198 protein-coding genes, 6 tRNA genes and 1 riboswitch (1 of these 205 only partly in view) are annotated in these 229,450 nt (G+C 71.0%); of the genes, 140 read left to right on the plus strand and 64 right to left on the minus strand.

Annotation, left to right across the window (positions count from 1 at the left end):
* The 3 genes from cobT to AQJ27_RS11435 all read left to right on the plus strand — a co-directional run.
* Positions 1-1,139: the end of a nicotinate-nucleotide--dimethylbenzimidazole phosphoribosyltransferase gene (gene cobT, locus AQJ27_RS11425; protein WP_067365811.1), read on the plus strand. 2,692 nt of this gene lie to the left of the window's left edge; only the last 1,139 of its 3,831 coding nucleotides appear in the window; its start codon lies beyond the left edge, outside the window; the stop codon is at positions 1,137-1,139.
* 201 nt (positions 1,140-1,340) lie between these two features.
* Positions 1,341-2,585, plus strand: a complete 1,245-nt coding sequence (gene cobA / locus AQJ27_RS11430) for a uroporphyrinogen-III C-methyltransferase (RefSeq protein ID WP_067365813.1) — start codon at positions 1,341-1,343, stop codon at positions 2,583-2,585.
* A 64-nt stretch (positions 2,586-2,649) separates the two neighbouring features.
* Complete coding sequence (locus AQJ27_RS11435; RefSeq protein ID WP_060902351.1) at positions 2,650-3,468, plus strand: TrmH family RNA methyltransferase; 819 nt, start codon at positions 2,650-2,652, stop codon at positions 3,466-3,468.
* A gap of 125 nt (positions 3,469-3,593) precedes the next feature.
* Here AQJ27_RS11435 and AQJ27_RS11440 read toward each other — a convergent pair whose 3' ends face one another.
* Positions 3,594-4,913, minus strand: a complete 1,320-nt coding sequence (locus AQJ27_RS11440; RefSeq protein ID WP_067365817.1) for a serine/threonine-protein kinase — start codon at positions 4,911-4,913, stop codon at positions 3,594-3,596.
* A gap of 196 nt (positions 4,914-5,109) precedes the next feature.
* Between AQJ27_RS11440 and AQJ27_RS11445 the strand changes: the two genes are divergently transcribed.
* The 4 genes from AQJ27_RS11445 to AQJ27_RS11460 all read left to right on the plus strand — a co-directional run bounded on the left by AQJ27_RS11445 (position 5,110) and on the right by AQJ27_RS11460 (position 7,603).
* Complete coding sequence (locus AQJ27_RS11445; protein ID WP_067365819.1) at positions 5,110-5,385, plus strand: hypothetical protein; 276 nt, start codon at positions 5,110-5,112, stop codon at positions 5,383-5,385.
* A 199-nt stretch (positions 5,386-5,584) separates the two neighbouring features.
* On the plus strand, positions 5,585-5,791 hold the full coding sequence (locus tag AQJ27_RS11450) for a hypothetical protein (protein WP_054230606.1): 207 nt from the start codon (positions 5,585-5,587) through the stop codon (positions 5,789-5,791).
* A 499-nt stretch (positions 5,792-6,290) separates the two neighbouring features.
* Positions 6,291-7,229 carry an aminoglycoside phosphotransferase family protein gene (locus tag AQJ27_RS11455; protein WP_067365821.1) on the plus strand — a complete coding sequence of 313 codons (939 nt, stop codon included), beginning with the start codon at positions 6,291-6,293 and terminating at the stop codon, positions 7,227-7,229.
* Positions 7,230-7,303: 74 nt separating this feature from the next.
* Positions 7,304-7,603, plus strand: coding sequence for a TFIIB-type zinc ribbon-containing protein (locus AQJ27_RS11460; protein ID WP_079064918.1), 300 nt, complete (start codon positions 7,304-7,306; stop codon positions 7,601-7,603).
* A gap of 67 nt (positions 7,604-7,670) precedes the next feature.
* On the opposite strand, the gene AQJ27_RS11465 is transcribed toward AQJ27_RS11460, so the two are convergent.
* The 4 genes from AQJ27_RS11465 to AQJ27_RS11480 all read right to left on the minus strand — a co-directional run bounded on the left by AQJ27_RS11465 (position 7,671) and on the right by AQJ27_RS11480 (position 8,038).
* Positions 7,671-7,745: transfer RNA gene (locus tag AQJ27_RS11465), tRNA-Val, on the minus strand.
* A gap of 34 nt (positions 7,746-7,779) precedes the next feature.
* A tRNA-Val gene (locus AQJ27_RS11470) sits at positions 7,780-7,851 on the minus strand.
* A gap of 1 nt (position 7,852) precedes the next feature.
* A tRNA-Cys gene (locus tag AQJ27_RS11475) sits at positions 7,853-7,926 on the minus strand.
* Between the two features lie 39 nt (positions 7,927-7,965).
* Positions 7,966-8,038, minus strand: a tRNA-Gly gene (locus AQJ27_RS11480).
* 156 nt (positions 8,039-8,194) lie between these two features.
* On the opposite strand from AQJ27_RS11480, the gene AQJ27_RS11485 reads away from it, so the two are divergent.
* The 3 genes from AQJ27_RS11485 (at position 8,195) to AQJ27_RS11495 (ending at position 10,977) form a co-directional block, all read left to right on the plus strand.
* Positions 8,195-9,244, plus strand: coding sequence for a chorismate-binding protein (locus AQJ27_RS11485; protein ID WP_067365827.1), 1,050 nt, complete (start codon positions 8,195-8,197; stop codon positions 9,242-9,244).
* Position 9,245: 1 nt separating this feature from the next.
* Entirely contained in the window at positions 9,246-10,067 is an 822-nt protein-coding gene (locus AQJ27_RS11490) for an aminotransferase class IV (protein ID WP_067365831.1), read from the plus strand.
* 85 nt (positions 10,068-10,152) lie between these two features.
* Positions 10,153-10,977, plus strand: a complete 825-nt coding sequence (locus tag AQJ27_RS11495) for a GNAT family N-acetyltransferase (protein WP_067365834.1) — start codon at positions 10,153-10,155, stop codon at positions 10,975-10,977.
* Positions 10,978-11,078: 101 nt separating this feature from the next.
* On the opposite strand, the gene AQJ27_RS11500 is transcribed toward AQJ27_RS11495, so the two are convergent.
* Positions 11,079-11,597: a DsbA family protein gene (locus AQJ27_RS11500; RefSeq protein WP_067365844.1), complete on the minus strand. Its 519-nt coding sequence runs from the start codon at positions 11,595-11,597 to the stop codon at positions 11,079-11,081.
* 170 nt (positions 11,598-11,767) lie between these two features.
* Here AQJ27_RS11500 and AQJ27_RS11505 point away from each other — a divergent pair, with 170 nt between their 5' ends.
* Both AQJ27_RS11505 and AQJ27_RS57320 read left to right on the plus strand, forming a co-directional pair.
* Positions 11,768-12,214, plus strand: coding sequence for a hypothetical protein (locus tag AQJ27_RS11505; RefSeq protein ID WP_067365849.1), 447 nt, complete (start codon positions 11,768-11,770; stop codon positions 12,212-12,214).
* Between the two features lie 144 nt (positions 12,215-12,358).
* Positions 12,359-12,511: a hypothetical protein gene (locus tag AQJ27_RS57320; RefSeq protein ID WP_165854138.1), complete on the plus strand. Its 153-nt coding sequence runs from the start codon at positions 12,359-12,361 to the stop codon at positions 12,509-12,511.
* A gap of 67 nt (positions 12,512-12,578) precedes the next feature.
* Here AQJ27_RS57320 and AQJ27_RS11510 read toward each other — a convergent pair whose 3' ends face one another.
* Together AQJ27_RS11510 and AQJ27_RS11515 are read right to left on the minus strand one after the other, a co-directional pair.
* Positions 12,579-13,136: a CGNR zinc finger domain-containing protein gene (locus tag AQJ27_RS11510; RefSeq protein WP_067365851.1), complete on the minus strand. Its 558-nt coding sequence runs from the start codon at positions 13,134-13,136 to the stop codon at positions 12,579-12,581.
* A 551-nt stretch (positions 13,137-13,687) separates the two neighbouring features.
* Complete coding sequence (locus tag AQJ27_RS11515) at positions 13,688-14,101, minus strand: SsgA family sporulation/cell division regulator (RefSeq protein WP_003959770.1); 414 nt, start codon at positions 14,099-14,101, stop codon at positions 13,688-13,690.
* A 191-nt stretch (positions 14,102-14,292) separates the two neighbouring features.
* Here AQJ27_RS11515 and AQJ27_RS11520 point away from each other — a divergent pair, with 191 nt between their 5' ends.
* The 7 genes from AQJ27_RS11520 to AQJ27_RS11550 all read left to right on the plus strand — a co-directional run bounded on the left by AQJ27_RS11520 (position 14,293) and on the right by AQJ27_RS11550 (position 22,757).
* Positions 14,293-14,727 (plus strand): TIGR02611 family protein, encoded by a 435-nt coding sequence (locus AQJ27_RS11520; protein WP_067365853.1) that lies wholly within the window; start codon positions 14,293-14,295, stop codon positions 14,725-14,727.
* A gap of 81 nt (positions 14,728-14,808) precedes the next feature.
* Positions 14,809-14,883 (plus strand) — tRNA-Val (locus AQJ27_RS11525).
* A gap of 1,269 nt (positions 14,884-16,152) precedes the next feature.
* Positions 16,153-17,478, plus strand: coding sequence for an ABC transporter substrate-binding protein (locus AQJ27_RS11530; RefSeq protein WP_388206377.1), 1,326 nt, complete (start codon positions 16,153-16,155; stop codon positions 17,476-17,478).
* A gap of 11 nt (positions 17,479-17,489) precedes the next feature.
* Positions 17,490-18,446: a carbohydrate ABC transporter permease gene (locus AQJ27_RS11535; protein ID WP_067366439.1), complete on the plus strand. Its 957-nt coding sequence runs from the start codon at positions 17,490-17,492 to the stop codon at positions 18,444-18,446.
* Positions 18,443-19,315 carry a carbohydrate ABC transporter permease gene (locus AQJ27_RS11540; protein ID WP_067365858.1) on the plus strand — a complete coding sequence of 291 codons (873 nt, stop codon included), beginning with the start codon at positions 18,443-18,445 and terminating at the stop codon, positions 19,313-19,315. Before AQJ27_RS11535 ends, AQJ27_RS11540 begins: the two co-directional genes overlap by 4 nt.
* 1 nt (position 19,316) lies before the next feature.
* Positions 19,317-19,946, plus strand: coding sequence for a hypothetical protein (locus AQJ27_RS11545; protein WP_067365861.1), 630 nt, complete (start codon positions 19,317-19,319; stop codon positions 19,944-19,946).
* Positions 19,947-20,024: 78 nt separating this feature from the next.
* Positions 20,025-22,757 (plus strand): exo-rhamnogalacturonan lyase family protein, encoded by a 2,733-nt coding sequence (locus AQJ27_RS11550; protein WP_067365865.1) that lies wholly within the window; start codon positions 20,025-20,027, stop codon positions 22,755-22,757.
* A gap of 135 nt (positions 22,758-22,892) precedes the next feature.
* Here AQJ27_RS11550 and AQJ27_RS11555 read toward each other — a convergent pair whose 3' ends face one another.
* Positions 22,893-25,283, minus strand: a complete 2,391-nt coding sequence (locus AQJ27_RS11555; protein ID WP_067365868.1) for an SCO7613 C-terminal domain-containing membrane protein — start codon at positions 25,281-25,283, stop codon at positions 22,893-22,895.
* Between the two features lie 89 nt (positions 25,284-25,372).
* Here AQJ27_RS11555 and AQJ27_RS11560 point away from each other — a divergent pair, with 89 nt between their 5' ends.
* A complete protein-coding gene (locus AQJ27_RS11560) occupies positions 25,373-25,819 on the plus strand; it encodes an SRPBCC family protein (protein WP_067366442.1) in 447 nt (148 codons plus the stop codon).
* 62 nt (positions 25,820-25,881) lie between these two features.
* A tRNA-Val gene (locus AQJ27_RS11565) sits at positions 25,882-25,953 on the plus strand.
* 56 nt (positions 25,954-26,009) lie between these two features.
* On the opposite strand, the gene AQJ27_RS11570 is transcribed toward AQJ27_RS11565, so the two are convergent.
* Positions 26,010-26,735, minus strand: coding sequence for a 3'-5' exonuclease (locus AQJ27_RS11570; protein ID WP_067365870.1), 726 nt, complete (start codon positions 26,733-26,735; stop codon positions 26,010-26,012).
* A 170-nt stretch (positions 26,736-26,905) separates the two neighbouring features.
* On the opposite strand from AQJ27_RS11570, the gene AQJ27_RS11575 reads away from it, so the two are divergent.
* The 3 genes from AQJ27_RS11575 to thrS all read left to right on the plus strand — a co-directional run bounded on the left by AQJ27_RS11575 (position 26,906) and on the right by thrS (position 30,790).
* The gene (locus tag AQJ27_RS11575; protein ID WP_054233932.1) at positions 26,906-27,472 is read left to right on the plus strand and encodes a DUF4365 domain-containing protein; all 567 of its coding nucleotides are present in this window, start codon (positions 26,906-26,908) and stop codon (positions 27,470-27,472) included.
* On the plus strand, positions 27,469-28,695 hold the full coding sequence (locus AQJ27_RS11580) for a hypothetical protein (protein ID WP_067365874.1): 1,227 nt from the start codon (positions 27,469-27,471) through the stop codon (positions 28,693-28,695). The genes AQJ27_RS11575 and AQJ27_RS11580 overlap by 4 nt, the downstream gene beginning before the upstream one ends.
* Before the next feature lie 118 nt (positions 28,696-28,813).
* Positions 28,814-30,790 (plus strand): threonine--tRNA ligase, encoded by a 1,977-nt coding sequence (thrS, locus tag AQJ27_RS11585; RefSeq protein WP_067365877.1) that lies wholly within the window; start codon positions 28,814-28,816, stop codon positions 30,788-30,790.
* Positions 30,791-30,866: 76 nt separating this feature from the next.
* Here the strand turns inward: thrS and AQJ27_RS11590 are convergent, their stop codons facing one another.
* Entirely contained in the window at positions 30,867-31,553 is a 687-nt protein-coding gene (locus AQJ27_RS11590; RefSeq protein ID WP_067365878.1) for a potassium channel family protein, read from the minus strand.
* Positions 31,554-31,620: 67 nt separating this feature from the next.
* Here AQJ27_RS11590 and AQJ27_RS11595 point away from each other — a divergent pair, with 67 nt between their 5' ends.
* Complete coding sequence (locus tag AQJ27_RS11595) at positions 31,621-32,181, plus strand: HIT family protein (RefSeq protein ID WP_067365882.1); 561 nt, start codon at positions 31,621-31,623, stop codon at positions 32,179-32,181.
* A gap of 102 nt (positions 32,182-32,283) precedes the next feature.
* Here AQJ27_RS11595 and AQJ27_RS11600 read toward each other — a convergent pair whose 3' ends face one another.
* Both AQJ27_RS11600 and AQJ27_RS11605 read right to left on the minus strand, forming a co-directional pair.
* Positions 32,284-33,957, minus strand: coding sequence for a hypothetical protein (locus tag AQJ27_RS11600; RefSeq protein WP_067365885.1), 1,674 nt, complete (start codon positions 33,955-33,957; stop codon positions 32,284-32,286).
* 157 nt (positions 33,958-34,114) lie between these two features.
* Positions 34,115-36,310, minus strand: coding sequence for an elongation factor G-like protein EF-G2 (locus AQJ27_RS11605; RefSeq protein ID WP_067365890.1), 2,196 nt, complete (start codon positions 36,308-36,310; stop codon positions 34,115-34,117).
* Between the two features lie 244 nt (positions 36,311-36,554).
* Between AQJ27_RS11605 and pgsA the strand changes: the two genes are divergently transcribed.
* From pgsA to AQJ27_RS11680, 15 genes are all read left to right on the plus strand, one after another.
* On the plus strand, positions 36,555-37,277 hold the full coding sequence (gene pgsA / locus AQJ27_RS11610; RefSeq protein WP_079064919.1) for a phosphatidylinositol phosphate synthase: 723 nt from the start codon (positions 36,555-36,557) through the stop codon (positions 37,275-37,277).
* Positions 37,274-38,278 carry a phosphatidylinositol mannoside acyltransferase gene (locus tag AQJ27_RS11615; RefSeq protein WP_079064920.1) on the plus strand — a complete coding sequence of 335 codons (1,005 nt, stop codon included), beginning with the start codon at positions 37,274-37,276 and terminating at the stop codon, positions 38,276-38,278. Before pgsA ends, AQJ27_RS11615 begins: the two co-directional genes overlap by 4 nt.
* A complete protein-coding gene (locus tag AQJ27_RS11620) occupies positions 38,275-39,435 on the plus strand; it encodes a glycosyltransferase family 4 protein (RefSeq protein ID WP_067365894.1) in 1,161 nt (386 codons plus the stop codon). Before AQJ27_RS11615 ends, AQJ27_RS11620 begins: the two co-directional genes overlap by 4 nt.
* A 396-nt stretch (positions 39,436-39,831) precedes the next feature.
* Positions 39,832-40,377: a LemA family protein gene (locus AQJ27_RS11625; RefSeq protein WP_067365897.1), complete on the plus strand. Its 546-nt coding sequence runs from the start codon at positions 39,832-39,834 to the stop codon at positions 40,375-40,377.
* A 561-nt stretch (positions 40,378-40,938) separates the two neighbouring features.
* Complete coding sequence (pdxS, locus tag AQJ27_RS11630; protein WP_067365899.1) at positions 40,939-41,853, plus strand: pyridoxal 5'-phosphate synthase lyase subunit PdxS; 915 nt, start codon at positions 40,939-40,941, stop codon at positions 41,851-41,853.
* A 39-nt stretch (positions 41,854-41,892) separates the two neighbouring features.
* A complete protein-coding gene (pdxT, locus tag AQJ27_RS11635; RefSeq protein ID WP_067365903.1) occupies positions 41,893-42,501 on the plus strand; it encodes a pyridoxal 5'-phosphate synthase glutaminase subunit PdxT in 609 nt (202 codons plus the stop codon).
* A gap of 74 nt (positions 42,502-42,575) precedes the next feature.
* Positions 42,576-43,328, plus strand: coding sequence for a YebC/PmpR family DNA-binding transcriptional regulator (locus tag AQJ27_RS11640; RefSeq protein ID WP_067365906.1), 753 nt, complete (start codon positions 42,576-42,578; stop codon positions 43,326-43,328).
* Positions 43,329-43,463: 135 nt separating this feature from the next.
* Positions 43,464-44,045 (plus strand): crossover junction endodeoxyribonuclease RuvC, encoded by a 582-nt coding sequence (gene ruvC / locus AQJ27_RS11645; RefSeq protein ID WP_067365911.1) that lies wholly within the window; start codon positions 43,464-43,466, stop codon positions 44,043-44,045.
* Positions 44,042-44,650 (plus strand): Holliday junction branch migration protein RuvA, encoded by a 609-nt coding sequence (gene ruvA / locus AQJ27_RS11650; RefSeq protein WP_067365915.1) that lies wholly within the window; start codon positions 44,042-44,044, stop codon positions 44,648-44,650. The genes ruvC and ruvA overlap by 4 nt, the downstream gene beginning before the upstream one ends.
* Positions 44,651-44,770: 120 nt before the next feature.
* Positions 44,771-45,841: a Holliday junction branch migration DNA helicase RuvB gene (gene ruvB / locus AQJ27_RS11655; protein ID WP_067365918.1), complete on the plus strand. Its 1,071-nt coding sequence runs from the start codon at positions 44,771-44,773 to the stop codon at positions 45,839-45,841.
* Positions 45,842-46,005: 164 nt separating this feature from the next.
* Complete coding sequence (gene yajC, locus AQJ27_RS11660) at positions 46,006-46,518, plus strand: preprotein translocase subunit YajC (RefSeq protein WP_067365921.1); 513 nt, start codon at positions 46,006-46,008, stop codon at positions 46,516-46,518.
* 139 nt (positions 46,519-46,657) lie between these two features.
* Positions 46,658-48,439 (plus strand): protein translocase subunit SecD, encoded by a 1,782-nt coding sequence (gene secD / locus AQJ27_RS11665; RefSeq protein ID WP_067365924.1) that lies wholly within the window; start codon positions 46,658-46,660, stop codon positions 48,437-48,439.
* A gap of 1 nt (position 48,440) precedes the next feature.
* The gene (gene secF, locus AQJ27_RS11670; protein ID WP_067365927.1) at positions 48,441-49,556 is read left to right on the plus strand and encodes a protein translocase subunit SecF; all 1,116 of its coding nucleotides are present in this window, start codon (positions 48,441-48,443) and stop codon (positions 49,554-49,556) included.
* Positions 49,553-50,101 carry an adenine phosphoribosyltransferase gene (locus AQJ27_RS11675; RefSeq protein ID WP_067365930.1) on the plus strand — a complete coding sequence of 183 codons (549 nt, stop codon included), beginning with the start codon at positions 49,553-49,555 and terminating at the stop codon, positions 50,099-50,101. Before secF ends, AQJ27_RS11675 begins: the two co-directional genes overlap by 4 nt.
* 229 nt (positions 50,102-50,330) lie before the next feature.
* The gene (locus tag AQJ27_RS11680; protein ID WP_067365933.1) at positions 50,331-52,868 is read left to right on the plus strand and encodes a RelA/SpoT family protein; all 2,538 of its coding nucleotides are present in this window, start codon (positions 50,331-50,333) and stop codon (positions 52,866-52,868) included.
* Between the two features lie 110 nt (positions 52,869-52,978).
* Here the strand turns inward: AQJ27_RS11680 and AQJ27_RS11685 are convergent, their stop codons facing one another.
* Both AQJ27_RS11685 and AQJ27_RS11690 read right to left on the minus strand, forming a co-directional pair.
* Complete coding sequence (locus AQJ27_RS11685) at positions 52,979-54,208, minus strand: DUF349 domain-containing protein (RefSeq protein ID WP_067365937.1); 1,230 nt, start codon at positions 54,206-54,208, stop codon at positions 52,979-52,981.
* Between the two features lie 135 nt (positions 54,209-54,343).
* Entirely contained in the window at positions 54,344-55,183 is an 840-nt protein-coding gene (locus tag AQJ27_RS11690; RefSeq protein ID WP_067365941.1) for a peptidylprolyl isomerase, read from the minus strand.
* Positions 55,184-55,363: 180 nt separating this feature from the next.
* Between AQJ27_RS11690 and AQJ27_RS11695 the strand changes: the two genes are divergently transcribed.
* Both AQJ27_RS11695 and hisS read left to right on the plus strand, forming a co-directional pair.
* The gene (locus AQJ27_RS11695; protein WP_067365945.1) at positions 55,364-56,080 is read left to right on the plus strand and encodes an MBL fold metallo-hydrolase; all 717 of its coding nucleotides are present in this window, start codon (positions 55,364-55,366) and stop codon (positions 56,078-56,080) included.
* A 12-nt stretch (positions 56,081-56,092) separates the two neighbouring features.
* The gene (hisS, locus tag AQJ27_RS11700) at positions 56,093-57,355 is read left to right on the plus strand and encodes a histidine--tRNA ligase (RefSeq protein ID WP_067365948.1); all 1,263 of its coding nucleotides are present in this window, start codon (positions 56,093-56,095) and stop codon (positions 57,353-57,355) included.
* A gap of 168 nt (positions 57,356-57,523) precedes the next feature.
* Here the strand turns inward: hisS and AQJ27_RS11705 are convergent, their stop codons facing one another.
* Genes AQJ27_RS11705 through AQJ27_RS11720 form a run of 4 tightly spaced genes read right to left on the minus strand, consistent with a single transcriptional unit; the run spans position 57,524 to position 61,054 of the window.
* Positions 57,524-58,147, minus strand: a complete 624-nt coding sequence (locus AQJ27_RS11705; RefSeq protein WP_067365952.1) for a response regulator — start codon at positions 58,145-58,147, stop codon at positions 57,524-57,526.
* Complete coding sequence (locus AQJ27_RS11710; RefSeq protein WP_067365955.1) at positions 58,144-59,349, minus strand: sensor histidine kinase; 1,206 nt, start codon at positions 59,347-59,349, stop codon at positions 58,144-58,146. The genes AQJ27_RS11705 and AQJ27_RS11710 overlap by 4 nt, the downstream gene beginning before the upstream one ends.
* Positions 59,346-60,191, minus strand: coding sequence for an ABC transporter permease (locus AQJ27_RS11715; RefSeq protein ID WP_067365958.1), 846 nt, complete (start codon positions 60,189-60,191; stop codon positions 59,346-59,348). The genes AQJ27_RS11710 and AQJ27_RS11715 overlap by 4 nt, the downstream gene beginning before the upstream one ends.
* Positions 60,188-61,054, minus strand: a complete 867-nt coding sequence (locus tag AQJ27_RS11720; protein ID WP_067365961.1) for an ABC transporter ATP-binding protein — start codon at positions 61,052-61,054, stop codon at positions 60,188-60,190. Before AQJ27_RS11720 ends, AQJ27_RS11715 begins: the two co-directional genes overlap by 4 nt.
* 139 nt (positions 61,055-61,193) lie before the next feature.
* On the opposite strand from AQJ27_RS11720, the gene AQJ27_RS11725 reads away from it, so the two are divergent.
* The 3 genes from AQJ27_RS11725 (at position 61,194) to rpsD (ending at position 64,156) form a co-directional block, all read left to right on the plus strand.
* The gene (locus AQJ27_RS11725; RefSeq protein WP_067365965.1) at positions 61,194-61,826 is read left to right on the plus strand and encodes a vitamin K epoxide reductase family protein; all 633 of its coding nucleotides are present in this window, start codon (positions 61,194-61,196) and stop codon (positions 61,824-61,826) included.
* 44 nt (positions 61,827-61,870) lie between these two features.
* Complete coding sequence (locus AQJ27_RS11730; protein ID WP_067366445.1) at positions 61,871-63,226, plus strand: replication-associated recombination protein A; 1,356 nt, start codon at positions 61,871-61,873, stop codon at positions 63,224-63,226.
* Between the two features lie 315 nt (positions 63,227-63,541).
* Positions 63,542-64,156, plus strand: coding sequence for a 30S ribosomal protein S4 (gene rpsD, locus AQJ27_RS11735; RefSeq protein WP_054233962.1), 615 nt, complete (start codon positions 63,542-63,544; stop codon positions 64,154-64,156).
* 33 nt (positions 64,157-64,189) lie between these two features.
* Here the strand turns inward: rpsD and AQJ27_RS11740 are convergent, their stop codons facing one another.
* Positions 64,190-66,349 carry an ATP-binding protein gene (locus AQJ27_RS11740; protein ID WP_067365969.1) on the minus strand — a complete coding sequence of 720 codons (2,160 nt, stop codon included), beginning with the start codon at positions 66,347-66,349 and terminating at the stop codon, positions 64,190-64,192.
* Between the two features lie 203 nt (positions 66,350-66,552).
* Between AQJ27_RS11740 and AQJ27_RS11745 the strand changes: the two genes are divergently transcribed.
* From AQJ27_RS11745 to AQJ27_RS11770, 6 genes are all read left to right on the plus strand, one after another.
* Complete coding sequence (locus AQJ27_RS11745; protein WP_075027554.1) at positions 66,553-66,996, plus strand: DUF948 domain-containing protein; 444 nt, start codon at positions 66,553-66,555, stop codon at positions 66,994-66,996.
* Between the two features lie 7 nt (positions 66,997-67,003).
* On the plus strand, positions 67,004-67,348 hold the full coding sequence (locus AQJ27_RS11750) for a DUF6167 family protein (RefSeq protein ID WP_067365972.1): 345 nt from the start codon (positions 67,004-67,006) through the stop codon (positions 67,346-67,348).
* Entirely contained in the window at positions 67,348-70,020 is a 2,673-nt protein-coding gene (gene alaS, locus AQJ27_RS11755) for an alanine--tRNA ligase (protein WP_067365976.1), read from the plus strand. Before AQJ27_RS11750 ends, alaS begins: the two co-directional genes overlap by 1 nt.
* Before the next feature lie 38 nt (positions 70,021-70,058).
* Entirely contained in the window at positions 70,059-70,523 is a 465-nt protein-coding gene (ruvX, locus tag AQJ27_RS11760; protein ID WP_067366448.1) for a Holliday junction resolvase RuvX, read from the plus strand.
* Positions 70,524-70,645: 122 nt separating this feature from the next.
* Positions 70,646-72,442: an endolytic transglycosylase MltG gene (mltG, locus tag AQJ27_RS11765; RefSeq protein ID WP_167552114.1), complete on the plus strand. Its 1,797-nt coding sequence runs from the start codon at positions 70,646-70,648 to the stop codon at positions 72,440-72,442.
* Positions 72,423-73,265, plus strand: a complete 843-nt coding sequence (locus AQJ27_RS11770) for a shikimate dehydrogenase (protein ID WP_067365982.1) — start codon at positions 72,423-72,425, stop codon at positions 73,263-73,265. The genes mltG and AQJ27_RS11770 overlap by 20 nt, the downstream gene beginning before the upstream one ends.
* 83 nt (positions 73,266-73,348) lie before the next feature.
* Here AQJ27_RS11770 and AQJ27_RS11775 read toward each other — a convergent pair whose 3' ends face one another.
* Positions 73,349-73,588 carry a hypothetical protein gene (locus tag AQJ27_RS11775; protein WP_067365986.1) on the minus strand — a complete coding sequence of 80 codons (240 nt, stop codon included), beginning with the start codon at positions 73,586-73,588 and terminating at the stop codon, positions 73,349-73,351.
* A gap of 278 nt (positions 73,589-73,866) precedes the next feature.
* Between AQJ27_RS11775 and aroC the strand changes: the two genes are divergently transcribed.
* The 7 genes from aroC (at position 73,867) to nusB (ending at position 80,297) form a co-directional block, all read left to right on the plus strand.
* Positions 73,867-75,051 (plus strand): chorismate synthase, encoded by a 1,185-nt coding sequence (aroC, locus tag AQJ27_RS11780; protein ID WP_067365989.1) that lies wholly within the window; start codon positions 73,867-73,869, stop codon positions 75,049-75,051.
* Positions 75,048-75,566, plus strand: coding sequence for a shikimate kinase (locus AQJ27_RS11785; RefSeq protein WP_067365991.1), 519 nt, complete (start codon positions 75,048-75,050; stop codon positions 75,564-75,566). The genes aroC and AQJ27_RS11785 overlap by 4 nt, the downstream gene beginning before the upstream one ends.
* Entirely contained in the window at positions 75,563-76,654 is a 1,092-nt protein-coding gene (gene aroB, locus AQJ27_RS11790) for a 3-dehydroquinate synthase (protein WP_067365995.1), read from the plus strand. Before AQJ27_RS11785 ends, aroB begins: the two co-directional genes overlap by 4 nt.
* Positions 76,655-76,847: 193 nt before the next feature.
* Positions 76,848-77,717, plus strand: coding sequence for a Pro-rich N-terminal domain-containing protein (locus tag AQJ27_RS11795; protein ID WP_067366451.1), 870 nt, complete (start codon positions 76,848-76,850; stop codon positions 77,715-77,717).
* A 411-nt stretch (positions 77,718-78,128) separates the two neighbouring features.
* Complete coding sequence (locus AQJ27_RS11800) at positions 78,129-79,235, plus strand: M24 family metallopeptidase (protein ID WP_067365999.1); 1,107 nt, start codon at positions 78,129-78,131, stop codon at positions 79,233-79,235.
* A gap of 58 nt (positions 79,236-79,293) precedes the next feature.
* Positions 79,294-79,860 carry an elongation factor P gene (efp, locus tag AQJ27_RS11805; protein ID WP_010988257.1) on the plus strand — a complete coding sequence of 189 codons (567 nt, stop codon included), beginning with the start codon at positions 79,294-79,296 and terminating at the stop codon, positions 79,858-79,860.
* A 2-nt stretch (positions 79,861-79,862) separates the two neighbouring features.
* On the plus strand, positions 79,863-80,297 hold the full coding sequence (gene nusB / locus AQJ27_RS11810; protein WP_067366002.1) for a transcription antitermination factor NusB: 435 nt from the start codon (positions 79,863-79,865) through the stop codon (positions 80,295-80,297).
* Between the two features lie 196 nt (positions 80,298-80,493).
* Here nusB and bldD read toward each other — a convergent pair whose 3' ends face one another.
* On the minus strand, positions 80,494-80,994 hold the full coding sequence (gene bldD, locus AQJ27_RS11815) for a transcriptional regulator BldD (RefSeq protein WP_067366005.1): 501 nt from the start codon (positions 80,992-80,994) through the stop codon (positions 80,494-80,496).
* A 253-nt stretch (positions 80,995-81,247) separates the two neighbouring features.
* On the opposite strand from bldD, the gene pyrR reads away from it, so the two are divergent.
* From pyrR to AQJ27_RS11885, 14 genes are all read left to right on the plus strand, one after another.
* Positions 81,248-81,838 carry a bifunctional pyr operon transcriptional regulator/uracil phosphoribosyltransferase PyrR gene (pyrR, locus tag AQJ27_RS11820; protein WP_067366008.1) on the plus strand — a complete coding sequence of 197 codons (591 nt, stop codon included), beginning with the start codon at positions 81,248-81,250 and terminating at the stop codon, positions 81,836-81,838.
* Between the two features lie 95 nt (positions 81,839-81,933).
* Positions 81,934-82,911, plus strand: a complete 978-nt coding sequence (locus tag AQJ27_RS11825; RefSeq protein WP_067366012.1) for an aspartate carbamoyltransferase catalytic subunit — start codon at positions 81,934-81,936, stop codon at positions 82,909-82,911.
* A 4-nt stretch (positions 82,912-82,915) separates the two neighbouring features.
* Positions 82,916-84,202, plus strand: coding sequence for a dihydroorotase (locus AQJ27_RS11830; RefSeq protein ID WP_067366016.1), 1,287 nt, complete (start codon positions 82,916-82,918; stop codon positions 84,200-84,202).
* Between the two features lie 14 nt (positions 84,203-84,216).
* The gene (locus tag AQJ27_RS11835; RefSeq protein WP_425275203.1) at positions 84,217-84,780 is read left to right on the plus strand and encodes a PH-like domain-containing protein; all 564 of its coding nucleotides are present in this window, start codon (positions 84,217-84,219) and stop codon (positions 84,778-84,780) included.
* On the plus strand, positions 84,777-85,934 hold the full coding sequence (gene carA / locus AQJ27_RS11840; RefSeq protein WP_067366025.1) for a glutamine-hydrolyzing carbamoyl-phosphate synthase small subunit: 1,158 nt from the start codon (positions 84,777-84,779) through the stop codon (positions 85,932-85,934). The genes AQJ27_RS11835 and carA overlap by 4 nt, the downstream gene beginning before the upstream one ends.
* On the plus strand, positions 85,927-89,235 hold the full coding sequence (gene carB / locus AQJ27_RS11845; protein ID WP_067366028.1) for a carbamoyl-phosphate synthase large subunit: 3,309 nt from the start codon (positions 85,927-85,929) through the stop codon (positions 89,233-89,235). The genes carA and carB overlap by 8 nt, the downstream gene beginning before the upstream one ends.
* A 192-nt stretch (positions 89,236-89,427) precedes the next feature.
* Entirely contained in the window at positions 89,428-90,534 is a 1,107-nt protein-coding gene (locus tag AQJ27_RS11850) for a quinone-dependent dihydroorotate dehydrogenase (RefSeq protein WP_067366032.1), read from the plus strand.
* A complete protein-coding gene (gene pyrF / locus AQJ27_RS11855; protein ID WP_067366035.1) occupies positions 90,531-91,373 on the plus strand; it encodes an orotidine-5'-phosphate decarboxylase in 843 nt (280 codons plus the stop codon). The genes AQJ27_RS11850 and pyrF overlap by 4 nt, the downstream gene beginning before the upstream one ends.
* A 277-nt stretch (positions 91,374-91,650) precedes the next feature.
* A complete protein-coding gene (locus AQJ27_RS11860) occupies positions 91,651-91,974 on the plus strand; it encodes an integration host factor (RefSeq protein ID WP_016638838.1) in 324 nt (107 codons plus the stop codon).
* Positions 91,975-92,011: 37 nt separating this feature from the next.
* The gene (gmk, locus tag AQJ27_RS11865) at positions 92,012-92,569 is read left to right on the plus strand and encodes a guanylate kinase (protein WP_054233983.1); all 558 of its coding nucleotides are present in this window, start codon (positions 92,012-92,014) and stop codon (positions 92,567-92,569) included.
* Positions 92,570-92,616: 47 nt separating this feature from the next.
* Positions 92,617-92,889: a DNA-directed RNA polymerase subunit omega gene (gene rpoZ / locus AQJ27_RS11870; protein ID WP_003982715.1), complete on the plus strand. Its 273-nt coding sequence runs from the start codon at positions 92,617-92,619 to the stop codon at positions 92,887-92,889.
* 91 nt (positions 92,890-92,980) lie between these two features.
* Entirely contained in the window at positions 92,981-94,183 is a 1,203-nt protein-coding gene (gene coaBC / locus AQJ27_RS11875; RefSeq protein WP_067366038.1) for a bifunctional phosphopantothenoylcysteine decarboxylase/phosphopantothenate--cysteine ligase CoaBC, read from the plus strand.
* 240 nt (positions 94,184-94,423) lie between these two features.
* Positions 94,424-95,632, plus strand: a complete 1,209-nt coding sequence (gene metK, locus AQJ27_RS11880) for a methionine adenosyltransferase (RefSeq protein WP_067366042.1) — start codon at positions 94,424-94,426, stop codon at positions 95,630-95,632.
* 434 nt (positions 95,633-96,066) lie between these two features.
* Positions 96,067-98,214, plus strand: coding sequence for a primosomal protein N' (locus AQJ27_RS11885; protein ID WP_067366045.1), 2,148 nt, complete (start codon positions 96,067-96,069; stop codon positions 98,212-98,214).
* An 88-nt stretch (positions 98,215-98,302) separates the two neighbouring features.
* Here AQJ27_RS11885 and AQJ27_RS11890 read toward each other — a convergent pair whose 3' ends face one another.
* A complete protein-coding gene (locus tag AQJ27_RS11890; RefSeq protein ID WP_067366048.1) occupies positions 98,303-98,845 on the minus strand; it encodes a hypothetical protein in 543 nt (180 codons plus the stop codon).
* Positions 98,846-99,182: 337 nt separating this feature from the next.
* Between AQJ27_RS11890 and fmt the strand changes: the two genes are divergently transcribed.
* Entirely contained in the window at positions 99,183-100,115 is a 933-nt protein-coding gene (gene fmt, locus AQJ27_RS11895) for a methionyl-tRNA formyltransferase (protein ID WP_067366052.1), read from the plus strand.
* Between the two features lie 75 nt (positions 100,116-100,190).
* Here the strand turns inward: fmt and AQJ27_RS11900 are convergent, their stop codons facing one another.
* Positions 100,191-100,577, minus strand: coding sequence for a peptidoglycan-binding domain-containing protein (locus AQJ27_RS11900; RefSeq protein WP_067366055.1), 387 nt, complete (start codon positions 100,575-100,577; stop codon positions 100,191-100,193).
* 243 nt (positions 100,578-100,820) lie between these two features.
* Between AQJ27_RS11900 and AQJ27_RS11905 the strand changes: the two genes are divergently transcribed.
* From AQJ27_RS11905 to AQJ27_RS11960, 12 genes are all read left to right on the plus strand, one after another.
* The gene (locus tag AQJ27_RS11905; protein ID WP_067366058.1) at positions 100,821-101,987 is read left to right on the plus strand and encodes a sensor histidine kinase; all 1,167 of its coding nucleotides are present in this window, start codon (positions 100,821-100,823) and stop codon (positions 101,985-101,987) included.
* On the plus strand, positions 101,984-102,649 hold the full coding sequence (locus tag AQJ27_RS11910; protein WP_067366061.1) for a response regulator: 666 nt from the start codon (positions 101,984-101,986) through the stop codon (positions 102,647-102,649). Before AQJ27_RS11905 ends, AQJ27_RS11910 begins: the two co-directional genes overlap by 4 nt.
* Positions 102,650-102,756: 107 nt before the next feature.
* Positions 102,757-104,199 carry an RsmB/NOP family class I SAM-dependent RNA methyltransferase gene (locus tag AQJ27_RS11915; RefSeq protein WP_067366065.1) on the plus strand — a complete coding sequence of 481 codons (1,443 nt, stop codon included), beginning with the start codon at positions 102,757-102,759 and terminating at the stop codon, positions 104,197-104,199.
* A 161-nt stretch (positions 104,200-104,360) separates the two neighbouring features.
* Positions 104,361-105,866, plus strand: coding sequence for a dihydrolipoyl dehydrogenase family protein (locus AQJ27_RS11920; protein WP_425275202.1), 1,506 nt, complete (start codon positions 104,361-104,363; stop codon positions 105,864-105,866).
* Between the two features lie 70 nt (positions 105,867-105,936).
* Positions 105,937-106,764 (plus strand): alpha/beta fold hydrolase, encoded by an 828-nt coding sequence (locus tag AQJ27_RS11925; protein WP_067366069.1) that lies wholly within the window; start codon positions 105,937-105,939, stop codon positions 106,762-106,764.
* A gap of 191 nt (positions 106,765-106,955) precedes the next feature.
* Positions 106,956-107,642 (plus strand): ribulose-phosphate 3-epimerase, encoded by a 687-nt coding sequence (gene rpe, locus AQJ27_RS11930; protein WP_067366072.1) that lies wholly within the window; start codon positions 106,956-106,958, stop codon positions 107,640-107,642.
* 78 nt (positions 107,643-107,720) lie between these two features.
* Positions 107,721-108,764, plus strand: a complete 1,044-nt coding sequence (locus AQJ27_RS11935) for a sugar-binding transcriptional regulator (protein ID WP_067366076.1) — start codon at positions 107,721-107,723, stop codon at positions 108,762-108,764.
* Positions 108,765-108,831: 67 nt separating this feature from the next.
* On the plus strand, positions 108,832-109,269 hold the full coding sequence (locus AQJ27_RS11940) for a guanyl-specific ribonuclease (RefSeq protein ID WP_067366457.1): 438 nt from the start codon (positions 108,832-108,834) through the stop codon (positions 109,267-109,269).
* Positions 109,266-109,652 carry a barstar family protein gene (locus AQJ27_RS11945; protein ID WP_067366080.1) on the plus strand — a complete coding sequence of 129 codons (387 nt, stop codon included), beginning with the start codon at positions 109,266-109,268 and terminating at the stop codon, positions 109,650-109,652. Before AQJ27_RS11940 ends, AQJ27_RS11945 begins: the two co-directional genes overlap by 4 nt.
* Before the next feature lie 107 nt (positions 109,653-109,759).
* Positions 109,760-111,202: a GuaB1 family IMP dehydrogenase-related protein gene (locus AQJ27_RS11950; RefSeq protein ID WP_067366460.1), complete on the plus strand. Its 1,443-nt coding sequence runs from the start codon at positions 109,760-109,762 to the stop codon at positions 111,200-111,202.
* A 306-nt stretch (positions 111,203-111,508) separates the two neighbouring features.
* Positions 111,509-112,975, plus strand: a complete 1,467-nt coding sequence (locus tag AQJ27_RS11955; protein ID WP_067366085.1) for an amino acid permease — start codon at positions 111,509-111,511, stop codon at positions 112,973-112,975.
* A 10-nt stretch (positions 112,976-112,985) separates the two neighbouring features.
* On the plus strand, positions 112,986-113,438 hold the full coding sequence (locus AQJ27_RS11960) for an Lrp/AsnC family transcriptional regulator (protein WP_067366089.1): 453 nt from the start codon (positions 112,986-112,988) through the stop codon (positions 113,436-113,438).
* 104 nt (positions 113,439-113,542) lie between these two features.
* On the opposite strand, the gene AQJ27_RS11965 is transcribed toward AQJ27_RS11960, so the two are convergent.
* Positions 113,543-114,283 (minus strand): GntR family transcriptional regulator, encoded by a 741-nt coding sequence (locus AQJ27_RS11965; protein WP_067366092.1) that lies wholly within the window; start codon positions 114,281-114,283, stop codon positions 113,543-113,545.
* Between the two features lie 212 nt (positions 114,284-114,495).
* Here AQJ27_RS11965 and AQJ27_RS11970 point away from each other — a divergent pair, with 212 nt between their 5' ends.
* The 10 genes from AQJ27_RS11970 (at position 114,496) to AQJ27_RS12015 (ending at position 126,117) form a co-directional block, all read left to right on the plus strand.
* Positions 114,496-115,653 carry an ABC transporter substrate-binding protein gene (locus AQJ27_RS11970; RefSeq protein WP_067366097.1) on the plus strand — a complete coding sequence of 386 codons (1,158 nt, stop codon included), beginning with the start codon at positions 114,496-114,498 and terminating at the stop codon, positions 115,651-115,653.
* Positions 115,650-116,561: an ABC transporter permease gene (locus AQJ27_RS11975; RefSeq protein ID WP_067366101.1), complete on the plus strand. Its 912-nt coding sequence runs from the start codon at positions 115,650-115,652 to the stop codon at positions 116,559-116,561. Before AQJ27_RS11970 ends, AQJ27_RS11975 begins: the two co-directional genes overlap by 4 nt.
* Complete coding sequence (locus AQJ27_RS11980) at positions 116,546-117,424, plus strand: ABC transporter permease (RefSeq protein ID WP_079064921.1); 879 nt, start codon at positions 116,546-116,548, stop codon at positions 117,422-117,424. Before AQJ27_RS11975 ends, AQJ27_RS11980 begins: the two co-directional genes overlap by 16 nt.
* A 3-nt stretch (positions 117,425-117,427) precedes the next feature.
* Positions 117,428-118,504: an ABC transporter ATP-binding protein gene (locus tag AQJ27_RS11985; protein WP_067366103.1), complete on the plus strand. Its 1,077-nt coding sequence runs from the start codon at positions 117,428-117,430 to the stop codon at positions 118,502-118,504.
* A gap of 45 nt (positions 118,505-118,549) precedes the next feature.
* Positions 118,550-120,025 carry an HAD-IA family hydrolase gene (locus tag AQJ27_RS11990; protein ID WP_268814597.1) on the plus strand — a complete coding sequence of 492 codons (1,476 nt, stop codon included), beginning with the start codon at positions 118,550-118,552 and terminating at the stop codon, positions 120,023-120,025.
* Positions 120,026-120,165: 140 nt separating this feature from the next.
* Positions 120,166-122,475 (plus strand): sensor histidine kinase, encoded by a 2,310-nt coding sequence (locus tag AQJ27_RS11995; protein ID WP_079064923.1) that lies wholly within the window; start codon positions 120,166-120,168, stop codon positions 122,473-122,475.
* Positions 122,465-122,935 carry a roadblock/LC7 domain-containing protein gene (locus AQJ27_RS12000; protein WP_067366106.1) on the plus strand — a complete coding sequence of 157 codons (471 nt, stop codon included), beginning with the start codon at positions 122,465-122,467 and terminating at the stop codon, positions 122,933-122,935. Before AQJ27_RS11995 ends, AQJ27_RS12000 begins: the two co-directional genes overlap by 11 nt.
* Positions 122,936-122,942: 7 nt before the next feature.
* Positions 122,943-123,323, plus strand: coding sequence for a DUF742 domain-containing protein (locus tag AQJ27_RS12005; protein ID WP_235613734.1), 381 nt, complete (start codon positions 122,943-122,945; stop codon positions 123,321-123,323).
* A gap of 252 nt (positions 123,324-123,575) precedes the next feature.
* Positions 123,576-124,364, plus strand: a complete 789-nt coding sequence (locus AQJ27_RS12010) for a carbon-nitrogen hydrolase family protein (protein WP_067366110.1) — start codon at positions 123,576-123,578, stop codon at positions 124,362-124,364.
* A 58-nt stretch (positions 124,365-124,422) separates the two neighbouring features.
* Complete coding sequence (locus tag AQJ27_RS12015; RefSeq protein WP_067366114.1) at positions 124,423-126,117, plus strand: flavin monoamine oxidase family protein; 1,695 nt, start codon at positions 124,423-124,425, stop codon at positions 126,115-126,117.
* Positions 126,118-126,145: 28 nt separating this feature from the next.
* Here the strand turns inward: AQJ27_RS12015 and AQJ27_RS12020 are convergent, their stop codons facing one another.
* Both AQJ27_RS12020 and AQJ27_RS12025 read right to left on the minus strand, forming a co-directional pair.
* Positions 126,146-127,078 (minus strand): LLM class F420-dependent oxidoreductase, encoded by a 933-nt coding sequence (locus AQJ27_RS12020; protein ID WP_067366117.1) that lies wholly within the window; start codon positions 127,076-127,078, stop codon positions 126,146-126,148.
* A gap of 58 nt (positions 127,079-127,136) precedes the next feature.
* Positions 127,137-127,841 (minus strand): DUF5995 family protein, encoded by a 705-nt coding sequence (locus AQJ27_RS12025; protein WP_067366120.1) that lies wholly within the window; start codon positions 127,839-127,841, stop codon positions 127,137-127,139.
* 202 nt (positions 127,842-128,043) lie between these two features.
* Here AQJ27_RS12025 and AQJ27_RS12030 point away from each other — a divergent pair, with 202 nt between their 5' ends.
* A complete protein-coding gene (locus tag AQJ27_RS12030; RefSeq protein ID WP_067366123.1) occupies positions 128,044-129,168 on the plus strand; it encodes a glycoside hydrolase family 6 protein in 1,125 nt (374 codons plus the stop codon).
* Here the strand turns inward: AQJ27_RS12030 and AQJ27_RS12035 are convergent.
* The gene (locus AQJ27_RS12035; RefSeq protein WP_067366126.1) at positions 129,150-130,544 is read right to left on the minus strand and encodes a uracil-xanthine permease family protein; all 1,395 of its coding nucleotides are present in this window, start codon (positions 130,542-130,544) and stop codon (positions 129,150-129,152) included. The genes AQJ27_RS12030 and AQJ27_RS12035 overlap by 19 nt on opposite strands.
* Before the next feature lie 121 nt (positions 130,545-130,665).
* On the opposite strand from AQJ27_RS12035, the gene AQJ27_RS12040 reads away from it, so the two are divergent.
* Both AQJ27_RS12040 and AQJ27_RS12045 read left to right on the plus strand, forming a co-directional pair.
* Positions 130,666-131,931, plus strand: a complete 1,266-nt coding sequence (locus AQJ27_RS12040) for an alginate lyase family protein (RefSeq protein ID WP_067366473.1) — start codon at positions 130,666-130,668, stop codon at positions 131,929-131,931.
* A gap of 99 nt (positions 131,932-132,030) precedes the next feature.
* On the plus strand, positions 132,031-132,492 hold the full coding sequence (locus AQJ27_RS12045) for an acyl-CoA thioesterase (protein WP_067366129.1): 462 nt from the start codon (positions 132,031-132,033) through the stop codon (positions 132,490-132,492).
* Here AQJ27_RS12045 and AQJ27_RS12050 read toward each other — a convergent pair.
* Positions 132,452-133,654 carry an MFS transporter gene (locus AQJ27_RS12050; protein ID WP_425275204.1) on the minus strand — a complete coding sequence of 401 codons (1,203 nt, stop codon included), beginning with the start codon at positions 133,652-133,654 and terminating at the stop codon, positions 132,452-132,454. The genes AQJ27_RS12045 and AQJ27_RS12050 overlap by 41 nt on opposite strands.
* Before the next feature lie 129 nt (positions 133,655-133,783).
* Here AQJ27_RS12050 and AQJ27_RS12055 point away from each other — a divergent pair, with 129 nt between their 5' ends.
* The 10 genes from AQJ27_RS12055 (at position 133,784) to AQJ27_RS12100 (ending at position 143,122) form a co-directional block, all read left to right on the plus strand.
* Entirely contained in the window at positions 133,784-135,004 is a 1,221-nt protein-coding gene (locus AQJ27_RS12055) for an ROK family transcriptional regulator (protein WP_067366135.1), read from the plus strand.
* Between the two features lie 382 nt (positions 135,005-135,386).
* A riboswitch (FMN riboswitch) is annotated at positions 135,387-135,517 on the plus strand.
* A gap of 153 nt (positions 135,518-135,670) precedes the next feature.
* Positions 135,671-136,306: a riboflavin synthase gene (locus AQJ27_RS12060; protein WP_067366138.1), complete on the plus strand. Its 636-nt coding sequence runs from the start codon at positions 135,671-135,673 to the stop codon at positions 136,304-136,306.
* Positions 136,303-136,947 (plus strand): nicotinamide mononucleotide transporter family protein, encoded by a 645-nt coding sequence (locus tag AQJ27_RS12065; protein WP_067366142.1) that lies wholly within the window; start codon positions 136,303-136,305, stop codon positions 136,945-136,947. Before AQJ27_RS12060 ends, AQJ27_RS12065 begins: the two co-directional genes overlap by 4 nt.
* Positions 136,944-138,281 carry a bifunctional 3,4-dihydroxy-2-butanone-4-phosphate synthase/GTP cyclohydrolase II gene (locus tag AQJ27_RS12070; protein ID WP_067366145.1) on the plus strand — a complete coding sequence of 446 codons (1,338 nt, stop codon included), beginning with the start codon at positions 136,944-136,946 and terminating at the stop codon, positions 138,279-138,281. The genes AQJ27_RS12065 and AQJ27_RS12070 overlap by 4 nt, the downstream gene beginning before the upstream one ends.
* Before the next feature lie 22 nt (positions 138,282-138,303).
* The gene (gene ribH / locus AQJ27_RS12075; protein WP_067366149.1) at positions 138,304-138,789 is read left to right on the plus strand and encodes a 6,7-dimethyl-8-ribityllumazine synthase; all 486 of its coding nucleotides are present in this window, start codon (positions 138,304-138,306) and stop codon (positions 138,787-138,789) included.
* A gap of 34 nt (positions 138,790-138,823) precedes the next feature.
* Positions 138,824-139,096: a phosphoribosyl-ATP diphosphatase gene (locus AQJ27_RS12080; RefSeq protein ID WP_054236279.1), complete on the plus strand. Its 273-nt coding sequence runs from the start codon at positions 138,824-138,826 to the stop codon at positions 139,094-139,096.
* A 57-nt stretch (positions 139,097-139,153) separates the two neighbouring features.
* Positions 139,154-140,011, plus strand: coding sequence for an ATP phosphoribosyltransferase (gene hisG, locus AQJ27_RS12085; protein WP_067366152.1), 858 nt, complete (start codon positions 139,154-139,156; stop codon positions 140,009-140,011).
* Positions 140,012-140,028: 17 nt separating this feature from the next.
* On the plus strand, positions 140,029-140,484 hold the full coding sequence (locus AQJ27_RS12090) for a PH domain-containing protein (RefSeq protein WP_067366155.1): 456 nt from the start codon (positions 140,029-140,031) through the stop codon (positions 140,482-140,484).
* A 203-nt stretch (positions 140,485-140,687) separates the two neighbouring features.
* Positions 140,688-142,022: a hemolysin family protein gene (locus tag AQJ27_RS12095; RefSeq protein ID WP_067366159.1), complete on the plus strand. Its 1,335-nt coding sequence runs from the start codon at positions 140,688-140,690 to the stop codon at positions 142,020-142,022.
* Entirely contained in the window at positions 142,019-143,122 is a 1,104-nt protein-coding gene (locus AQJ27_RS12100) for a hemolysin family protein (RefSeq protein WP_067366162.1), read from the plus strand. Before AQJ27_RS12095 ends, AQJ27_RS12100 begins: the two co-directional genes overlap by 4 nt.
* Before the next feature lie 261 nt (positions 143,123-143,383).
* On the opposite strand, the gene AQJ27_RS12105 is transcribed toward AQJ27_RS12100, so the two are convergent.
* Positions 143,384-145,249, minus strand: a complete 1,866-nt coding sequence (locus AQJ27_RS12105) for an AAA family ATPase (RefSeq protein WP_060902403.1) — start codon at positions 145,247-145,249, stop codon at positions 143,384-143,386.
* A 435-nt stretch (positions 145,250-145,684) separates the two neighbouring features.
* Positions 145,685-146,428 (minus strand): uridine kinase family protein, encoded by a 744-nt coding sequence (locus AQJ27_RS12110; RefSeq protein WP_235613733.1) that lies wholly within the window; start codon positions 146,426-146,428, stop codon positions 145,685-145,687.
* A gap of 119 nt (positions 146,429-146,547) precedes the next feature.
* Between AQJ27_RS12110 and AQJ27_RS12115 the strand changes: the two genes are divergently transcribed.
* Positions 146,548-147,906 (plus strand): peptidase C39 family protein, encoded by a 1,359-nt coding sequence (locus tag AQJ27_RS12115; RefSeq protein WP_067366165.1) that lies wholly within the window; start codon positions 146,548-146,550, stop codon positions 147,904-147,906.
* Between the two features lie 63 nt (positions 147,907-147,969).
* Here the strand turns inward: AQJ27_RS12115 and AQJ27_RS12120 are convergent, their stop codons facing one another.
* Positions 147,970-149,469, minus strand: coding sequence for a M1 family metallopeptidase (locus AQJ27_RS12120; RefSeq protein ID WP_079064924.1), 1,500 nt, complete (start codon positions 149,467-149,469; stop codon positions 147,970-147,972).
* A gap of 246 nt (positions 149,470-149,715) precedes the next feature.
* On the opposite strand from AQJ27_RS12120, the gene AQJ27_RS55570 reads away from it, so the two are divergent.
* Positions 149,716-149,862: an SCO1431 family membrane protein gene (locus tag AQJ27_RS55570; protein ID WP_107096575.1), complete on the plus strand. Its 147-nt coding sequence runs from the start codon at positions 149,716-149,718 to the stop codon at positions 149,860-149,862.
* A 170-nt stretch (positions 149,863-150,032) separates the two neighbouring features.
* The gene (locus AQJ27_RS12125; protein ID WP_067366168.1) at positions 150,033-150,692 is read left to right on the plus strand and encodes a TetR/AcrR family transcriptional regulator; all 660 of its coding nucleotides are present in this window, start codon (positions 150,033-150,035) and stop codon (positions 150,690-150,692) included.
* Between the two features lie 50 nt (positions 150,693-150,742).
* On the opposite strand, the gene AQJ27_RS12130 is transcribed toward AQJ27_RS12125, so the two are convergent.
* Complete coding sequence (locus tag AQJ27_RS12130) at positions 150,743-151,984, minus strand: glycoside hydrolase family 18 protein (RefSeq protein ID WP_067366170.1); 1,242 nt, start codon at positions 151,982-151,984, stop codon at positions 150,743-150,745.
* A 351-nt stretch (positions 151,985-152,335) separates the two neighbouring features.
* On the opposite strand from AQJ27_RS12130, the gene AQJ27_RS12135 reads away from it, so the two are divergent.
* From AQJ27_RS12135 to AQJ27_RS12145, 3 genes are all read left to right on the plus strand, one after another.
* Positions 152,336-153,529: an acyl-CoA dehydrogenase family protein gene (locus AQJ27_RS12135; protein ID WP_067366173.1), complete on the plus strand. Its 1,194-nt coding sequence runs from the start codon at positions 152,336-152,338 to the stop codon at positions 153,527-153,529.
* A gap of 421 nt (positions 153,530-153,950) precedes the next feature.
* Positions 153,951-155,078 (plus strand): Rv3169 family protein, encoded by a 1,128-nt coding sequence (locus AQJ27_RS12140; protein ID WP_067366176.1) that lies wholly within the window; start codon positions 153,951-153,953, stop codon positions 155,076-155,078.
* A gap of 11 nt (positions 155,079-155,089) precedes the next feature.
* Positions 155,090-156,202 carry a phosphotransferase family protein gene (locus tag AQJ27_RS12145; RefSeq protein ID WP_067366179.1) on the plus strand — a complete coding sequence of 371 codons (1,113 nt, stop codon included), beginning with the start codon at positions 155,090-155,092 and terminating at the stop codon, positions 156,200-156,202.
* 13 nt (positions 156,203-156,215) lie between these two features.
* On the opposite strand, the gene AQJ27_RS12150 is transcribed toward AQJ27_RS12145, so the two are convergent.
* The gene (locus AQJ27_RS12150) at positions 156,216-156,653 is read right to left on the minus strand and encodes a hypothetical protein (protein WP_067366184.1); all 438 of its coding nucleotides are present in this window, start codon (positions 156,651-156,653) and stop codon (positions 156,216-156,218) included.
* Positions 156,654-156,920: 267 nt separating this feature from the next.
* On the opposite strand from AQJ27_RS12150, the gene AQJ27_RS12155 reads away from it, so the two are divergent.
* The 4 genes from AQJ27_RS12155 to fxsA all read left to right on the plus strand — a co-directional run bounded on the left by AQJ27_RS12155 (position 156,921) and on the right by fxsA (position 161,060).
* On the plus strand, positions 156,921-157,361 hold the full coding sequence (locus AQJ27_RS12155; protein ID WP_067366187.1) for an Lrp/AsnC family transcriptional regulator: 441 nt from the start codon (positions 156,921-156,923) through the stop codon (positions 157,359-157,361).
* A gap of 47 nt (positions 157,362-157,408) precedes the next feature.
* Complete coding sequence (locus AQJ27_RS12160; RefSeq protein WP_067366190.1) at positions 157,409-159,025, plus strand: amidohydrolase; 1,617 nt, start codon at positions 157,409-157,411, stop codon at positions 159,023-159,025.
* A 539-nt stretch (positions 159,026-159,564) separates the two neighbouring features.
* Positions 159,565-160,359 (plus strand): polyprenol monophosphomannose synthase, encoded by a 795-nt coding sequence (locus tag AQJ27_RS12165; RefSeq protein ID WP_067366193.1) that lies wholly within the window; start codon positions 159,565-159,567, stop codon positions 160,357-160,359.
* Between the two features lie 131 nt (positions 160,360-160,490).
* Positions 160,491-161,060 (plus strand): FxsA family membrane protein, encoded by a 570-nt coding sequence (fxsA, locus tag AQJ27_RS12170; RefSeq protein WP_067366196.1) that lies wholly within the window; start codon positions 160,491-160,493, stop codon positions 161,058-161,060.
* A 228-nt stretch (positions 161,061-161,288) separates the two neighbouring features.
* On the opposite strand, the gene AQJ27_RS12175 is transcribed toward fxsA, so the two are convergent.
* The 4 genes from AQJ27_RS12175 to yczE form a co-directional block, all read right to left on the minus strand.
* Positions 161,289-161,663 carry an RNA polymerase-binding protein RbpA gene (locus AQJ27_RS12175; protein ID WP_003977404.1) on the minus strand — a complete coding sequence of 125 codons (375 nt, stop codon included), beginning with the start codon at positions 161,661-161,663 and terminating at the stop codon, positions 161,289-161,291.
* Positions 161,664-161,918: 255 nt separating this feature from the next.
* Positions 161,919-163,268 carry an MFS transporter gene (locus tag AQJ27_RS12180; protein WP_067366199.1) on the minus strand — a complete coding sequence of 450 codons (1,350 nt, stop codon included), beginning with the start codon at positions 163,266-163,268 and terminating at the stop codon, positions 161,919-161,921.
* A gap of 42 nt (positions 163,269-163,310) precedes the next feature.
* Complete coding sequence (locus tag AQJ27_RS12185) at positions 163,311-164,078, minus strand: glycerophosphodiester phosphodiesterase family protein (protein ID WP_067366202.1); 768 nt, start codon at positions 164,076-164,078, stop codon at positions 163,311-163,313.
* Positions 164,075-164,764, minus strand: a complete 690-nt coding sequence (gene yczE / locus AQJ27_RS12190) for a membrane protein YczE (RefSeq protein WP_067366205.1) — start codon at positions 164,762-164,764, stop codon at positions 164,075-164,077. Before yczE ends, AQJ27_RS12185 begins: the two co-directional genes overlap by 4 nt.
* Before the next feature lie 135 nt (positions 164,765-164,899).
* Between yczE and AQJ27_RS12195 the strand changes: the two genes are divergently transcribed.
* The gene (locus AQJ27_RS12195; RefSeq protein WP_067366481.1) at positions 164,900-166,399 is read left to right on the plus strand and encodes an SCO1417 family PLP biosynthesis transcription factor; all 1,500 of its coding nucleotides are present in this window, start codon (positions 164,900-164,902) and stop codon (positions 166,397-166,399) included.
* A gap of 186 nt (positions 166,400-166,585) precedes the next feature.
* On the opposite strand, the gene AQJ27_RS12200 is transcribed toward AQJ27_RS12195, so the two are convergent.
* Together AQJ27_RS12200 and AQJ27_RS12205 are read right to left on the minus strand one after the other, a co-directional pair.
* The gene (locus tag AQJ27_RS12200; protein ID WP_067366207.1) at positions 166,586-168,145 is read right to left on the minus strand and encodes a P-loop NTPase family protein; all 1,560 of its coding nucleotides are present in this window, start codon (positions 168,143-168,145) and stop codon (positions 166,586-166,588) included.
* Between the two features lie 37 nt (positions 168,146-168,182).
* Entirely contained in the window at positions 168,183-168,377 is a 195-nt protein-coding gene (locus tag AQJ27_RS12205; RefSeq protein ID WP_054236250.1) for a hypothetical protein, read from the minus strand.
* 360 nt (positions 168,378-168,737) lie between these two features.
* On the opposite strand from AQJ27_RS12205, the gene AQJ27_RS12210 reads away from it, so the two are divergent.
* From AQJ27_RS12210 to AQJ27_RS12230, 5 genes are all read left to right on the plus strand, one after another.
* Positions 168,738-169,130 carry an ankyrin repeat domain-containing protein gene (locus tag AQJ27_RS12210; protein ID WP_067366209.1) on the plus strand — a complete coding sequence of 131 codons (393 nt, stop codon included), beginning with the start codon at positions 168,738-168,740 and terminating at the stop codon, positions 169,128-169,130.
* 300 nt (positions 169,131-169,430) lie between these two features.
* Positions 169,431-170,849 carry a HEAT repeat domain-containing protein gene (locus tag AQJ27_RS12215; protein ID WP_067366212.1) on the plus strand — a complete coding sequence of 473 codons (1,419 nt, stop codon included), beginning with the start codon at positions 169,431-169,433 and terminating at the stop codon, positions 170,847-170,849.
* Between the two features lie 139 nt (positions 170,850-170,988).
* A complete protein-coding gene (locus tag AQJ27_RS12220) occupies positions 170,989-172,113 on the plus strand; it encodes a glycosyltransferase family 4 protein (RefSeq protein ID WP_067366216.1) in 1,125 nt (374 codons plus the stop codon).
* On the plus strand, positions 172,110-173,264 hold the full coding sequence (locus AQJ27_RS12225; RefSeq protein WP_067366219.1) for a glycosyltransferase: 1,155 nt from the start codon (positions 172,110-172,112) through the stop codon (positions 173,262-173,264). The genes AQJ27_RS12220 and AQJ27_RS12225 overlap by 4 nt, the downstream gene beginning before the upstream one ends.
* Positions 173,261-174,118, plus strand: a complete 858-nt coding sequence (locus AQJ27_RS12230; RefSeq protein ID WP_067366222.1) for an SGNH/GDSL hydrolase family protein — start codon at positions 173,261-173,263, stop codon at positions 174,116-174,118. The genes AQJ27_RS12225 and AQJ27_RS12230 overlap by 4 nt, the downstream gene beginning before the upstream one ends.
* Before the next feature lie 27 nt (positions 174,119-174,145).
* Here AQJ27_RS12230 and AQJ27_RS12235 read toward each other — a convergent pair whose 3' ends face one another.
* The 5 genes from AQJ27_RS12235 to AQJ27_RS12255 are packed head-to-tail and all read right to left on the minus strand — an operon-like array spanning position 174,146 to position 178,615.
* A complete protein-coding gene (locus AQJ27_RS12235) occupies positions 174,146-175,015 on the minus strand; it encodes a 5-oxoprolinase subunit C family protein (protein WP_067366225.1) in 870 nt (289 codons plus the stop codon).
* Positions 175,012-175,683, minus strand: coding sequence for a 5-oxoprolinase subunit PxpB (pxpB, locus tag AQJ27_RS12240; RefSeq protein WP_067366228.1), 672 nt, complete (start codon positions 175,681-175,683; stop codon positions 175,012-175,014). Before pxpB ends, AQJ27_RS12235 begins: the two co-directional genes overlap by 4 nt.
* On the minus strand, positions 175,680-176,438 hold the full coding sequence (locus tag AQJ27_RS12245; protein ID WP_067366231.1) for a LamB/YcsF family protein: 759 nt from the start codon (positions 176,436-176,438) through the stop codon (positions 175,680-175,682). Before AQJ27_RS12245 ends, pxpB begins: the two co-directional genes overlap by 4 nt.
* 30 nt (positions 176,439-176,468) lie before the next feature.
* Positions 176,469-177,299, minus strand: coding sequence for a putative hydro-lyase (locus AQJ27_RS12250; protein ID WP_067366234.1), 831 nt, complete (start codon positions 177,297-177,299; stop codon positions 176,469-176,471).
* The gene (locus tag AQJ27_RS12255; protein WP_067366237.1) at positions 177,296-178,615 is read right to left on the minus strand and encodes an MFS transporter; all 1,320 of its coding nucleotides are present in this window, start codon (positions 178,613-178,615) and stop codon (positions 177,296-177,298) included. Before AQJ27_RS12255 ends, AQJ27_RS12250 begins: the two co-directional genes overlap by 4 nt.
* Before the next feature lie 172 nt (positions 178,616-178,787).
* On the opposite strand from AQJ27_RS12255, the gene AQJ27_RS12260 reads away from it, so the two are divergent.
* From AQJ27_RS12260 to AQJ27_RS12275, 4 genes are all read left to right on the plus strand, one after another.
* On the plus strand, positions 178,788-179,492 hold the full coding sequence (locus tag AQJ27_RS12260) for a GntR family transcriptional regulator (protein ID WP_067366239.1): 705 nt from the start codon (positions 178,788-178,790) through the stop codon (positions 179,490-179,492).
* Between the two features lie 259 nt (positions 179,493-179,751).
* Complete coding sequence (locus tag AQJ27_RS12265) at positions 179,752-181,269, plus strand: hypothetical protein (RefSeq protein WP_060902416.1); 1,518 nt, start codon at positions 179,752-179,754, stop codon at positions 181,267-181,269.
* 37 nt (positions 181,270-181,306) lie between these two features.
* Positions 181,307-182,188: a hypothetical protein gene (locus AQJ27_RS12270; protein WP_067366242.1), complete on the plus strand. Its 882-nt coding sequence runs from the start codon at positions 181,307-181,309 to the stop codon at positions 182,186-182,188.
* A 93-nt stretch (positions 182,189-182,281) separates the two neighbouring features.
* A complete protein-coding gene (locus tag AQJ27_RS12275; protein ID WP_067366245.1) occupies positions 182,282-186,979 on the plus strand; it encodes a coiled-coil domain-containing protein in 4,698 nt (1,565 codons plus the stop codon).
* On the opposite strand, the gene AQJ27_RS12280 is transcribed toward AQJ27_RS12275, so the two are convergent.
* The 9 genes from AQJ27_RS12280 to AQJ27_RS12320 form a co-directional block, all read right to left on the minus strand.
* Positions 186,976-188,526 carry a GMC family oxidoreductase gene (locus tag AQJ27_RS12280; protein ID WP_067366248.1) on the minus strand — a complete coding sequence of 517 codons (1,551 nt, stop codon included), beginning with the start codon at positions 188,524-188,526 and terminating at the stop codon, positions 186,976-186,978. The two genes, AQJ27_RS12275 and AQJ27_RS12280, sit on opposite strands and share 4 nt — an antisense overlap.
* 50 nt (positions 188,527-188,576) lie before the next feature.
* Positions 188,577-190,160: an APC family permease gene (locus AQJ27_RS12285; protein WP_067366251.1), complete on the minus strand. Its 1,584-nt coding sequence runs from the start codon at positions 190,158-190,160 to the stop codon at positions 188,577-188,579.
* Between the two features lie 119 nt (positions 190,161-190,279).
* Positions 190,280-191,746, minus strand: coding sequence for an aldehyde dehydrogenase family protein (locus AQJ27_RS12290; RefSeq protein WP_067366254.1), 1,467 nt, complete (start codon positions 191,744-191,746; stop codon positions 190,280-190,282).
* The gene (locus AQJ27_RS12295; protein WP_067366257.1) at positions 191,739-192,884 is read right to left on the minus strand and encodes an aromatic ring-hydroxylating oxygenase subunit alpha; all 1,146 of its coding nucleotides are present in this window, start codon (positions 192,882-192,884) and stop codon (positions 191,739-191,741) included. Before AQJ27_RS12295 ends, AQJ27_RS12290 begins: the two co-directional genes overlap by 8 nt.
* Before the next feature lie 11 nt (positions 192,885-192,895).
* On the minus strand, positions 192,896-194,050 hold the full coding sequence (gene solA, locus AQJ27_RS12300; protein ID WP_067366260.1) for an N-methyl-L-tryptophan oxidase: 1,155 nt from the start codon (positions 194,048-194,050) through the stop codon (positions 192,896-192,898).
* A 48-nt stretch (positions 194,051-194,098) separates the two neighbouring features.
* Complete coding sequence (locus AQJ27_RS12305; protein WP_067366263.1) at positions 194,099-196,600, minus strand: GcvT family protein; 2,502 nt, start codon at positions 196,598-196,600, stop codon at positions 194,099-194,101.
* Positions 196,601-196,643: 43 nt separating this feature from the next.
* On the minus strand, positions 196,644-197,300 hold the full coding sequence (locus AQJ27_RS12310; RefSeq protein WP_067366266.1) for an MBL fold metallo-hydrolase: 657 nt from the start codon (positions 197,298-197,300) through the stop codon (positions 196,644-196,646).
* Complete coding sequence (locus AQJ27_RS12315; protein WP_067366268.1) at positions 197,297-198,382, minus strand: S-(hydroxymethyl)mycothiol dehydrogenase; 1,086 nt, start codon at positions 198,380-198,382, stop codon at positions 197,297-197,299. The genes AQJ27_RS12310 and AQJ27_RS12315 overlap by 4 nt, the downstream gene beginning before the upstream one ends.
* Positions 198,383-198,668: 286 nt before the next feature.
* Positions 198,669-199,490, minus strand: coding sequence for an IclR family transcriptional regulator (locus tag AQJ27_RS12320; RefSeq protein ID WP_201264410.1), 822 nt, complete (start codon positions 199,488-199,490; stop codon positions 198,669-198,671).
* A 215-nt stretch (positions 199,491-199,705) separates the two neighbouring features.
* Here AQJ27_RS12320 and AQJ27_RS12325 point away from each other — a divergent pair, with 215 nt between their 5' ends.
* Both AQJ27_RS12325 and AQJ27_RS12330 read left to right on the plus strand, forming a co-directional pair.
* Positions 199,706-200,026: a bifunctional 3-phenylpropionate/cinnamic acid dioxygenase ferredoxin subunit gene (locus AQJ27_RS12325; protein ID WP_067366270.1), complete on the plus strand. Its 321-nt coding sequence runs from the start codon at positions 199,706-199,708 to the stop codon at positions 200,024-200,026.
* A gap of 34 nt (positions 200,027-200,060) precedes the next feature.
* Complete coding sequence (locus AQJ27_RS12330) at positions 200,061-201,254, plus strand: NAD(P)/FAD-dependent oxidoreductase (protein WP_201264409.1); 1,194 nt, start codon at positions 200,061-200,063, stop codon at positions 201,252-201,254.
* 195 nt (positions 201,255-201,449) lie between these two features.
* On the opposite strand, the gene AQJ27_RS58580 is transcribed toward AQJ27_RS12330, so the two are convergent.
* On the minus strand, positions 201,450-202,028 hold the full coding sequence (locus tag AQJ27_RS58580) for a hypothetical protein (RefSeq protein ID WP_067366489.1): 579 nt from the start codon (positions 202,026-202,028) through the stop codon (positions 201,450-201,452).
* Between the two features lie 673 nt (positions 202,029-202,701).
* On the opposite strand from AQJ27_RS58580, the gene AQJ27_RS12340 reads away from it, so the two are divergent.
* The 5 genes from AQJ27_RS12340 to AQJ27_RS12360 are packed head-to-tail and all read left to right on the plus strand — an operon-like array spanning position 202,702 to position 210,672.
* Positions 202,702-205,590, plus strand: a complete 2,889-nt coding sequence (locus AQJ27_RS12340) for a sensor histidine kinase (protein WP_067366274.1) — start codon at positions 202,702-202,704, stop codon at positions 205,588-205,590.
* Positions 205,587-206,027, plus strand: a complete 441-nt coding sequence (locus tag AQJ27_RS12345; protein WP_054237190.1) for a roadblock/LC7 domain-containing protein — start codon at positions 205,587-205,589, stop codon at positions 206,025-206,027. Before AQJ27_RS12340 ends, AQJ27_RS12345 begins: the two co-directional genes overlap by 4 nt.
* 9 nt (positions 206,028-206,036) lie before the next feature.
* Positions 206,037-206,432 (plus strand): DUF742 domain-containing protein, encoded by a 396-nt coding sequence (locus AQJ27_RS12350; RefSeq protein WP_067366277.1) that lies wholly within the window; start codon positions 206,037-206,039, stop codon positions 206,430-206,432.
* A gap of 24 nt (positions 206,433-206,456) precedes the next feature.
* The gene (locus AQJ27_RS12355; RefSeq protein WP_067366280.1) at positions 206,457-210,086 is read left to right on the plus strand and encodes a hydantoinase B/oxoprolinase family protein; all 3,630 of its coding nucleotides are present in this window, start codon (positions 206,457-206,459) and stop codon (positions 210,084-210,086) included.
* Entirely contained in the window at positions 210,067-210,672 is a 606-nt protein-coding gene (locus AQJ27_RS12360) for a GTP-binding protein (protein WP_054237193.1), read from the plus strand. Before AQJ27_RS12355 ends, AQJ27_RS12360 begins: the two co-directional genes overlap by 20 nt.
* Before the next feature lie 118 nt (positions 210,673-210,790).
* Here AQJ27_RS12360 and glpK read toward each other — a convergent pair whose 3' ends face one another.
* The 5 genes from glpK to AQJ27_RS12385 form a co-directional block, all read right to left on the minus strand.
* Positions 210,791-212,311 carry a glycerol kinase GlpK gene (gene glpK / locus AQJ27_RS12365; protein ID WP_067366283.1) on the minus strand — a complete coding sequence of 507 codons (1,521 nt, stop codon included), beginning with the start codon at positions 212,309-212,311 and terminating at the stop codon, positions 210,791-210,793.
* Between the two features lie 55 nt (positions 212,312-212,366).
* Positions 212,367-213,107 carry an MIP/aquaporin family protein gene (locus AQJ27_RS12370; protein WP_067366286.1) on the minus strand — a complete coding sequence of 247 codons (741 nt, stop codon included), beginning with the start codon at positions 213,105-213,107 and terminating at the stop codon, positions 212,367-212,369.
* Positions 213,108-213,530: 423 nt separating this feature from the next.
* Positions 213,531-215,156 carry a GGDEF domain-containing protein gene (locus tag AQJ27_RS12375; RefSeq protein ID WP_067366289.1) on the minus strand — a complete coding sequence of 542 codons (1,626 nt, stop codon included), beginning with the start codon at positions 215,154-215,156 and terminating at the stop codon, positions 213,531-213,533.
* Positions 215,157-215,327: 171 nt separating this feature from the next.
* Positions 215,328-216,518, minus strand: a complete 1,191-nt coding sequence (locus AQJ27_RS12380; protein ID WP_067366493.1) for a lipid-transfer protein — start codon at positions 216,516-216,518, stop codon at positions 215,328-215,330.
* A 28-nt stretch (positions 216,519-216,546) separates the two neighbouring features.
* A complete protein-coding gene (locus AQJ27_RS12385; protein ID WP_067366292.1) occupies positions 216,547-216,972 on the minus strand; it encodes a Zn-ribbon domain-containing OB-fold protein in 426 nt (141 codons plus the stop codon).
* 295 nt (positions 216,973-217,267) lie between these two features.
* Here AQJ27_RS12385 and AQJ27_RS12390 point away from each other — a divergent pair, with 295 nt between their 5' ends.
* Positions 217,268-218,077, plus strand: a complete 810-nt coding sequence (locus AQJ27_RS12390) for a M15 family metallopeptidase (protein WP_067366295.1) — start codon at positions 217,268-217,270, stop codon at positions 218,075-218,077.
* Between the two features lie 127 nt (positions 218,078-218,204).
* On the plus strand, positions 218,205-218,741 hold the full coding sequence (locus AQJ27_RS12395; RefSeq protein ID WP_067366298.1) for an NUDIX domain-containing protein: 537 nt from the start codon (positions 218,205-218,207) through the stop codon (positions 218,739-218,741).
* A 28-nt stretch (positions 218,742-218,769) separates the two neighbouring features.
* On the opposite strand, the gene AQJ27_RS12400 is transcribed toward AQJ27_RS12395, so the two are convergent.
* Entirely contained in the window at positions 218,770-221,136 is a 2,367-nt protein-coding gene (locus tag AQJ27_RS12400; RefSeq protein WP_067366301.1) for a glycoside hydrolase family 31 protein, read from the minus strand.
* A gap of 204 nt (positions 221,137-221,340) precedes the next feature.
* Here AQJ27_RS12400 and AQJ27_RS12405 point away from each other — a divergent pair, with 204 nt between their 5' ends.
* Positions 221,341-223,308: an acetoacetate--CoA ligase gene (locus AQJ27_RS12405; RefSeq protein WP_067366304.1), complete on the plus strand. Its 1,968-nt coding sequence runs from the start codon at positions 221,341-221,343 to the stop codon at positions 223,306-223,308.
* Here AQJ27_RS12405 and AQJ27_RS12410 read toward each other — a convergent pair whose 3' ends face one another.
* On the minus strand, positions 223,309-224,628 hold the full coding sequence (locus AQJ27_RS12410; protein WP_067366307.1) for an aminotransferase class I/II-fold pyridoxal phosphate-dependent enzyme: 1,320 nt from the start codon (positions 224,626-224,628) through the stop codon (positions 223,309-223,311).
* A 111-nt stretch (positions 224,629-224,739) separates the two neighbouring features.
* On the opposite strand from AQJ27_RS12410, the gene AQJ27_RS12415 reads away from it, so the two are divergent.
* Together AQJ27_RS12415 and AQJ27_RS12420 are read left to right on the plus strand one after the other, a co-directional pair.
* The gene (locus AQJ27_RS12415) at positions 224,740-225,948 is read left to right on the plus strand and encodes an MFS transporter (RefSeq protein ID WP_067366310.1); all 1,209 of its coding nucleotides are present in this window, start codon (positions 224,740-224,742) and stop codon (positions 225,946-225,948) included.
* A gap of 22 nt (positions 225,949-225,970) precedes the next feature.
* The gene (locus AQJ27_RS12420; RefSeq protein ID WP_067366312.1) at positions 225,971-226,864 is read left to right on the plus strand and encodes a hypothetical protein; all 894 of its coding nucleotides are present in this window, start codon (positions 225,971-225,973) and stop codon (positions 226,862-226,864) included.
* 68 nt (positions 226,865-226,932) lie between these two features.
* Here the strand turns inward: AQJ27_RS12420 and ptsP are convergent, their stop codons facing one another.
* Both ptsP and AQJ27_RS12430 read right to left on the minus strand, forming a co-directional pair.
* Positions 226,933-228,603: a phosphoenolpyruvate--protein phosphotransferase gene (gene ptsP, locus AQJ27_RS12425; RefSeq protein ID WP_067366315.1), complete on the minus strand. Its 1,671-nt coding sequence runs from the start codon at positions 228,601-228,603 to the stop codon at positions 226,933-226,935.
* 83 nt (positions 228,604-228,686) lie between these two features.
* Positions 228,687-229,136, minus strand: a complete 450-nt coding sequence (locus tag AQJ27_RS12430) for a PTS sugar transporter subunit IIA (protein WP_067366318.1) — start codon at positions 229,134-229,136, stop codon at positions 228,687-228,689.
* Positions 229,137-229,450: the final 314 nt, after the last annotated feature.

Here is a 229,450-nt window from a genome sequence, read left to right on the forward strand (position 1 = left end):
CCGGCTGGTCCAAGCGCCGCCCGCTGTCCTGGGTCGTGCACGAGGAGACGTACGGCCGTCGCGCGCTGCCCGGTGAGGAGCCGCACGACCTGCTCGCCGAGACGGTCTCCAACATCCGCCCGCTGGACGCCAAGGCGCTCGGCGAGGCGTGGGAGCGCCAGAAGCGGATGACCAAGCCCGCGGGCGCGCTCGGCATGCTGGAGATCATCTCCGCGCAGCTGTCCGGCCTGTCCCGGATGTGCCCGCCGCCGATCCCGGAGCCCGCCGCCGTCGCGATCTTCGCGGGTGACCACGGCGTGCACGCCCAGGGCGTCACCCCCTGGCCGCAGGAGGTCACCGGCCAGATGGTGGCCAACTTCCTGGGCGGCGGCGCGGTCTGCAACGCCTTCGCCAACCAGGTGGGCGCCGAGGTCTGCGTCATCGACGTGGGCGTCGCCTCCGACCTCCCCGCGACCCCGGGTCTGCTCCCGCGCAAGGTCCGCGCGGGCACGGCCGACATGACGACCGGCCCCGCGATGACCCGCGAAGAGGTCAAGGCCGCCATCGAGGTGGGCATCGAGACGGCCCGCGACCTCGTGGCGGCCGGCAACAAGGCCCTGCTGACCGGCGAGATGGGCATCGCCAACACAACGGCGTCGGCGGCCCTGATCTCCGTCTTCACGGACACCGACCCGTCCGAGGTGACGGGCCGCGGCACCGGCATCAACGACGAGACCCTCGCCCGCAAGACCGAGGTCGTGCGCCGCGCCATCGAACTCCACCAGCCGGACCCGGCCGACCCCATCGGTGTCCTCGCCGCGATCGGCGGCCTCGAACACGCCGCCATGGTCGGTCTGCTCCTCGGTGGCGCCTCCCTGCGTACGCCGGTGATCCTGGACGGCGTCAGCGCCGGCGCCGCCGCCCTCGTGGCCCGCGCCATCGCCCCCGAGGTCCTCGCGGCCTGCGTCGCCGGTCACCGCAGCGCCGAGCCCGGCCACGTCGCCGCCCTGAACAAGCTGGGCCTGCGCCCCCTGATCGACCTGGACCTGCGCCTCGGCGAGGGCACGGGCGCCCTGCTGGCGCTGCCGGTGGTCCAGAGCGCGGCGAGGGCGATGCACGAGGTGGCGACGTTCGACTCCGCAGGGGTCACCGAAAAGTAGACCGACGACGCACCCGTTCGTGCGGGGGTTCGGGGGCGCAGCCCCCCACGCGGCGGAGCCGCACCGTGTCACTGCCGGGACGGGGCGGGCTGGGGGAAGGAACCCCTCCCGCCCCCGCCGTATCGTGGACCCGCATCCAAAACAGCACGTCAAGGCCGCTCCAGCCGAGCGCAGCGGCCCCATACGAGGAGCCGCACCGCCATGGCCGAAAACCCCGCCTACCCCGTAGGCCTCCGCCTCACCGGCCGCCGCGTGGTCGTCCTCGGCGGTGGCCAGGTCGCCCAGCGCCGCCTCCCGGCGCTCATCGCGGCGGGCGCGGACATCCACCTCGTGTCACCCGAGGCCACCCCCTCCGTCGAGGCGATGGCGGACGCGGGCGAGATCACCTGGACGAAGCGCCCGTACGAGGACGGCGACCTCGCCGACGCCTGGTACGCCCTGATCGCGACCAGTGACCGGCAGGCGAACACGGACGCCTCCGCCGAGGCGGAGCGCCACCGTGTCTGGTGTGTCCGCTCCGACGACGCGGACGCGGCGACCGCCTGGACCCCGGCCACCGGTCACAGCGAGGGCGTCACGGTCGCCGTCCTCACCACGAACGCCAAGGGCCGCGACCCGCGCCACACCGCCGCGATCCGCGACGCGGTGGTCGAGGGGCTGCGCGACGGCACCCTCGTGGCACCCCACCACCGCACCCGGACCCCGGGTGTCGCCCTGGTCGGCGGCGGCCCCGGCGACCCCGACCTGATCACGGTCCGCGGCCGTCGGCTGCTCGCCGAGGCCGACGTGGTCATCGCCGACCGTCTGGGCCCGCGCGACCTGCTCGCCGAACTCCCGCCGCACGTCGAGGTGATCGACGCGGCGAAGATCCCCTACGGCCGGTACATGGCGCAGGAGGCCATCAACAACGCGCTCATCGAGCACGCGAAGCAGGGCAAGTCGGTCGTCCGGCTCAAGGGCGGCGACCCGTTCGTCTTCGGCCGCGGCATGGAGGAGGCCCAGGCGCTCGCCGAGGCGGGCATCGCCTGCACGGTCGTCCCCGGCATCTCCAGTTCGATCTCGGTGCCGGGTGCGGCCGGTATCCCGGTCACCCACCGGGGTGTCGCACATGAGTTCACCGTGGTCAGCGGCCATGTCGCCCCTGACGACGAGCGATCCCTCGTCGACTGGCCGGCCCTCGCCCGACTGCGCGGCACGCTCGTCGTCCTCATGGGTGTCGACAAGATCGGCAGGATCGCCGAGACCCTGATCGCGCACGGCAAGCCGGCCGACACCCCGGTCGCCCTGGTCCAGGAAGGCACGACCGCCGCGCAGCGCCGCGTCGACGCGACCCTGGCCACGGTCGCCGAGACCGTACGCACCGAGGACGTGAAGCCCCCGGCGGTGATCGTCATCGGAGAGGTCGTGAACGTGGGTGTGCACAGCCCGCTGAACGCTTCCGAGTAACCACCGGTAACCCAACCCGTGCCCAGCCGTTGGCACCGCACCCAGGACAAGGCAGTATCACCCTGTGGCCGATCTCATCACCGTTGAGAACCCCGACGACCCGCGTCTGCGTGACTACACGGGCCTGACCGACGTGGAACTGCGCCGCAAGCGCGAACCCGTCGAGGGCCTGTTCATCGCCGAGGGCGAGAAGGTCATCAGACGCGCCAAGGACGCCGGGTACGAGATGCGCTCGATGCTCCTGTCCGCCAAGTGGGTCGACGTCATGCGCGATGTCATCGACGAGCTCCCGGCCCCGGTGTACGCGGTCAGCCCGGAACTCGCCGAACAGGTGACCGGCTACCACGTGCACCGCGGCGCGCTCGCGTCCATGCAGCGCAAGCCGCTGCCGACGGCCGAGGAACTCCTGCGGTCCGCGCGCCGGGTGGTCGTCATGGAGGCGGTCAACGACCACACCAACATCGGCGCGATCTTCCGCTCCGCCGCGGCTCTCGGCATGGACGCGGTCCTGCTCTCCCCGGACTGCGCGGACCCGCTCTACCGCCGCTCCGTGAAGGTCTCGATGGGCGCGGTCTTCTCGGTCCCGTACGCCCGTCTCGAGACCTGGCCCAAGGGCCTGGAGACGGTCCGCGACGCCGGCTTCAACCTGCTCGCCCTCACCCCGGACGAGAAGGCGAGGTCCCTGGACGAGGCGGCCCCGCACCGGATGGACCGGGTCGCGCTGATGCTGGGCGCGGAGGGCGACGGCCTGTCCACGAAGGCACTGATGGCGGCGGACGAATGGGTCCGCATCCCGATGGCCCACGGCGTCGACTCGCTCAACGTCGGCGCTGCGGCCGCGGTCGCCTTCTACGCGGTCGCGACGGGCCGCCCCCAGCTCTAGACCGACTCCGCAGCGACCTGGACCCGTCCCCTAGGGCCTGCCGTTTGGATCAGGCCTGGGCCGCGGGGTGTGGCACGCACATCTGCGGCGTTGTCGTCAGCCAACAACGCTCGTGATCAATACACCTATGGCCTGTCCAGTTGGCTTCGGTACTGCTCGGCCATCAGATCGCCGGGCGGTGGCGCGTACGACGACTGCCCGTGTCGTACGTCCTTGCGTGTGCCCCCGTCGTCCAGCCCGCGGGCCGGCCCCTGGCAGCCCTGCGCCGCCGCGATGCCCAGCGCGACGAGCAGCGTCACCACGACGAACACGAAGAGCCGCTGACGCAGCAGTCGCGGATTGGCCGGCCGCCGCCCGGTCCCCGTGGTCCGGGGGGCGGGACGCCCGGCGCCGCTGCGGGGTGCGGGCCTGCTGCCCGAGCGTCCGGTACCCCGGGCGGGCGCCGGTCGCGCACCCGACTGCGACGGCCGTGAGCCCCCGTTGGTGCCGCCCGTGCGCGGCGGCGGTGTGCCCTGCGGGCGGCGCTGGGTGGGCTGCTCGGCATACTGCTCGGCCAGGCGCCCCGACGGCCGGTCGGGATCATTGCGCTGCGCGGGCGGGCGGACGTCCGCCATGCCCTGCGCCTCGCGGGCGGCGATCTCCTTGAGCCGCAGGGAGAGTTGGAGCGTGCTGGGACGCTCCTCGGGGTCCTTGGCCAGACATGCGCGGACGAGCGGAGCCAGCGCGTCCGGAACGCCGTGCAGCTGCGGTTCCTCGTGCACCACTCGGTACAGCATCACCTCGGAACTGCCGTGTCCGAAGGGCGAGTCGTTGGTCGCCGCGTACGCCAAAGTGGCGCCGAGCGCGAACACGTCGGTGGCCGGAGTGACGGCGGCGCCGCGCACCTGCTCGGGCGCGAGGAACCCGGGCGAGCCGACCGCCGTACCGACGTGCGTCAGGGTGCTCGCCCCCGTCGCCCAGGCGATGCCGAAGTCGATGATCCGCGGCCCCTTCGGGGACAGCAGGATGTTGGACGGCTTGAGGTCCCGGTGCACGACACCGGCCTCGTGCACGGCGACGAGCCCCTCGGAGAGCGCGGCCCCGACGGCGGCCACGTCGGCGGCCGACATCGGGCCCTCCTCGGCGACCTTGTCGTGCAGCGAGGGCCCCGGCACGTACTGCGTGGCGAACCACGGCCGGTCCGCCTCGAGATCGGCGGCCACGAGCCGCGCCGTGCAGCCGCCCCTGATCCGCCGGGCCGCCGAGACCTCGCGGGCGAACCGTGACCGGAACTCCTGATCCTCCGCCAGATCAGGTCGGATCACCTTCAACGCGACCCGCTGGCCGCGGCGGTCGGAGCCCAGGTAGACCACGCCCATTCCACCCGCGCCGAGCCGCCTGTGAAGCCTGAACGAGCCGACGACACGCGGGTCCTCGCGCCTCAGGCGCATCATCGCCATGTCCATCCCCGCTGCCCGGTCCGTTTGACGAGCCACAGCTTACGTTTCCGCGGCCGGGTGCGCGCAGAGGCCGCGCCCTCACGGTCCGATCGATTGTCAGTGCCGGGTGGGAAACTTGAAAGACGGTCAGGGAATGCGAGAACACGGCTGCTTTGGGCTGCCCGTGATCCCAACCGTCCGTCGCAGAAGGGGGATTGAACCTGTGAAGGGTGATCGCGTGGAGATAGTCGTGGACGCCGGGGACACGACGCGTACGTACGAGGTGGTGGCGAGCAGAGCGGGTCGCAGAGTGGAGACCGCGGTCCGCCGGGGGGTGGTGGAAGTGAGCGAAGTCACCCGAAACGGATCAGTGGTGCGCACCGCCCGCTTCATGGCGACCCGGGTGCTGGCGCTGGTCGAGCAGCCGGTGCCGAGGGAGGACAGCTCGGAACAGTCCGGGCACACCGGACGCCCCCTCCGGGAAGACCCTGAGACCTAGGTCCTCATCTCCACCCAGGGGAGTACACCGCAGGTCATCGCTCATCCTCCGGGAGGCCCGGCAATCGGTACGAGGGCATGACGACCGATCGCCGCCGCGCCCATAGATTTGAGGTCAAGCGGCGGGTGCAGCACTCGTCCCCCGAGGTCAGACACCCGCCGCTGCCAAACCACACAGATGCTCGGTCAGGAGAGGGACCATGGCCCACACGGCACCGCGGACGGCGATCCGCACAGGACGCAAGGCATACAGCGCCGCGTTCCGCCCGCGTCGTCAGGGTCAGCGCCACCCCTTGGTGGCGACAGCGATGGTCCTTCCCCTGGCGGCCCTGCTCGTAGTCGTCTTCGGCGGCTGGGACGCGGTGGTCACACAAGCGTCGTCCGTGGGCGTGATGCTGGGGCGCTGAGCGGCGCCCCAGGCCCGGAAGAGCGGTCCGGGCGGGGACATCCGGCCATGAAACCCCGTGGGGACGGGGGTGCGGCGGACGGCACAAATGCCCGCGCAGCTGGGGAGCTGCGCGGGCATTGTTTTGCCCTGACGCGGGGGCGGACCCGTCTCCTCTGATTGCGGGCAGGCGGGGGCCGGCCACGCGTTCCCCGCGCCCCTGAAGGGGCGCTGCGCGCATCTGCAGCCCGTCCGGCGTTCGGGGACCAGGCCGTCAGGCCGACGGGGCACCGGGGCGATGGGGCACCGGGGCGCAGCCCCGTGCCCCAGGGGCGCGGGGAACTGCGCGACCGGCCCCCACCCACCCGCACCCGACGAACCCACCCGGGGTCCGGGGGCGGAGCCCCAGGGATGATGGGGGCCCCTGCTCGAGCGAAGCCGAGAGCTTGGGGGAGGCTAGGGGCCCCAGGGACGGAGAACGTACGCTCGCGAGGTACCGACCGCACACCCCAGGGGGCCCCGTGACCGCAGACGTGCTTCCCGCCCTGACCGCCGGGGCGCGCACCGCGGCCCACCCCGCCGACACCCCCTGCACACACCACGACTCCGTCCTCGCCGACCGCCACGACGGCACCGTCGTCCGCCACGGCGACACCGTGGCCAAGGCCCACGCCCCCGGCACGGACCCCGCCGAACTCTCCCGCCGTCTCGAGCTCGCCGCACACCCCGCCCTCACCGGCGTCCTCCTCGCCCCGCTCCGCCCGAAGCCCGTCGACCTCCACGGCCGCCCGGTCACCTTCTGGCCGTACGGCACCCCGGTCGACCCGCAGACCCCCGAGGCCGCTCCCTGGGAGGCGGCCGCGACCCTGCTGGCCCACCTCCACCGGACTCCCGCGCCGAACGGCCTGCCGCCCATGCGTGGCCCCGCCAAGGCGGCCCGGGCGATCGCCCGGATGCGGACGGCGGGCCCGCACCCGGCCACCGCCGTGGTGCTGCGCGCCTGGGCGGCCCTGCCCGCCTGGGCCCGCGCCGAGGCCCCCATGCCGCCCGTGGGGACCCTCTGCCACGGAGACCTGCACCTCGGCCAGCTCGTCCGCCACCCCGCGCCGACCGGACCCTGGCTCCTCATCGATGTGGACGACCTCGGCGTGGGCGTCCCGACCTGGGACCTGGCCCGCCCGGCCGCCTGGTACGCCTGCGGCCTGCTCCCGCCCGACGAGTGGACCCGCTTCCTGACCGCCTACCAACGTGCCGGCGGCCCGGCCGTACCCGCCGACGGCGACCCCTGGCCCGCCCTGGACGTGGCGGCCCGCGCTCTCACCGTGCAGACCGCGGCCCTGGCGATCGCCAAGTCCGTGGGGGAGGAGCGCCCCTTGGACGAGGTGCAGCAGGCCGTGATCGACGCCTGTGACCGAATGGGAGCCGTCCCGCCCGAGTTGGCGCAGGGCTCGACGGCGTAGGGTGCAACCGTTCGAGGCCGGACAGTGTCTGTCCTGGTGGAAGCGGTACCGAACGGCGAGGAGTTGAGCCGAGCATGCAGTGTCCGAAGTGCCATGCGCCGATGCACACGTACAACCGCAATGGCGTCCAGATCGAGCAGTGCAGCGGCTGCCGCGGGATATTTCTCGACTACGGCGAGCTGGAGGCGCTGACGCGCGTGGAGTCCCAGTGGTCGCAGCCCGCGCCGCCCCCGCCCGCCCCGCAGGCCTACCCCTCGGCGCCCGCGCCCGCGTGGGGCGCCCCGCAGCACGGCGGACACGGCGGCCATGGCGGCGGTCACTACGGCGGTCACCAGCGCCACAAGAGCTTCGGCCACATGCTCTTCTCCTCCTGAGCACGACCGGAGGAACGACCTGACACGACGAAGCCCCCGACCGTACGAGACGGCCGGGGGCTTCGGCTGGTGCGCGATACTGGGATTGAACCAGTGACCTCTTCCGTGTCAGGGAAGCGCTCTCCCGCTGAGCTAATCGCGCGGGGATCCGGATGGATCAGGTCCTTGCGGACCAGTGGACGATACTGGGATTGAACCAGTGACCTCTTCCGTGTCAGGGAAGCGCTCTCCCGCTGAGCTAATCGTCCTTGGAGGTGGAGACGGGATTTGAACCCGTGTAGACGGCTTTGCAGGCCGTTGCCTCGCCTCTCGGCCACTCCACCAGGAGTGTGGGGGTTCGGGATGATCCCCCTCTTCCTGCGAGCGGACGACCAGGTTCGAACTGGCGACCTCAACCTTGGCAAGGTTGCGCTCTACCAACTGAGCTACGTCCGCGTGTCGTTTCCGTTCGGCTTGCGCGTCCCGGCGACGTGTTGAACTCTAGCGGATTCCCCGGCCAGCACAAAAACGCGTTTGCGCAGCGTGCTGCGGTCTGTCCGGCAAAGGACACGGTCAGGGCACCCGCAGGTCACCCGACCTAGACTCGACTGCGTGCTCGACCTCCCTCCTCTCGCCCGTTTCGGTGGCCTCGTCGCGACCGGTCTCCTCGACGTCACCAGCGACCCCGCGGCCCTGGACTCGGCCGGTTTCTGGGCTGTCGCGGCCGACTTCGAGGGCAGCCTGGTCTGCGCCCGCTTCGCCGACGTACGCACCGAACCCGTGCCCGCCCCCGTCCCCGGGCAGTGGCAGGGACCCACCCCCGGTGACTGGACGTCCTCCCTCGACCACGCCGCGTACACCGCCGGCGTACGCCGCATCCGCGCCCACATAGCCGCCGGCGAGGTCTACCAGGCGAACCTCTGCCGCGTCCTGTCCGCACCGCTCGCCCCCGACGCCGACATCGACGCCCTCACCGCGCTGCTGGCCCGCGGCAACCCGGCCCCCTACGCGGGAACGATCCGCCTGCCCCGCCACGGCGTCGAGATCGCCACCGCCTCCCCCGAACTCTTCCTGCGCCGCACCGGCCCCGTCATCGAATCCGGCCCCATCAAGGGCACCGGACGCACCGAGGCCGACCTCCTCGACAAGGACCACGCCGAGAACGTCATGATCGTGGACCTCGTGCGCAACGACCTCGGCCGCGTCTGCGCCACCGGCACCGTGACCGTCCCCGACCTCTGCGTCGTCGAGAAACACCCCGGGCTCGTCCACCTCGTCTCGACCGTCCGCGGCGAACTGCCCGCGGACACCGGCTGGCCCGAACTGCTGGCTGCCGCGTTCCCGCCCGGCTCCGTCACCGGCGCCCCCAAGACCAGCGCCCTGACCATCATCGAGGCCCTGGAGACCGCACCCCGCGGCCCCTACTGCGGCGGCATCGGCTGGGTCGACGCCGACCGCGCCACCGCACAGCTCGCCGTCGGTATCCGCACCTTCTGGACCGACCGCGCCGAAGGCGTCCTGCGTTTCGGCACCGGCGCCGGCATCACCTGGGGCTCCGACCCCGAAAGGGAATGGCAGGAGACCGAGCTGAAGGCCGCCAGGCTGCTCGCGGTAGCGTCGGGACAGTACGGAGACGCGTACGAAAGTGGAAGGACTCTCTGACGTGAAGATCTGGCTCGACGGCGGTCTGCAGGACATGGAGTCCGCCCGCGTCTCCGTCTTCGATCACGGACTGACCGTGGGCGACGGCATCTTCGAGACCGTGAAGGCGGTGGAGGGGCGGCCGTTCGCGCTGACCCGCCACCTCGACCGGCTGGTCCGCTCGGCGCGCGGCCTGGGGCTGCCCGCACCCGACCTCGACGAGGTGCGCCGCGCCTGCGTCGCCGTCCTGGACGCCAACCCGATGCCGCTCGGCCGGCTGCGGATCACATACACCGGTGGCTACGGCCCGCTCGGGTCCGACCGCGGCGAACACGGACCGACCCTGCTCGTCGCCCTCGGCGAGTCCACCCGCCGCCCCGACTCCACCGCCGTGATCACGGTGCCCTGGACCCGTAACGAGCGCGGCGCCCTCACCGGCCTCAAGACCACCTCGTACGCCGAGAACGTCGTCGCCCTGGCCCGCGCGCGCGAACAGGGCGCGAGCGAGGCGTTGTTCGCCAACACGGTCGGGCAGCTGTGCGAGGGCACGGGGTCGAACGTCTTCGTCGTCCTCGACGGCGAGATCCACACCCCGCCCGTCGCCTCCGGCTGTCTCGCCGGCATCACGCGCGCGCTCGCCGTCGAGTGGACCGGAGCCAGGGAGACCGATCTTCCGCTGGATGTCCTGGAGCGTGCGGACGAGGTCTTCCTGACGTCCACGCTGCGGGACGTGCAGGGTGTGCACCGGGTCGACGGGCGCCAACTCCCGGGCGCGCCGGGCCCGGTGACCGCCAAGGCCATGCGGGTCTTCGAGGAGCGGGCCGGCAACGACCTCGACCCGTAGAGGTCGCGCGTGGCACGTCAGGGCGCAAGAAGGATGACGGCAAAACAGGATGACGACGGGGCACGGGACGGGTAGAACACCCCTGATGACCACCACCCTGCGGCCGACCGAGCCGCTTCAGCGCGGAGCCGACGGGGCGCTGTCCCGCCGCTACAAGGTGTGCGTGAACAGTCGTCCCGTGGGCGGGATCCACCTCGCCACGCATCCGGAGTACGGCCCCACCGTGGCCCGGGTCGGGGAGCTGTACGTCGAGGAACCCGACCGTGGGCGGGGCCGGGGCACGGTGGCGGTGCTCGCGGCCGAGGAGGTGGCCCGCGGCTGGGGCTGCAAGCGCGTCGAGACGTCGGTGCCCGGGGGCGCGGACGGTGTGCTCCGGCTCGCCACGACGCTCGGGTACGTCCTGAGCAACCGCGTCATGACGAAGCCCTTGGACGGCCCCGGTCCCGACCTGCCGGTCGGCAGTGTCGCCCGGCCCATGACCGAGGCCGAGTACGTGCCCTGGCTGGCGAAGGAGCGCGAGGGGTTCGCCGACTCGCAGATCGGGCGGGGCGTGCCCGAGGCCGAGGCGTACCGCAAGACGGACCAGGGGCTCGCCCGGTTCCTGCCGGACGGACTGGCCAGCGAGAACACGGTGCTCAGCGTCCTGGAACACGAGGGGACCCCGGTCGGCACGCTGTGGCTGGGCCTGTGGCCCGACGCGGCGTTCGTGCTCGGGGTCGAGACCGGCCCCGAGCACCGGGGCCGCGGCCACGGGCGCACCCTGATGCTGCTGGCCGAGGCCCGGGCGGTGGCCGGCGGGAGGGACCGCATCGGCCTCAACGTGTTCGCGGGGAACACCCCGGCGGAGAAGCTGTACGAGTCACTCGGCTATACGACGAGCGAGTACCACCTCTACAAGAACCTGCTCTGACCACTTCGCCGGACCACTTCGCCGGACCGCCATGCGAGACCGCCTTACGGGACCGCTTCGCGAGACCGCTTCGCGAGAGCGAGCGCCTACGAGAACGGGTACTACTCGCCCTCGGCCAGCAGGCGGTCGGCGATCTCCTCGATGCGCTCGCGCAGGCCCTCCTGGCTCTTGCCGCCGTCGAGCCGCTCGCCGCCGATGACGTACGTCGGGGTGCCGGTCACACCGATGGCCTTGCCCTCGGCCTGGTCGGCGTCGACGATCAGGATGTGCCGGCCGTCGATCAGGGCGGTGTCGAACTCCTCGGCGTCCAGACCGAGTTCGCGGGCCACCTCGATCAGGAAGGGCTCGCCCTTGCGGTCCAGTTCCTCGACACGGTCGAGGACCGCCTCGACGTACGGCCAGGCTCGGCCCTGCTCCGCGGCCTCCTCGGCGGCCTGCGCGGCGGCGAAGGCGTGCTTGTGCTTCTCCAGCGGGAAGTGCCGCAGCCGCAGCTCGAGACGGTCGCCGTAGCGGGCGCGCAGCGCGCGCAGGTCGGGAAGGGCGCCGCGGCAGTCGGGGCACTGGAGTTCGCACCAGACGTCCAGGACGGCGGTGGTGCGGGCTGGGGAGGAGTCGTTCATGGCACCCAGTCTCCCAGCCGTGGCGACGACGCCCCAACCGGGACCTGGGGAGGACCCCGACCCGGAGATGTCCCTGAGGTCCGCCCGGAGCATGGCATATCGGGCGTGGGGCGGTGCAGGATGGAAGGGACGAACCGACCGCTCTGCCGAGCCCTGCCCTGGAGGACCGGATGATTGCCGAGACTGTCTGTTCCGCCGTCTCCGCGGCCGGCCTCGGCATCGCCGCGGTCACGGCCTACCGCAAGCGGTTCCTCTCCGCCGCCCGCATAGCCGCCTACTCGCTGGTGCCGGTCGGCCTGGTGATGACCGGAGTCGTCGGCTGGCTGGCCGACACCGCCTTCAGCCCCACCGCGTGGGCGGGCTTCGGCGTGCTGGGCGTGGCCTGGCTGCTGTTCATGACCACGCGGGCGGTGGAGCGGCGTAGTGGCGGGACCCGGAAGGAACGCAAGGCGGCCGCCCGGGCCGCCCAGCGGGAGGCGGTGGCCCCCGCGGCCTCGGCGCCCTCGCTGAGCCAGGGCTCCCGTCCGGCCGCCAGGCCCGCGACGAGGCCCCGGGCCACGGGTTCCGACGACGACTTCAGCGACATCGAGGCCATCTTGAAGAAGCGCGGCATATGACGGACTGAAACGACACAGAGGATCATGGGAGAGCGCGGAAACGATCACGTTCGTGCCTGCTCATCGCGGATATTGGCGAACTCCCGGTCATTCCGGGCGTGTTGATCGCGGAGCGGGTGGCGGCTGCGTCATCATCGCCGCGAGATGCTGGACACAACACAGAGCGACACCGACGCCCCTCCCGAGGAGCCGCGGGGTTGTCTCTACGCGCTTTCCCAGCCACCGCTGATGATCTTCCTTGCGGTGATCGGCTGTCTGCTGCTCATGGCTTCGCTGCACGACCTGCTGCTGCTCTGAGCCGTACACGGAGCCCCTGGCGTCACCCGCCGAGGGCTCCGTCAGCCCGCCGCGCGTCCAGCGTCCGTCAGCCCGCCGCTTCCTTGCGACGCGCCCGGTACGCCGCCACGTGAAGCCGGTTTCCGCAGGTCCGGCTGTCGCAGTAGCGGCGCGAGCGGTTCCGGGAGAGATCCACGAAGGCGTGCCGGCAGTCCGGGGCCTCGCAGCGCCGCAGCCGGTCCTGCTCTCCGGCGACCACGAAGAACGCCAGCGCCATCCCGCAGTCGGCCGCGAGGTGGTCGGCGACGGAGGCACCCGGCGCGAAGTAGTGCACGTGCCAGTCGTAGCCGTCGTGGTCGGTGAGCCGGGGAGTGGTGCCCGCGACGGCGACCAGCTCGTTGATGAGGCCCGCGGCGGTACGGGGGTCGTCGGCGGCGAAGACTCCGGCGAACCGGCCGCGGACCTCGCGTACGGCCGCGAGGTCGTGCTCCGACAGCACGCCGACATCACTGATTCCGTGCTTTCGTACGAAATTGTCGAGGGACGCGACGTCCGCGAGCCCGTCCGGCGTGTCGTTCTCCGCCGCGGTGTTCACCAGGTCCACCACGGCGTCGAGGGAGCGCCGGGTGTCGTGGGTGATCAGCACGTTTCGCTCCCTGGCCTGGGGGTCGGGCGGGCGCCCTCCGATGCTGGCCGATGGTAGTGGCTTCCTGGCGTGGGGGAGTGGGGGCGGTCGATCTACGCGTGGTCCGCCACGACTCCCGGCCGGTTCACGGGTCGACAACGGCACCCCGAGCACCTCCGAGACAGCCTCAGGTCCCGTCCGGGCCGACGCAGAGCCTGGCGGGTAGCGAGGGTCCGCCGGGCGCGCCCCGCCCGGCCTGTCGGCCCGACCCGACCCGGAGCCTGCCCCGTGCCCCGCCCCCCCGTGCCCCGCCCCGCGCCCCGGGCGACGCCCTCATCGGCTCTCGTCGGCGTCCCCACTGGGGCGGGGCAGGGGAAGGCCCGCCTCGGCCCCGCGCACCGGCGCTGGGGCCGTCGAGGCCTGCCGGCGACCACGCGCACCGGCGCCGCCCCCGCGGGAGTCCGCGGCGACGGCGCCGGTGTTCGTGCCCTTGCGGTTGTGCCCATTGCAGATGTTTAGGCCCGAGCCGTCTCCCCGAGTGGACGGCGCCGGGCGGCTCTATGGGGGTCTCGTCAGCTCTCGGCCAGGATGTGTGAGAGCTCCGTGTCGAGATCGAAATGCCGGTGTTCCGTGCCGGGGGGCACGGCGGCGTCCGTTCGCTTCAGGAACGATTCCAGGGCCCGCGCCGGGGCTTCCAGCAGGGCCTCGCCCTCCGGGGAGCTCAGGGCGATGCATACGACGCCCTGGCCGTGGCTCCGGGACGGCCAGACTCGGACGTCGCCGGTACCGGTGGGCCGGTGCAGGCCCTCGGCGAGGAGGTCGCGGGCGAACACCCACTCGACGGTTTCCTCGGCTCCGGTGTGGAAGGTGGCGTGCACGGCGTAGGGATCGGCCGTGTCATACCGCAGTCCTGCGGGTACAGGCAGTGAGGACTCGCTCGACACAACGAGGCGCAGGTGCAGCTCGCAGCTGACCGTGGTGTTCATAAGCGCCAGGGCCTTTCGCTCAGTGTGCGCTCGGGGATTCGCACGTCGGCGAAATCGACATGCCACCTACGGTGCCGTTGTAAACCCCTCTGAGTGTTTTGCGTGTCTTTACGTAACTCTTCCGGCCGAGAGCACGTTCGCCGGATAGGGCCATTCCGGTGACTGGTTTCTCTCCGGTAGGGTTTGGCCGTATGAATACGGGGAGTGACGAGCCGGGCGAGGTCGCCACGGCCGATGGTGAGACGAAGATCGAGGGACCGCTCGGATCGCGGGCGCCGGAATTCATCAAGGCCCGCCGTGCGCTGCATCTGAGCTGGCAGGTGGGTGTTTTCGTCGTGGGGCTCGCGGTGGTCGGCGCGGGCGTGATCATGCTTCCGCTGCCGGGTCCCGGCTGGCTGGTGATCTTCGGCGGCATGGCGATCTGGGCGACCGAGTTCGTCTGGGCACAGCTGGTGCTCCGCTGGACGAAGCGCAAGGTCACCGAGGCGACACAGCGAGCACTCGACCCGAAGGTGCGGCGCCGCAACATCATCCTCACGAGTGTCGGTGTCGTCATCGTCGCGGCGCTCGGTGGCGTCTACCTCTGGAAGTTCGGCGTCGCGATGCCGTGGAACATCCAGGAATGACCGACGGCCGCAGGCCCCTCCTGGAGGCTCCTCGGCTGGTCGGAGCCACCCCTGACATGGGGTAATGTTCTCCCTGCGCCCGGGCGATTAGCTCAGCGGGAGAGCGCTTCGTTCACACCGAAGAGGTCACTGGTTCGATCCCAGTATCGCCCACCAGCACGACAGGCGACCCAGTTCCACACACCATGTGGGCAGGGTCGCCTTCGTCGTTTCCGCACCACCCCGCAGGGGCGGGAGAGCGCGCCCGTGGCGTCGACGGACCGCACTCCGTGCCGGTGGCGGAACCGGTAGCGGTCCCCTCGAGGGCGCCAGGATCGGAGCCGGAGCCGCCGTCGCAGCCGCCATCGGAATCGGCGCCGGCACCCCTGCTCGGGCCCAGCCCCGCCCATGCCCCGAACGCCCTTCCGCACACGGACTCCAGGTGGGCGGTAAGCCTCTCCCGAGCCGCTGACCTCGGTAGACGCCCGTTCCCCCGGTGGGCGCCCGGCCTAACATCCGCCCGTCCACCGGCGGTGTCCCGCCCTGTGGCGCAGCCATGCGGACCACGCGCCTCCGCCCGCCCGTCCGGCGCCGGGCTTCGGTCAGGCCGCCGTGCGGTTGTCCGCGCTGCTCGCGGGCATCGTCGCCGGGATGCGGCGGGGCGTCGGGCGCGTGGCAGGCATCGCCCTGCGCGGTCTTGAACTCCGCATCGCTACTTCGCACCGCGGGCCGCGCCCTCCACGCCAACCCGCCGGCCAGGACGAACGCCGGACCGACGCGAGCGAGCAGCTGTTCGGACGCGCACCAGTCGTCCCGCGTCGCGGACGCGCCCCCGCACCGACCCGCCGACCAGGGCGAACACCGCACCAACGCGAGCGAGCCGCCGTCGGGACGCGCACCAGCGGACCGCGTCGGCACAACCCGCCCAGGCCCGCCCCGGACCAGCCCCAGGCCCGTCCAGGCCCGTCCGGACCTGGCTCAGGCTCGTCCAGGCCTGGCCAGGACCCATCCGGACTTACCAGGGCCCGTCCAGCCCCCCGAGCCCGAAGCCCGAAGCCCACCCCTCCTGACCACCTCTCACCCCCCCCGCCAACCCCACCCACATGTACGCCAGTTCGACCATCACCCCTCCCCGCGAAAACCCACCCCCCAACCCCTCACTCTCGGTCCACCCACCCCTCCTCCGCCCCCCGCCCCGCCCCCGCATCCCCGCCCGCGCGGCACTTGTTTTCGGCCCGGCCACACGCTCGCCCGACCTGTCGTTTTCCGTTCGATACCCCGACCGCACGCCCCGGACCTGCACATTCAGGCACCTCCGCGGGAGCGGCACCCCCCACACCCGTCGCCGCGCGGCCGAACCGCGTCACATCAATTCCTGTCCGAATCATTGACGCGCCTGGAAGCCCTCCGTACCTTGTGCCAGCAAGCGCTTACTTGAAACGATTCATGCAGGTGGCAACGACGTCGCGGGGAGGCCCGACTGTGGGTAACAACGGGAGTGTTGAGAGGCGTACGGTCCTCAAGGCGGCCGGAGCTTCACTGGCCACGCTGGGGCTGGCCGCGACGACGGGCTGCGGTGGGGACAGCGGCAGTTCCGGGGACGGGACGGTCACGATCCGGTACGCCTGGTGGGGTGCCGACGAGCGGGCGAAGAGGATCAACCAGTCCATCGCGCTCTTCGAGAAGAAGTACCCGAAGATCAAGGTGAAGACCGACTTCCAGGATTACGTGGCCTTTTGGGAGAAGTTCCAGACCCAGGCCGCCGGTGGAAATCCTCCGGACGTATTCCAGAACGCGGTCGGATTCCTGCGGAAGTACGACAAGAGAGGCATCCTGCTCGACCTCAAGCCTCAGATAGACGCGGGAAATCTGAGCCTCGACAACTTCCGTGCCGGAGTCGAGAAGGTCGGTCAGGTCGACGGAAAGCAGCTCGGTATTCCGGTCGGATCCAACACCATGTCACTTGTCATCGACGAGAAGGTGTTTGAGAAGGCGGGCATCAAGCCGAAGCAGGGCTGGACCTGGGACGAGTACTTCGCCGCCCTGAAGAAGATCCACGACACCCAGAAGCTGGCCGGCGACACCGGCTACTTCAGCATCATGTACCTGTACGACCTCTACCTCCGGCAGAACGGCAAGGCGTTCTTCACCAAGGACGGACTGGGATTCGACGAGGCAGACCTGACGGAGTGGTGGACGGACGGCTACAACCGCGTCAAGGCGGGCATCGTCACCGACCCCAAGCGGGTCGAGCAGGACAAGCCCAAGTCCTCGCTCTCGGCGGCCCATGGCGCCTCCGAGTTCACCTGGGACAACTTCACGGTCCGCTACACCGCCGAGGGCACCAGCACCTACGGCCTCGCGCCGATCCCGACCACCGACGGCAAGCAGACCGGTCAGTACCTCGCCTCCCTGATGCTGAGCGCCTCCGCCCGCACCAAGCACCCCAAGGAGGTCGCCCAGTTCATCAACTTCATGGTCCACGACCCCGAGGTCGGCAAGATCATGGGCTACGACCGGGGCATCCTCGCCACCACCGAGCAGTTCGACGCGTACAAGCCGGCCGACGCGCCCAACCAGGCGATCGCCAAGTACGAGACGGATGTCGCCGCGGCCGGAGTGCTCGGCACCATCACCCCGCACCCGGCAGGCGCCGACACCTGCGAGTCCGCCTTCCTGCGCATCGGCGGTGACATGTCGCAGGGCACGACCAAGGTCGCCGACGCGGTCAAGCAGTTCTTCTCCGAGGCGAAGACCGCCCTCGCCGCCTGATGGGAACCGCCGTGACGCTCGTCAAGGACTCTCCGCCCGACGCCCCGGAGATACGCCCCGAGGCCCCCGCCGCCCAAAAGCGGCGGGGGCGCCGGGAAAACCTCGCCGGCTATCTCTTCATGTCCCCGTGGATCGCGGGCTTCCTGCTGCTGACCGCGGGCCCGATGGCCGCCTCCCTCTACTTCGCGTTCACCGACTACAACCTCTTCAATTCGCCGAAGTGGATCGGCTTCGACAACTTCACCAAGATGTTCCACGATCCGCGGTGGCAGAAGTCGGTCGAGGTGACGGCCAAGTACGTCGTCATCGGCACCCCGCTCAAGCTGCTGCTCGCGCTCGGAGTGGCCCTGCTGCTCGCGCAGAGCCGACGGGGGCAGGCCTTCTACCGGGCCGCCTTCTACGCCCCTTCGCTCATCGGGGCGAGCGTCTCCGTCGGCTTCGTGTGGCGCGCGCTCTTCTCCGACGACGCCATCGTGGACCGTACGCAGTCGTTCCTCGGCTTCCACACGGGAGGGTGGGTCGGCGACCCGAACTGGGTGCTCTACAGCCTGGTCGCGCTCACCGTCTGGCAGTTCGGCGCTCCCATGGTGATCTTCCTCGCCGGGCTCAAACAGGTGCCGAGGGAGTTGTACGAGGCCGCCGAGGTGGACGGCGCCGGACCGTTCCGCAGGTTCTGGAACATCACCCTGCCGATGATCTCACCGGTGCTCTTCTTCAACGTGCTCCTGGAGACCATCCACTCCTTCCAGATCTTCGGCTCGGCGTACGTGGTCTCCAACGCCACCTGCGGACCGGCGGACGCCACGCTCGTCTACACCTGCTACCTGTACCAGAAGGGCTTCAGGGAGTCCCAGATGGGCTTCGCGTCCGCCATGGCCTGGATGCTGCTGCTCGCCGTGGCGCTGGTGACGGCCGTCCTCTTCTGGTCCCAGAAGCGGTGGGTGCACTACGAGGAGGACGCCCGATGAGCACCACCCTGCGCAAGCCCCTCGAAGTCGGCAGCCGCAAACGCACCGGCTCGCTGGTCTGGCACATCGGCGCGCTGCTGATCCTCGCGGTCGTCCTCTATCCCGTCATCTGGGTCATCGGCGCCTCGTTCAAGCCCAGCCGGGACATCATCGGCAGCCTGGACCTGTTGCCGACCAGCCCCGTCCTCGGCAACTTCAAGGGCCTGGCCGACGGCATCGCGGACATCTCGATCGCGACCTTCTTCCAGAACTCCCTCTACTACGCGCTCGGCTCCGTCGTCGGCATCCTCGTCTCCTGCTCGCTGACCGCCTATGCCTTCGCCAAGATCCGGTTCGCCGGCCGGAACCTGCTGTTCTCCCTCATGATCGGCACGCTTCTGCTGCCGTATCACGTGCTGCTCATCCCGCAGTACGTGATGTTCCAGAAGATGGAACTGGTCAACACCTACGTTCCGCTGCTGATCGGCAAGTACCTGGCCACCGAGGCGTTCTTCGTCTTCCTCATGGTCCAGTTCATGCGGAACCTGCCGCGCGAACTGGACGAGGCGGCCCGGCTCGACGGCTGTGGCCATCTGCGGATCTACTGGTCGATCGTGCTGCCGCTGTGCCGCCCCGCCCTCATCACGAGCGCGATCTTCACCTTCATCAACGCCTGGAACGACTTCATGGGCCCGCTGATCTACCTGAACGAGCCCAGCAAGTACACGGTCTCGCTCGGCATGATGATGTTCCGGGACCAGGAGGGCGTCGCCAACTACGGCGGCATGATCGCGATGTCACTGGTCGCCCTGCTGCCCGTGCTCCTCTTCTTCCTCGCCTTCCAGCGCTACCTGATCGACGGTATGGCGACCTCCGGATTGAAGGGCTGAGATGGCCACCAGCCAGCTGCGGGCGCGGGCGGAGCAGAAGAGGCGGGCGAAGGCGCGCAAAGCGCCTCGCGAATCCGTCTTCGCCGAGCGTTTCGCCGTGTTCGCCGAGTGCCTGCTCACCGGGGTGTGGATCGCGGTGGCCTCGCTGCCGCTGGTCACCTGCCCCGCCGCGTTCGCGGCCGGTGCACGGCATCTGCGGCGGCGTACGTCCCACGAGGCGGGCGGCCTCAGAGAGTTCGTCGCCGACTTCCGGGCGGCCGTCCGGGGCGGCTGGATCGCCGGGGTCGCCGGCTGGGCCGCGGCCGTCGCGGTCTGGGTGGACGTCCAGGCCGTGCGCGCCGGTATCCCCGGCGGCCCGCTCGTCGGGGCCGTCGGTCTCTTCGCCCTGATCGGCCTCGCCGTGGCCGGGCTGCGCGCGGCGGCCGTCTGGGAACCCGGCGCCTCCTGGCGGGCGCTGTTCGCGGAGGCAGGACGCCGTACGGTCCTCGATCCGGCCGGCTCATTCCTGCTCGTGGGCGGACTGGCCGTCGTGGCCGCTTCCGCCCTGTTCATCGCGCCGCTCGCGGTCCCCGTCCTGGGGGCCGTCGCGGCGGCGGCCGTCGCCGTCGAGGCGCGCCACCGCCGCCGCTGAGCTCCTCGCAGGTCGGCGCCCCGGCGCCGTACCTCGCTCTGTCATGCCCCTGACTTCCCCGCACGGAAAGGAAAGGCCATGTCTCCCATCCCCCGCAGGTCCCTGCTGAAGGCGGCCGCAGTCGCCGGAGCCGCCGCACAGTTCAGCTGGGCCCTGGGCAGCACGAACGCGCAGGCCGCCGCCAGATCCGAGGCCGCCGACACCGACCCCGTGACCCTGGACTGGCTGGAGGACGGCGCCCTGGGTGCCGCCCCGGGCTCCACCGTCGGCGTGCCCTGGCCGAAGGGCGCGTACCAGCAGGACCAGACCTTCGCGCTCACCGACGCCTCCGGCAAGGACGTGCCGGTGCAGTCCTGGCCGATCGCGTACTGGCCGGACGGCTCTCTCAAGTGGACGGCGCACGCGGTCAGTTCCGGCTCCGGAAAGCTCACGCTCGCCGCCGGTGCGCCCGCCGCCCCCGACCAGAAGGTGACCGTCGACAAGAGCGGTGGCACCATCGACATCTCGACCGGAGTCATCACCGCCAAGATCGGCAAGAGCGGCTCCACCCTGGTCAGATCGGTGAAGCGCGGCTCCACCGAGATCGCCAAGGACGGCCGGCTGGTGCTGATCCGCCAGCCCGAGATCGAGGACGACGACCAGGGCGCGGAGAAGTACGAGCGGTTCGAGAGCGTCATCGCCGAGGTCACGGTCGAGCAGGAGGGTCCTGTCCGTGCCGTCGTCCGTATCGACGGCAAGCACCGCAAGGGCAGCCGCAGCTGGCTGCCGTTCTCGATCCGGCTGTACTTCTACGCGGGCGCCGACTCCTTCCGGATGGTGCACACCATCACCTTCGACGGGAAGCAGGAGCCGGGGAAGACGAGCGGCGACTTCATCCGCGGCCTCGGCGTCCGCTTCAACGTGCCGATGCGCGACGCGGCGTACGACCGGCACATCCGCATCGGCGGCGACGGCTCCGGTCTGCTGCGGGAGGCCGTGCAGGGCATCACCGGGCTGCGCCGCGACCCGGGCGCGGCCGTGCAGGCGGCCCAGTTCGCGGGCGAGAAGCTGCCCGACCCGTCCACCTGGGACCAGCGGGTGACGACCCGCCTGCAGTACATCCCCGAGTGGGGCGACTACACCCTCTCCCAGCTCTCCGCCGACGGCTTCACCCTGCGCAAGCGCACCAAGAAGGGCCACGGCTGGATCGGCGCGGGCGGTGGACACCGGGCGAGCGGGTTCGGCTACGTCGGCGGGGCGAGCGGCGGTCTCTCCTTCGGCCTCAGGGACTTCTGGGAGAAGTACCCGGCGCAGCTCGACATCCGCGACGCGGCGACCGACGAGGCCGAGGTCACCCTCTGGCTCTGGTCGCCCGAGGCGCAGCCCATGGACCTGCGCTTCTACCACGACGGCATGGGCCAGGACACCTACGCCGAGCAGCTCGAAGGCCTCAACATCACCTACGAGGACTACGAACCCGAGTTCGGCACCCCCTACGGCATCGCCCGCACCTCCGAACTCCTCTTCTGGGCCAACGAGTCGACGCCCACGCCCGAGACGCTCGCCGAACAGGTCGCGGCCGTACGTGTGTTGCCGCAGCTCACCGCCCCGCCCAAGCAGCTCATCAAGGCCAAGGTCTTCGGCGGCCTCTTCTCCGAGCCGGACCGCTCCACCGCCGCCAAGGCGAAGATCGAGGACCACCTCGACTTCCTCTTCACCTATTACAAGGACCAGGTGGAGATGCGCCGTTGGTACGGCTTCTGGGACTACGGCGACTTCATGCACTCGTACGACACCGTGCGCCACCAGTGGCGCTACGACGTCGGCGGCTACGCCTGGGACAACTCCGAGCTGTCGCCCGACATCTGGCTGTGGATGGCCTATCTCCGCTCGGGCCGCTCGGACATCTTCCGTTTCGCCGAGGCGCTCACCCGGCACACCGGCGAGGTCGACGTCTACCACCTCGGCCAGTGGGCGGGCCTGGGCACCCGGCACGGCGTGCAGCACTACGCCGACAGCGCCAAACAGCAGCGCATCGCCAACACCACATACCGTCGCTATTACTACTACCTCACCGCCGATGAGCGGGTCGGCGACCTCATGCACGCCAACGTCGACTCCGACGAGACGTTCCTCGTCCTCGACCCGATCCGCAAGATCCGCACCGAGCCGTACACCCCCGACCGGCACGCCCTGTCCATCGGCTTCGGCACCGACTGGAGCGGTCTGGTCTCGGCCTGGCTCACGGAGTGGGAGCGCAAGGGCCCGAAGTGGGAGAAGGCCAAGGCGCGCGTGCTGTCGACGATGGAGACGATCGCCGCCCAGCCCAACGGCTTCGTCCAGGGCAGCGGGCTGTACGACCTCGACACCGGCAGGTTCGCCATCGCCTCCGCGCCGGTCGTCTCGGTGTCGCACCTCTCCGCGGTCTTCGGCCTCAATGAACTGTGCGCCGAGCTGATCGACCTCGTCGACGTGCCGAAGTTCAAGGAGGTCTACCTCGACTACTGCCGCTACTTCAACGCCACCAAGACCGAACAGGCGGCGCGCTACGGCTCCAACTTCGGCTCCCTGCTGCTGTTCCAGGGCCACTCGCGCCTCGACGCGTACGCCGCCGTCCAGACCGGCGACGCGACGCTCGCCAAGCGCGCGTGGACGAAGTTCTACAGCTCCGACGGCTACATGGAGTCCTCGCCCTGGAAGACCGAGCCGCTGAGCGGCCCGGTCACGCTGGTGCCGGGCAGCGAGGCCAACTGGGTCAGTTCGAACGACAGCGCCCTGTACGGCCTCGCCGCCATCGAGAACCTGGCACTGCTCGGCGACAAGATGCCGTAGGTCTATCGGCGCTGGGCGAATCCGTTGAACCGGGGGTTCTGCCGCGCCCCTTCAGGGGCGCGGGGCTGTGACATATGCGGCTCCGCCGCGTGGGCGCGACCGGCCACGACGCGGCTGCGGTTTCGGACCGTCCCTTCAGCGCATCCGTCCGAGGACGTCCCGTACTCGTCGCGCGTCCCGGATCCGCTGCTCGTACGTCGCACCGAGTGCGAGCAGCACCAGACCGGCGAGTGCGGGAGGCACCCAACGCGGCAGCGCGCCCGCCATCTGCACGAGGTACGGGGCGAGTTCGTGCAGAGCGTCCAGCGCGAGCACGCCGCCCCCGAGGACGAGCGGGGCCCGCAGCCGGTGCCGGGCACCCACGAGGGTGACCGCGAGGGCCGCGACACCGAGCAGCAGGGGGCGCGGCCAGTCGGGGTCGATCCACGCCGTCAGGAGACTCGGCACGAGCGTGACGGACAGCCCCGCTCCGTACGCCGTCCAGGACGAGGTCAGCGGATCCTTGCGGCGCCCGACGGCCCCCACCAGCAGCGCCGGGACGGTCACCGGCAGTGTGTACGCCTCGACGGAGCCGACGCCCCAGCACGCCAGCCGGACCCAGGCGGCCAGCACGAACAGGGCGGTGGCCGCGTATCCGGCGGAGCGCCGGTCCTCTCGTACGGCGGTGCCCGCGGCGATCACCGCGCACAGGGCCAGGACCAGGGCCAGCAACGGGGGGTCGGGCACCGCGAGGCCGACGGCGAGCAGCCCGGCGACGGCGCCCGTCACCTCGAGGGGCACGCGCGCGGGGGAGTCGGCGAGGCGCGCCGCGAGCAGAGCCGCGACGACCGGTGCGAGCAGGACCAGCAGCGCGATGTACTGCGACGGCCAGCCGAGGGACGCGCCCACGGCACAGGCCAGCGCGGTGGCGTAGGTGAGAGCGGCGACGGGGGCGAGGCGCGAGCGCCCGGACACGGCGGCGAACAGCACCGTCAGCGCGGCGAGGACGCCGAGAGTCGTGCCCTCGGCGGCGAGGGAGAGGCACGCGAGGCTCACTGAGCTGACCAGGGCCAGGAGGAAGAGGACCGGGCGCGGCTCGGCCGAGCGGGCGACGTAGGCCAGCGCCGCCACGATCGTGAGTCCTTGCGCCGACATCCCGGCCCAGTAGGGGATGTCGAGGGCCGCGGGAAGGACGAGCGCGGCCGCCCAGGCGAGGGCCGACGCGCCGATCGTCGCCCGGGGGCGCCACTGCGTACCGCGGACGGCCACGGCGAGGACGGTGGCGACGACGACGAGGACGAGCGGGGCCGTGGCCGCGTACGCAGGCCAGGGGACGCCGTCGGTCGTGACCGCCTCGCGCGCGGTCGAGGGGGCCCCGGTCCAGACACGTCCCACCCAGGCCACCGGGCCCAGCACAGCGACGGCGACCGGCGGCAGCGCCCACACCACCGCGACCGCCTGCACGGAGGCGGCCCCCAGGGCGAGGCCGCGCCTCATCGGCTCGGGGAGCCGGGTGCGTACGGCCGCCAACAGGGCCACAGCGCAGAGCAGATACCCCGGAACCGTCCACTCGCCCGGCAGCGACGAGCGCGGTACGCCACCGAGCGCGGCGACCGTGAGCAGGCCGCCGGCCGAGGCGACCCAGGTGGCGACGTTCGTGTCCGGCAGCCGCCACGCCGCCGCCAGAGCGATCGCCGCGGCGAAGAGGAGGAGCGCCGCCGCACGGGCGACGGCGCTCGGACCGGTGGCCGTCCAGGACAGCCAGCCGGCCGCGAAGGAGCCCCAGCCGCCCAGGCCGTACGCACCCACGGTGGCGACGAGACGTACGGACCGCACGGGCACCCGGAGCGCGACGGCCGTGTCGAGCGCCGCCGTGACCAGCAGCGCGGCCGTCATGGCGGGGGCGCCCGCGTCGGCCGCCGCCGCCCAGAGGATCAGCGGGAGCTGCGCGGCGGCCATCGCGGTGGGCAGGGGCAGGCGCAGCGGGAGCCGCGCGGGGGTGGCCCCTTCACCGGCCGGCCGGCGCGGCCCGCCGAGTGCGAGTCCGTACGCCGTCCACAGGGCCGCCAGCAGGGCCGACGCGACGGCCGCGTAGCCCTGGCCGTTCGTGTCGGGGAACGCGACCTCGTGCAGCGCGTACACGTCCAGGACCGTCAGCGCGAGTCCCAGGCCCGCCACGGCCTCCGCCGTCGAGCGCAGCCTGTGCCGGAGCAGGAGCACGGGTGAGCCGAGCGCGGCCAGTGTCACCGCGCCCAGCACCAGCGCCCGCCCGGCGATTCCCATCCGGCCCCAGCTGACCAGCGTGAACGCGATCGCGGCGACGGTCAGGAGGATGCCGCCGAGGACGAGCAGCACGTTCTGGACGCGGGGCGCCGTGGTCTCAGGCCGGCGTACGGGCGGGGGCGGGAGCGGCGGAGCCACGGGCGGCCTGAGCGCGGTGATCAGCCAGGCGCGGCGCGCCAGCAACAGGGCCCGGCGCGCGTCGAGTTGCCGCAGCTCGGTGTCCAGGAGCCGCAACTCCTCGGCCGGGGGCGGAAGGTGGGTCATATTCCGGGAGTGTGGTCCCGGTCACCTTCGCCGGCATGAGTGCGGGTACTCATGTCGTACTCAGATGCCCGGGCGGGCACACTCCGTCCATGGACTGGAGCCATTACCGCTTCCGCAGTGTGTGGGCCCTGCCCGCGCCGCCCGCCGAGGTCTACCCCGTTCTCGAACAGGCCGAGGACTACCCGCGCTGGTGGCCCCAGGTCCGTGAGGTGACCCGGATCGACGAACGCAGCGGCACCATGCGCATCCGCTCGTTCCTGCCGTACGACCTGGTGTTCACGGCGCGCGAGCTGCGTCGCGACCCGGCGGCCGGGGTCCTGGAGATCGCGATGGCGGGCGACCTCGACGGCTGGGCGCGCTGGACGCTCACCACCGCCGGATCCGGCACCCGCGCCCAGTACGACCAGGAGGTCGACGTGAGCAAGCCGCTGCTGCGGCGGTTCGCGGTGCCGGGACGGCCGGTGTTCCGCGCCAACCACGCCCTGATGATGCGCGCGGGACAGCGCGGACTGGCGGCCCGACTCACGGATGACTGACGGCTCACCTCGAAGCGGTTTGAACCACACCCGCAGAGACCTGTATTGTTCAGTGCGTTCCCGGGCGATTAGCTCAGTGGGAGAGCGCTTCGTTCACACCGAAGAGGTCACTGGTTCGAACCCAGTATCGCCCACCCGGAGAAGACCGGTCCGTCACAGACGGACCGGTTTTTCGTTGTCCCGCGCGGACTCAGGCCGCCGCCGGCAGTTCCGGACGCAGCGGCCACGCCGGATCCACCGCCTCCGGTGAACCGCTGCGCGCGAACCACGCCTGAAGGCCGCGCGCCTGTGCCGCGTGCCACACCGACTGCAAGGTGTGCAGCTCGGCGGGGGAGAGCCGCTCCAGCCGGGTGGCGAAACGACGCCCCACGGCTCGTACGACCTCCATGGCGGCCAGTGCGTCCGCCGCCGCGTCGTGCGCACCCTCCAGCACCACGTCGTAGTGCGCGCACAGGTCGGTCAGGGTGCGGCGGCCCTTGCGATAGCGGTCCAGATGTTTGTCCAGAACCCGCGGATCGAGCACATGCAGCGGCGCCGGCTCGAACCACCGGTCCAGATTGGTGGCGCGATGGCGGCGCAACTCCCGGTCCAGGAGCGTCAGATCGAACGGCGCGTTCATCACGACGAGCGGGCGGCCCGCCGCGGCCTGTTCGCCCAGCACCCTGGCTATCTCGTCCATCACCGGCGACGGCCAGCGGCCGTTGCGCTGAAGGTGTTCGTCTGTCAGCCCGTGCACCGCCGTCGCGCCCGCGGGCACCGGCACTCCCGGGTTCACCAGCCAACGGGTCACCCGAGGCCGGGAACCCGCGGCGTCCTGGACGACGACGGCGGCCGACACGATCCGGTCGGTCTCGACGTCCACGCCCGTGGTCTCCGTGTCGAACGCGGCCAAAGGGCCTTCGTACCAGCACGTCATACGTACACAACTCCTCGTTCACCCACGGCAGCTGACGCACCGTCTTCTGCCTGTTTGGTGATACCCGGGCTGTTTGCGCCGTACGCCGGAAGGAGACAACACAGGTACGGGTCTTTGCAGTTCAGCGGCCCGTCGCGGGGAATCACTTGGCTTGGAAGGCTGTTGGACTCATGGCACTCGCGCAGCCCGAGCGGGGCGGGCTGCTGCCCCAGCGGACGGCACCCCATCGCGGCACACTCGCCACCACCGCCTGCATGGAGACCTTGCAGGTGGGCTACTTGCACGCCGTCGCGGCCGCGGCGGGCTGTTCGCTGTCCCAGCCCTTTCCCGACAACGGCATCGACTGGCACGTCAGCCACAGCGCCCCCGGGCACACGGTCGACGACGAAGTCACCATCAAGGTGCAGCTCAAGTGCACGTACCAGATCCCGCCGAACCCGCCCGGGCCCGCCTTCTCCTTCACGCTCGACAACGAGCACCTGGCGAAGCTCGCCCGCACCCCGGTCTCGGTGCACAAGATCCTGGTCGTGATGCTCGTGCCCAGGTCCCAGGACGACTGGCTGCGCGCCAGCCACGACCGCCTCGACCTGCGGCACTGCTGCTACTGGATCAACCTCGCCGGCCACGCGATCACCGGCCGGCGCCGGACCACCGTGCGTATACCGACCTCGCGCATCTTCGACGACAGGGCGCTCTGCGAGATCATGACGAGGGTCGGGACGGGAGGGAAACCTTGACACACCGCCCCATCGACTCCATCGGCGAACCGCTCCGGGCGGTCAGGCCGCACCCCGTCGAGTCACACTGGACCGAGCCGCCCGAGCCGGGCCAGGTCGACCCCGCCGTCCTCAGCGCGCTGCTGCACCGCCACGGCTGGCAGCGCCGCGGCGGAGCGGCCGGACGGTACGGCCGGTGGACCCCACCAGGGCCCGGTGGCGGCGGCACGAGCCTGCTCGTGCCGGAGAACCGGGCCTTCCCCGACAGCGACGACCTCCTCGGCGAGGCGCTCCTCGCGCTCTCGCGCAGCGGAGCGCCGTCCGCGCGCGACGTCCTGGTCGCCCTCGCCGTGCCCAGCGACGAGATCCGCTGGTGGCGCGATGTGCCGACCGGACCCGTGGGCGCCACGTCCTGGAGCGTGGAGGAGCGGCTGCGCTCGGCCGCCCGCTCGATGCTGCTCGCGGCGGCGCTCGCCACACGCGCGCGTGCGGGCTACTACGGCGCCCGCCACCGCAGGCCCGCCGCCGCTTCCCTGGAGAACGTCCTCGTCGGCGCCGACCCCGGCGGCCGCCGGCTCACCGCCTTCGTGCCCGTCGACACCGGCCGGCCGCTCTCCGTACGCCTGCACCAGGCGCTGTACGCCGCCCGCGAGGCCATCGACTACCAGCGGGCCACCGGCGGCATGGACGCCTTCGACGCGGCCGTCGAGGCGGGCGTCAGCCATGAACTCACCGAGGCCGTCGTCGCCCTCGTGCGCGGTACGGAGGGCGCCCGGATCGCCGTCGAGTGGGCGCCCGCCGCCGGGGTCCCCGAGGGCTGCGCGGCGCCCGACGAGGCCGTCGAGTTCTCGCCCGGCGACCTGCCCGTCCTGCGTGAGGCCGGGGCCCGCTATCTGCGCGCCGAGCCGTCCGTACCGGTGCGCCTCACCGGTGCCGTGGTGCGGATGCGCAGGTCCCAGCCGCGCGGGGAGGGCACGGTACGGCTGCGGGTGATCGCGGGAGCGGAGGTCCAGCACGTCCGCATGACGCTCGACGAGGAGGCGTACCGGATAGCGGGCCACGCCCATCTGGTGGGGCTGCCGGTACGGGTGCTGGGGCGACTGGAGAGCCGCGGCGGCTTCCGCAGGCTCACCGACGCCTCCGGGGTCGCACCCGTGCAGGTGGACGAGGCCGAGCGGGACCGGCTGATGAAGTCGCTCCAGGAGAACCTGGACTTCTTCGAGGAGGCGTGCAGCGGGGACTGACGGCTTTGTGGAGCTTTGCCGGTAACCGTTTCGCGGAGGGTGCCCCGGGCTCGGTACGATCGCCCTTGTATTGCGTACGTAGGAGAAGGTGCGCGTCCCCTTCAGTCAGGAGAGACCGGTGTCAGACGTCCGTGTGATCATCCAACGCGATTCCGAGCGGGAAGAGCGCGTGGTGACGACGGGCACTACGGCCGCCGACCTCTTCAGCGGCGAGCGCACCATCGTCGCCGCCCGCGTGGCCGGCGAGCTGAAGGACCTCGCGTACGAGGTGCGGGACGGCGAGGAGGTCGAGCCCGTCGAGATCTCCTCCCAGGACGGTCTCAACATCCTGCGCCACTCCACCGCGCACGTCATGGCGCAGGCCGTGCAGGAACTCTTCCCCGAGGCCAAACTGGGCATCGGCCCGCCGGTCAAGGACGGCTTCTACTACGACTTCGACGTCGAGAAGCCGTTCACGCCCGAGGATCTCAAGGCCATCGAGAAGAAGATGCAGGAGATCCAGAAGCGGGGCCAGCGCTTCTCCCGCCGTGTGGTCACCGACGAGGACGCCCGCGAGGAGCTCGCCGCGGAGCCGTACAAGCTGGAACTCATCGGCATCAAGGGCTCCGCGTCCTCGGACGACGGCGCGGACGTCGAGGTCGGCGGCGGCGAGCTGACGATCTACGACAACCTCGACGCCAAGACCGGCGAGCTGTGCTGGAAGGACCTCTGCCGCGGTCCCCACCTGCCCACCACCCGCAACATCCCGGCGTTCAAGCTCATGCGCAACGCCGCCGCGTACTGGCGCGGCAGCGAGAAGAACCCGATGCTCCAGCGCATCTACGGCACCGCCTGGCCCTCCAAGGAGGAGCTGAAGGCGCACCTCGACTTCCTCGTGGAGGCCGAGAAGCGCGACCACCGCAAGCTGGGCAACGAGCTGGACCTCTTCTCCATCCCGGACCAGATCGGTTCAGGGCTCGCCGTCTTCCACCCCAAGGGCGGCATCATCCGCCGGGTCATGGAGGACTACTCGCGGCGCCGTCACGAGGAAGAGGGCTACGAGTTCGTCTACACCCCGCACGCGACGAAGGGGAAGCTCTTCGAGACCTCGGGCCACCTGGACTGGTACGCCGACGGCATGTACCCGCCCATGCAGCTCGACGAGGGCGTGGACTACTACCTCAAGCCCATGAACTGCCCGATGCACAACCTGATCTTCGACGCGCGCGGCCGCTCCTACCGTGAACTGCCGCTGCGCCTCTTCGAGTTCGGGACCGTGTACCGGTACGAGAAGTCGGGCGTCGTGCACGGCCTGACCCGCGCCCGTGGCTTCACGCAGGACGACGCGCACATCTACTGCACCAAGGAGCAGATGGCGGCGGAGCTCGACAAGACGCTCACCTTCGTCCTGAACCTGCTGCGCGACTACGGCCTGACCGACTTCTATCTGGAGCTCTCCACGAAGGACCCGGAGAAGTTCGTCGGTTCCGACGAGGTCTGGGAGGAGGCCACCGAGACGCTGCGGCAGGTGGCCGAGAAGCAGGGCCTCCCGCTCGTCCCGGACCCGGGCGGCGCCGCCTTCTACGGTCCGAAGATCTCCGTCCAGACCAAGGACGCGATCGGCCGGACCTGGCAGATGTCGACCGTGCAGCTGGACTTCAACCTGCCGGAGCGCTTCGACCTGGAGTACACCGGACCCGACGGCTCCAAGCAGCGTCCGGTGATGATCCACCGTGCGCTGTTCGGTTCCATCGAGCGCTTCTTCGCGGTGCTCCTCGAGCACTACGCGGGCGCGTTCCCGGCCTGGCTGGCGCCCGTGCAGGCGGTCGGCATCCCGATCGGCGACGCGCACGTGGAGTACCTCCAGAAGTTCGCCACCGAGGCGAAGAAGAAGGGTCTGCGGGTCGAGGTCGACGCCTCCTCCGACCGTATGCAGAAGAAGATCCGCAACGCCCAGAAGCAGAAGGTGCCCTTCATGGTCATCGCGGGCGACGAGGACATGGCGGCCGGCGCCGTCTCCTTCCGCTACCGCGACGGCTCGCAGGAGAACGGCATCCCGGTCGACGAGGCGATCGCCAAGATCATGAAGGTCGTCGAGGAGCGCGCACAGGTCTGACGCACAGGTCTGGCGCGCAGGTCCGACGAGTACGGTGCCTCTTTGACGCGCACGTGAGGGAAGGCCCCCGGAGAGCTCAGCTCCCCGGGGGCCTTTTCTCACCCCTGTTCCCGTCGTCCCCGTCGTTCCCGTCCTCGCGCGCGAACACCTGGAGCAGCCAGGACGAGAACGAGCCGGTCACCGCGCCGAGCAGCGCCAGACCGCACACCATCAGCACCGACGCGATCGTGCGCCCCATCGGGGTCACCGGCACCACGTCTCCGTACCCCACCGTCGTGAGCGTGGTGCAGGTCCACCACACCGAGTCCCCGAACGTCAGGATCGAGGCGCCCGGTGCCCCGCGCTCCTGCTGGTAGACGGCGAGGGAGCCCGCGAAGCCGAGCAGCGCGGCCGACAACCCCGCGTAGAAGACCACGCGCGCGTGCAGGGAGAGACGGGGCTCTCCACGGTGACGCTGTACTGCTTCGTAGACCTTGACGATGCGCAGCGGACGCAGGAGCGGCAGCAGGAGTGCCAGGGTGTCCACCGGGTGCGCGCGGACGAAGCCGAGTCGCTGTCCGCTCAGGCCCCAGCGCACCGCGTAGTCGACGCCGAACAGCGCCCAGGCGGTCAGCATCGCCGCCAGACAGACGTGCCGCCAGACGGCGGGCAGCGTGTGCCCGAGGACCAGGACGGCGTACGCGGCGAGAAACAACGCCGAGGCCAGGCTGAGCGGGACCTCGGTGCGCCTTTCCCACCGGGCCTGTCGGCTGTCGTCGTCCATCGGCCCAGCTTGGCCCGGCGAGCATTCGGGAGAGCCCCGCCGACACGCCGCGAACGGGCGAAGCAATATGCTGCACCACATGACGAGTGAGCCGGAGCAGCAGATCGGAGTGGGAACGCAGGACGCGTTCCAGCGCTTGTGGACGCCCCACCGGATGGCTTACATCCAGGGCGAGAACAAGCCCACCGGCCCGGGGGCCGACGACGGCTGTCCGTTCTGCTCGATCCCCGCCAAGTCCGACGAGGACGGGCTCATCGTGAGGCGCGGTGAGCAGGTGTACGCGGTGCTCAATCTGTACCCGTACAACGGCGGTCACCTCATGGTCGTGCCCTACCGCCATGTCGCGGACTACACCGACCTGACCGACCCGGAGACCGCCGAGCTCGGCGAGCTGACCAAGCAGGCGATGAGCGCGCTGCGTACCGCCTCGGGCGCGCACGGTTTCAACATCGGCATGAACCAGGGCACGGTGGCGGGCGCGGGCATCGCCGCCCACCTCCACCAGCACATCGTCCCCCGCTGGGGCGGCGACACCAACTTCATGCCGGTCGTCGGCCACACCAAGGTGCTCCCGCAGCTCCTGGCCGACACCCGCAAGATGCTGGCCGAGGCCTGGCCGAGCCAGTAGCCCGGTCAAGGGTGCGCCCCGTAGGGGCGCGGGGAACTGCGCGATCAGCCCAGGACGACCCGCACCCGGCGGACGGCCTTTCCTGCACGTCCGCCGGGGGCTTCACGCATCGTAGAGGTCCGCCTTCCGAGGCGACGGATCCTGCACCGCCGTGCTGAGGAACGCCGACCGGTTACCGAACTTCTCCGTGTCGACCCCGTTCTCGTCCAGCACCTTGATCGCCGCCGCGTGGACGACACGGAGCACCGGCGTGGCCGCCCGCAGCGCGTCGTCGGCCATGAAGCGGTGCCGCCAGGGCTGGTCGGCCCACGCGTGCCGCAGGCCGAACGGCTCGGGCAGTGTCAGCTTGCCGCCGAGCCAGTTCAGCAGCGGCGGGTACCCGGTGAGCGGGGCGCGCGCCGTGAGACGTACGACCTCGTCCGTGGTGACCAGCGGCAGCTTCACCTTGCGGGTCTCCCAGAACTTGACCGCCTTGGCGACCTCTTTCGTCGGGGCCTCGGGCTTGCTGGTGAACAGGGAGTTCACGGGACCCAGGGCGTGCCCGGTGATCTCGATGCGCAGCGTCTCGTGCAGCACGGTCACGGTGATCAGCATGGTGATGATCAACTGGCCGTCCCACAGTGTCCACTGCACGCCGAGGTAGTGCCGCTGGCCGCTGCCGAACTGCTGCTTGTTGCAGATGTCCTGTATGGCGTGGCTCTTGATCGTGTACGCCTCGACGTCCGTGCCGCCCGGCCGGGACACCTCCTTGGCGTTCTCACCGATCGGCGAGACGATCCAGTGCTTGATCGAAGGTGTGGGGAAACCACCGGTGTTGAGCGGGCCGCGCTCCAGCATGCGGAGCTTGTCGTGGATGTTGCGGACGACGTCCCAGCTGCGGAAGGGGTGGATCTCCTTGTCCGGGTCCTTGGGGACGAGGTCCTCGGCGAGCTGCCAGCTGCCCCAGCGGGTGCCCATGCCGAGTATGCCCTTGGGCCCGGCGTAGAACACCGAGTTGGACTGCTGCTCGGCGCTGAGGGCGGCCAGGGCCTGGCGCAGCCGCTCGGCCGCCGTCTCGCCCGGGCTGCCGGGCACCGCCTCCGGGATCTTGGCGCCGAGGCCGCCGCCGGACAGCAGGCTGTCCCAGCGCGCGCGCAGGTCCTTGGCGGCCCGCTCGCAGATCTGCTTGGCCCAGAGCCAGCCGACCACCGGGAGGACCACCGACGCACGCGCGTACCAGGCCCAGAAGCCGGTGAAGGGCATGCGGACGAGGAAGACCACGGCGAGGGCGCCGAAGGCGACCAGGAGCGTGGTGCCGAGGGCGCCGGCGCGCTTGTTCGTCTGCTTGGCGATCATGGACCGGAGCTGGAAGACCAGCAGCCACACCAGCAGCCCGGGCAGGAACAGCACACCGCACAGCACCATGACGGCCGACAGCCAGTTGTCCCGCTCCCGGCGGATGCGGTTCGCCGCGAGGCAGTGCTCGACGACGACCTGCGGCTCGGTGCCGAAGGACTGGATGAGGGGCTTGCGGCCGGCGCCCAGCATGCGGTCCACCACCGCCCGCCCGAAGGCCTCGCCGAGGTTGGGCCTGAAGATCGTGGCCCACTTGCGGCCCGGGCTGACGGTGGACTCGTGCCACTGGTTGTTCGCCTTGAGGATCTCGCCGACATCGCTGTCCCGGTACGCCGCCGAGGCCAGGGCGAAGGTCGCCGCCGTCTGTCCCGCGGAACCCGAGAGCGGCACTTGCGCCCCGGGAGTGAAATCGAAACCGTCGAACGCCACTTCCGCCCCCATCGCCGCCGCACCCGCTCCTGCGGCTTTCCCGACTTCCCTGCCCCGCACACCTGTTGATCAGGTCATCGTCTTGATCAGTTCCCAGAGTATCGGCCGCGACCGACATTCGTCGGCGGACGGCCGAAGCCGCCCGCCGAGGGTGAGAGAAGCCGAACCGTCAGGCGTTCTGGGCCTGTTCGCGCATCCTTTCGGCGATCTGCGACGGCATCGGCTCGTGCCGTGCGTAGGTGCGGTTGAAGCGTGCGGTGCCGTGCGAGAGAGAGCGCAGATCCACGGCGTACCGTCCGATCTCGATCTCCGGGACCTCGGCCCGTACGAGCGTGCGTCCGCCGCCCGCCTGCTCGGTGCCGACCACCCGGCCGCGCCGCCCCGACAGATCGCTCATCACGGCGCCCACGTACTCGTCGCCGACCAGGACCGTCACCTCGGCCACCGGCTCCAGCAGATGGATCCTGGTGTCGGTGGCCGCCTCACGCAGGGCGAGCGCGCCCGCGGTCTGGAACGCCGCGTCGGAGGAGTCCACGGAGTGCGCCTTGCCGTCGAGCAGGGTGATCCGTACGTCGATGAGGGGATAGCCCGCGACCACGCCCTTGGCGGCCTGGGCCCGCACCCCCTTCTCGACGGAGGGGATGAACTGCCGGGGCACGGCCCCGCCGACGACCTTGTCCACGAACTCGATTCCCGAGCCGTTCGGGAGGGGTTCGACCTCGATCTCGCAGATCGCGTACTGCCCGTGCCCGCCGGACTGCTTCACATGGCGGCCGCGCCCCGCGGCCTTGTCCGCGAACGTCTCCCGCAGGGAGACCTTGTGCGGGACCACGTCGACCTGGACGCCGTACCGGTTGCGCAGCCGCTCCAGGGCGACGTCGGCGTGGGCCTCGCCCAGGCACCACAGGACGACCTGGTGGGTGTTCTGGTTCTGTTCCAGGCGCATGGTGGGGTCCTCGGCGACCAGCCGCCCCAGGCCCTGCGAGAGCTTGTCCTCGTCGGCCTTGCTGTGTGCCTGGATGGCGAGCGGCAGCAGCGGGTCCGGCATCTGCCAGGGCTCCATCAGCAGCGGGTCGTCCTTGGCCGAGAGCGTGTCACCGGTCTCGGCCCGGTTGAGCTTCGCCACGCAGGCCAGGTCGCCCGCGATGCAGTGCGTCAGGGAGCGCTGCTGTTTGCCGAACGGCGCGGACAGGGCGCCGACGCGCTCGTCGACGTCGTGGTCCTCGTGCCCTCGGTCGCCGAGCCCGTGCCCGGAGACGTGCACCGTCTCGTCGGGGCGCAGGGTGCCCGAGAAGACGCGGACGAGGGAGACCCGGCCCACATAGGGGTCGCTGGCCGTCTTCACGACCTCCGCGACCAGCGGTCCGTTCGGATCGCAGGCCTTGACCTCGCGTTCCTGGCCTTCCGGTGTCGTCACGGTGGGCGCCGGGCGCTCCAGCGGGGTCGGGAAGCCGCCCGTGACGAGTTCCAGGAGCTCTACGGTGCCGAGCCCCTGGCGGGCACCCTCGGCGGCGGGCGCGGCCGCCAGGACCGGGAAGAAGGCCCCGCGCGCCACGGCCCTCTCCAGGTCCTGCACGAGCGTCTTGACGTCGATCTGCTCGCCGCCCAGATAACGGTCCATGAGGGTCTCGTCCTCGCTCTCGGCGATGATCCCCTCGATCAGCCGGTTGCGCGCCTCCTCGATCAGCGGCAGCTGTTCCGGTCCCGGCTCGGCCTCCTTGCGCTCCCCGGAGGAGTAGTCGAACAGCCGCTGTGTGAGGAGCCCGATCAGCCCGGTGACGGGGGCGTGCCCGTCGGGCCCCTCCGCGCCGTGCAGCGGCAGGTACAGCGGCAGTACGGCGTCGGGGTCGTCGGCGCCGAAGGCCTCGGCGCAGATCCGCGTCATGTCGTCGAAGTCGGCGCGCGCCGACTCGAGGTGGGTGATCACGATGGCGCGCGGCATGCCGACCGCCGCGCACTCCTCCCACACCATCCGGGTCGAGCCGTCCACCCCGTCCGAGGCCGAGACGACGAAAAGGGCCGCGTCCGCGGCGCGCAGACCGGCCCTTAGTTCCCCGACGAAGTCGGCGTATCCGGGGGTGTCGATGATGTTGATCTTGTATCCGTCCCAGTCGACGGGTACCAGGGACAGCTGCACCGAGCGCTGCTGCCGGTGCTCGATCTCGTCGTAGTCGGAGACGGCGGTGCCGTCCTCCACCCTGCCCGCCCGGTTCACTGCTCCCGCCGTCAGCGCGAGAGCTTCCACCAATGTCGTCTTGCCGGATCCGCTGTGGCCGACCAGCACCACATTCCGTACGGACGCGGGGTGGTCGGCCGCCGTAGCCCTGCCGGCGGCTCCGGGATGTGCGTTCGCCTTGTCGCCCATGGTCTTGCCTCCCGTGCACGGTGAGGTCTCTTTGGGCGCGGGCAAGCCGGAACCTCCCCCAGACTTCGTCCGGGAGGTGCCCCCAGCGGTGCGGCTCCGATGACGCCCGCGGTGTCTTCGAGCTTTGCACTCGCGTCACGGTGCGTCCATACGGGGGACGCGATCCCGCCGTGACATCGGTGGCATCCCACCGAGACACGGGGTGCGGGTGCCCGGCCGTCGCACAAGCGCGCGCGTGGCTACGATGGGCCAGCCGGTGGCCAGCAGGGGCCGCGCGGCGACACCGACCCTCGGGAAGGCCATGCTGAACAAGTACGCGCGTGCATTCTTCACGCGTGTCCTCACACCGTTCGCCGCGTTTCTCATCCGTCGGGGGGTAAGCCCCGACACGGTCACCCTCCTGGGTACGGCCGGAGTCATGGCGGGCGCGCTGGTCTTCTACCCCCGGGGGGAGTTCTTCTGGGGCACGATCGTCATCACGCTCTTCGTCTTCTCCGACCTGGTCGACGGAAACATGGCGCGCCAGCTCGGCCGCTCCAGCCGCTGGGGCGCCTTCCTGGACTCCACGCTCGACCGGGTCGCCGACGGCGCGATCTTCGGCGGTTTCGCGCTCTGGTACGCGGGCGGCGGCGACAACAACGCCCTGTGCGCCGTCTCGATCTTCTGCCTGGCCAGCGGCCAGGTGGTCTCGTACACCAAGGCCCGTGGCGAGTCGATCGGTCTGCCCGTCGCCGTGAACGGCCTGGTCGAGCGCGCCGAGCGCCTGGTGATCTCCCTGGTCGCGGCGGGCCTCGCGGGGCTGCACAAGTTCGGGGTGCCCGGCATCCAGTGGCTGCTGCCCGTCGCGCTGTGGATCGTCGCCGTCGGCAGCCTCGTCACGCTGATCCAGCGCGTCGTCACGGTGCGCCGGGAGTCCGCGGAGGCGGACGCCGCGGCCGCGGCGCAGAACAGCGGGGCCACGTCGTGACCGGTTTCCAGGAGAGGCTGGTGGACGGGGCGTACGCGCTCGGCTGGAGCACCGTCAAGAAGCTTCCGGAGCCGGTCGCGGCGCGCCTGGGCCGTACGATCGCGGACATCGCCTGGAAGCGGCGCGGCAAGGGCGTACAACGGCTGGAGAGCAACTACGCGCGCGTGCTGCCCGACGCGACCCCGGAGCGGCTCGCCGAGCTCTCCCGGGCGGGCATGCGCTCGTACCTGCGCTACTGGATGGAGTCCTTCCGCCTCCCCGCCTGGAGCAAGGAACGTGTGCGGACGGGCTTCGACTGCAAGGACGTGCACCATCTGACGGACGCGCTCGCCTCCGACCAGGGCGTCATCCTGGCCCTGCCGCACATGGGCAACTGGGACCTCGCCGGCGCCTGGGTCACCACCAAGCTGGAGACCCCGTTCACGACCGTCGCCGAGCGCCTCAAGCCGGAGTCGCTGTACGACCGTTTCGTCGCCTATCGCGAAGGCCTCGGCATGGAGGTCCTGCCGCACAGCGGCGGCACCGCGTTCGGCACGCTGGCCCGGCGGCTGCGGGACGGCGGACTGATCTGCCTGGTCGCCGAGCGTGATCTGTCGGCCTCGGGCGTCGAGGTGGAGTTCTTCGGCGAGACGACCCGGATGCCCGCGGGCCCGGCGCTGCTCGCCCAGCAGACCGGCGCCGTCCTTCTGCCGGTCACGCTCTGGTACGACGAGTCACCCGTGATGCAGGGCCGTGTGCATCCCCCCGTCGAGGTCCCCGAGACAGGCACCCGGGCCGAGAAGACGTCTGTCATGACACAGGCGCTGGCCGACGCCTTCGCCACGGGTATCGCCGAACATCCGGAGGACTGGCACATGCTGCAGCGCTTGTGGCTCAAGGACCTCGATCCCGGGAAGGATCCCGACAACAGGGATTCCGGCAGCGGAAATCCTGACAACAAGGATCATGACAACAAGGATCCTGACAACGCCCAGAAGGATTCCGAGAAGAGGGCCCCGTGAGGATCGGCATCGTCTGCCCCTACTCCTGGGACGTGCCGGGCGGCGTCCAGTTCCACATCCGTGACCTGGCCGAACACCTCATCCGCCGCGGGCACGAGGTCTCCGTGCTCGCCCCCGCGGACGACGAGACACCGCTGCCGCCGTACGTCGTCTCGGCGGGCCGCGCGGTCCCGGTGCCCTACAACGGCTCCGTGGCGCGCCTGAACTTCGGCTTCCTGTCGGCGGCCCGGGTGCGGCGCTGGCTGCACGACGGCACCTTCGACGTGATCCACATCCACGAGCCGGCCTCGCCCTCGCTCGGCCTGCTCGCGTGCTGGGCCGCGCAGGGCCCCATCGTCGCCACCTTCCACACCTCCAACCCGCGCTCCCGGGCCATGGTCGCCGCGTACTCGATCCTCCAGGCGGCCCTGGAGAAGATCAGCGCGCGGATCGCGGTGAGCGAGTACGCCCGCCGTACCCTCGTCGAGCACCTGGGCGGCGACGCGGTCGTCATCCCGAACGGCGTCGACGTCGACTTCTTCGCCCGCGCCAAGCCCAAGCCCGAGTGGCAGGGCGACACCCTCGGCTTCATGGGCCGCATCGACGAGCCCCGCAAGGGCCTGCCCGTCCTCATGAAGGCCCTGCCCAAGATCCTCGCCGAGCGTCCGGGGACCCGGCTCCTGGTCGCCGGACGCGGTGACGAGGAGGAGGCCGTCGAGTCCCTGCCGGCCGAGATGCGCTCGCGGGTCGAGTTCCTCGGCATGGTCAGCGACGAGGACAAGGCCCGCTTCCTGCGCAGCGTCGACGTGTACGTGGCGCCCAACACCGGCGGCGAGAGCTTCGGCATCATCCTCGTGGAGGCGATGTCGGCGGGCGCACCGGTGCTGGCCTCCGACCTCGACGCCTTCGCGCAGGTCCTCGACCAGGGCGCGGCCGGTGAACTCTTCGCCAACGAAGACGCGGACGACCTGGCCGCCGCGGCCCTGCGGCTGCTCGGCGACCCCGAGCGCCGGGCCGAGCTCCGCGCGCGGGGCAGCGCCCACGTACGGCGCTTCGACTGGTCGACCGTCGGCGCGGACATCCTGTCCGTCTACGAGACGGTGACGGACGGTGCGGCGGCGGTCGCCACGGACGAACGGACGGGTCTGCGGGCGAGGTTCGGACTGGCCCGGGACTGAGCGCCCACCGGGGCGGAGTGGGAGTACGCGGCGAGCGGTGGCTCGGCAGGCCGCCGCTACCAGCTGGGGAGATGAGTTCGTCCCCGTCGGCCAGGAGCGCGTGAACACCTGGCAGGGTGACTTCCCCCCCGGGTCAGCACCCGCCCCGGCGGCCGTACGGGAACCGTCCCGGTGGACTCCTGCGAGCCCAACGGCTTCGGCCCGCACAGCACTTCGGGAACGTGTGGGGGTGGTGCGCGGACGCCTTCACCGCGCCCTCCGGGACCTCGGTCGAGACCTCGGCGACGGACCCCGCCGAGCGGGTCGTCCGCGGGGGCTCCTCCGCCCGGCACGGTGGTTTCCGTTGCGTCTGGGACGTGGGGGAGGGGTGCGCACACCCGGGTAGCCTTGCCGCCCGTGACCGCAACCCTCATCTGGATCCTCGTCGGCCTCGTCGCGATCGGCCTCTACCTGAGCTGGACCGCGGGGCGTCTCGACCGGCTGCACGCCCGGATCGACGCCGCCCGTGCCGCGCTCGACGCGCAGTTGTTGCGCCGTGCCTCGGTCGCCCAGGAGCTGGCGACCTCCGGGGTGCTCGATCCCGCCGCCTCGATCGTGCTCTACGAGGCCGCGCATGCCGCGCGGCAGGCGGAGGAGGAGCAGCGCGAGGTGGCCGAGAGCGACCTCAGCCAGGCCCTGCGGGCCGTCTTCGGAGAGGTGCAGCAGGTGGAGGCGGTGCGGGAGGCGCCTGGTGGGGACGCGGCGGCGACCGAGCTGGCGCAGGCGGTGCGGAGGGTGCCGATGGCTCGGCGGTTCCACAACGACGCGGTGCGTGCCGCCCGCGCTCTTCGTCGCCACCGCAAGGTTCGCTGGTTCCGCCTCGCCGGCCATGCGCCCTTCCCCATGGCCTTCGAAATGGACGACGAGCCTCCCATCGCGCTGGCGGACCGTCCCACGACCTGAGGACGGAGGTCCCTTCCGGCCGCGGGTGGGTGCGTGTTCGCTCCGGGGCTGCGCCCCGAATCCCCGCCTGCCCGGTGGCTGTTCGGCTCCGGCCCGGTGGGGGCTGGTCGCGCAGTTCCCCGCGCCCCTGGGGCGGGGCTGCGCCCCGATCTGTCGCCTGCCTGTTGTCTTTTGGCTGACGGCCGGTGGGGGCTGGTCGCGCAGTTCCTCGCGCCCCTGGGGCGGGGCTTCGCCCCGCATCCCCCGCCTACCCGGAGTCGTTTGGCTGCGGGCCGGTGGGGGCTGGTCGCGCAGTTCCTCGCGCCCCTGGGGCGGGGCTTCGCCCCGCGTGCCCTGCCCCAGGAGGGGCGCTGTGCGCGTCTTTCAGCCTGGCCGGCGTTTGAGGGCGAGGGTGTTCAGGCCGAGGCGGGGGGCTGGGGGCGGAGCCCCCGGGGATGGGACGGGTAGGGGCGGCGGGGGCGAAAAGGATCCACCGGCTCCCCATTGGCCCTTGCTGTGGACTGGTCCATTCACGTTTCCTCGGTGCTGCAGAAACCCTCTTTCACCGAGTGAGGTCAACCCGTGTCCAGCACGCTCTCCAACACCGCCGAGAACACCGCAACCGGCACCGCCCGCGTCAAGCGCGGAATGGCCGAGCAGCTCAAGGGCGGTGTGATCATGGACGTGGTCAACGCCGAGCAGGCGAAGATCGCCGAGGACGCCGGCGCCGTGGCCGTCATGGCCCTGGAGCGGGTGCCCGCCGACATCCGCAAGGACGGCGGCGTGGCCCGTATGTCGGACCCGAACATGATCGAGGAGATCATCGACGCGGTCTCCATCCCCGTCATGGCCAAGTCCCGCATCGGCCACTTCGTCGAGGCCCAGGTCCTCCAGTCCCTCGGCGTCGACTACATCGACGAGTCCGAGGTCCTCACCCCGGCCGACGAGGTCAACCACTCCGACAAGTGGGCCTTCACGACCCCCTTCGTCTGCGGTGCGACCAACCTGGGCGAGGCCCTGCGCCGCATCGCCGAGGGCGCCGCCATGATCCGCTCCAAGGGCGAGGCAGGCACCGGCAACGTCGTCGAGGCCGTCCGTCACCTGCGCCAGATCAAGAACGAGATCGCCCGTCTGCGCGGCTTCGACAACAACGAGCTGTACGCCGCCGCCAAGGACTTGCGCGCCCCGTACGAGCTGGTCAAGGAGGTCGCCGAGCTCGGCAAGCTCCCGGTCGTGCTGTTCTCCGCCGGTGGTGTCGCGACCCCCGCCGACGCCGCTCTCATGCGTCAGCTCGGCGCCGAGGGCGTCTTCGTGGGCTCCGGCATCTTCAAGTCCGGCGACCCGGCCAAGCGCGCCGCCGCCATCGTGAAGGCGACCACCTTCTACGACGACCCGAAGATCATCGCGGACGCCTCCCGCAACCTGGGCGAGGCCATGGTCGGCATCAACTGCGACACCCTCCCCGAGACCGAGCGCTACGCCAACCGCGGCTGGTAAGAGACCGGACACACGAGACCGGACAAAGGCATCACGTACATGACTGACGCACCTGTCATAGGCGTCCTGGCACTCCAGGGCGACGTACGGGAGCACCTCATCGCCCTGGCCGCGGCCGACGCCGTGGCCAGGCCGGTGCGGCGTCCCGAGGAGCTCGCCGAGGTGGACGGCCTGGTCATCCCCGGCGGCGAGTCCACCACCATCTCCAAACTTGCCGTCCTGTTCGGATTGATGGAGCCCCTCCGCGCCCGCGTGCGCGCGGGAATGCCCGTCTACGGCACCTGCGCGGGCATGATCATGCTCGCCGACAAGATCCTCGACCCGCGCTCGGGCCAGGAGACGATCGGCGGCATCGACATGATCGTGCGCCGCAACGCCTTCGGACGTCAGAACGAGTCCTTCGAAGCGGCGGTCGACGTCCGGGGCGTCGAGGGCGATCCTGTAGAGGGCGTCTTCATCCGCGCCCCCTGGGTCGAGTCCGTGGGCGCCGCGGCCGAAGTGCTCGCCGAGCACGAGGGCCACATCGTCGCCGTACGTCAGGGCACCGCGCTCGCCACGTCGTTCCACCCGGAACTGACCGGCGACCACCGCGTGCACGGCCTGTTCGTCGACATGGTGCGCGCGAACCGGATACCGGAGTCCTTGTAGGATCTGGGGGTCCCCCAGATCCTCAAGGTCCGGGGGAGTTCGTACAGGATGGGTTACGCGAAGGAGACAGGCAGATGTCCGGCCACTCTAAATGGGCTACGACGAAGCACAAGAAGGCCGTGATCGACGCCAAGCGCGGCAAGCTCTTCGCGAAGATGATCAAGAATATCGAGGTCGCCGCCCGCACCGGTGGCGCCGACCCGGGCGGTAACCCGACGCTGTTCGACGCCATCCAGAAGGCCAAGAAGAGCTCGGTCCCGAACAAGAACATCGACTCGGCGGTCAAGCGCGGCGCCGGTCTCGAGGCCGGTGGCGCCGACTACGAGACGATCATGTACGAGGGTTACGGGCCGAACGGCGTCGCGGTGCTCATCGAGTGCCTCACCGACAACCGCAACCGCGCCGCCTCGGACGTCCGCGTCGCCATGACGCGCAACGGCGGCAACATGGCCGACCCGGGCTCCGTCTCGTACCTCTTCAACCGCAAGGGCGTCGTCATCGTCCCCAAGGGCGAGCTGACCGAGGACGACGTCCTGGGTGCCGTGCTCGAGGCGGGTGCCGAAGAGGTCAACGACCTCGGCGAGTCCTTCGAGGTCATCTCCGAGGCCACCGACCTGGTCGCGGTCCGCACGGCCCTCCAGGACGCCGGCGTCGACTACGACTCCGCCGAGGCCAACTTCGTCCCGACCATGCAGGTCGAGCTCGACGAAGAGGGCGCCCGGAAGATCTTCAAGCTGATCGACGCCCTGGAGGACAGCGACGACGTGCAGAACGTCTTCGCCAACTTCGACGTGAGCGACGACGTGATGGCCAAGGTCGACGCCTGAGGCACGCGACAGTCGAACGGGCCGACGGGACACACCCCGTCGGCCCGTCGCTTTGTCAGTGGCACCCGATAGCCTGCTCGAACTGTGGGGGTACCTCCCAGCGGTGGCCGGGGAGATCGAAGGAGGGGGTTTGGGGTGCGGGTGCTGGGCGTTGACCCGGGACTGACCCGATGCGGTGTCGGGGTGGTCGAAGGAGTCGCGGGCCGACCCCTGACCATGCGCGGCGTCGGGGTCGTACGCACTCCGGCGGACGCCGAGTTGGGCCTGCGCCTCGTCGCCATCGAGCAGGGCATCGAGCAGTGGCTCGACGAGTACGAGCCCGAAGTCGTCGCCGTGGAGCGGGTGTTCAGCCAGCACAACGTGCGGACGGTGATGGGCACGGCCCAGGCCAGCGCCGTAGCCATGCTCTGCGCCGCGCGCCGCGGCCTGACGGTCGCCCTGCACACCCCGAGCGAGGTCAAGGCCGCCGTCACCGGCAGCGGACGCGCGGACAAGGCCCAGGTGGGTGCCATGGTCACCAGGCTGCTCAGGCTCGACGCGCCGCCCAGGCCCGCCGACGCGGCGGACGCCCTCGCCCTCGCCATCTGTCACATCTGGCGCGCCCCCGCGCAGAACCGGCTCCAGCAGGCCGTCGCGCAGAACCGACTCCAGCAAGCCGCTGCCCTGCACGCGTCGAAACCCGCTTCGCACCACGCTTCGAAAGGCCGTACCGCATGATCGCCTTCGTCAGCGGCCCGGTCGCCGCCCTCGCCCCGGACTCCGCGGTCGTCGAGGTCGGCGGCATCGGCATCGCCGTCCAGTGCTCACCCAATACGCTCTCCGGGCTCCGGATGGGACAGCAGACCAAGCTCGCCACCTCCCTCGTCGTGCGCGAGGACTCCCTGACGCTGTACGGCTTCGCCGACGACGACGAGCGCGGAACCTTCGAGCTGCTCCAGACCGCCAGCGGTGTCGGCCCACGCCTCGCGCAGGCCATGCTCGCCACGCACTCGCCCGACACCCTGCGCCGCGCGATCGCCACGGGTGACGAGAAGACGCTCACGGCCGTACCCGGCATCGGCAAGAGGGGAGCCCAGAAGCTCCTGCTGGAGCTCAAGGACCGGCTCGGCGAGCCCCTCGGCACGAGCACCGGCATCGGCGCCCCGGTCAGCACCGGGTGGCGCGACCAGCTGCACGCCGCGCTGATCGGCCTCGGGTACGCGACGCGTGAGGCCGACGAGGCCGTCTCCGCCGTCGCCCCGCAGGCCGAGGCCGCCGAGGGCACACCCCAGGTGGGCCGGCTGCTCAAGGCCGCCCTCCAGACCCTCAACCGCGCCCGCTGAACCACCGGCCGCCCCACCACCAGACCGCGAGGCACACATGCACGCTGTGTCTTCCCGGGTAGCGCCCCCGGACCCCCGGCCGGATGACACAGCCGGCATGCCACGGCTAGGAGAACTTCAGTGAACTGGGACGACACGACCGACGAGAGCGACGCCGAGCGGCTCGTCGGCGCGTCCGCCGACCGTGAGGACCAGGCCGTCGAGGCGGCCCTGCGCCCCAAGGACCTGGACGAGTTCATCGGCCAGGAGAAGGTCCGCGAGCAGCTCGACCTCGTCCTGCGCGCCGCCCGCGCGCGCGGCGCCACCGCCGACCACGTGCTGCTCTCCGGCGCCCCCGGCCTCGGCAAGACCACCCTCTCGATGATCATCGCCGCCGAGATGGGCGCCCCCATCCGCATCACCAGCGGCCCCGCCATCCAGCACGCCGGTGACCTGGCGGCGATCCTCTCCTCGCTCCAGGAGGGCGAGGTGCTGTTCCTCGACGAGATCCACCGCATGTCCCGGCCCGCCGAGGAGATGCTCTACATGGCGATGGAGGACTTCCGCGTCGACGTGATCGTCGGCAAGGGCCCCGGCGCCACCGCGATCCCACTGGAGCTGCCGCCGTTCACGCTGGTCGGCGCCACCACGCGCGCGGGTCTGCTGCCGCCCCCGCTGCGCGACCGCTTCGGCTTCACCGCGCACATGGAGTTCTACGAACCCGCGGAGCTCCAGCGCGTCATCCACCGTTCTGCCCATCTCCTCGACGTGGAGATCGGCTCGGAAGGCGCCGCCGAGATCGCGGGGCGCTCCCGCGGCACGCCCCGCATCGCCAACCGTCTGCTGCGCCGCGTCCGGGACTACGCGCAGGTCAAGGCGGACGGGATCATCACGCGCGAGATCGCCGGGGCCGCGCTCAAGGTCTACGAGGTCGACGCCCGAGGCCTCGACCGGCTCGACCGCGGTGTCCTGGAGGCCCTGATCAAGCTGTTCGGCGGCGGCCCGGTCGGTCTGTCCACGCTCGCGGTCGCGGTGGGGGAGGAGCGCGAGACCGTCGAGGAGGTCGCCGAGCCCTTCCTCGTACGGGAGGGACTGCTCGCCCGTACACCGCGCGGCCGGGTGGCGACCCCGGCCGCATGGGCCCATCTCGGTCTGACGCCGCCGCGCCAGTCCACGGGGGGAAACGGACAAGGGGACCTGTTCGGGGCGTGACGGCGTGCGCACTCGCGGGGTCAGGAACCCCGGTGCCATGCTGAGCGTTGTTCCCTGAGTGCGGACTCGCTTAGACTCCGCCGATGCCGCCCTTGTCGACGGCATACATACCCCCATCCAGCAGGCCGCTCACCAATCGCGGTCGAAGAAGGAAGTTCCGACCCGTGAGTCTCGTGACCCTCCTCCCGTTCATCGTGCTCATCGGGGCCATGTTCCTGATGACCCGGTCGGCCAAGAAGAAGCAGCAGCAGGCCGCTTCCATGCGCAATGAGCTGCAGCCCGGCTCCGGCGTGCGCACGATCGGTGGCATGTACGCCACTGTCAAGGAGGTCAACGAGGACTCGGTCCTCCTTGACGCCGGCCCGGGCGTCGACCTGCTGTTTGCGAAGAACTCGATCGGCGCCGTGCTCTCCGACGACGAGTACAACCGCATCGTCCACGGCATCGAGCACGACCTGGATGCGGACGGGTCGGTCGTTCCCGACGACGCCTCCTCCCTCACCGAGACCGACGAGCCCGCCGCCGACGCCTCTTCCGACGCCTCCGACGACAAGCCCCTCGACCTCGGCAAGAAGGACGTGGCCGCCGAGCCGTCCGACAAGCCCGCCGAGGCGAAGGCCGACGAGGCCGACGAAGCAGAGCCGAAGAAGACCGACGGCGAGTCCGACGCGAAGTAGTCACGCCCCGGGGACGCGGCGCGATCCGTTCGCGCTCCGCACCTCCGGGACCTGCGTTTTCGCACGGAGTCCCGACACCATGTCATGGCCGCCCCCGCGCTGACCCCGCGCACGGCGGCCCGAGAGGGAGTACGAGAAGGTGGCAGCACCGAAGAAGGGCCGGAGCGCGAGCGCCCAGAGCAGGCCGGGGCGCTCGCTGGCCTTCATCCTGATCGCCATCGCGGCGCTCACGGGGGGGATGTTCCTCTCCGGGCATCCCACCCCGCGTCTCGGCATCGACCTCGCCGGCGGCACGAGCATCACGCTCACGGCGAAGAACGAGCCGGGCCAGCCGAACGCGATCAACAAGACCAACATGAACACCGCGGTCGACATCATGAACCGCCGTGTCAACGGTCTCGGCGTCTCTGAGGCCGAGGTGCAGACCCAGGGATCCGACAACATCATTGTCAACATCCCCAAGGGCACGAACTCCAAGGAAGCCCGGGAGCAGGTCGGCACCACCGCGAAGCTCTACTTCCGTCCGGTCCTGGCCACCGAGGTCTCCGGTTCGGCCGCGTCGGCCAGCCCGTCGCCCGGCGCCTCGAGCAGCTCCTCCTCGAAGGCCACGGACAAGGCCACCGACAAGGCGACCTCGTCGAGCTCCGCGAGCCCGACGTCCTCCGCCACCTCTCAGGGCCGCGCGGTCACCGACGCCCTGAAGGCGGACTCCACGCCGTCCGCGAGCAGCTCCGCGAGCTCCTCGGCCAGCCCCTCGGCCTCCTCCAGCGCCTCGCCGTCGGCGAGCAGCAGCGCGAGCGCCAGTGCCGCGGCCACCAAGCTCCAGGCTCAGTACACGGCGCTCGACTGCACCGACGAGGCGCAGCGCGCCAAGGCCGGCGAAGGCTCCAAGGCCACCGACCCCACCGTGGCCTGTGGCAAGAACTCCTCGGGCCAGTGGCAGAAGTACGTTCTCGGCCCCGCCGAGGTCTCGGGCACGGACATCAAGAGCGCCGCGGCCGTCTTCGACACCCAGAGCGCGGCGGGCTGGAAGGTCACCATGGAGTTCACCTCCGGTGGCTCCAAGAAGTTCGCCGACATCACCGGCAAGCTCGCGAAGAACCAGTCCCCGCAGAACCAGTTCGCGATCGTCCTCGACGGTGATGTCGTCTCCGACCCGTTCGTCCAGCAGGCGCTGACCGGCGGAAGCGCGGAGATCTCCGGCAGCTTCGACCAGGCCGAGGCGCAGAGCCTGGCGAACATGCTGAAGTACGGCGCGCTGCCGCTCGAGTTCAAGGCGTCGAGCATCACCACGGTGACCGCCGCGCTCGGCGGCGAGCAGCTGCACGCCGGTCTGATCGCGGGCGCCATCGGCCTCAGCCTGGTCATCATCTACCTGGTGGTCTACTACCGGGGCCTGTCGGTGATCGCCATCGCCTCCCTGCTGGTCTCCGCCGTCCTCACGTATGTGCTCATGTCACTGCTCGGCCCCACCATCGGCTTCGCGCTGAACCTGCCGGCCGTCTGTGGTGCGATCGTCGCGATCGGCATCACAGCGGACTCGTTCATCGTGTTCTTCGAACGCATCCGGGACGAGATTCGCGAAGGCCGCTCCTTGCGCCCGGCCGTTGAGCGTGCCTGGCCGCGCGCCCGGCGCACCATCCTGGTCTCCGACTTCGTGTCGTTCCTCGCCGCCGCGGTGCTCTTCATCGTCACCGTCGGCAAGGTCCAGGGCTTCGCGTTCACGCTCGGTCTGACCACGGTGCTCGACGTGGTCGTCGTGTTCTTCTTCACCAAGCCGCTGATGACGCTCCTCGCCCGCCGGAAGTTCTACGCGAGCGGCCACAAGTGGTCCGGCCTCGACCCCAAGGCCCTGGGCGCCAAACCACCGCTTCGCCGTACGCGCCGTCCCTCCGCCCCCGTCGACCCGAAGGAGGCGTGAGATGTCGAAACTCGGCACCCTCGGCGCCCGGCTCCACCGCGGCGAGATCGGCTACGACTTCGTCGGCAAGCGCAAGATCTGGTACGGCATCTCGATCCTGATCACCATCACGGCCATCCTCGGCCTGACGGTGCGCGGCCTGAACATGGGCATCGAGTTCCAGGGCGGCGCCGTCTTCACCACCGAGAAGACCAGCGTCTCGGTGTCCCAGGCCGAGACGTACGCGCAGGAGGCGTCCGGCCACGACGCGGTCGTCCAGAAGCTCGGCAACGGCGGTCTGCGCATCCAGATCGCCGGCATCGACACGGACAAGTCCGACAAGATCAAGGACGAGCTCGCCAAGGACCTGAACGTCGACTCGGAGAAGATCAACGCCGACCTGGTCGGCCCCAGCTGGGGTGAGCAGATCGCCAACAAGGCCTGGGAGGGTCTGGCGATCTTCATGGTCCTCGTCGTGATCTACCTGGCGATCGCCTTCGAGTGGCGCATGGCCGTGGCCGCGCTCGTAGCCCTGATCCACGACATCACCATCACGGTCGGCATCTACGCCCTGGTCGGCTTCGAGGTGACCCCGGGCACCGTGATCGGTCTGCTCACCATCCTCGGTTACTCGCTCTACGACACGGTCGTCGTGTTCGACAGCCTCAAGGAGCAGACGAAGGACATCACCAAGCAGACCCGCTACACGTACAGCGAGATCGCCGACCGTTCGATCAACGGCACCCTGGTCCGCTCGATCAACACCACGGTGGTCGCGCTGCTGCCGGTCGCGGGCCTGCTGTTCATCGGTGGCGGTGTGCTCGGCGCGGGCGTGCTCAACGACATCTCGCTGTCGCTGTTCGTCGGCCTCGCGGCCGGTGCGTACTCCTCGATCTTCATCGCCACGCCGCTCGTCGCCGACCTCAAGGAGCGCGAGCCGCAGATGAAGGCCCTCAGGAAGCGCGTTCTCGCCAAGCGGGCCCAGGCCGCGGCGAAGGGCGAGCCCCTGGAGTCCGAGGTCACCGAGGTGATGCTGGACGACGAGCCGGAGGACGACGGGCCCATGGTCGTGGGCCCGCGCAACCAGCCCGCGTCCCGCAACCGCGGTCGCGGCCGACCCTCGGGGAAGCGCCGATGACCGAGCTCACGGACATCACGACGCTGCTGCTCAGCCGTATCCGCGACGTGGCCGACTACCCGGAGCCGGGTGTGATGTTCAAGGACATCACCCCGCTCCTGGCGGACCCGGCGGCCTTCACGGCGCTCACCGACGCCCTGGCGGAGATCGCCGTGCGCGCCGAGGCCACGAAGATCGTCGGTCTGGAGGCCCGTGGCTTCATCCTCGGCGCCCCGGTCGCCGTCCGCGCCGGAATCGGCTTCATCCCCGTACGCAAGGCGGGCAAGCTCCCCGGAGCGACCCTGTCGCAGGCGTACGACCTGGAGTACGGCTCGGCCGAGATCGAGGTGCACGCCGAGGACCTGAGCGCGGACGACCGCGTCCTGGTCGTCGACGACGTCCTCGCCACTGGCGGCACCGCCGAGGCCTCGCTCCAGCTCATCCGCCGGGCGGGCGCCGAGGTCGCGGGCGTCGCCGTGCTGATGGAGCTCGGTTTCCTCGGCGGCCGCGGCCGTCTGGAGCCGGCTCTCGCGGGCGCTCCGCTGGAGGCGCTCCTCAAGCTCTGAGGGCCGCGTTCCCGACACCTGGGGGAAAGCCCCGGGAAAGGCCCGGGAAGGCCCTGAGACACCCGTAGGACACCGTGGTGGCGGGCCCGGAGGAATCCGGAGCCCGCCTCTCGCGTTGTTCCTGTACGAGGCCGTCCCAGCGGCCGAAAGCGAGCCCGGCGCCCAGGATCGCTACCATGGGGTTTCCGGAGCCTGACCGGGGGACCCGGAACGCGCACGAGGAGCCCTCTTGCCAGACGAGGCCCAGCCACTCACCGCCGCCAAGCCCGAGCCTGCCTCGGCCCCTGCGGCGAAGCCCGCCAAGAACGCCACGAGCGGGCCGGTCGAGCACGCCCAGTCCGCGCCCGACGACAAGGCGGCCGAGCAGCCACGCCCCAAGCCGGCCCCTTCCGAGCGCCCCGCGAAGACTCCGGCGGTCCGTTCCGCGGCCGCCCCGTCCGGCCGCCCGAGCTCCTCCTCCAACCGCGTCCGCGCCCGCCTGGCCCGGCTCGGCGTGCAGCGCTCGAACCCGTACAACCCGGTCCTGGAGCCGCTGCTGCGGATAGTGCGCAGCAACGACCCGAAGATCGAGACGTCGACGCTGCGGCAGATCGAGAAGGCCTACCAGGTCGCCGAGCGCTGGCACCGCGGTCAGAAGCGCAAGAGCGGCGACCCGTACATCACGCACCCGCTCGCCGTCACGACGATCCTCGCCGAGCTGGGCATGGACCCCGCCACGCTGATGGCCGGCCTCCTGCACGACACCGTCGAGGACACCGAGTACGGCCTGGACACGCTCAAGCGCGACTTCGGCGACCAGGTCGCCCTGCTCGTCGACGGCGTCACCAAGCTCGACAAGGTCAAGTTCGGCGAGGCCGCGCAGGCCGAGACCGTCCGCAAGATGGTCGTCGCCATGGCCAAGGACCCCCGCGTCCTGGTCATCAAGCTCGCCGACCGCCTGCACAACATGCGCACCATGCGCTACCTCAAGCGCGAGAAGCAGGAGAAGAAGGCGCGCGAGACCCTGGAGATCTACGCGCCGCTCGCCCACCGCCTGGGCATGAACACCATCAAGTGGGAGCTGGAGGACCTCGCGTTCGCGATCCTCTACCCCAAGATGTACGACGAGATCGTGCGCCTGGTCGCCGAGCGCGCCCCCAAGCGCGACGAATACCTCGCCATAGTGACCGACGAGGTCCAGGGCGACCTGCGCGCCGCCCGCATCAAGGCGACGGTCACCGGCCGCCCGAAGCACTACTACTCCGTCTACCAGAAGATGATCGTACGAGGCCGTGACTTCGCGGAGATCTACGACCTGGTGGGCATCCGCGTCCTCGTGGACACCGTCCGCGACTGCTACGCGGCTCTCGGCACCGTGCACGCGCGATGGAACCCGGTCCCCGGCCGGTTCAAGGACTACATCGCGATGCCCAAGTTCAACATGTACCAGTCGCTGCACACGACGGTCATCGGGCCCAACGGCAAGCCGGTCGAACTCCAGATCCGTACGTTCGACATGCACCGCCGTGCCGAGTACGGCATCGCCGCGCACTGGAAGTACAAGCAGGAGACCGTCGCCGGTTCCTCCAAGATCCGCACCGACGTGCCCCGGGCGGCCAAGGGCAGCGCGGGTCAGGACACCGTCAACGACATGGCGTGGCTGCGCCAGTTGCTCGACTGGCAGAAGGAGACAGAGGACCCGAGCGAGTTCCTGGAGTCCCTGCGCTTCGACCTCTCCCGCAACGAGGTCTTCGTCTTCACGCCCAAGGGTGACGTCATAGCGCTCCCGGCCGGCGCGACCCCGGTGGACTTCGCGTACGCGGTCCACACGGAGGTCGGCCACCGCACGATAGGCGCACGGGTCAACGGACGCCTCGTCCCGCTCGAATCCACCCTGGACAACGGCGACTTGGTGGAGGTCTTCACCTCCAAGGCGGCCGGGGCGGGACCCTCCCGCGACTGGCTGGGCTTCGTGAAGTCCCCGCGCGCCCGCAACAAGATCCGCGCGTGGTTCTCCAAGGAGCGCCGCGACGAGGCCATCGAGCAGGGCAAGGACGCCATCGCCCGGGCGATGCGCAAGCAGAACCTGCCGATCCAGCGGATCCTCACCGGCGACTCCCTGGTCACCCTCGCGCACGAGATGCGCTACCCCGACATCTCCTCGCTGTACGCGGCGATCGGCGAGGGCCATGTCACCGCGCAGAGCGTCGTGCAGAAGCTGGTGCAGGCCCTCGGCGGCGAGGAGGCGGCCACCGAGGAGATCGACGAGAGCGTTCCGCCCGCGCGCGGGCGTGGCCGCAAGCGCCGCTCCAACGCCGACCCCGGTGTCGTCGTCAAGGGCGTCGAGGACGTGTGGGTCAAGCTCGCCCGCTGTTGTACGCCCGTCCCCGGCGACCCGATCATCGGCTTCGTCACCCGCGGCAGCGGCGTATCGGTGCACCGCAGCGACTGCGTGAACGTCGACTCGCTCTCCCGCGAGCCCGAGCGCATCCTCGAGGTCGAGTGGGCGCCCACCCAGTCCTCGGTCTTCCTGGTGGCCATCCAGGTCGAGGCCCTGGACCGCTCCCGGCTCCTGTCGGACGTCACCCGCGTCCTGTCCGACCAGCACGTCAACATCCTGTCCGCGGCCGTCCAGACCTCCCGCGACCGCGTCGCCACCTCTCGCTTCACCTTCGAGATGGGCGACCCCAAGCACCTGGGGCACGTCCTGAAGGCGGTCAGGGGCGTGGAGGGCGTGTACGACGTGTACCGGGTGACCTCGGCGCGCAGGCCCTCCGACGGGTCCTGACCTCCCTGGCCCGGCCGCCGTCGACGGGCCACTACGTAGAGGGGCTCCCGTACGAACCGTACGGGAGCCCCTCTACGTAGTGGCGGGAAAACCCAGCCGCCTCGGCAGCCTCAGCCGCCGAACTCCTGGAGACCCTTCAACGCCTGGTCCAGCAGCGCCTGACGGCCTTCCAGCTCCTTCTGGAGCTTGTCGGCCCTCGAAGCGTTGCCTGCGGCGCGCGCCGTCTCGATCTGGCCCTGGAGCTTGTCCACGGCGGCCTGCAGCTGACCGGTCAGACCCTCGGCACGCGCGCGTGCCTCCGGGTTGGTCCGGCGCCACTCGGCCTCCTCGGACTCCTGCAGAGCCCGCTCCACCGCGTGCATCCGGCCCTCGACCTTCGGGCGGGCGTCGCGGGGCACGTGGCCGATGGCTTCCCAGCGCTCGTTGAGGGAACGGAAGGCGGCGCGGGCGGCCTTCAGGTCCTGCACCGGGACGAGCTTCTCGGCCTCCTCGGCCAGCTCCTCCTTGAGCTTCAGGTTCTCCGACTGCTCGGCGTCCCGCTCGGCGAAGACCGAGCTGCGCGCCGCGAAGAACACGTCCTGGGCGCCGCGGAAGCGGTTCCACAGGTCGTCCTCGTGCTCACGCTGCGCGCGGCCCGCGGCCTTCCAGTCCGCCATCAGCTCGCGGTAACGCGCCGCCGTCGGACCCCAGTCCGCCGAGGCGGACAGCGACTCGGCCTCCGCGACCAGCTTCTCCTTGGTCTTGCGGGCGTCCTCGCGCTGCGCGTCCAGCGAGGCGAAGTGCGCCTTGCGGCGCTTGGAGAACGCCGAGCGCGCGTGCGAGAAGCGGTGCCACAGCTCGTCGTCCGACTTGCGGTCGAGTCGCGGCAGCCCCTTCCAGGTGTCCACCAGGGAGCGCAGCCGCTCACCGGCCGCCCGCCACTGGTCGCTCTGCGCCAGCTCCTCCGCCTCGACGACCAGCGCCTCCTTGGAGTGCCGTGCCTCGTCGGACTGCTTCGCACGCTGGACCTTGCGCTCCTCACGGCGCGCGTCGACCGTCTCGACGAGCTTGTCCAGCCGCTTCTTCAGCGCCTCCAGATCACCGACCGCGTGGTGGGCGTCAACCTGTTCGCGAATATGGTCGATCGCGGTCTGGGCGTCCTTCGCCGACAGGTCGGTGGTTTTCACTCGCTTCTCGAGGAGGCCGATCTCCACAACCAGGCCTTCGTACTTGCGCTCGAAGTAGGCCAGCGCCTCATCAGGGGAGCCGGCCTGCCAGGAACCGACGACCTGCTCGCCGTCGGCCGTACGCACGTACACGGTCCCCGTCTCGTCGACGCGGCCCCACGGGTCGCTGCTCACAGCGCCTCCTCCACATGATGCCTGCGAGGGGCTTCAGTGCCCCTGGGCATCGTCCACAGTTTCGTCACGGCCAACATAGGCGACCAGCCCGGCGGCTGTCCGCATCCAGCGCGACCGAAATTTCGCAGTTGACGGTCAGGATTTCGTCACGGTCAGTTTGTTGACCACGACCGTCGCGTTGGGCGCCCCGTCGCCCTGGCCTGTGCTCTCTCCGGCCGCGGCGATCTTCTTGAGAACCGTGAGACCGGACTTGGAAATAGTTCCGAACGGTGTGTAGTCGGCCGGTAGCTGACTGTCCTGGTAGACGAGGAAGAACTGGCTGCCACCCGTGTTGCGTCCCTGCTTCGTCTGGGCGTTGTACTGGTTCGCCATCGCAAGGGTGCCCGCCGGGTAGACGCCGCCCTTGAGGGTGGTGTCCTTCAGGTTCTCGTCCGGGATCGTGTACCCGGGACCGCCGCTGCCGGTGCCCTGCGGGTCACCGCACTGCAGCACGTAGATGCCGTTCGTGGTGAGCCGGTGGCACTTGGTGTGGTCGAAGAACCCCTTGCCCGCGAGGAAGTCGAACGAGTTCACCGTGTGCGGGGCCGCGGCCGTCTTCAGCGCGATGTCTATGTCGCCGCAGGTCGTCGCCAGCTTCATCGTGTAGTCCGCCGACTTGTCGATGCTCATCGCCGGCTCCGTCTTCCAGCTCAGCGACTTCACCGCGCCTTCGGCGGGCTTGGCGCACGGGTCCGGCGCCTTGCTGGTCGGGGAGGCGCTCGGCGTGACCTGCGCGCCCGCGTTGGCCTTCTTGCCGTCGTCCTTGAAGACCCCGGTCGCGTACGACACCACACTGCCGACGACGATCACGCCGAGGACCGACGCGACCACCGTATTGCGCGTGTGTGACTTGCGCCGCGCGGCCGTACGCCGCTGCTGCTGCCGCAAGAACTTCTCCCGGGCGAGCTGACGCCGCCGCTGTTCCTGGGTGACCACCGGGTTATCTCCTCATGCGTCTCGTACGTCAAGTGGGACGCGTGCGTCTTGTGAGCCGACCGCCTGCGTGTGCCCCGTACCGTATATGGGTTAGCTGAGGAATCGGCAGCGCCGGTAGGCTCTGATCCACAGCCGCCCACCCCGTACGGCATCACGCGTACGCCACCACGAAGGACGATCGTGCTCATTGCCGGGTTCCCCGCCGGGGCCTGGGGCACCAACTGTTACCTGGTCGCCCCCGCCGCCGGTGAGGAGTGCGTGATCATCGACCCGGGCCATCAGGCCGCCCAGGGAGTCGAGGTCGCACTCAAGAAGCATCGGCTCAAGCCCGTCGCCGTCGTCCTCACCCACGGCCACATCGACCACGTGGCCTCGGTCGTGCCCGTCTGCGGTGCCCACGACGTACCGGCCTGGATCCACCCCGACGACCGGTACATGATGAGCGACCCGGAGCGGGCGCTCGGCCGGTCCATCGGCATGCCGCTGATGGGCGAGCTGACCGTGGGGGAGCCGGACGACGTGCGGACGCTCACCGACGGCACACGGCTGGAGCTGGCCGGTCTGGAGCTGTCCGTCGCGCACGCGCCCGGCCATACGAAGGGGTCGGTGACCTTCCAGATGCCCGAGACGGCGGACATTCCGTCGGTCTTCTTCTCGGGCGATCTGCTCTTCGCCGGCTCCATCGGACGCACCGACCTGCCCGGCGGTGACATGGACGAGATGCTCGGCTCGCTGGCCCGTGTGTGCCTGCCGCTCGACGACTCGACCGTGGTGCTGTCCGGCCACGGCCCCCAGACGACCATCGGCCAGGAGCGCGCCGGCAACCCGTATCTGCGGCAGGTGTCGGCGGACCGCCAAGCACGCGGCGCCGAACCCGCTCCCCGACGAGGAATGTGACGAGAGACTTTCGTGAGCACCTTCAAGGCCCCCAAGGGCACGTACGACCTGATCCCGCCGGAGAGCGCCAAGTACCTCGCCGTGCGTGAGGCGATCGCCGCGCCGCTGCGCAACTCCGGCTACGGCTACATCGAGACGCCCGGCTTCGAGAACGTCGAGCTCTTCGCGCGCGGTGTCGGTGAGTCCACCGACATCGTGACCAAGGAGATGTACGCCTTCGAGACCAAGGGCGGCGACCAGCTCGCCCTGCGCCCCGAGGGCACGGCCTCCGTACTGCGCGCCGCGCTGGAGGCCAACCTGCACAAGGCCGGCAACCTCCCCGTCAAGCTCTGGTACTCGGGCTCCTACTACCGCTACGAGCGTCCCCAGAAGGGCCGTTACCGCCACTTCTCGCAGGTCGGCGCCGAGGCGATCGGTGCGGAGGATCCGGCGCTCGACGCCGAGCTGATCATCCTGGCGGACCAGGCGTACCGGTCGCTGGGGCTGCGGGACTTCCGCATCCTGCTGAACTCGCTGGGCGACCAGGAGTGCCGTCCGGTGTACCGGGCCGCCCTGCAGGACTTCCTGCGCGGCCTCGACCTGGACGCGGACACGTTGCGCCGAGCCGAGATCAACCCCCTGCGGGTCCTCGACGACAAGCGCGACGACGTGCAGAAGCAGCTGGTGGGCGCGCCGTTGCTCCGTGACTACCTCTGCGACGCGTGCAAGGCGTACCACGAGGAGGTGCGCGAGCTGATCACGGAGGCGGGGGTTGCCTTCGAGGACGACCCCAAGCTGGTGCGCGGCCTGGACTACTACACGCGGACCACCTTCGAGTTCGTCCACGACGGTCTGGGCTCCCAGTCCGCGGTGGGTGGCGGCGGGCGCTATGACGGGCTGTCCGAGATGCTCGGCGGGCCCGCGCTGCCTTCGGTGGGCTGGGCGCTCGGTGTCGACCGCACGGTGCTCGCCCTGGAAGCGGAGGGTGTCTCGCTCGAACTCCCCGCGGCCACGAGCGTGTTCGCCGTTCCGCTCGGGGAGGAGGCCCGGCGGGTGCTCTTCACCAAGGTGACCGAGCTGCGCAAGCTCGGTGTCGCCGCCGACTTCTCCTACGGGGCCAAGGGGCTCAAGGGGGCGATGAAGAACGCGAACCGGTCGGGGGCGCGGTATGCGATCGTCGCCGGTGAGCGGGATCTCGCCGAGGGTGTGGTGCAGCTCAAGGACATGGAGTCCGGTGAGCAGACGGCGGTCGGGGTGAACGAGATCGTGGCGGAGCTCGAGACGCGACTGGGCTGAGGGCCGGGTTTCTCGCCCCCGCCGCCCCTACCCGTCCCATCCATCCCTGGGGGCTCCGCCCCCAGACCCCCGGGTGGGTTCGCTGTCCGCGGGCGGGTGGGGGCTGGTCGCGCAGTTCCCCGCGCCCCTTGGGGCGGGGCTGCGCCCCGGAAAGCCTCGGGGCCGGCGTCAGTCCAGTAGGCCGAAGCGCATCGCGCTCGTCACCGCCGCGGTTCGGTCGTCCACCCCCAGTTTGGTGAAGGCCCGCAGCAGGTGGGTCTTCACGGTGGACTCGCCGATGAACAGGCGGCGCCCGATCTCGGCGTTCGTGCAGCCCTCCGCCACCAGCCGCAGCACCGCCGTCTCCCGCTCGGACAACCTCGGCCGCTCCGGCTTCGTACGGAGCTGGTCGACGAGCCGGGCGGCGACGGACGGCGCCAGCACGGTCTCGCCGCGCGCGGCGGAGCGGACGGCGTCGGCGAGTTCGGCGCGAGGGAGGTCCTTCAGGAGATAGCCCGCGGCTCCGGCCTCGACCGCCCGCAGAATGTCCCGGTCCGTCTCGTACGTCGTCAGCACGATGACCCGGCAGCCCAACCCCGCCTCGGTCATCCGCACGATCGAGTCGACACCCCCGCCCCCGGGCATCCGCAGGTCCATCAGGACGATGTCGGGCCGGAGTTCGGCCGCCAGCGCCTCCGCCTGCGGGCCGCTCGACGCGTCGGCGACCACATCGAGGTCGGGCTCGGCACTGAGCATCGCGCGCAGCCCTTCCCGTACGACGGGATGGTCGTCGGCCAGGACGATGCGGATCACGAGTCGCTCCTTGGTACGGGCAGACAGACGGTGATGGTCGTGCCCTCGCCGGGCGCGCTGCGCACACGGGCCCTGCCGCCCACTTCCGCGGCCCGGGCACGCAACCCGGTCAGACCGTAACCGCCGACCGGCGCGGCGGGGTCGAAGCCGGGGCCGTCGTCCCGTACGGAGAGCGTCAGCGAATCGTGGGCGTACGCCAGGGCGACCGCGATCGTCGACGAACTCCCCGCGTGCTTGCGGGCGTTGGCGAGCGCTTCCTGGCAGGAACGCAGGACCACGACCTCGGGCCCGGCGGGCAGCGCGCGCACGGGGCCGGTGACGTCGACCGTCGCCTCGTGGCGCGCGGCCAGCCGACGCAGCGCGTCTGGCAGCGAGGCCCCGTCGAGATCGGCGGGCGCGCCCCCGGCGACCAGGGCCCGCGCCTCGGCGAGGTTCTGCCGGGCCGTCTCCGCCATCAGGGACAGGTGGCGGCGGGCCTGCGGCACGTCGTGGTCGAGTTCGGCCTCGACCGCCTGCACCAGCATCAGCAGGCTCGTGAAGCCCTGCGCGAGCGTGTCGTGGATCTCCCGGGAGAGCCGTTCCCGCTCGGCCAGCGCGCCGTGCGCCGACGAGAGCCGGGAGAGCTCGTGGCGACTGGCGTCCAATTCCGCTATCAGCTCGGCCCGTTCCTGGCTCTGCTCGATGATGCGGATGGTCCAGCTGCCGACAGCCGCCGAGAAGACGAGGGTGACCACGGCGAACAGCGAGTTGAAGAAGACGTCCTGGTCGCTCGGCCACCACAACAGCGCCCAACCCGCCACCGGCGCGATGTTGATGACCGTCACGGCCGCCAGCGCCCAGCGCAGGCGCAGCGCCATGAAGCACTGGGGGACGAGCGCGAAGGTCATCAGCCGGGTCTCACCGACGAGGATCCCCGACGGCAGGAACAGCACGACCGCCCCCGCGAGATAGCCGAGGGCCCGGCGTTCGTCGGGCGGGTCGCTGCCGAGGACGGGGCGCCCCACCACCACGTACCAGGGAACCAGCGCCACCAGCAGCGCCGCCGAGACGAGGCGCAGGTGCCACCCCGGATGCCCCGTGCCGAGCACGAACACCAGGGTGGCCACGCACACGACCGCGAAGTACGAGTCCCAGAGCCGGAAGGAGCGGTCCCAGGTGTACGAGCTCTTCGCGCCGCCCGGTCCGGCGATCCGTTCGGTCATCCGTCGCGGCGGTTCTTCCAGCGGAAGGTCAGCAGACACAGCAGCAATCCTCCGACGCACCAGGCCCCCAGCACCAGGGCGATCCGCCCGAACTCCCAGCCACCCGCCTGCTCCAGGACCTTCGCCGACTCGGGCAGGAACACCCCGCGCAGCCCCTGGCACATCCACTTCAGCGGGAACAGGGCGCCGATGTTCAGCATCCAGTCGGGGATCGTGTCGATGGCGATGTAGACCCCGGAGATGAACTGCAGCACGAGGAAGGGCAGTACGACGACGGACGTGGCGCTCTTGCCGGACTTCGGGACCGAGCTGATCGCGATGCCGAGCAGGGCGCAGGCCGTCAGGCCCAGGACGAAGATCCAGGCGAAGTCGGCCCACTTGGCGGGATCCGAGGGCAGCTTCACGTCGTACAGCGACGTGCCGACGACGAGCAGGATCGCCGTCTCCATGAGACCGGTGACCAGGACCAGCCAGATCTTGCCCAGGAAGTACGCGGCCGGTGGCATCGGAGTGCCGCGCAGCCGCCGCAGCACCTTCTCGTCCCGCTCGATCGCGATGGAGATGCCGAGGGACTGGAAGCTGGTGGACATGATGCCCGCGGCCATCATCGCGGGGACGTACAGCTGGGAGGCGGTGATGCCCGCGCCCCGCACGTCGTCCTTGAAGATCGACGCGAAGAGGAACAGGAAGACGACGGGGAAGGCGAAGGTGAACACCACCTGGTCGCGCTGACGGAAGAACTGCTTGATCTCCAGGGCGCCCCGCCGCAGGCCGAGACCCCAGGCTCCGGGCAGCCGCACGGAGGAGGCCTCACCGCGTACGCGTACGGTCGTCAGGGTCATCGCGCGTTCTCCTGTCCGGTCAGGCGGAGATAGACGTCCTCCAGGGTCGGGCGGGTCACGCTCAGCCCGGGTATCTCACCGTCGAAACGGCGGGTGAGCTCCGCCACCGTGCGGGTCGGGGTGTCCGTGCGCTCGCGGCGCGTCGTGCCGTCGGCCTCCGTCCACTCGACGGTCGCCTCGGTGCCGAAGCGTTCGCGCAGCGCGGCGGGTTCGCCTTCCGCGACGACGCGGCCCCGCGCGACCACCGCGAGCCGGTGCGCCAGCGCCTCCGCCTCCTCCAGGTAGTGCGTGGTGAGCAGGATGGTCGTGCCCTCGTCGGCCAGTTTCCGGATCAGGTCCCAGAACTGGCGGCGGGCGGCCGGGTCGAAGCCGGTCGTCGGTTCGTCCAGGAGCAGCAGCTCGGGGCCGCCGATCACCCCGAGCGCCACGTCCAGACGCCTGCGCTGGCCGCCCGAGAGCGCCTTGATGCGGCTGCCCGCCTTCGCCTCCAGACCGACGAGCCCGATGACCTCCTCCGGGTCCCGGGGCCGCGGGTAGTAGCGGGCGAAGTGCCGTACGGTCTCGTCGACCGTCAACTCCGCGGGCGCCGATTCGTCCTGCCAGACGATGCCGACCCGCGAGCGCCACGCGCGTGTGCCCGTCGCCGGGTCCGCACCGAGCACGGACACCTCGCCCGCGTCCCGACCGCGGTTGCCCTGGAGGATCTCCACCGTGGTGCTCTTGCCCGCGCCATTGGGTCCGAGCAGGCCGAACACCTCGCCGCGGCGGATGCCGAGATCGATGCCGTCGACGGCGGTCACGTCCCCGTACTGCTTGCGCAGCCCCCGTACGTCCACCGCGAGTTCGTTCGCGTGTGTTGTCATGCCGACGAGCCTGCCGCCGAAACGAACGTTCCGGGACGACCGTGCGTACCTCCTTATGTCCATCGAACGGTGGACACACATGTGGGTGCGGCACAATGTCGGTTGCCCGCAGGCCCTTCGAGACTACGGAAACGGCGTGATGAGCAAGACGACGACAGTCATCTCCATCGACCAGGAACGCGCAGCCGGTCCCCGGACGGTCGGCGGCAGCCGTGCGCTCGCCCTGTTGCTGGTGATCACCGGTGCGGCCGGTCTGCTCGCCGCGTGGGTCATCACGATCGACAAGTTCAAGCTGCTGGAGAACCCGAACTTCGTGCCGGGGTGCAGCCTGAACCCGGTCGTCTCCTGCGGCAACATCATGAAGAGCAAGCAGGCCGCGGCCTTCGGGTTTCCCAACCCGATGCTCGGCCTCGTCGCGTACGGCATCGTGATCTGCGTCGGGATGAGCCTGCTCGCGCGGGCCACCTACCCGCGCTGGTACTGGCTGACCTTCAACGCCGGCACCCTCTTCGGTGTCGGATTCTGCACCTGGCTGCAGTTCCAGTCGCTGTACCGGATCAACTCGCTGTGCCTGTGGTGCTCGCTGGCCTGGGTCGCCACGATCATCATGTTCTGGTACGTGACCTCGTCGAACATCCGCAACGACTTCCTGCCTGCCCCGCGCTGGCTGAAGAGCTTCTTCGGCGAGTTCACCTGGGTCCTGCCCGTCGTGCACATCGGGATCATCGGGATGCTGATCCTGACCCGCTGGTGGGACTTCTGGACCAGCTGACAGCCCTGCGGGGATTGTCAGTGGCGTGACATAGGGTTTTGGACGTGGAGCCCGACCTGTTCACCGCCGCAGCAGAAGAACGCCAGGAGAAGGACCCGTCCAGCAGCCCCCTGGCCGTACGGATGCGTCCGCGTACCCTCGACGAGGTCGTGGGCCAGCAGCATCTGCTGAAGCCGGGCTCACCCCTGCGCAGACTCGTCGGTGAGGGGAACGGCGGCCCGGCCGGACCGTCCTCGGTGATCCTCTGGGGCCCGCCCGGCACCGGCAAGACGACCCTCGCGTACGTCGTCTCCAAGGCCACCAACAAGCGCTTCGTGGAGCTCTCCGCGATCACCGCGGGCGTCAAGGAGGTCCGCGCGGTCATCGACGGCGCCCGCCGCGCCACCGGCGGCTTCGGCAAGGAGACCGTCCTCTTCCTGGACGAGATCCACCGCTTCAGCAAGGCCCAGCAGGACTCCCTGCTCCCGGCCGTCGAGAACCGCTGGGTGACGCTGATCGCCGCGACGACCGAGAACCCGTACTTCTCGGTGATCTCCCCGCTCCTGTCCCGCTCCCTCCTCCTCACCCTCGAACCGCTCACCGACGACGACCTGCGCGGCCTGCTGCGCCGGGCGCTCACCGACGAGCGCGGCCTCAAGGAGGCCGTCACCCTCCCCGAGGACACCGAGCGGCACCTGCTGCGCATCGCCGGGGGCGACGCCCGCCGCGCCCTGACCGCCCTGGAGGCCGCCGCCGGCGCGGCGCTCGACAAGGGCGAGCCGGGGATCACCCTCCAGACGCTGGAGGAGACCGTCGACCGCGCCGCCGTGACGTACGACCGCGACGGCGACCAGCACTACGACGTGGCGAGCGCCCTCATCAAGTCCATCCGCGGCTCCGACGTGGACGCCGCGCTGCACTACCTGGCCCGGATGATCGAGGCGGGCGAGGACCCCCGCTTCATCGCCCGCCGCCTGATGATCTCCGCCAGCGAGGACATCGGCCTCGCCGACCCGAACGCGCTGCCGATAGCCGTGGCCGCCGCCCAGGCCGTCGCCATGATCGGCTTCCCCGAGGCCGCGCTGACCCTCAGCCACGCCACCATCGCCCTCGCCCTGGCCCCGAAGTCCAACGCCGCGACCATGGCCATCGGCGCCGCGATGGAGGACGTACGCAAGGGACACGCGGGCCCGGTGCCGATGCACCTGCGCGACGGGCACTACAAGGGCGCGGCCAAGCTCGGGCACGCCCAGGGGTATGTGTATCCGCACGACCTGCCCGAGGGCATCGCCGCCCAGCAGTACGCCCCGCAAGAGCTCAAGGACCGGGAGTACTACACACCGACCCGGCACGGCGCCGAGGCGCGCTACGCGGACGCGGTGGAGTGGACCAGGAAGCACCTCGGTAGAGGGCGGTCCTGACCACCCTGTAACATGACGCGAAGCGCTGCGTCCCGTGTCCGGCTCCGGTCGGCACCACCAGAACGGGACAACCAGCCGGAGCCCCTGCCGCCACGGAGGGATTCCAGGAGCGTCGCGCACCGTCGAAGGTGTCGCGGGCAGCCCACCACCACCCGGTCTCCGGGAACGGTCGGTGGGCCACTCGCGTGCTGCACGTATGTGCCCAGACCCAGGAGCGGCTGCCCAGCAGGTCCCCCGAGGACCCGCGGGGTTTCCCGGGCTGCGGATTGCGACCTCCCTTAACTCTGGTGAGCCGAAATCACGGAAAGAGAAAAAGTGGCGAATCAGTCCCGCCCCAAGGTCAAGAAGTCGCGTGCCCTCGGCATCGCGCTGACCCCGAAGGCCGTCAAGTACTTCGAGGCCCGCCCCTACCCGCCGGGCGAGCACGGCCGTGGCCGCAAGCAGAACTCGGACTACAAGGTCCGTCTGCTCGAGAAGCAGCGTCTGCGCGCGCAGTACGACGTGTCCGAGCGTCAGCTCGTCCGCGCCTACGAGCGTGCCTCCAAGGTCCAGGGCAAGACCGGTGAGGCCCTGATCATCGAGCTCGAGCGCCGTCTCGACGCGCTGGTCCTGCGTTCGGGCATCGCCCGCACGATCTACCAGGCCCGCCAGATGGTCGTTCACGGCCACATCGAGGTCAACGGCCAGAAGGTCGACAAGCCGTCCTTCCGCGTCCGTCCCGACGACGTCGTGATGGTCCGCGAGCGCAGCCGCAGCAAGACGCTGTTCGAGGTCTCCCGCGCCGGTGGCTTCGCCCCCGACGGCGAGACCCCGCGCTACCTCCAGGTGAACCTCCCGGCCCTGGCGTTCCGCCTGGACCGCGAGCCGAACCGCAAGGAGATCCCGGTGATCTGCGACGAGCAGCTCGTCGTCGAGTACTACGCCCGCTGATCGTCTTACAGCGGACGTAGCACCACCTGCGCGTCAGCCCGTCGTCTCCCCGCCCTTCGAGGTGGGCGAGACGGCGGGCTTGCGCGTGTCCGGGGGCAGCCCGCGCGGCGAGGGCACCGCACCCAGCGGCCGGGGACCGGGCCGCCGCAGTGCCCGCGCCACCGCCGCCTCCCGCCCGAGCCGAGACCCCGCCCGTACGCACTCCTCGTACCGCTCGTCGCCCAGCCGCCGCCGCGCCCCGGCCTCGCACCGCTCGTGCGGCACGTTGTAGTACGCCGAGCCGAACAGCGGCAGGCCCACCGAGGGCCACAGCCGGGCCGCCGCCCCCTGCAGCAGCGCGGCCTCGGCCGGATCGCCCTCCGCCTCCGTGACCAGCGCCAGCAGCTCGAGCGCGAGGACCGTGCCGAGCAGGTCGTGGAAGGCGTGCCCGATGTCGAGGCTCTGTTCCAGGAGCTCCCGGGCGCGCCCCGGATCGCCCGCGGTCTGGGCCTCGTACGCCAGCACGAACAGCGCGTAGGCGAGCGCCCAGCGTTCCCCGTGGTCCTCGCAGACCTGGCGGACGTCCTCGCACAGCCGCACCGCGCCCGGCAGATCGCCCCGGAACGCCAGCGCCATCGCCAGCTCCACCTGGGCCATCAGCACGTTGCTGTTGAGCTCGCCGATCGCGTGGTAGCGGTCGAGCGCCGAGCGCAGCAGGGTTTCCGCGCGTGCCATGTCGTCGCCGACCAGCGCCAGACAGCCGGTGCGGTGCTCGGCGTAGGCGATCGCGGTGGGGTTGCCGGTGCGTTCGGCCTCCTCGCGGCACTCCTGGAGCGCGGTGAGCGCGGGCACCATGTCGCCCTGGAGGATCGCCACATAGCCGAGCACCCACAGGGCCTTCAGCCGCGACTGGTCGCGGTCGCTGTCGAGCTCCACCCCGCGCTCCAGCCAGTGCCGCCCCTCCGCCAGCCGGCCGCAGCCGACCCAGTAGAACCACAGGCTGCCCGCGAGGTACTGGCCCAGATGCGTCTCGCCCGGCTCGGTCAGGCTGTACTCCATGGCGCAGCGCAGATTCGGCAGCTCCGTCTCGATGCGCGCGGCCACCTCGCCCTGCCGTGGCGAGAACCAGTCCAGCTCGCACCAGGTGGCCAGGCCCATGTACCAGTCGCGGTGGCGGCGGCGCAGCCGGCTCGCGTCGCCCGCCGCCACCAGCCAGTCCGCGCCGTACGCCCGCACGGTGTCCAGCATCCGGAAGCGCAGGCCGGCCGTCGTCTCCTCGCGCGCCAGCACCGACTGCGCGAGCAGCTCGCCCAGCACGTCGAGGACGTCGTCGGCGTGCAGTCCGTCGCCGCTGCACACGTACTCGACGGCCTCCAGGTCGAACGGTCCGGCGAACACCGAGAGCCGCGACCACAGCAGCCGCTCCTCGGGCGTGCACAGCTCATGGCTCCAGCCGATCGCCGTTCGCAGCGTCTGGTGGCGTGGCAGGGCGTCACGCCCGCCGCCGGTCAGCAGCCGGAAGCGGTCGTCGAGCCGGGACAGCAGCTGCCCGGGGGAGAGGGCGCTCAGCCGGCCGGCGGCCAGTTCGACGGCGAGCGGGATTCCGTCCAGGCATCGGCACAGCTCCAGGACGTCCGCCCGGTTGGCGTCGTCCAGCGTGAACCCGGGCACCCGGGCCGCCGCCCGGTCCGTGAACAGTTCCACGGCCTCTCGCTCGGGCAGCGGGGCCAGCGGGAACAGGAGCTCGCCCTCGACCTCCAGCGGCCTGCGGCCCACGGCGAGCACCCGCAGCCCCGGCGCATGCCGCAGCAGATCGCCCACCAGCGCGGCGCACGCGTCCACGAGATGCTCGAACCCGTCCACGACCAGCAGGAGTTGACGTTCGGCGAGATGGTCGAGGAGCAGCGTGCGAGGTGGCCTCGACGTCTGGTCCGCCAGAGCGAGGGCCTCCACGAGCGCGTACGCGACAAGATCCGGATCGCGCACGGAGGCCAGTTCCACCCGCCATGATCCGTCGCGCGGCCGGGTGTGTGCCGCGGCCCGTGCCGCGAGGCGTGACTTGCCCACGCCGCCCATGCCCGTCACCGTCACCAGCCGGGCCTGCCCCAGCGCCTCCGCCAGCCGTGCGAGTTCGGCCGTGCGCCCCACGAACGCGTTGAGTTCCAGGGGCAGATTGCCGGGTGCGGACCGGTCGGAGCACTCAGAAGCTCGCATGGGACACGGAGCGTACTGACCCGTAAACGGTCCGTACAATCGCTTCGCGCAACTCCGGGCCCGGCAGCCGGTAATGCGGTACGGAGCGGCGGCCCCGGCGCGATAGGCTCGGGGGACGACTTTTTGATGTTCAGACACGATGTCCAGGCAGGTGTGAGACATGGTGTGCGGGCATGTACTGGCAGGCACGTACTAGGGAGCGGGTGCGAACAGTGTCCGGTGGAGAGGTGGCCGGGATCCTGGTGGCCGTCTTCTGGGCGATCCTGGTCTCCTTCCTCGCCGTCGCACTGGCGAGGCTGGCCCAGACGCTCAGGGCGACCACCAAGCTCGTGGCGGACGTGACCGACCAGGCTGTCCCGCTGCTTGCCGACGCCTCCGCGGCGGTGCGTTCCGCGCAGACCCAGATCGACCGGGTCGACGCCATCGCGTCGGACGTCCAGGAGGTCACCTCGAACGCGTCGGCGCTCTCCACGACCGTCGCGTCCACCTTCGGCGGCCCGCTGGTGAAGGTCGCGGCGTTCGGCTACGGCGTCCGCCGGGCCATCGGCGGCCGCAAGGACAATGTGCCCCCCAAGGCCTCCCGTCGTACCGTGATCGTGGGCCGCACCGTCCCGTCCGCGCGACGGGGAAAGCGGAAGAAGGACTGACGCAGCGATGTTCCGCCGTACGTTCTGGTTCACCGCCGGCGCAGCCGCTGGTGTGTGGGCCACCACCAAGGTCAACCGCAAGCTCAAGCAGCTGACGCCCGAGAGCCTCGCGGCCCAGGCCGCGAACAAGGCGATCGAGGCCGGGCACCGGCTCAAGGACTTCGCACTCGACGTCCGCGACGGCATGGCCGAGCGGGAGGCCGAACTCGACGAGGCACTCGGGCTCGATCGCCACCCCGAGCTGCCTGCGCCCCGGCGTATCGCCGCGATCGAGAACAGTCCGAAACACAGCAAGAACCCGACGTACGTCGAGAGGTCGACGTACTCGTACAACCGGAATGAGGACCACTGATGGAGTCGGCCGAGATTCGCCGCCGCTGGTTGAGCTTCTACGAGGAGCGCGGTCACACTGTCGTTCCCTCGGCGTCGCTCATCGCGGACGACCCGACTCTGCTCCTGGTCCCCGCGGGCATGGTGCCCTTCAAGCCGTACTTCCTCGGTGAGGTCAAGCCGCCGTGGTCGCGCGCCACCAGCGTGCAGAAGTGCGTGCGTACGCCCGACATCGAAGAGGTCGGCAAGACCACCCGGCACGGCACGTTCTTCCAGATGTGCGGCAACTTCTCCTTCGGCGACTACTTCAAGGAAGGCGCGATCACCTACGCCTGGGAGCTGCTCACCTCGCCCCAGGACAAGGGTGGTTACGGGCTCGACCCCGAGCGCCTGTGGATCACGGTCTACCTCGACGACGACGAGGCCGAGTCCATCTGGCGCGACAAGATCGGTGTCCCGGCCGAGCGCATCCAGCGTCTGGGCAAGAAGGACAACTACTGGTCCATGGGCGTCCCGGGTCCCTGCGGCCCGTGTTCCGAGATCAATTACGACCGCGGCCCCGAGTTCGGCGTCGAGGGCGGCCCGGCCGTCAACGACGAGCGGTACGTGGAGATCTGGAACCTGGTCTTCATGCAGTACGAGCGCGGTGAGGGCACCTCGAAGGAGGACTTCGAGATCCTCGGCGAGCTGCCCAGCAAGAACATCGACACCGGCCTCGGCATGGAACGCCTCGCCATGATTCTGCAGGGTGTGCAGAACATGTACGAGATCGACACCTCCATGGCCGTCATCAAGAAGGCCACCGAGCTGACGGGTGTCGAGTACGGCGCCGCCCATGACTCCGACGTATCGCTGCGCGTGGTCACCGACCACATGCGCACCTCCGTGATGCTCATCGGTGACGGCGTGAGCCCCGGCAACGAGGGCCGCGGCTACGTGCTGCGCCGCATCATGCGCCGCGCCATCCGCAACATGCGGCTGCTGGGCGCCACCGGTCCGGTCGTCAAGGACCTCATCGACGTCGTGATCGAGATGATGGGCCAGCAGTACCCGGAGCTCGTCTCCGACCGGCAGCGCATCGAGACCGTGGCCCTCGCCGAGGAGGCCGCCTTCCTCAAGACGCTGAAGGCCGGCACGAACATCCTCGACACGGCCATCTCCGACACCAAGGAGTCCGGCGGCACGGTGCTCGCCGGCGACAAGGCCTTCCTGCTCCACGACACCTGGGGCTTCCCGATCGACCTCACCCTCGAAATGGCCGCGGAGCAGGGCCTTTCGGTGGACGAGGACGGCTTCCGTCGTCTGATGAAGGAGCAGCGGGACAAGGCCAAGGCCGACGCCCAGGCCAAGAAGACGGGCCACGCCGACCTCGGCGCCTACCGTCAGATCGCCGACGCCGCCGGTGAGACCGAGTTCATCGGCTACGACCGGACCGACGGCGAGTCGCGCATCGTCGGCATCCTGGTCGACGGTGTCTCCTCGCCCGCCGCCACCGAGGGCGACGAGGTCGAGATCGTCCTCGACCGCACCCCGTTCTACGCCGAGGGCGGCGGCCAGATCGGTGACACCGGCCGCATCAAGGTCGACACCGGTGCCGTCATCGAGATCCGCGACTGCCAGAAGCCCGTCCCGGGTGTGTACGTCCACAAGGGCGTCGTCCAGGTCGGCGAGGTCACCGTCGGTGCCCAGGCCCAGGCCACCATCGACTCCCGTCGCCGGACGGCCATCGCCCGCGCCCACTCGGCCACGCACCTCACCCACCAGGCCCTGCGTGACGCCCTCGGCCCGACGGCCGCCCAGGCCGGTTCCGAGAACCAGCCCGGCCGCTTCCGCTTCGACTTCGGTTCCCCCTCGGCCGTTCCGACGACCGTCATGACCGACGTCGAGCAGAAGATCAACGAGGTGCTCGCCCGTGACCTGGACGTGCACGCCGAGATCCTGAGCCTCGACGAGGCCAAGAAGCAGGGCGCCATCGCCGAGTTCGGCGAGAAGTACGGCGAGCGCGTCCGCGTCGTGACCATCGGCGACTTCTCCAAGGAGCTGTGCGGCGGCACGCATGTGCACAACACCTCCCAGCTCGGCCTGGTCAAGCTGCTCGGCGAGTCCTCGATCGGCTCCGGCGTGCGGCGTATCGAGGCCCTGGTGGGCGTCGACGCCTACAACTTCCTGGCCCGCGAGCACACGGTCGTCGCCCAGCTCCAGGAACTGATCAAGGGCCGTCCCGAGGAGCTTCCGGAGAAGGTCTCCGCCATGCTCGGCAAGTTGAAGGACGCCGAGAAGGAGATCGAGAAGTTCCGCGCGGAGAAGGTCCTGCAGGCCGCCGCCGGTCTCGTGGAGTCCGCCAAGGACGTCCGCGGTGTGGCTCTGGTCACAGGCCAGGTCCCGGACGGCACGAGCGCCGACGACCTGCGCAAGCTGGTCCTCGACGTGCGTGGCCGCATCCAGGGCGGACGGGCCGCCGTGGTGGCCCTGTTCACCACCGCGGGCGGCAAGCCGCTCACGGTCATCGCCACCAACGAGGCCGCCCGTGAGCGTGGCCTCAAGGCCGGTGACCTGGTCCGTACGGCCGCCAAGACCCTCGGTGGCGGCGGTGGCGGCAAGCCGGACGTCGCCCAGGGCGGCGGCCAGAACCCGGCCGCCATCGGCGAGGCCGCCGACGCGGTCGAGCGGCTCGTCGCCGAGACGGCCAAGTGAGCACGGACGGATCGCAGCAGAGCGGGGACGGCCGGGGCATGCGCCGCGGCCGCCGGCTGGCGGTCGACGTCGGGGACGCCCGGATCGGGGTCGCCTCGTGCGACCCCGACGGGATCCTCGCGACTCCGGTCGAGACCGTGCCGGGGCGCGATGTCCCGGCCGCTCAGCGCCGGTTGAAGCAACTCGTCGAGGAGTACGAGCCGATCGAGGTCGTCGTCGGGCTCCCTCGCTCCCTCAAGGGGGGCGAGGGCCCCGCCGCCGTGAAGGTGCGCGCCTTCGCCCAGGAGCTGGCCCGGGCGATCGCGCCCGTCGGCGTCCGGCTCCTCGACGAGAGGATGACCACAGTGACGGCCAGTCAGGGTCTCCGCGCGTCGGGCGTGAAGTCCAAAAAGGGCAGGTCCGTCATCGATCAGGCGGCCGCCGTCATCATCCTGCAACAGGCTCTGGAGTCCGAACGGGCGTCAGGCAACGCACCGGGCGAGGGCGTCGAAGTGGTCATCTGATCGCGATACGGTAACGTTCCGCGCGATGTGGTGGTGTTCGAACAGCCACCGCACAGCGAAGAGGCGGACGGGAGCCGAGCCACCAGCGACAGCAGCCACCGCCTCGCGGCTCTAGGGGATCGATGACTGAGTATGGCCGGGGCGCAGGCTCCGAACCGTGGAATCCGGAGGACCCGTTGTACGGGGACGGCGGATGGGGAGGACAGGCCGTCGACGGCCAGTCCCCCTACGGCGGCCAGCCGCAGCACTACCCGCAGCAGCCGCAACCGCAGCACCAGCAGTCCCAGTACGGCGAGTGGAGCCCCGACCAGCAGGGCGGCTACGGCCAGGAGCAGCAGTACGGCGCCCAGAACCAGCAGCAGTACGAGGGCCGGGGCGGGCAGCAGTATCACGACCAGGGCGGGCAGCAGTTCCACGGTCAGGGGCAGCAGCAGTACCCGCAGCAGTACCCCGGCCAGGAGCAGCAGCAGTACGTCGATCAGGGTCAGCAGCAGTACAACGGACAGAACCAGCAGCAGTACCACGACGGCGGCTGGGACAACGGGACGCAGCACCAGGTCACCTACGCCGCCGACCCGAACGACCCCTACGGGAACCAGGCCGCCGGGTACACCGGTGAGCAGCCCGACTTCTACGGCACTCCCGACGCGTATCCGCCGCCGGAGCCGCCCGCCCGTCGCCGCGCCGAGCCCGAACCGGAGATCGACTGGGATCCGGGACCCGACCAGGGCGAACACGCCTTCTTCGCGGGCGGCGACGACGATGACGAACCGGACGACGACGATCCGAAGGCCGGCCGCGGCGACCGGAAAGGCCGCGGCGGCAAAGGCGACAAGGGCAAGAAGCGCCGCAGCGGCTGTGCCTGCCTGGTCGTGGTGGTGGTCTTCGGCGGCGGTATCGGCGGAGTCGGCTATTACGGGTACCACACCTACCAAAATCGTTTCGGCGCGGCTCCGGACTATGCGGGTGACGGCTCGGGCGACGTGACGGTCGAGATTCCCAAGGGCGCGTTCGGTTATGCGATCGGGCGGGTGCTGAAGGAAGCCGGCGTCGTCAAGAGCGTCGACGCCTTCGTGTCGGCTCAGCAGCAGACCCCCGATGGGGACAAGATCCAGGCGGGCGCGTATGTGCTGAGGAAGGGCATGTCGGCTGCCAGCGCGGTCAAGCTGATGCTCGATCCCAAGAGCCAGAACAACGTGATCGTCGCCCCTGGGCAGCGCAATGTCGTCGTCTACCAGGCGATCGACAAGAAGCTCGATCTCGCGGACGGCACCACCGGGAAGATCGCCAAGAAGGAGTACAAGACCTTCGGACTTCCCAGCTGGGCGAACAACAGCAAGGACATAAAGGATCCGCTGGAAGGATTCCTCTACCCGGCGACCTATCCCGCCGCCAAGGGCATGAAGCCCGAGGCGATCCTGAAGCAGATGGTGACGCAGGCCAAGGAGAAGTACGCGGCGTACAACCTCGTGGCCAAGGCCAAGGAGCTGAACCTGGCGAACCCGCTCCAGGTCGTCACGGTCGCGAGCCTCGTCCAGGCCGAGGGCAAGACGCACGACGACTTCCGCAAGATGGCCGAGGTGGTCTACAACCGTCTCAAGTCCACGAACACGGAGACCAACAGGCTGCTCCAGTTCGACTCGACCTTCAATTACCTGAAGGGCCAGAGCAACATCCACATCAGCGAGTCCGAGATCAACAGCAACAAGGACCCGTACAACACCTATACGCGGAAGGGTCTGCCGCCCGGACCGATCGGCAACCCCGGTGACGACGCGATCAAGGCGACGTTGAACCCGACCAGCGACGGCTGGGTCTATTTCGTGGCGACCGACGGTCAGAGCAACACCGAATTCGCCAAGACCTATGCGGAATTCCAGAAGCTCAAGGACAAGTTCAATGAGAGCTCGGGCAACTGACGCCCGAAGGGCCGCGGTACTCGGCTCCCCGATCGCCCATTCCCTCTCCCCGGTGCTGCACCGCACCGCGTACCGGGAGCTGGGACTCGGCGACTGGTCCTACGACCGTTTCGAGATCGACGAGGAGGCGCTGCCGGGCTTCTTCGGGGACCTCGGTCCCGAGTGGGCGGGTCTGTCGCTGACCATGCCGCTCAAGCGGGCCGTCATCCCGCTGCTCGACGAGATCAGCGAGACGGCGGCCTCGGTCGAGGCCGTCAACACGGTCGTGTTCACCGAGGACGGCCGTCGCGTCGGCGACAACACCGACATCCCCGGGATGGTCGCCGCGCTGCGCGAGCACGGGATCGAGCAGGTGGACTCCGCCGCGATCCTCGGCGCGGGCGCCACCGCCTCCTCCGCGCTGGCCGCGCTCGCCCGGATCTGCACCGGCGAGGTCGTCGCCTACGTCCGCAGCGCGGAGCGGGCCGCCGAGATGCGGCAGTGGGGCGAGCGGCTCGACCTGGAGGTCCGTACGGAGGACTGGGCGCACGCCGCGCAGGCCCTGCGCGCCCCGCTCGTGATCGCCACCACCCCGGCGGGTACGACGGACGCCCTGTCCGCCGCGGTCCCGGAACGGCCCGCGACGCTCTTCGACGTGCTGTACGACCCGTGGCCCACCGACCTCGCGGCCCGCTGGTCCGGCTACGGCGGCGCCGTGGTCAGCGGACTCGACCTGCTCGTGCACCAGGCGGTGCTCCAGGTCGAGCGGATGACCGGATGCGCCCCGGCGCCCCTCGACGCCATGCGGAAGGCGGGCGAGCAGGCGCTCAGGAATCACCGTTGAGTACGGCCGAACGCTGTCTGCGCTGATAGCAAATGTGGGTCCCAATCCTGCGAGGATTGGGACCCACATTTGTAGATTTTTATCTAGTACACCGGGGATCCAGTGATCTCCCAGGCGGGCTGCATGCCCTCGCCGTCATTGTTGATGTCGTAGTTCGCCTTACCGTCCGCGGTGTAGATCCCCGTGCCGGAGTGGTATGCGGTGGTGCAGTTGTACGTCCCGCTGTAGTTCTGGTTGATCGCTCCGGTGAGGAAGCAGACGGAAGATTCGATGTACGCGTCATTCTTTTCGAGCCTGCTGATGACTACCGCTTCTTTCCACACACGGGGTTATCCAGAGCACTTGTCGCCCGGCGTGTCGAACGATTTTCTCTGGGTGTTTCCACAGCTGCGGGAGTCGTATGCGCCGGCCGGGCTGTCGGGTGATGGGACGAGATCGCCGATCCTGGGGAGCGGTGTCCGTCTGACGGACCTGCCGCCGGGTCGGGGCGCGGACGTGGGAGGATCGGAGGTGGCTGGCCGGAGCCGCGCATCCGGTCACGCCGACGACGTACGCGAGGACGCGCGTAGGCAGTACCAGGGCGCGAGCATGAGGAGCACCGTTGAGCAGGTTGCGCTGGCTGACCGCGGGGGAATCCCACGGTCCCGCACTTGTCGCGACGCTGGAGGGCCTTCCCGCCGGCGTGCCGATCACCACGGAGATGGTGGCGGACCACCTCGCCCGGCGGCGCCTGGGCTATGGACGCGGTGCCCGGATGAAGTTCGAGCGCGACGAGGTCACCTTCCTGGGCGGTGTCCGGCACGGTCTCACCCTCGGCTCGCCGGTTGCCGTCATGGTCGGCAACACCGAGTGGCCCAAGTGGGAGCAGGTCATGGCGGCCGACCCGGTCGCCCCGGAGATCCTCGCCGAGCTGGCCCGCAACGCCCCGCTGACCCGGCCCCGGCCCGGCCACGCCGACCTCGCGGGCATGCAGAAGTACGGCTTCGACGAGGCCCGCCCGATCCTGGAGCGCGCCTCCGCCCGGGAGACCGCGGCCCGTGTCGCGCTGGGCGCCGTGGCCCGTTCGTACCTGAAGGAGACGGCTGGGATCGAGATCGTCTCGCATGTCGTCGAGCTGGCCGCGGCGAAGGCCCCGTACGGCGTCTACCCCAAGCCCTCGGACGTCGAGAAGCTCGACGCCGACCCGGTGCGCTGCCTCGACGCCGACACGTCGAAGGCGATGGTCGCGGAGATCGACCAGGCCCACAAGGACGGCGACACGCTCGGCGGCGTCGTCGAGGTGCTCGCCTACGGCGTGCCGGTGGGCCTCGGCTCGCACGTACACTGGGACCGGCGCCTCGACGCCCGGCTCGCGGCCGCGCTCATGGGCATCCAGGCGATCAAGGGCGTCGAGGTCGGCGACGGCTTCGAACTGGCCCGGGTGCCCGGCTCCAAGGCCCACGACGAGATCGTCCACACCGAGGACGGCATCCGCCGCACCTCCGGCCGCTCCGGCGGTACCGAGGGCGGTCTGACCACCGGCGAGCTGCTGCGCGTACGCGCCGCGATGAAGCCGATCGCGACCGTGCCCCGTGCGCTGGCCACGATCGACGTGGCGACCGGCGAGGCCGCCAAGGCCCACCACCAGCGCTCCGACGTCTGCGCGGTCCCGGCCGCCGGAATCGTCGCCGAGGCCATGGTCGCCCTCGTCCTCGCGGACGCGGTGGCCGAGAAGTTCGGCGGCGACAGCGTGCCCGAGACGCGGCGCAACGTGGAGTCCTACCTCGAGAACCTGGTCGTGCGGTGACCGCTGGACCGCTGGTCGTCCTCGTCGGGCCGATGGGTGTCGGCAAGTCCACCGTCGGCGCGCTGGTCGCGGGCCGGCTCGGCTGCGCCTACCGCGACACGGACGACGACATCGTGGCCGAGCAGGGCCGCACCATCGCCGACATCTTCGTCGACGAGGGCGAGCCGGCCTTCCGCGCCATCGAGAAGAGCGCCGTGCACAAGGCGCTGGCCGAGCACGACGGGGTACTGGCGCTGGGCGGCGGCTCGATCCTCGACGCCGACACCCGCGCGCTGCTCGCCGGGCACCGGGTGGTCTACCTCTCGATGGACGTCGAGGAGGCGGTCCAGCGCACCGGCCTGAACGCGGCCCGTCCGCTGCTCGCCGTCAACCCGCGCCGGCAGTGGCGCGAGCTGATGGAGGCCCGCCGCCATCTGTACACCGAAGTCGCCCGCGCGGTCGTGCCCACCGACGGCCGCACCCCCGAAGAGGTCGCCCAAGCCGTCCTCGACGCACTGGAGTTGAAGGAAGCATGAGCGAGGCAGTGACGCGTATCCAGGTCGGCGGCACCGCGGGCACCGACCCGTACGAGGTCCTGGTGGGCCGTCAACTCCTCGGTGAACTGGGCGCGTTGGTCGGCGACAGAGCCCAGCGCGTCGCGATCATCCACCCCGAGGCGCTCGCCGAGACCGGGGACGCGCTCCGCGCCGACCTGGCCGGACAGGGCTTCGAGGCCGTCGCCATCCAGGTGCCCAACGCGGAGGAGGCCAAGACCGCGGAGGTCGCCGCCTACTGCTGGAAGGCGCTCGGCCAGTCCGGCTTCACCCGCACCGACGTCATCGTCGGCGTGGGCGGCGGCGCCACCACCGACCTCGCCGGGTTCGTGGCGGCGACCTGGCTGCGCGGGGTGCGGTGGATCGCCGTTCCCACCACCGTGCTCGGCATGGTGGACGCGGCGGTCGGCGGCAAGACCGGCATCAACACCGCCGAGGGCAAGAACCTCGTCGGCTCCTTCCACCCGCCCGCGGGCGTGCTCTGCGACCTGGCCGCGCTCGACTCGCTGCCGGTCAACGACTTCGTCTCCGGGCTCGCGGAGATCATCAAGGCCGGCTTCATCGCCGACCCGGTGATCCTGGAGCTCATCGAGTCCGACCCCGAGGCGGCACGGACGCCCGCGGGCCCGCACACCGCCGAGCTCATCGAGCGCTCCATCAAGGTGAAGGCCGAGGTCGTCTCCGGCGACCTCAAGGAGTCGGGGCTCCGCGAGATCCTCAACTACGGCCACACCCTCGCGCACGCCATCGAGAAGAACGAGCGCTACAAGTGGCGGCACGGCGCGGCCGTCGCCGTCGGCATGCACTTCGCCGCCGAACTCGGCCGACTGGCGGGCCGGCTGGACGACGCGACCGCCGACCGCCACCGCACGATCCTGGAGTCCGTCGGCCTCCCGCTCAGCTACCGCTACGACCAGTGGCCCAAGCTGCTGGAGAACATGAAGGTCGACAAGAAGTCCCGCGGCAACCTGCTGCGCTTCATCGTCCTCGACGGACTGGCCAAGCCGACCGTCCTGGAGGGCCCCGACCCGGCGGTGCTCCTCGCCGCTTACGGCGAAGTGGGGGAGTAGCTCCCAACGGGCCCCTGCTTGGCCCCGTTTGCCCACCGTTCATGGGCACTCCCCAGCTTCCCCGGCCGTTCACACAACGACGGCCGGGGAAGGTACCGTTCGGTAGCGAGCGAGCGGGAGGCTCCGCTCGCCGGCGTCAATCGCCTGCCGTGAGCGAATGGGCGAAAAGATTCACGAGACGGAGTGGCACCGGATGCAGCACGCAGTGGGGGCTCCGCTGCCGCCGCCCCACCAGCCGGGGCAAGGACCCGCCGCCGGCTGGTCGCCGGCCGCACAGCACCCGGGACACCCGGGCGGCCCCGCCGGTCCGGCGCCCACGAGCCCACCCGCCCCCGGCTTCACCGGTCCGCCGCCGGGACATCCGGCGCCGCCCTCGCACCTGCCGCATCCCGCGCCCCCGCAGCACGCCCCCGCAGTGCCGATCCCCGACACGACGGGCCATGTGCAGCTGCCCCCGGGCGGTCCGGTAGCCATGCCCAGCGCCCCGGGCGCCCCCGACCCCGCGGCGACCACCCTCGCCGTGCTGCTCATCGGGCCCGCGGGTGCGGGCAAGACGAGCGTCGCCAAGTACTGGGCGGACCACCGCCGGGTGCCGACCGCCCACATCAGCCTCGACGACGTACGGGAATGGGTGCGCTCGGGCTTCGCCGATCCGCAGTCGGGGTGGAACGACCATTCGGAGGCGCAGTACCGCCTGGCCCGCCGCACCTGCGGTTTCGCCGCGCGGAACTTCCTGGCGAACGGCATCTCCTGCATCCTCGACGACGCTGTCTTCCCGGACCGCCCGGTCGTCGGCCTCGGCGGCTGGAAGCGGCACGTCGGTCCGGGGCTGCTGCCCGTGGTGCTGTTGCCGGGCCTGGAGATAGTCCTGGAGCGCAACGCCGAGCGCTCCGGAAACCGCCGCCTGACCGACGAGGAAGTCGCCCGTATCCACGGCCGGATGGCCGGGTGGTACGGCTCCGGGCTCCCCATCATCGACAACTCCCAGCTCGACGTCCCGTCCACGGCCCGCGTCCTGGACGAGGTCCTGGCCCGCTCCATCGCGAGCCCACCGCAGTGGTAGCCCCGCGGCACCGGCGGTAACGCGTCGGCCACACGGCACCGGCGGAGCAGCCCCTGGCGGCTGGCGGCACAGCGTCGTCGGCGACCCCGTCGGGGGTGACGCACCCTTGGTGTCGCCCACCCTGCCGATGTCCGGACGGTCATGGCGGGGCGCGCACCGGCCTCCGGCGGCAGCGCGGCGCGGCCGACGGCCCCCCGGGAGCACCGCCGGTGTACTTGCCTCCGACGTGCCGGCCCCTGGGACGGCGCCCCGCGAATCAGGTCGCGCCGCCTGTCGGGCCGCGCTGCTCGCAGTCGCGGAACCAGCCCCGTGACCCCCGCCCGCGGTGCCTCCGTCTCACCGTCGACCGCCTACCGCCCATCCGGCCCCGCTGGAACGGCGACATCGCGTCGACGCTCGTAGGCTCGATTTATGTCAGAGGTGTACGCGGCGCGACGCGAGCGGCTTCGGGAGCGCTGTGCGGCGGGCGGCAGCGCGACGGCGCTCGTCACCCGCCCGGCCAACGTGAGGTATCTCGCGGGCGCGGCCCCGCCCGGTGCCGTCCTGCTGCTGGGCAGCAGTGAGGATCTGCTGCTCTGCGGTGCTCCGCCGAGCGGCGAGGCCGTCGAGGGGCGTCCCGACGAAGCGCTGCGCGTGCAGGTGCTGCCGCGCGCCGGGGGCGACGCGGCGGTGGCCGCCGCCGACGCCGCCATCGCCCAGGGCGCCGACTCCCTGGCGGTCGAGGAGCACCACCTCACCGTGACCCGGCACCGGGCCATCGGCGCGGTGGCACCCCGGCTGCGCCTCGCCGACCTGGGCGGTGCGGTGGAGCAGCTGCGGGTGATCAAGGACGAGGAGGAGATCTCCTGTCTGCGGATCGGCGCCGAGATCGCCGACCAGGCGCTCGGGGAGCTCCTCGAATCGATCCTCGTCGGCCGCACCGAGCGGCATCTCGCGCTGGAGCTGGAGCGCCGGCTCGTCGACCACGGTGCCGACGGCCCCGCCTTCGCCACCTCCGTCGGCACCGGCCCGAACTCCGGGCGGCGCGGGCACCGGCCCACCGACCGGCGCGTGGAGGAGGGAGATTTCCTTTCCGTCTGCCTCGGCGCGACCTACCGCGGCTACCGCTGCGAAATCGGCCGTACCTTTGTGATCGGGACCTCGCCCGCGGACTGGCAGATCGAGCTGTACGACGTCGTCTTCGCCGCCCAGCGGGCCGGACGCGAGGCGCTGGTACCCGGCGCCGCCTACCGTGACGTGGACCGGGCCGCACGCCAGGTGCTCGACTCTGCGGGCCACACGGAAGGCCTTCCCGCACTGACCGGGCACGGTGTGGGGCTCGAAATCGACGAGGACCCGCAGCTGGCCCCCGCGGCCATGGGTAAACTGGACACTTGCGTGCCGGTCACCGTCGAACCGGGGGTCCACCTTCCGGGCCGGGGCGGTGTCAGGATCGATGACACGCTCGTCGTACGCCCCGAGGCGGACGGCGGACCCGAGCTACTCACCATCACGACCAAGGAACTGCTCGCGCTGTAGCCAATCGCTACGCGCGTGTCCCGGGGTCGTCCACGTCAGTCCAGGAGATTCCGCAACCGTGGCTTCCACGAACGACCTCAAGAACGGCCTGGTGCTCAAGCTCGACGGAGGCCAGCTCTGGTCCGTCGTCGAGTTCCAGCACGTCAAGCCCGGCAAGGGCCCGGCCTTCGTGCGCACCAAGCTGAAGAACGTGCTCTCCGGCAAGGTCGTCGACAAGACGTTCAACGCCGGCGTCAAGGTCGAGACGGCCACGATCGACAAGCGCGACATGCAGTTCTCGTACATGGACGGCGAGTACTTCGTCTTCATGGACATGGACACGTACGACCAGCTCATGGTCGACCGCAAGTCCGTCGGCGACGCCGCCAACTTCCTGATCGAGGGCTTCACCGCCACCGTCGCGCAGCACGAGGGCGAGGTGCTCTTCGTCGAGCTGCCGGCCGCCGTCGAGCTCGTCATCCAGGAGACCGAGCCGGGTGTCCAGGGCGACCGCTCCACCGGCGGCACCAAGCCCGCCACCCTGGAGACCGGTCACCAGATCCAGGTCCCGCTCTTCATCACCACCGGTGAGAAGATCAAGGTCGACACCCGCACGAGCGACTACCTCGGCCGGGTGAACAGCTAACCGTGGCTGCCCGCAACACGGCCCGCAAGCGCGCCTTCCAGATCCTCTTCGAGGGCGACCAGCGCGGCGTGGACGTCCTGACGGTCCTCGCGGACTGGATCCGGCACTCCCGGACCGACACCCGGCAGCCGCCGGTCAGCGAGTACACGATGGAGCTGGTCGAGGGCTACGCCACCAAGGCGAAGCGGATCGACGAGCTCATCGCGACATACGCCGTCGACTGGACGCTGGACAGGATGCCGGTCGTCGACCGCAACATCCTGCGCCTCGGCGCCTACGAGCTGATCTGGGTCGACGGGACCCCCGACGCCGTGGTCCTCGACGAGGCGGTGCAGTTGGCGAAGGAGTTCTCCACGGACGAGTCGCCCTCGTTCGTGAACGGCCTGCTGGGCCGCCTGAAGGACCTGAAGCCGTCGCTGCGCCGCGACGAGGCCTAGCGGCGGCGCCGGTGCTCCGTACGCGCCCGTAGACGACGTACGAAAACGCCGGAGGGCCCGCAGCACGTTCGCTGCGGGCCCTCCGGCGTTCCCGTACCCATGAGGCTCCCGAGGCCCGCAGAAAGCCGCCGGGGTGGCCGGAACACATGGTTCCGGCCACCCCGGCGGCACGTTTCTGCTGAACTCCCCGAAGGGGTCAGCCCTCGTCGTGGGAGACGGCGCGGCGCGCGTCCGCGTCCAGCACGCCCCAGCTGATCAGCTGCTCGGTGAGGACCGAGGGCGACTGGTCGTAGATGACGGCGAGGGTGCGCAGGTCGTCCTGGCGGATCGACAGCACCTTGCCGTTGTAGTCACCGCGCTGGGACTGGATCGTCGCGGCGTAACGCTGCAGCGGACCCGCCTTCTCGGCCGGCACGTGGGCCAGCCGCTCCAGGTCGAGGACGAGCTTCGGCGGCGGCTCGGCGGCCCCGCCAGGAGTGGTGCCGGGCAGCAGCTCCTGCACGGGAACCCCGTAGAAATCCGCCAGTTCGGCGAGGCGCTGCACGGTGACGGCGCGGTCGCCGCGCTCGTACGACCCGACCACGACCGCCTTCCAGCGTCCCTGTGACTTCTCCTCGACTCCGTGGAGGGAAAGGCCCTGCTGGGTGCGGATGGCCCGGAGCTTGGCCCCGAGCTGTTTGGCGTATTCGCTGGACATATAGCTCCCCGGACGCTGTATCAACGTGCGGCTCCGCCGCGCGGCTGGTGACTCTGGTGACTCACTGTGAGGTTACGCAGCGTTACTCTCCCCCGTCAAGCCGAATGGTCCGGACCGGCCCTCGCGCGGGAGTCACCGGCGGTGGCCCACAGGGTGGTGATCAGGCGCGTTGCCGGGCTGGTACCGTGGATGGCGCAAATCCGACGTCCTTTAATGATCCGTCCCGTGAGGCGGAGAAGGAGGTCCGTTTCGTATGGACACCGAGCATGACAAGCAGCAGTACGAAGCCGATGCGCGGCCCGTTCTGGAAGCCCCCGACATCGCGCGGGTGCTGACCCGCATCGCCCACGAGATCGTCGAACGCGCCAAGGGCGCCGACGACGTGGTGCTCCTCGGCATTCCGACCCGGGGCGTCTTCCTGGCCCGCAGACTGGCCGACAAGCTCGAAGAGATCACCGCTCGCAAGATCCCGGTCGGCTCGCTGGACATCACCATGTACCGCGACGACCTGCGCATGCACCCGCCGCGTGCGCTGGCCCGCACCGAGATCCCCGGTGACGGCATCGACGGCCGTCTGGTCGTCCTCGTCGACGACGTGCTCTTCTCCGGCCGCACCATCCGCGCCGCGCTCGACGCGCTGAACGACATCGGCCGGCCGCGCGCCGTGCAGCTCGCGGTCCTCGTCGACCGCGGCCACCGCGAACTGCCCATCCGCGCCGACTACGTCGGCAAGAACCTCCCCACGTCGTTGCGGGAGACGGTCAAGGTCCAGCTCGCCGAGGAGGACGGTCGCGACACCGTGCTGCTCGGTGCGAAGCGGACCTCCCCGGACGCGCAGCAGTAGCACTCCGGAGTACGTCACAGCCGTACGCCCCCGAGTGCGCTCCTCGCGCGCCCGCCTGCCCGAATTCTCCTGAACTGCCTTACGGAGCCTGACAGATGCAGCGTCATCTCATCTCGGCCGCCGACCTCACCCGCGACGACGCCGTCCTGATCCTCGACACCGCCGAGGAGATGGCCCGGGTCGCCGACCGGCCGATCAAAAAGCTGCCGACCCTGCGCGGCCGCACCGTCGTCAACCTCTTCTTCGAGGACTCGACCCGTACCCGGATCTCCTTCGAGGCCGCCGAGAAGCGCCTGTCCGCGGACGTCATCAACTTCACCGCCAAGGGTTCCTCGGTGTCCAAGGGGGAGTCCCTGAAGGACACCGCCCAGACCCTCGAAGCCATGGGCGTCGACGCCGTCGTCATCCGGCACGGCGCCTCCGGAGCCCCGTACCGGCTCGCCACCTCCGGCTGGATCGACGCCGCCGTCATCAACGCGGGTGACGGCACCCACCAGCACCCCACGCAGGCCCTGCTCGACGCCTTCACCATGCGCCGCCGCCTGGTCGGCCGCGACGCCGGGATCGGCCACGACCTGTCCGGCAAGCGCATCACGATCGTCGGCGACATCCTGCACAGCCGGGTCGCCCGCTCCAACGTCGACCTGCTGCACACCCTCGGCGCCGAGGTCACCCTCGTCGCCCCGCCCACCCTGGTGCCGGTCGGCGTGGAGTCCTGGCCCTGCGAGATCTCCTACGACCTCGACAGCACCCTCTCCAAGTCCGACGCGGTGATGATGCTGCGCGTCCAGCGCGAGCGGATGAACGCGGCGTTCTTCCCGACCGAGCGCGAGTACTCACGGCGCTACGGCCTCGACGGGGACCGCATGGCGAAGATGCCCGAGCACGCCATCGTGATGCACCCCGGCCCGATGGTCCGCGGCATGGAGATCACCGCCGAGGTCGCCGACTCCGACCGCTGCACCGTCGTCGAGCAGGTCGCGAACGGCGTCTCGATCCGCATGGCCGTGCTCTACCTGCTCCTGGGCGGCAACGAGCCCGCCGTCACCCACACCCGTACCGAGGAGAAGTAAGAACATGAGCAAGATCCTGATCCGCGGTGCGAAGGTGCTCGGGGGCGAGCCGCAGGACGTACTGATCGACGGCGCCGTGATCGAGGCGGTCGGTACCGGCCTCCCGGACGAGGGCGCCGAGGTCGTCGAGGCCGACGGCAAGGTCCTCCTGCCGGGCCTCGTCGACCTGCACACCCACCTCCGGGAACCCGGCCGTGAGGACTCCGAGACCGTCCTGACCGGTACACGAGCGGCGGCGAGCGGCGGCTACACCGCCGTGTTCGCCATGGCCAACACCTTCCCCGTGGCCGACACCGCCGGTGTCGTCGAGCAGGTCTACCGGCTCGGCCAGGAGCACGGCTACTGCGACGTGCAGCCCATCGGCGCCGTCACGGTCGGCCTGGAGGGCAAGAAGCTCGCCGAGCTGGGCGCGATGCACGAGTCCGCGGCCGGCGTCACGGTCTTCTCGGACGACGGCAAGTGCGTGGACGACGCGGTGATCATGCGCCGGGCCCTGGAGTACGTGAAGGCCTTCGGCGGTGTGGTCGCGCAGCACGCGCAGGAGCCCCGCCTCACCGAGGGCGCCCAGATGAACGAGGGCGTCGTCTCCGCCGAGCTGGGGCTCGGGGGCTGGCCCGCGGTGGCCGAAGAATCGATCATCGCCCGGGATGTCCTGCTCGCCGAGCACGTCGGCTCGCGCGTCCACATCTGCCACCTGTCGACCGCGGGCAGCGTCGAGATCGTGCGCTGGGCCAAGTCCCGCGGCATCGACGTCACCGCCGAGGTCACCCCGCACCACCTCCTTCTCACGGATGAGCTGGTGCGCTCCTACAACCCGGTCTTCAAGGTCAACCCGCCGCTGCGCACCGAGCGGGACGTGACGGCGCTGCGCGAGGCGCTCGCCGACGGCACGATCGACATCGTCGCCACCGACCACGCGCCGCACCCGCACGAGGACAAGGACTGCGAGTGGGCCGCCGCCGCCATGGGCATGGTGGGGCTCGAGACGGCGCTCTCCGTCGTCCAGCAGACGATGGTGGAGACCGGGCTGCTGGACTGGGCCGGCGTCGCCGACCGCATGTCCTTCAAGCCCGCCCGGATCGGCCGGGCCGCGGGTCACGGGCGTCCCGTCTCGGCAGGTGAGCCCGCCAACCTCACGCTCGTCGACACGGCATACCGTGGGGCCGTGGACCCCGCGGGCTTCGCCTCGCGCAGCCGCAACACCCCCTACGAGGGCCGTGAGCTGCCGGGCCGGGTCACGCACACCTGGCTGCGGGGCAAGGCCACCCTCGTCGACGGGAAGCTCGCGTGACACCTCTCATCCCGATGGCCGCCTCCATGGCTGCCGAACAGAAGTCGGCCGACGTGACCGACTGGGCCGCCCGGATCGGCTGGCTCATCGGCCTCGTCCTGTTCGTCGCCCTCGTCTACTGGCTGATGCGCGAGGGCTGGAAGTGGCGCGGCACCCTTCAGAGTGACCTGCCGGAGCTGCCCACCGTGCCGGAAGACCCCGGCCCGGCGAAACTGAGCATGAGCGGCCGCTACCACGGCTCCACCACGGCCGGGCAGTGGCTGGACCGCATCGTGGCGCACGGCCTGGGCACCCGAAGCCGGGTCGAGCTCACGCTGACGGACGCGGGACTGGACGTCGTACGCCCCGGCGCCACCGACTTCTTCATCCCGGCCGAGGCACTGCGCGAGGCCCTGCTCGGCAAGGGCATCGCCGGGAAGGTCCTCAGCGAGGGCGGCCTGCTCGTCGTCACCTGGGCGCACGGCGACAAGCTGATCGACTCCGGGTTCCGCTCGGACCGCGCGGCCGAGCACACCGAGTGGGTCGACACCCTGAACAACATGATCAACAAGAGCACCAAGACGGAAGGCGCACGATGACGACCTCCATCCAGGGAGCCGCCTCGCAGCGGCACAAGGCAGCTCCCGCCGTACTCGTCCTGGAGGACGGCCGGACCTTCCGTGGCCGTGCCTACGGGGCCGTGGGGGTGACCTTCGGCGAGGCCGTGTTCTCCACCGGGATGACCGGCTACCAGGAGACCCTCACCGACCCGTCGTACCACCGCCAGGTCGTCGTCATGACCGCCCCGCACGTCGGCAACACCGGCGTCAACGACGAGGACCCCGAGTCGAAGCGGATCTGGGTCGCCGGCTACGTCGTCCGCGACCCCGCGCGCGTGCCCTCCAACTGGCGCGCCCGGCGCTCGCTGGACGAGGAACTGCGCAGCCAGGGCGTCGTCGGCATCAGCGGTATCGACACCCGCGCCCTCACCCGTCACCTGCGTGAGCGCGGCGCCATGCGCGTCGGCATCTTCTCCGGCAACGCGCTGCCCGACGAGGGCACCATGCTCGCCGAGGTGCGCCAGGCGCCCGAGATGAAGGGCGCGAACCTCGCCGCCGAGGTCGCCACCAAGGAGACGTACGTCGTCCCCGCCATCGGCGAGAAGAAGTTCACCGTCGCCGCCGTCGACCTGGGCATCAAGGGCATGACCCCGCACCGCATGGCCGAGCGCGGCATCGAGGTGCACGTGCTGCCCGCCACGGCCACGGCCGAGGACGTGTACGCCGTGAACCCCGACGGAGTCTTCTTCTCCAACGGCCCCGGTGACCCGGCCACCGCCGACGGACCGGTGTCCGTCATGCAGGAGGTCCTCGCCCGCAAGACGCCGCTCTTCGGCATCTGCTTCGGCAACCAGATCCTGGGCCGTGCCCTCGGCTTCGGCACGTACAAGCTGAAGTACGGCCACCGCGGCATCAACCAGCCGGTGCAGGACCGTACGACCGGCAAGGTCGAGGTCACCGCGCACAACCACGGCTTCGCCGTCGACGCGCCGCTCGACAAGGTCTCCGAGACCCCCTACGGCCGCGCCGAGGTCTCCCACGTCTGCCTGAACGACCAGGTCGTCGAGGGGCTCCACCTCCTCGACCAGCCGGCCTTCAGCGTCCAGTACCACCCCGAAGCGGCAGCCGGCCCGCACGACGCCGCCTACCTGTTCGACCGCTTCGTTTCCCTGATGGAGGGCCAGCGTGCCTAAGCGCACCGATATCCAGTCCGTCCTGGTCATCGGCTCCGGCCCGATCGTCATCGGCCAGGCCGCCGAGTTCGACTACTCCGGCACCCAGGCGTGCCGCATCCTGCGCGCCGAGGGCCTGAGGGTCATCCTGGTCAACTCCAACCCGGCGACGATCATGACGGACCCGGAGATCGCCGACGCCACCTACGTCGAGCCGATCACCCCCGAGTTCGTCGAGAAGATCATCGCCAAGGAGCGCCCGGACGTCCTGCTGCCGACGCTCGGCGGCCAGACGGCCCTCAACACCGCGATCTCCATGCACGAGCAGGGTGTGCTGGCGAAGTACGGCGTCGAGCTCATCGGCGCCAACGTCGAGGCCATCAACAAGGGCGAGGACCGCGACCTCTTCAAGGGCGTCGTCGAGGCCGTGCGCGAGAAGATCGGCCACGGCGAGTCCGCCCGGTCGGTCATCTGCCACTCCATGGACGACGTGATCGCGGGCGTCGACACGCTCGGCGGCTACCCCGTCGTCGTCCGCCCCTCCTTCACCATGGGCGGCGCCGGCTCCGGCTTCGCGCACGACGAGGAGGAGCTGCGCCGCATCGCCGGCCAGGGCCTCACGCTCTCCCCGACCACCGAGGTGCTCCTGGAGGAGTCCATCCTCGGCTGGAAGGAGTACGAGCTGGAGCTGATGCGCGACAAGAACGACAACGTCGTGGTCGTCTGCTCCATCGAGAACTTCGACCCGATGGGTGTCCACACCGGCGACTCGATCACCGTCGCGCCGGCGATGACGCTGACCGACCGCGAGTACCAGCGGCTGCGCGACATCGGCATCGCGATCATCCGCGAGGTCGGCGTCGACACCGGCGGCTGCAACATCCAGTTCGCGGTGAACCCCGACGACGGCCGCATCATCGTCATCGAGATGAACCCGCGCGTGTCGCGCTCCTCGGCCCTCGCCTCCAAGGCGACCGGCTTCCCGATCGCCAAGATCGCCGCGAAGCTCGCCGTCGGCTACACGCTCGACGAGATCCCGAACGACATCACGGAGAAGACCCCGGCCTCCTTCGAGCCGACGCTCGACTACGTGGTCGTGAAGGCCCCGCGCTTCGCCTTCGAGAAGTTCCCGTCCGCCGACTCCACCCTGACGACCACCATGAAGTCGGTCGGCGAGGCCATGGCGATCGGCCGCAACTTCACCGAGGCGCTGCAGAAGGCGCTGCGGTCGCTGGAGAAGAAGGGCAGCCAGTTCACGTTCGTCGGCGATCCCGGTGACAAGGCTCTTCTCCTGGAAGAGGCCGTGCGGCCCACCGACGGCCGGATCAACTCCGTCATGCAGGCCATCCGCGCGGGCGCCACGCCCGAGGAGGTCTTCGAGTCGACCAAGATCGACCCGTGGTTCGTCGACCAGCTCTTCCTGATCAAGGAGATCGCGGACGAGCTGGCCGCCGCCGACAAGCTCGACCCCGAGCTGCTCGCCGAGGCCAAGCGGCACGGCTTCTCCGACGCCCAGATCGCCGAGATCCGCGGGCTGCGCGAGGACGTGGTGCGCGAGGTGCGGCACGCGCTGGGTGTGCGCCCGGTGTACAAGACGGTCGACACCTGCGCCGCCGAGTTCGCGGCGAAGACGCCGTACTTCTACTCCTCCTACGACGAGGAGACGGAGGTCGCGCCGCGCGAGAAGCCCGCGGTGATCATTCTGGGCTCCGGTCCGAACCGCATCGGCCAGGGCATCGAGTTCGACTACTCCTGCGTCCACGCCTCCTTCGCGCTCAGCGACGCGGGCTACGAGACCGTGATGGTCAACTGCAACCCCGAGACCGTCTCGACGGACTACGACACCTCCGACCGCCTGTACTTCGAGCCGCTGACGCTCGAGGACGTGCTGGAGATCGTCCACGCGGAGTCGCTGGCCGGCCCGATCGCCGGTGTGATCGTCCAGCTCGGCGGGCAGACCCCGCTGGGCCTGGCCCAGGCGCTCAAGGACAACGGCGTGCCGGTCGTCGGCACGTCCCCCGAGGCGATCCACGCCGCCGAGGACCGCGGCGCCTTCGGACGCGTCCTCGCGGAGGCCGGTCTCCCGGCCCCCAAGCACGGCACCGCCACCACCTTCGCCGAGGCCAAGGCCATCGCGGACGAGATCGGCTACCCGGTCCTCGTACGGCCGTCCTACGTCCTCGGCGGGCGCGGCATGGAGATCGTGTACGACGAGACCCGGCTGTCGTCCTACATCGCCGAGTCGACCGAGATCAGCCCCTCCCGGCCGGTCCTCGTCGACCGCTTCCTCGACGACGCGATCGAGATCGACGTGGACGCGCTGTACGACGGCGAGGAGCTGTACCTCGGCGGCGTCATGGAGCACATCGAGGAGGCCGGCATCCACTCCGGCGACTCGGCGTGCGCGCTGCCGCCGATCACGCTGGGCGGCTTCGACATCAAGCGCCTGCGGGCCTCCACCGAGGCCATCGCGAAGGGTGTCGGGGTCCGTGGCCTGATCAACATCCAGTTCGCGATGGCGGGCGACATCCTGTACGTCCTCGAAGCCAACCCGCGCGCCTCGCGCACGGTCCCCTTCACCTCGAAGGCGACCGCGGTGCCGCTGGCGAAGGCCGCCGCCCGGATCTCGCTGGGCGCGACCGTCGCCGAGCTGCGGGCGGAGGGGCTGCTCCCCGCGCACGGTGACGGCGGCGAGCTGCCGCTCGACGCGCCGATCTCCGTCAAGGAGGCCGTCATGCCGTGGTCGCGCTTCCGCGACATCCACGGACGCGGCGTCGACACCGTCCTCGGCCCGGAGATGCGCTCCACCGGTGAGGTCATGGGCATCGACTCCGTCTTCGGCACGGCGTACGCCAAGTCCCAGGCGGGCGCCTACGGTCCGCTGCCGACCAAGGGCCGCGCCTTCATCTCGGTCGCCAACCGCGACAAGCGCTCGATGATCTTCCCGGCGCGCGAGCTGGTCGCGCACGGCTTCGAGCTGATGGCCACCTCCGGCACGGCCGAGGTGCTCAAGCGCAACGGCATCAACGCGACGGTCGTGCGCAAGCAGTCCGAGGGCACGGGACCGAACGGCGAGCGGACCATCGTCCAGCTGATCCACGACGGCGAGGTCGACCTCATCGTCAACACGCCGTACGGCACCGGTGGCCGCCTCGACGGCTACGAGATCCGTACGGCCGCGGTGGCACGCTCCGTGCCGTGCCTGACGACCGTCCAGGCACTCGCCGCCGCCGTCCAGGGCATCGACGCGCTCAACCACGGCGACGTGGGCGTGCGCTCACTCCAGGAACACGCCGAACATCTGACTGCGGCCCGCGACTAGGGCCTGCCCGGCGGATCAGGCCGGTCTCGAGTCACGGCACCCCTTCAGCACGGCCGAGACCCCGCGACCCCGGCAAGATCCGCCGGGGAGGCCCTGGCAGCCCTGAGGGGGACACCGGAAACGGTGTCCCCCTCTTCATGAGGCTCATGAGGCTTCACGAGGACACCGAGAGCTTCAAGAGGACACTGAGACATGTACAAGCTTTTCTTCCGGCTGGTCTTCAAGCGGATGGACCCCGAGCAGGCCCACCACCTCGCCTTCCGCTGGATCCGGCTCGCCGCCCGTATCCCCGTGCTGCGTACGTTCGTCGCCGCCGCGCTCGCGCCCCGCCACAAGGAGCTGCGGACCGAGGCGTTCGGCCTGCGGATGCACGGTCCCTTCGGGCTCGCGGCGGGCTTCGACAAGAACGCCGTCGCGATCGACGGGATGTCGATGCTCGGCTTCGACCACATCGAGATCGGCACGGTCACGGGGGAGCCGCAGCCGGGCAACCCCAAGAAGCGGCTGTTCCGCCTTGTGCCGGACCGGGCGCTGATCAACCGCATGGGGTTCAACAACGAGGGCTCCGCGGCCGTGAGCGAGCGCCTGGGGGCCCGTACGCCGGTCTTCAGGACCGTCGTGGGCGTCAACATCGGCAAGACCAAGGTCGTCCCCGAGGAGGAGGCCGTCGGCGACTACGTGAAGTCGACCGAGCGGCTCGCCCGGCACGCGGACTACCTCGTGGTGAACGTGAGCTCGCCGAACACGCCCGGCCTGCGCAACCTCCAGGCCACCGAGGCACTGCGGCCGCTGCTGCGCGCCGTCCGCGAGGCCGCCGACCGCGCGGTCACCGACCGGCGCGTGCCGCTGCTCGTCAAGATCGCGCCCGATCTCGCGGACGAGGACGTCGACGCGGTCGCCGACCTCGCCGTCGAGCTCGGCCTGGACGGGATCATCGCCACGAACACCACCATCGCGCGCGACGGACTCGGTCTGAAGTCCGAACCCTCGCTCGTCGAGGAGACCGGCGGACTCTCTGGCGCGCCGCTGAAGGCACGCTCCCTGGAGGTGCTGCGCCGCCTCTACGCGCGCGTGGGCGACCGGATCACCCTGGTGGGCGTCGGTGGCATCGAGAACGCCGAGGACGCCTGGCAGCGCATCCTGGCCGGCGCCACGCTGGTCCAGGGCTACAGCGCGTTCATCTACGAGGGCCCCTTCTGGGGCCGGGCGATCCACAAGGGGCTCGCCGCCCGCCTCCGTACCAGCCCGTACGCCACCCTCGCCGACGCGGTCGGCGCCGACGTGAGGAAGTCCGCATGAGTCTGGAACCCTTTGGCGCACGTCTTCGCCGTGCCATGGACGAGCGCGGCCCGCTGTGCGTCGGCATCGACCCGCACGCCTCCCTGCTCGGCGACTGGGGCCTGAACGACGACATCGCGGGCCTGGAGCGCTTCAGCCGCACCGTCGTCGAGGCGCTGGCCGAGCGGGTCGCCGTCCTCAAGCCGCAGAGCGCGTTCTTCGAGCGGTTCGGGTCGCGGGGCATCGCCGTCCTGGAGAAGTCGGTCGAGGAGGCGCGGGCGGCCGGGGCGCTGGTCGTGATGGACGCCAAGCGCGGCGACATCGGCTCGACCATGGCCGCGTACGCGGAGACCTTCCTGCGCAAGGACGCGCCGCTCTTCTCGGACGCGCTGACCGTGTCGCCGTACCTGGGCTACGGCTCGCTGAAGCCCGCGGTGGACCTGGCGCGCGAGAGCGGGGCCGGACTCTTCGTCCTCGCGCTCACCTCGAACCCGGAGGGTGGCGAGGTGCAGCACGCGGTCCGCGGGGACGGCCGTGACGTCGGAGCGACCATGCTGGCCCACCTCGCCGTCGAGAACGCGGGAGAGACGCCCCTGGGGTCCTTCGGCGCGGTCGTCGGCGCCACGCTGGGCGATCTCTCCTCCTACGACCTGGACATCAACGGACCGCTCCTGGCGCCCGGCATCGGCGCCCAGGGAGCCACGGCGGCCGATCTGGCGGGCGTCTTCGGGGCGGCGGTGCGCAATGTCGTGCCGAACGTGAGCCGGGGTGTTCTTCGTCACGGTCCCGACGCGGTCGCGCTGCGTGCGTCCGCGGAGCGCTTCGCGGAGGAGATCAGGGCCGCTGTGGGCGCTGCCTGAGCTCTTCAAGGGGCGGTCGGCGGTTCTTCGATGAGTGGCTCCGGAGCGGTTCGAGTCTGAATACATCCTCAAATCCGGGGCACTATGTCGCAAATGTCCGTGTCCAGGGAGGCTGACCAGGACTTTTCCGCTGTTCTCGCTGACTCCGGCGCACTTGCCCGCTAGTCTCCGTCGAGAGCGAATGGGCAAGCGTGTTGCTCGTAGCTCGCCAGGTGAGGGGCGACTAGGTTCCTCACCGGTCCGTATCCGACAGTTCGACATCCGAGGTGACGTAGGCGTGGCTCTTCCGCCCCTTACCCCTGAACAGCGCGCAGCCGCGCTCGAAAAGGCCGCCGCGGCTCGCCGGGAGCGGGCCGAGGTCAAGAATCGACTCAAGCACTCCGGCGCCTCCCTTCACGAGGTCATCAAGCAGGGTCAGGAGAACGACGTCATCGGCAAGATGAAGGTCTCCGCTCTCCTGGAGTCCCTGCCGGGCGTGGGCAAGGTCCGCGCCAAGCAGATCATGGAGCGACTCGGTATCTCCGAGAGCCGCCGCGTACGCGGCCTCGGCTCGAACCAGATCGCTTCTCTGGAGCGTGAGTTCGGCGGCTCCGGCGCCTGAGTCCTGGGCACACCGGGATTGCTGGAATAATCGCTGCATGAGTGAACGTCCGCGGCTGACCGTGCTCTCCGGCCCCTCTGGGGTCGGCAAGAGCACGGTCGTCGCCCATATGCGCAAGGAACACCCCGAGGTCTGGCTCTCGGTGTCGGCGACGACCCGCAAGCCGCGCCCCGGTGAGAAGCATGGAGTCCACTACTTCTTCGTCTCCGACGAAGAGATGGACAAGCTGATCGCCAACGGCGAGCTGCTGGAGTGGGCCGAATTCGCCGGCAACCGCTACGGGACGCCGCGTGCCGCCGTCCTGGAGCACCTGGAGTCGGGTGTGCCCGTTCTCCTGGAGATCGACCTCCAGGGCGCACGGCAGGTCCGCGAGTCCATGTCGGAGGCCCTGCTCGTGTTCCTGGCTCCGCCCTCCTGGGACGAGCTGGTGCGCAGACTCACCGGGCGGGGCACCGAACCGCCCGAGGTGATCGAGCGCCGCCTGGAGGCGGCCAAGATCGAACTGGCGGCCGAGCCGGAGTTCGATGTCACCCTGGTCAACACCTCCGTCGAGGACGTGGCGCGTGAGCTGCTAGCCTTGGTAGAAGTTGTTTGATCTTTAAGGTCACTTTTAGGTCATTTCCACCTTTCGGAAGGCAGAGCGTGTCCTCTTCCATTACCGCTCCCGAGGGCATCATCAACCCTCCGATCGACGAGCTCCTCGAGGCCACCGACTCGAAGTACAGCCTCGTGATCTACGCGGCCAAGCGCGCCCGTCAGATCAACGCGTACTACTCGCAGCTCGGCGAGGGCCTCCTCGAGTACGTCGGTCCGCTCGTCGACACCCACGTCCACGAGAAGCCGCTGTCGATCGCCCTGCGCGAGATCAACGCGGGTCTGCTGACGTCCGAGGCCGTCGAGGGCCCCGCGCAGTAGTCGTTCAATCGCTCATCCCAGGCCCGGCGGCGCGACCGCCGGGCCTGTGGTGTGTCATGGAGTCGTACGTTTCCGAGCTCGGGGAGAGACGGTGGACAAGCCCAAGGTCGTGCTGGGGGTCAGCGGTGGCATCGCCGCGTACAAGGCCTGTGAGCTGCTGCGCAGGCTGACGGAGTCGGGCCATGACGTTCGCGTCGTCCCCACCGCCTCCGCGCTGCACTTCGTCGGCGCCGCCACCTGGTCCGCGCTCTCCGGCCACCCCGTCTCCACCGAGGTCTGGTCGGACGTCCACGAGGTCCCGCACGTCCGCATCGGACAGCACGCGGACCTGGTGGTGGTGGCTCCCGCGACGGCCGACATGCTCGCCAAGGCCGCCCACGGCCTGGCCGACGACCTCCTCACCAACACCCTGCTCACGGCCCGCTGCCCGGTCGTCTTCGCGCCGGCCATGCACACCGAGATGTGGGAGCACCCGGCCACCCAGGAGAACGTGGCGACGCTGCGCCGCCGCGGCGCCGTCGTCATCGAGCCCGCGGTGGGACGCCTGACCGGTGTCGACACCGGCAAGGGACGGCTGCCCGACCCCGCGGAGATCTTCGAGGTCTGCCGCCGGGTGCTCGCCCGCGGCGTGACCGAGCCCGATCTCGCCGGCCGGCACGTCGTCGTCAGCGCCGGCGGTACCCGAGAGCCCCTCGACCCCGTCCGCTTCCTCGGCAACCGCTCCTCCGGCAAGCAGGGGTACGCGCTGGCGCGCACGGCGGCCGCGCGGGGCGCCCGGGTCACGCTGATCGCCGCGAACACCGGACTGCCGGACCCGGCGGGCGTGGACGTGGTGCAGGTCGGGACGGCCGTGCAGCTGCGCGAGGCGGTCCTCAAGGCTGCCTCGGACGCCGACGCCGTGGTGATGGCGGCGGCGGTGGCGGACTTCCGCCCGGCCGCCTACGCGGCCGGGAAGATCAAGAAGAAGGACGACCAGGAACCGGAGCCGATCGTTCTGGTCCGCAATCCGGACATCCTCGCGGAGATCTCGGCGGACCGTCCCCGCCCCGGCCAGGTGGTCGTCGGTTTCGCCGCCGAGACGGACGACGTCCTCGCCAACGGTCGTACGAAGCTGGCGCGCAAGGGGTGCGATCTCCTCGTCGTGAACGAGGTGGGGGAGCGCAAGACCTTCGGTGCCGAGGAGAACGAGGCCGTGGTGCTGGGGGCCGACGGCAGTGAGACCCCGGTGCCGTACGGACCCAAGGAGGCCTTGGCCGAGATGGTGTGGGACCTGGTGACACGCCGACTGGTGTGAATGTCTCATTAACCCCAACAGCCGCGTCCATCAGCGCGAAATCACCCGTGGTGACCCTGGTGGAGACCGATCGTCATGGCGCAGAATGCCCGTGCCGCAGGTCACAGGGCTTCCGAGAAGCGAGACAGGGGGGCCTGTCGGCGAGTGCGACCGATAAACTGTTCTCGGACGACGCCGAGCGCAGCTCTCGTCCCGTCCACCAATGATCAGCCAGCAGCCGCTGCAACCACAGGGAGCGTTGTGTCCCGTCGCCTGTTCACCTCGGAGTCCGTGACCGAGGGTCACCCCGACAAGATCGCTGACCAGATCAGCGACACCATTCTCGATGCGCTTCTGCGCGAGGACCCGACGTCCCGGGTCGCCGTGGAGACGCTGATCACGACCGGCCTGGTGCACGTGGCAGGCGAGGTCACGACCAAGGCGTACGCGCCGATCGCCCAGCTGGTCCGCGACAAGATCCTGGAGATCGGTTACGACTCGTCGAAGAAGGGCTTCGACGGAGCTTCCTGTGGTGTCTCGGTGTCGATCGGCTCGCAGTCGCCCGACATCGCGCAGGGTGTCGACACGGCGTACGAGAACCGGGTCGAGGGCGACGAGGACGAGCTCGACAAGCAGGGCGCCGGCGACCAGGGTCTGATGTTCGGGTACGCGACGGACGAGACCCCGGAGCTGATGCCGCTCCCGATCCACCTCGCGCACCGCCTGTCGCGCCGCCTCTCCGAGGTCCGCAAGAACGGGACGATCCCCTACCTCCGTCCCGACGGCAAGACCCAGGTCACCATCGAGTACGACGGTGACAAGGCGGTCCGCCTGGACACGGTCGTCGTCTCCTCGCAGCACGCGTCGGACATCGACCTCGAGTCCCTGCTCGCGCCCGACATCCGCGAGTTCGTGGTCGAGGCGGAGCTCAAGGCCCTCCTCGACGACGGCATCAAGCTGGAGACCGAGGGCTACCGCCTTCTGGTGAACCCGACCGGCCGCTTCGAGATCGGCGGCCCGATGGGCGACGCCGGCCTCACCGGCCGCAAGATCATCATCGACACGTACGGCGGCATGGCCCGCCATGGTGGCGGCGCCTTCTCCGGCAAGGACCCGTCCAAGGTCGACCGCTCCGCCGCCTACGCCATGCGCTGGGTCGCCAAGAACGTCGTCGCCGCGGGCCTCGCCTCCCGCTGCGAGGTCCAGGTCGCCTACGCCATCGGCAAGGCCGAGCCCGTCGGCCTCTTCGTCGAGACCTTCGGCACCGCCAAGGTCGACGCGGAGAAGATCGAGACCGCCATCGCCGAGGTCTTCGACCTCCGCCCGGCGGCCATCATCCGCGACCTCGACCTGCTGCGCCCGATCTACTCGCAGACGGCCGCCTACGGCCACTTCGGCCGCGAGCTGCCCGACTTCACGTGGGAGCGCACGGACCGCGTGGAGGCCCTGCGCAAGGCCGTCGGTCTGTAAGCAACGCCTGCACGGTGAGGCCCGGTACCCCTTCGGGGGCGCCGGGCCTCGGCGTTTCCCGGCGGGCGTCGGCGAGGGGCCGGTCGCGGCGGGTGGGTAAATCGGTGGTGCGGGTGGGGTCGGAATTCGTAGGGTCGGGGTCTCCCGGTGCGATGGCCGCGGTTACTTCGGTGGAGTGCGCCCAGGGCGCGCGGTGATTCTGGATCATGGTCCGCTGCCGCTTGGAACTCGGGAGAACTGACGTCGTGGCGTCCGGTGTGATGGTCGCGGGTACGTCCGGGTGATTCCCTCGCAGGTTCGAATCCTGCTGCCGGTCCTTGGACCGGTACGGCCGAGTGGTCCATGGCAGAAGCGCCCCTGGGGCGTTCGTGGTCCGTGGCCGGCCTGATCTCGGGCGCGCGGCGGTGTCAGTGGGGTCTGGTAGGAATGTTGCTGTGAGCAGCGCGAACGGGTGGGGTGAAGGTGGCGCGGAGGGCGCGCCGCCCGAGCAGCTTGCGTTGATTCGGGAAGGGGTGCGGCAGGCCAGGGCGCCCAAGGCGAAGCCGCGCACGTGGCGGGGGGCGAAGCTCGCCGGGGAACTGCCCGTCGCACGGGTCCTCGTCGACAAGGGTGTGCTGCACCTCGACCGGTATTTCGACTACGCCGTGCCCGAGGAGCTGGACGCCGAGGCACAGCCGGGCGTGCGGGTCCGGGTGCGGTTCGGGGCCGGGCGGCATCGGGTGCGGGAGGGCCGGCGTGAGGGCGGAGGGCTGATCGACGGGTTCCTCGTCGAGCGGCTCGCCGAGTCCGAATACTCCGGGCCGCTCGCCGCGCTCGCGCAGGTCGTGTCGCCCGAGCCCGTGCTCGGGCCCGAGTTGCTGGGACTCGCGCGCGCCGTCGCCGACCGGTACGCGGGGAGCCTCGCGGACGTGCTCCAGCTCGCGGTCCCGCCGCGCAACGCGCGGGCCGAGCAGAAGCCCTCGCCCGCGCCCCTGCCTCCGCCCGGCATACCCGAGACCGGTTCCTGGACGCGATACGGGCGGGGGGCGGCCTTTCTCGAGTCGCTCGCCGCGGGCGGGGCACCGCGAGCCGTGTGGAACGCGTTGCCGGGGCCCGGCTGGGCCGAGGAGATCGCCAGAGCCGTGGGCGCGACGCTCGCCTCGGGGCGGGGCGCGCTCGTCGTCGTGCCGGACGGCCGGGCCGTCACACGGGTGGATGCCGCGCTGTCCGCCGTGCTGGGGGAGGGGCAGCACGCGGTGCTCACGGCCGAGGCCGGCCCCGAGAAGCGCTACCGCGAGTGGCTGGCCGTGCGGCGTGGGTCCGTACGGGCCGTCGTGGGGACCCGGGCCGCCATGTTCGCGCCCGTACGGGATCTGGGACTCGTCGTCATCTGGGACGACGGCGACGACAGCCACAGCGAGCAGCACGCACCGCAGCCGCATGCCCGGGAAGTACTGCTGCTGCGGGCCGCCCATGACAAGTGCGCTTTCCTGTTGGGGAGTTGGGGCTGCACGGTCGAGGCGGCACAGCTGGTCGAGAGCGGGTGGGCGCTGCCGCTGGTCGCCGAGCGGGAGCAGGTGCGGGCGAGCGCGCCGCTCGTGCGGACCGTGGGGGACGGGGATCTCGCGCGGGACGAGGCGGCGCGGGCCGCCCGGCTGCCGACCCTCGCCTGGCAGGTGGTGAGGGACGGCCTGCGGCACGGGCCCGTACTGGTCCAGGTGCCGCGGCGTGGGTACGTACCGCGGATGGCCTGTGCGCAGTGCCGGGCTCCGGCTCGCTGCCGGCACTGCGCGGGACCGCTGGAGGCGCGGGACGCCGGGGCGCTGCTGTGCACGTGGTGCGGGCGGGACGAGGCGGCCTGGCACTGTCCCGAGTGCGGTGGGTTCCGGCTGCGGGCCCAGGTCGTGGGCGCGCGGCGGACCGCGGAGGAGCTGGGGCGGGCGTTTCCGGCCGTGCCCGTGCGGACGTCGGGACGCGAGCAGGTGCTCGACACGGTCCCGGGTGCGCCCGCGCTCGTCGTGAGCACGCCGGGGGCCGAGCCCGTCGCCGAGGGCGGGTACGCGGCCGCGTTGTTGCTCGACGGCTGGACGATGCTGTCGCGGCCCGATCTGCGGGCCGGCGAGGACGCGCTGCGACGGTGGATCGGCGCGGCGGCGCTGGTCCGCGGGCAGGGGGCGGGGGGCACGGTCGTGGTCGTCGCGGAGCCGACCCTGCGGCCCGTGCAGGCGCTCGTACGGTGGGATCCCGTCGGGCACGCGGTGCGGGAGCTCGCCGAGCGGGCCGAGCTCGGGTTTCCGCCGGTGTCCCGGATGGCGGCCGTGTCGGGTACGGCGGAGGCGCTCGCCGGGTTTCTCGCCGTGGTCGGGCTTCCGGGCGATGCGGAGGTGCTGGGGCCGGTGCCGCTGCCCGTCACGCAGACCGGGGGGCCGCGGCGGGTGGGGGCGCCGCCGCCGGGGGAGCAGTGGGAGCGGGCGCTCGTGCGGGTGCCGCCGGGGAGCGGGGCGGCGCTGGCGGCCGCGCTGAAGGCCGCCCAGGCGGCGCGGATGGCGCGGGGCGGGAGTGAGCCCGTACGGATTCGGATCGATCCGCCGGACATCGGGTGACGAGCCTCGGCCCGCCCCCCGTCCGGGCCGCCCCGACCTGGGCCGCCTCCCGGCTTCGATGGTGCCGGGAGGCAGGCGAGAGGTGGGGTCAGCCGTTGCGGGGGCCCGGGAACGCCGTGGGCCTGACCTCGTCACGGAGGGTGGGGCTGCCCGCGGTCGGCTGGGTCGGCATGGAGCGGGCGGCGGGGACCGTCGGCACCGTGGGGATGCCCGTGTTGACGGCGACCGTGCGGGTGCCCGAGGTCTCCGTGGAGCGCTCGGCCTCGGCGGCGGCCTGCGCGGCGGCGCGGCGGGCGCCGTAACGGCGGTGCACCGCCTGCTTGGTGACCCCGAGGGCGGAGCCCACCGCGTCCCAGGAGAAGCCCAGGGAGCGGTCGAAGTCCACGGCGGCCGTGACCAGGGTCTCGACGCTGTCCCGCAGCTCCTGGGCGAGGCGGACGGTCGGGGCGGGGGCGCGTCCGTAGACGACGAAGCCCGCGGAGGGGCCGGAGCGGCGCGGGCGGTAGACATTGCCCAGTTGTGCGGTGAGCGTGCGCAGTGCGTCCACCTGCCGGCGGACCCGCTCGATGTCCCGCACCAGCAAGTGCAGGCTGGCCCGAGCCTGGGCGTCGTGGGTTGCGTGGTCGGCCATGAACAAGCCTCTCGAACCGGCGTTGAAAAGGATCGGGCCGCGATCGCGGCCCGATGTGGTCAACTCTCTCTTGACCAACGCGTTTGCGGGTGAGTGGTCACGCTGCGGGGGCGTAAGGGCATATGCACAGGGCGCGTCCGGGGGCGTACGCCCCCGGTGCGCCGTTGTCCCGCCTCGGCCTTCGGTACCTGTTCGTGTGTTCGACGTGCCGACCGTCGAACCCCCGGGACGTTGAGCCGTCGCGCCGCATAGACTGGTGCGCTGCCCCGTAACCCGTCCGGACCGGCGGGTGTGCAGGGCCCTGAAGCGTTCCCGCCCGAGAGGCCAGCCGCCACCCATGAAGCTCGTCTTCGCAGGTACCCCCGAGGTAGCCGTTCCCGCACTGGACGCCTTGATCGCCTCCGGGCGGCACGAGGTGGCCGCCGTGGTCACGCGGCCCGACGCGCCCGCCGGCCGGGGACGGCGGCTTGTCGCGAGTCCGGTCGCCGAGCGGGCGGAGGAGGCCGGCATCGAGGTGCTGAAGCCGGTCAAGCCGCGGGACGAGGACTTCCTGGCCCGGCTGAGGGAGATCGGGCCCGACGCCTGCCCCGTGGTGGCGTACGGGGCGCTGCTGCCCCGGGTCGCCCTCGACGTGCCCGCCCTCGGATGGGTCAATCTGCACTTCTCCCTGCTGCCCGCCTGGCGCGGCGCCGCCCCCGTGCAGCACGCGATCATGGCGGGGGACGAGATCACCGGTGCCTCCACCTTCCTCATCGAGGAGGGGCTCGACTCGGGGCCGGTCTACGGGACCGTCACCGAGGAGATCCGGCGCACCGACACCAGCGGTGACCTGCTCACCCGGCTCGCCTTCGCCGGTGCCGGCCTGCTCGTCGCGACCATGGACGGCATCGAGGACGGCACCGTGAAGGCCGTACCGCAGCCTGCCGACGGCATCACCCTGGCGCCGAAGATCACCGTCGAGAACGCCCACGTCGACTGGTCCGCACCGGCGCTGCGCGTCGACCGGATGGTGCGCGGGTGCACGCCCGCGCCCGGCGCCTGGACCGCCTTCCGCGGCGAGCGGCTCAAGCTCATCCACGCCACGCCCGTGCCCGAACACACCGACCTCGCCCCGGGTGAACTGTCCGTCGGCAAGAACAACGTGTACGTCGGGACCGGCTCGTACGCCGTGGAACTGCTCTGGGTCCAGGCCCAGGGCAAGAAGCCGATGCGCGCGGCCGACTGGGCCCGCGGAGTGCGCATCGCCTCCGGGGAGCGGCTCGGGGCCTGACACGCGGTCGTACGGCGATGGCCCGCACCTCCCCCGTGGGTGCGGGCCATCGGGCTCCCGGCCGGCCGGGAGGGATCAGAAGGCGTGGGCGCGCAGCACCGGCCAGGTCTTCGGGCCGACCTTGCCGTCCACCGTGAGGGTGACCCCGTAGTACTTGTTGGCCAGCCGCTGGAAGTCCGCGGCCGCCGCCTGGGACTTGGTGCCGAAGACCCCGTCGATGGTGCCGGGGCTGAAGCCCGCCAGGTCGAGCAGGCACTGTGCCTCGATGCCCGCGGACGACACCCCGGTGCTCGAAGGCTGCACGGTGGTCCCCGAGTAGTAGCCGGCGTATGCCCAGAAGCCGTCGGTGCTGTAGGTGCAGGTGTACGTCGTCGCCGACGCCCCGGTCGCGGGCAGTACGGCGAGGCCGCTGCCCAGGGCGAGGGCGGCCGTGGCCAGGGCGATGTGCTTGCGCAGGGTCATGCGGGCTCCTTCAGGCCCCGGGCCGGGTCCCCGGCCGGGAACCCCGAACAGCCCACGGGCCGTGTGGCTCCGCTCGATGGGCGGTGCCGCTGTGCCTGACGGTAGGAGCGGTGCCGCGGCCGCCGCGTCCCGCGGCGGGTGGAACTCCCGCCGCACCGAGCGCGGTAGCCGTGAGGTTGTACAACTCCCGTGGTAGCAAGGGAAGTTGACGCACCGTCCGGGATCCGGGGCTAGGCTGCGGCGATGCGCCTGAGGACGCCCCGGCCGTTCGTCGTCGACACACTGATCGCGCTCGCCATGACCGGGGTGGCCGTGCTGCTGGCGCATGTGTCGAGGGCGGCGCAGGGCTGGCCCGAACCCGACGCGCGCGCCCACGTCCTGATCGCCCTCGCGCAGCTGCCGGTCGCCCTGCGCGGCAGGTGGCCGCTCGCCGTCTTCGCCGCCGTACAGGCCGCCTCGGTCGCCTATGTCACCTTCGGCTACTGGCCCGTGGCGTGCTTCTTCGGCCCCATGCTCGCCCTGTACACGGTCGCGGCGCACCGTCCGCCCCGGATCGTCGTCGCCTGCGCGGCCTGCGCGGTCGCCGTCTGGGGCTACGGTGGACTGGTCGGCCACAGCCCGTCGATGGCGGTCGTCCTGGGGCAGGCGCTGCTGTACTGCTCGGTGCTGGTCCGGTTCGGCACCCTGACGCGGCACTCCGCCGAACTCACCCGCAGACTGCGTGAGGAGCAGACCGAGCGGGCCCGGCGTGCGGTCGCCGAGGAGCGTGGGCGGATCGCGCGGGAACTGCACGACGTGGTCGCCCACCACATGTCGGTGATCTCCGTGCAGGCGGGCCTGGCCCGGTTCGTCTTCGACTCCGATCCGGCCAAGGCCCGTGGCGCCCTGGGCACCATCGCGGACAGCAGCGGCGAGGCGCTGGAGGAGCTCAGACGCATGCTCCAGTTGCTCCGCGAGGAAGACCCGCGGGCACCCGACGGGGCCCCGATGCCCACCCTGGCCCGGCTGGCGGAGCTGGTCGACCGGGTCAGGGCCGGCGGTGTCCCGGTCGAACTGGCCGTCGAGGGCACACCGCGCCCGCTCGCGCCGGGCGTCGAGCTGTGCGCCTACCGCGTCGTCCAGGAGGCCCTCACCAACGTCCTCAAGCACGCCGGACGGGCACACGCGCGCGTGGCACTCGGTTACGGGCAGCACGAGTTGACGGTCTCCGTCACGGACGACGGAGAGGGGGTGATTCCGGACACGGTCCCGACGGGCGCCGGGCACGGCTTGATCGGCATGCGCGAGCGGGCCAAGCTCTACGGAGGGACACTCAGTCTCGGCCCGCGCGCCGGGGGAGGCTTCGCGGTCGAGCTGGCCCTGCCGACCTCGGCATCGGCCACCTGGCGGGGGGACGACCGTACGAGATGACCAGAGTGCTCGTCGTCGACGACCAGTTCCTCATCCGCGCCGGGCTCGTGGGCCTGCTGGACGCCGCGCCCGGGTTCGAGGTCGTGGGGGAGGCGGCGGACGGCGCGGAGGCCGTGCGGCTGGCCGCCAGGACTCGCCCCGACGTGATCCTCATGGACATCCGCATGCCCGGTGTGAACGGCATCGAGGCCACCGAGCGCATCCTCGCCGAGGCCCCCGACCGGGCCCCGCGCATCCTGATCCTGACCACCTTCGACCTCGACGAGTACGTGTACGGAGCCCTGCGGGCCGGCGCCTGCGGGTTCCTGCTGAAGGACTCCGGGCCCGAGCGGCTGCTCGCCGCGGTGGCCGCGGTCGACGGCGGCGACGCCCTCTTCGCGCCCAGCATCACCCGCCGCCTGATCGAGGCGTTCGCCCGGCAGCACGGGCCCGCGCGGGAGGACGCGCCACCCGACCTGGGCGTGCTGACCTCGCGCGAGGTCGAGGTGCTGAAACTGACCGCCCGGGGCCTGTCCAACCTGGAGATCGCCCACCGCCTCGGCATCAGCGAGGCCACCGTCAAGACCCACCTCAACCGCACCATGACCAAGCTCGGTCTGGACAGCCGGGCCCAGGCGGTCGTCGTCGCGTACGAGACGGGACTGGTGATCCCGGGCGGCTGAGCGGTGGTCGGCCGGCCGACCGGGTCCCCTGGGCCGTCCGGCCGGCGACGTCCGTCCGGAAGTAGGCTGGAGGGGTCGAACCATCCAGGATCCGGAGCACCTTTTTCGTGACTGAGCAGTCCCGCGGGCCGCGCAAGCCCGGCAAGCCCTACCGCCGCCCCCAGAAGGACCCGGTCCGCATGCTCGCCTTCGAGGCGCTGCGGGCCGTGGACGAGCGCGACGCGTACGCGAACCTCGTGCTGCCGCCGCTGCTGCGCAAGGCGCGCGAGAAGGAGGGACCGGAAAAGTTCGACGGGCGGGACGCGGCGCTGGCCACCGAGCTGGTGTACGGGACGCTGCGCCGGCAGGGGACGTACGACGCCGTCATCGCGGCCTGTGTGGACCGGCCGCTGCGAGAAGTCGATCCGCCCGTGCTCGATGTGCTCAGCCTCGGCGTGCACCAGCTGCTCGGGACGCGCATCCCGACGCACGCCGCCGTGTCCGCCTCCGTCGAACTCGCCCGCGTCGTACTCGGCGACGGGCGCGCCAAGTTCGTCAACGCCGTGCTGCGCAAGGTCGCCCGGCAGGATCTCGACGCCTGGCTGGAGCAGGTCGCGCCGCCCTACGACGAGGACCCCGAGGACCACCTCGCCGTCGTGCACTCGCACCCGCGCTGGGTCGTCTCGGCGCTGTGGGACGCGCTGGGCGGCGGCCGTGCCGGGATCGAGGACCTGCTGGAGGCCGACAACGAGCGGCCCGAGGTGACGCTCGTGGCGCGGCCCGGGCGTTCCACCGCCGACGAACTCCTCGGCGTCCTCGGCGAGGAGTCCGCGCTGCCGGGACGCTGGTCGCCGTACGCGGTGCGGCTCAGCGAGGGCGGCGAGCCGGGTGCCATCGACGCGGTACGGGAGGGGCGCGCGGGCGTCCAGGACGAGGGCAGCCAGCTGGTGGCGCTCGCTCTCGCGAACGCGCCGCTCGACGGCCCCGACAAGGCGTGGCTCGACGGCTGCGCGGGCCCCGGCGGCAAGGCCGCCATGCTCGCCGGACTGGCCGCCGAGCGCGGCGCCGCGCTGCTCGCCTCGGAGAAGCAGCCGCACAGGGCGGGCCTGGTGGCGAAGGCGCTCGCGGGCAATCCCGGCCCCTACCAGGTCATCGCCGCCGACGGCACCCGTCCGCCGTGGCTGCCCGGCACCTTCGACCGGGTGCTCATGGACGTGCCCTGCACGGGTCTTGGCGCCCTGCGCCGCCGTCCCGAGGCCCGCTGGCGGCGCCGTCCCGAGGACCTGGACGGCTTCGCGCCCCTCCAGCGCGGGCTGTTGCGCACGGCGCTGGACTCCGTACGGGTCGGCGGCGTCGTCGGATACGCGACCTGCTCGCCGCACCTCGCCGAGACCCGTGCGGTCGTGGACGACGTCCTCAAGCACTACGACACGGGCTCCGCCGAACTTCTCGACGCCCGCCCGCTCCTGCCCGGCGTCCCGGCGCTGGGCGACGGCCCCGACGTACAGCTGTGGCCGCATCTGCACGGTACGGACGCCATGTATCTGGCGCTGATCCGCCGGACGGCGTGACCTTTCCCAGCGCCGAGAACAGCCCGAAGGCGTATTCTTTCTCGTATTCGGAGAAAAGGCCGGAGCGGAGTAGGACGAGGCGTGGTAACCCCCGTCCGAGCGCAATACGAGAGCCATCGCCGAATCCTCCGGGTTCACCATTCTCGTAGTTGAGGGCGTGAATGATGGCAGCGCGTGTGGATCCCGATCGTTCCGAGTGGGACGTCATCGTCCTGGGCGGCGCCGCGGCCGGGGAGAACGCGGCTCAGTACGCCACGCAGTTCTCCGGTCTGGACGCGGTGCTGGTCGAGGCGGAGTTGCTGGGCGGCGAGTGCTCGTACTGGGCCTGCATGCCCAGCAAGGCCCTGTTGCGCCCGGCCGAGGTGCTGGACGGCGGACGGCATGTGCCGGGCGTGTCCTCGCTGTTGACCGGGCGCGAACTGGACGTGCGGGCGGTACTGGCCCGCCGGGACACCGTCGTGAACGGCCTCGACGACTCCTCGCAGATCGGCTGGGCGCTCGGCGTCGGCATCGATGTCGTGCGCGGGTACGGGCGGCTCGCCGGGGAGCGCGCGGTGGCGGTTCGGACGGCGGCCGGCGGCACCCGTGTGCTGACCGCACGGCACGCGGTGGTGATCGACACGGGCTCCTGCACCACCGTGCCGACGATCCCCGGCATGAGCGAGGCACGCCCCTGGACATCCCGCGACGTCACCAATCTGCACGAGGTGCCACGCCGGGTCGTGGTGCTGGGCGGTGGGGTCGTCGCGTGCGAGGCGGCGACCTGGCTGAAGCCGCTGGGCGTCGAGGAGTTGAGCATCGTGTACCGGCGCGCCGGCCTGCTGGCCCGGGCGGAGCCCTTCGCCGGGCGCATGGTGGCCGACCGGTTGACGGCCGCGGGGGTGCGGCTGCTTCCCGGCAGGTCGGTCACCGAGGTGCGGCGCGACGATCCCCGCGACACGGGAGTCGGGCTGCCGCACGGCGGCGAGGTCACCGTCCGGCTGGACGACGGGAGCACGCTCGTCGCCGACGAACTGGTGCTCGCCACCGGCCGTACGCCGAACACCCAGGACATCGGCCTGTCGTCGGTGGGATGCCCCGACGGCGGCTTTCTGGAGGTCGACGACGAGCAGGCCGTACGGGCGGTGGACGGGCACTGGCTGTACGCGGTCGGTGATGTCTGCGGACGCGCGCTGCTGACCCACATGGGCAAGTACCAGGCGCGGATCGCCGGTGAGGTGATCGCCGCCCGTGCCACGGAAGGGCGGCCGGACGGAGCGGGGAGCGGCGTGCCCGGCTCCGCCGACGGACACCGGGGCAACCCGCAGGTGACCTTCACCGACCCGGAGGTGGGATCGGCCGGCATGACCGAGCGGGAGGCGCGCGCGGCGGGACTCGACGTGGCGACGGTCGAGTACGACATGGCCGCGCTGGCCGGCACGTATGTGCAGCGCGAGGATTACCTCGGGCGCGCCAAACTGGTCTTCGACCGCGGTACCGACACGGTGGTGGGCGCGACGTTCGTCGGCTCGGGCGTCGCGGAACTCGTCCACTCCGCCACGACGGCCATCGTCGCGCGAGTGCCGCTTCCCGTGCTGTGGCATGTCGTGCCCAGCTACCCCACCGCGAGCGAGGTGTGGCTCCGCCTGCTGGAGGCGTATCGCGCGGAAAAGCGGCGTGTCGGGTAGCGTGAAATTCCCGTCATGCATTTCAGCCGATCAGGGATCCCGCACGTAACTCGATCGAAAGAAATATGCCATGCCTTTCATTTCCACGAAGGATGACACGGAAATCTATTACAAGGACTGGGGTACGGGGCAGCCGGTCGTGTTCAGCCACGGCTGGCCGCTGAATGCCGACGCCTGGGACCCCCAGGTCCGCATGATGGCCGAAAACGGCTTCCGTGCGATCGCGCACGACCGCCGAGGCCACGGACGCTCGGGCCAGCCGTGGGACGGGAACGACCTGGACACGTACGCGGACGATCTGGCGCAGTTGATCGAGGACCTCGATCTGCGCGACGTGATCCTGGTCGGCCACTCCACCGGTGGCGGCGAGGTGACGCGCTACATCGGCCGCCACGGCACCGGACGGGTCGCCAAGGCCGTCCTCCTCGGCGCGATCCCGCCGCTGATGCTCAAGACGGAAGCGAACCCCGAGGGGCTGCCGTTGGAGGTCTTCGACGAGATCCGCAAGGGCGTCGCGACCGACCGCTCGCAGTTCTACAAGGACCTCAGCGCGCCCTTCTACGGTGCCAACCGGCCCGGTTCGCAGGTGTCCCAGGGCACGCGGGACGCGTTTTGGCTGTGGTCCCTGCAGGTGGGGATCAAGGGCTCGTACGACTGCGTCAAGGCGTTCTCCGAGACCGACCTCACCGAGGACCTGAAGCGGTTCGACGTCCCCACCCTGATCGCGCACGGCGACGACGACCAGATCGTGCCCATCGTCGCGGCCGCGGAGAAGTCCTCGAAAATCGTCAAGGACGCCACGCTGAAGGTGTACCCGGGTGCCCCGCACGGCCTGTCGATGGTCGCCCCGTTCAAGGACGTCTTCGACGCCGACCTGCTGGCCTTCGCCCGCAGCTGACGAACCCGGCGGCACCCCGACCGTGCGGGGCGCGACACCCGCGCAACGGTCCCGGTGCCGCCCCGGTGGGGCTCGGGCACGGCGCATGTATGGCGCATGTATGGCGCAGGCAGGACGCCGGTATGTCTCAGGTACGGTCCAGGAGCCGGACCGAGGAGAGCAACCGGCCCGGGGCATGGCAGGCTTGGGGCATGGCCGTGCAGATCAACCCCAGCATTCTGTCCGCGGACTTCGCCCGTCTTGCCGAGGAGGCACAGGCGGTGGAGGGCGCGGACTGGCTCCATGTCGACGTCATGGACAACCATTTCGTCCCGAACCTCACGCTCGGTGTGCCGGTTGTAGAGTCCCTGGCCCGTGCGACGGACACGCCGCTGGACTGTCACCTGATGATCGCGGACCCCGATCGGTGGGCACCCCAGTACGTGGAAGCGGGTGCCGGTTCCGTCACCTTCCACGTCGAGGCGGCCGCCGCGCCGGTGCGGCTCGCCCGCGAGATCCGGGCCAAGGGTGCCCGCGCCTCCATGGCGCTCAAGCCCGCGACCCCCATCGAGCCGTACGAGGACCTGCTTCCCGAGCTCGACATGCTGCTGATCATGACGGTCGAGCCCGGTTTCGGCGGCCAGGCGTTCCTGGACATCATGCTGCCGAAGATCCGCCGCACCCGTGAGTTGATCAGCAAGCACGGCCTCGAGCTCTGGCTCCAGGTCGACGGCGGTGTGTCGGCGTCCACCATCGAGCGGTGCGCGGAGGCGGGTGCGGACGTCTTCGTCGCCGGTTCGGCCGTGTACGGGGCCGCGGATCCGGCCCAGGCGGTACGTGCATTGCGCACCCAGGCTCAGGGCGCGACGGCCCATGCGGCGTGGGCGTGCGACCACTGACCAAAGGGAACGTGAACGCCGCCCATCAGGGCTGATCAAGTACGCCGGATCTGCAAGGATGAACGGCGAATCCAGAGTGTGAACAGCAGTGAGGAGATCGCCGTGTCGGGTATGTCGGCGGGCCGGTCAGCCATGCGGATGGGACCCGCTGAGCTGGTCCAGGCGGCGGCCATGGCCCGCCGCTTCTACCTCGAGGGCAAATCCAAGATCCAGATCGCCGAGGAGTTCGGCGTCAGCCGCTTCAAGGTGGCCCGGGTCCTGGAGACCGCCCTCGAACGGGATCTCGTGCGGATCGAGATCCGGGTGCCCGCCGAGCTGGACGCGGAGCGCTCCGACGCGCTGCGCGCCCGCTACGGCCTGCGGCACGCCGTCGTGGTCGAGTCCCCGGCGGATGCCGAGGAGTCGCCCGACCCCGAGAACCTCGGTGAAGTCGCCGCCGACCTGCTCGGTGAGCTGGTCAACGAGGGAGATGTGCTGGGCCTGGCCTGGGGCCGCTCCACCATCCACATGGCGGCGGCGCTCGACCGGCTCCCGCCGTGCACGGTGGTGCAGCTGACGGGCGTGTACGACGCCGGGACCGCGGAGCGCGGGTCGGTGGAGGCGGTACGCCGCGCCGCGCAGGTGTCGGGCGGCGACGCCCACCCCATCTACGCGCCGATGCTGCTGCCCGACGCGGCCACCGCGGCCGCGCTGCGCAGCCAGACCGGGATCGCCCGTGCCTTCGAGTACTTCGACAAGGTCACGGTCGCCTGTGTGTCGATCGGCTCCTGGGAGCCCGGCATCTCGACGGTGCACGACATGCTCACCGAGGAGGAGCGCGCCCACTACGCCACCCTCGGTGTCGCCGCCGAGATGTCCGCGCACCTCTTCGACACCGAGGGCCGGCGGGTCGGCCGTGACCTGGGCGAGCGGTGCATCACCGTCGAGGCCGACCGGCTGCGGCGTATCCCCGAGGTCGTGGCGATCGCGGGCGGACAGCGCAAGGCCGCCGCCATCGACGCGGTGCTGCGGTCCGGGCTCGTCACCAGCCTGGTGACGGACACGTCCGCCGCGGACTACCTGATGACAGCGGGCGCGACTCCCCGACCCGCCCTGAACCGGGCGGACCCGGACGGTCCGTGACCCGTCGGGAGGCCCTTCGGGGTATCGGCGCGCCGCGCGGCGGGGGCGTGGCAGCATCGGCGGCATGGTGGTGGTGCGGTGGGTGCCCCGGGCGCTCGTGGGGCTGTTTCTGTGCTTCGGCGTGCTCCTGACGGGCTGCTCATCGACGGAGTCGGCCGGTGCGGGTGCGGGTGCGGTGACGGGAGCCCCGTCGGCGGCCCGTTCGGCGGTTCCATCCTGGGCCCACGGGATGGGGACGGTCGACGCGACCCGGCTGCCCGCCGAGGCCCGCACGACGCTGGCCCTCATCGACAAGGGCGGCCCCTTCCCGTACGCCAGGGACGGCATCGTCTTCGGGAACTTCGAGGGCATGCTGCCCAGGCACCAGCGCGGCTATTACCACGAGTACACGGTCAAAACGCCCGGCGCACACGATCGGGGAGCCCGTCGCATTGTCACCGGGCAGGGCGGTGAGATCTACTACACCGGTGATCACTACAAGTCGTTCAGGGCGGTGCTGAGATGACGGACGGCCCGTTGGCGGAGGTGTTCCGCGCGGCGCGCGCGGTCGGATGGCAGGTCAGCGTCCTCGACCTCACCGGCGTCTCGGACAAGGCGGCCTTCATGGAACGCTGTGTCCGCGCCCTCGACCTGCCCGAGTGGTTCGGCCGGAACTGGGACGCCCTCGCGGACTGCCTGGGCGACCCCGACTGGGGGCCCGCCAGCCCGGGCCGCGTCATCCTGGTGAGCGGCTGGCGGCACTACGCCAAGGTCCGCCCCGACGAGTGGGAGATCGCCCAGGAGGTGCTGGAATCGGCCACCGGGCACTACCAGGAGCACGACGCCGCGCTGTCGGTCGTCCTCTCCCTTGGAGGATCCGACCAACTGCCCCCTGACCAGCCTGGATGATCTGTCCGGGCATCACATACAGGTCGCCATGGGACAATGAAGTACGTGCTCTTCCCCCTGGCTGACCTGTCCGGGGGCCACCTCTGATCGACTGGGATGTGCAGCACGTGCGTTTCCTCAACGACATCCAGCCTCCGTACGACCTGACGTACGACGACGTCTTCATGGTGCCCAGCCGCTCCGCGGTCGGCTCCCGGCAGGGCGTGGACCTCAGTGCCCCGGACGGCTCGGGCACCACGATCCCCCTGGTCGTCGCCAACATGACCGCGATCGCGGGCCGCCGGATGGCCGAGACCGTCGCCCGCCGGGGTGGTCTCGTGGTCATCCCGCAGGACATTCCGATCGAGGTCGTCACCGAGGTCGTCTCCTGGGTCAAGGGACGCCACCTGGTGCTCGACACCCCCATCGTCCTGGCCCCCCACCAGACCGTCGCCGACGCGCTGGCGCTGCTGCCCAAGCGCGCCCACAACGCGGGCGTCGTCGTCGACGAGGACGGCCGCCCGATCGGCGTGGTCACCGACGCCGACCTCACCGGCGTGGACCGGTTCACGCAGCTGGCCGAGGTCATGTCCCGGGACCTGCTGCTCCTCGACGCCGACATCGAGCCGCGCGAGGCGTTCAACAAGCTGGACGGCGCCAACCGCCGCTACGCCCCGGCCGTGGACGCCGAGGGCAGGCTCGCCGGCATCCTCACCCGCAGGGGCGCCCTGCGCGCCACGCTCTACACCCCGGCCACCGACGCCGACGGCAAGCTGCGCATCGCGGCCGCCGTGGGCATCAACGGCGATGTCGCGGGCAAGGCCAAGCAGCTCCTCGACGCGGGCGTCGACACGCTCGTCATCGACACCGCGCACGGCCACCAGGAGTCGATGATCAGCGCGATCAGGACCGTGCGCGCGCTCGACCCGCAGGTCCCGATCGTCGCGGGCAACATCGTCGCCGCCGAGGGCGTCAAGGACCTCATCGACGCGGGCGCGGACATCATCAAGGTCGGCGTCGGCCCCGGCGCCATGTGCACCACCCGCATGATGACCGGCGTCGGCCGGCCGCAGTTCTCGGCCGTCCTGGAGTGCGCCGCCGAGGCGAAGAAGTACGGCAAGCACGTGTGGGCCGACGGCGGTGTCCGGCACCCGCGCGACGTGGCCATGGCGCTGGCCGCGGGCGCGTCCAACGTCATGGTCGGTTCCTGGTTCGCGGGGACGTACGAGTCCCCGGGCGACCTCCAGCAGGACGCCGACGGGCGCCTGTACAAGGAGTCGTTCGGCATGGCGTCCGCGCGCGCGGTCCGCAACCGTACGAGCGAGGAGTCGGCGTACGACCGCGCCCGCAAGGCCCTCTTCGAGGAGGGCATCTCCACCTCGCGGATGTTCCTCGACCCGGGCCGCCCGGGCGTCGAGGACCTGATCGACTCGATCATCGCGGGCGTCCGCTCCTCCTGCACCTATGCGGGCGCCAACTCCCTGGAGGAGTTCGCCGAGAACGCGATCGTCGGCATCCAGAGCGCGGCCGGCTACGCGGAGGGCAAGCCCCTGCACGCCAGCTGGAGCTGACCCGTTCCACCGTCGTACGGCCCCCGTGGTGCGCCCACGGGGGCCGTCGGCGTACCTGCCGCGGATCGCCGTGCGGGGGTGTGCGCAACCATCGAAAGGCCCCGCGCAACGAACACACGCCGAGGTCCGATGAACGCAACGATCTTGCGGAGATGCGCAAGGTTGCCGCATTACGCCCGTGAAGCCCGGGCTCATAGGGTCAAGCGCTGTACATGGCGTGGCGGGGACCCCGCTCGGTGGGTCCCCGCTGCCAGGGGTGCCGCCGGTTCCCGCCGTATCGACCGGCAGCGATGAAGGAGTCACCGCGTGCTCGATCAAGGCGCACCCCCGCAGTCCCGCACAGATTCCGCCGCACCGTCCCCGGGTGTCGGCGCGCGTCTCATGCGCCGCAAGCCCGTGGAACGCCTGGTGGCCGAGGGCGGCCAGGGCGAGGGAGGCTCGCTCAGGCGCTCCCTCGGGCTGTGGCAGCTCACCATGATCAGCATCGGCGCCACCCTCGGCACCGGCATCTTCGTGGTCCTCGGCGAGGCCGTCCCCAAGGCCGGACCCGCGGTCACCCTCTCCTTCGTGATCGCCGGCCTCACGGCGCTCTTCTCGGCCCTCTCGTACGCCGAGCTGGCCGGCACCATCCCGGTCGCCGGCTCCTCGTACTCGTACGCGTACGCAACGATGGGTGAGCTGATCGCCTGGATCTGCGGCTGGTGTCTGGTCCTGGAGTACGGCGTGTCGGTGGCCGCCGTCGCGGTCGGCTGGGGCGAGTACCTCAACGAACTGCTCGACGGCACGATCGGCGTCACCATCCCGAACGCGCTCTCCGCACCTCCCGGCGACGGCGGCATCTTCAATCTGCCCGCGCTCATCGTCGTCCTGCTCGCCATGGCCTTCCTGCTCGGCGGCGCCAAGGAGTCCGCACGCGCCAACACGATCATGGTGGCCGTGAAGATCGTCGCGCTGCTGCTGTTCTGCGCGATCGGCATCCAGGGCTTCAAGTCCGGCAACTACGAGCACTTCATGCCGCTCGGCATGGCGGGCGTCAGCGCCGCAGGTGCCACGCTGTTCTTCTCGTACATCGGCTTCGACGCCGCCTCCACCGCAGGTGAGGAGGCCAAGGACCCGCAGCGCGACCTGCCGCGCGCGATCATGCTCTCGCTGGTCATCGTGACGGCGCTGTACGTCGTCGTCGCGGCCGTCGCCGTCGGCGCCAAGCCCTGGCGGAAGTTCAACGACTCGGAGGCCGCGCTCGCCGAGATCATGAAGAACGTCACCGGGCAGACCTTCTGGGGCACGCTGCTCGCCGCCGGTGCCGTCATCGCCATCGCCAGCGTCGTCCTGACCGTGCTCTACGGCCAGACCCGCATCCTCTTCGCCATGTCCCGCGACGGGCTCGTGCCCAAGGTGTTCTCGCGCGTCCACCCGAAGAGCGGCGCGCCCCGCGCCAACACCGTGATCGTCTCGCTGTTCTGCGGTGTCCTCGCCGCCGCGATCCCGCTCGGCCAGCTCGCCGACGCCACCAGCATCGGCACCCTCTTCGCCTTCGCGCTGGTCAATGTGGCCGTCGTGGTGCTGCGCCGGACGCGCCCGGAGATGCGGCGCACCTTCCGGGTGCCGCTGTCGCCGGTGCTGCCCGCGATCGGCTTCGCCCTGTGCGTGTGGATGATGGGCAGCCTTTCGGCCGTCACCTGGGTGGTCTTCGGAGTCTGGATGGCCGCCGGGCTCGTGTTCTACTTCAGTTACGGCTACCGCCGCTCCCGTCTCGCGCCATCAGAAAAGTGAAACACCCGCAGTGCTGAACGATCTCGACGAACGCATCGTGCACGCCCTCGCCGAGGACGCCCGCCGCTCCTACGCCGACATCGGCCAACTGGTCGGCCTGTCCGCGCCCGCCGTGAAGCGCCGGGTGGACCGGCTGCGGGCCACGGGTGCCATCACCGGGTTCACCGTGCGGGTGGATCCGGCGGCGCTGGGGTGGGAGACGGAGGGGTTCGTCGAGATCTACTGCCGCCGGAACACCTCGCCGGAGACCATCCAGCGGGGGTTGGAGCGGTATCAGGAGGTGGTGGCCGCGTCCACCGTCACGGGGGAGGCGGATGCGGTGGTGCAGGTGTTCGCTTCTGACATGCGGCATTTCGAGCGGGTGTTGGAGCGGATCGCCGGGGAGCCGTTCGTGGAGCGGACCAAGTCGGTGCTGGTGTTGTCTCCGTTGCTGCGGCGGTTCTCGGCGGGATCGCCTACGTAGGGGGCGCGGGGGTTCGTAGGCGGCCGCGGGTTCGTTGTGGCTGGGCGCGCCCCGCGACGGAGCCGCTGTATGCACAGCCCCGCGCCCCTTCGGGGCGCTCCACCTCACTCCGCTGTTTTGCGGGCCAGCGCGTTGTTGCCGATCGAGTTGTGGACGCTGAAGCTCACCGCGTCCGAGCGGTAGCGGTCGTCGGACCATTCCACCGGGCGGCCTTCGCGGGTGGTGGTGACGCGGCGGACCCTCAGGAGGGGACTGGTGCGGCGGACGCCGAGGAGGTCGGCGTCCTGGGCGCCCGCCGCCACCGCGTCGATGACGTGCTCGCCGTAGGCGAAGACCAGGCCGGTGTCCTCGTAGAGCCGCTGGGTGACCGAGGCGCAGTCGGGCTCGATGGCCTCGACGGCGGGGGAGATCCAGTCCGCGTACACGGTCCGTTCCAGGAGGACCGGCTCGCCGTCCAGCCCGCGGACCCGCAGGACGTGCAACACCGGTGTCCTCTCGGGGAGTTGGAGGCGTACGGCGTCCTCCGCGGTCGCCGGGCGGTGCTCCTGCTCGACGACGTGTCCCGTCGCCTCCCGGCCCATCGCGCGGGCCCACTGGGCGAAGCTGCGCAGTTCGGCGAAGCTCTGGCTGCGGCGGCTGGCGAGGACCACCCGGCGGGCGCCCTGGCGGGAGCCGATGAGGCCCTCGGAGGTCAGGGCCGCGACGGCCTGGCGGACCGTGCCGCGTGCCACGCCGTACTGGGCCGCGAGATCCGTCTCGGCGGGCAGCAGACTGCCCACCGTGTACTCCTCGCGGTCGATGGCGCGCCGCAGCTCGTCGGCGATCTCCTCGTGTCGCGCCGGCATGCTTCCCCTCTGATTCGACTGCTGTGCACAGCGTGACCAGCCTAATCGAGATCCGAACGTGATCGGCGCGGGCCGGGATTGTGCAGGGAATCAAGGGTCACGGTTTCGCCAAAGTTTACGAACAGGACACCCGCGCCGGGCCTACTGGGGCCAACTTGTTCAGACAAGTTCTCCGCACTACCCGAACCCTCGTGCGTACTCCTGGAGAGACCGTGACCGTGTTCCTGCCGAGGACCGCCGTCCTCACCGGCGGCCTCGCCGTCGCCGCCGCCCTCGCCCTCAGCGCCTGTGGCGCGGCCCCCGACGACAAGTCGACCACCGCCGACGGCAAGAGCGCGGCCACCGCGACCTCCGCCGCGGACTTCGGCGGCCTCGACGCCCTGGTCAAGGCCGCCAAGAAGGAGGGCACGCTGCACGCGATCGCGCTGCCCCGTGACTGGGCCAACTACGGCGCCCTGATCGACGGCTTCAAGAAGAAGTACGGCATCAAGATCGAGGTGGAGAACCCGGACGGCGCCAGCCAGGACGAGATCAACGCCGTGACGTCGAGGAAGGGGCAGGACCGCGCCCCGGACGTCCTCGACCTGGGCAGCTCGTTCGCGCTCAGCGCCGCCCAGCAGGGGCTTGTCGCGCCGTACAAGGTGACCGCCTTCGCCGACATCCCCGAGGGGCAGAAGGACGCGCAGGGCCGCTGGTTCAACGACTACGGCGGCTACATCTCCATCGGCTGCGACGCCAAGAAGGTCAAGGAGTGCCCGAAGACCTTCAAGGACCTGCTCAAGCCGGAGTACAAGGGCCAGGTCGCCCTCAACGGCAACCCCACCAAGTCCGGTTCGGCCTTCGGTGGTGTCTACGCGGCCTCGCTCGCCAATGGCGGTTCGTTCGACGACATCCAGCCCGGCCTGGACTTCTTCGCCAAGCTGAAGAAGAACGGCAACTACACGCCCGTCGAGTCGACCCCGGCCACCGTCGAGAAGGGCGAGACCCCGATCAGCATCGACTGGGACTACCTGAACGCCGGTTACGCCGACGAGTTCAAGTCCAAGGGCGTCGACTGGACGGTCACGGTCCCCTCGGACGGCAAGTTCTCCCAGTACTACTCCCAGGCCATCAACAAGGACGCCCCGCACCCGGCGGCCGCCCGCCTGTGGCAGGAGTACCTCTACAGCGTCGAGGGCCAGAACCTCTGGCTCAAGGGCTACGCCCGTCCGGCCCTGATGACCGCCATGCAGACGGCCGGCACCCTCGACAAGACCGCCGCCGCCAAGCTCCCCGCGGTCTCCGGCACGCCGAGCTTCCCGACCGAGGCCCAGCAGGCCAAGGCCAAGACGGTCCTCGCGCAGGGCTGGGGCAAGGCCGTCTCCGGATGACCACCGTCCTCACCGAGGCCGGGGCCGACGTGACGCCCGCCGCCGCCGCTTCCCAGCGGCGGCGGCGCCGCGCCCCCGGCTGGCTCGCCGTGCTGCCGCTGCTCGTCTTCGTCGCGATCGCCTTCGGCGTCCCCGCCCTGGCCATGCTGAACGGTGCCTTCACCGTCAAGGACCAGACGACCGGCGCCACCTCGTACACCACGGCCAACCTGACCGACTCGCTCCAGGGCGCCTACTTCACCGCCCTGATCGGCAGCGTCAAGCTGTCCGCGGTCTCCGCGGGCATCGCGACCGTCCTTGGACTGCCGCTCGCCCAGGCCGTGGTGACCTCCCGTTTCCGTGCCCTGCGTGAGGCGGTCCTCACCGCGTCCGGCGTCCTCGCCAACTTCGGCGGCGTCCCGCTGGCCTTCGCGTTCGTCGCCACCCTCGGCAACGCGGGTGTCCTGACCGAGCACCTGGGCCTGAAGGACAAGGGCTGGAACCTGTACAGCTTCTGGGGCCTGGTCATCGTCTACCTGTACTTCCTGATCCCGCTGATGGTCCTCACCATCACGCCCGCCCTGGACGGCCTGCGCTCCCAGTGGCGCGAGGCCGCACAGAACAACGGCGCCACCGGAATCCAGTACTGGCGGTACATCGCCCTCCCCGTCCTCACGCCCTCCCTGCTCGGCGGCCTCGTGCTGCTCTTCGGCAGCGCCTTCGCCGCGTACGCCACCGCGGCGGCCATGGTGGGCAGTGCGGTCCCGCTGGTCACCCTGCAGATCGCCGACGCCATCTCCGGCAACGTCCTGGTCGGCCAGGAGAACGTGGCGCTCGCCCTCAGCCTCGACATGGTCCTCATCGCGGGCCTGGTCATGGCCGTGTACCTGCCCCTGCAACGACGGAGCGCGCGATGGCTGGAAGCCTGAACAATCCCGCTCGGGTCCTGAAGCCCGCCCGCGGGGCGAACAAGTCCGTACGCGTACGTCCCTGGCGCGGGGTCGTCCTCGTCTGCGCCGGGCTCTACTTCCTGGTCCCGCTCGCCGCGTCCGTGGTCTTCACGGTCGACGTGCCGAACCAGGGGATCACCTTCGACGCGTACCGCCAGATCGTCTCCGCCGACGGCTTCGGCTCCAGCCTGCTGCTCTCGCTGGAACTGGCCGCCGCCACCATCGCCGTGGTCCTGCTGCTGATGGTGCCCGCGATGGTCGCGCTGCGGCTCGGCGCCCCGAAGCTGCGGCCCGTGGTGGAGGTGATCTGCTCGCTGCCGCTGGTCGTCCCGCCGATCGCCTTCGTCGCCGGGATCGCCACGGTCCTCAAGTGGGGACCGGAACACCTCTCCCGCACCCCGCTGTTCGAGACGTTCGTGGCCCTCCAGAACCCCGACTTCCCCGTAGTGCTCGTCCTCGCGTACGTCGTGATGGCACTGCCGTTCGTGTACCGGGCCCTGGACGCCGGGCTGCGCGCCGTCGACGTACGCACCCTCGTCGAGGCCGCGCGCAGCTGCGGGGCGAACTGGCCGCAGGCGCTGGTACGGGTCGTGCTGCCCAACCTGCGCGGGGCGCTGCTCAACGCCTCCTTCCTCACGCTGGCCCTGGTGCTCGGCGAGTTCACCGTCGCCCAGCTGCTCGGCTTCCAGCCCTTCGCCGTGTGGATCTACAGCGTCGGCGGCTCGCAGGCCCAGCTCTCCGTCGCCGTCTCCGTGCTCAGCCTGCTCGTCACCTGGGCCCTGCTCCTCTCGCTCGCCGGGCTCGGCGGGCGCTCCCGTTCCGCTTCCGCATCCCGGGGATGAACCATGACCGTCACCACGCTTGAGAAGGCCGCCGACGCCAAGGCCGCCACCGTCGAATTCCGCGGCCTGCGGCGGGAGTTCGGCCCGACCGTCGCCCTCGACGGCCTCGACCTGACCGTCCGGCCCGGCGAACTCCTCGCCCTGCTCGGCCCGTCAGGCTGCGGCAAGACCACCGCGCTGCGCATGCTCGCCGGGTTCGAACACCCCGACTCCGGCGAGGTGCTGGTCGACGGCGAGGACGTCACCCGGGTCCCGGCCCACCGCCGCGACGCGGGGATGGTCTTCCAGTCCTACAGCCTCTTCCCGCACCTCAGCGCCCTCGACAACGTGGCCTTCGGGCTGCGGATGCGCAAGGTGCGCACCGCCGAACGGCGTTCCCGCGCGGCCGAGTTGCTCGACCTCGTGGGTCTCGCCGACAAGGGCGAGCGGTTCCCGCACCAGCTCTCCGGCGGTCAGCAGCAGCGCATCGCGCTGGCCCGCGCGCTCGCCCTGCGTCCACGCGTGCTGCTGCTCGACGAGCCTCTCTCCGCCCTGGACGCCAAGGTGCGACTCACCCTGCGCGAGGAGATCCGCCGGCTTCAGCAGGAACTCGGCATCACCACCCTGTTCGTGACGCATGATCAGGAAGAAGCGCTGTCCATGGCGGACCGCGTCGCCGTGATGCGGGCCGGGCGGCTCGAACAGTGCGCCGCGCCCGCCGAGCTGTACGGGCGGCCCGCGACCGCCTTCGTCGCCGAGTTCGTCGGCACGATGAGCCGGATTCCGGGGCGGCTGGACTCCGGCGTGGCCGAGGTGCTCGGACAGCGGCTGCCGGTCGACGGGGACGCGCCCGCCGCGACCGAGATCGACGTGCTCGTACGGCCCGAGGCGGTGCGGGTGCGGGCGGACGACGCCGGGACCGCGCGCGTCGTCGCCACCGCCTTCCTCGGCGCCGCCACCCGCGTCACCGTCCGGCTCCCGGACGCCACCGAGGTCAAGGCCGACCTGCCCACCCACGAGGCCGCCGGGCTCGGCTCGGGCGCCGCCGTGACCGTGAGCCTGCCGGAGCGGCCGGTACTGGTCGCCGAGCGCACGCAGTAACCGACGCATCCCCCCACTGAGTTACGCCGAGTGAAAGAGAGCACCGTGACCCTCCGCACCACCTCCCCCCACCTCCCCCTCCAGGCCGTCCTGTTCGACATGGACGGCACGCTCGTGGACACCGAGCGGCTCTGGTGGGAGGCGGTGGAGCAGGTGGCCGACGGGCTCGGGCGCCGGCTGACCGGGGCCGACCAGCCGGAGGTGCTCGGCCGGCCCGTCGAGTACACCGCCGCCTGGCTGGGCGGGATCACGGGCGCCGGGGCGGGGGAGATCGCCGCCGAACTGCACCAGGAGTTCGCGCACCGGGTCCGCACCGGCATCGTGCCCCGCCCGGGTGCGCTGCGGCTCCTCGGCGAACTGGTCCGCGAGGGTGTCCCCACCGCCCTCGTGACCGCGTCGCCCCGTGCCGTCGCCGACACCGTCCTCGCGGCCCTCGGCGCCGAACACTTCGCCGTCTCCGTCACGGCCGACGACACCGAACGCACCAAGCCCGCCCCCGACCCCTACCTCGCCGCCTGCCGCGCCCTCGGCGTCGATCCCGCCGCGTGCGTGGCCGTGGAGGACACCGAGACGGGGGTGGCGTCCGCCGAGGCCGCGGGGTGCGCCGTGCTCGCCGTGCCCTCGCTCGCGCCGATCGACTCCGTACCCGGACGCACCGTCCTGACCAGCCTGGAGGAGGTGACCCCGGCCCGGCTGCGCGCCATGGTCGCGCCCCGTGAGCTGCGGGTGATGAGCTGGAACCTCTGGTACGGCGGGACGAAGGTCGACGACCACCGCGAGAAGCAGCTCAAGGTCATCGCCGAGACGGGCGCGGACGTGGTCGGCCTCCAGGAGACGTACGGCACCTCGGCACAGGAACTCGCCGAGGCCCTCGGCTGGCACCACCACCGGGCCGGCGAGAACCTCGGCGTCATCAGCCGCTACCCGATCACCGCCCGCCACGGCGACCCGGACGTCGGCTTCTACGGCGGCACCGGAGTGCGCGTCCGGCTGGACGGCGGACAGGAGGTGGACGTCTGGAGCGCCCACCTCGACTACACGCCGTACGGCCCCTACGAGGCCCGCTTCGACGGGCTCCCGGCGGCCGAGCTGATCGCCCACGAGGGCGTCCGGCTGGAGCAGATGCGGGAGATCCTGCGGCGGATCACCGAGTCCGCCACCGAGGCGGTCCCCGTGGTCCTGGTCGGTGATTTCAACGCGCCCTCGCACCTGGACTGGCCGGACGTCGAGTGGCCCGTGACCAGGGCCGCCGAGGAGGCCGGCCTGCGTGACTCCTACCGCGAGGCCCACCCCGACCCCGTACGGCAGCCCGGGCACACCTGGTCGCCGATCCACGTGGAGCACGAGGACGGCAGCGGGCGGCCCGAGCCGCAGGACCGCATCGACTTCGTGCTGCACCGGGGGCTGACGGTGCTCGACTCCCGGGCGCTCGTCACCGGCACGCCGCGTCCCTGGCCCGAGGTCGCGGGCAACGACTGGCCCTCGGACCACGCCGCGGTCGTCACCACTTTCGCCGTCTGAACCGAGCGCTGGTCCAGGAAACCATTGCGGTGCGGGCGCGCCATCACGTAGGTTGATCCGCGCCCGCTACCAGCGAGTAACAACCATGGGTAACCAACCGTCGCCCGGCCACCCGACCGTTCTGTCGTCCTGGGGAGTCCATGCGCTGGTCCTTCGGCCGTCCCACCACGGTCCGTACGCGCATCGTGGCGCTCGCGCTCGCTCCGGTGGTCGCCCTCATGGTGCTGTGGAGCTTCGCCATGGTGTCCGTCACCGGCGAACTGCGCGCGCTCGTCCGGGTCCAGGGGGTGTACGACGACTTCGGGACGCCCGTGGACACGGCGGTCGGCCAGATCCAGATCGAACGGCGGCTCGCGGCCGCCTACCTGGGCGCGGACCACGGCACGGCGGCGGCCCTCGACCTGATGGAGCAGCAGCGCCGCACCGACCGCGCCGTGACCGCCATGCGGACGGCGATCCGGGACGGCGACCGCGGGCGGCTCTCCGGCAGGCAGCGGCAGGTGCTCGACGCCGTGCTGCGCTCCTTCGACGGGCTGGAGGCGCTGCGGGAGCGGGTGCTGTCCCGCGCCATCAGCTGGGACCGGGCGGTCACCGAGTACGGCGCCCTCGTGGAGCCGGGCTTCGACGTCCAGTCCGCCCTCACCGCGCTGCAGGCCGGACAGCTGGCGCGCGAGGCCCAGGTCGTCATCGAGCTGGTGCGGGTGAGGGAGTTCGTCTCGCGGGAGGACGCGCTCGTCGCCGGGGCGCGGGCGGCCGGATCGCTCACCGACCGCCAGTACGACACGCTCACCGCGACGATCGAGGACCGCCGGGTCTTCGAGCGGACGTATGTGCCCGACCTCCCCGCCGACTCGCGCGCCCTCTTCGAGAAGTTCCAGCGCGGCTCCCTGCACGGGGAGCTGACCCGGGGCGAGGACGCGCTGCTGCGGGCGGGCGCACGGGGTGCGGGGGAGGCCGTCGCGGCCGGCTCCTGGCGCACCACCACCGACCGTGCCGTCAAGCAGTACATGCAGCTGTGCACGCGGTCGGCCGTCAACTCGGCCGAGCGCGGACGGGCCTTCGCCTACCGGGAGCTGGCCAAGGCGGCGATCGTCGGTGTACTCGGACTCGCCGCCGTGGGACTGTCCCTGTGGTTCGCCGTGCGCGGCGCCCGGCGCATCTCGCGCCGCCTGGAGACCCTCCGGGACGCCGCCGACCTCCTCACCACCCGCCAACTGCCCGACGTGATGCGGCGGCTCAGCGCGGGCGAGGACGTGGACGCCGTCACCGAGGCACCGCCCCTGGCCGACGGGGAGGCGGGAGCCGACGAGATCGGCCAGGTCGGCCGGTCCTTCAACACCGCCCGCCTCGCGGCCGTCGAGGCCGCCGTCAAGCAGGCCACCCTGCGCCGCGGGCTGTTCGCGGTGCTCCTCAACATCGCCCGCCGCAACCAGGCGCTCGTCCACCGCCAGCTCAAACTGGTCGACACGCTGGAGCGGCGCACCGACGACCCGGACGTCCTGGACGACCTGTTCCGGATCGACCACCTCACCACCCGGATGCGGCGCCACGCGGAGAGCCTGATCATCCTCTCCGGCGCGGCGCCCGGCCGCAGATGGCGCAGTCCCGTACCGGTCGCCCGTGTGGTGACCTCCGCGGTGAGCGAGATCGAGGAGTACGCGCGCGTCGTGGTCCCGCCGATGCCGGAGGTGGGCGTGGCGGCGGACGCCGTCGCCGACGTCGTGCATCTGGTCGCCGAACTCGTCGAGAACGCCACCGTGTTCTCACCACCCCAGGCCCAGGTCACCCTGCGCACCGGCCGGGCCGGGAGCGGGTTCGTCCTGGAGATCGACGACCGGGGGCTCGGTCTCGAACCCGAAGAGATCGAGGAGGCCCACCGCACCCTCACCACGCCGGACGACTTCGACCCGACCCGGCACGACCGGCTCGGGCTGTACGTGGTGGGGCGGCTCGCCGCACGGCACGGCATCGAGGTCACACTGTGCCGCTCGCCGTACGGAGGTACGACGGCTGTGGTGCTGCTGCCGGAGGCGGTCCTCGCGCCGGTCGACCCCGAGCGGCCGGAGCCGGCGGCGGACACCGACCCGCGGGCACTGCCGTCGCGCACCTCCCGGACCTCCGAGACCTCCCGGAAGGGCACCGCGGTCCTTGAGAAGCAGCGGGAGGCACCTGACCGTCCCGCGGACCGTGTGCCGCGGAGCGCTCCCGCCACGAGCCCGCCGGCGCTGCCCACCCGAGTCCGGCAGACCTCCCTCGTCCCCGAACTGCGCACCGAGGGCCCGGCCGCCGACGAGCCGTCGGAGCGCGAGGTCACCCCCGAGGAGGTCCGCGCGGTCTTCGGCGCCTTCCAGCGCGGCCTCGACCGCGGCCGCAGGGGCCTGCCCACCGGGCCCGGATCCGAGCGGCGAACCGACACCGAGGAAGGGACGGACGCCGACGATGCTCCGTGACCAGACCCCCGAGCACTCCGACCGGGCCTCCGAGCCCCAGGACGGCACCACCGAGCCGCCCGGCACGGACCTCGGCTGGCTGCTCGACGACCTCGTGGCCAGGACCGACCACGTCCGCCAGGCCGTGCTCCTCACCGCCGACGGCCTCCCGCTGAGCTGCTCGGACGGCATGCGCCGACGGGACATCGAGCACCTCGCCGCCGTCTGCTCCGGCTTCCACAGCCTGGCCCGCTCGGCCGGTGAACGCTTCGCCGCGGGGGAGGTGCGCCAGACCATGGTGATGCTCGACGACGCCTACCTCTTCATCACCCCGGCGGGCGACGGCAGCCGGCTGGCCGTCCTGAGCGAGGTACAGACGGACGTCGGCCAGCTCGCCCACGAGATGGCCTTGCTGGTCCGCCGTGTCGGCCGCCACATGGCCGCCGCCGTACGGTCGGCCGCCGACCCCGCGGGCCCCTGACCCGGCCGTGACCGACGACCACTGGTACGAGGACGAGACCGGGTCGATGGTGCGGCCCTACACCGTGACCCGGGGCCGGACCCGGCCCTCGGACCGGCACACGATCGATCTGATGTCCCGGGTCACCGCCCTGCGGACGGAAGAGGGCAGGCCGGCTGTCGACCACGCAGGCGCCGCCCTGCTGGCGCTGGTGCGCCACGGGCCCCGGCCGGTCGTCGAGCTCGCCGCCGACGCCGACCTGCCCCTGACCGTCGTACGCGTGCTGCTCGGCGATCTGGCCGAGGCCGGTCTCGTACGCATCGACGCGCCCCGGCGGCCGGAACAGGGTGACCCGGCGGCCGACCCGGAACTGCTGCGCGAGATCGTGGAGCGACTGCGCGCGCTGTGAGAACGGGACGCGGGACGTGCGGCCGGGACGGCTCGTCAGGGCGAGGCCGCGACGGCTCGTCACGACGTCTGTGACCTGCGCCTCAGGGGTTTCGGGCCCTGTCGGAGGGCGCGCAACGAATCGCCGCCGGAGGCAGGGCGCACGCAACGATTCGTCCACCGGCGCGCAACGGCTCCTCCTTGTCCCCCCGAGCCCCCCGCCCGTACCGTCTAGACAGCCCCCGACACCCCTCCGTACCCGTGAGGACCACGCATGCGCACAGCCCTGCTCCAGAGCTCCGGCCGCCCCGGCTCGGTCGTCGAGAACCTGAAGGTCCTCGACGAGGCCGCGGGCCGCGCCGCCGCTGCCGGCGCCGGGCTCGTGGCGGCGCCGGAGATGTTCCTCACCGGGTACGCGATCGGCGACGACATCGCCCGCCTCGCCGAGCCCGCCGACGGGGACTCCGCCGACGCGATCGCCGAGATCGCCACCCGCCACGGCGTCGCCGTCGTCTACGGCTACCCCGAGCGCGAGGGCGAGACGGTCTACAACTCCGCGCAGCTCATCTCCGCCGACGGCACCCGCCTCGCGAACTACCGCAAGACCCACCTCTTCGGCTGCTTCGAGCGCGACCACTTCACGCCCGGCGAGCAGCCGGTCGTCCAGGCGGAGCTCAACGGCCTCCGCGTCGGCCTCATGATCTGCTACGACGTCGAGTTCCCGGAGAACGTCCGGGCGCACGCCCTCGCAGGCACCGACCTCCTCGTCGTGCCGACCGCGCAGATGCACCCCTTCCAGTTCGTCGCCGAGTCCGTCGTCCCGGTGCGCGCCTTCGAGAACCAGATGTATGTCGCGTACGTCAACCGGGTCGGCCCGGAGGGCGAGTTCGAGTTCGTCGGACTGTCCACGCTGGCCGGCCCCGACGGGATCGCCCGTACCCGGGCCGGACGCGGTGAGGAACTCGTCCTCGCCGACGCCGACCCCGACTTCCTCGCGGCCTCGCGCGAGGCGAACCCGTACCTGAAGGACCGCCGCCCCGGCCTCTACGGGTCGCTCGTCTGACACCCGGTCGCCCCCGGCGCCTCCCCTCACCAGCTTTCCCGCAAGGAGTCCGTACCCCATGACGTCCACGGTGCCCACCGCCGTCCAGCACGCCGACGCGCAGCAGCCGCCGATCACCATGTTCGGCCCGGACTTCCCGTACGCGTACGACGACTTCCTCGCCCACCCGGCGGGCCTCGGCCAGATACCCGCGACCGAGCACGGCACCGAGGTCGCGGTCATCGGCGGCGGCCTGTCCGGCATCGTGGCCGCCTACGAGCTGATGAAGATGGGCCTCAAGCCCGTCGTCTACGAGGCCGACGAGATCGGCGGTCGCCTGCGGACCGTGGGCTTCGAGGGGTGCGACCCGTCGCTCACCGCCGAGATGGGCGCCATGCGCTTCCCGCCCTCCTCCACCGCCCTCCAGCACTACATCGACCTGGTGGGTCTGGAGACCCGGCCGTTCCCCAACCCGCTCGCGGAGTCCACTCCCTCGACGGTCGTCGACCTCAAGGGCGAGTCGCACTACGCGACCACCGTCGACGACCTGCCGCAGGTCTACCGCGACGTGATGAACGCCTGGAACGCCTGCCTCGAAGAGGGCGCCGACTTCTCCGACATGAACCAGGCCATGCGTGAGCGCGATGTGCCGCGCATCCGCGAGATCTGGGCGAAGCTCGTCGAGAAGCTCGACAACCAGACCTTCTACGGCTTCCTCTGCGACTCGGAATCCTTCAAGTCCTTCCGGCACCGCGAGATCTTCGGCCAGGTCGGCTTCGGCACCGGCGGCTGGGACACCGACTTCCCGAACTCGATCCTCGAGATCCTGCGCGTCGTCTACACCGAGGCCGACGACCACCACCGCGGCATCGTCGGCGGCTCCCAGCAGCTTCCGCTGCGCCTGTGGGAGCGCGAGCCGCAGAAGATCGTGCACTGGGCCTACGGCACCTCGCTCGCGAAGCTGCACGACGGCGCCCCGCGCCCGGCCGTGACCCGGCTGAACCGCACGGCGGGCAACCAGATCACGGTGACGGACGCCAACGGTGACATCCGCACCTTCAAGGCGGCGATCTTCACCGCCCAGTCCTGGATGCTGCTCTCCAAGATCGCCTGTGACGACTCGCTCTTCCCGATCGACCACTGGACCGCCATCGAGCGGACCCACTACATGGAGAGCTCCAAGCTCTTCGTGCCGGTCGACCGGCCCTTCTGGCTGGACAAGGACGAGCAGACCGGCCGTGACGTCATGTCGATGACGCTCACCGACCGCATGACCCGCGGGACCTACCTCCTCGACGAGGGCCCGGACAAGCCCGCCGTCATCTGCCTCTCGTACACGTGGTGCGACGACAGCCTGAAGTGGCTGCCGCTGTCCGCGAACGAGCGGATGGAGGTCATGCTGAAGTCGCTCGGCGAGATCTACCCGAAGGTCGACATCAGGAAGCACATCATCGGCAACCCGGTGACCGTGTCCTGGGAGAACGAGCCCTACTTCATGGGCGCGTTCAAGGCCAACCTGCCCGGCCACTACCGCTACCAGCGCCGCCTTTTCACGCACTTCATGCAGGACGTGCTGCCTGAGGACAAGCGGGGCATCTTCCTCGCCGGCGACGACATCTCCTGGACGGCAGGCTGGGCCGAGGGTGCCGTGCAGACCGCGCTGAACGCGGTCTGGGGCGTCATGCGCCAGCTGGGCGGGGCGACCGACCCGACCAACCCCGGTCCCGGCGACGTCTACGACGAGATCGCGCCGGTGGAACTGCCCGAGGACTGAGCCGAGTCGGCCTTCGTGGGGCGGCCGGTCAGATTCCGGCCGCCCGCGCCGCCGCGTACACCTCGGCGGCCAGGTCCTTGAGCTCCTCGGCGTCCCGCGGGCCGTCCTGGAGGTCGACGAAGTACTCGTCGAGGCCGATCTCGGCGTACGGCACCAGGTCCGCCACGATCTGGTCGACGTTGCCCTGGAAGGGCTGGCGGTCCGCGCCGTCGTAGGCCTTGGCGGAGTAGCGCGCGTTGATCCGTACCACCGACTGGATGGGCTCGGTGCGCCCGCGCTCGGCCGCGAAATCCCGCACCTGCTGCCACTGGGCGGCGAGTTGGCCGGCGCCTCCCTGGGCCACGGGCTGCCAGCCGTCGCCGCGGTCCACGAGCCGGGTCAGCGCCTTCTTGCTGAAGGCGGGCAGCAGGATCGGGATCGGCCGGGCCGGCTTCGGGGCGACCACGGCCGACTCGATCTTGGTCAGGCGGCCCTCGTACGACACCGGGTCCGGGCCCCACACCGCGCGGCACACGTCGAGGACCTCGTCCAGGACCCGGCCCCGCTCCTCGAACGGCGCCACGCCCGCCGCGGCGTACTCGTCGAGCGACCAGCCGGTGCCGAGACCCGCCACGACCCGGCCGCCGCTCGCCGCGTCCAGTGTGCCGAGGGCCCTGGCCAGCTGGAACGGGCCGTGCAGCGGGGCGACCAGGACGCTGGTGCCCAGCCGCGCCCGCTGTGTGGCCGCCGCGGCCAGCGTCAGGGTCACCAGCGGCTCGGCGACGCCGCGGTAGGAGTCGGGCCAGGGCAGGTTCGGGACGCCGTACAGCCCCTGTGTGGCGGGTTCCGGGAACAGGGCGCGCTCGAACACCCACAGGCTCTCGTAGCCGATCTCCTCAGCCGTGCGCGCCACGTCGGGGACGTCTCGACCGATGTCGTACTGGCTTGTTTGAGGAAGACTCAGACCCAGCCGAGCAGCCATGCTTGTGCTCCTTCGCGTCAGGCACTTGAATCGTGAACGTATCGCGTATGAGGGTGAGTTACATGCCGTACGCGGCGTTATGGCCGGATCGGTCCCCCAGGGGCGTGAGCAGTATCCGGCCCGCCAGACCGACCGCGGCGCCGAGACGGTCGGCGAACTCCTCCGCGAGATCGGGGAGTCCGCGCAGCGCCCACAGGGCCCGCGCCGCCGACCAGGCCGCGTCGCGGGCCCTCTCCAGGCTCCACGAGCCGAGCAGATGGGTGAGCGGATCGGCGATCTGGAGGAGGTCGGGGCCCGGCATCAGATCTTCGCGGACGCGCTCCTCCAGCGAGACGAGGAGGTCACCCACGCGCTCGAACTCGTCCTCCAGGTCGGCTGGTTCGCAGCGGAGCGTACGGCAGGTGTCCACGACGGCGAGCGCCAGATCGTGTCCGATGTGCGCATTGATGCCCGCGAGCGCGAACTGCAGCGGGCGTACTCCCGGATGGCGCCGGAACTGGAACAACGGGCGCCAGCAGGCGGGCGGGAACCCCTCCTCGGCCACGCGCAGATAGCGCTCGGCGAAACGTACATCCAGCGTGACCGCGGCCTCGCCGTCCGGGAATTCCCCCGCGTCCAGGCGCCGTTCGACCTCCTCCGTGACGGTGAGGTAGACGCGGTTGAAGACCGCGATTCCGTCCCGCTCCGGCAGGGTCGCAGCCAGGGCGCGCATCCGGGAGGCGATGTCGTCCACGGGGGTGGTGAACTGTTCCAACTGCGTCATGGGGGCAGGTTCCCAGTCCTAGGCTGACCGGAGTCGCCGCCTGGCCGGGCGCATCCCCAGAACGGGGGAACACGCCCGTGTCGGGAGGCGCGGATGTGGCCTGCAGTGGCGGAAACGTGGTGGGAGCCGGGGGGAGCGGTACGTGTCAGGCTTACGTGCGCAGCGCCGGGCCGAGCGCAGGCGGGCGGCCCGGCGCGCCGCCATGGTCGCGGCGGCCTCGGTGGTCGTGGCGGTCGGCGCGGTGACGGGGACGATGTCCGCCCTCGACCGCGAGCGCCCCTCCGACGACGCCCAACCGCTGGTGACCCGCTCGCCCGGCCTCCGCCCGCCGCCCGCCGTACCGACTCCCTCCCCGCCCAGGACCTCCGCCGTGCCGTCCCCGTCCCCGTCCTCCCACTCCCCGTCCCCGAAGCCGAGCCCGACGCCTTCCCCGAGCAGGAAGGAGCCGGCGACGGTGGCCGCCCCCGCCCTGCTCTACAGCCACCCCGACTCCCAGGTCCTTCACTGGGTCGCGTCCCATCCCGGCGACCACCGGCGCGCGGTCATCGAGTCCCGGATCGCCGACCGTCCGGCCGCCGTCTGGTTCGCCGACTTCACCCCCGCCACCGTCACCGCGCGGGTCAGGGCGGTGACCGCGGGCGCCGCGGCCGAGGGCCGGGTGCCGGTCGTGGTGCCGTACGCCATCCCGCAGCGCGACTGCGGCGGGGCCTCACAGGGCGGCGCACCCGACCTCGCCGCGTACGACGGCTGGATCGACGACTTCGCGGCGGGCCTCGGAGACGGCGAGGTCATCGTCGTCCTGGAGCCCGACTCGGTCGCCCAGGCCGACTGCCTCCCCGCGGCCGACCGGGCCGCCCGCTTCGCCTCGCTGGCCCGCGCCGGCCGCGTTCTCAAGGCCGCCGATCCCCGGGCCCGCGTCTACTACGACGCGGGCCACTCCGCCTGGAACCCGGCCGCCGAGCAGGCCGCGCTCCTCGCACGGGCGGGCGCCGCCTCGGCCGCCTCCTCCGACGGTGTCTTCACCAACGTGTCCAATTTCCACCGTACGAGCGACGAGATCGCCTACGCCCGGCAGGTGCTGTCCGCGCTGGGCGGCCCCGCGAGTCTGGGCGCCGTCATCGACACCAGCCGCAACGGCAACGGCGCCCCGGCCGACGGGGAGTGGTGCGATCCGGCGGGCCGGAAGATCGGCCGGGCGCCGACCCTGAACACCGGGGAGGCGAGGATCGACGCCTATCTGTGGGTGAAGCTGCCGGGGGAGTCGGACGGGTGCAAGGGCACGCCGGGGACCTTCTCGGCGGAGTACGCCTATGAGCTGGCGCGCTGATCGTCCGGCTCGTCGTACGAGGATGTGCCGGAGTCCAGCAGCGGCCCCTCGGTCTTCAGGTGGGCCGGGGCCATCGATCGCAGCGCGTGGTACCCGATGATCACGACGAGCGTGCCGAGCGCGATGCCGCTGAGCGAGAAGGTGTCGGTGAACTTCAGGGAGACGCCGCCGACGCCGATGATGATGCCCGCGGCGGCCGGCACCAGGTTCAGCGGATTGCGCAGGTCGACCCGGGCGTTGAGCCAGATCTGGGCGCCGAGCAGGCCGATCATGCCGTACAGGATGACGGTGATGCCGCCGAGCACGCCGCCCGGGATCGCGGCCACGATCGCGCCGAACTTGGGGCAGAGGCCGAAGAGGAGGGCGAAGCCCGCGGCGGCCCAGTAGGCGGCCGTGGAGTAGACGCGGGTCGCGGCCATCACGCCGATGTTCTCGGAGTACGTGGTGTTGGGCGGGCCGCCGACCGCCGTGGAGAGCATCGAGGCGACGCCGTCCGCGGAGATCGCGGTGCCCAGCTTGTCGTCCAGCGGATCGCCGGTCATCTCGCCGACGGCCTTGACGTGCCCCGCGTTCTCGGCGACCAGCGCGATCACGACCGGCAGCGCGACGAGGATCGCCGACCACTGGAAGGACGGGCCGTGGAAGGACGGCAGCCCGATCCAGTCCGCCTTGCCGACGCCGGAGAGGTTCAGCCGCCAGTGGTCGGTGAGCTTGCCGCTCGCGTCCACCGAGTGGATCTTTCCGAAGATCCGGTCGAAGACCCAGGAGATCCCGTACCCGAAGACCAGGCCCAGGAAGATCGCGATCCGTGACCAGAAACCGCGCAGACAGACGAGGGCCAGGCTGGTGAACACCATGGTGAGCAGGGCCGTCCACTGGTCCTGCGGCCAGTACGTGGACGCCGTCACCGGCGCCAGGTTGAAGCCGATCAGCATGACGACCGCGCCCGTGACGATCGGCGGCATCGCGGCATGGATGATGCGCGCTCCGAACCGCTGCACGGCCAGGCCCACCAGGAACAGGGCGACGCCGACGACGAACACCGCGCCGGTCACCGTGGCGCTGGTGCCGCCCTGCGCGCGGATCACCGCGGCGACGCCCACGAAGGAGAGCGAGCAGCCGAGGTAGCTGGGCACCCGGCCGCGGGTGGCGAGCAGGAAGATGACCGTCGCGAAGCCGGACATCATGATCGCGAGGTTCGGGTTCAGACCCATGAGCACGGGTGCCACGAACGACGCCCCGAACATCGCCACCACGTGCTGGGCGCCGAGCCCGATCGTGCGCGGCCACGTGAGGCGTTCATCGGGTCGGACAACCGCTCCGGGCGCGGGCGTCCGCCCGTCGCCGTGCAGTTTCCAGCGCACGCCGAGGTCCATGGTGAGTTTCGCTTTCTTCGTACGTGAAACTTTGTCCGGACCATTGTCACGGGTACCTGGCGGTTCTACGCTCGCACGGTCTTACTCATGAACTGCGTTCACATTTATGATCGGAGGCCTGATGAGTGCAAGACCCCGTCTGGCGGTCCTCCTCGCCGCCGTGGCCACCTTCGCGGCGGTCGTCGTCCCCTCCGCCTCGGCCCACGCGGCGCCGAAGGCCCCCCGCACCGCCGTCCTTGACGGCACCCGGCTCCAGCAGACCCGACTCCGGCTCGACCACGGGGATCCCCAGCTGAAGCGCACGCTCAAGGACTTGACGGCCCGTGCCGACAACTGGCTGGCCCAGGGTCCCTGGACGGTCGTCGACAAACCCAAGCCCGCCCCCGGCGGCGATGTCCACGACTACCTGAGCCAGGCCCCGTACTGGTGGCCCTCCCAGCCGAAGACCGCCGACAACCCCTGGGGCTGCCCGTACGTCCAGCGTGACGGCCAGCGCAACCCCGAGGTCGACACCGGCACCGACCGCCAGGACGTCGAAAAGGTCTTCGACTCGACGTACGACCTCGCGCTCGCCTGGTACTACACCGGCAGGAAGCAGTACGCCGAGAAGGCCGCCACCGTCCTGCGCATCTGGTTCCTCGCCCCGGCCACCCGGATGAACCCGAACCTCGACCACGGGCAGTTCATCCCCTGCAAGTACGACGGCCGGGCCATCGGCATCATCGACTTCTCGCAGTCCTACACCAGCGTCCTGGACGCGATCGCGATCCTGGAGACGGGCGCCCCCGGCTGGTCGAAGAGCGACCGCACCGCCATGCGCGCCTGGAACACCGACTTCCGCGACTGGCTGGAGAACAGCGCCTTCGGCGGCGAGGAGGGCGCCGCCCAGAACAACCACGGCACCTTCTACGACATGCTGCTCGCCGCCCTGGCGTACGCGACCGGCGACGAGGACCTCGCCCGCCGGACCGTCCTCGGTGCGGAGTCCAAGCGGATCGACCCGCAGGTCGCCGCGGACGGCAGCCAGCCCCAGGAGCTCACCCGCACCCGCAGCTGGCACTACTCGACCTTCGACCTCGTCGCCTACACCCGCCTCGCGGCCATCGGCCGGCACGTCGGCGTGAACCTGTGGCGTTACACGGGGCCGGACGGCCAGACCCTGGCCAAGGCGGTCGACTATCTGCTCCCCGCCGCGACGGGCGCCGCGCCGTGGCCCCACCCGGAGCTGGAGTTCCACCGCTACGCGGCGAGCGACATCGTGCACGCGGCGGCCGACGCGGGAGACCGGTCGGCCCGGGACGCGGTGCCGAAACTGGAGACTCCGCCCGGCGGCGACCTGTGGACACTGCGGCCTGCCGCCGAGCAGCTGGACTCGATCGCCGGCTGACCGGAGGGCGCCCGAATACCCCGATCAGGGGCTCCTGAGCGGCCGCTTAGGATGGGGGTGTCCCCACCGTCCCCACCGGCACCCTCAGGAGCCCCGCCCGTGACCGCCGAAGCCCCCGCAGCCCCCGCCCTCTCCTACGGGCGGCTCCTCCCCGTCACCGTCCACTTCGACGACCTGGACGCACTCGGCCTGCTCCACAACGCCCGCTACCCGGTCATGGTCGAACGCGCCTGGACGGCCCTCTGGAACGACCAGGGCTTCCTGGCCTATGAGGGCGACTGGGAGGCGGCGGGCGACTTCTGCAACGCCGTCAAGGAACTGCGGATCAGCTACGAGGCCCCGATCAACCGCCCCGGCGAGTACGCCGTCCACCTCTGGCTGGAGCGCCTGGGGAACACCGCGGTGACGTACGGCTTCCGCTTCTGCTCGGCCGACGGCGCGCTCACGTACGCGCACGGCACGCGGGTCCTCGTCCGGCTCGATGCCGCGACGCTGCGCCCCACGCCCTGGAGCGACCGCTTCAGGGCCGTGGGTCGGGAACTGCTGCGGTCGCGGGACTGACCTTGGGCCGGTCGCGCTCGCCCGCGCGCAGCACCCCCGCGAACGCGGCAAGGCCACATGCCAGCACCGTGACCAGCCCGAACGACACCACCAGGCTCGTCGCCTGCGCCAGCGTGCCGATCGCGCTCGGCGCGACCAGGCCGGAGGTGTACGTGATGGTCGCGACGCCCGCGATGGCCTGACTGGGGTTGGGGCCGCTGTGCCCCGCCGCCGCGAAGCAGAGCGGGACGACGACCGCGATGCCGAGACCCATCAGGGCGAAGCCGCTCATCGCCACGGCGGGGTGGTTCGCGACGACGACGAGCAGCCCGCCGAGCACGGCGAGACCGCCGCCGGCCCGCACCGTGCGCACCGCGCCGAACCGGTTGACCACCGCGTCGCCCACGAGCCGGGCCACCGCCATGGTCAGCATGAATCCCGTCGTCGACGCCGCCGCGAGACCGGCCGAGCTGCCCAGCTCGCCCTTCAGATAGACCGCCGACCAGTCCAGACTGGCGCCCTCGGCGAACACCGCACAGAAGCCGATCGCGCCGATGAGCAGGGCGGACTTAGGTGGCAGCGCGAAGCGCGGCGGCGGGGCCTCGTCCTCGGTCGGCCGTAGGTCGAGGACCCACTGGCAGGCGGTGAGACCCAGGACCGTCAGGACCCCGGCCGCCAACGCGTGGTGCAGGCGCGCGTCCGAGCCGAGGTGCGCGGCGAGGGTGCCACCCGCCGAGCCGACCAGGGCGCCCGCGCTCCACATGCCGTGCAGCCCGGACATGATCGACTTTCCGAGGCGGCTCTCGATCTCGACGCCGAGCGCGTTCATCGCCACGTCCGCCATGCCCGCCGACGCGCCGTAGACGAAGAGGGCCGGGCACAGCGTGTAGAGGTTCGGCGCGAGGGACGGGAGGATCAGCGACAGGGTCCACAGGGACAGCAGCCCGCGCAGCGCGGTACGGGCGCCGAAGCGGTGGCTGATCCGGCCCGCCAGCGGCATCGCCACGGAGGCCCCGATCGCCGGGAACGCGAGGGCCAGCCCGAGCTGGCCGGTGCTGACGGACGCGTGGTCCTGGATCCAGGGGACACGGGTCGCGAACGAGCCCGTCACCGCTCCGTGCACCGCGAAGACGGCGGCCACGGCGTACCGCGCCCGCTTCACCTCACGCAGGTCGTAGACCATGTAACCCATCTTTCCCGCCCCTCCAGGCTCCGCTCCCCGCGCTGCCGCCGTAAACTATCAGGAACCCTGCCTGATAGATAGATGATTTACTGGCCGCCGACTGAGCGACTGATCTGGGAGGATCCCGGCATGCCCGCATCACCGAGCACCGCCCGGGCCATCAACGACCGCGTCGCGCTGCGCCTCCTCCAACAGGAAGGCCCCCTGACGGCAGGGCAGTTGAAGCAGCTCACGGGACTGTCCCGGCCCACCGTCGCCGACCTCGTCGAACGCCTCACGGCCGCCGGACTGATCGAGGTGGTGGGGGAGTCGGGGGAGCAGCGCCGCGGCCCCAACGCCCGTCTCTACGGGATCGTCGCCGACCGGGCCCATCTCGCCGCCCTCGACGTCCGCACCGAGGGCGTCTCGGTCGTCGTCTCCGACCTCCTCGGCAGGGAACTGGCCCGGGCGTCGGTGCCGATCGCGGACGACACCGGCACCGGGCCCGCCGTCGAGCAGGCGGTCACGCTGGTCGAACGCGCGGCCAAGGAGGCCGGGGCGGAGCGCCTGCACACGGTCGGCGTCGGAGCCCCCGGCCTCATCGACCCCGTCACCGGCGAACTCCGCGACTCCTCAGGCCTGCCCGAGTGGCACCGTCGGCTGGTCGCCGCCCTCCAGGAACGGCTGCCCGCCCGCGTGATCGTCGAGAACGAGACGAACCTCGCCGCCCTCGCGGAGCAGCGTGACGGCGCCGCCCGCGACCGCGACACGTTCGTCCTGCTCTGGCTCGGCCACGGCACCGGCGCGGCCGTCGTCCTCGACGGCAGACTCCGTCGTGGTGCGTCCGGCGGCACGGGCGAGATCGGCTTCCTGCCGGTACCGGGCACGTCGACGCTGCCCTCGGCGACGGACTGCGAGGGCGGGTTCCACTCCCTGGCGGGGTCCGCCGCGATCGTGGAACTCGCGGCCGGCCACGGGACGGTGGCGACAGCAGTGTCGCCCGGCGAACCGGAGGCGGCGGCGCTGGTGAGGCAAGCGGTGGCGACCCTTTCCTCTTCCTCTCCCTCTCCTTCCCCTTCGGCCTCCTCCGGAGCCGACCGCTTCCTCTCGGCCCTCGCCGACCGCCTCGCCATCGGCGCGGCGTCCGTCGTGGCCGTTCTCGACCCCGGGTGCGTGGTGCTCGGCGGTGAGGTGGGGCAGGCGGGCGGGGAGGTACTGGCCACGCGGGTCGGCGAGCGACTCGCCCGGATGTCCCCGCTACCGGTCGAGGTGCGCGCGAGCGCGCTGGGCGGCGGCGCGGTACTCCGCGGAGCCCTCCTGACGGCAAGGGAATCAGCCCAGGACGACCTCTTCGCGCCGCGCTCCCGGTAACCGGGCCTGAAGACGCGCGCTCCGTCAGGGGCGCGGGGAACTGCGCGACCAGCCCCCACTCGCCCGCAGCCCAAGAACCTCCCCCGGATGGGGAGACCCGGCGGCGGGGCAAGGGCCTCCGTCACCGCCGCCGGGTCGCTCAAGGGGCGAGTGCGACACCTCGGCTTCGACAAACCATTGATCATGGACCTTAAGAGGACTAGACCAGGTCGGTCAATGGGTACGGACCAAGGGGCGATCGCGTCAAGCGTGAGGAGTCTCGCGGGAGTTGACCTCCCGCGATGCGCCGGAGAAGTCCATCCGGACGACCTGTGAGGCACCCCACAGAGGTTCGCCCGCATGGACGTGGATCAGACGTGGCACACTGATGCTGTACCAGAAGCAGCGCACTCCGGGGTCGGTGAAAGTCCGAACCGGCGGTTATAGTCCGCGACCCGGTCGCTTCCAGCGGCCGGTTGACCAGGTGAAATTCCTGGACCGACGGTTAAAGTCCGGATGGGAGGCAGTGCGCGGCGGGCGGGCATTCGTGCGCGCTGCCGTTTGTTTCGGCGTGTCCTTCGGGACGTGTCGCCCCATGCGGCTCGCTCCCGGTGTCGCAGTCCGCTCATTCTGTCGTCATCGACAGGCCCCGGAGTCCGTGCCCTATGAGGCAGGAGGACCCGGGAAGTGTTCACCGGAATCGTCGAAGAGCTGGGTGAGGTCACCGCCGTCGAAATTCTCGACGACGCCTCCCGTTTCCGTCTGCGTGGCCCCGTCGTCACGCAGGGCGCACAGCACGGCGACTCCATCGCCGTGAACGGCGTCTGTCTCACGGTCGTCGAACACGAAGGCGACGAATTCACCGCCGATGTCATGGCCGAAACCCTGGACCGCTCCAGCCTCGGCGCCCTGACCGTCGGCTCCCGCGTCAACCTGGAACGCCCGATGGCCGTGGGCGAGCGCCTCGGCGGCCACATCGTCCAGGGCCACGTCGACGGCACAGGCGCGGTCATCGAGCGCAAGCCGTCCGAGAACTGGGAGATCGTGAAGATCTCCCTCCCCGCGGACCTCTCCCGCTACGTGGTCGAGAAGGGCTCCATCACCGTCGACGGCATCAGCCTGACGGTGGTCGACGCGGGCCCGGACTTCTTCACCGTCAGCCTCATCCCCACCACCCTCGACCTGACCACGCTCGGCCACAAGCAGGCCGGCGACCCGGTCAACCTCGAGGTGGACGTCATCGCCAAGTACGTCGAGCGACTGCTCGGCGCCCGTGGCGAGCAGCCGGTCGCGCTGCCCGACACTCAGGGGAGCGGTCGGTGAACTGGCTGAACTCCGAGGCGTTCACGCTCTTCGGACAGCACATCAAGTGGTCGGACATGATCGGCAACATCATCGGTCTGATCGGCCTCGCACTCGGCTGGCTGCGCTCCATATGGAGCTGGCCCGTACAACTCCTGTCCGGTGTCGTCCTCTTCGCGGCCTTCGCCAGCGGCCATCTCTCCGGCAGCGCCGGCAAGCAGGTCGTGGTCATCGTCGTCGCCGTGTGGGGCTGGTGGCAGTGGAACCGCGGCAAGGCGGAGGGCCAGGGCGGCCACATCTCCGTACGGTTCGCCACCTGGCGCGAGCGCGCCTACATGGTGGGCGCCGCCGCCGTCGGCACTGTCGCGGTCAGCGCTCTGTTCCACGCGTACCCGACCCTGTCCTGGGACCCCTGGCCGGACGCGTACATCTTCGTCGGCACGATCGTCGCCATGTACGCGCAGGCCCGCGGCATGGTCGAGTTCTGGTTCGCCTGGCTGCTGGTCGACGTGGTGGGCGTTCCGCTCAACTTCGCCAACGGCTACGCCTTCTCCGGTTTCGTCTACGTCGTCTACGGCGCGCTCGTCCTGTGGGGCATGCGCGACTGGTGGCTGCGCTCCCGCAAGGCCGGGCAGCCCGTTCTGGAAGGAGCCCCCGCATGACCACGGCACCCGTCTGGTACAGCACCGGCCACGATGAAGATGCTTCGGACTTCGCGCTCGACCCGGTCGAGCAGGCCATCGCCGACATCGCGGCGGGCCGACCGATCGTGGTCGTCGACGACGAGGACCGGGAGAACGAGGGCGACCTCGTCATCGCCGCCGAGAAGGCGACCCCCGAGATCATCGCCTTCATGATGAGCGAGTGCCGCGGGCTGATCTGCGCACCCATGGAGGGCGATGAACTCGACCGCCTCCAGCTCCCCCAAATGGTCGAGAACAACACCGAGTCGATGAAGACGGCGTTCACCGTCTCGGTGGACGCCTCCGCCGCCCACGGCGTGTCCACCGGCATCTCCGCGGCCGACCGTGCCACCACACTGCGGCTGCTGGCCGGCGGCGAGGCCGAGGCGGGCGACTTCGTGCGCCCCGGCCACATCTTCCCGCTGCGCGCCAAGCCCGGCGGTGTCCTCGTCCGCAACGGCCACACCGAGGCCGCCGTCGACCTCGCCCGGCTCGCGGGCCTGCGCCCGGCCGGCGCGATCGTCGAGATCGCCGGGGAGGACGGACGCATGCTCCGTCTGCCCGAGCTCATCCCGTTCGCCCGCAAGCACGGCCTGACGATCATCTCCATCGAGGACCTGATCGCCTACCGCCGCTCCCCCGAGCTCTCGACTTCGCTCGTGCACGGGGCGCCCCCGGCGGAGCCCACGGTCCGTCGCGAGGCGAAGACCCAACTTCCCACCGCCTTCGGCGAGTTCACGGCGTACGGCTACCGCTCCACCGTCGACGGCGTCGAGCACGTCGCCCTGGTGCACGGCGAGATCGGCGACGGCGAGGACGTCCTCGTCCGTGTCCACTCCGAGTGCCTGACCGGCGACATCTTCCACTCGCTGCGCTGCGACTGCGGCCCCCAGCTCCAGACCTCCATGGAGCGCATCCAGGCCGAGGGCCGGGGCGTCGTGGTCTACCTGCGTGGGCACGAGGGGCGCGGCATCGGCCTGCTGTCCAAGCTGCGCGCCTACGAGCTCCAGGAGCGCGGCCGCGACACCCTCGACGCCAACCTGGAACTCGGCCTGCCCGCCGACGCCCGGGACTACGGCGCGAGCGCGCAGATCCTGGAGGACCTCGGCGTCCACAGCCTGCGCCTGCTGACCAACAACCCCGACAAGACCGACGCACTGGTCCGGCACGGCCTCAAGGTCACGCGCCGGGAGCCGATGCCCGTACAGGCGGGCGAGCACAACCTCCGTTACCTGCGCACCAAGCGGGACCGGATGGGCCACGACCTGCCCTGGCTCGACACGGCTGCCGTGTCCGCCTGCGGCAACCAGTAACAAGAAAGAACTGAGGAGAGACGTGAGCGGCAAGGGTGCACCTGAACTGTCCGTACGCAACTGCGGCGACCTGCGGGTCGCGGTCATCGCGGCACAGTGGCACGAAAAGGTGATGGACGGCCTCGTCAACGGCGCGCTGCGCGCCCTGCACGAGCTCGGGATCGACGAGCCGACCCTGCTCAGGGTCCCCGGCAGCTTCGAGCTGCCGGTCGTCGCCAAGGTCCTCGCGGGCCGCGGCTACGACGCGATCGTCGCGCTCGGCGTCGTCATCCGCGGCGGCACCCCGCACTTCGAGTACGTGTGCCAGGGCGTCACCCAGGGACTCACCCAGGTCTCCATCGACACCGGTGTCCCCATCGGCTTCGGCGTACTGACCTGCGACACCGAGGAGCAGGCTCTCGACCGTGCGGGCATCGAGGGTTCCAACGAGGACAAGGGACACGAGGCGGTGACGGCCGCCGTGGCGACCGCGGCCACACTGCGCTCAGTATCCGAACCCTGGCACTGAGGCAGGGGCGGTAGCGCGTAGGGTGGGCAGCATCATGTCCAAGAAGACGTTCGAGGAGCTCTTCACCGAGCTCCAGCACAAGGCCGCCACCGGCGATCCCACCACTTCACGCACCGCGGAACTGGTCGGCAAGGGCGTCCATGCCATCGGCAAGAAGGTCGTCGAAGAGGCCGCCGAGGTCTGGATGGCCGCCGAGTACGAGGGCAAGGACGCCGCCGCCGAGGAGATCTCGCAGCTCCTCTACCACGTTCAGGTGATGATGGTGGCGCGCGGGATCTCCCTCGACGACGTGTACGCCCACCTCTGAGCCGCAAACCCCGCAATCCCGTACGTATCGTACGCACGAACGAAGGAAGCCGACCTCATGCTGCGCATCGCCGTCCCCAACAAGGGTTCCCTGTCAGGCCCTGCGGCGGAGATGCTGCATGAGGCCGGCTACCAGCAGCGCCGGGAGTCCAAGGAACTGCGCATCGTCGACCCGGGCAACGAGGTCGAGTTCTTCTACCTCCGCCCCCGCGACATCGCGATCTACGTCTCCTCCGGCCGCCTCGACATCGGCATCACCGGCCGTGACCTGCTCATCGACTCGGGCGCCAACGCGGAGGAGATCCTCCCGCTCGGCTTCGCCCGCTCGACGTTCCGCTTCGCCGCCAAGCCCGGCACCGCCAAGGCCATCGAGGACCTCGGCGGCACGACGGTCGCCACCTCCTACGAGGGCATCGTGGCCAAGCACCTCGCCGACAGCGGCATCGACGCCTCCGTCGTCCACCTCGACGGCGCCGTCGAGACCGCGATCGAACTCGGTGTCGCCGAGGTCATCGCGGACGTCGTCGAGACCGGCACCTCGCTGCGCAACGCGGGCCTCGAGGTCTTCGGCGACCCGATCATGAAGTCCGAGGCCGTCGTCATCCGCCGGGTCGGGGCCGACACCTCCGAGGACGCCGAGTCCAAGGTGCAGCAGTTCCTGCGCCGACTTCAGGGCGTCCTGGTCGCACGGACGTACGTGATGATGGACTACGACTGCCGCGCCGAGCACCTGGAGAAGGCCGTCGCGCTCACGCCGGGCCTGGAGTCGCCGACCATCTCCCCGCTGCACAACGAGGGCTGGGTCGCCGTCCGTGCCATGGTGCCCGCCAAGGAGGCCCAGCAGATCATGGACGACCTGTACGCGCTCGGCGCGCGGGCCATCCTGACCACGGCCATCCACGCCTGCCGCCTCTGAGGACCCCGACCGAAGCCATGCCCGACCTTCCCACGCTCCCCGTCACGTTCCGGCCGTCCCTCACCCGGGCCGTGCTGCTCACCGCGGGCGTCGCGATCTTCGTCGTCATAGCGACGGTCGCGCTGCTCCTCGAACAGCTCAGCCCGGGGGAGAAGCTCAGCTTCATCTTCATCGGCGCGCTGCTCTTCGGTGTCCTGCTGATGCTCTCGCGGCCCAAGGTCGTCGCCGACGAGACCGGCGTCACCGTGGTGAACATCACCAGCAGGCGACACCTGGAGTGGGCGGAGATCCTCCAGGTCAACCTGCGCCCTGGCGACCCCTGGGTGTTCCTGAACCTCAGCGACGGCACCAGCCTGCCCGTGCTCGGCATCCAACCGGGCATCGCCAAACAGCGCGCGATCCAGGACGCCCGCGCCCTGCGCGCGCTCGCTGAGGCCCGCTCCATCGGCGACCCGGAGCAACATCACGGCTGACTCTCGGCCTTCCACCCTGCCGTACGGGCCCATGTCTTGATTAATCTGTTGGCGGAGGCGTTTTCGTTGCGCCTCCGCCGCTGATGTTCCACCTGGTGACTCAGCGGCCCCCTGCTACCCGAGGAGTGACTCCCTCCAGCGATGGACGGATCGTCCTGTAGTACCTGCGCCGCCCCCTCCCGACATATCGAGGCGGCGGCATCATGACCATCCCCCTGCTGCTCCTTGGGGCGGCGTTCCTGCTGATCCTCGCCAACGGCTTCTTCGTGGCGGCCGAGTTCGGCCTCGTCACGGTCGAGCGGCCCGACGCCGAGAAGGCGGCGGCCGAAGGCGACCGACGGGCCGGTACGGTCGTCGAATCGCTCAAGGAGCTGTCCTTCCAGCTCTCCGGCACCCAGCTCGGCATCACCATCACCTCGCTCGTCGTCGGCATGCTCGCCGAACCCGCGCTCGCCGAACTGCTGCACGGACCCTTCACCGCGATCGGAGTGCCCGAGGGCGCCGTGTCCGGTGTCGCCGTCGTGGTCGGCATGCTGCTCGCCGCGGCCGTGCAGATGGTGATCGGCGAACTCGTGCCCAAGAACTGGGCGGTCTCCAAGCCGCTTCAGGTCGCCCGCTTCGTCGCGGGTCCGCAGCACGTCTTCTCCCGCCTCTTCCGGCCGGTGATCGCCGCGCTCAACACGGTCGCCAACCGGCTCGTACGGGCCCTGGGTGTCGAACCCGCCGAGGAGCTGGCCTCCGCCCGCACCCCCGGCGAGCTCGTCTCCCTGGCCCGGCACTCGGCCCAGGCCGGCGCCCTGGAGCAGGACACCGCGGATCTCTTCGTACGGACCATCTCGCTCGCCGACCTGACCGCGCAGCACGTCATGACCCCGCGGGTACGGGTCAGCGCGCTCCAGTCCTCCGCCACGGCCGAGGACGTCGTCAATCTCACCCGCGCCACCGGCCTCTCCCGCTTCCCCGTCTACCGGGAGCGGATCGACGAGATCGTCGGCATGGCGCACCTCAAGGACGCCCTGGCGATCCCCGCCCAGGACCGGCTGCGCACCCCCGTCGGCCGGATCGCCCAGGCCCCGCTGCTGGTCCCGGAGACGCTGCCCGTGCAGCCCCTGCTCGAGCAGCTGCGCAACCAGCAGCCGATCGCCGTCGTCGTCGACGAGTACGGCGGTACGGCGGGCGTGGTCACCCTGGAGGACATCGTCGAGGAACTCGTCGGCGAGGTCCGCGACGAGCACGACGCCAAGGACCTGCCGGAGCTCGCCGCCGTGCCGCCCGAGGACGGGCGGCCCGCCTGGGACGCCGACGGCAGCTGCCGGGTCGACATCCTGCAGCGCATAGGTCTCGACGTGCCCGAGGGCCCGTACGAGACCGTCGCGGGCCTCGTCGCCGATCTGCTCGGCCGGATCCCGGCCCCCGGCGACAAGGCCGAACTGCCCGGCTGGCGTCTCTCGGTACGCCAGGTCGGGCACTACCGGGCCGAACGGGTCCGGCTGGTCAGGACCGCCGACGCGGTAGCCGCGCCGGAGGCCGTCCGATGAGCGTGCTCCAACTCCTGTTCGCCGTGTTGCTGGTGCTCGCCAACGGGTTCTTCGTCGGCGCCGAGTTCGCGCTCGTCTCCGTACGGCGCAGTCAGATCGAACCGCTCGGGTCCGCGCGGGCCCGCCAGGTCCTGTACGGCCTGGAGCGGCTGCCGCAGATGATGGCGGCGGCCCAGTTCGGCATCACCGTCTGCTCGTTGACGCTCGGCGCGGTGGCCGAACCGACGGTCGCGCACCTGCTGGAGCCGGTCTTCGAGGCGGTACACCTCCCCGAAGGGGTGATCCACCCCCTCGGATACGTCATCGCGCTCGCCCTCGTCGTCTTCTTCCACCTCGTCATCGGCGAGATGGTCCCGAAGAACCTGGCGATGGCCGCGCCCGAGAAGACGGCCCTGTGGCTGAGCCCCGGCCTGGTGGCCTTCGCGCGCCTGTGCCGTCCCGTCACCGTCGCCCTGGGCGCCTGCGCCCGCCTCATCCTGAAACTCTTCCGGGTCGAACCCAAGGACGAGGTCGAGGCGGTCTTCACGAGCGAGCAGCTCAACCGGCTCGTCGAGGACTCCGGTCAGGCGGGCCTGCTGGATCCCAAGGAGCAGGAACGCCTCGAGGACGCCCTGGAACTGGGCTCCCGCCCGGTCACCGACGTCCTCCTGGACCACGGCTCCCTGGTCACCGTCGGCCCCTCCGTCACCCCCGGCCAGGTCGTCGCGCTCACCGCCCGTACCGGGTACTCCCGGTTCCCGGTCGTCGCGGAGAACGGCGCCTTCATGGGCTATCTGCATGTGAAGGACGTCCTCGACCTGGAGGAGTCCCAACGGGCGGTTCCCCAGCACCTGTGGCGACACATGACCACCCTGAGCTCCGAACTCCCGCTGGACGACGCCCTGACCGTGATGCGCCGCGCCGCGACGCACCTCGCGCAGGTCGCGGACGCGTCGGGGAAGGTCCTGGGCCTTGTCGCGCTGGAGGACGTCCTGGAGCTCCTGGTGGGCGAGGTACGCGACCCGGCCCATCGGGATGCGGACGCCGACGCTGCCGCTGTGGTCACGCCGCTCACGGAACCCCGCCTCAGCGAGGCCCCGGAGGAGGCCCTGGCAACCTGACGCCCCCGCGTGGGGGGCCGCTCACACAGCTCCCCACGCCCCGGACCGGGGCTGCGCCCCGATGCCCCCTACGCCTGGTTGTTCGGCTGCCGGGTGGCGGGGGTTGCTCGCGCAGTTCCCCGCGCCCCTGGGCCGGGGCTGCGCCCCGATCGGCTGCCCGCTCCCGGTTGTTCGGCCGCGGGGCGGTGGGGGCCGGTCGCGCAGCTCCCCACGCCCCTGAGAGCCTCGGCGCATCCGGCGTTCGAGGCCGAGGGGCGTTGGTCACATCGCCGAAGGGTCCTGGGGGCCCCGGCCCGACAGCACCTCCCCGTACGCCTGCATGAGGTCCGGCAGCCGGAGTGTCGACAGATCGTCGCGGGAGGGCGTGTTCGGGTAACCGGAGAGACGCAGGTCCCGGTACGCGCAGCTCTTCTCGTACAGGGTGCGCAGGAACCGGCCGTTGCCGAGTTCGTCGATCCAGCCCTGATCGACCACGTGCCCGGCGATGGAGCGGAGTTCGTCGAGCGCCTCCTCGTCCCAGATGTCACCGTTCTCGGCGGCGAGCACCTCACCGATGGAGGTCAGTTCCAGGGGGCGGTAGGAGGGGAAGTCGACCCGGGTGGTGAAGCGGGAGGAGAGGCCGGGATTGGCGGCCAGGAGGCGGTCCATGCCCTCCGGGTAGCCGGCGAGGATGACCACGAGGTGGTCGCGGTTGTCCTCGGCCCGCTTCAGCAGCACCTGCAGCGCCTCGTCCCCGTACGCGTCCCCCTTGCCGTAGCCCGAGTTCGAGAGCGCGTACGCCTCGTCCACGAAGAGGACTCCACCGATCGCCGAGTCGATCAGCTCGTTGGCCTTGACGGCGGTCTGGCCCAGGTACTCGCCCACGAGGTCCGCCCGCTGCGCCTCCACGAGGTGGTCACCGCCGAGCAGACCGAGCGCGTAGAAGACCCGTCCGAGAATGCGAGCCACCGTGGTCTTGCCGGTGCCCGAGGGGCCGGAGAAGACGAAATGGCGCTTCGGGGGCTGGACGGGCAGGCCCTGCCCGGCCCGCAGCCGCGCCATGTTCAGCTGCGCCGACAACGCCTTGACCTGGCGCTTCACCGGCTCCAGCCCGACCATGCGCTCCAGTTCGGCGAGCGCTTCGTCAAGTAAGGCGGGGTCGGTCGGCCCGGCCGGCAACGGCTGCACCGGCACCACGGCCTTCTCGCGCACCACGTCGGTCTCCGGCGGCAACGCGCCCGGCGGAAGAGGATCGGGCTCCGAGAGCTTCAGGTCGCGGCCCTCGACGCCGAAGAGGGGATCGATCCCGTCGGGGCCGTCCATGACGTCCTGCCCGACCCCGGCAAGGGTGATCGCCGCGAGGTCGGCGGCGGCATCGTCGTACCCGTCGCCCTCGGAGATCGCGGCCAACCGGGCCGAGGTGTCCATGAAGGCCGGGTCGACGCGGTGCACCGCCCGGTACAGGGGCAGCGCGGCGGCCGACCGCCCGGTGCCCTCGTGGGCCCGCGCGAGCCAGTACCGCAGCTCCTTGCGCTGGGGCTGTTCGCTGCGGCAGCGCATCAGCGCGGAGGACAGGAGCGGCTCCGCCTGGCCGAACATCTCCAGGCGGACCCGGGCCATGCCGCCGAAGAGGCCGGCCTCTATGCCCAGCATGGGGTCGTCGATCAGCGGATCCGTGTGCCGGACCAGCTGCTCCCAGTCCTTGACCAGATAGGCCCGGCAGGCGTGCAGAAACCGCACCTGATGATCGGCGTCGACCGGCGGCAGCCCGGCGAGAGCACGGTCCAGCTCGGGCACATGGCGGCCGTCCAGCCAGTGCGAGGCGTGCGCGAGCAGCAGATCGCGCGGGCTCTCCAGCACCGGCTGCACCCACCAGCCCAGCCAGTACCAGGAGTTGAGCGTGCGCCGGTGGCGCGAGCGCTGCTCACCGAAGCGGTCCCGGTGCCGGAACATCCGTAGCAGCGCGGTCGTCGTGTCCACCCGCAGCGCGTGCAGCCCGAGCCAGCCGTCCGCCATGCCCGGGTCCATCCGGACCGCGGTGCGGAACTCCTCCTCCGCCTGCGGATAGGCGCCCATGGTGTAGGCGTCCACACCTCGCATCCAGGCGAGGTCGGCCGGGGCCTCCGGGCCCTGCATGCCGAAGTCCATCACGTCCCCCACAAACCGTGCCCCCGATGGTTCTCCGAACGGGCCGGTGCCCGTCGGCAGCTTTGGTCGAACCCCTGTGCCGCGGACGGGAGTTGCACCGGTGCGCAGAGCAGCCGTCCGAAGGTCGCACCGAGAGGCATCGTACCTGCGGTTCATGGGCGTGCCGAAGGGTGCCGCACGCCTCGTTCCACGAGGTGGGAGCAGATGGGGCGCACTTGACTCGGTGACCGAGGGTGAGCGAATCGCGGCGCGGAGCGCCCGAAAAGAGAGGGTGTGGGCAGAACGAAGCCCCCGATCACGGGGGAACAACCGGGGGCTTCGCGACTGCGGGCGGCTTCGAAAGACCGCACATTCAGAACGTAAGTCCTGTACGGCCCCCCGGTCAAGCCGAGTTGAGGCACTGAGGGAACTTCCCTCGCAGGGCTCTTCACAAGTTCAGCACATTGCGGATGATCCGTCACCGTGAGTGAGGGGCTGGTCCGGTCCAGCGGTCTCAGTGGGTCCCGAAAACACCTCGTATCCCTCAGAACACTGCCGCACCAGAAGATCGGCAAAGGGTTTTGAGGGATCCTCGACGAAGTGCTGACGCTCGGCGGCGACCCACCCGGCCCAGAACGCGCTCTGCGCCTCGCCGTCCCGTCGCCGCCCTCGTGTCCAGGCCTCGTCGCGCGCCAGTTCCATCCACAGCAGCCGCGCGAGATACGGGCGCAGCGCCCGGCGCCCGGCGCCGACCCCCTCCAGCAGGATCACGGGCGCGGGCGGCAGTTCGCGGACCGGACCGAAGGCGCGGGCGCTCCAGTCGTACGGGAGGTAGCGCGCCGTCTCGCCCCGGCTCAGCGGCTCGACCACCTGGCCCAGCAGCCGCCGGGTCCAGCCGAACAGCTCCTCGTGCGTCGCGATGTCGTCGAGATGCAGCACGGGCGCGTCGCCCAGTGCCGCGGCCAGCCGTCCGGCGAAGGTGGTCTTCCCGGAGCCGGCGTGCCCGTCGACACCGATCAGGCGGACGGGTCCGCAGGAGGGCGGCAGGGCGCGCAGGCGCGCGGCGAGGTCGCGGATGACGGTTCCCGAGGTGCGGTGAGGCGCGGGCGCATCCGCCCGGCGGGCACACGCACCCCTGTACGGGGAACACTCTAGCGGCGGCCGGCGCGCCCCCGCCGGAACCGAGGCGTCGCAGGTCATGCCAGTGGTTCCGACCAATATTGGTGGGCGCGGCACAGGTCGAAGTGCTGGCAGGAGCCGCCTTCCACCGTCCATAGTGGGGAGCCGCCGCTTCCGGACGAACTGGGGGTTCCCCACCCATGACCAGAGCTTCAGAGCCGTCCCGCAGAGCCCTCCTGGCCGTGGCGGTCGCCGCGGCGGCGGCCGCCACCGCGGGCAGCGCGGCCGCGGCCACCCGGGCCGGGGCCGCGCACACGCACGCGGGTCCGGGCCTCGTGGACAACCGGGCCTGGACCTCGTACGCCGACTGGCGGACCGGCACCGCGAAGGGCACGCGGGCCCTCGCGGCCGCCCGTCCCGGCCTGGTGATCGAGACCCCGGCCGGCACCGCGGACTACACCGACCCGCACACCGGGAAGACCGTGACCTGGGAGTACGCGACCTGGACCTCCCCGGTCCACCGGCTCACCGTCCCCGCCACCGAGGCCATCGCCTCCTGGAACGCGCACACCCCGGCGGCCACCTGGCTCCAGGTCGAGCTCACGGGCACGTACTCCGACGGCACCGCCACTCCCTGGTACGTGATGGGCCGCTGGGCGGCCGGCGACCAGGACATCAAGCGGACCTCCGTGGACGATCAGAAGGACGGCAAGAGCAGTATCTGGACGGACACCTTCGCGATCGACGACGCGGCCTCGGGCCTGCGCCTCGTCTCGTACCGGCTCCGTCTGACCCTGTACCGCACCCCGAAGTCCGGGCTGACGCCCACCGTGTGGCGGCTCGGCGCGATGGGCTCCGACATCCCCGACCGCTTCACCGTCCCGGCCTCCACCCCCGGGCTCGTGAAGGAGTTGACGGTTCCGCGCTACTCCCAGGAGATCCACGCGGGCCAGTACCCCGAGTACGACAACGGCGGCGAGGCCTGGTGCAGCCCCACCTCCTCGCAGATGATCATCGAGCACTGGGGACGCAGGCCCACAGCCGAGCAACTCGCCTGGGTCGACCCGACTTTCGCCGACCCGCAGGTCTGCCACGCGGCCCGCTTCACCTACGACTACCAGTACGGCGGCTGCGGCAACTGGCCCTTCAACGCGGCGTACGCGGCGACGTACAAGGACCTCCAGGGGGTGGTCACCCGCCTCCGCTCGCTCACCGACCTGGAGAAGCTGATCGCCGCCGGTATCCCGGCCATAACGTCCCAGTCGTTCCTGAAGTCCGAGCTGACGGGGGCGGGGTACGGGACCTCGGGCCACCTCATGACCGTCATCGGATTCACCGCGGGCGGCGATGTGATCGCCAACGACCCCGCCTCGCCGGGCGACGACGCCGTGCGCCGGGTCTACAAGCGGTCCGAGTGGGAGAACATCTGGCTCCGTACCAAGAGGTACAACGCCTCCGGGAACGTCGTCTCCGGTACGGGCGGGGTCTGCTACCTGTACTTCCCGGCGAATCCGTCGGCGGGGCAGCGCGAGGCGCTCAAGGCGGTCGGAGTCCGTTGAGCGAGGGGGCGACCCCCGTGGTGCCGCCCCCTCACTCAGCCGTGGGCCCGCGGCCGTGGACCCTCAGCCCTGGACCGGGTTGACCACCCAGTCCGGGTGATGGGGCATCGGCGGGGTCTTGGCACCGTAGAGCCACGGGTGCAGGAAACCGTCGAGGTCCTGGCCCGCGACCTTGGACGCGAGGTCGACGTAGTCCTGGGTGTCGGCGGTCTTTCCGCGGTACTGGGTGACCCAGGCCCGCTCGATCTTCCCGAACGTCTCCTGGCCGACCTTCTCGCGCAGCGCGTACAGGACGAGCGTCGAGCCGTCGTACCGCATCCGCTTGAAGAGGTTCGGTTCGGTCGGTTCGGCGGGGGCGCCGTAGTCGTGGCGCCACTGGTCGTGGCTCGCGTACGCAGTCTTCATCGCGGCCTCGAAGCTGTCGCCGCCGTGCGCCTGCGAGTACAGCCGCTCGTAGAAGCGGGCGTGGCCCTCGCTCAGCCACAGGTCGGACCAGCTCTTGATGCCCACGCTGTCGCCGGTCCACTGGTGGGTGAGCTCGTGCACCAGGTTGCGCTCGGCGCCGACCCGGTCGCCGAGCAGGTCGGCCTTCGGGATCAGGGAGAGCGTCTGTGTCTCCAGGGCCACGCCCAGGTCGGTGTCGCCGACGAGGAGGCCGTAGCGGTTGAAGGGGTAGGGGCCGAGCCGCTCCTCCAGCCACGCGATGTGGTCGGCCGTGAGCTTGCGGTACTGCTCGGTCGAGGCGACCAGGTCGTCCGGGACCACATCGCGGATCGGCAGCCCGTGCGGCCCGGTGCTGTCGACGAAGGTGAACCTGCCGATCGCCAGCTGGGCGAGCTGGGTGGCCACGGGCTGCTCGGAGTCGTACGTCCACTTCACGCGCCCGTCGGCCTGCTCGGCGCGGCCGGTGAGCTTGCCGCCCGCGACGGCCGTGAGGCCCGGCGGGGTGGTGACGCGGAAGGTGATCGGGGCGCGCTGGCTCGGGTGGTCGTTCGACGGGAAGATCATCTTGGCGCCGTCGGGCTGCGGGTACAGCACCGTGCCGTCCGGCGTGGGGATCCAGCCGTAGTCCTCGATGGCGTCGTCGCGGTGCCGTATCAGGGTCGGGTCGGCGGTGTAGGTGACCTTGACCGTGAAGGGCTTGCCCTTGGCGAGCGGCTCGGCCGGGGTGATCACCAGTTCGTCGCCGTCGCGCACGGCCTGCGCGGTCGTCCCGTCCACGGTCACCGTGTGCAGGGTGTTGCCCGCGAAGTCCAGGTCGAAGCGGGACAGGGCCTGGGTGGCGGTCGCCTTGACCGTCGTGGCGGCCTCGAAGGGCGTCCTGGGTGCCTGCCAGTCGAAGTCGAGGAGGTAGCGGTTCACCTTGTAGCCGCCGTTGCCGTCGAGCGGGAAGATCGGGTCGCCGAGGCCCGGCGCACCCGGGGAGGGCGCGGCGGACGGGGACGTGGGGGCGGACGGGGAGCCGGCGGCTTGCGAGACCGGTCCCGTCAGGGCGGCTGCCACCGTGATCGCCGCCGCCAGAGCGAGGCGGGCGCTGCGGCGAGGCGTCCGGAACGGGCTCATCGAGGACCTTTCGGTTGGCTGACCACTGTCCTGTGAGGAGACCCACACCCCTGGCGCATCGTTGCCGAGAAGCGAGGTATTCGAAGGTGGTCGAAGTGTCCGGCGTGTCCCGTCGAGGCGTTCGAGGTGCCCGGGGTGACCCAGGTCTCTACCGCTGAAACCCGTTCCGGTGGCAAGGTGGTCGGGTCGGTGGGGAGCCGGCGTGAGGCGGGGGATGCCACCGCACCACTACGTCAGCGAGAAGACATGACCGCGAGCTCCGCCACCGCCACCCGACTCCGCGCCCGCACCGGCGGCCCCAAGGACGACGGCCCCAAGATCCTCGAACACGTCGCGGGCTGGACCTTCGTCGTGGTCCTCGCGATGCTCGTCACCCAGCTCGGCCTGCTGTGAACCGGACCGGCGGCCCTGCTGTGAACTGAACCGGCGGACGCCAGGGCGCGCTGAGCCCGCACGACAGTTTCCCCCAAGACCGCGCCCGGTCGATCAGAGTCGAACGAGTGGGTGGTACCGGTCTGCCATACTGCCAACGTCCCGCTGGCAGTCGGAGACTAGGGCTGGAATTGAATCATAGTCAACAGCGCGCCGTCGACCGCCCCCGGGCGCGCGGCACCGATCGCTCACTGGCGCGCCGCGCCGAACTCATCGCCATCGGGCGGAAGTTGTTCGCCGACACGTCCTACGACGCGCTGTCGATGGATGACATCGCACGCCAGGCGCATGTCGCCAAAGGGCTGATCTACTACTACTTCAAGTCCAAGCGTGGCTATTACCTGGCGATCGTCGAGGACTCGGTCGCGGACCTGGTCTCCCGGGCGGCGAGCGGACTCGAACTGCCCCCGGTCGAGCGGGTGCACCGCACCATCGACGGCTATCTGCGCTACGCCGAGCACAACCAGGCCGCGTACCGCACGATCATCACCGGCGGAGTCGGCTTCGACACCGATGTGCAGACCATCCGCGAGGGCGTGCGCGAGGTCATCGTCGAGACCATCGCCGAAGGGGCTTACGGCAGACGCAAGATAGCGCCGCTGCCCCGTATGGCGCTGCTCGGCTGGCTCTACAGCGTCGAGGGCGCGACCCTCGACTGGATCGGCAACCCGGCCCTGCCGCGTGACACGGTCCGCGAGCTGCTGGTGAAGATGCTGGGCGGCGCGATGCGCGCGGTCGAGGAGGTCGACCCCGCCTACCCGGCCCCGCGGCCGGCCCGCCGGGAGACCTGAGTGAGGGCCGGGGGCAATCGAACCCCCGGCCCGACTCGTGTACGGCACCGCTAGTTGATCGCCTTGATCAGTTCCCCGTTCGAGGTGTCACCGCTGAGCTCCCAGAAGAAGGTGCCGCCCAGGCCCTGCTGGTTCTTGTAGGTCATCTTCCCCGCGATGGTCGAGGGGGTGTCGTAACTCCACCAGTTCGTACCGCACTTGGCGTACGCGGTGCCGCCGACCGTGCCCGTCGCCGGGCACTTCGTCTTCAGCACCTTGTAGTCGTCGATGCCCTGCTCGTACGTTCCCGCCGCCGGTCCGGTGGCCGTGCCGCCGGGGGCCGCCTGGGTGACGCCGGTCCAGCCGCGCCCGTAGAACCCGATGCCCAGCAGCAGCTTCGAGGCCGGGACGCCCAGGCCCTTGAGCTTCGCGATCGTGGCGGAGGTGTGGTAATCCGCCTTGGGGATACCGGTGTACGAGTTCAGCGGGGAGTGCGGAGCCGTGGGGCCGGCCGCGTCCCAGGCGCCGAAGAAGTCGTACGTCATCGGGTTGTACCAGTCGACGTACTGCGCCGCGCCCGCGTAGTCCGCCGCGTCGATCTTGCCGCCCGCGGTGGCGTCCGCCGTGATCGCCGCGGTGACCAGGTTGCCGGAGCCGAACTTCGCCCGCAGCGCCGCCATCACGTTCTTGAAGGCCGCCCTGCCGCTGGTGTCGCAGGTGTTGCCGCAGGCGTTCGGGTACTCCCAGTCGATGTCGATGCCGTCGAAGACGTCCGCCCACTTGGAGTTCTCGACCAGGTCGTAGCAGGACTGCGCGAACGCGGCCGGGTTCCTGGCGGCCTCACCGAAACCGCTCGACCAGGTCCAACCGCCGAAGGACCAGAGGACCTTGAGGTTCGGGTGCTTCTTCTTCAGCTTGCGCAACTGGTTGAAGTTGCCGCGCAGGGGCTGGTCCCAGGTGTCGGCGACCCCGTCCACCGACTGGTCGGCGGTGTACGCCTTGTCGGTCGCCGCGTAGGCGTCGCCCATGGCGCACTTGCCGCCGGTGACATTGCCGAAGGCGTAGTTGATGTGGGTGAGTTTGGCGGCCGAGCCGGACGTCTCGACGTTCTTGACGTGGTAGTTCCGGTCGTAGACGCCCCATTCCGTGAAGTAGCCGACGACCTTGGAACCGGCGGCCTGCTGGGCCGAGGGGGTCGCGGTGGTCGCGGTGGCCGTGCCCGCGCCGGCGAGCAGCGTGGCGCCGAGAGCGGCGCAACAGGCGGCGGACAGGAGCGCTCGGAAGCGGGAGCGGGGGCGGTGCGGTCGGAGCATCGGTTCTCCTCGTGGGGGAGGGGAGTGTGGGGGAGGCATGCTGGGACCTGCGCGTGCTGTTTGGCATGAACGCGGTGAGGCGTTGACGGAACACTAGGAGGACTAGACCAGTGCGTCAATGGTTCGGACCAATTGTGCGGAGCGGTCGGATCGGTTCCCCTTTCTTTTGGTAAGCGGTCGTTAACTGGTGACTCGGTGCCCCCGAACGGGCATACTCACAGCGCCACAGCCGCTGATCAGGCCGTTCTCCACCCAGGAACGGCAGCATCGGCTGGGCCGTGAGACCCGGCGACGCCGCCCCACCCCTGGCGTGCGTGCGCCGATGCGCCCGACAGGGAGGAGAGCGTCGCCATGCCCGACCGCGCCCCGCAGCCGGTGGATCGTCAACTGCCCACGGACGAGGCCCGGGATCTGATCTCGCTCGTCCGTGACATCGCGCAGCGCGAGATAGCCCCGAAGGCGGCCGAGGAGGAGGACGCCGGACGCTTCCCGCGCGAGGTCTTCGGCCTGCTCTCCGATTCCGGCCTGCTCGGACTGCCGTACGACTCCGAGTACGGCGGCGGCGACCAGCCGTACGAGGTCTACCTCCAGGTCCTCGAAGAGCTCGCCATGGCCCGTCTCACCGTCGGCCTCGGCGTCAGCGTGCACACCCTCTCCTGCCACGCCCTGGCGAACTACGGCACCAAGGAACAGCGGGCCGAGTACCTGCCCGCGATGCTCGGCGGCGGCCTCCTGGGGGCCTACTGCCTCTCGGAGCCGTCCTCCGGCTCGGACGCCGCCTCCCTGCGGACGAAGGCCGTCCGGGAGGGTGGGGGAGAAGCCGAGAGCGGGGGAGAGTGGGCGATCACGGGCACCAAGGCCTGGATCACGCACGGCGGCGTCGCCGACTTCTACACCGTGCTCGCCCGCAGCGGCGGCGCGGGCCCGCGCGGCATCACCGCGTTCCTGGTGCCCGGCCATGCCGAGGGACTGAGTGCCGCCCCGCCCGAGAAGAAGATGGGCATGAAGGGCTCGCCCACCGCGCAGATCCACTTCGACGGCGTACGGGTGTCCGACGGCCGACGCATCGGCGACGAGGGGCAGGGCTTCGCGATCGCCCTCGCCGCGCTCGACTCCGGCCGGCTCGGCATCGCGGCCTGCGCCATCGGCGTCGCCCAGGCGGCCCTCGACGAGGCCGTCGCGTACGCGACCGGGCGCGAGCAGTTCGGCCGGCCGATCTCCGACTTCCAGGGCCTGCGCTTCATGCTCGCGGACATGGCGACGCAGATCGAGGCGGGCCGGGCGCTCTACCTGGCCGCGGCACGGCTGCGCGACGCGGGGCGGCCCTTCGCCAAGCAGGCCGCCATGGCGAAGCTGCTGTGCACGGACACGGCGATGAAGGTCACCACGGACGCCGTCCAGGTGCTCGGCGGGTACGGCTACACCGCGGACTTCCCGGTCGAGCGCTATCTGCGCGAGGCCAAGGTCCTCCAGATCGTCGAGGGCACCAATCAGATCCAGCGGATGGTCATCGCCCGTCACCTCGCGGGGCCGGAGTCACACTGAACTGCCCGTAGCCGTACAGGACCGGCGGCGCCACCAGCCGGACCCACTCCGGGTCGTGGCGCCCCGGCAGCGTGCGGCCGCGGTCGGCCCAGGCGCGGATCAGCGCGCGGTAGATGGGGGGATCCTGGGGCGCCGGCGCGGCGGCTGCCGGCCGAACCGATTCTGCCGGAGCCGGGACGAAGATCCGGCGAGGCCGCTCGGTCGCCGCGTATGTGGGGGTCATACCGGGGCAACGCGCGGGCGAGTGCGCAGGTCACCCGCCCGCGTAATCGAGCGTGGGTTCGCGGTGGGCCCGTACGGGGGGCGCCCCGACGTGCGGGTGTCTGGCCCCGGGCCGTCATCTGACGTACCGTCAACTGGCGCCGCCGGGGGCCGCACCCCTCCGGGGACGTCAACCGCCGTGCCCCCAGGGAGGCTTGCCGTGTCCGACGACCGCCCCGTTGCCCTCGACGAGTACCCCGTGCACCAGGTGCCCCTGTCCATGAAGCACCTCGCGACCGGGGACCGGAACGCGTACGACCGCTGCATCTTCCACGTTTTCGACCACCAGGGCCGGGCGCTGCTGATCCTGGGGCTCGGCGTCTATCCGAACGTCGGGGTCGTCGACGCCTACGCCACCCTGCGACTCGGCGACCGCCTGCACGCCGTGCGCGCCTCGGACGCGCTCGGGGAGGACCGGATGCGCCTCGCCGTCGGCCCGCTGCGCATCCGCGTCGAGCGCCCCCTGAAGACCTTCGTGCTGAGCTGCGCGGCCGATCCCGCCGACCCGGAGGGACTGTCGTACGAGATCACCTGGACGGCGGACTTCCCGGCCCTGTGGGAGCCGCACCACCTCCAGCGGCGCGGCGGCCGGCTCACGCTGGAGGGCAAACGCTTCGTGCAGGCGGGGCACTGCGAGGGCTGGATCCGGATCGGCGGCGAGGAGATCCGCCTGGAGCGCGGCCGCTGGACCGGCACCCGCGACCGCAGCTGGGGCGTGCGCCCGATTCCGGGGGAGGAGGGCGGCCGGCTCGCGCAGGAGAACCCGACGGAGGGCTTCCACTGGCTGTGGTGCCCGGTCCGGTTCGAGGACCGGTTCCTGATGGTCGTCGTCCAGGAGGACGCCGACGGCTACCGGACGCTGAACGACGCGACACTCGTACGCAACGCGGAGCGCGACCTGCAACTCGGCTGGCCCCAGGCCGACATCACCTATCGCCCCGGCAGCCGCCACCCCACGTCCGCCGTCATCCACCTCACCCGCCCGGGGGACCGCAAGCCCATGGAGCTGGACGTGGAGGTGCTCACTTCCTCCCCGCTCGCCGTCGGCGCCGGCTATCCGCCCGCCGACGACTGGCAGCACGGCACCTGGGTCGGGCGCGACTGGACCGACCGCCGCGCCTACGACCTCTCCGACCCGGCCGCGCACCCCCGCGCCGCATACGGGGTGATCGACCACGCGGCCCGCTGCACGCTGGACGGGCAGGTCGGCCACGGGATCTTCGAACACGGCTCGTTCGGCCGCCACGACCCGAGCGGGTTCACCGGCTTCGACTCGGTTGCGCCCTGAGGGGGAACGAGATGGCCACGGCACCACGCCCGCGCACGACCACCCGCGACCCGGAGGAACTGGGCCGCCGGCTGACCGCCTGGCTCACCGCCCGCCTCCCGGGTGCCGAGGCGGCCAACGTCACCGTCCCGGAGTCCAACGGCATGTCCAGCGAGACCCTGCTCTTCGACATCGAGCACCCCGAACCACCGCTGACCGCCTGCGCGTTGAGGCTGGCGGCGGACCCGGCGGCGTACACCGTCTTCCCCGTCTACGACCTGCCCCGCCAGTACCGCACGATGAGACTGGTCGCCGAGCGCACCGATCTCCCCGTGCCGCGGGTGCTGTGGCTGGAGGAGGACCCCGCCCCGCTCGGCGCGCCGTTCTTCGTCATGGAACGGGTCGAGGGACGCGTGCCGCCGGATGTCATGCCCTACACGTACGAGGGGAACTGGCTGCACGCGGCGAGCGACCAGGAACGCGAGCGGCTGGAGGCGGCCTCGGTGGGGCTCCTCGCCCGGCTGCACGACCAAGTCCCGCTGCCGGAAGCCGATTTCCTGGCCTTTCCCGGCGAAGGCAGCCCCCTCCGTCGGCATGTGGAGGCCCAACGCGCCTACTACGAGTGGGTGGTTGACGGGCTGTCACGTTCGCCCCTGATAGAGAGCGCGTTCGACCGGCTCGACGAGCTGTGGCCGCGCGACGAGGGCGAGGCGGTGCTCAACTGGGGCGACGCGCGCATCGGGAACGTCGTCTACGACGGGTTCGCCCCCGCGGCCGTCCTCGACTGGGAGATGGCGGCCCTCGCCCCGCGCGAGGTCGACCTCGGCTGGACGGTCTACCTCCACCGCTTCTTCCAGGACCTGACGGCGAGCTTCGGCCAGCGCGGACTGCCCGACTTCCTGCGCCGTGACCGCGTCGAGCGGCGCTATGCCGAACTCACCGGCCACACACCCCGGGACATGGACTTCCACACGCTGTACGCGGCACTGCGGCACGCGATCGTCATGCTGCGCATCGCCTACCGCCAGGTGCACTTCGGCGAGGTCGCCGTACCGCCGGACCCGGACACACTGATCCTGCACCACGGCAGCCTGCGAGCCATGGTGCAGGGCAGTTACTGGGAGGGACCGGCCGCCGGTCGCTGAACGCGAGGGCCGGTCAGGCGGCCTGACGGCGCATCTCGGGAACCCGCATCGGGCGCGAGGCCGGGCCGCCGACGTGCGAGAACGGCTGCGTCCGCCAGTCGAGTCCCTGAGGGAGCGTCAACAGGAGGGCGGTGTCCTGCTCCTGAGGCTCCACCGACTCGTCGGCGGGGCGGGCGTCGCCCGCCGCACGGCCCGTGCCGGAGCAGACCGTCAGCCCGAACGGGTTCCAGGGCGAGGCGCACAGCGCGTGCTCGGGCAGGCTCTCCTCGTCCGCGAGGAGCGCGATGGGCTGGGCGCAGTCCGGGCAGATCACCCGGTACATCTCGAAGGTGTCGTAGGCGTCGAACTCCTCACCGTCGACGGCGTCCGGTTCGACGCCCTCCGGCTCGGGTTCGACGACCAGCTTGGGCCGCCTGGATGCGGGACGACCAGGGCGCTTAAGACTCTGCATGGAATTCTCCCCCTCGGGTGGGCCGACAAGGCGCTGCGGCCTCGACCACAGCAAGCATTTCCCGTCCCGTCTCTGCGGTAATCACGAGAACATCACGGACCCGGTTGCGGCACTGTGTCGTTCGTCACATGCCGCCCGCAGGTGCCCGGCGCGGTGGATTTGTCCACCAGGCGGTTCACAGACAGCACTCTGCCACATCACAAAGCAGGTATGACCTGCGCCGCTGAGGTATCCGACGAGATCAAGGGCCCTGTAGGTTCTTGCGTCATGGAGGAGCTGGACCGACAGATCGTGCAGCTGCTCGTCGCAGACGGGCGGATGAGTTACACCGACCTGGGCAAGGCCACGGGCCTGTCCACGTCCGCCGTGCACCAGCGGGTGCGCCGGCTCGAACAACGCGGTGTCATCCGCGGCTATGCCGCGGTCGTGGACCCCGAGGCCGTCGGGCTGCCCATGACCGCCTTCATCTCGGTGAAACCGTTCGACCCGAGCGCCCCCGACGACATCGCGGAACGCCTCGCCGGCGTGCCCGAGATCGAGGCCTGCCACAGCGTCGCGGGCGACGAGAACTACATCCTGAAGGTGCGGGTCTCGACCCCGCACGAACTGGAGGAGCTCCTCGCCCGCCTGCGCACCCTGGCAGGCGTGTCGACCCGCACGACCGTGGTGCTGTCGACGCCGTACGAGGCGCGCCCGCCCCGCATCTGACCCACCCGGGGACCGACCGGACACCGGCAGGCGCGAGACTGTTCCCCATGAGTGAGAGCACCGCCACGTCGGACACCGTGCTGTTGCGCGGTGGAGAAGTCCACAGTCCCGCCGACCCCTTCGCCACCGCGATGGTCGTCGAACGCGGACAGATCGCCTGGGTCGGCTCGGAGGGCGCGGCCGACGCCTTCGCCGACGGGGTCGCCGAGGTCGTGGACCTGGAAGGCGCACTGGTCACCCCGGCGTTCACCGACGCCCACGTCCACACCACCTCCACCGGGCTCGCGCTCACCGGCCTCGACCTGTCCGACGCGCCCTCCCTGGACGCCGCCCTCACCCTCGTACGCGAGTTCGCCGCCGCCCGCCCCGCCGACCGGGTGCTGCTCGGCCACGGCTGGGACGCGGCCCGCTGGCCCGGCGGCCGCCCTCCGACGCGCGCCGAGCTCGACGAGGCGGCCGGCGGTCGCCCGCTCTACCTCTCCCGCATCGACGTGCACTCCGCCGTGGCCACCACCGCGCTCCTGGACCTGGTCCCGGGAGTCACCGCACGAGCGGGGTACGCCGCCGACGGCCCCCTGACCCGGGACGCCCACCACGCCGTGCGCGCCGCCGCGCTCGGCGCCGTCACCCCGGCCCAGCGCACCGAGGCCCAGCGCGCCGCGCTCGCCCACGCCGCCTCGCTCGGCATCGGATCGGTGCACGAGTGCGCGGGCCCGGAGATCTCCTCCGAGGACGACTTCACCGGACTGCTGCGGCTGGCCGCCGAGGAAGCCGGCCCCCGGGTCGTCGGCTACTGGGCCGAACAGGATGTCGACAAGGCCCGGGCGCTGGGCGCGCTCGGCGCCGCGGGCGACCTCTTCGTCGACGGGTCCCTGGGTTCGTACACCGCCTGCCTGCATCAGCCCTACGCCGACGCCGGCCACACCGGCACCGCCTACCTCGACGCCGCCGCCGTCGGCGCGCATGTGGTCGCCTGCACCGAGGCGGGCCTTCAGGCGGGCTTCCACGCCATCGGGGACGCCGCCGTGGCCGCCGTGGTCGAGGGAGTCCGCGCAGCCGCCGAGAAGGTCGGCCTGGCCCGTGTGCGCGCCGCCCGGCACCGCGTCGAGCACGCCGAGATGCTCACCCCGGAGACCATCGCCGGCTTCGCCGAGCTCGGCCTCACCGCATCCGTGCAGCCCGCCTTCGACGCGCTGTGGGGCGGCGAGGACGGCATGTACGCCCAGCGCCTGGGCGCCGAGCGGGCTCGCGCCCTCAACCCGTTCGCGGCCCTGCTGCGCACCGGTGTGCCACTGGCCTTCGGTTCCGACAGCCCCGTCACCCCCCTCGATCCGTGGGGCACCGTGCGCGCCGCCGCGTTCCACCGCACGCCGGAGCACCGGGTCTCCGTGCGCGCCGCGTTCACGGCGCATACGCGCGGCGGGTGGCGGGCGATCGGACGGGACGACGCGGGAGTCCTGGTGCCCGGCGCGCCCGCCGACTACGCCGTGTGGCGCACCGAGGAACTGGTCGTGCAGGCCCCCGACGACCGGGTCGCACGCTGGTCGACCGACCCTCGTTCGGGTACTCCTGGACTGCCCGATCTGAGCCCCGGCGGCGACCTGCCGGTGTGCCTGCGGACGGTCGTCGGGGGGCGGACCGTCTTCGTACGGCCGGGCGAGTGATCTCCGGGGGTGGCGCTGCGGTGCTCATCCGTCGCCGCCCCGTCGTGCGACCTGCGCATCCTCCGCGCTGACCAGGCAATTGAGGGAAAACCAGCAGGTCAGACGAGTGTTGACAGCTGGCCTCGGGGGGCCGGTAGGTTCGGCCGGGTCCACCACCGGACGTCCGACCGGAGAACTTCCACGCAGTCGCCGGAGCGCCGCTGGGTCAGGGGTGGTGTGCCGCACCGGCGCACCACCACTGGGAGCCAGGCTCAGCGCCAGTGCGACGGCGAGGGAACGTTCATGCCTGTCGGAAGGGTGTGACCCGGGTGGGGCCCGGACGTCCAGTAGACAACGGCTTTCGGTCGACCCGCAGCCAGCGGGTCCCAGGTCGGCCCGAAGGGCGCCGGGCCCCGATCCGCAGTACGGTGCTCCGGCGCGGCGGGCTCTCTCTTACCCGGCTCTTGCCGAATCGACACCCCCGTACTAACGCGCCGACGCGTCAGTGCAGGCTGCGGCCACTATGGTGGACCCCTGCGTACGGACATGAAGGGGCAGTAGTGAACGACGGCGACGGGACCCTCGCGGCAGGAGCCAAGGGGAGGCAGTTCGGCCCGCTCGGCACGGCCTTGGTGATCATCCCGACCTACAACGAGGCGGAGAACATCAAGAAGATCGTCGGCCGGGTACGAGCCTCGGTGCCCGATGCACACGTTCTCGTGGCGGACGACAACAGCCCGGACGGCACGGGCAAGCTCGCCGACGAGCTGGCCGCCGAGGACGACCATGTCCAGGTGCTGCACCGAAAGGGCAAGGAAGGCCTGGGCGCCGCGTATCTCGCGGGCTTCGCCTGGGGCCTGGAGCACGGCTACGGCGTCCTCGTGGAGATGGACGCGGACGGCTCGCACCAGCCCGAGGAACTGCCCCGGCTGCTGACCGCGCTCAAGGGCGCCGACCTCGTGCTGGGGTCGCGCTGGGTGCCGGGCGGGCGGGTCGTGAACTGGCCCAAGTCCCGCGAGTTCATCTCGCGTGGCGGCAGCATGTACTCCCGGCTCATGCTCGACGTGCCGATCCGGGACGTCACCGGAGGCTTCCGTGCCTTCCGCCGCGAGACCCTCGAAGGTCTCGGACTCGCTGAAGTCGCGTCCCAGGGGTACTGCTTTCAGGTGGACCTGGCCCGGCGTGCAGTCAAGTCCGGTTTCCACGTCGTCGAGGTGCCCATCACCTTCGTCGAGCGCGAGCTCGGCGACTCCAAGATGAGCCGCGACATCCTCGTGGAGGCGCTGTGGCGGGTCACCACGTGGGGCGTGGGGGAGCGGGTCGGCCGGATCACCGGCCGGAAGCGCACGTCGTAGGAGCGCTGGTGGAGTGGGGGCGGGCCCGGCCGGGGCCCGCCCCCACTCCCACTTCGCCCTCACGTCACTCCACAGGTACGGCTGATCATCCGCTTATCCCGTACTGAGCTGTGCCCAGGCACACTGGGTGCATGACGACTGGCGCACCGACCCCTGCATACCCCGCGCGGCCGCGGCGATCCCGGCTGCGCACCTACCTGCCGCTCGGCATCGCCGTCTGGCTGGTGCTGGAGATCTGGCTCCTGACCGTGGTCGCGGGCGCGGCGAGCGGTTTCGCGGTCTTCCTGCTGCTGGTCGCCGGTTTCGTCCTCGGTTCCGTGGTCATCAAGCGGGCCGGCCGCCGTGCCTTCCGCAACCTCACTGAGACGCTGCAACAGCAGCAGAGCGGGGTGCCTCCCACGAGCGGGGGCGGCGAAGGCAACGGGCTGATGATGCTCGGCGGTCTGCTCCTGATGATCCCCGGGCTCATCTCCGACGCGCTGGGCCTGCTCCTGCTGGTCCCGCCCGTCCAGAAGGCCCTGAGCCGTTACGCCGAGCGCGCCATCGACCGCAAGATCCGCGAGGCCGCGCCGGGCAGTGTCGGTGACGCCTTCCAGCAGGCCCGCATCCATCGCCCCGACGGCAAGGTCGTCCAGGGCGAGGTCATCAGGGAAGAGAACCCGACGACGGACCCGGGCCCGCGTCCGCCGCTGAATCGCTGACGCCGGCCTCGGCCGCGGCCGAGTACTACTCGGTCGGGTGCGGGTGCGCGGGGGCTGATCGCGCAGTTCCCCGCGCCCCTGAAGGGCGCCGTGGCCGGCGCCGGTCCGTGTCTACCGCACCGCCGCATCTACCGCCACGCGCACAACGCACAGAGCCGCGGGCCCCGTACGACTTGCGTACGGCGCTCGCGGCTGCGTGCGTGGTATGCCGCCCAACCCCCGGAGGGGTTACGCGGACTTGCGGCTGTCCCGCGGATGCACCGCGATGTTCATCGCGCCGGAGCGCAGAACGGCCAGGCGCTCCTCGAGGACCTCTTCGAGCTCCTCTCGGGTGCGCCGCTCCATCAGCATGTCCCAATGCGTACGCGCGGGCTTGGCCTTCTTTTCCTCAGGGCCGTCGCCGTCCACCAGGAGTGCCTGGGCCCCGCAGACCTTGCACTCCCACTCCGGCGGAATCTCCGCCTCGACCGAGAAGGGCATCTCAAACCGGTGCCCCTTCTCGCATGCGTACTCCACGGCCTGGCGCGGGGCCAGGTCGATGCCGCGGTCCGTCTCGTAGCTGGTCACCACGAGGCGCGTGCCGCGAAGAGCTCGCTCACTCATGAATCGTGCCTCCCGGGCTTGTCGCCCACAGGACAGGTGTCGCTGTCGTCGTCATCCGGTCAACGTCCGGTCGGCGGTAAAGATTCCCGTTCCGGGTCATGCGTCGCCGTCGTAGCCGCCCCTTGTTGTACCCACCGGCGCCCGGTTTGTCACATCTGGCAGCAGATGTCACCCAACGCTTCAGTATCTTTGACGCGCAGTAACGGTACGCCTGGCAGGCCAAACGCGTACACTACCGGCCTTTGGCCTCAGGTGCTAAATCCTGTCCGGTACGGGATTACCCGCGTCGTGCACGGCCTGCTGCACCGGAACCCTCGCGAGCAGCACGAATCCGATGACGAAGAAGGCCACGAGCGAGATGATCGCGTCCCGATAACTTCCCGTCAGCTGGTAGGTCAAACCGAACAGAAGCGGGCCGAGCCAGCTCATGCCCCGGTCGCTCATCTCGTACGCGGAGAAGTACTCGGCCTCCTTCCCGCTCGGCACCAGATGGGAGAACAGCGAGCGCGAGAGCGCCTGGCTGCCGCCCAGGACCAGGCCGATCCCGGCGGCGAGGACGAAGAACCAGACGGGCGCGCCCGCCGGCAGGAAGTACCCGGCGCCGAGCGTCACGGTCCAGGCGACGAGCGAGCCGAGGATCGTGCGCTTCGCGCCGTACGTCCGTGCGAGCCGTCCCATCCCCAGCGCGCCTCCGACCGCGAGCACCTGCACCAGCAGCACGGCGACGATCAGGGTCGACTGGCTCAGCCCCAGCTCCTCCGATCCGTACACCGACGCCTGCGAGATGACCGTCTGGATTCCGTCGTTGTAGACGAGGTAGGCGAACAGGAAGGCAAGGGTGAGCGGTTTGCCCCGCATGTCGCGCACGGTCGCCGCCAGCTGCCGCCAACCGTGCCCCGGCGCCTGCCCCGCGGCCGCCGTGGGCCGGTCCCGCAGCCGCTTCAGCGGTACGAGGGTGAAGGCGCCCCACCAGATGCCCGCCGAGGCCAGACAGATGCGGACGGCCGTCGACTCGGAGACACCGAAGGAGTCGTGGGCCGAGTACAGGACCAGGTTCACGACCAGCATCAGCGAGCCCGCCGCGTAGCCGAAGGCCCAGCCGCGGGACGAGACCGCGTCACGCTCCTCGGGCGGGGCGATCTGCGGCAGGTAGGAGTTGTACAGCACCATCGACACGGCCACCGAGGCATTGGCGACGATCAGCAGCAGACCGCCGAGCAGATAGCGGTCGCCGTCCAGGAAGAACATGCCCGTGGTGGCCGTGGCGCCGAGATAGGCGCTGAGCGCGAGCAGGGGCTTCTTGCGGCCGGTGCGGTCGGCGGCCGCGCCCGCCATCGGCATCACGAAGATCGACAGAATGACGGACGCCGATACCGTGTAGGCGAAGAAGGAGCCGGCGCGGACCGGGATCCCCAGCGGATGGACGAAGCCGTCCGCGTCCGCCGCGTGCTTGGCGACGGACGTGAGATAGGGGCCCAGGAACACGGTGAGCACGCTCGTCGAGTAGACGGAGCACGCCCAGTCGTAGAAGTACCAGCCGCGCTGCTCGCGCCGCCGTTCGGTGACCTCGTCGGTCGCCTGTGCCCGCACGGTCTCGGTGCCCACCCGTGCCCCTCGCTTTCCGCTGAACGGACCGCGCGAGAGGGCTCAGACCCAGGTGCCCCGGTCCTCCAGGACCCTGCGCAGCGTGTCGATGTGATCGGTCATGATGCCATCGACGCCCAGGTCCAGGAGCCGGTGCATCCGATCGGGTTCGTTGACCGTCCACACGTGGACCTGCAGGCCGCGCGCGTGGGCGGCGCGCACGAAGCGCCGGTCGACCACCGGCACGCCCGACTGGGACTCGGGCACCTGGGCGGCGATCGCCGAGTCGCGCAGCGCGGCCGGGATGCCGTACGAGCGCAGCCGCAGCCCCAGGACACCCTTGGTGCCGTACGAGGTCGCCAGCCGAGGTCCGGCCAGACGCTGGGCGCGGAAGACCCGTGCCTCGGAGAACGAGCCGACGCAGACGCGGTCCCAGGCGTCGAGGCGGCCGATGAGGTTCAGCAGGGGGTGGAGGGCGGGCTCGGCCTTGACGTCGACGTTCCAGCGGACGTCGGGGAAGGTTTCGAGGAGCTCCTCGAAGAGGGGGACCGGTTCCTTGCCCGCCACGCGCGCCTGGCGCACGTCCTCCCAGGGGAGGTCCGCGATCCGGCCCGCGCCGTCCGTCACCCGGTCCAGGGTCGCGTCGTGGAAGGCCACGAGCTTGCCGTCCGACGTCGCGTGCACATCCGTCTCGATGTAGCGGTAGCCCGCTTCCACCGCGCGGTGGAACTGGGCGGCGGTGTTCTCCAGGCCGTCCGCCGCGCCGCCCCGGTGGGCGAAGGGGATCGGGCCGGGGTGGTCGAGGTACGGGTGGCGTATGCGCGGGCTCACCCTGGAAGTATCGCTCGCTCCGGTTGACCGGCGGCAACGACGGTGCTGCCGCCCGGTGCCGGGCGGGCGGCGAACACGCGCAGGAAGAGCTGCGCGAGCGGCCCGATCGCGACGGCGTACAGCACCGTGCCGATGCCGACCGTGCCGCCGAGCGCGAACCCGGTCGCGACGACCGCCACCTCCAGGACCGTGCGCACCAGCCGGACCGAGCGCCCCGTACGCCGGTGCAGGCCCGTCATCAGACCGTCACGCGGACCCGGACCGAAGCTGGCCGAGATGTAGAGGCCCGTCGCCACGCCGTTCAGCACGATGCCCGCCACGAGCAGCGGAATCCGTACGGCCAGGGAGTGGGCGTCCGGCACCAGGGCGAGGGTGCCGTCCATGGCGATGCCGACCACGAACACGTTGGAGACCGTGCCGAGGCCGGGGCGCTGGCGCAGCGGGATCCACAGGAGCAGCACCGCCGCGCCCACGAAGATCGACACCACGCCGATCGTCAGACCGGTCAGTTCGGCGAGCCCCTGGTGCAGCACGTTCCAGGGCTCCAGACCGAGGCCCGACTCCACCAGCAGGGCCGAACTCGCGCCGTACAGCGCGAGGCCCACGTACAGCTGGACGAGGCGACGAGGAAGCCGTCGCCCGGATCCCCGGCGTTCCCGGCGTGGGGAGTCGGCGTGTGCGGACAAGAGGTACCCCCTGTGGTGATGACCCGTGAGGGTCCGTGATGACCCGCGGTGGTGATGGTGGACCGGCTCGTGACATTCTGTGGCCTGAAGGAAGGCGCCATCCAAGGCCAATCCGAGGAAGGTGGACTGGGAATCATGACGCAGTGGACTTCGGCGATGGGGGCCGCGCAGCTCGCCCGGCTGCTCAACTCCCAGCAGGAGCGCCCCGCGGGGCCCGGCACCCGTCGACCGCCCGCCTATCGCGCGCTCGCCGACGGCATCCGGCTGCTCGTCCTCGAAGGCCGGGTTCCGGTCGCCGCGCGGCTGCCCGCCGAGCGGGAGCTCGCGCTGTCCCTCTCCGTCAGCCGTACGACGGTCGCCGCGGCCTACGAGGCGCTGCGCGGCGAAGGGTTCCTGGAGTCCCGCAGGGGAGCCGGCAGTTGGACCGCCGTCCCCGCCGGGAACCCGCTGCCCGCGCGCGGCCTCGAACCGCTGCCGCCCGAGGCCCTCGGCTCCATGATCGACCTCGGCTGCGCGTCACTCCCCGCGCCGGAGCCCTGGCTCACCCGTGCCGTGCAGGGCGCCCTGGAGGAGCTGCCACCGTACGCGCACACGCACGGCGACTATCCGGCGGGGCTGCCCGCGCTGCGCGCGATGATCGCTGAGGGGTACACCGCGCGCGGCATTCCGACCATGCCCGAGCAGATCATGGTGACGACCGGCGCGATGGGCGCGATCGACGCCATCTGTCATCTCTTCGCCGGGCGCGGCGAACGCATCGCCGTCGAGTCACCCTCCTACGCCAACATCCTCCAGCTGATGCGGGAGGCGGGCGCCCGGCTCGTCCCCGTCGCCATGGCCGAGGGGCTCGCCGGATGGGATGTGGAGCGTTGGCGCCAGGTCCTGCGCGACGCCGCGCCCCGGCTCGCGTACGTCGTCGCCGACTTCCACAACCCGACGGGAGCCCTCGCGGACGAGGACCAGCGGCGCCGCCTGGTGGACGCCGCGCGGTCGGCGGGGACCGTACTGGTGGTCGACGAGACGATGAGCGAGCTGTACTTGGAGGAGGGGCTGTCGATGCCCCGTCCCGTGTGCGGCTTCGACCCCTCCGGGTCCACGGTCATCACCGTGGGGTCGGCCAGCAAGGCGTTCTGGGCGGGGATGCGGATCGGGTGGGTCCGTGCGGCCCCCGATGTCATCCGCAGTCTCGTCGCCGCGCGGGCGTACGCCGACCTCGGAACGCCCGTGCTGGAGCAGCTGGCCGTGAACTGGCTTTTCAGCACCGGGGGATGGGAGCGGGCCGTGGAGATCCGGCGCGCACAGGCCCGGGAGAACCGGGACGCGCTCGTCGTCGCCGTGCGCCGTGCGCTGCCCGACTGGGAGTTCACTGTTCCGCGGGGCGGGCTGACGCTGTGGGTGCGCACCGGCGGGCTGTCCGGCTCGCGGATCGCCGAGGCGGGTGAACGGGTGGGGGTACGGGTGCCCTCCGGGCCGCGGTTCGGGGTCGACGGCGCCTTCGAAGGGTATGTGCGGCTGCCGTTCACCGTGGGGGGTGCGGTGGCCGAGGAGGCGGCGGTGCGGTTGGCCGCGGCGGCGCATCTGGTGAGAACGGGCGCGACCGGGGGCAACGAAGCCCCCCGCACGTTCGTGGCCTAGCCACCGGTTCCTCGCCCCCGCCGCCCCTACCCGTCCCATCCCCACCTGGGGCTCCGCCCCAGACCCCGGGTGTGTTCCTCGGCTGCGGGTGGGTGGGGGCTGGTCGCGCAGTTCCCCGCGCCCCTGAAGACTCCCAGCCCCTCCGGCGTTTGAGGACGAGGCCGTTCAGGCCGAAGGGAAACCCGCTCAGCCCTCCGCCACCGCCGCCTCCGCGGGGATCGGGTCCGCCGCTGGCGGAGTCGTGCGTTCCGGCAGCAGGTCGAGGACGGCGCGGCGTTGGGTCTCGCTGGTGGCGTCGTCGTAGGGGTCCGGCGTAGCCGGAACCTGGAGGCGCAGGACGGGACCCGCGCCCAGCCGGGCGTACCCGCGGCCGGGCGGCACCTCCCGCGTAGGAGTGGTGTGCGGCGGCGCGCCGAGCACGGCTTCCAGCTGGACCGCAGACGCCGGACCGAGGACCACGCGCGCGCGGGTGTGCTGCTGCACGGCCTCACTGACCGCCTCGAGATCCTCGAACTGCTCGGCGATGACGACCGTGACGCCCGCCGCGCGCCCGTGCCGGAGCGGGACCTGAAGGAGTGCCTGGGGATCGTTGCGGCCGTCGGCGGCGGCGAAGTGGCCGAGCGCGCTCGGCCGGTCGAGCAGGATCCACAGGGGGTTCTTGGTGTCGTCGGGGGCGGGGTGCCCCGCCTGCCGCGCACGGTTGGCGGAGATCAGCCGCCGCTCCGTCTCGTTCGCGGCCCACTCCAGGCTCGCGAGCGCCCCGGCGAGGCCGGACTCGACGGCGAGGACGCCGGCCCGGCCGGTCAGGCACGCGTACTCGCCGGTGCCGCCGCCCTCGACGATGACGACATCGCCGTACTGAAGGGCCTGGAGCGCGATGGAGCGCACGAGTGTCGTCGTGCCGCTGCCGGGATTGCCGGCGATCAGCAGGTGCGGCTCGGTGGAGCGGATGCCGGTGCGCCAGACGACCGGGGGGACGTCTCGCTGTTGCTCCCCGTAGGTGAGGGGGAGGGTGCGCTGGACGTCGGCCGGGTCGGTGAAGCCGAGGACCGTCTCGCCGGGTGAGGTGACGAATCGCTGGGCGGCGATGTCGGTGGGAAGCGGCGGGAGGACGGTGACGGTGAGCTCGTTGCCCTCCTCGTCCCACTCGAAGTGGTACTCGCGACCGCGGCCCGACTTGGCGTGCAGAAGCTGCTCGATCCGGGCCCGGGACTGCGCCTCGCCGTCCGTGAAGTACGCCGGGTAGCGGATGAGCAGCCGGGACACGCGCCCGTCGTCGTCGAAGTCGTGCGTGGGGAAGGCCTTCTCCCAGTCGCCGCCGTGGGCGTACAGGGGGGCCGGGTCCTCGGCCACGGAGAAGTACGGGACGAGGGCGTCGTACAACGACTGGAGTCGTTGGATCTGCGCCTCGTCGGGGCCCGTGGGCTCCGAGGAGACCTCCTGGCGGCCCGACCAGGCTGCCGCCGCCATCAGGGTGATGGCGGCGAGCAGCGGTCCGTACGGCACCAGCGCCACGACCAGGATCACCGAGGCCACCAGGAACAGCAGCGGCCCGCGCCGGTCCTTGGGGGTGGCGGCCCACTTGCGCCCGCCGGCGGCTGCCAGCCGGCGCAGTCCACGGGTGACCGTGATCAGTGGATGGAGGACGTCGGTGGCGCTGTCGGCTGCCGTTCGGGCCAGCTCCCGGCTTCGGGCGATCTGTGCGCTGCCGTTGCTGAGGATGCGGGGGAGAGGGCGCCGGGCCACTGCTGTCTCCTGAAGGTGCGTGCGATGGGCAGGGACGTCAGAACTTGATCCCGCCGAGGAGGCTCGCCAGGCTCTCCCCGCCCGCCTTGATGCTCGGCGCGATGGCCGTGCTGGCGAGATAGAAACCGAAGAGCGAGGACACCATGGCATGCGACGCCTTGAGTCCGTCCTTGCGGAAGAAGAGGAAGACGATGATGCCGAGCAGGACGACGCCTGAGATGGACAGAATCATTTGTGCTCTCCTGGTTCGTGGGGACAGTCACCATGAGTACTTCCAGGATCACAGGATGTATCCATACGATAAAAGGTGCAACTGAGTGAAATTCGGCTGATTTCATCCGGTCGGCGGAGCCGTTCCGGGCCCCCTGAGCGGGTCTGTCGCCCCCTGTCGGCTCTCGGGTGGCTTGTGGTGATCTTTGCCTCGGTCGGCGCCGGTCATGTGCCGCCGGAGCCAGTACGCTGGCGAATCACCCGTACGGCCGCACACTTCGCTGTCGTACGGACCTGCGCATGACAGCCCACCCGCTGTCGTACGCTCCCGCAGTCCCCCATGACGTAGCTGTCGTTGTCCTTGTGAGAGGTGGTCCGGCCGATGAGTGAAGCCCCTGACCCCGAGGTCGTGGAGCTGGCGACCAAGATCTTCGATCTGGCGCGCCGAGGGGAGACCGAGGCGCTCGTGGCGTACGTCGACGCGGGTGTTCCGGCCAACCTCACCAACGACCGCGGTGACTCGCTGGTGATGCTCGCCGCCTACCACGGCCACGCCGAGGCGGTGCGCGCCCTGCTGGAGCGCGGCGCCGAGGCCGACCGCATCAACGACCGCGGCCAGACCCCCCTCGCGGGGGCCGTGTTCAAGGGCGAGGCGGCGGTCATCCGCGCGCTTCTGGACGGCGGCGCCGACCCGGCCGCGGGCACCCCCTCGGCCGTCGACACCGCCCGGATGTTCGGCAAGACGGAACTACTCGAATTGTTCGGCGCGCGCTGATCCGTCCGCGCTGACCAGGTACGACACCGAAAACGGGGGAGGCGGAACGGGGCCGCCGGAAATACGGTCGCGGCAAGAAGAACTGCCGAGTCATCATGACGTCGTGATTCACGGACGCGATGGCTGGGCAGGTGTTGCCGCACCGCGCGGGCCGTGACGCGGCCCGTATGGGCCACCGACGAGAGGCAGAGGAAGATGGTCTACAGCAAGCAAGAAACGGCGGGCGCTCCGACGTGTTGTCACGCGGCCAGGTAATGCAGGATCCCGGTTGCGTCGACGCTTGATGTGAGGCTGTTTCCCATGTTCGATCCGGTCATAGCGCCCAGCGGTACGCTGCTCGGCCTGCTTCAGAGGGGCCGCGGCGACGGCACGCTGCACGCGCTCACCGCACCGCGAGCCGAAGCGCTCGCGGCACTGAACCACTGTGTGCTGCGCGATCCCCGCCACGACTGGCAGGTGGAGAACCGCTCCCTGTACTACGCCCGTCTCTACCTCGATCTGAGCGGTGAGCTCGACGAGATCGAGCGGCACCTCTTCGACGCCGAGGACATCCTCGACGACTGCGAGTCACGCACGGGGCTCGCCCTCGCGGTCCTCGGCCACCTCGCCTCGTACGGCAGGCGGGACGCCCTGGAACTGCTGCGCAGGTACGCCGCCTCGGGCAGCAACTGGGCCTGGGCCCTGGACGAGCTGGCCCTGCGCGACGACGACGCGGGACTGCGCGCCCTCGCCGTGCCCGTCCTCGCCCGCTTCCCGGCCGATCCGGAGGGCGAGGCCGCGCTCGTCGCCCAGGTGCGCGACGCCTTCGAGCCCCGGCCCTGGCGGCTGTGGGCGGACGACTCCCGCGAATCCATCGCCAAGCGTGTGCGGGCCGCCCAGGAACAGGGCTCCTTCGACCGATGGCAACGGCAACTGCGCCCCACCGGACCTCGCCCGGGGTGGAGCGTGCGGGCCGTGTTCGAGTGGGCCCAGCAGGGCCTCGACCGCGGAGCCGCACTCCATGTGCCGGCCGCGCGCTGCCTCACGGCCGTCGCGGGCCCCGAGGACAGGCCCGAGATTCTCCAGGCCGCCCGGGACGGCGGCGACGGAGCCCGCTGTACCGCCCTGCGCTATCTCGCCGACAGCAACGATCCGGACGCTCTCGATCTGATCGAGGCCGCGGCGACCGGCGGCACGGTGACCGTCGCGGAGGCCGCCGTCGACGCGTTCGAACGTATGCGCAGTGTCGCCGCCGTCGAGCGGGCCCGACGGTGGGCCGAGCGGCCCGACGCCCTCGGCGCCGCCGCGGGACGGATGCTCGCCTGCCGGGGCGGCACCAAGGACAGCGAACTGGTGCTGGGCGCCCTACGTGAGGCCGTACGCGGCGAAGGTCCCGACGCACCCACACTCTGGACCCTCGTCGACGGAGCCGGACGCCTCGGCATCGTCTGCGCCGCACCCGTCCTGCGCCATGTCTACCGGGAGACGGCGTCCTCCCATCTGCGCGGGCGAGCCGCCCGCGCCCTCGCCGCCACCGACCCCTCCTTCCCCGCCGGCTTCGCCGTCGAGTGCCTGTGGGACTGCGAGGAGTCGACCCGCGAGGTGGCCGCTCGGCACGCCGAAACCGGTGACGCGCGCGTCGTCGATCAGTTGCGGCGGCTGGCGTCGGATCCGGCCGAGGAAGCGGAAGTACAGACAGCCGTTCGCAGCCGGATCGGGCCCGACGCACCCGCAGTATGAACATGAAGTGACTCGCGGGTCAGGAGGGCGTGGCCGCGGGCTGACCTGGAAAAGCGTGCAGTACAACGCTCACGGGGCGTTCCCCGGTAGGAAAGATCGACGTTGACGCGGCCACGTCCGGCACGGCGACAACACGGGTATGCGTGTCGTCATCGTGACCGAATCCTTTCCCCCCGATGTGAACGGCGTGGCCCACTGCGCGCTCCAGACCGCCCGGCACCTCGTCGATCGCGGTCACGCTCCCCTCGTCGTCGCCCCGGCCACGGCGGCCGGGCACGGGCCCGACGCCCTCGCGCCGTGCCCCGTCGTCCGTGTCCCCTCCCTACCGCTCCCCGGCTACCCCCAGGTCCGCGTCGCTCTCCCCAGCCGACGCGTAGCCGCCGCGATCACCGAACACCGCGCCGACATCGTCCACCTGGCCAGTCCCTTCATCCTCGGCGTTCGCGGCATGGCGGCCGCCGCCCGGCTCGGCGTCCCCGCCGTCGCCGTCTACCAGACCGACCTCGCCGGTTACGCCCGTACGTACGTGGGTGCGGGCGAAGCCACCGCCTGGCGGCGCATCCGCTCCGTCCACGCCGCCGCCGACCGGACGCTCGCCCCGTCCAGCGCGGCCCTGCACGACCTGGAGGCACACGGTGTGCCCCGGGTGCGGCTGTGGCCGCGCGGTGTGGACACCGTCCGCTTCCGTCCCGAGCACCGGGACGAGGCCCTCAGGCGCGAACTGGCGCCGAACGGTGAGCTGATCGTCGGCTACGTCGGCCGGCTCGCCCCCGAGAAGCAGGTCGAACTGCTCGCCGGAGCCTGCGGCCTGGAAGGCGTACGCGTCGTGATCGTGGGCGACGGGCCCAGCGAGACGACCCTGCGCGAGGCGCTCCCCGGCGCCGTCTTCCTCGGGCGTCGCACCGGCGACGAACTCGCCCGGATCTTCGCCTCCCTGGACGTCTTCGCGCACACCGGCCCCTTCGAGACCTTCTGCCAGACCGTCCAGGAGGCCATGGCCAGCGGCGTACCGGTCGTCGCACCCGCCGCGGGCGGACCGCTGGACCTGGTCGCACACGGCCGTACGGGGCTGCTGGTGCCGCCCCGCGACGAGGCCGCCGTGCGCGACGCGGTGGGGGCGCTCGCCGCCGATCCGGCGCTGCGAGCGGCCTACGGCGCCGCCGGGCGGGCCACTGTCGAGGGCCGCACCTGGGCGGCCGTCGGCGATCAGCTCATCGACCACTACGCCGACGTGCTCACCGCGCGGACGGTGGTGGCGGCATGAGCCTGCGCATCGTACGGCTGGCCAACTTCGTCGCCCCCGCGTCGGGCGGTCTGCGCACCGCCCTGCGGGAGCTCGGCAGCGGCTACCTGGCCGCCGGACACGAGCCCGTGCTCATCGTCCCCGGCGAGCGTGCCACCGACCGCGAGACCGAACAGGGGCGGGTCATCACGCTGCCCGGTCCGCTGCTGCCCGGAACCGGCGGCTATCGCGTCCTCACGGACAAGCGGCGGGTCGCCCGCGTCCTGGAGTCGCTCGCGCCCGACCGCCTCGAGGTCTCCGACCGGACCACTCTGCGCTGGACCGGGGTCTGGGCGCGGCGCGCCCGGGTGCCCGCGGTCATGGTCTCCCACGAGACCGCCGACGGCGTGCTGCGGACCTGGGGGCTCTCCGAGGGGATGGCCCGCAAGGCCGCCGACGCCCTCAACATCCGTACGGCGCACACCTACGCGCGGGTCGTGTGCACCACGGAGTTCGCGGAGCGCGAGTTCGTCCGCATCGGGGCCCGCAATGTCGTACGGGCCCCACTGGGCGTCGACCTGGTCGGCCGGCACCCCGGGCTGCGCGATCGCGAGGTGCGCGAGCGGTACGCGCGCGCGGACGAGGTGCTGCTCGTGATGTGCTCCCGGCTGTCCGTCGAGAAGCGGCCCGGTACGGCCCTCGACGCGCTGGAGGCGCTGCTGCGGCGCGGCGAGCGTGCCGTGCTCGTCGTCGCCGGGGACGGGCCGCTGCGGGCCCGGCTCGAACAGCGGGCCCGGGAGCGGCGGCTGCCCGTCACCTTCCTCGGGCATGTCGCCGACCGCGCGCTGCTCGGCGCGTTGCAGGCCTCCGCCGACGTGTGCATGGCCCCGGGGCCCGCCGAGACGTTCGGGCTGGCCGCCCTGGAGGCGATGGCCTGCGGTACGCCCGTGGTGGCCAGCGCGGTGTCGGCGCTGCCGGAGGTGGTCGGGTCCGCCGGAACCACCGCCGCGGACAGCGGGGACTCCTTCGCGGACGCGGTACGCCTGCTCCTGGGGCGCCCCGAGGCCGCGCGCAGGGAAGCCGCACGCGCGCGTGCGGAGTGTTTCGGCTGGGGCACCGCCGTGGAGGCGTTCCTCGCCGCGCACGACGCGGTGGTCGAGTCCCGGCCCCGCCTCCAGGAGGGCGTCGGATGAGACCCCTTCGGTTCGTCGCCCTCGGTGACTCGCTGACCGAGGGCGTGGGAGACCCCGTCGGCGAGGCCTGGCGGGGCTGGGCCGCGCTGCTCGTCGACGGGCTGTCCGACGGCCCGGACACGTCCGTGGAGTTCACCAACCTCGCGGTGAGCGGGGCCCAGACGCGCGACGTCCTGGAACGGCAGACTCCGGCGGCGCTGGCCCTGGGTCCGGACGTGGTGTCCGTCGTGATCGGTGTGAACGACACCCTTCGCTGCACCTTCGACATCCACGCCGTGGCCGCGCGGCTCGACCAGGTGTACGCGGCGTTCCGGGCCCAGGGCGCCGTCCTGCTGACCGCCTGCCTGCCGGATCCCGGCGCGATGCTCGGGCTGCCGGGGGTGCTGGCCAGGCCCCTGGCCCGGCGGCAGCGGGCCGTCAACACGGTCGTGCACGCCCTGTCCGAGCGCCATGGAGCCGTGCATCTGCACGCGGCGGAGGGCGCCTGGCTCACGGACCGCGCGATGTGGAGCGCGGACCGGCTGCACCCGGGGGAGCGGGGGCACCGGCAACTCGCCCTGCGCTTCCACGCGCTGCTCGAACAGGAGGGCATCGCCACCGGGGACACCCCCTCCGCCGAGCCGGAGTTCCCCGCGCCCACACGGTCGGCCAGTCTGTGGTGGCTGGCCACCGCGGGGACGGGGTGGGTGGCCCGGCGGTGCACCGACCTGCTGCCGCAACTGCTCACCCTGGCCGCCGCCGAGGTGCGCCACCGGGCGCGCGGCACCAGCGCCCGGCTCGACCTCAGCGCCTCGCACGCCGTGGCGTCCGCGCTGGCCGCCCTGTCGGTGGCGGAACAGCCGGACGCGGCATGACGGTTCGAGGCGGTGGGCCGGAGCCCGTCACCGGCGGCGGACGACCATGAAGCGCACCGGCGTGCCCGGGACCGCCTGAGCGGCCGCGGGGAGGTCGGCGCCACGGACCACCGCGATCACCGGGTACCCCCCGGTGGTCGGATGGTCGGCGAGGAAGACGACCGGTCTGCCGTCGGGCGGCACCTGCACGGCACCCAGCACCATGCCCTCACTGGGGAGTTCACCGGAAACGGCCCTCTCCAGTGAGGGCCCGTCCGTACGCAGCCCTATGCGGTTGCTCGCGGAGGACACCCGATAGGTGCCCGTCGCCAGGGTCCGCAGGGCCGAGGCCGTGAACCAGTCGTCGCGCGGGCCCGGTGTCACCCGCAGGACCAGCTCCGAGGGCGGCCCCGGATGCGGAACCACGTCCACACGCGTGTGCACGCCGTCGGGGCGCCCCAGAGGCAGCACCGTGCCGTCCGTGAGCGGCGGCGGACCGAGCCCCGAGAGGAGGTCCGTGGAGCGGCTGCCGAGGACCGGATCCACGGCCACTCCGCCCGCGACGGCCACATAACTGCGTACCCCCGCGCGGGCCGGGCCGATGTCCAGCAGCGCTCCGGCGGGGACGCGCACGGGCGCTCCCCAGGGCGCCGGACGACCGCCCACCGTGACCGGGCAGGGCGCGCCCGTGACGGCCACGGTGACCACCGAACGCGGACGCACGGTGCAACCGTTGAGCGTCGTCTCCAGTACGGCCGCCTCGACGGGGTTGCCGACGAGCCGGTTGGCCAGCGCCGCGGCGGGCGCGTCCAGCGCGCCGGAGCGGGGTACGCCGAGGTGGGCGTGACCGGGGCGGCCCTGGTCCTGGACGGTGGTCAGGGCCCCGGCGCGCACGACGGCGAGGGCCCGGTCGGTCATGAGCACCCCACCGGTACGAACCGGACACGCGTCCCCGGGGCGAGCAGCGCGGCCGGCACGCGCGCGTGGTCCCACAGCACCGCGTCCGTCGTGCCGATCAGCTGCCAGCCGCCCGGCGAGGAGCGTGGGTAGACGCCCGTGTACGGGCCCGCGAGCGCCACGGAACCCGCCGGAACCGCCGTCCGTGGAGTCGCCCGGCGCGGCACGTCGTACCGGGCCGGCAGTCCCGTGAGATAGCCGAAGCCGGGCGCGAACCCGCAGAAGGCGACACGGAACTCGGCCGCCGAGTGGATCGCGGGCACCTCGTGCTCGGGCACTGCCCACAGAGCCGCGACATCCGCCAGATCGGGACCGTCGTACCGTACGGGGATCTCGATCGCCTCCTCCGCGCGCGCGGTGTGCGGTGGGATCTCCCACCCGGGGAGCTGCTCCGCCAGCCGCCGGGGGTCCTCCAGACCGTCCAGGAGGACCGTGCGGGCCGCGGGGACGATCTCCGCGGCCGAGAGCGAGCCCTCGGCGCGGCGGCGCAGCAGTTCGGCGTGCAGGGCCTGGGCCGCCGCGACCGAGGAGACCTCGACGAGCAGGGCGTGGTCTCCGACCGGCAGCGCCCTCGTGCCACCGGTCGCCGCGGACGCCTGCGTGTCGTGGGCGGCCGGAACAGCCTTCATACGAAGGCCTTCACGTGGACGCCCGAGGACTCCAGACGCGCGCGGACCCGACGTGCCAGGTCCACCGCGCCGGGGGTGTCGCCGTGCAGGCACAAGGAGCGGGCGCGGACCGGGATGCGCGCCCCGGAGTGCGACGTGACCATGCCGAAGCGGGCCAGGCCCAGCGAGCGCTCGACGACCGTCTCGGCGTCCGTGATCACCGCGTCGGCCTGGCTGCGGGGCACCAGGGTGCCCTGCTCGGTGTAGGCACGGTCCGCGAACGCCTCCGTGGCGGTGGGCAGTCCGGCCTGCTCGGCCAGCTTCAGGAACCGGGAGGACGGGAGACCGAGGACGGGCAGGGCGGCGTCCGCGAGCAGCACGCCCTCGACGACCGCCGCCGCCTGCTCCTCGTCGTGCACGACGCGGTTGTAGAGCGCGCCGTGCGGTTTCACGTACGACACGCACGCCCCGGCCGCGCGTGCGAAGACCTCCAAGGCGCCGATCTGGTAAGCCACTTCGGCCGCCAGCTCGTCGGGCGGCACGTCCATCGCGCGCCGCCCGAAGCCCGCCAGGTCGCGGTAGGAGACCTGGGCGCCGATCCGCACACCCCGTTCTGCCGCCAGCTCGCACACCCGCCGCATGGTGGCCGCGTCCCCGGCGTGGAAGCCGCAGGCCACATTGGCGCTGGTGACGACGGACAGCAGTTGTTCGTCGTCGGTCAGCCGCCAGCGGCCGAAGCCCTCGCCGAGGTCGGCGTTGAGGTCGATCGGGGTCATGAGGTGCGGTCTCTCCTTCGTAGGTCGTTCTCAGGCCACGCGGTACTGCTCGTCGCGGGCGTCGGTGAGGAACATCTGGCCCGGTGCGTGGGTGATGGCGAAGGGCGGGCGGGACGCCATCACGGCCGCCTGGGGAGTCACTCCGCAGGCCCAGAACACCGGGATGTCGTCCGGCTCGGCGTCCACCGCGTCGCCGAAGTCGGGGCGCGAGAGATCCTCGATGCCCAGCCCCGACGGCTCGCCGCAGTGCACCGGGCTGCCGTGCACGGCGGGCAGCAGGCTGCTCTCCCTGATCGCCGCGGCCACATGCTCGGGAGGGACCGGGCGCATCGACACCACCATCGGTCCGTGCAGTCGCCCGGCGGGGCGGCACTCGCGCTCCGTCACGTACATGGAGACATTGCGGCCCTGCTCGATGTGGCGCATCGGGACGCCCGCCTCGGTCAGCGCCCACTCGAAGGTGAAGCTGCATCCGATGATGAACGACACCAGGTCGTCGCGCCAGCGGTCGATCACGTCCGTCGGCTCGTCGACCAACTCGCCGTGCTCCCACACCCGGTAGCGCGGCAGGTCCGTGCGCAGATCCGCGCCCTGGGCGAGCGGGGTGGTCCAGGAGCCGGCGTCCGTGACGTCGAGGACCGGGCAGGACTTCGGGTTGCGCGTGCAGAACAGCAGCATCTCGTACGCCCAGTCGGCGGGCACCGAGATCAGGTTCGCCTGGGTGTGGCCGGTGGCGACTCCGGCGGTGGGGCCGGACACACCCGAACGGAACTTGGCGCGCGCCTCCTTGGGGGTCCACCGGTGCGCATGGCCGTCGATGTGGAGGAGGCTCGAAGGGCGTTCCTGGAGAGTGTGCTTCACCGCAGTTCCTTCCCACGCGTCTCGGGGAGTCCGATCAGTGCCAGGGCGGCGAGGGCGTAGCCGATCGCGCCGAAGACCAGAGCGCCGCCCACACCCCAGCTGTCGGCCAGGAAGCCGACGGTGGTGGGGAAGGCGGCTCCCACGGCACGCCCGGTGTTGTACGTGAAGCCCTGCCCCGTGCCGCGCACCGCCGACGGGTACAGCTCGCTGAGGAAGGAGCCGAACCCGCTGAAGATCGCCGACATGCAGAAGCCGAGCGGGAAACCGAGCACAAGGAGAAGCGTGTTGGCGCCGCTCGGGATGTTGGCGTAGGTGAGGATGCAGGCCGCGGAGAGGATCGCGAAGAGCAGGATGTTCCGTTTGCGGCCCAGTTTGTCGGTGAGGTAGCCGCCGGTGAGGTAGCCGAGGAAGGCCCCGGAGATCAGGAACGTGAGGTAGCTGCCGGTGCCGACGACGGACAGACCGCGCTCCGTCTTCAGGTACGTGGGCACCCAGGTGGCCAGCGTGTAGTAGCCGCCCTGGACGCCGGTGGAGAGCAGGACCGCGAAGAAGGTGGTGCGCAGCAGGCCGGGGCCGTCGGCCGAGGCGGGCTTGAAGATCGCGACGAACGAGCCCTTCTCGGCGCTCTTCTCGCGCACGGCGGCCGCCTCCGGGGCGTCCTGCACCCGGCGCCGCACCCACACGACGAGCAGTGCGGGCAGCGCGCCGGTCCAGAACATCACGCGCCAGGCGAGGTCGTCGCCGAGGAACTGGAAGACCAGGGTGTAGACGATCACCGCCAGCCCCCAGCCGACGGCCCAGGAGCTCTGGATCGCGCCGAGTGTGCGCCCCCGGTGCCGGGCGCTCGAGTACTCGGCGACGAGGATCGCGCCGACCGCCCACTCACCGCCGAACCCGAGGCCCTGAAGGGCACGGAAAACCAGCAGCGTCTCGTAGTTGGGCGCGAAACCGCAGGCCACCGTGAACACCGCGTACGTGATCACGGTGATCATCAGTGCCTTGACGCGTCCGATCCGGTCCGCGACCACACCCGCGATCGCGCCGCCGATCGCCGAGACGACCAGCGTGACGGTGGTGAACAGACCGGTCTGGCCGCTGTCCAGGCCGAAGTACGCCGCCAGCGCGACCATGCTCAGCGGCAGCGTGAAGTAGTCGTACGAGTCCAGGGCATAGCCGCCGAACGCGCCGGCGAAGGCCCTGCGGCCCTGCGGCCCGAGGGCGCACAGCCAGCCCAACGCGCCTTCGTCCGGGGTGAGTTCGTCCGTTCCGGGGTGTGCGCCGGTGGTCAGGGCCTGTGGTGGTGGGGTCGTGCTCATGGGCACCTCGCAGTGGGAGGACGGAGGGTGCTTGAGGACTGAGCTGTGCCGTGCGGAAGCCGTCGGCGCTCGGGTGAGCGGGTGGCGCCGTGTGTAGCAAGGTAGAGGATCGTTGAACGATCCCTCAATACCCGTGTTGTTTCGTTCTTATTTCTGCGATTGAATTCCGGGCATGGCAGAGCTGACGGGACTGGCCGACGATCGCGCCCTGCTGGGCCGCACCAGCACCGCCGAGCGGGTCTCGGACATCCTCAGGAGCCGTATCGCCGAGGGGTACTTCCCGCCCGGGACACGGCTGTCCGAGGACAGCATCGGCGGGGCGCTCGGCGTCTCCCGCAACACGCTGCGCGAGGCGTTCCGGCTGCTCACGCACGAACGACTCCTGGTGCACGAGCTCAACCGCGGGGTCTTCGTGCGGGTGCTGACCATCGAGGACGTCGAGGACATCTACCGCACCCGCACCCTCGTCGAGTGCGCCGTGGTCCGTGGCCTCGGCGAGCCGCCGTACGCCGTGGACGACCTCGCCCAGGCCGTCGCCGACGGGCAGCGGGCGGGGCGCGAAGGTGACTGGAAAGGAGTGGGTACGGCCAACATCCACTTCCACCGGGAACTGGTGGCGCTCGCCGGGAGCGACCGCACCGACGAACTGATGCGCAGCGTCTTCGCCGAACTGCGCCTCGCCTTCCATGTGGTGGCCGACCCGCGGCGACTCCACGAGCCGTACCTCGCGCGCAACCATGAGATCCTCGAGACGCTCCAGGCAGGCGACCGAGACAGGGCCGAGCAACTGCTCGCGGTCTATCTCGACGACTCGCTCACAGGGGTCGTGGACGCCTATGCGCGGCGGGTCGCCGACGGGGCGCAGGGGATCGGCTGAGCCGGGGGGATCGGCTGAGCCGGGTCGTGGTTCTCGGGGACGGCCGCGGCGGTTCGCTCCGCTGCTGTCGCCGCTGCTCTCGCGAGGCGCTGCGTGGAGCCGGTGTGACGTGCGGGGTGAAGCCGGTGTGGCATGCGGCGCGGAACCCGCGTGACGTGCTGCGTGGAGCCGGTGTGACGTGCGGTGTGGGACCGGTGTGACGGCGGTCGCTTCTGCGTCGTTTCGACCGTTGTCAGACCGAGGACCTAGTCTGTGCACCGTGACTTCGCCTGCATCGACGGACAGCGTTCCGCCCCAGCTCAGCGCGGGGCCGCGCCCCGCTCCGGGCCCGGCCGCCGACGAGGGCCTGGCGCGGCGGCTGCGCGCGCTCGCATGCACCGCGCCGCTGCACGACCTCGATGTGCGCAAGGCGAATCTCGCGGGCGAGTACACGGTGTACGGGATGGCCGAGGTGGCCCTCGCCGCCATCGACCTCGTCACACTGAACATGGACTTCGACACGGGCGCCGACCACGACCAGATAGTGGCCCGGCTCATCCCGCGTATCGCCGCGCAGGCCCCGCAGCGCCCTGTCGCCGAGCACGAGCGCGTGGCCAGGTGGGTCCTGGAGAACCTGATCAACGTCGGCAGCGTCGACCGTGGCTTCCGGGCCGTATACGGCACCTTCGCCCCCGACGGCTCCTATGTGCGCCGCGACTACGACTTCAAGCTGATCGAGGAGGTGCCCGGGTACGGGGGGACCGTCTACCTCCGTACGACGGACGAGGCGGTCAACGTCCTCGTCGGCGCCCTCGACACCGACGTCACCAGCGCGCAGATCGCCGCCGAGGTCAAGCTCGAGGTGCTGATCAGCCGCGGCCGCCTCGCCGACGCCCAGCTCGCCGCCGAGCAGGCCCGGTACCGGACCGTGCAGTACTCGGAGACCCTCCGCAGGGCGCTCGACGCGACCCGGCGCAATGTGCGGGCCGTCGACTGGCTCCAGGCCGTGCCCGACATGATCGCCGAGGCGCTCGACCACGTCGCCGACCGGTACCGCCACGAGAACGCGATCCTCACCAACATCCGCAAGGCCCGCGACGAGTCCGAGGACCCCGAGCAGAAGCGCCGCGCCGCCGAGCTCGTCGACATCGTCAAGGACTGCATCCGACGGCATACGCAGTTGCAGTCCCGGCTCCTGGAGGCCGGGCCCCTGTTCCGCGCCGAGCAGGACCGGCAGGCCTTCGCCACACCCATGACGACCTCGGGGATCGACCTCTACGGCCACCTCGTCGCGCCCGTGCTGCCGCTGCCCGTCGCACAGGCCCGGCGCGTGACGGACGCGTTCTTCGCGCGCGGGACGGGGCTGCGTACGCCGGTGGCCGTACGGGTGGGGGATCTTGTCGAGCTCCTGCTGACGCCGCCCCTGGAGCGGGAGCACCTCGGTGCGGAGATGCCCGAGCCGGACCTGATCGCCACGCCGGACGACAGTCGGTTCAGTGAGGAGCAGCTCGCCTCCGCCATGGAGCTGCTGGATCTGCCGGCGGACGCGCCGCGACGGCTGTCCGGGCTGCTGGCCGAAGCGCGCCGCCGGGATCCCGAACTTCCCTACCTCGTCGCCCTGTTGGCCGTGCACGCGGCCAGTCCACCGGTCGGTACCGCGTATCGGCAGGGCGAGGAGAAGCTGTTGTTCGCCGTCGATGACGGGGTGGAGCTGGACGATCCCGAGTTCGGCGGGGCCGATCTGATAGTGGGGATGGCTTTGCTGGACGCGGCGGGGATGGCGGCGGATCGGTCGTGAATCCCAGCCTCGTAACTCTGTACAAGGAGCTTCTGTCGTGACCGAGCAGCACGTCGAGTGGAGTGAGCCGGATGCCGTCGCCGCGCCGGCGAACGCTCCCGTCACACCCGCCGACGCCGCCGACGCGGCGCGGCTCGTCGCCTTCGGGCTCCAGCCCAAACTGCAGCCCGCGCGGGACCAGGAGTACGCGGAGCTGTTGCGGCGGTACCGAGAGGACCCGGCGTTCGCCCGGCTCGCCGACGCCGTGGCCGCCGGGCTCGGGCTCGTCGTGCTGGAGGTGTCCCCGCGCGCGGGAATGGCCGTGACGGCCGCCGAGGACTCGGTGTTCGCCGTCCGGATGGGCGACTACGCCCGTCGCACCTCGGCCGACTCCGCGGACCGCTTCCTGCACGGCCTCGCCCACCTCGCCGTCGCCGCGATGGCCTTCCCACGCCCCGAGGACCTCGCGGACGACGGGTACATCGGGCGTGTCTCGGTCAACGGCGTCGACGCGTTCGTACGACAGGCCTGCCGCCGTCTGGAGGAGCGGGCCGAGGAGCAGGGCGAGAACACCGATCCGGCGACCGAGGCGCCCGGCCTGGAGGCGGCCTGGCGGATCTGGGCGCGGCGCAGCTCCACCGGCGCCACCAAGGACGCGCGAAGACTGTCCGGTTCGACCACGGGCATCATCGGCAAGGCCGTCGCCTTCCTCACCGACTCCGGATTCCTCCAGCGGACCGGGGACGACTCCGGGGGGACGTACCGGACGACGGCCCGCTATCAGCTCCAGGTGCGGGACATGGCGGGCAGCGCCGCGATGGCCGAGCTCCTCGAGCTGGGCGTCGTCCCGGTGACCGACGGCACCCCGACGCTGCTGCCCGCCGAGCACACCGACGACCTGGAGCTGGTGGCCGACGCAGGCCTGCCGTTCCACTCCTGAACCCACCCGCGTATCTCCCCCGCAATCCACCCGCGTATCTCCCCCGCGTATCTCCCCTACGTATCCGAAGACTTACTACGAGAGTCCGCCGCCATGTACGAGCTGTCCCGGGTCCGCCTCTACTCCATCGGGCCTGCTGGCGCGCGCTATGCCGACACCGTCCTTGACCTGAGGGGTGTCGGCGAGCCCGTGCCCGACCCCGCCCCCACCCAGGCGGAGTTCTTCGAGGAGGAGCCCGTCGGGCCGCCGCGGCGGCCCGCGCCCGCGGGCGTGCTCTTCCTGGAGAACGGCGGCGGCAAGTCGGTGCTGCTCAAGCTGATCTTCTCGGTGATGCTGCCGGGCCACCGCAACACCCTGGGCGGCGCCAGCTCCGGTGTGCTGCGCAAGTTCCTGCTCGCCGACGACTGCGGTCATGTCGCGCTGGAGTGGCAGCACACGCTGACCGGCGAGTGCGTCGTGGTCGGCAAGGCCAGCGAGTGGCGGGGACGGCAGGTCTCCAACGACCCGCGGAAGTTCGCCGAAGCCTGGTACTCCTTCCGGCCCGGTCCCGGCCTGAGCCTGGACAACCTGCCTGTCGCCGAGGCGACCGCCGTCCGGCCGCCCGTCGAGGGAGCGTCCGGCGCGCAGGGGCGGCGGCGCACCATGAAGGGCTTCCGCGACGCACTCACCGAGGCCGGAAAGGCGTATCCGCACCTCGAGGTGCACTGGGAAGAGATCCACGACCGCTGGAACGAGCATCTGACGGACCTCGGCCTCGACCCCGAACTCTTCCGCTACCAGCGGGAGATGAACGCCGACGAGGGTGAGGCCGCCGGTCTCTTCGCGGTCAAGAAGGACTCCGACTTCACCGACCTGCTGCTGCGCGCGGTCACCGACACCCGGGACACCGACGGGCTCGCCGACCTGGTCGGCGGCTTCGGCAACAAGCTGGGGCGACGCGCCGAGCTGATCGCCGAGCGGGACTTCACGGCGGGGTCCGTGGATCTGCTCGGCCGGATCGTCGAGGCCGCCGAGGCACGGGCACGCGCGCGTGACATCCACGCGGGCGCCGAGCGGCGTACCCGCACCCTGGCCCGGCGACTGTCCGCGCGAGGCGTGCGGGAGCGCGTCCGCGCCGGTGAGCTCGCACAGCGCGTGACCGCCGCCGCGTACGCCGTCACCCACGCCGAGGGCGCACGCGAGCGCAGTGCCCTCATCGCCGCCGAACTCGCCTACCGGCACGCGTCGTTGGCGCTCGCCGGGGCCGAGAAGTCGGCGGCCGCCCAGAAGCGCGAACTGGCCGACGCGCGCACCCTGCACTCCTCCTGGCAGGCCGCCGAGCTCGTCCTGAGGCACCGTGCCGCCGCCGACCGCTCCGCGCGCGTGGCCGCCGCGATCCTCGAGGCCGAGCGGGACGCCGCGCCCGCGCTCGCCGCCCGCGCCAAGGCCGCCGTCGACCTCGTCCGCGCGCTGCACCGCGCCGCCGACGGCGCCGAGGCGCTCGCCAACGAGGAAGAGGAGCGTTCCGCCGGACTCCAGGAGGTCGGCGAGACCGCGTACGCCGACTCGACCGCCGCGGCCACCGCCGCCCAGCGCGCCCGCAGCGAGGTCGGACATCTGCGCCAGCGCCTGAGCGAGGTCGAGCAGGAGACCGCCGAGGCGGTCCGCGCCGGCTGGCTCGACGACAGCGCCCCCGACGCCGACCCGGCCCGCGCCGCCCTCGCCGCCAGCGACGCCGAGAAGACGGCCGTCGCGGCGTGGGACATCGCGCGGGAGGCCTCGCGACGGGCTTCGGAGCACGGCCGCGAGGCGGGCTCCGCCGAGTCCCGCGCCGAACTGACGGCCGCCCGCGCGGCGGACGCGGCGACAGCGGCCGAGCGCGCGTACGACGGCGAACGCCGTACGGCCGAGGCACTGGCGGGGGAGGAGCGGCTCGCGGAGCTGCTCAGCCTGCCGGGTGCCACCGGAACGCGGCACGGCGGGGTACCGGTGCCCCGGGCGGCCGGGGACGCCGCTGCCTCCAGCGGCCACGGCAAGGGCGGCGACACCGGCCGAGGCGCCCGCGGCAACTCCGGCGACGTCTGGGCGGAGACCGAAGGCGCCCTCACGCCCGAGGAGCTGGACCAGTACGCCGACGAACTGCGCGAGCTGCTCGACGGCGGAGTCGCCTCCGCCGAGCGCCAGCTCTTCGAGCTGCGCACCGCGGCGGCCGACGACGCCCGGATCCTCGGCGCCCTCGGCGACGGCGGACTCCTGCCGCCCGGCCCCGACGTGCTGGCCACGGTCGAGTACCTCGGTGAGCACGGCATCCCCGCCCTGCCCGGCTGGCGCTATCTCGCGCAGGCCGTCGACCCCGTCGACCACGCGCGCGTGCTGGCCGCCAGGCCCGAGCTCGTCGACGGCGTGATCATCACCGACCCGGACACCCACGCGCGGGCCCGTGAGGCGCTCAGCGAAGCGGCGCTGCTGCCGCGCTCCGCCGTCGCCGTCGGCACGGCCGCCGCGCTGCTCGCCCCGACCCCGGCCGCCGACGCGGGCGACGGCGGCGTCTTCCTCGTACCGCCGAACCCGGCCATGCACGACGAGCACGCCGCCGACGAGGAACGGCAGGCACTGCGCACCCGAGCGACCGAGCGGGACGAGGAGATCCGCATCCTCGCGGCCCGGCTCGGCAAGGACCGGGAGCTCGCGGCGCGGCTCGCCTCCTGGCGCACCGGCTGCCCCGCCGGGCGGCTCGTCGAACTGGCCGCGGCCGCCCGGGACGCGCGCGCGTTCGCCGAGGAGGCCGAGGCCGAGCTCGCCGAGGCGCGCACCGTGCGGGCCGAGGCCGACGAGGCGGCGGCCGAGGCGGCCCTCGTGCGCGACGAGCGCCAGGACGCCGCCCAGCGCGCCCGGCGCGCGGCCGACGCGCTCGCCGGACTCGCCTTCCGCCTGCGCGAACGTGCCGGCTGGCAGGTGAAGGTGCGCGAACTCGCCGACGAGGCCGCCGAGTCGGAGGCCCGCGCCCAGGTCTGCCTGGAGCGCGCCCGCGCCGCCGACGAGGACCGCCGCGCCGCCCAGCGTGCCGCCGACGACGCCCGCCGCACGGCCCGCGCGCTGCGCGCCGAGCGCGCCGAGATCGCGGGCGCCCCCGACGACGTACCGCAGGACGTGTCGGAGACGGCGAAGTCCTCGCTGCCCGCCCTGCGTGAGGCCTACCGGGCCGCGTCACAGCTGTACGAGAAGGTCGGTGTCGGCGCCGATCTGCGCGCCGAGCAGGCCCGCGCCGAGAGCGACGAGACCGCGGCCCTGGCAGAGCTGGACCGGCTCAGCAACAAGGTGCGCACGCGCGCCGCACAGCTCCTTCAGGCGCCGGACGGTTCCGACGGGCCGTCCCGGCAGGCCGCCGCCGCGCGTGCCGAGGAGCTCGTGCAGCTCCTGGAGACCCGTATGTCCACCGCGAGCGAGCAGCTCGGGCGGCTGCGCGGAGAGGCCGAGCGGCACGCGCCCGAGGACGGCGAGGCCCACACCGAGCTGTCGCAGGAGCTGGTCCCGCGCGACGCCGAGCACGCGCAGTCGCTGCTGCGTACGGCCACCGGTGAACTCGCCTCCCGCGCCGAGGCGCTCAGCCAGGCGCGCGCGGCGCACGCCGAGCTGCTCGACGCGCACCGCGCCGCCGAGGACGCGGCCGGTGGCTTCGACGAGACGGCCGCCCTGCTCAGGGACCTGCTGCGGGAGCACTCCGACGAGGAGCACGAGGAGCCCGAGCCCTACCCCGGCACCCTCGAGGAGGCCCGGCACTCCGCCGCCGAGACCCGCCGCTCCCTGCGCGGCTGCGCCGCCGACCTCTCCGCGGCCGAGGGCGCCGTGCGTGAGGCGAGCGACATCCTCGTACGGCATGCCAACTCCAACCGGTACGAGCAGGTGCGCACCCCTGCCCGGCAGCAGATCCGTGAGCTGCCCGCGTCCGCGCTGCCCGAACACGCCCAGAAGTGGGCGGACGCCTTCGCGCCCCGACTGCGGGTGCTGACCGACGAGTTGGCGCAGCTGGAGCGCAACCGGGACTCGATCGTGGACCGGCTGCGGGGGCTGGTGGAGTCCTCGCTCGCCACCCTGCGGTCCGCGCAGCGGCTCTCCCGGCTGCCGGAGGGGCTCGGCGAGTGGTCCGGGCAGGAGTTCCTGCGCATCCGCTTCGAGGAGCCCGATCAGGCCACGCTCGCCGAGCGGCTCGGCGAGGTCGTCGACGAGGCCACCCGCGCGGCGGTCAAGAAGAACTCCGACATGCGGCGCGACGGCATGTCACTGCTGCTGCGCGGAGTCGGCGCCGCCCTCGAGCCGAAGGGCGTCGCCGTCGAGATCCTCAAGCCGGACGCCGTACTGCGTGCCGAGCGCGTCCCCGTCGGGCAGATGGGTGACGTCTTCTCCGGCGGTCAGCTGCTGACCGCGGCCATCGCGCTGTACTGCACGATGGCCGCGCTGCGCAGCAACGACCGGGGCCGTGACAAGCACCGGCACGCCGGCACGCTCTTCCTCGACAACCCCATCGGACGGGCCAACGCGACCTACCTGCTGGAGCTGCAGAGGGCCGTCTCGGACGCGCTCGGCGTCCAACTCCTCTACACCACCGGCCTGTTCGACACGACCGCGCTCGCCGAGTTCCCCCTCGTCATCCGCCTGCGCAACGACGCCGACCTGCGCGCCGGGCTGAAGTACATCAGCGTGGAGGAACACCTCAGGCCGGGACTGCCGCGAGAGGCTCCCGCCGGCGAAGCCGTGCATACGGAGATCACGGCGACGCGGATGTTCAAGAGGCCCTCACCTCAAGGGGCCTAGCGGTCCTCCTTCAAGAGATCCGCGCACTTCTCGCCGATCATCATGGTCGTGATGCAGGGGTTGACGGAGATGAGATCCGGCATCACCGAACCGTCCGCGACCCGCAGCCCCTCGACCCCCTTGACCCGCAGCCGCGCGTCGAGCGGGGCCGAGGAGTCGTCGTCCGCGCCCATCTTCACGGTGCAGGACGGGTGGTAGACGGTGTTGTGGGTCTTGTGGATGTAGTCGAGCAGCTCGTCGTCCGTCCGCACGTCAGGCCCGGGGGCCAGCTCCGCGCCCGCCCAGCCGCTCAGCGCCGGCTGGGAGGCGATCTTCCGCGCCAGCTTCAGCCCGTACGTCATCACGCGCACGTCGTGTTCGTGCGTGAAGTAACGCGGATCGACCATCGGCTTGTCCCGGTAGTCCCGGGTGCGCAGTCGCACCGTGCCGCGTGACTTCGCGCGCGTCACGTTCGGTGTGAGGCAGAACGCGTTCTCGGACGTCGGGAACCCGTGCCGAGCCGTGTTCATGTCGAACGGCACCGAACCGTAGTGGTACATCAGGTCGGGCCGGTCCAGGCCCGGTTCGGTGTCGTAGAAGATGCCCGCCTCCCACCACTGGCTGGAGGTGGTGGTCATGGGCTGCTTGGCCTCCCACATGATGACGCCCTCGGGGTGGTCCTGGAGGTTCTTGCCGACCCCAGCCGAGTCCACCACCACCTCGACGCCCACCTCACGCAGATGCGCGGCGGGCCCGATGCCCGACAGCATCAGCAGCTTGGGAGTGTCGATGGACCCGCAGGACACGATCACCTCGCGGCGTGCGCGCACCGTCCGGGTGTGGATCAGGTCCGGGTCCAGGTACTCGGCGCCCACACAGCGACGGCCGTCGAGCACGAGCTTCTTGGCCCGTACCCCGGTGCGGACTTCCAGGTTCGGCCGCTTGTCCATGACCGGATGCAGATACGCGACCGACGAGGACTGCCGGATGTTGTTCTCGTCGGAGTTGATCTGGAACCAGTTGGCGCCACGGACCACGGTCTTGCCGGTGTTGAACGCGGTGGTCGCGATGCCCGCCTGCGCACACGCCTCCAGCAGGGCGGAGCCGCAGGGGTCCGCGCCCTTCAGCGTGCGCAGTTTCACCGGGCCGGTGCGGCCGTGGTGGTCGCCGGGAGCGTCGTTCGACTCCAACCGCTGGTAGAGCGGGAAGAGTTCGGCCGCGCTCCACCCCGTACAGCCTGCGGCGGCCCAGTCGTCCAGGTCCTCCGCGGGTGCCCAGAAGGCGATGCAGGAGTTGTGCGAGGAACAGCCGCCGAGCACCTTCGCGCGGGCATGCCGCATGAAACTGTTGCCGCTGACCTGCGGTTCGACCGGGTAGTCCCAGTCGTATCCGGACTCCAGCAGTCCCATCCAGCGTTCCAGCTTCAGGACGTCGTCGTCGCCGACATCGCTGGGGCCCGCCTCGAGGACGCACACGGTGACGGACGGATCCTCGGAGAGCCGGGCCGCGACCACGTTGCCCGCGGTGCCGCCGCCGACCACGACATAGTCGAACTCATCGACGTTCATGGGGAGTTGACCTCCTTGCTTTGCTCTTCGGTCGGTCGTGTGACGGTCCTTCAGTCGGTCGCGGGGGTCGCGGGGGTCGCGGGGGCCACGGGAGTCGCGACGGAAGCCGTCGCGGAGGCCTGGAACTGGTGCTCGGCGAGCACCCCGGTCCGGTGCCGCTGCACGAGCCAGTAGTAGGCGAAGCCGCCGCCCGCGACGACGCCCACGAACAGGACGGCACCCCAGCGCAGGTACCAGTGGTACGGCGCGGCCGCGTTGTAGACCGCGGAGCGCGGCCAGATGAGGTTGACCGTCATGACCGTGCCCCACACCACGGCGACGATGTTGACGAGCAGCCCCCAGCGGCCGAGCGAGAACTTGCCGTCGCCCGCGGGCTGCCACTTGCCACGCAGCCGCGCGACCAGCATCGGGCCGGTGACCAGCAGATATGCAAGGTAGATCATGATGATGCCGATGCTGGTGACCACGGTGAAGATCTGCGGCTGGCGGATGTTGACCACCAGGATCGCCAGTGCGAGCACACCGATGATCACGGTCGGCAGGACCGGCGTCTGGAAGCGCGCGTTGACCTTGGCCAGCTTCGAGGAGGCGGGCAGGTTGTTGTCGCGGGCCATCGCGAAGGCCAGCCGGATCGCCGCCGTGTGCACGGCCAGGGCGCACACCGTGACCGCGATCAGCACGCACCACAGCATCGCCTTGCCGGCCGTCGGACCGAGCACGTCGAGGACGATGTACTGCAGACCGTCGGTGGAGAGCTTGTCGCCCTTGAGGCTGGAGACGCTCATCAGCGCGAGCAGCAGCACGAGCCCGCCGAGGACGAACGAGGCGACGATGGCACGGATGATGGCGCGCGGCGCGTTGCGCGACGGGTCGAGGCACTCCTCACCGAGCGAGGAGGCCGTGTCGAATCCGTACATGACGTACGCGGACGCCAGCGAGGCCACCAGGAACGCGCCGAGGTAGCCGAACGACTGTCCGTGGCCGGTGCCCTGGGTGTCCATGACCACCTGCGGGCCGCGGGTGATGTGCACCGCGAACAGGATGATCAGTACGACGGTGGCGATCAACTCGATGAAGACGCCCGCCGTGTTGATGGTCGCCATCAGCTTCACACCGAAGGCGTTCACCAGGGTGGTGAACAGGATCAGTACGGCCGCCAGCAGAACCGCGTTGGTGGCGACGTCGTACTTGCCCGTGCCGTCACCCACGAACTGGAAGGTGGAGGAGATCTGGGGAAGCGTCAACTGATAGGCGAGTGCCACGGCCGAGATCGACACGATCGACGCGAGCAGCATCATCCAGCCCGCGAGCCAGCCTATGTGCGGATTGCCCACCTTCTTCGACCAGTTGTAGACGGAGCCGGCCACGGGATAGCGGGCGGCGAGCTCGGCGAAGCAGAGGGCGACCATGAACTGGCCGATGAAGACCATCGGCCAGGACCACCAGTAGGCGGGACCACCGCTGCCGTAGCCGAAGTAGAAGAGCTGGAAGGTGCCGGTGAGGATGGAGATGTAGCTGATGCCGGCGGCGAAGGTGTGGAAGTTGCCAAGGGTGCGCTTGAGTTCGGGCTTGTAGCCGAACTCGGAGAGTTCGGCGTCGTCGTTCTGCTCGGTCGCTGGTGGATGGGTGGTCATGAGCGGCCTCCTGGATCGGGGGAGAGGGGCGCGGCTCGTGCGGGTGAGTGGGGGGAATCAGGGGAGCAAGGGATCAGCGGATCAGATCATCCGGACGTCACCGGGGGATCATCAGGGGATTACGCGAACCACCCCTGTGGGGACGGGTTGGTGTTGCGCCAGATGTGCTTCGCCTCGCGGTACTCGGCGAGGCCGGCGGGGCCGAGCTCGCGCCCGAAGCCGGACTGCTTGAAACCGCCCCATTCCGCCTGAGGGACGTAGGGGTGGTAGTCGTTGATCCAGACCGTGCCGAGCCGCAGCCGGGCCGCCACGCGCTGGGCCTTGGCCTCGTCGGTGGTGAAGACGGCGCCCGCGAGCCCGTAGATCGTGTCGTTGGCGAGCCGCACGGCCTCCGCCTCGCCGCTGAAACGCTCCACGGTCAGCACCGGCCCGAAGGACTCGTCCTGGACCACGGACATGTCGGACGAGCACTCGTCCAGTACGGTCGGCGGATAGTAGAAGCCCGCCTCGAACTCGGGCCCGGAGGGCCGCGCCCCGCCGCAGCGCAGCACCGCGCCCTCCGCCAGACCCTTGGCCACGTACGCCTCGACCTTGGCGCGATGCGCCGCCGAGACCAGCGGCCCGCTCTGTGCCCGCTCGTCGAACGGGCCGCCGAGCCGGATCTCCGAGGCCCGGCGGACGACCTCGTCGACGAACCGGTCGTGCAGCGAGTCCTCGACCAGCAGCCGGGCCCCGGACGAACAGACCTGCCCCGAGTGCAGGAAGACCGCGGTCAGCGCCATGTCGACGGCCGTCTCGAAGTCGGCGTCGGCGAAGACGATGTTCGGGTTCTTGCCGCCGAGTTCCAGGGCCACCTTCTTCACCGTCCCGGCCGCGGCGGCCATCAGCCGCCGCCCGGTCTGCAGCCCGCCGGTGAAGGAGACGAGGTCTACGTCCGGATGATCGCCGAGCGGAGCCCCTGCCTCGGGGCCCGCGCCGAGGACGAGGTTGGCCACTCCGGGCGGCAGCCCGGCCTCTTCCAGCAGCCGCATCAGATGGATCGCCGTGTGCGGGGTGAGCTCGCTCGGCTTGAGGACGAAGGTGTTGCCCGCGGCGAGCGCCGGGGCGACCTTCCAGGCGGTCTGCAGGAGCGGATAGTTCCAGGGCGTGATCAGCGCGCACACCCCGACCGGTTCGTACACGACCCGGCTGTCGACGCTCGCCGTACCGGTCTCGACGACCCGGCCCGTCTCCGCGGTGGCCGCCCGCCCGAAGTAGCGGAAGCAGTTCGCGATGTCGTCGATGTCGTACTCGCTCTCGACGAGCCGCTTGCCGGTGTCGAGCGACTCGGCGCGGGCGAGCGCGTCCTTGTCCCGTACGAGGAGGTCGGCGACGCGCAGCAGCAGGTCACCGCGGTCCGCGGCCGGGGTCGTGGGCCAGGGACCCTCGTCGAAGGCGCGGCGCGCGGCGGCGATCGCCTCGACGGTGTCCTTGCCGCCCGCCTCGTCGACGACACCCACCAGGGAGCCGTCGGCGGGGCATCGGATCTCGCGCGTGCGCTCGTCGAGAGCGCTCCGCCATGTACCGTCGATGAACAGGTCAGGCACTGGGGCCTCCCAATTGCTGGATCAGCCACTCGTGGAAGATCCCGATGTGGTGCTCGGTGGGCACCAGGACACCACCGTTCCGGTAGGCCCGCGAGGCCATGGCCGGCTGCGTACGTTCACACGCCTCGAAATCCTGTTCGTTGACCCGGTGGAAGAGCTCGACCGACTTGGACACGTCCGCGCCGGACTCCACGACCTCCGGCGCGTAGAGCCAGTCGCACTCGACGACCGTGCGGTCCTCGGCCAGCGGGAACATGCGGTGCAGGATGACATGGTCGGGGACCAGGTTGATGAAAACCGTCGGTTTCACAGTGATCGCGTAGTAGCGACGGTCCTGGTCGTCCGCTATGTCCGGCAACCGGCCGAAGCCCTCGCTGCCGTCGACCGTGAAGCCCTGGATGTCCTCGCCGAACTCGGCGCCGTGCCCCACGTAGTACTGGGCCGCGTAGCCTTCGGCGAACTCTGGGAGGACGTCGACGAGTTCGGGGTGGATCGTCGCGCAGTGGTAGCACTCCATGAAGTTCTCGACGATCAGCTTCCAGTTCGCCTTCACGTCGTAGGTGATGCGCTTGCCGAGGGCCAGCCTCTCGGCGCCGTAGTGCTGGATGGCGGCGGCGTCACCCAGCCGCTCCACGGCGGCGCCCGTCACCGTCTCCTCGAAGGAGGGCGGCTCGTCGGCCAGACACACCCAGGCGTACCCGAGCCACTCGCGCAGCGCGACCTTGACCAGGCCGTACTCGACGCGGTCGACGTCCGGCATCTTGATCAGGTTCGGCGCGGCGACCAGCTTGCCGTCGAGGTCGTAGGTCCAGGCGTGATACGGGCACTGCAGATTGCGGCGGACCTCCCCGGACTCCTCGGTGCACAGCCGGGCCCCGCGGTGGCGGCAGATGTTCAGGAAGGCGCGCAGCTCACCCGTGCGGGAGCGGGTGATCAGGACGCTCTCGCGGCCCACCTGGACGGTGCGGAAGGCGCCGGGCCGGGCGAGGTCCGCGGAGCGGACGGCGCAGAACCACATCGACTCGAACAGGGACTCCTGCTCCTGCCGGAAGATCTCCGGGTCGGTGTAGTAGTGCCCGGGGAGGGTGGCGATCAGGCTGGGGGAGATGGGGGACGGGGAGACGGGGGTCGTCGTCACGTGCGTACTCCTCAGGCGGGCGCGGCGGCGAGGCGGTGGGGGTCGAACAGCCCGATCGGGTGATCGGTGGTGCCGGTCAGGGCGAGGTCGGCGACGATCTCTCCGACGACCGGCACGAACTTGAAGCCGTGCCCGGAGAATCCGCAGGCCACCGTCACGGACTCCGGGTGGGCGGGGTGGCGGGCGATGACGAAGTGCTCGTCGGGAGTGTTGGAGTACATGCAGGTGGCGGCCTTGAGGAAGGCGCCCGGCAGATCCGGGATGTGCCGGGACATGTGATCCGCCATGGCCTGGACCTCGTCCTCGTGGACCGTCCGGTCGATGGTCTCCGGGGTGGTCAGGACCCCCTTGCGGAAGAAGGCGACCTTGGTGCCCAGGTCCGGCCCGTCGATCGACGGGAAGCCGTACACCTGGACTCCGGCCGCGTCCTCCCAGATGTAGATCGGGTGGTTCTCCGGCAGGAACGGCTGGACCCCGCCACTCGGCTGGAACCAGTACATGACCTGGCGCTCGATCGTGAACGGCACCCCGAGGTCGGTGAGCAGCTGCGGTGCCCACGCGCCCGGGCAGATCACCAGGTGGGCCGCCGTGTAGGTGTTCTCGGCCGTGTGGACGCGTACGCCGTCCTTGTACGGCTCCCAGCGGGTCATCGGTTCCTCGAAGTGCAGGTCGGCGCCCTGCCGGGTGGCGAGCTGGAGGTGCGCGGCGACGGTGTTCTCGGGGCGCACGAGCCCGGCCCGCGCCTCGAACAGCGCGACCTCGTCGTCCTTCGGGGTCAGGGTCGGGAAACGCCGGCGGATCTCGGAGGCGTCCAGCATCTCGTGCGGCAGGTCCCACTGTTCGGCGGAGAGCAGCGAACCGGAGACCGTCCGGGAGTCGGGGCGTCCGACCATGACGCCGCCGCACAGGGTGGCGATCTCCCGGCCGGTCGCCCGCTCCAGCTCCTCGTACAGCTCGTACGAGCGCAGCAGCAGCGGCACGTACGCCGGGTCCTCGAAGTAGGACTGGCGGGTGATGCGGGAACCGCCGTGGCTGGAGCCGCGGTTGTGCACCGGGCCGAACTTCTCCAGGCCGAGCACGCGGGCACCGCGGGCGGACAGATGGTGGGCGGCGGCGCTGCCCATACCGCCGAGACCGATCACGATCACGTCGTACGTGGGGGACACAGGGGCCTCCTTATGCCGTGTGGCCGGGCTCTTGTCTATTGATCGGTTTCAGCGGCGGATTCGGTTCATCTTCGGGTCGAAGAGGGGTTCTTCCGCGACGGTCGCGGGGACCTTCTCGCCGAAGTACTCGATGTGCACGCCCGTACCGGTCGGGAGCGCCGGCAGCCAGGCGTACGCGACGCAGCGGCCCAGCGTGTAGCCGTACGAGGCGCTGGTCACGTAACCCGCCGGGGCGCCGTCGACGTAGACGGGCTCCTTGCCGAGCACGACCGAGACCGGGTCGTCGAGGAGGAGGGGGGTGAGCCTGCGCGCGGGTTCCTCCGTGGCGAGGCCTTGCAGCGCCTCCTGGCCGACGAACCCGTCCTTGTCCATCCGGACCGCGAAGCCGACCCCCGCCTCGAACGGGTTGTGCTCGTCGGTCATGTCCACGCCCCAGGCGCGGTAGCCCTTCTCCAGTCGCAGACTGTTGAAGGCGGAGCGCCCGGCCGCGATCACGCCGTGCTCCTGGCCCGCCTCCCACAGCGTGTCCCAGAGCCTGAGCCCCAGATCGGCGGACGTATACAACTCCCAGCCCAGCTCGCCGACGTACGACAGCCGCATCGCCGTCACCGGGACGTGCCCGAGGCAGGTCTCCTTCGCGCGGAAGTAGCCGAAGCCCTCGTGCGAGAAGTCGTCGCGGGTCAGCGGCTGCACGAGCTCGCGGGCGAGCGGACCCCAGACGCCGATGCAGCAGGTGCCGGAGGTGATGTCCCTGATCCGTACGTCGTCCGGGGCGTGCCGGACCAGCCAGTCCAGGTCGGTGGGGGAGTTGGCGCCCACCTGGAATCGGTCCGGGGCGAGGCGCGCGACGGTGAGGTCGGAGCGTACGCCGCCCGTCTCGTCCAGGAGCAGCGTGTAGGTGACCGCGCCGGGCTTCTTGCGGAGGTTGTTGGTGGTCATGCGCTGGAGGAAGTCGAGTGCCCCGGGCCCGGTGACTTCGAGGCGGCGCAGCGGGGTCATGTCGTACAGGGCGACCTTCTCGCGGGTCGCCTTCGCCTCGGCGGCCGCGACGGGCGACCAGTAGCGGGCCGACCAGGCGTCGCGCTCGGGGAGCCGCAGACCGTCCACGAGCGGGGCGTTCGCCTCGTACCAGTGCGGGCGCTCCCAGCCGCCGCCCTCCAGGAAGTACGCGCCGAGTTCCTGCTGCCGGGCGTAGAAGGGGCTGACGCGCAGGGGGCGCGGGTGCTCCATCGGCTGGAGGGGGTGCAGGACGTCGTACACCTCGACGAACTGCTGCGAGCCGCGTTCGCGGACGTACGACGGTGAGCGCTGCGCGTCCTCGAAGCGCGTGAGGTCGCATTCGTGCAGGTCGATGGAGGCGCGCCCGTCGACCATCCATTCGGCGACCGCCTTCGCGACCCCCGCGGAGTGGGTGACCCAGACGGCCTCGGCCAGCCAGAATCCGCGCAGCCCGCGCGATTCCCCGAGCACCGGCATGCCGTCCGGGGTGAAGGAGAAGACGCCGTTGAAGCCCTCCTCGATCTCCGTCTCGCGCAGGGCGGGCATCAGCCAGCGGCAGTCGTCCCAGCTCGGTGCCCAGTCCTCTTCGGTGAAGGGGTACGACGACGGCATCTCCATGTCGTTCGCGCGCGCCTCGTCGTAGGGGAGGATCCCGAACGGGTCGACGGGCAGCGACTTGTGGGCGTAGCTGCCGATGCCGATGCGGTCGTGGTGCTCGCGGAAGTAGAGGTCGCGGTCCTGGAAGCGGAGGATGGGCTTCGAGGCGTCGGTGGGGGCGTGGGCGGTGGCTTGCGGGGTGGCTTCGGAGGTGGCGTTCGGGGCGGCTTCGGCCAGTTCGGGGAGCTGCTTGGTCTTTGCGTACTGGTGTGCGAGCGGTTGGAGCGGGACATCGATCCCGGCCATCCGGCCGATGACCGGGCCCCAGAAACCGGCCGCGGAGACGACGTGGTCGGCGGGGAAGGTGCCGCGGTCGGTGACCACGCCGGTGACCTTGCCGTCCTCCTGTTCGATACCGGTGACCGTGTGGCGGTCGAGGAAGCGGGCGCCCCGTTCCGTGGCGCGTTCCGTCTGGGCGCGGGCCGCGAGTACGGCGCGGGCCAGGCCGTCGTCGGGGGTGTGGAAGCCGCCGAGGACGGCGGACTGGTCGATGAGCGGCCACAACTCCTTGCAGCGGGCCGCGCTGACGATCTCGCCGCGTACGCCCCACGAGGCGGCGTAACCGGCCTTGCGGTGCAGGTCGGCGAGGCGCTCGGGTGTGGTCGCGAGTTCGAGACCGCCGACCGGGTTGAAGCAGGAGACGCCGTCGACCTGGAGCGAGTTGAATTTCTCCACGGTGTACCGGGCGAACGCGGTGAGCGTCTTGGACGGGCTGGTCTGGAACACCAGGCCCGGCGCGTGCGAGGTGGAGCCGCCCGGGGCGGGCAGCGGCCCTTGTTCGAGAACGGTGACGTCGGTCCAGCCGCGGGCGGTCAGCTCGTCGGCGAGCGAGCAGCCGACGATGCCGGCGCCGATGATGACGACACGGGGATGGTTTGCGGGCGTGCTGGACATGCCCCTCCTTGCCGGGGTGGGGAGTGGACGCGCTCGGGGTGGATCAGACGGTGGGGACGTGGGGGCGCTCGGCGGCGATGGTGGTGTCCTCGCCGTGCCCGGTACGGACCACCGTGTTGCCGGGGAGGGTGAGGAGCCGGTTGCGGAGCGAGGCCTCGATGGTGGGCCGGTCCGAGTACGAGCGGCCGGTCGCGCCGGGGCCGCCGTGGAAGAGGGTGTCTCCGGTGAAGACCGTGTCCAGGAACGGGGCGTAGAGGGAGCAGCTGCCCCAGGTGTGGCCGGGGCTGTGGATCACCTGGAGTTCGATGCCTGCGACCGTCAGGATCCGGCCGTCGCGCAGTTCCCCGTCGGGCTTGCGCCCGGGGTGCGTGAAGGACCACAGCTCGTTGTCGTCGGGGTGCAGGAGCACGGGCGCGCCGGTCAGTACGGAGAGCTCGGCGGCCGCGTCGATGTGGTCGTCGTGCGCGTGGGTGCAGACGATCGCGGTGACACGGCGTCCGGCGACGGCCTTGTGGATCGTAGGGGCGTCGTGGGCGGCGTCGACGATCAACACCTCCTCGTCGTCGCCCACGAGCCAGACGTTGTTGTCGACGTCGAAGGTCTCGCCGTCGAGGCTGAAGGTGCCCGAGGTGACGACGCGTTGGACCCGTACCGCGTGGTCCTGTTCGTGACCGTGTCCCTGGGGCGCGGCTTGGCTCACAGGACCACCACCGACCGCAGCACCTCGCCGCGGTGCATCTTCGCGAACGCCTCCTCGACCTGGTCGAGGGAGATGGTCTCGCTGACGAAGGCGTTGAGGTCGAGCAGTCCGTACAGGTACTGGTCGATGAGGAACGGGAAGTCGCGGCTCGGCAGGCAGTCGCCGTACCAGGAGGACTTCAGCGCACCGCCGCGCGAGAACAGGTCGATCAGCGGGAGGTCGATCTTCATCTCGGGGTCGGGGACACCGACCTGGACGAGCACACCCGCGTGGTCGCGCATGTAGAAGGCCTGTTTGTACGTCTCCGGCCGGCCCACCGCGTCGATGGCGATGTCGACCCCGAAACCGCCGGTGAGCGCGCGGACGGCCTCGACGGGATCCGTCCCGCGCGAGTTCACCGTGTGGGTGGCGCCGAACTTCTCGGCCTGGTCGAGCTTCTTGTCGTCGATGTCGACGGCGATGACCTTCATCGCGCCGTTGAGACAGGCGCCCGCGATCGCCGCGTTGCCGACGCCTCCGCAGCCGATGACGGCGACCGTGTCGCCGCGCCCGACGTTGCCGGTGTTGACCGCCGCGCCGTATCCGGCCATCACACCGCAGCCGATCAGGCCCGCGGCCTCGGGGCGGGCGGCCGGGTCGATCTTCACCGCCTGCCCGGCCGCGACCAGGGTCTTCTCGGCGAAGGCGCCGATGCCCAGCGCGTTGCTGAGCGGGGTGCCGTCGAGCAGCGTCATCGGCTGGGTGGCGTTACGGGAGTCGAAGCAGTACCAGGGGCGCCCGCGGCGACAGGAGCGACAGGTTCCGCAGGGCGCCCGCCAGGCGAGGACCACGTAGTCGCCCGGGACCAGGTCGGTGACGCCGTCGCCGACCGCCTCGATCGTGCCGGCCGCCTCGTGGCCGAGCAGGAAGGGGAAGTCGTCGGTGATCGCGCCCTCCCGGTAGTGCAGATCCGTGTGGCACACCCCGCAAGCCTGGACGTTGACGAGCACCTCTCCGGGGCCCGGGTCGGGAACGACGATCGTCTGCACCTCGACGGGTGCGCCCTTCTTGACGGCGACTACGGCACGGACCTCGTGTGGCACGACAAGCTCCTCTGCTGTTGCGCAATGCACGATGGGTTGCGCGATGAGGAACATATTGAGAACGCCGTCATGGGGTCGTCAAGGGGTCGGCGTTAACCCTTGGCAAAAGGAACGGGCCGCCCGAAACGTGCCGGACACACGGACCGGACACACGGACTGGACACACGGACTGGACACACGGACTGGACACACGGACTGGACACGCGGACTGGACACGCGGACCGGACACGGGAAGGGGCGAGGCCGGGAGAATCCCGTGCCCCGCCCCTTCGCCCCTGAAGGGCTGTCAGAAGCCGTACCCCATCCGGCGCGACAGCTCGGCCCCCGCCGCCACCGTCCGTTTGGCCAGCTCCGGCAGCCGATCGGAGTTCAGCCGGTACACCGGACCCGACACGCTGATCGCCCCGATCACCTTCCCGTCGTGCGCCCGGATCGGCGCGGCCACGGCGGCGAGCCCCAGCTCCAGTTCCTCGATGGTGACCCCGTAGCCCTGCTCGACCACGGCCTCCAACTCGGCGCGCAGCACGGACGTACCCGTGATCGTGCGCTCGGTGAACCGTGGCAGGGCGCGCGCGAGCAGACCTTCGCGCAGGGTGGGCGGCATGTGCGCGAGCAGCACCTTGCCGCTGGAGGTCGCGTGCAGCGGGGTGCGCCTTCCCAGCCAGTTCTGCGCGGTGACCGACGCGGTGCCGCGCGCCTGCATGATGTTGACCGCCGCGTCGTCGTCGAGCACCGCGACGTTGACGGTCTCGCCCAGTTCGTCGGCGAGTTCGCGGCAGACCGGGACGCCCTCCTGGGAGATGTCGAGGCGCACCGCAGCCGCCCCCGCCAGACGCAGTACGGCGGCCCCCAGGTAGTACTTCCCGCGGTCCTTGGCCTGGGCCACCAGACCGCGGTTCTCCAGGACACCGAGCAGGCGGAAGGCGGTGGACTTGTGCACGTCCAGCTCCTCGGCGATCTCGGTGACCCCGGCCTCGCCGACCCGGGCGAGGATCTCCAGCACGCTCACGGCGCGGTCCACCGACTGGACGGCGCTGCCGGCCCCTCTCCCGTGCTGCTTCTCGGAACTGTCCCCGTTGTGCTCAGCCTGCTTCTGCGTGCGGGTCATAGCTCAACTCTCACCACCTGACGGCCCGGTTTGGGCCGCATCTGCGGGAAGCCCTTGACGTGACAGGACCCCCGCGCGGATTCTGTTGCGCATAGCGCTCCCTCGTGCGCCATGCGAAACACCATGTTACCGAAGCGTCCGGAACCCGAAAGGTCTCCGGACCCACCTGGACCAGGAGGTCCCGGACGAAGAGTCCAGGACCGAGAGGGGGGCCCATGATTCCCGTCTGCCGCCTCGACGACCTCCCCGCGGGCGAATCCGTCCGTGTCGACACCACGCCGCCCATCGCGGTGTTCAACGCCGACGGCGAGTTGTACGCCATCGACGACACCTGCACCCACCAGGACGCCTCCCTCTCGGAGGGCTGGCTGGAGGGCTGCCTGATCGAATGCCCGCTGCACGCCGCCTCATTCGATCTCCGTACGGGCCTGCCGACGTGCCTGCCCGCACGCCGCCCCGTCCGCACCCACCGCGTCACCGTCGACGACGGAGTCATCCACGTCCACTTGGCCGCGGAGGAGGGCACCGCCGCATGAACGCCCTGACCGAGTGCGCCGAGGGGCGCGCCTCATGAGGACCGTGACCGTCGTCGGTGCCTCCCTCTCCGGGCTGTACGCCGCCCGGGAACTGCGGGCCCAGGGGTTCGACGGCCGCCTGGTGGTCGTCGGGGACGAGCCCCACCACCCGTACGACCGACCGCCCCTCTCCAAGGACTTCCTCACCGGCCGCGCCGACGAGGCCCGACTCGCCCTCGCCGACGCCGAGGAGACCGCCGAACTCGACGCCGAGTGGCTGCTCGGCGTACGCGCCCGCGGCCTCGACTCCCGGGGGCGCACCGTCCTCCTCCACGACGGCCGCACCGTCTCCACGGACGGCGTGGTCATCGCGACCGGCGCCTCGGCCCGCCGGCTCCCGGGGGACGGCCTCGTCGGCGTGCACACCCTGCGCACCCTCGACGATGCCCGCGCCCTGCGCACGGAGCTCTCCCGGGGCCCGCGCAGCGTCGTCGTCATCGGCGGCGGCTTCATCGGCGCCGAGACCGCGTCCTCCTGTGCCGGACTCGGCCACGAGGTCACCGTCGTGGAGGCCGCACCCCTGCCCCTCGTTCCCCAACTCGGCCCAGAGATGGCCGCCGTGTGCGCCGCCCTGCATCGCCGCGGTGGTGCAGGCCTCGTGACCGGCATCGGTGTCGCCGGCCTGCGGGGGAGCGGCACCGTCACGGGTGTGGAGCTCTCCGACGGCCGGGTTCTGCCCGCCGATGTCGTGATCGTGGGCATCGGCGCCGTCCCCAACACCGGCTGGCTCGCCGGTTCGACACTCGCTCTGCACGATGGCGTGCTGTGCGACGACGGTTGCGTCACCGCACTGCCGCAGGTGGTCGCCGTCGGCGACGTGGCCCGTGTCGGAGGCGCCCGCGCCGAGCACTGGACCTCCGCCACCGAACAACCCCGCGTCGCGGTGCGCAACTTGCTCGCCGGGCGCACTGTCGAGAGCGCGCGGTCCCTGCCCTACTTCTGGTCCGATCAGTACGGCGCACGGATCCAGTTCGCGGGGCGCCGGCACGCGGCGGACACCGTTCGCATCACCGAGGGCGCGCTCGACGACGGCGCACCGGCCGAAGGCGGCTTTCTCGCCCTGTACGAGCGCGGCGGCCGCACTACAGCCGTGCTCTCCATCGACCGCCCTCGCCCGTTCATGAAGGCACGCCGTGAACTGGCGCGCAGCGAGGACCCGGTGGAGCGGGCGGGAGCCGTGGCGAGCTGACGGACTGTGGGCGGACCCACGGACGCGGTCCACCTGGACGACCAGGTCCACCAGGTCCACGGGGTCCGTGGAGTCCGCCCCTCGGCCGTGCCGTGGCCAGCCGTACGCAGCCGTGAGCCAGGCTCAGTCACGAGCCGGGCTCAGCTGTGAGCCGTGCCGTACTCAGCCGCGACCCGTACTCGTCGCAAGCCGTATTCAGGGGTGGGACAACTGCCCGGCGCCGCCCTGCCGCTGTATTCGGTCCTGAGCGCGCTCCGTCGCGCGTGCCTGTCGTCGGGCCCGGCGCCGCTCGCGCCTCAGGGTCCTTGCGGTGCTGCTGGGTTCGGACACCACGCCGTTGCGCTGGTTCCACACCTGGCGGGTGACCCAGACGTCGAGGGCGGCCCAGGTGGCCACCACTGTGCTGGCCACGCTGCTCAGGACCATCGGGAAGGCGAGCCATGACTCCGCCAGCGTGGACAGGAAGGCGATCACGGCCTGGATCAGGGTCACCGCGATGATCAGCACCGCACGCACGGCCGACGTACGCACCGGATCGGGCAGCCGTCGCCGACGCGCGGGCTCCTCGATCCACAACGGCCGGTAGTACGCCTGCTCTTCGTATCCGTCCGCGTGCCCGACGACGCCCCGCGCCCGCCCGCCGACATGCCGCTGACCGTCAGCAGCACCCTCCCTGACCGCCCGCTCATTCCCGCCGGTGGCCGTGCCCCGCCCGCCCACCGGCTCGGGCCGGCCCTCGGCCACGGCCCGGGCGCTCAGGTGCTCGCTTCCGATCCCGGCTGCACGCGCCCGGTCGTTCTTCCGGTCGTGTCCCGCCAGGGCCTCGCTCTGCCCGCTCACCCGATCGCGCCCGTCCGTGACAACGCCTTGTCCGCTCACTTCGTCGCGTCCGTCCGCCGAGTCCACCGGTATGTCGCGATCCGGTGTTCGTGTGGCCGTTCGCACCGCCACAGGCGCCGCAGTACCCACCCCTGGTGTCCCGCCCCGCTCCGCCGTGCCCATCAACTTGTCACTCCCCACCGCCCAGCAGACCCTCGCACGGGTGTCATGCGACACCTGCTCCCCAGTGGCTGCCCGGCTTGCGCTGTTTTACGCCGCCTGGACGCGGCATGCGGCCCCTGTGGCCGATTCCGCCCCCATTTCCCGTAGAGAAGGACGAACAATGTGCCCCGAAGATTCCCAACAAGCGAAAAATTCCGGCCAACTGACCAAGTTCACAGGCTCGATGAGCTCCTGCTCGGCATGCCGGATTCGGGGCGGCAATCTCCCCCAATGAACGGACAACTACCCATCTCCGGTTCCCTCAACAGCCCGGGTTCCACCCTCTTCACGCCGGGCAGCTGCCCGGACACGTCTTCGAGTTACCTGTGGGTCAGTAGTAGGCTCACGCCGTTTGTTGACGCACAGGTGTGCCCCCGGGCCGGAGGGGGTCGAGCTGGGGGAGGCCATGCGCTTTCGCGGGAAGTCCATCCGCCGGAAGATCGTGGCGCTGCTCCTCGTGCCGCTCCTCTCCCTGACGGGGATCTGGGCCTTCGCGACGGTACTCACCGGCCGCGCGGCCAACCAGCTGTTCAACGTGTCGGACGTCGTCGAGAAGATCGGCTACCCCACCGAGGACACCATCAGCGTTCTCCAGCAGGAACGCCGCCAGACACTCGTCTATCTCGCCGATCCCCGTGCCTCCGAAGCGCTGGCGGCGCTGAAGCGCAGTCGCACCGCGACCGACCGGGCCGTGGCGAAGGTCCGCAAGAACGCCAAGGACGAAGACGTACGGGAAGAGATGAACGGGGGCACCTCACAGCGCCTCACCACCATCCTGGACGCCCTCGACGGCGTCGACTCGCTGCGCCGCAGCGTCGAGGAGGGCACCGTCAACCGGGCCCAGGCCCTCGACCTCTACAACCGGCTGGTCGACCCCTGTTACACACTGATGGCCAACCTCCACGTCGTGGACAACGTGGAGATGGACAAGCAGGGCCGCGCCCTCGTCAACGTCGCCAACGCCCGCGAACTGCTCTCCCGCGAGGACGCCCTCCTCGGTTCCGCGCTGGTCGCGGGACGCGTCACCCGCGACGACATCCGCGACATCTCCGATCTCGTCGCGCAGCGCACCCTGCTGTACGACATCAGCCTGCCGCTGCTGCCCTCCTCGGAACGCGGCCGCTTCGAGCGCTACTGGTCGAACGCCGACACGGCTCCCCTGCGCGTGGCGGAGCAGGCTGTCGTCACCTCCCCGGCCGGATCCCCGCACGGTGTCACCGCGCAGAGCTGGGACCGGGCGGCCGGACATGTGCTCGACGAACTCGCCGACCTCGACGACACGGCCGCCGACCACTACCAGGACCGCGTCCGTCCCGTGGCCACGGGCGTCATCGTCAAGGCCGTCATCGCGGGTGTCCTCGGACTCATCGCCCTGCTGGCCTCGCTCGTCATGTCCGTACGCATCGGCCGGAGCCTCATCCGCGACCTGCGCCGGCTGCGCCTGGACGCACACGAGGCGTCCGGCGTGCGGCTCCCCAGCGTCATGCGCCGCCTCTCCGGGGGCGAACAGGTCGACGTCGAGACCGAAGTGCCCCGCCTGGAGTACGACAAGAACGAGATCGGCGAGGTCGGCCAGGCCCTCAACACCCTTCAGCGCGCGGCCGTCGAGGCCGCCGTCAAACAGTCCGAACTGCGGGAGGGTGTCTCCGAGGTCTTCGTCAACCTCGCCCGCCGCAGCCAGGTCCTGCTGCACAAGCAGCTCACCCTCCTCGACACCATGGAACGCAGGACCGAGGACACCGACGAACTCGCCGACCTGTTCCGCCTCGACCACCTGACCACCCGTATGCGCCGGCATGCCGAGGGCCTGGTCATCCTGTCCGGCGCGGCCCCGTCCCGACAGTGGCGCAAGCCCGTCCAGCTCATGGACATCGTCCGCGCCGCCGTCGCCGAGGTCGAGGACTACGAGCGCATCGAGGTACGCCGACTGCCCCGCGTCGCCGTCACCGGGCCCGCGGTCGCCGACCTCACGCACCTGGTCGCCGAACTCCTGGAGAACGCCACGGTGTTCTCACCCCCGCACACGGCCGTGCAGGTCGTCGGCGAACGCGTCGCCAACGGTTTCACCCTGGAGATCCACGACCGCGGTCTGGGCATGGCGGCCGAAGCGCTCCTCGACGCCAACCTGCGGCTCGCCGAGACCCCCGAGTTCGAACTGTCCGACACCGACCGGCTCGGTCTCTTCGTGGTCAGCCGCCTCGCGCAGCGGCAGAACGTCCGTGTCTCCCTCCAGCCCTCCCCGTACGGCGGCACCACGGCCGTGGTGTTCATCCCCGACGCGCTGCTCACGGACGACGTCCCGGACACCAACGGCATCGGCTTCCGTCTCGACCGAGCGCTGCCCTCGAAGGAGGGCAAGATCGAGGAGGACCGCAAGGCGGCGCTCTCCGACGTACCGGTGCGCCTCCCCGGCCTGCCCGCCGCGATCCTGGACGGGCCGGTCGAACTGGAGGCGCCGGTCGATCTGGACGCGCTCGGCGGTTTCCCGGACGCCCTCGACGACGAGGACGCCGAGCAGGGAGGTCTGTTCCGGCCGCGCCGCTCCATAGCGGGTGTCCCGGTCGAGCAGCACCGGCCCCACCAGCAGCCCCGGACAGGCGGCGCGGAGCCGGCCGGCTCCGGCGACGACGACCACGCGGGGGGCCCGGCGCCCCTGCCGCGCCGCAGAACTCCCAAGCTGGTCAGCTCGCACGGTCGTCCCGTGACCCGGACGAGGCCCCGGCGCGGCGAGGCGGGCGAGGAGCCCGCCGAGGCGCTGAAGCCGGTGGAGAGCCTTGAACCGGTCCTCGAGCCTGTGGAGAGGCAAGGCATCGCGGAGAGGGCGAGCGCACGGTCGTGGACCGCCCGGCGTGCCGACCGCACCGAGACCTCCGGGCGCCGCAACGGCGAACGCCCCGAGACTCCGGGCCTTCGCTCCGAGGCGTCCGGCCTCCGAGAGGCCCCCGCTCTCCCCCGGCGCACTCGCTCCGCCGGCTCGCCGTCGGGCAGGGCCGGGACCACCTCGGGCTCCGCCGCCACGACGCAAGGGGCAGAATCGGGTGCGAGCCCGCTGCCCCGCCGCGTCCGGCAGGCCAATCTGGCCCCCCAGTTGAAGGACGGACCCGAACGGCGCGCCGAGCGCGACAAGGACCACACCCCGAAGGTGGCGGAACTCGCCGATCGCGACGCCGACGAGGTACGCAGCCGGATGGCCTCGCTCCAGCGGGGCTGGCAGCGGGGCCGCGAGAAGAACGCCGCGGGCGACGGGGCCCAGGGCGGCACAGCACCAGGAACGACGAAGGGGGACGGTCGATGACCGCACCGAAGGCCACAGGGCCCACCGCGACCAGCAAGACGTCGGGAGAGCTGAACTGGCTGCTCGACGACCTGGTGGACCGCGTGGCCAGCATCAGCAAGGCGATCGTGCTCTCCGGCGACGGCCTTGCCACCGGGGCCTCCAAGGATCTGACCCGGGAGGACAGCGAGCATCTGGCCGCCGTCGCCTCCGGCTTCCACAGCCTCGCCAAGGGCGTCGGCCGCCACTTCGAGGCGGGCGGTGTCCGGCAGACCGTGGTCGAGCTCGAGGAGGCCTTCCTCTTCGTCACGGCCGCCGGGGACGGCAGCTGTCTCGCCGTTCTTTCGGACGCCGACTCCGATGTCGGGCAGGTCGCCTACGAAATGACGCTCCTGGTGAAGAGGGTCGGCGCACATCTGGCCGCCGCTCCGCGCACCGATCTGCCCTCGGGCGGGTAGTGGGATGGCATGAGCGGAGACGGTCAGGGAAAACGCCACTGGTTCGACGACGACGCCGGACCGGTGGTCCGTCCTTATGCCATGACACGCGGGCGCACCACCAGTCCGGCCCAGCATCGCCTCGACCTGATCGCGGTGGTCGTCACCGAGCCACACGCGGACGACCCCGAAGCGGACCATTCGCTGTCCCCGGAACACGTGGACATAGTCGAGCTCTGCCGCGGCACCCCCCAGTCGGTCGCCGAGCTCGCCGCCGAGCTCGACCTGCCCATCGGAGTGGTCCGGGTCCTGATCGGGGACCTCGTGACCGAGGAAATGGTCCATGTGACACGTCCCGTACCCCCTGCCGAGCTGCCGGACGAGAGTATTCTGCGCGACGTGATCAGCGGCCTCCGGGCGCTCTGAGCTGGGCGGAAGCGGGGAACAGACGTGACAGGCTGGCAGTTCTGGGTCGACCGAGGCGGCACCTTCACCGACATCGTCGCGCGACGCCCGGACGGCCGCCTGCTCACGCACAAACTGCTGTCCGAGAACCGGGCGAGGTACGCCGACGCGGCGGTGGCGGGCGTCCGCGAACTCCTCGGCAGCGGCCAGGACGCCCAGGGCGCGCGGATCGACGCCGTCCGTATGGGAACCACCGTCGCCACCAACGCCCTCCTGGAACGCAAGGGAGAGCGCACCCTCCTCGTCGTCACCCGAGGCTTCCGCGACGCCCTGCGCATCGCCTACCAGAACCGCCCCCACATCTTCGCCCGCGCGATCGAACTGCCCGAGCTGCTGTACGAACGCGTGGTCGAGGTCGACGAGAGGATCGCCGCCGACGGCACGGTCCTGCGCGCCCCCGACCTGGACGCCCTTGCCGGGCCCCTCCAGGAGGCGTACGACTCCGGGATCCGGGCCGTCGCCGTCGTCTGCATGCACAGTCACCTCCACCCCGCCCATGAAGAGGCCGTCGGCGAACTGGCGGCACGCACCGGCTTCCCGCAGATCTCGCTCTCCAGCGAGGTCAGCCCGCTGATGAAGCTCGTCCCGCGCGGTGACACAGCCGTCGTCGACGCCTACCTGTCGCCCGTGCTGCGCCGCTACGTCCAGCACGTCGCCGATGAGCTCCAGGGCGTGCGGCTGATGTTCATGCAGTCCAATGGAGGCCTCGCCGAAGCGGGTCAGTTCCGCGGCAAGGACGCCATCCTGTCCGGCCCGGCGGGCGGCATCGTCGGCATGGCCCGGATGTCGCAGCTCGCCGGCTTCGACCGTGTCATCGGCTTCGACATGGGCGGCACGTCCACGGACGTCTCGCACTTCGCGGGCGAGTACGAGCGGGTCTTCACCACCCGGATCGCCGGGGTCCGGCTGCGGGCGCCCATGCTGGACATCCACACCGTCGCCGCGGGCGGCGGCTCGGTGCTCCACTTCGACGGCTCCCGCTACCGGGTGGGCCCCGACTCGGCCGGCGCCGACCCCGGCCCCGCCTGCTACCGCGGTGGCGGCCCGCTCACCGTCACGGACGCCAACGTCGCACTCGGCCGCATCCAAGCCACCCACTTCCCCAAAGTGTTCGGCCCCGACGGCGACCAGCCCCTCGACGACACCCTCGTCCGTGACCGGTTCGCCGCCCTCGCGCGCGAGATCCGTGAGAAGACCGGCGACGACCGCACTCCGGAGCAGGTGGCGGAGGGTTACCTGCAGATCGCCGTGGCCAACATCGCCAACGCGGTCAAGCGGATCTCGGTCCAGAAGGGCCACGACGTCACCCGGTACGCGCTCACCACCTTCGGCGGCGCGGGCGGCCAGCACGCGTGCATGGTCGCCGACTCGCTCGGCATCCGCACCGTCCTCGTCCCGCCCATGGCCGGTGTCCTGTCCGCCCTCGGCATCGGACTCGCCGACACGACGGCCATGCGCGAGCAGTCCGTGGAGGCACCCCTCGAGGCCTCCGCGATGCCCGGCATCCTCAAGACCGCCGACGACCTGGAGGGCGCTGCCCGCAGCGAACTCCTCGCGGAGGACGTGCCCGAGGACCGCATCCGCGTCACCCGCCGCGCCCAACTCCGCTACGACGGAACGGACACGGCGCTCACCGTCGAGCTCACCGAGCCCGACAGCATGACCCACGCCTTCGAAGAACGCCATCGCGCCACCTACTCCTTCACCCTCGACCGTCCGGTCGTCGTGGAAGCCCTCTCCGTAGAGGCCACCGGACTCACCGAACCCCCCGATCTCTCCGCCCTCGCCACCCCTTCGTCCGCCCGAGGCGCGACGCAGACGGTCAGCCTCCACACCGGTGGGGCCTGGCGCGACGTACCCCTGCACCGCCGCGAGGAACTGCCTCCCGGTGAAACGGTCACCGGCCCCGCGATCATCACCGAGGCCGGCGCGACGACCGTCGTCGACGACGGCTGGCGGGCCGCGACGACCGACGACGGGCATCTGGTCATGGAACGCGTGGCGGTTACGCAGAGTTCCGATCTCGGCACAGAAGCGGACCCGGTTCTCCTCGAGGTCTTCAACAATCTCTTCATGTCCATCGCCGAGCAGATGGGTGCCCGTCTGGAGTCCACGGCCCAGTCGGTCAACATCAAGGAACGCCTGGACTTCTCCTGCGCGCTCTTCGACCCCGACGGCAGCCTTGTCGCCAACGCCCCTCATATCCCTGTCCACTTGGGCTCGATGGGCACGAGCGTGCAGGAGGTCATCCGGCGGCGCGGCGACAGCATGCGCCCGGGTGACACGTACGCGGTCAACGACCCGTACCACGGAGGCACCCACCTCCCCGACGTCACCGTGATCACCCCGGTCTTCGACACGGAGGGTGAGCACATCCTGTTCTACGTCGCCTCGCGCGGACACCACGCCGAGATCGGCGGCATCGCCCCGGGCTCCATGCCCGCGAACAGCCGCACCATCGAGGAAGAGGGCATCCTCTTCGACAACTGGCTGCTCGCCGAGAACGGCCACTTCCGCGAGGCCGAGACGCTCCGCCTGCTCACCGAGGCGCCCTACCCCTCGCGCAATCCGAAGACCAACCTCGCCGACCTGCGTGCCCAGATCGCCGCCAACCAGAAGGGCGTCGACGAAGTCGCCCGCATGATCGAGAACTTCGGCCTCGACGTCGTCCAGGCCTACATGCGGCACGTGCAGGACAACGCGGAGGAAGCCGTACGCCGCGTCATCGACGCCCTGGAAGACGGTGAGTTCGCCTACGAGACGGACTCCGGGGCGGTCATCCGTGTCCGGGTCTCCGTGGACCGCGAAAATCGTTCCGCCACTGTCGACTTCACGGGAACCTCCCCGCAGCTCAGCACCAACTTCAACGCACCCTTCGCGGTGGTCAACGCCGCCGTCCTGTACGTCTTCCGCACGCTTGTCGCCGACGACATCCCGCTCAACGACGGCTGTCTGCGCCCGCTCGACATCGTCGTGCCGCGCGGCTCGATGCTCGCTCCCGAAGCCCCCGCCGCCGTGGTCGCCGGCAATGTGGAGACCTCTCAGGCGATCACCGGCGCGCTGTACGGAGCCCTGCGCGTGCAGGCCGAAGGGTCCGGAACGATGAACAACGTCACCTTCGGCAATGAGCGCTACCAGTACTACGAGACCGTGGCCTCCGGATCCGGAGCGGGCGACGGCTTCCCCGGAGCCTCCGTCGTACAGACCCACATGACCAACTCGCGGCTCACCGACCCCGAGATCCTGGAGTGGCGACTGCCGGTCCAGCTCGACGAGTTCGCGGTCCGCCCGGGCAGCGGCGGAGCCGGGCGCTGGAGCGGCGGGGACGGCGCCGTGCGCCGTATCCGGTTCCATCAGCCCATGACAGTCTCCACACTGTCCCAGCACCGCAGGGTCCCGCCCTACGGCATGGCCGGCGGCGAGCCCGGAGCGCTCGGCGCCAACCGGGTGGAGCGCGCGGACGGCACGGTCACGGAACTTGGCGCAAGTGATACGGCGGACGTCGGCCCCGGCGACGTACTTGTCATCGAAACCCCCGGCGGCGGAGGCTACGGCCCACCGTCCCACGACCCCCATCAAGCAGGAGAAGAGATCGATGATCTTCGGGCGTTCTGAGCGCGGCAAGCCCCCGGTCGAGCCCGTCACGCTCAAGATCCTGGTGGCCGGTGGCTTCGGGGTGGGCAAGACGACCCTGGTCGGCGCGGTCAGCGAGATCAAACCGCTGCGCACCGAGGAGGTGCTCACCGAGGCGGGCCGCCCGGTCGACGACACCAGCGGCGTGGAGGGCAAGCACACCACCACCGTCGCCATGGACTTCGGCCGCATCACGCTCCGCGAGGACCTGGTGCTCTACCTCTTCGGGACGCCCGGACAGGACCGCTTCTGGTTCCTGTGGGACGAGCTCGCCTCCGGCTCCCTGGGCGCCGTCGTACTCGCCGACACGCGCCGCCTGGAGGACTGCTTCGCCGCCGTCGACTACTTCGAGCGGCGCTCCATACCGTTCGTGATGGGCGTCAACTGCTTCGAAGGATCGGCCCGGTATCCGGTCGACGAGGTCCGCCAGGCACTCGACCTCGACGACGACGTTCCGGTCGTGCTGTGCGACGCGAGAGACCGGGAGTCGGCCAAGGAGGTCCTCATCGAGGTCGTCCAGCACGCGATGGCGTACGGAGCCGACCGACGCGAACCGGTCACCACCTGACCCGCACATACGGTCCGAACCGCGCAAACGGCCCGTACCCCCGCCGACCGGGGTACGGGCCGTCGTCCCGCACACGCGTGTGGCTCACGCGAGACGCACGCGCGCGTGGACCCCTGTCTCAGCTGACGTCGTCCTCGTGCCAGCCGAAGCTCTTCTCCACCGCCTTGCGCCAGTTGTGGTACTCACGGTCGCGCACGGAGTCCTCCATGGACGGTGTCCACTCGACGTCCTTCTGCCAGTGCGACTTCAGCTCGTCGAGGTCGTTCCACACACCGGTCGCGAGACCGGCCGCGTAGGCCGCGCCCAGACAGGTCGTCTCGGACACCCGGGGACGGATCACCGGCACGCCCAGGACATCCGCCTGGTGCTGCATCAGCAGATTGTTCTTGGTCATGCCGCCGTCCACCTTGAGGGTGGTGATCTGCACGCCGGAGTCCTGGAACATGGCGTCGACGACCTCACGGGTCTGCCAGCTCGTCGCCTCCAGGACCGCGCGGGCGAGGTGCGCCTTGGTGACGTACCGGGTGAGGCCGGTGACGACACCGCGCGCGTCGGAGCGCCAGTAGGGGGCGAACAGGCCCGAGAACGCGGGCACGATGTACGCGCCGCCGTTGTCGTCGACGCTCGCGGCCAGCGTCTCGATCTCGTCGGCGTTGCGGATGATGCCGAGCTGGTCGCGGAACCACTGCACCAGGGCGCCGGTGATCGCGATCGACCCTTCGAGGCAGTAGACGGGCGCCTCGCCGCCGATCTTGTAGCCCATGGTCGTCAGCAGCCCGTTCTTCGAGGGGACGGGCCGGTTGCCGGTGTTGAGCAGCAGGAAGCTGCCGGTGCCGTACGTGTTCTTGGCGGTGCCCACGTCGTAACAGGCCTGCCCGAAGACCGCCGCCTGCTGGTCGCCGAGCGCCGAGGCGACGGGGACGCCCGCCAGCTGGCCCACGGCGGTGCCGTACACCTCGGCCGACGACCTGATCTCGGGCAGCACCGCCTCGGGGACGTTCATCGCCGCGAGGATCGACGCATCCCACTGAAGGGTCTCCAGGTTCATCAGCATCGTGCGCCCGGCGTTGGTGACGTCGGTGACGTGCCGACCGCCGTCCGTGCCGCCGGTCAGGTTCCAGATCAGCCAGGAGTCGATGGTGCCGAAGGCGATCTCGCCGCGCTCGGCACGCGCGCGCAGCCCTGGCACGTTGTCGAGCAGCCAGGCCGCCTTGGGGCCGGAGAAGTAGCTGGCCAGCGGCAGGCCGGTCTGTTCGCGGAAGCGGTCCTGGCCGTCCGTGCCGCCCAGCTGGTTGCAGAGCGCCGAGGTCCGGGTGTCCTGCCAGACGATCGCGTTGTGCACGGGTTTGCCGGTGGCCCGGTCCCACAGGACCGTCGTCTCGCGCTGGTTGGTGATGCCGAGCGCGCTCAGCTGGTCGGCGCGCAGCCCCGCCTTGGCGATCGCTCCCGCGACGACCGCCTGCACCTTGGACCAGATCTCGGTGGCGTCGTGTTCCACCCAGCCCGGCTTGGGGAAGATCTGGCGGTGCTCGCGCTGGTCGACGGCGACGATCGCGCCGCTCCGGTCGAAGATGATGCAGCGGCTGGAGGTGGTGCCCTGGTCGATTGCGGCGACGTACTTCTCGGCGTTCTCCGTCATGGCGTCCCCTTACGTCTTCTTCGTCAGAAGGCTGCGTTGGAAGGCTGCGTTCTCGTCAGAAGGCTGCGTTGTAGATCGCGGCCCCGATGGCGGCGCCGGCGATCGGGCCGACCACCGGGATCCAGGAGTAACTCCACTCCGAGGTGCCCTTGTTGGGAATCGGCAGCAATGCGTGGGTGAGGCGCGGTCCCAGGTCACGGGCCGGGTTGATGGCGTACCCGGTGGGGCCGCCCAGCGATAGTCCGATACCGACCACGAGGAACGCGATGAGCTGGACGGGCAGTCCCGCGTCGCCGATCCCGGCCACGTGTTTGTGGCCGCCGACCATGGCCAGGATGGGCAGCATCAGGCCGACGGTGGCGATGGTCTCGGTGATGAGGTTCTGCACGGGATGGTTGATTTCCGGCCGGGTCGAGAAGATGCCCAGCGTCTCGATGGCGTTGTCCTCGTCGGCGTTGAGGTTGAACTGGCCGAGGTAGAGCAGCCAGCAGAGCACGGCGCCGACGATGGCGCCCGCGAACTGGCCCAGAATGTAGAAGGGAACGTCCTCCCACTTCGTCGAGCCCTCGATGGCGAAACCGATGGTCACGGCCGGGTTGATCTGACCGCCGGACAGCGGCGCCGCGGTGTAGGCCCCGGCGAGCACGCCGAAACCCCATCCGAACGCGATGACGACCCAGCCTGCGCCTTGCGCCTTGGACTTGTTGAGGGTGACCGCGGCGCAGACCCCCGCGCCGAACAGAATCAGAATCGCAGTGCCGATCAACTCGCCGACAAAAATGTCGCTGTTGCTCATGGCGGCTCCTAGGCCTCGCCCGGAGCGGTCCGCTCCGGGCCACCGTGCGGGGTGCGTTTCCCATGGCTACTTCAGCCGAAGGCAGGGAGGTCCCGCGCCCCGCCCGGCGTCCGTGACGAGCGTGCCGTCGCAGCGGAATCGCCCGTGGGGGACGGCCTTGGAAACAGGTCGGGAACCCGAGCGGTGCGGTCCCTGAAGACGCCCGAATGCGGCGATGCCGACTGACATCCGGAAGTGTTCACCGGCGCCCAGAGGGCGTCAAGGTCGCCGACGGCAACGGTTGAGGGCAGTGAACGAGCCAAGATCGGGACGCGGTACGGGCCTGTCCGGGACACGGTCTCGGGCGGACAATCCCTTCGCCCTCACCCGTCACAGAGGTCCCGGGCCGCGCGGCCGTTGCGTAAATACCTCCCGGTCCGTCGCTCAACCGGCCTGTGCCCGCTCCGCCCCCGCGCCACGCAGGACCTCATGTCCCGGCAGTCCCGCCCGCCCCAGCACCCAACTCGCCCCGCTCAGAGCCTTGGCGGCCTGCTTGAGCGGTGCCAGGCAGGCCGCCGCCTGTCGGTGGTCGGTCACGCTGCCCGGCGTGCACAGGACCGTGGCCAGCGACAAGGTGACGGGCCGTCCGCCCGCCGACCAGGGCGCGTCGAGTACCGTGCCGGCCAGCGGGCCGAGAGTCTCCGGATCCGCGAGGACCAGGAAGTCGTCGCCGCCGATGTGTCCCACCCGGGTCGTCCCGGAAGCCGCGTGCTGCAGCGTTCGCCCCACCGCCCGGATCAGCTCGTCACCCGCGGCGAAGCCCGCTCCGTCGTTGACCTGCTTGAAGTGATCGACATCGAGCCAACTGAGCGCGAACGTCGAGCCGTCGGCGATCCGCCGGTCCACCTCGCCGGTGATCGCGTCCGAACCGGGCAGCCTGGTCAGCGGGTTGAGCCCGGCCGCCTCCTCGACCCGGCTCTCGGAGAGCGCTCGTACGAGATCGGCCAGGCGTACGACACCCACGCACCGCCCGTAGTGATCGACGACCGCGACATCGTCCGACGTACGGTCCCGCTCGCCGTCCGCCACCACGTCGAGGACCTCCCACGCGGTCGCGTCGGCGCCGACCGTACGCGGCGGATCGCCGAGCTTGGCGGCCGGCCGGTCGGCGTACAGGGCATGCCCGTACGGCCCCGACATCGACAGCAGGAACCGTGACCGGTGCACCGAGCGGACCGGGATCCCGGAGGGATCCACGAGCAGCACACCGGACACGTCGGGCGAGCCGGTGAGCAGCGCCCGCACCTGCCCCGCGGACGCCGTCGCGGGCAGCAGCGCGGCGGGCCGCACGAACTGCCGAACCGACGGTCCCGACCGGGGGGCCGCCGCGACGCCGGGGGAGAGGGCCGGAACGTATACGTCCGCGACGGGCAGCCGTGCGGGCGGCGCGAACAGCTCGCCCTGCGCCAACTGCGCCCCCGCCGACACCGCGGCCGCGCACTGCAGCTCCGTCTCGACGCCCTCCACGGACAGCAGCGCGCCCAACTGCTCGCACAGCGTCCGCATCGCCCGGACCGCCGCCGGTCGCGTCAGCAGGGACGCGTCGAGCTTCACCAGCTCGGGCGCGAGATCCGTGAGCAGCCGCAGGGGTACGTCGCCGTCGCCCACTCCGTCCGCACAGATCCGGAATCCTTCGCTCCGAACCGTGGACACCGCCTCCAGCAGGGCCTGGTGGGGCACGTGCGTGTACGGCGGACCGATGTCGATCGTCACCTCCCACGGCAGCCGACCGGCCTCGCGCACGGCGTCGCGCAGCGCAGCGAGCCGTCCGAGATCGGCCAGTGTCCCGGCGAAGACATTCACGTGCAGCGGCAGCATCGTCTCCCTGCGGGCCGCGGCGCGCATCGCCAACGCCGCCAGCCGCCCGTCGAGTTCGGGGTCGCGACGGGCCTGTGCCAGGATGTCGCCGGATTCGGGACGGGCGAGTATCTCCAGCGCCGCAACCCCTCCGGTCGTCAGGTTGACGACCGGCTGGAAGGCGAAGCGGACAGTATCCGTCCAGGAGGGCACGGGAGCATACTGGCCCCGCCCGCGCAGGCCCGGGCGCGATTCACGAGCTGTTCACGCAGCATTCCGAGGTCGTCACACCGAGTGCAGACGGCCGCGGGGCGAGCGTCCGTGGACGGTGGTCGTCGCGGCGCGCGCCGCCCCTGGACGCGGCGCATTCGGCCGGCCGCCGGCTCAGCGGACGGCGATGACCGACGAACCGTGTCCGAACAGCCCCTGGTTCGCCGTGATCCCCACGCGCGCGCTCGCGACCTGCCGGTCGCCCGCGTCCCCGCGCAGCTGCCATGTGAGCTCGCACACCTGGGCTATGGCCTGTGCCGGAACGGCCTCTCCGAAGGAGGCCAGTCCGCCGCTGACGTTCACCGGTATGCGCCCGCCCAGCGACGTGGCACCCTCCCGCAGCAGCTTCGCGGCCTCGCCCTCCCCGCACAGCCCCAGGTCCTCGTACCACTGCAGTTCCAGGGCCGTGGACAGGTCGTACACCTCGGCGAGCGAGAGGTCCTCGGGACCGATGCCCGCCTCTTCGTACGCCGCCCGCGCGATCGAGGCCCGGAAGCTGCCGGCCGCGGGTTCCACCGCGACGGCGGAGTCCGTGGCGATGTCCGGGAGGTCGAGCACGGTGTTGGGGTAGCGCGGTGTCACCGTCGACACCGCGCGGATCCGTACGGGGTCCGCCGCCCCGTGCCGTCGAGCGAAATCCATGCTCGACAGCACGAGGGCGGCGCCCCCGTCGGACGTCGCACAGATGTCGAGCAGCCGCAGCGGGTCGGCGACGACGGCGGAGCCCGCCACCTCTTCGGCCGTGACCCTCTTGCGGTACCGCGCGTTCGGATTCAGCGCCCCCAGGGCGGCGTTCTTCACCTTGACCTGCGCGAAGTCCTCCAAGGTGTCCCCGTGCACGGCCATCCGCCGCCGCGCGTACAGCCCGAAGTACGTCGGATTCGTCGCTCCGAGGACCCGGAACCGCAGCCAGTCGGGATCGTCCGGCCTGTCCCCGCCCGCCGGACGGAAGAATCCCTTGGGCGCCGCGTCGGCGCCGACCACGAGGACCACGTCCGCGAGGCCCGAAAGGATCTGTGCCCGCGCGGTGTTGATCGCCTGCGCCCCCGACGCGCACGCGGCGTACACACTCGTGACCCGCGCTCCCTGCCAGCCCAGGGCCTTCGCGAACGTCGCCCCCGCCACGTACCCCGGATAGCCGGCGCGCACGGTGTCGGCGCCCACGACCGAGCCGATGTCCCGCCAGTCGACCCCGGCGTCGGCCAGCGCCGCACGCGCCGCCACGACCCCGTACTCGACGAATCCGCGCCCCCACTTGCCCCATGGGTGCATGCCCGCGCCGAGCACCGCCACCTCACCGCTCATGCCGTCACCCCCGTACGCCACATGCTCTTCATGCCGTCACCCCCGTCGGCCGCCAGTGCCACGTCGTCCAGGTCGTCTCCTCGTCCTCGTTCAGCACACCGGGGACGACCTCCACCTCCATGCCCACCGCCAGGTCGCAGACGGTGATCCCGGGAACCGTCTGACCGAGTACGACGATCCGCTCGGATTCCAGCTCCACAGCGATCAACGCATAGGGTTCCCACGAGAGTTCCGGATCAGTCACATACGGTGACGGAGGCCGGTACCGGCTGTCGGTGTACGACCAGACACGACCGCGCCGGGACAGCGGTACCTCGGTCAGCTCACCGCCCCGGCATCCCGGATTCCGGCAGAAGGAGTCCTCGCGGGGGAAGAAGACCGAGGTGCACGTGGAGCAACGCGTGCCGAGGAGACGGAACTCGTCCCCTTCCCCGGCGAACCATCCGGTCATCACGGGCGTACGTGTACGTGGACGCGACAAGACCCCTCCACAGCACTGGATCTGACGGAACGTCAGAAGTGTGCCACGGGCATCGGGAAATGGGCAGCGCGACGGAGAGAACCGTGGAGGCCTCCTGGGCGTCGGAGTATCGGGAGGTGCGGCCGGGGCCCACGGGGGTGGTTCCGGCCGCACCTCCCGGTTCGGCTCCGGGGCCCGTTGGGCGATCCAGTGATTCCCTCACTCGATGGTGCCCGACCTCAGGCGATTCCTTCCCCTACGGATCCCGCACCTGATAGATGCAGGGGACATGACACGACTCTCCACCGCCGTACGCGGTCTGGTGACCACGCTCGCCGCCTTACTGGCCGTGACCGCGGCCTCCGCCACCGCCCGGGCGACGCCCGAGCCGAAGGCTCCCGAGGACTTCGTGGCCCTGGGATCCGTGGACCCGACGATCATCCAGGAGATGCGCTACTTCACGCCGCACAACTTCGTGGGCGAGCGCATCGACGGCTACCGGCAGCCGATCTGCATCCTGACCCGGCCCGCTGCCGAAGCCCTCCACAAGGCTCAGGTGACACTGCTGCACGAGGGCTACACCCTCAAGGTCTACGACTGCTACCGGCCGCAACGCGCTGTCGACCACTTCGTGCGCTGGGCCGAGGACCTCGACGACCAGGCGATGAAGCCCGAGTTCTATCCGCAGGTCGACAAGACCCGTCTGTTCGAGGACGGTTACATCGCGGAGAAGTCCGGACACAGCCGCGGCTCGACGATGGACCTCACGATCGTGCGGCTGCCGGCGAGGCCGACCCGTCCGTACGTCCCCGGAGAACCCCTCGTGCCCTGCTACGCGCCCCAGGACGAGCGCTTCCCGGACAACTCCGTGGACATGGGTACCGGCTTCGACTGCTTCGACACCCTCGCGCACACGCTGGACCCACGCATCCAGGGCGTGCAGCGAGCGAACCGGCTCCTCCTGAAGACCACTCTCGAAGACCTCGGATTCGTCAACCTCGCCGAGGAGTGGTGGCACTACACGTACAAGCCCGAGCCCTACCCCGACACGTACTTCGACTTCCCCGTGTCCAAGAAGTCACTGACTTCGTCCCGCTGAGCCGGGCCGGTCCGCCCCGTGGCGGCGGGGCGGACCGCATCACGAGACGCACTTCGACAGGCGCCCGGACCCGTTCCTGGTGAGGCACCCGAAGACGAGCGAGAAGTGATCGGCTACAGTCCGCGGCGTGTCCGCAACCCCGCACCCACCCGCCGACTTCGCGCCGGACTCGCACTGTTCGAGCTGCGGAGCACCCTACGGAGAAGACAACTCCGGCTGGCCCCGCACCTGCGCCGTCTGCGGCGGCGTGGCCTACCGCAATCCGCTGCCGGTCGCGGTGGCCCTGCAGCCCGTGTACGACGACAGGGGCACCGCCCTGGTCGTCATCACCCGGACCATCGCCCCCGCGCGCGGAGGCGTCGCGCTGCCCGGAGGGTTCATCGACCACCGGGAGGACTGGCGGCACGCCGTCGCCCGGGAACTCAAGGAGGAGACGGGAATCGACGTGGCGAGCCGCGAGGTTCGGCTCGCCGACGCGATGAGCTCTCCCGCCGGTCACCTGCTGCTCTTCGGACTCCTACCGGAGCGCCCGGCCGCCGAACTGCCGCCGTCCGCCGCCACGGACGAGACCGAGGGCTGGCACCTGCTGCGCCGGCCCGCCGAGCTCGCCTTCCCGCTGCACACCTTGGCGGCGCGCGCATGGTTCGAGGGACGGTACGTCTGAGGGGGCCCCATGGGGGTCTCGGAGGCCGTCATCGCGCACCGAGGCCCCGCACCCGGACCGGATACCCCGGCTTGCCCGCTCCGCCCTCTCCGTCCCGCCGCACGACCACGTGCTGCCCCTCCCAGCGCGTCACGTAGCGCTCGAGCTCGGGCTCGTCCCAGCCGTCGCCGTGGTCCGGCACGGCGAGCCCGCCCCCGACCCGTCCGCGCGCCGGAGCCCACGCCTCCAGCTCAAGGCCGCCGTCGTCGCCCCGTACGGGTACGACGGCACCCGCGCGCGCCAGCACCGGAATCCGCGACAAGGGGGCATCGAGCAACACCTGGGCCGGCCCCTCGTACGCCTCCTCGGTGACCGTGTCGTACCAACGACCCCGGGGCAACTGCACGGCACGACGGTCGGCCCCATGGTCTAGCACCGGTGCCACAAGGAGGCAGTCACCCAGCATGAAGGCGTCCTCGCAGTCCCTGAGCGCCCGGTCCTCCGGTGCCGCCCACCACAGGGGCCGCACATAGGGTGCGCCCGTGCGGCGCGCCAGCAGCGCCAGCGTCATGAAGTACGGCAGGAGCCGCCGCCGCTCGACGAGAGCCGCGCGCGCGTGCTCCAGTACGTCGTCACCGAACTCCCATGGCTCCCGGCGACCCGCCCGCAGACTCGCGTGCGTACGGAACAACGGGAGATACGCGCCGAGCTGGAACCACCGCAGGTACAGCTCGGGAGCAGGGCTGCCGTCGAAACCGCCCACGTCGGGACCCGAGTACGGAACCCCGCACAGCCCGAGCCCCATCACCAGTGACAGCGAGGCCCGCAGCCCGGGCCAGCCCGTGGCCACGTCTCCGGACCAGGTCCCTCCGTAGCGCTGTATTCCGGCCCACCCGGAGCGCGAGAAGAGGAACGGCCGCTCCTGGGGATCCAGTTCACGCAGGCCCTCGTACGCGGCTCGGGCCATGCCCAGGGCGTACACGTTGTGCGCCTCACGATGGTCGCCGCCGCGTCCCTCCAGGGAGTGCCGGGCCGACCTCGGCAGCGTCGACTCCCCGAACGCCGTGAACGACGTCGGTTCGTTCATGTCGTGCCAGAATCCCGCGAACCCCTGCGCCAGCCGTTCCTCGTAGAGGCCGCCCCACCACTCCCGCGCACGCGTGTGCGTGAAGTCCGGATAGACCGACTCCCCGGGCCACGCGACTCCCCGCACAAGCCGGCCCGAGCCGTCCCGTACGAAGGCGTCCTCGGCGAGACCGCTGTCGTACACCGCGTTGCCCGGCTCGGACTTGACCGCCGGATCGACGATCGACACCAGCCGGATGCCGTCGCGGCGCAGTTCCTCGGCGAGCACCGGCAGCTTGGGGAAGCGTTCCCGGTCCACCGTGAACACCTGGTGGGCGTCGTAGTGATCGATGTCCAGGTGGACCGCGTCGAGGGGCAGACCGCGCTCCTGATAGCCCGCGACGATCCGCCGCACCTCCTGCTCGCTGCCGAAGCCCCAGCGCGCGTGATGGTGCCCCAGAGCCCACGCGGGCGGCAGCGCGGGCGCCCCGGTGAGCGAGGCCCAGGCATGCAGCACGCGCGCGGGGGTGCCCACCATCAACCAGCAGCGCAGTGGGCCGCCGTCCATCCGCAACTCGCATGTTCCCGCCCGGTCGTGCCCCGACCCCGCGCCCTCCTCGCCCTCGCGCAGGTGCACGGTGCCGTCCCAGGAGGTGTCGTGGAACACGAGATGCGTGCCCGCGTCGGAGACCACCATCTGCACGGGCATCGTGATGTACAGCGGATCGTCGCCCGGCGCGAAGGCGCGCCCGGGATCTGTGTTCCACAGCCGGTACGTCCCGTCACGCAGCCTGGGACCGGCCGCGCGCCCGCCCAGGCCGAAGAACCGGGCGTCGGCGGCCACTTCCGAGCGCTGCATCCACCGCGCGCCGCCCCCGTCGACCGGCTCCCACCAACGGGGCGGCAGATCACGGCGCAGGATCACACCACCCGGGGTTCGCACCTCGACGGCGCCGTGCCGCGAGACGACGACCGTCACCCGTTCGGCCACCACCCGCCAGCCGCCGTCCTTGTCGGGCTCCAGGACGGCCCGCGGGTCCGGCTCCGGGCAACGGCCCGCGAGCGCGTAGGACGGCTCCGGACCGGCCCCGTCCCAGCCCCAGAACACCGCCCCGCTCACCGCGACCGTGATCCGCAACTCGGACCGCGCGAACCGGACGACCCCACCCCCGGGCCCAGGCTCCGCCCCCTCCACCGGGCCGGGCACCCGCGCGCGCTCGGCCCCCCGTCGCGGCAGCCCGGCGGCGTCGGCACGCCTCCTTCGCCATGCGGCCCGCACGGTACGCAAGCCCTGGGCCGCCCCCGTCGAACCGACCGTCTTCACCGAACGCACCAGGTCACGACCGTCCATGCTGCTCACCCTGCCATTGCCTGCGCCAAATGAGTGAGTCGTTCAACTTCCGTTCACCCGCGATGGGGGCACATCTTCACGCGGACGACCATCTGCGGCGCACCCTGGTGCGGAAGTCGATCACATGGCATCGTCCGTGTCAGCCGCGTGACGCGCACACCCCAGCTCGTGCGCGACCGACGCACACAGTCCGGGAGCCGATTCATGTCCACCGCGAACCCCTCAGCGCTCTGGCAGCCCGACCCAGGGCGCATCACCCAGGCGCAGGTCACGAAGTTCCAGGCCTGGGCGGCCGAGCACCACGGAGCCCCGTCCGACGGCGGCTACCCGGCACTGCACAGCTGGTCGGTACGGGAACTGGACACGTTCTGGAAGGCCGTCACCGAGTGGTTCGACGTACGGTTTTCGACCCCCTACGCGCGCGTGCTCGGTGACCGCTCGATGCCCGGTGCCGAATGGTTCCCCGGGGCGACCCTGAACTACGGCGAGCACGCCCTGCGCGCGGCCGAGACCCGCACGGACGAACCAGCGCTCCTGTACGTCGACGAGACCCACGAGGCGACCCCGGTGAGCTGGTCCGAGCTGCGCCGTCAGGTCGGCTCCCTGGCCGCCGAGCTGCGCGCCCTCGGGGTACGCCCGGGAGACCGCGTCAGCGGCTATCTCCCGAACATTCCGCAGGCCGTGGCCGCCCTGCTCGCCACGGCCGCCGTAGGGGCCGTGTGGACGTCCTGTGCCCCCGATTTCGGCGCGCGCAGCGTCCTCGACCGCTTCCAGCAGGTCGAACCCGTCGTGCTCTTCACGGTCGACGGCTACCGCTACGGCGGCAAGGAGCACGACCGCCGTGACGTGGTCGCCGAGCTGCGCCGCGAACTGCCGACCCTGCGCGCCGTCGTCCACATCCCACTGCTCGGCACCGAAGCCCCCGAAGGCGCCCTGGACTGGTCCGAGCTGACCTCGGCGGACGTGGCGCCCGTCTTCGAAGAGGTCCCTTTCGACCACCCTTTGTGGGTGCTCTACTCCTCCGGCACGACCGGCCTCCCCAAGGCCATCGTCCAGTCCCAGGGCGGCATCCTCGTCGAGCACCTCAAGCAACTGGGCCTGCACTGCGACCTCGGCCCCGAGGACCGCTTCTTCTGGTACACGTCCACCGGCTGGATGATGTGGAACTTCCTCGTCTCCGGCCTGCTCACGGGCACCACGATCGTCCTCTACGACGGCAGCCCCGGATACCCCGACACGGGTGCCCAGTGGCGGATCGCCGAACGCACGGGAGCGACCCTCTTCGGCACGTCCGCCGCGTATGTGATGGCGTGCCGCAAGGCGGGTGTCCACCCCTCCCAGGACTTCGACCTCACGCGTGTGCGGTGCGTCGCGACGACCGGCTCGCCCCTGCCGCCCGACGGCTTCCGCTGGCTGCACGACGAGGTCCGCGACGATCTGTGGATCGCCTCCGTCAGCGGTGGCACGGACGTGTGCTCCTGCTTCGCGGGGGCGGTGCCGACGCTCCCGGTGTACATCGGGGAACTCCAGGCGCCGGGCCTCGGCACCGACCTCCAGTCCTGGGACCCCAGCGGCAAGCCCCTGATCGACGAAGTCGGTGAGCTGGTGGTCACCAACCCGATGCCGTCCATGCCCATCCGCTTCTGGAACGATCCCGACGGCAGCCGCTACCACGACAGCTACTTCGACACGTATCCCGGAGTGTGGCGCCACGGTGACTGGATCACGGTCACCTCGCGCGGTTCCGTCGTCATCCACGGCCGCTCGGACTCGACGCTCAACCGCCAGGGCGTGCGGATGGGGTCGGCCGACATCTACGAAGCCGTCGAACGTCTCCCCGAGATCAAGGAGTCGCTCGTCATCGGTGTCGAACAGCCCGACGGCGGCTACTGGATGCCCCTCTTCGTCCACCTCGCCCCCGGAGCCGCGCTCGACGAGGCCCTCCTGAACCGCATCAAGCAGACCATCCGTGAACAGCTCTCGCCGCGTCACGTCCCCGACGAGGTCATCGAGGTGCCCGGCGTCCCGCACACCCTCACGGGCAAACGCATCGAGGTTCCGGTCAAGCGCCTTCTCCAGGGAGCCCCTTTGGAGAAGGCGGTCAACGTCGGCTCCGTGGACAACGTCGAGTTGCTGCACTTCTACGAAGAGCTGGCCCGCAAGCGCGGCTGATCAACCTCCGTAGGTGGCCTCGGACTCGCCGAGCACGACAGCGAAGTCCGAGGCCAGGCGCACCGCGTCGGAGGGTTCGAGTTCCGCGACCGAGATCCGTACACCGGGCGCGGAAGCCAGCCTGAACCGCGCACCCGCCGCGACCCACCACCCGTAGGACCGCAGTCCATTGACGACGGCCGACTCGTCGCGCACCGGTACCCAGACATTCATTCCGCTCACGGAATGGCATGGGATCCCACGTTCCGCGAGTCGGTGTCGCAGTGCGTTCCGCCGCAGGGCGTACGTGTCCTGCGCACGGGCGACCAACGCACGCGTGTCGTCGTCCGTCATCAGCTCGTACACCGTCTCCTGGAGCAGGTGACTGACCCAGCCGGAGGTGAGCAGCATCCGGCCGTCGTGCCGGGCCAGTGTGATCGGATCACAGGCCGCAGCCGCCCACCGCAGGTCCGTCCCGAGGAACTTGCTCACGGTCCGCACGTGCACCCAGCGCGCGAGGCCGCCCGCGGCCAGAGCATGAAGAGGCGCATCGGCGACGGCGGACGCATGGTCGTTCTCCACCACGAGCACCTCGGGCTCTTCCTGGAGTACGGCGACCAGAGCGTCCCGGCGCTCCGCCGAGAAGCGACCGCCGTACGGATTCTGCGCCCGTGGACTGCACACCACCGCTCGTACGCCGGCCCGTAGCGCGTCGCGCAAGGCCTCGGGTCGCAGCCCCTGGTCGTCCACGGCCACCGGGACCGTACGCAGCCCCAGAGCCGTGACCAAATCCAGCAGATGGTGATAGCCGGGGTCTTCCATGGCGACGGCGTCGCCGGGACGCAACTCCACCGACAGCAGTCGCCCGATCAGATCGAGCGCGCCGTGCGCGAAGGTCACGTGTTCCGTCGGCACCCCGTCCGGTCGCAGCCAGTCGCGCACGGCGTCCTCCAACCGCGCCAGACGCGGCGTGCTGCGGTGCGACCGAGCGCCGGGGGAGAGCCGCGAGGGCGGCACCAGGTGCGGAAGCAGCCGAGGGTCGGGATGGCCACCCGCCAGGTCCCGCAGTCCGTCCGGCACTTTCGGTGGTCGCCGCGACGCCACCGAGGGAGCCGCGGCGACCACGGTCCCGCCCCGCCCGCGCGTCATGACGATCCCGCGCCGCCGCAGTTCCTTGTACGCCGTCGCGACCGTCCCCGGGCTCACCCCGAGCTCGTCGGCGAGCCTGCGTACCGGAGGCAGCGCCGCCCCCGGCCCCAACGCGCCCTCGGCCACGCCTCGTTCGACGGACGAGGCAATTCCCTTGGCCGTCGTACCACTGATCCCATATTGTGTTGCCACGTTACTAAGTATGTATCAATACATAATTGGAAGCAAGGGGGAACGGTGGGACCGATCAGCCGCGCAGCCGCATGGTCGAAACGCATTCCAGGAGGCCCTGACGGCCGAAGAATGCTCTGGATCGCCCTCGTCGACCGGACCGGCAGCGGCCTGTGGGCAGCCGTCTCGGTCCTGTACTTCACCTACGTCACCGGCCTGTCCGTGGCACAGGTCGGCACCCTCGCCGCGGTCTCGGGGGCCATCGGCATCGCCGGCGCACCGCTCGGCGGCCGCATCGCCGACCGCCTGCCCCTCACCCGCGTCCTGATCTCCCTGCAGATCCTGCGAGCCCTGGCCTCCCTCGCCCTGCTCACCACCGACAACTACGCCCTGCTGCTGGCCTTCTCGGCGGCCGGCAGCTTCGGTGACCGGGCCGCCAGCGTCCTCACCAAGCTGTACGCCACCCGCGTCTCCGGACCCGACCGCGTCCGCTACCAGGCCGTCACCAGAACCGTCGCCAACGCCGGATGGGCCCTGGGCGGCCTTTCCGCCGCGGCCGCTCTCACGATCGGGACCACCACCGCCTACCAGTGGCTCCTGACAGGAGACGCGCTGTCGTTCGTCGCCGCCGCTCTCCTCACCGTGCGCTGCGCCGAACCGCCGTCCCCCGCACGCATGATCGCCACGTCCAAAGACCCCGCCCCCGCCACCAGGCCGGCCAACCCCTGGCGCGACCGCGGCTATCTCGCGTACGTCGCCACCGAGACCGTCCTCTTCCTCGACGACGCCGTGTTCAAGGTCGGCCTGCCGCTCTGGATCGCCCACTCCGACCAAGTCCCTCACGGCCTCGCCCCATTGCTCATGGTTCTCAACAACCTGATGGTCGTGGCCCTTCAGGTCCCCCTGGCCCGCTTCGGCGCCACGACGGCCGCCGCGCGATCCCTGCTCCTCCCCCTCTCCGCCGCCTTCGCTCTCGGTGGCGTCGCCTTGGCACTCTCGGCCACGGGCGGAGCCTTCACCGCCACGCTGTTCCTCACGACCTCGGCCGTCGCCTTCACCGTGGCGGAGATGCTGCACGCCACCGTCTCCTGGGAACTCTCCGTCGCCCTCGCGCCCGGGACGGCCCAGGGCGCCTACCTGGGCGTCCATGGACTGGCGCAGTCCGCCCAGCGCAGCATCGGGCCACTCGCCGTCACCGCGGCCATCGCGACGGGCCCCCTCGGCTGGACGGCCTTCGGCGCGACCATCGCCGTGACCTGCGTGTTTCAGCACCACCTGGTGCGCGACCAGCTCTCCCGCGCCGCGTTGTCAGTGCCGCCAGTTACTGTGAGTGAGCATTGATCGACTGCGCACAGGGGGAAACATGGCGCACACCGAGTACCAGACCATGCGACGCGTCCTGCGCCGCGAAATCGCCGGCACCATCGGCCTGCTGACCGACGAGCACGACTTCACGGTGATGCGGCGCTACCGCACCTTCACATTCAACGACCACACGACCTACCTCCAGCAGGTGGAATCCCTGCTCAGGACCCTGGCAGCCCAAGGCAGCCACACCACGGTCGCGCTCTTCGACCCCGAGGATTACGCGGAGTTCTGCGCCCACAACGGCCTGGAACCCGACACCGCCGCCAGCCGCACACGCTTCACCGCCGAACTCGCCGCCACCGGCCCCACCGTTCCGTACGAGGGACAGCCCCTCGCCGAACTCGTCCCCGACCTCGTCGACGAAGCGGTCCGCAAAGCGACCTGGGAGTACGCGACCACACTCCTGGCCCGCATCGGCAACTGCGCGTCCTGCGGAGAGGACATCGGGCGAGCGTCCTTCGCCCGCGCCTCCCACCTGCTCACCCGCGTCCTGGACACCGCGAGCCCCGGCGAGCGCCATCTCGTGTGCAGCGTCTCCGCGGCACCCGAAACACTCGTCGCGGTGCTGCGCGCCGACGACGACGCCGAGGGCACCACCCGCCTCGACGAGGCGGAAGCCCTCGAATTCACCACCGTCCTGGCCCTGGGGCTTGCCACCGGCAGCGCCGGAGGACTCGTCATGCGCACCACCGCCCCCGACACGACCGACCGCGTCTACGGATGGCGGCTGCGCGGAGAAGGCCTGCAACCCCTCACCGCGGGCGAGGTCTTCGATGCCTACTGCACCGATGTCGCATCCGGAGACCTGGTCTCCCCGGAGTCAGGCGTCGACTACTGCGTACCACCCGACCTCGGCAGCGGAGAGGAGGCGACAGGCCACACGCACTGAACGCGAAGGGGCGCCCCACCCGCAGGTGGAGCGCCCCTGAGCAACCGTCGGTCGACACATGGTCCCGGCTACTCGCCGGACAGCACCGCCTGGGCCGCCGTGCGCGCCTCGTCGGCCGTGTCCGTGGCACGTGCCGCCGCGGCGGCACGCTCGCACTGCGCCAGCGTGTACTTGGCGAGCGTCGCCCGGACATAAGGAATAGACGCGGCACCCATCGACAGGGAGGTGACCCCCAGACCGGTCAGCACACACGCGAGCAGCGGATCGGACGCGGCCTCACCGCAGACACCACAGCTCTTGCCCTCGGCCTTCGCCGCCTCGGCGGACACGGCGACCAGGTCGAGCAGCGCGGGCTGCCACGGGTCCTGCAGGCGGGACACCGCGCCCACCTGCCGGTCGGCGGCGAAGGTGTACTGCGCGAGGTCATTGGTCCCCAGCGACAGGAACTCGACCTCCTGGAGGATCGAGCGAGCCCGCAGCGCGGCCGACGGAATCTCCACCATCGCACCGAACTTCGCCCTCAGCCCGGCGGCACGGCACGCGTCCGCGAACGCCTTGGCGTCGATGCGGTCGGCGACCATCGGCGCCATGACCTCGAGGTAGACCGGCAGCCCCTCCGCGGCCTTCGCGAGCGCCGTCAGCTGCGTACGCAGGACATCGGGGTGGTCGAGCAGGGTGCGCAGACCCCGTACACCCAGTGCCGGGTTCGGCTCGTCGGCCGGAGTGAGGAACTCCAGCGGCTTGTCCGCGCCCGCGTCCAGCACCCGCACCACGACGCGCCCCTCGGGGAACGCCTCCAGCACCTGCCGGTACGCCTCGACCTGCTTCTCCTCGGACGGCGCCTGCTTGCTGTCGTCCAGGAAGAGGAACTCGGTACGGAACAGACCGACACCCTCGGCCCCGGCCTCGACGGCGGCCGGCACATCGGCGGGACCGCCGACATTCGCCAGTAGCGGCACCTTGTGTCCGTCGGAGGTGGCACCCGGTCCGGTCGAGGTCGACAGCGCCGCCTTCCGCTCGGCAGCCGCGGCCTCCAGCTGCGCCCGCTTCTCGGCGCTCGGCTCCACGAAGATCTCGCCGGTGCTGCCGTCCACGGCGATCACCGTGCCTTCGGCGAGTTCTCCGGCGCCGGGGAGTGCGACGACGGCGGGCACTCCGAGCGCCCGAGCCAGGATCGCGCTGTGGCTGGTCGGCCCGCCCTCCTCGGTGACGAAGCCGAGGACGAGAGTGGGGTCGAGCAGGGCCGTGTCGGCGGGCGCAAGGTCACGCGCAATAAGGACGTACGGCTCGTCGCTGTCGGGGACGCCCGGCATGGGCACCCCGAGCAGCCGGGCGACGATACGGTTCCGCACGTCGTCGAGGTCGGCCACACGACCGGCGAGGTACTCACCGGCACCCGCCAGCAGCGCGCGATAGGAGGCGAACGCGTCATAGACGGCACGCTCGGCCGTGCTGCCGACCGCGATACGCCGATCCACGTCCGCCATCAGCTCGGGGTCCTGGGCCATCATGGCCTGCGCCTCGAGCACCGCCTGGGCTTCGCCCCCCGCCAGATTGCCGCGCGCCATCAGGTCGGCCGCCACAGCCTCGACGGCCTTGCGGGCGCGCCCCTGTTCGCGCTCCGCGTCCTCCGCCGGGATCTGCTTGGCAGGCGGCTCAAGCACCGCCGTTCCCATGTGCCGAACCTCGCCGATCGCCACACCGTGGCTCACGCCGACGCCTCGCAGCGTTGTCTCCATCTCACCCGTCTCCGATAGTGCGGCGCGTCCCGCCGCCGCGGTGGTTTTCGAACCTGCCGTCTATGACGGCAGCGCTGTTGATGTCACTGCCAGCTGAAAAGGGCGTCGCCGGCCTTCACATCGCCGTCCTCGCGGAGATCGGAGAGGGAGTCGGCCGTTGCCTCGAGCGCCACGATCGGGCAGATCGGGGACTTGCCGGCCACTTCGACGGCGGCCGGGTTCCAGCGCACGACGGCCTGGCCGCGCGTCACGGTGTCACCCTTGTTCACGAGAAGCTCGAAGCCCTCGCCATTGAGCTGCACTGTGTCGATGCCCAGGTGCGTCAGCACGCCATGGCCCTCTGCGTCGACGACGACGAAGGCGTGCGGGTGAAGCGAGACGATCACCCCGTCAACGGGGGCAACAGCCTCCCCGGGCTCACGCACGGGGTCGATCGCCGTGCCGGGGCCTACCATCGCTCCGGAGAAGACGGGATCCGGTACCGCGGCGAGTCCGATGGTGCGTCCTGCAAGAGGGGACGTCACGATGGTCATGGGAAGCCTCCCAGGGGTGGAGATTCATATGGGCCGTCACTGCCTGTACCGGACGGCGCACTGTTGAGCAGGGTATGTCATACGAACTGCCGGTTCCGCATGAGAGGTCCCGGTTGGCGGCCACTAGAGCACCGCGCAAACGATTTGCGCGCGCTCCAAACCCCCATGTAGAGTCGTACTCCTGCTTGAGGCCGAGCGGCGCGACCAAGCGTCCTTGCCTGGCAGCACCCAACTTGTCAGATCCTATCTCGGGGTCTGGTTCTGCATGTCCGCAGAGCCGTGGTCAGAGAGACGGAAAAACGCTGATAGTGTTT

The sequence above is a fragment of the Streptomyces olivochromogenes genome (genome assembly GCF_001514115.1).
Lineage (GTDB): Bacteria > Actinomycetota > Actinomycetes > Streptomycetales > Streptomycetaceae > Streptomyces > Streptomyces olivochromogenes.

What these genes read in the sequence shown, in the direction of transcription:
- AQJ27_RS12135 (WP_067366173.1), top strand. Translation starts at nt 152,336, where the DNA reads ATGCCCGACCGCGCCCCGCAGCCGGTGGATCGTCAACTGCCCACGGAC.
- AQJ27_RS11750 (WP_067365972.1), top strand. Translation starts at nt 67,004, where the DNA reads ATGTTCCGCCGTACGTTCTGGTTCACCGCCGGCGCAGCCGCTGGTGTG.
- AQJ27_RS12340 (WP_067366274.1), top strand. Translation starts at nt 202,702, where the DNA reads ATGCGCTTTCGCGGGAAGTCCATCCGCCGGAAGATCGTGGCGCTGCTC.
- gmk (WP_054233983.1), top strand. Translation starts at nt 92,012, where the DNA reads ATGAGTGAACGTCCGCGGCTGACCGTGCTCTCCGGCCCCTCTGGGGTC.
- AQJ27_RS11715 (WP_067365958.1), bottom strand. Translation starts at nt 60,191, where the DNA reads ATGACCCTGACGACCGTACGCGTACGCGGTGAGGCCTCCTCCGTGCGG.
- AQJ27_RS11675 (WP_067365930.1), top strand. Translation starts at nt 49,553, where the DNA reads ATGACCGAGCTCACGGACATCACGACGCTGCTGCTCAGCCGTATCCGC.
- AQJ27_RS12100 (WP_067366162.1), top strand. Translation starts at nt 142,019, where the DNA reads ATGAGCGTGCTCCAACTCCTGTTCGCCGTGTTGCTGGTGCTCGCCAAC.
- AQJ27_RS11450 (WP_054230606.1), top strand. Translation starts at nt 5,585, where the DNA reads ATGGCCCACACGGCACCGCGGACGGCGATCCGCACAGGACGCAAGGCA.
- AQJ27_RS12110 (WP_235613733.1), bottom strand. Translation starts at nt 146,428, where the DNA reads ATGACCTGCGACGCCTCGGTTCCGGCGGGGGCGCGCCGGCCGCCGCTA.
- AQJ27_RS11570 (WP_067365870.1), bottom strand. Translation starts at nt 26,735, where the DNA reads ATGACGTGCTGGTACGAAGGCCCTTTGGCCGCGTTCGACACGGAGACC.
- AQJ27_RS12255 (WP_067366237.1), bottom strand. Translation starts at nt 178,615, where the DNA reads ATGAGCACGACCCCACCACCACAGGCCCTGACCACCGGCGCACACCCC.
- AQJ27_RS11980 (WP_079064921.1), top strand. Translation starts at nt 116,546, where the DNA reads ATGGCTGGAAGCCTGAACAATCCCGCTCGGGTCCTGAAGCCCGCCCGC.
- AQJ27_RS11910 (WP_067366061.1), top strand. Translation starts at nt 101,984, where the DNA reads ATGACCAGAGTGCTCGTCGTCGACGACCAGTTCCTCATCCGCGCCGGG.
- fxsA (WP_067366196.1), top strand. Translation starts at nt 160,491, where the DNA reads ATGACGACTGGCGCACCGACCCCTGCATACCCCGCGCGGCCGCGGCGA.
- AQJ27_RS11555 (WP_067365868.1), bottom strand. Translation starts at nt 25,283, where the DNA reads ATGACCCACCTTCCGCCCCCGGCCGAGGAGTTGCGGCTCCTGGACACC.
- AQJ27_RS12205 (WP_054236250.1), bottom strand. Translation starts at nt 168,377, where the DNA reads ATGATTCTGTCCATCTCAGGCGTCGTCCTGCTCGGCATCATCGTCTTC.
- AQJ27_RS11575 (WP_054233932.1), top strand. Translation starts at nt 26,906, where the DNA reads ATGGCACTCGCGCAGCCCGAGCGGGGCGGGCTGCTGCCCCAGCGGACG.
- AQJ27_RS11965 (WP_067366092.1), bottom strand. Translation starts at nt 114,283, where the DNA reads ATGCCGGCGCGACACGAGGAGATCGCCGACGAGCTGCGGCGCGCCATC.
- AQJ27_RS12225 (WP_067366219.1), top strand. Translation starts at nt 172,110, where the DNA reads ATGAGCCTGCGCATCGTACGGCTGGCCAACTTCGTCGCCCCCGCGTCG.
- AQJ27_RS11975 (WP_067366101.1), top strand. Translation starts at nt 115,650, where the DNA reads ATGACCACCGTCCTCACCGAGGCCGGGGCCGACGTGACGCCCGCCGCC.
- carA (WP_067366025.1), top strand. Translation starts at nt 84,777, where the DNA reads ATGACGACCTCCATCCAGGGAGCCGCCTCGCAGCGGCACAAGGCAGCT.
- AQJ27_RS11595 (WP_067365882.1), top strand. Translation starts at nt 31,621, where the DNA reads ATGCTGCACCACATGACGAGTGAGCCGGAGCAGCAGATCGGAGTGGGA.
- AQJ27_RS12330 (WP_201264409.1), top strand. Translation starts at nt 200,061, where the DNA reads ATGAGGACCGTGACCGTCGTCGGTGCCTCCCTCTCCGGGCTGTACGCC.
- AQJ27_RS12195 (WP_067366481.1), top strand. Translation starts at nt 164,900, where the DNA reads ATGACGCAGTGGACTTCGGCGATGGGGGCCGCGCAGCTCGCCCGGCTG.
- AQJ27_RS12030 (WP_067366123.1), top strand. Translation starts at nt 128,044, where the DNA reads ATGGTCGCGGCGGCCTCGGTGGTCGTGGCGGTCGGCGCGGTGACGGGG.
- AQJ27_RS12120 (WP_079064924.1), bottom strand. Translation starts at nt 149,469, where the DNA reads ATGAGCCCGTTCCGGACGCCTCGCCGCAGCGCCCGCCTCGCTCTGGCG.
- rpe (WP_067366072.1), top strand. Translation starts at nt 106,956, where the DNA reads ATGGCCGTGCAGATCAACCCCAGCATTCTGTCCGCGGACTTCGCCCGT.
- AQJ27_RS12050 (WP_425275204.1), bottom strand. Translation starts at nt 133,654, where the DNA reads ATGGTCTACGACCTGCGTGAGGTGAAGCGGGCGCGGTACGCCGTGGCC.
- AQJ27_RS11945 (WP_067366080.1), top strand. Translation starts at nt 109,266, where the DNA reads ATGACGGACGGCCCGTTGGCGGAGGTGTTCCGCGCGGCGCGCGCGGTC.
- AQJ27_RS11850 (WP_067366032.1), top strand. Translation starts at nt 89,428, where the DNA reads ATGTACAAGCTTTTCTTCCGGCTGGTCTTCAAGCGGATGGACCCCGAG.
- AQJ27_RS12010 (WP_067366110.1), top strand. Translation starts at nt 123,576, where the DNA reads ATGCGCACAGCCCTGCTCCAGAGCTCCGGCCGCCCCGGCTCGGTCGTC.
- AQJ27_RS11770 (WP_067365982.1), top strand. Translation starts at nt 72,423, where the DNA reads ATGAGAGCTCGGGCAACTGACGCCCGAAGGGCCGCGGTACTCGGCTCC.
- AQJ27_RS12350 (WP_067366277.1), top strand. Translation starts at nt 206,037, where the DNA reads ATGAGCGGAGACGGTCAGGGAAAACGCCACTGGTTCGACGACGACGCC.
- AQJ27_RS11890 (WP_067366048.1), bottom strand. Translation starts at nt 98,845, where the DNA reads ATGGCCGACCACGCAACCCACGACGCCCAGGCTCGGGCCAGCCTGCAC.
- AQJ27_RS12035 (WP_067366126.1), bottom strand. Translation starts at nt 130,544, where the DNA reads ATGGACCTCGGCGTGCGCTGGAAACTGCACGGCGACGGGCGGACGCCC.
- AQJ27_RS12025 (WP_067366120.1), bottom strand. Translation starts at nt 127,841, where the DNA reads ATGACGCAGTTGGAACAGTTCACCACCCCCGTGGACGACATCGCCTCC.
- AQJ27_RS11505 (WP_067365849.1), top strand. Translation starts at nt 11,768, where the DNA reads ATGATTGCCGAGACTGTCTGTTCCGCCGTCTCCGCGGCCGGCCTCGGC.
- AQJ27_RS12095 (WP_067366159.1), top strand. Translation starts at nt 140,688, where the DNA reads ATGACCATCCCCCTGCTGCTCCTTGGGGCGGCGTTCCTGCTGATCCTC.
- pdxT (WP_067365903.1), top strand. Translation starts at nt 41,893, where the DNA reads ATGACTGACGCACCTGTCATAGGCGTCCTGGCACTCCAGGGCGACGTA.
- AQJ27_RS12015 (WP_067366114.1), top strand. Translation starts at nt 124,423, where the DNA reads ATGACGTCCACGGTGCCCACCGCCGTCCAGCACGCCGACGCGCAGCAG.
- AQJ27_RS11720 (WP_067365961.1), bottom strand. Translation starts at nt 61,054, where the DNA reads ATGACAACACACGCGAACGAACTCGCGGTGGACGTACGGGGGCTGCGC.
- AQJ27_RS12260 (WP_067366239.1), top strand. Translation starts at nt 178,788, where the DNA reads ATGGCAGAGCTGACGGGACTGGCCGACGATCGCGCCCTGCTGGGCCGC.
- AQJ27_RS11520 (WP_067365853.1), top strand. Translation starts at nt 14,293, where the DNA reads ATGAATACGGGGAGTGACGAGCCGGGCGAGGTCGCCACGGCCGATGGT.
- AQJ27_RS12175 (WP_003977404.1), bottom strand. Translation starts at nt 161,663, where the DNA reads ATGAGTGAGCGAGCTCTTCGCGGCACGCGCCTCGTGGTGACCAGCTAC.
- pyrF (WP_067366035.1), top strand. Translation starts at nt 90,531, where the DNA reads ATGAGTCTGGAACCCTTTGGCGCACGTCTTCGCCGTGCCATGGACGAG.
- AQJ27_RS11725 (WP_067365965.1), top strand. Translation starts at nt 61,194, where the DNA reads ATGAGCAAGACGACGACAGTCATCTCCATCGACCAGGAACGCGCAGCC.
- AQJ27_RS12230 (WP_067366222.1), top strand. Translation starts at nt 173,261, where the DNA reads ATGAGACCCCTTCGGTTCGTCGCCCTCGGTGACTCGCTGACCGAGGGC.
- AQJ27_RS11560 (WP_067366442.1), top strand. Translation starts at nt 25,373, where the DNA reads ATGGACTGGAGCCATTACCGCTTCCGCAGTGTGTGGGCCCTGCCCGCG.
- AQJ27_RS12325 (WP_067366270.1), top strand. Translation starts at nt 199,706, where the DNA reads ATGATTCCCGTCTGCCGCCTCGACGACCTCCCCGCGGGCGAATCCGTC.
- AQJ27_RS12080 (WP_054236279.1), top strand. Translation starts at nt 138,824, where the DNA reads ATGTCCAAGAAGACGTTCGAGGAGCTCTTCACCGAGCTCCAGCACAAG.
- AQJ27_RS11540 (WP_067365858.1), top strand. Translation starts at nt 18,443, where the DNA reads ATGAGCACCACCCTGCGCAAGCCCCTCGAAGTCGGCAGCCGCAAACGC.
- AQJ27_RS12215 (WP_067366212.1), top strand. Translation starts at nt 169,431, where the DNA reads ATGTTCGATCCGGTCATAGCGCCCAGCGGTACGCTGCTCGGCCTGCTT.
- AQJ27_RS12105 (WP_060902403.1), bottom strand. Translation starts at nt 145,249, where the DNA reads ATGGACTTCGGCATGCAGGGCCCGGAGGCCCCGGCCGACCTCGCCTGG.
- pyrR (WP_067366008.1), top strand. Translation starts at nt 81,248, where the DNA reads ATGGACACCGAGCATGACAAGCAGCAGTACGAAGCCGATGCGCGGCCC.
- AQJ27_RS11460 (WP_079064918.1), top strand. Translation starts at nt 7,304, where the DNA reads ATGCAGTGTCCGAAGTGCCATGCGCCGATGCACACGTACAACCGCAAT.
- AQJ27_RS11995 (WP_079064923.1), top strand. Translation starts at nt 120,166, where the DNA reads ATGCGCTGGTCCTTCGGCCGTCCCACCACGGTCCGTACGCGCATCGTG.
- AQJ27_RS11710 (WP_067365955.1), bottom strand. Translation starts at nt 59,349, where the DNA reads ATGACCGAACGGATCGCCGGACCGGGCGGCGCGAAGAGCTCGTACACC.
- AQJ27_RS11825 (WP_067366012.1), top strand. Translation starts at nt 81,934, where the DNA reads ATGCAGCGTCATCTCATCTCGGCCGCCGACCTCACCCGCGACGACGCC.
- AQJ27_RS11515 (WP_003959770.1), bottom strand. Translation starts at nt 14,101, where the DNA reads ATGAACACCACGGTCAGCTGCGAGCTGCACCTGCGCCTCGTTGTGTCG.
- AQJ27_RS11545 (WP_067365861.1), top strand. Translation starts at nt 19,317, where the DNA reads ATGGCCACCAGCCAGCTGCGGGCGCGGGCGGAGCAGAAGAGGCGGGCG.
- AQJ27_RS11905 (WP_067366058.1), top strand. Translation starts at nt 100,821, where the DNA reads ATGCGCCTGAGGACGCCCCGGCCGTTCGTCGTCGACACACTGATCGCG.
- AQJ27_RS12245 (WP_067366231.1), bottom strand. Translation starts at nt 176,438, where the DNA reads ATGACCCCGATCGACCTCAACGCCGACCTCGGCGAGGGCTTCGGCCGC.
- AQJ27_RS55570 (WP_107096575.1), top strand. Translation starts at nt 149,716, where the DNA reads ATGACCGCGAGCTCCGCCACCGCCACCCGACTCCGCGCCCGCACCGGC.
- AQJ27_RS12210 (WP_067366209.1), top strand. Translation starts at nt 168,738, where the DNA reads ATGAGTGAAGCCCCTGACCCCGAGGTCGTGGAGCTGGCGACCAAGATC.
- AQJ27_RS11925 (WP_067366069.1), top strand. Translation starts at nt 105,937, where the DNA reads ATGCCTTTCATTTCCACGAAGGATGACACGGAAATCTATTACAAGGAC.
- pgsA (WP_079064919.1), top strand. Translation starts at nt 36,555, where the DNA reads ATGGGCCAGCCGGTGGCCAGCAGGGGCCGCGCGGCGACACCGACCCTC.
- AQJ27_RS11900 (WP_067366055.1), bottom strand. Translation starts at nt 100,577, where the DNA reads ATGACCCTGCGCAAGCACATCGCCCTGGCCACGGCCGCCCTCGCCCTG.
- ruvA (WP_067365915.1), top strand. Translation starts at nt 44,042, where the DNA reads ATGATCGCCTTCGTCAGCGGCCCGGTCGCCGCCCTCGCCCCGGACTCC.
- AQJ27_RS12040 (WP_067366473.1), top strand. Translation starts at nt 130,666, where the DNA reads ATGAGTGCAAGACCCCGTCTGGCGGTCCTCCTCGCCGCCGTGGCCACC.
- alaS (WP_067365976.1), top strand. Translation starts at nt 67,348, where the DNA reads ATGGAGTCGGCCGAGATTCGCCGCCGCTGGTTGAGCTTCTACGAGGAG.
- AQJ27_RS11500 (WP_067365844.1), bottom strand. Translation starts at nt 11,597, where the DNA reads ATGAACGACTCCTCCCCAGCCCGCACCACCGCCGTCCTGGACGTCTGG.
- AQJ27_RS12150 (WP_067366184.1), bottom strand. Translation starts at nt 156,653, where the DNA reads ATGCAGAGTCTTAAGCGCCCTGGTCGTCCCGCATCCAGGCGGCCCAAG.
- AQJ27_RS11605 (WP_067365890.1), bottom strand. Translation starts at nt 36,310, where the DNA reads ATGGGCGACAAGGCGAACGCACATCCCGGAGCCGCCGGCAGGGCTACG.
- AQJ27_RS12320 (WP_201264410.1), bottom strand. Translation starts at nt 199,490, where the DNA reads ATGACCCGCACGCAGAAGCAGGCTGAGCACAACGGGGACAGTTCCGAG.
- AQJ27_RS12305 (WP_067366263.1), bottom strand. Translation starts at nt 196,600, where the DNA reads ATGTCCAGCACGCCCGCAAACCATCCCCGTGTCGTCATCATCGGCGCC.
- AQJ27_RS12130 (WP_067366170.1), bottom strand. Translation starts at nt 151,984, where the DNA reads ATGCTCCGACCGCACCGCCCCCGCTCCCGCTTCCGAGCGCTCCTGTCC.
- AQJ27_RS11740 (WP_067365969.1), bottom strand. Translation starts at nt 66,349, where the DNA reads ATGCGAGCTTCTGAGTGCTCCGACCGGTCCGCACCCGGCAATCTGCCC.
- AQJ27_RS12405 (WP_067366304.1), top strand. Translation starts at nt 221,341, where the DNA reads ATGTCCACCGCGAACCCCTCAGCGCTCTGGCAGCCCGACCCAGGGCGC.
- AQJ27_RS12370 (WP_067366286.1), bottom strand. Translation starts at nt 213,107, where the DNA reads ATGAGCAACAGCGACATTTTTGTCGGCGAGTTGATCGGCACTGCGATT.
- cobA (WP_067365813.1), top strand. Translation starts at nt 1,341, where the DNA reads ATGGCCGAAAACCCCGCCTACCCCGTAGGCCTCCGCCTCACCGGCCGC.
- AQJ27_RS12000 (WP_067366106.1), top strand. Translation starts at nt 122,465, where the DNA reads ATGCTCCGTGACCAGACCCCCGAGCACTCCGACCGGGCCTCCGAGCCC.
- AQJ27_RS11920 (WP_425275202.1), top strand. Translation starts at nt 104,361, where the DNA reads ATGATGGCAGCGCGTGTGGATCCCGATCGTTCCGAGTGGGACGTCATC.
- ruvX (WP_067366448.1), top strand. Translation starts at nt 70,059, where the DNA reads ATGCGCCGCGGCCGCCGGCTGGCGGTCGACGTCGGGGACGCCCGGATC.
- AQJ27_RS12115 (WP_067366165.1), top strand. Translation starts at nt 146,548, where the DNA reads ATGACCAGAGCTTCAGAGCCGTCCCGCAGAGCCCTCCTGGCCGTGGCG.
- fmt (WP_067366052.1), top strand. Translation starts at nt 99,183, where the DNA reads ATGAAGCTCGTCTTCGCAGGTACCCCCGAGGTAGCCGTTCCCGCACTG.
- AQJ27_RS11550 (WP_067365865.1), top strand. Translation starts at nt 20,025, where the DNA reads ATGTCTCCCATCCCCCGCAGGTCCCTGCTGAAGGCGGCCGCAGTCGCC.
- AQJ27_RS12020 (WP_067366117.1), bottom strand. Translation starts at nt 127,078, where the DNA reads ATGGCTGCTCGGCTGGGTCTGAGTCTTCCTCAAACAAGCCAGTACGAC.
- AQJ27_RS12415 (WP_067366310.1), top strand. Translation starts at nt 224,740, where the DNA reads ATGCTCTGGATCGCCCTCGTCGACCGGACCGGCAGCGGCCTGTGGGCA.
- AQJ27_RS11640 (WP_067365906.1), top strand. Translation starts at nt 42,576, where the DNA reads ATGTCCGGCCACTCTAAATGGGCTACGACGAAGCACAAGAAGGCCGTG.
- hisG (WP_067366152.1), top strand. Translation starts at nt 139,154, where the DNA reads ATGCTGCGCATCGCCGTCCCCAACAAGGGTTCCCTGTCAGGCCCTGCG.
- AQJ27_RS12275 (WP_067366245.1), top strand. Translation starts at nt 182,282, where the DNA reads ATGTACGAGCTGTCCCGGGTCCGCCTCTACTCCATCGGGCCTGCTGGC.
- AQJ27_RS11495 (WP_067365834.1), top strand. Translation starts at nt 10,153, where the DNA reads ATGACCACCACCCTGCGGCCGACCGAGCCGCTTCAGCGCGGAGCCGAC.
- AQJ27_RS12055 (WP_067366135.1), top strand. Translation starts at nt 133,784, where the DNA reads ATGCCCGCATCACCGAGCACCGCCCGGGCCATCAACGACCGCGTCGCG.
- AQJ27_RS12285 (WP_067366251.1), bottom strand. Translation starts at nt 190,160, where the DNA reads ATGACCACCCATCCACCAGCGACCGAGCAGAACGACGACGCCGAACTC.
- AQJ27_RS12420 (WP_067366312.1), top strand. Translation starts at nt 225,971, where the DNA reads ATGGCGCACACCGAGTACCAGACCATGCGACGCGTCCTGCGCCGCGAA.
- secF (WP_067365927.1), top strand. Translation starts at nt 48,441, where the DNA reads ATGTCGAAACTCGGCACCCTCGGCGCCCGGCTCCACCGCGGCGAGATC.
- AQJ27_RS12400 (WP_067366301.1), bottom strand. Translation starts at nt 221,136, where the DNA reads ATGGACGGTCGTGACCTGGTGCGTTCGGTGAAGACGGTCGGTTCGACG.
- AQJ27_RS12070 (WP_067366145.1), top strand. Translation starts at nt 136,944, where the DNA reads ATGACCACGGCACCCGTCTGGTACAGCACCGGCCACGATGAAGATGCT.
- AQJ27_RS11800 (WP_067365999.1), top strand. Translation starts at nt 78,129, where the DNA reads ATGTCAGAGGTGTACGCGGCGCGACGCGAGCGGCTTCGGGAGCGCTGT.
- AQJ27_RS57320 (WP_165854138.1), top strand. Translation starts at nt 12,359, where the DNA reads ATGCTGGACACAACACAGAGCGACACCGACGCCCCTCCCGAGGAGCCG.
- AQJ27_RS12380 (WP_067366493.1), bottom strand. Translation starts at nt 216,518, where the DNA reads ATGAGCGGTGAGGTGGCGGTGCTCGGCGCGGGCATGCACCCATGGGGC.
- AQJ27_RS11795 (WP_067366451.1), top strand. Translation starts at nt 76,848, where the DNA reads ATGCAGCACGCAGTGGGGGCTCCGCTGCCGCCGCCCCACCAGCCGGGG.
- mltG (WP_167552114.1), top strand. Translation starts at nt 70,646, where the DNA reads ATGACTGAGTATGGCCGGGGCGCAGGCTCCGAACCGTGGAATCCGGAG.
- glpK (WP_067366283.1), bottom strand. Translation starts at nt 212,311, where the DNA reads ATGACGGAGAACGCCGAGAAGTACGTCGCCGCAATCGACCAGGGCACC.
- AQJ27_RS12345 (WP_054237190.1), top strand. Translation starts at nt 205,587, where the DNA reads ATGACCGCACCGAAGGCCACAGGGCCCACCGCGACCAGCAAGACGTCG.
- AQJ27_RS12160 (WP_067366190.1), top strand. Translation starts at nt 157,409, where the DNA reads ATGAGTGAGAGCACCGCCACGTCGGACACCGTGCTGTTGCGCGGTGGA.
- AQJ27_RS12090 (WP_067366155.1), top strand. Translation starts at nt 140,029, where the DNA reads ATGCCCGACCTTCCCACGCTCCCCGTCACGTTCCGGCCGTCCCTCACC.
- AQJ27_RS12390 (WP_067366295.1), top strand. Translation starts at nt 217,268, where the DNA reads ATGACACGACTCTCCACCGCCGTACGCGGTCTGGTGACCACGCTCGCC.
- pxpB (WP_067366228.1), bottom strand. Translation starts at nt 175,683, where the DNA reads ATGAAGGCTGTTCCGGCCGCCCACGACACGCAGGCGTCCGCGGCGACC.
- AQJ27_RS12155 (WP_067366187.1), top strand. Translation starts at nt 156,921, where the DNA reads ATGGAGGAGCTGGACCGACAGATCGTGCAGCTGCTCGTCGCAGACGGG.
- AQJ27_RS11830 (WP_067366016.1), top strand. Translation starts at nt 82,916, where the DNA reads ATGAGCAAGATCCTGATCCGCGGTGCGAAGGTGCTCGGGGGCGAGCCG.
- AQJ27_RS11530 (WP_388206377.1), top strand. Translation starts at nt 16,153, where the DNA reads ATGCAGGTGGCAACGACGTCGCGGGGAGGCCCGACTGTGGGTAACAAC.
- AQJ27_RS11440 (WP_067365817.1), bottom strand. Translation starts at nt 4,913, where the DNA reads ATGGACATGGCGATGATGCGCCTGAGGCGCGAGGACCCGCGTGTCGTC.
- AQJ27_RS12430 (WP_067366318.1), bottom strand. Translation starts at nt 229,136, where the DNA reads ATGACCATCGTGACGTCCCCTCTTGCAGGACGCACCATCGGACTCGCC.
- AQJ27_RS11600 (WP_067365885.1), bottom strand. Translation starts at nt 33,957, where the DNA reads ATGGGGGCGGAAGTGGCGTTCGACGGTTTCGATTTCACTCCCGGGGCG.
- AQJ27_RS12145 (WP_067366179.1), top strand. Translation starts at nt 155,090, where the DNA reads ATGGCCACGGCACCACGCCCGCGCACGACCACCCGCGACCCGGAGGAA.
- ptsP (WP_067366315.1), bottom strand. Translation starts at nt 228,603, where the DNA reads ATGGAGACAACGCTGCGAGGCGTCGGCGTGAGCCACGGTGTGGCGATC.
- AQJ27_RS12360 (WP_054237193.1), top strand. Translation starts at nt 210,067, where the DNA reads ATGATCTTCGGGCGTTCTGAGCGCGGCAAGCCCCCGGTCGAGCCCGTC.
- aroB (WP_067365995.1), top strand. Translation starts at nt 75,563, where the DNA reads ATGAGCGAGGCAGTGACGCGTATCCAGGTCGGCGGCACCGCGGGCACC.
- AQJ27_RS12280 (WP_067366248.1), bottom strand. Translation starts at nt 188,526, where the DNA reads ATGAACGTCGATGAGTTCGACTATGTCGTGGTCGGCGGCGGCACCGCG.
- AQJ27_RS12235 (WP_067366225.1), bottom strand. Translation starts at nt 175,015, where the DNA reads ATGACCGACCGGGCCCTCGCCGTCGTGCGCGCCGGGGCCCTGACCACC.
- AQJ27_RS12220 (WP_067366216.1), top strand. Translation starts at nt 170,989, where the DNA reads ATGCGTGTCGTCATCGTGACCGAATCCTTTCCCCCCGATGTGAACGGC.
- AQJ27_RS11985 (WP_067366103.1), top strand. Translation starts at nt 117,428, where the DNA reads ATGACCGTCACCACGCTTGAGAAGGCCGCCGACGCCAAGGCCGCCACC.
- bldD (WP_067366005.1), bottom strand. Translation starts at nt 80,994, where the DNA reads ATGTCCAGCGAATACGCCAAACAGCTCGGGGCCAAGCTCCGGGCCATC.
- AQJ27_RS11590 (WP_067365878.1), bottom strand. Translation starts at nt 31,553, where the DNA reads ATGGACGACGACAGCCGACAGGCCCGGTGGGAAAGGCGCACCGAGGTC.
- AQJ27_RS11835 (WP_425275203.1), top strand. Translation starts at nt 84,217, where the DNA reads ATGGCCGCCTCCATGGCTGCCGAACAGAAGTCGGCCGACGTGACCGAC.